Here is a 230,111-nt window from a genome sequence, read left to right on the forward strand (position 1 = left end):
CCACCCCCCTTCTGTTCCACCCGGCCCCCTGCGTTCGTATCCAGAGGGGTGGCTCGCGCGAAAAGGGGGTGGGGCGGCGACGGCCGCTTCGGGGGAGCGGCCGGAGTGTCGGCGGGCGCGACTAGTCTTGTCCGGTGACTGTTCCGGGGATTCTGCGCGCCTTGGAAGAGGCGTCTCTGTACCGTGACGCCCTCAGCTGGGCGCACACCGACGCCGACCTCGGCCTGGTCGACGGGCTCGATGCCCCGGCGATCGCCGGCCTGCTCGAGAAGCGGGCCGCGGCGGGGCACCCGGCGGCCCTTCTCGCCGTCGTACCCACCGGGCGACGGGCCGAGAGCCTGGCGCTGGCGATGCACGCCTACCTGCCCGATGCCGACATCCTCACCTTCCCCGCATGGGAGACCCTCCCGCACGAGCGGCTCAGCCCGAGCCCTGACACAGTCGGCCAGCGCCTGCAGACACTGCGCCGGATCGCGGAATGGTCCGGCGACCACCCGCTCGTCGTCGTCGCGTCCGTGCGGGCGGCACTCCAGCCGATCGCGGGGAACCTGGGCGAGATCGCACCGCTCGAGCTCTCGGTCGGCACGCGTGGACACGAACTCGACCGGGTGGTCGAGCAGCTGGTCGAGCGGGCCTACTCGCGTGTCGACATGGTGTCGCGACGCGGTGAGTTCGCGGTCCGCGGCGGCATCCTCGATGTCTTCCCGCCCACGTCGGAGCATCCGTACCGCGTGGAGTTCTTCGGCGACGAGATCGACCAGATCCGCGCGTTCTCGGTCGCCGACCAGCGTTCGCTGCCGGGCGACGTCGCCGATGTCGATCTCCCGCCCACCCGCGAGCTGCTGCTGACAGCCGAGGTCCGTGATCGTGCGCGTGCACTCATCGGCGGCTTCCCGGCGATCTCCGGCATGCTCGAGAAGATGGCCGAGGGCATCCCGGTCGAGGGCATGGAATCGCTGCTCCCCGCCGTCGCGGGACCGCTGAAGTCCCTCGCCGAGTACCTGCCCGCCGGAAGCGCCACGGCGGTCATCGACCCCGAGCGCTCGACGGCACGCGCCATCACACTCGGCGACACGAACCGCGAGTTCCTCGACGCGGCCTGGAGCGCCGCGACGTCCGGCGCCTCCGCACCCATCGACCTGGGCGCCGGCGACTTCCTCACGATCGCCGAGCTCCGCGAGGTCGTGCGCGACCGCGGCGGCGTGTGGTGGCGCCTCAGCCCGTTCGGCGCCGGTCTCGGCGAGGGCGACGCGGAAGCGGCGAACCTCGGCGCCGCCGTCATCCCGTCCTTCCACGGCAACGTCGACGGGGCGATCTCCTTCGTCGAGGCGAAGGTCACGGACGGCTGGCGGGTCGTGGTGATCGCGGCCGGTCACGGTCTCGTCGATCGGGCGCGCGACGTGCTCGCCGACCGCGGCCTTGCCGCCCGTGTCGTCGAGACGCTCACGGATGCGCCAGAGGGCGGCGTCGCCACCCTGGTCACCGGATCCGTCGAGGCCGGGTTCCAGGTGGCGGAGGCGAAGCTCGCCGTCCTCACCGACAACGAGTTCTACGGCCGCACGATCGGCGGCGACCAGCGCGTCGTCAAGAAGCTCGCGTCGCGGCGCAAGAACGTCGTCGACCCGCTGCAGCTCAAGCAGGGCGACTTCGTGGTGCACGCGACCCACGGCATCGGACGCTTCGTCGAGATGACGCAGCGTGAGGTGTCGACCGGCGGACGCAACGCCACGAAGTCCGTGCGCGACTACCTCGTGCTCGAGTACGCGCCCTCGAAGCGCGGTTACCCGGGCGACAAGCTGTTCGTGCCGACGGATCAGCTCGACGCTCTCTCGAAGTACGTCGGCGGCGAGGCTCCGACGCTCTCGAAGATGGGCGGCAGCGACTGGTCTCAGGCCAAGGGCAAGGCCCGCAAGGCCGTGCGGGACATCGCCGTCGAACTCGTGAAGCTGTACTCCGCCCGGATGAGCGCGAAGGGCCACGCGTTCGGGCCGGACACCCCGTGGCAGCGCGAGCTGGAGGAGGCCTTCCCGTTCGCGGAGACACCCGACCAGCTGCAGACGATCGACGAGATCAAAGCCGACATGGAGCGGCCGATCCCGATGGACCGTCTCCTTTCGGGCGACGTGGGCTTCGGCAAGACCGAGGTCGCGGTGCGTGCCGCCTTCAAGGCGATCCAGGACGGCAAGCAGGTCGCGATGCTCGTGCCGACGACCCTGCTCGTGAAGCAGCACCTCGAGACCTTCACCGAGCGCTTCGCCGGTTTCCCGGTCAAGGTGCGCCCGCTGTCGCGCTTCCAGACCGACAAGGAGGCGCGGCTCACTCTGCAGGGACTGCTGGAGGGGTCGGTCGACATGGTGATCGGCACCCACCGCATCCTCACCGACCAGGTGATGTTCAAGGACCTCGGTCTGATGATCATCGACGAGGAGCAGCGGTTCGGCGTCGAGCACAAGGACACGCTCAAGAGGATGAAGACCAACGTCGACATCCTGGCGATGAGCGCGACCCCGATCCCGCGCACGCTCGAGATGGCGGTGACCGGCATCCGTGAGATGTCGACGCTGGCGACGCCGCCCGAGGACCGGCACCCGATCCTCTCGTTCGTCGGCCCCCGCAGCGACAAGCAGATGGCGGCGGCGATCCGCCGCGAGATCCTGCGCGAGGGGCAGATCTTCTTCGTGCACAACCGTGTCCAGTCGATCCAGCGCGTCGCCAGCGAACTCGCCGAGCTCGTTCCGGAAGCCCGCATCGCCGTCGCACACGGACAGATGGGCGAGCATCAGCTCGAGCAGGTCGTCGACGACTTCTGGGAGCGCAAGTTCGACGTGCTCGTGTCGACGACGATCATCGAGACGGGCCTCGACATCGCGAACGCGAACACGATCATCATCGATCGCGCCGACAAGTACGGGCTCAGCCAGCTGCACCAGCTGCGTGGCCGGGTCGGGCGTGGCCGCGAGCGGGCCTACGCCTACTTCCTGTACGACGAGATGAAGCCGCTGAGCGAGACCGCGGCCGATCGCCTGCAGACCATCGCCGTCAACAACGACCTGGGCTCGGGCATGCAGGTGGCTCTGAAGGACCTCGAGCTGCGCGGCGCGGGCAACCTCCTGGGAGCAGAGCAGGCGGGTCACATCGCCGGCGTCGGATTCGATCTGTACCTGCGGATGATCGGAGAGGCCGTGGCGGCCTTCCGGGGCGACGAGGTCGAGACCGGACAGGAGCTGCGGCTCGAGCTGCCGCTGGACGCGCGGATCCCCGAGTACTACATCGACAGCGAACGGCTGCGCCTCGAGGCCTATCAGAAGCTCTCGGCGGCCTCGGCGGCGACCGCGAAGGACGACGCGATCGACCTGGTGATCGAAGAGCTCGTCGACCGCTACGGCACGCCCCCGGAAGAGGTCGAAGGGCTGCTGGCGATCTCGCGTCTGCGCCGTCGAGCCGCACGGGCGGGTCTCACGGATGTCGTCGTGATGGGCTCGAACCTGCGCATCGCCCCGGCCCGCCTCGAGGACTCGATCAAGGTTCGGCTGCAGCGGCTGTACCCGAAGGCGAAGCTCGTGGCCGGGGGGGAAGCGCTGGTCGTGCCGATGCCCACGATCCCGGCCGCGGTCGGGGTGGGCCTGGAGCCCTTGCCGGACGCGCAGCTGCTCGAGTGGGTCGGTCAGCTCTTCACCGCGATCTTCCCGGAGCCGGTCAAGGCCGACTGACCGCCCGTGCCGGAACGGAGACGAACCGTGCTGCGTGCGGTGTGTCCGGGGGCGACCCGCCGCCTCCGCACGACTCGCCCTGCGTTTTCGTCCCCGTGCGCGGCGGCCGCGGTCTAGTCTGGCCGCATGTTGTACGAGCACCTCGGGGCTCGGCCCCGCGTCCATGACACCGCCGTCATCGCTCCCACCGCCGTCATCTCCGGCGATGTGGAGATCGGAGCCGGCTGCCAGGTGCTGCACGGCGCCGTGATCACTGCGGAGGGCGGGCCGATCACCCTCGGCGCCCACGTCATCGTGATGGAGAACGCGCTGATCCGGGCCACCGCGGCGAACGCGGTGCACATCGGGGCGCACACCCTGATCGGAACGCTCGCGAGCATCGCCGGGGCGACCGTCGGCGAAGAGGTCTTCTTCGCGTCCGGGGCGCGCATCTTCAACGGCGCTCTGGTCGGCGACCGCTGCGAGGTGCGGGTCAACGCGATCGTGCACCGTCGGGCCGTGCTGCCGGAAGGCACCGTCGTCCCGATCGGGTGGGTGGCCGTCGGCGACCCCGTGCAGCTGCTCTCACCTGACCGCGAGCAGGAGATCGCGGCCGCGCAGCCCGAACTCGACTTCCCCGGCCATGTGTTCGGGGTCGACCGGGACACCCCTGACCTGATGGTGCAGCTCACCGAGCGCTACGGCAGCTCGCTCGCGCGTCATGCGCACGACGTCGCCTTCGACGAGACCCACCGGGGGCAGCGCGGCATCTGACGTGCGCCGAGTGCCGGAGCCCACGGAAAACGCAAGAGCCGCCTCCCGAGAGGGGAGACGGCTCTTCGCGTCGATGAAGGGGTGGGTCAGATGACGCCCTGGGCGAGCATCGCGGCGGCGACGCGCTCGAAGCCCGCGATGTTGGCGCCGGCGACGTAGTCACCGGCGACGTCGTGACGCTCGGCCGCATCGAAGGCGGCGTCGTGGATGTCGGCCATGATCTCGCGCAGCTTGTTCTCGCTGTCGCCGAAGCTCCAGCGCTGACGCGAGGCGTTCTGGCTCATCTCGAGCGCGGAGGTGGCGACACCGCCGGCGTTGGCGGCCTTGCCGGGGGCGAACAGCACGCCGGCCTTCTGGAAAGCCTCGACGGCATCGGGCACGCAGGGCATGTTCGCGCCCTCCGACACGGCGCGCACACCGTTGGCGATCAGCGCCTCGGCGTCGGCCAGGCTGACCTCGTTCTGCGTCGCCGAAGGCACCGCGATGTCGACCGGGACCTCCCAGACGCTGCCGCCTTCGACGAAGCGGGCGCTCGGGCGACGGTTGGCGTACTCCACGATGCGGGCGCGCTCGACCTCCTTGAGCTGACGGAGCAGGTCGACGTCGATACCGGCGTCGTCGATGACGTAGCCGGAGGAGTCGGATGCCGTCACCGCGGTCGCGCCGAGCTGGGTGGCCTTCTGGATCGCGTAGATCGCGACGTTGCCCGAGCCGGAGATGCCGACGCGCTTGCCGGTGAGGGAGTCGTTGTGCACGGCGAGCATCTCCTGGGCGAAGAAGACCGCACCGTAGCCGGTGGCCTCGGTGCGCACCTCGGCGCCGCCCCACCCGGTGCCCTTGCCGGTGAACATGCCCGACTCATGGCGGTTGGTGACCTTGCGGTACTGGCCGAAGAGGTAGCCGATCTCACGGCCGCCGACTCCGATGTCGCCCGCGGGGACGTCGGTGTGCTCGCCGAGGTGGCGGTAGAGCTCGTTCATGAACGACTGGCAGAAGCGCATGACCTCGGCGTCGGACTTGCCGTGCGGGTCGAAGTCCGACCCGCCCTTGCCGCCGCCGATGCCCTGGCCGGTGAGCGCGTTCTTGAAGATCTGCTCGAAGCCGAGGAACTTGATGATCGAGAGGTTCACCGAGGGGTGGAACCGCAGTCCGCCCTTGTACGGGCCGAGTACCGAGGAGAACTGGATGCGGTAGCCGCGGTTGACCTGCAGCTTGCCGACGTCGTCGATCCACGGCACGCGGAAGAGGATCTGACGCTCGGGCTCGACGAGGCGCTCGAGGATGCCGCCGTCGACGAACTCCGGATGCTGTTCCAGGACGGGCGCGATCGAGTGCAGCACCTCGTGGACGGCCTGGTGGAACTCCGGCTCGTGCGGGCTGCGCGTGAGCACCGTGTCGAAGACGGGCTGCACGGTGGCGGCGAGCGGGTGGAAGTCAGCGGGAGTCGTAGCGGTCACGCGGAAGAGGCTTTCTGGTGGGGGATGGTGGTGCAGGCGATCGTGTCGCGTGAGGCTTCGCCGGATCCGGCGGAGGTTTCACTCTAGCGGCCTGTGGAACGGGCGAAGTCGCGGGGATCCGGGAGGACTCCGGTCACCCGGTGTTCTGCAGGCCGGCGGCGACGCCGCTCACCGAGAGCAGGAGCAGACGCTGCTGTTCCGCGTCGGCGCCGGAGCCGGTGGCGTCCTCGTCGGCGGAGCGCAGGGCGCGGAGCGCACGAAGCTGCAGCAGCGAGAGCGCATCGACGTAGGGGCTGCGCAGCTGCACGGCGCGCTGGAGGACGGGCTTGTTCTCCAGCAGGCGCTCGCCGCCGGTGAGACGGATCACCCAGCGTCGTGTGCTCGCGAGCTCGTCGAGCACGAGCTGCGCCAGGTCGTCGCGGTCGCCGAGGGCCAGGTACTGCCTGGCGATGCGCTCGTCGGTCTTGGCGAGGCTCATCGCGACGTTGTCGATCATGGTGCGCAGCAGCGGCCACTCCCGGTACGCCTCGACCAGCAGCTCCTCGTCGCCCACGGCATCCAGCGCGGAGCCGAGGCCGAACCAGCCGGCGAGGTTGATGCGCGCCTGCGTCCACGCGAACACCCACGGGATGGCGCGCAGATCCTCGAGGGACTCGACGGAAAGCCCGCGACGGGCGGGACGCGAGCCGAGCGCCAGCAGACCGATCTCCTCCATCGGGGTGACCGTGGCGAACCACGGGGCGAAGCCCTCCGCCTTCACGAGCGAGAAGAAGCGCTCGCGGGAGGCGGCATCCATGATCGAGGCGACCTCGGCGTAGCGCGCGGCAGCTCGGCTCGTGCGCTCCTCTTCGGTGGGGGAGGAGGCGAGCAGGGTCGCCGCGGCGACCTGGTCGATGTGCCGCATCGCGATGGCCGGCTCTCCGTAGCGGGCGAAGATGACCTCGCCCTGCTCGGTGAGCTTGAACCGGCCGTCGACGGAGTGCGGCGGCTGCGCGAGGATCGCGGAGTTGGCGGGGCCGCCGCCACGACCGAGGGCGCCGCCGCGACCGTGGAAGAGGGTCAGCTCGATGCCGGACTCCTGCGCCCAGCGGGCGATCTTCTCCTGCGCCTCGTACAGGGCGAGGTTCGCCGCCACGGGGCCGACGTCCTTCGACGAGTCGGAGTAGCCGAGCATGACCTCGAGGCGGTTGCCGGTCGCGGCCATCCGCTCGCGGAACTCCGGGAAGGTCACCGCCTCGGCGAGGATGCCGGGAGCCGCCTGCAGATCGGCGAACGTCTCGAAGAGCGGGACCACGTCGAGCACCGGCGCGTCGTCGCCGAGCGCGTGGCGGGCGAGGCGGTGCACGTTGGCGAGGTCGGAGGCGGCCTGGGTGAAGGAGACCACGTAGCGGCCTGCCGCGCGTAGACCGCGATCGTGCTGGATCTCCGCGATCGCCCGGAACACCTCCAGCACCTCCTCGGTCTGCGCGCTGAGGGACTCGCCCGCTTCGAGCTCGGCGAGTGCCTTCGCATGCACCTGGGAGTGCTGACGCACCTCCAGCTCGGTCAGGTGGAAGCCGTAGGTCTCGACCTGCCAGATCAGGTGCTGTACGCCGCCGAAGGCGTGGCGCTTGGCGCCGGCCTCCGCGAGCGAGGACTGCACGGCGCGGAGGTCCGCGAGCAGCTCCTCGGGGCGGGCGTAGCCCTGTGCATCGTCACCGCGACGGGTGGCGGCGACACGGCGCGCGAGCACGATCAGCACACGGCGGTGCGGTTCGTCGGGGGAACGGGTGGCCAGCTCAGCGGCCAGCTCCGGCTCGGCAGCGGCGAAGCGCTCCCAGAGGGCTGTGACCTCGGCGCTCGGCGGGGTGTCGTCCGCGGCGAGCGTGAGGGTGCGGCCGATGCGGTCGAGGGCGCGCTCGAGACCGCGGAGGACGTGGTCGGCCGCGATCTGCGAGGCCTCGCGGGTGACGGATGCCGTGACGAACGGGTTCCCGTCGCGGTCACCGCCGACCCACGAGCCGATGCGCACGAAAGCGGGGACGACCGGGGCGCTGGAGCCCGACTCCTCACCGCGGAGCGCGTCGTCGATGCGGCGGTACACGTGCGGCACCGTCGTGAAGAGCGTCTCGTCGAACACGCCCATGACGGTGCGGACCTCGTCGGTCGGGGAAGGTTTCTGCGACCGCAGCGGCGCCGTGCGCCAGAGCGTGTCGATCTCCTCGAGCATCCGGCGACGGGCGCGGTGCTCCTCCGAGCCGCCCGCGCTCGCCGCGTCGTGCTGCGTGAGCAGCTCCGACAGCCGACGGATGCTCGAGGACACGGCACGACGGCGGGCCTCGGTCGGGTGCGCCGTGAAGACGGGGTGGAAACGGAGGCCTTCCAGGCGTCGACGGGCTTCGTCGTCGCCGACCTCGGTGCGCAGTCGCGCGTACGCGGTCGCGACGGTGTCGGCGGCATCCTCGCGCCCGGGCTGCCCGGCACGCTCGCGCAGCACGCGCACGCGCTGGTGCTCTTCGGCGAGGTTCACGAGGTGGAAGTAGCAGGTGAACGCACGGGCGACCTCGTCGGCTCTCGAGACCGTGAACGACTCGGCGATCGCCGCGGCCCGCTCGAATGCGTCGGGCGTCTCCTGGTCGTAGGCCTGGATCGTGGCGAGCCGCAGCCGCTCGACATCCTCGAAGAGGTCGTCGCCGCCGGCTTCGCGCAGCACCTGCCCGAGCAGCTGCCCGAGCATCCTGACGTCGGTGCGCATGGCATCGGGGATGCCCTGGCCGGCTTCGAAGCGGCCGATCACGCGGATCGCCTCGGTGTTCGTGGGCTCGGAGAAAGAGTGTGCGGGGGTCACCCCTCGAGAGTATCCCGCGTCGCAGGGGTGTCCTGCACGGATGACGGACCGCGACGCCGGCGACCCGCACGGGCGGGGGAGTCCGTCGAGGCGGCGGTGGCTTCCGACCTACGATGGACGGGATGCGCATCTCAGCGAACCCCCTTCGCGGCCAGCAGTTCCCCGCCGTCCTCCTGCTCCTCGCGGCCGGACTCGGACTGCTCCTCGCGAACCTGCCCACGCACGACGCGCTCGCCGCATTCCTCGACTTCCACATCGCTGTGCCGGGCACCGACCTCGACCTCTCGATCGCGCACTGGGTCTCGGACGGCCTTCTCGCCGTCTTCTTCCTCGTGGTGGCGATCGAGCTTCGGCACGAGCTGACCCACGGCGAGCTCGACTCGCCCCGCAAGGCCGTGCAGCCGGCGATCGCGGCAGCCGGCGGCGTGCTCGTCCCCATCGCGGTGTACCTGCTGATCGCCGGGGGTGACAGTGCGACGTCATCCGGCTGGCCGATCCCCACGGCGACCGACATCGCATTCGCGCTGGGTGTGCTGGCGATGTTCGGGAAGGGCCTGCCGTCGCGGGTGCGCGTGTTCCTCCTCGCGCTGGCGATCCTCGACGACATCATCGGCATCATCTTCATCGCCGTGCTCTTCGCTGGCGACGTGCAGTGGCTGCAGCTCGGTCTCGCCCTCGTCGGCGTCGCCGTGTTCTGGGTGCTCAGCCGTCTCCTCCATGCGAAGGGGCATCCGCTGATCGCGGTCGCCATGGCCCTCGTCGGCGTGGTCACCTGGGGCCTGGTCGCGTCCTCCGGCATCCATGCCACGATCGCCGGCGTGATGCTGGGACTCGTGATGTCCCCCGTGCCCGCGGCCCGCACGCGGCACGCGCTGGAGCCGACGGTGAACGGCGTGATCCTGCCGGTCTTCGCCTTCGTCGCGGCCTTCGTGGTGATTCCCGCCCTCTCGCTCACGCAGCTGTCTCCGGCGTTCTGGGCCATCGTGGTCGCGCTGCCGGTGGGCAAGATCGTCGGCATCTCGCTGTTCGGCTGGCTCGCGATGCGCATCCGCCCGAAGGGCGCGGAGCCCGCGCTGCCGTTCGCCGACATCCTGGCGGCCGGTGCCCTCGGCGGCATCGGCTTCACGGTCTCGCTGCTGCTGGCGAATCTCGCGTTCGCGTCCGACGGCGGCATCCGGGATCAGGCCATCCTCGGCGTGCTCGTCGGCTCGCTGATCGCACTCGTGCTCTCCGCGTTCATCGTGTCGCTGCGGGCGCGCTGGTACCGTCGGGTCGCATCCGCCTCGTCATGAGTGCGGCGCCCGCTCCGGACCGATCGAAGGAGGCAGCGTGAGCGCACAGCCCGCACCCGAGCCCCATGGGGAGGGCGACGTCGACGACCCGCTCCGGATCGCCGCCGACACCATGCACGCGGTCAGGGAACGCTGCGTGTGGTCGCAGCAGATCACGCACCGCGACCTCGTGCCCTACCTCATCGAGGAGTCGCACGAGGTGATCGATGCCGTCGAGGCCGGTACCCGCGACGACCTGCGCGAAGAGCTCGGCGACCTGCTGTGGCAGGTCCTGTTCCATGCGGCGATCGCGGCCCAGGATCCGGATGACCCGTTCGACATCGACGACGTGGCCCGCACATTGACCGAGAAGATGGTGCGTCGGCATCCGCACGTCTTCGCCGGCGAGGTGGCAGAGACGCCGGAGCAGGTGCTGGTGCACTGGAACGCGGCGAAGGCCGCCGAGAAGCGCACCCGCCGCAGCGTGCTCGACGGGGTGCCGCGAGGGATGCCGGCGCTCGCGCTCGCACAGAAGATCACCGGTCGTGCGGCCGGAGTCGGCGTCACCGTCGCCGCGACGGCGCTGCCGGGCGCTCCGGCATCGGAGGCGGAGCTCGGCGACGCGCTCCTCGCGCTCGTGGCGACCGCGCGCGCCGAGGGCTGGGACGCGGAGCGCGCGCTGCGCGAGCGGCTGCGCGTGCTGGAGGAAGACGTGCGCACCGCCGAAGCGGATTCCTGAACGGCCCGGCACGTCCGACGCGGCAGACCTGGGAAGATGGAGCCGTGGCTACCGTGAATCCGCCGCGCGGCATGCGCGACATCCTCCCCGCCGACAAGGCCCGCCGTGAGCGCGTCCTCTCCGTCATCCGTGATCGCTACCTGGCGCACGGATTCGACGAGATCGAGACGCCCGTCGTCGAGGACTACGACCGGCTGCACGCCGGCATCGGCGGCGACAACGAGAAGCTCTCCTACAACATCCTGCGGCGTGGCCTCGATGCCGACGCGATCCGTGCCGCCGCCGACGATCCTGCCGCGCTCTCCGACCTCGGCCTCCGCTATGACCTGACGGTGCCGCTGGCGCGCTTCTACGCGAGCAATCGCGGCCAGCTCCCCGCCGTCTTCCGCTCGATCCAGATCGGACCGGTCTGGCGTGCCGAGCGCCCGCAGAAGGGCCGCTACCGGCAGTTCGTGCAGTGCGACATCGACATCATGGGCGATGACTCGTCTCGTGCCGAGGCCGAGCTGATGGTCGCCTCGCTCGACGCGGTCGACGCCCTGGGTCTCGAGGGCGCGACCGTGCGGATCAACGACCGCCGGGTGCTCGACTGGATGCTGGACTCCTTCGGGTTCAGCGCCGAGGAGCGTCCCGGCGTGCTCATCACGATCGACAAGCTCGACAAGATCGGTCCGGAGGGCGTCGCCGCGGAGCTGCGCGAGCGCAGCGCCTCGACCGCGGCCGCCGATGCGTTCGACTCTTTCCTCCGGCGTCCGCAGACGATGGAGTACAACCCGTTCGGGGAGCGCCAGATCCGCAAGGCGCTGCCCGAGGGAGCCCCCGCCGAGCTCGTCGAGCACCTGGTCGGCATCGGCGAGGCCGTCGCCGCAGGACGCGGGCAGTCCGACATCCCGCTCGTGTTCGACCCGTTCCTGGTGCGCGGGATGGGCTACTACACGGGCACGATCTTCGAGCTCGCCCACCCTTCGGTCGGGTACTCGCTCGGCGGCGGCGGACGCTACGACGGCATGATCGGCCGCTTCCTCGGCCAGCAGGTCCCCGCCGTCGGTTTCTCGCTCGGCTTCGAGCGGCTCGTCGATCTGATCGCTGACGCCGCGGATGCCACGGTGCAGGCGGTCGTGATCATCCACGACGTCGACGTGCCGATCCACGAGCTCGTCCGTCACAAGGCTGCGCTCATCGCCGGTGGCGCCCGCGTGCGCCTGGAGCGGCGGACGAAGAACGTCAAGGCGCTGCTCGAGCGCTCGGCTGCCGACGGCTACACGGCGTTCGCGACCGTCTCCGCCGGCGCCGGCGAGCTGGAGCTCAAGCCCCTGGCCTGACGTCGGGCGTTCACATCGCGTTCACGGCGACGGGGTGGAATCGGGGTGTGAGCCGCATCCGAATCCTGGTCGCCGGGGGACTGGCGACCGTGCTCGTCCTCGCAGGCCTCCGTCTCGTCCTCGCCCAGCAGGCGGCGCTCGCCCGGAGACGGATCGGGAAGCCGCTGGGGGAGGAGTCCCTCGATGCGGATCGCATCTGGCGGCGCGCTCTCGACGGCGACCCCGTCGAGCTCCTGCTGCTCGGGGACTCCATCGCGGCGGGCCTCGGAGCGGAGCATCGCAAGGAGACGCTCGGCGGTCGGCTGGCGAAGGCGACCGCTCGCCGGATGCACCGGCCCGTGCGGCTGCGCACGGTGGCCGTCGTCGGCTCCGAATCGCCCGATCTGCCGGGCCAGCTCGACACGCTGCCCTCGGGGTATCGACCCGACGTCGCGGTGATCGTCGTGGGCGGCAACGACGTGACGCACCGGCTGCCGGTGGCGCTGTCGGCGCAGCACCTCCACGAGGCGATCCGGCGCCTCCGCGCGGCGGGCGCAGAGGTCGTCGTCGGCACCTGCCCCGACCTGGGTGCGCTGCGCGCGGTGCCGCAGCCGCTGCGCCGTATCGCCTCGAGCTTGTCGCGACGGCTCGCGGACATCCAGGCGGAGACAGCCAGGCGTGCGGGGGCGGAGCCGGTGGATCTGCGTCGTGCCGTCGGACCGATGTTCTTCGACGAGCCGGAGGCGATGTTCAGCCTCGACCGCTTCCATCCGAGCGCGCTGGGCTACCGTCGCACGGCCGAGGCGCTGCTGCCCGCCGTGGGCCGTGCGGCGGAGACGGCGCTCAGCTCGCGCCGTCGGCGGGCGCCGCGCTGAACGATGCCGCCCACTCCGCCACCCGGCGGCTGCTCTCCTCGTCGGAGATGTCCTCGACGCGGGTCATCACGGACCAGCGGACTCCGAACGGGTCGCGGATGCTGGCGAACCGGTCGCCCGAGACGAAGGGCGCCGGTGCCTCGCGCACGGTCGCTCCCGCTGCGACGGCCTTCTCCACGACGGCATCGACGTCGGAGACGTACAGGCCCATCGAGTAGCAGTCGTCATCGCCGTCAGGTGAGCGGACGAGGTGGTACTCGGGGTTCGGCTCGCCGAGCTGGAGGAGCCCGAGTCCGAAGTCGAGGTCGGCGTGCGCGACGGTTCCACCGAACTCGGTCACGTCGATGACGCGGGCTCCGAAGACGTCGCGGTAGAACTCGATCGCTCGCTTCGCGTCGGGGATCGCCAGGAACGGGGTGAGGGAGGTGGCGCTGTTCGGGCGTCCGTCGGTCGTGTACGTCCCGGTCGCGCCGGTCGTGGGAGTGTCTGTCGCGGGGGTTTCGTTGCTCATGTCGCCACGCTAGGGCGGTGGGGGTGCCGGTCGCTTGAAGATCTGCGCCAACCTCGCGACGTCGGCGCCGGAGCCTACGCTGGGCGGATGGTGAACCCGACCCGCGGCGTGCTCTACCCGGCGCGTCTGCCGCAGTTCCACCGGTTGCCGGCACCGGCGTCGGTGAGCGAGCTGGTCGCCTGGTTCTGGATCCCGGAGTGGGACATCGAGCCCGGCCGCTCGTCGCGCCAGGAGATCGTCGCGTATCCGGCCCTCAACCTCGTCGTCGACGCCGAGGCCGTGACGCTCTCCGGTGCGACGACCCGCGCGTCGCATCGCGACCTGCGCGGGGTGGGCTGGGCGGTTGGGGCGTTGCTCCGCCCCGCGGCCGTCGCCGCGCTGATCGAGAATCCGGTCGTGCTGGTCGACGGCGAGCGAGAACTCGATACGCCGATGCCGGAGGTCGCGGAACTGCACGATGCCGTGGTCGCGGCGATGGGCTCGGGCGAGGGGTACCGTGAGCGGGCGGTCGATGCTTTCGCCCACTGGCTCGGGGAGCGGGTGGGTCCGCTGGGAGAACCCGCCCTTCAGGCGAACGCCCTCATGGAGGTGCTGATGGGAGAGGCTGCGGCGCTGACTCCGGAGGAGGCCGCCACCCGGCTCGCGGTCTCGGTCCGGACCCTGCAGCGGATGACGCACCGCCATGTCGGGCTGTCGCCGGCCGCGATGATCCGCCGGCGGCGCCTGCAGGAGGCGGCGCAGCGCGTACGTGAGGAGCCGGACGCCGATCTCGCGTCGATCGCCGCCGAGCTCGGGTATGCGGACCACGCCCACCTCACCCGCGACTTCCGGTCCGTCCTCGGTGTCGCGCCGCGGGTGTACCGGTCCGAGTCGCGCGGCTGATCTCAGACCCGTTCGAGGCGAAGCCGCAGCATCCGATATCCGACGCCGAGCAGCACGACCCCCGTTCCGATGAGCGAGGCCAGCACGGGGAGCGTGTTGACCAGGAGCAGACACCCCAGCGCCCCGATCACCTGGAGTGCGCGGGGGTGGCGCCGTGCGGAACCCGTCTGCCGGAAGGCGGCCGCGTTCGCGATCAGGTAGTACAGCAGCACGCCGAACGAGGAGAAGCCGATGGCCTCGCGCAGATCGGCGACGACCACGATCCCGATCACGATGACCGCGACGGCGATCTCAGCCCGTTGCGGCACCTGATGACGCTCATCGACCTTCGCGAGGAACCGCGGGACATCGGCTTCCCTGGCCATGGCGAGGGTGGTCCGCCCGATGCCGGTCAGCAGCGCCAGCAGAGCCCCGAGCGAGGCGGCCGCTGCGGCCACGCGCACGAGGGGTGCGAGATCCGGCCATCCCGCCCGCACGAGTACGTCGACGAGCGGGGCGGTCGAGCCGACGGCGTCGGCGCCGAGCACGAGCACGACGGCCGTGCCGACGAGGGCGTACACCACGACGGCTCCGACGAGGGCGAGGACGATCGCGCGGGGGATCGTGCGCACCGGATCGACCACCTCCTCGCCCATCGTCGCGATGCGCGCGTAGCCGGCGAAAGCGAAGAACAGCAGCCCGGCGCCCTGCAGCACGCCGTAGGCCGTGACGTCGGGGAGCGGCGGAGGGGCAGCCGTCGAGGCCGCGCCGAAGCCGAACCCCACGACCACCGCGAGACCGAGCAGGGAGCACACGACGAGGATGCGGGTGAGGAGCGCGGTGCGGGTCACGCCGACGCAGTTCACGATCGCGAGCACGGCGACGGCGACCACGGCGACCGGGGTCTGCCACCCGGCGGGTGCTGCATACGCGGCGAAGGTCATCGCCATGGCGGCGCAGCTGGCGATCTTGCCGATCACGAAGCTCCAGCCGGCGATGAAGCCCCACCAGGGTCCGATCTCCGCCCTCGCATAGGCGTAGGTGCCACCGGCGACGGGGTGCGCTGCGGCGAGCTGCGCCGAGGCGGTGGCGTTGCAGTAGGCGACCACGGCGGCGATCGCGAGTGCGATGAGGATGCCGCTGCCGGCGACGCCGATCGCGGGCGCCCATACGGCGAACACTCCCGCCCCGATCATCGAACCCAGGCCGATGGAGACGGCGTCTCCGAGCGTCAGACGGCGGGCGAGGGGCATCCCGCCATCGTGGCACGCGGGGGTGAACGGCGGGTGACCCGTCAGGACTGTCGCGCAGTGACCCGCTTCTTCTCCCGGATGTAGACCTCGCGACGCACCTTCGCGACGACGTCGCCCTCCCGGTCGGTGATGACCGTCTCGAACCACTCGAGCACCTTCGCCCCGCCGCGGGCGCGCTCGCGGATCTCCTCCGCCTTCTCCTTCGACACCTCGAACTCCGCGGTCAGCACGCCGCGACCGGGCTTGAGGAACTCGATCTCGCCGCGGGTGTCCCACACGACGTGGTCCCGGCCGAGCTGATGCATCACGAGCATGAAGAAGTACGGGTCGGTCATCGCCGACATCGACCCGCCGAATGCGGTTCCGACGTAGTTCCGGGTGAAGACGTTCACGTGGAGCTCGACGGTGGCGTGCGTCCAGTCCTCGCTGAAGCGGCGGATGCGGATGCCGCTGAAGAGATTGGGTATCCACAGGCTCATGCCGATGGCGAGGCGGCGGGGAGTGATGCGCATGAGGTCAGTGTGGAGGAGGGGGCCGCCCTCGACAAAGACGTCTGTGGGGTTGCCACAGTTGTTCTAGTTTCTTTAGAATTAGTGCAATAACACGGAGGACGGATGCTGATCAGGGTCGACATGGCGAGCGGGGTGCCTCTCTATGCGCAGGTCGCCGCTTCCGTCCGCGCCGACATCGTCGCGGGGAGGCTCACGCCCGGCGATCGCCTGCCTTCCGCGCGCGAGGTCGCCGAGACGCTGGAGATCAATCTGCACACCGTGCTGCACGCGTACCAGCAGCTGCGGTCCGAGGGGCTGATCGATCTGCGCCGCGGGCGCGGGGCCGTCGTCTCGGCATCCGTCGGCCCGCTCGCCGAGCTGACCAACGACATCCGGGATCTGGTGTCGCGCGCCGCCGCGCTCGGCGTGGCCCCGGCCACACTCGCCGCTCTCGTGAAGGAGATCACCGTATGACCGCCGCCGTCCACCGAGCCCGCACCGCCTTCCTCTGGGTGGGGGTGATCATTCCGCTCAGCATCCTCGCCGTTTCCGCGGTCATCGTCGCGCTCTGGCTTCCGGAGGTCCCCGAGCCCGCGGCGATCCACTGGTCGGAAGACGGCGTGGACGGGTTCGGGCCGGGCTGGACCTACCTCGCCATCCTCGGCGGCATCGCGGTGATGGTCATCGGGTTCGCCCTCCTCGCGTGGTTCTCGCACCGGCTCCCGCAGAACGGGCAGCCGGTTCCCTCCGCAGAAGCCGCGCGTCCGCAGTGGTCGATCACCGCGAGGTTCCTCGGCGCGATGAACCTCGGTCTCGCGGCCATCATCTCCCTGGTCACTCTGGTCGGCGTCGATGCGCAACGCGGTCTCGCCGATGCCGCAGACACCCCCGACATCGGCTTCGAAGTGCTGATCGGGTTCCTGCTGATGGCCGCCGGCGTAGCGATCGGATGGTTCCTGCAGCCGTCCACGCCCCTGCCGGACGCGAACGGGTCCGAGAGCCCGGCCGATCCCCTCCCGACCTCCGCCACGGAACGCCTCGTGTGGATCGGGACCGCGGCGATCGCCGGCGTCGCAATGGCCGTTCTCGGCGGCGCGCTGCTGCTCGCGTGCGCGCTCGCCGCCATCATGATCGCGACCGGTGCGGGCGGAGTGATGACCGCGGTCATCATGCTCGCCTCGTGCTCGATCCTGATCGCCGCGCTCGTCACCACCTTCGCGTTCCGCGTCCGCATCGGGCCCGCCGGACTGCTCGTGCGGTCGCTGGTGGGCTGGCCGAAGATCGCGATCCCGGCCGCCGACATCGCGTCGGTGCGTGCGATCGAGGTCGACCCCTTCGCCGAGTTCGGGGGCTGGGGACTGCGCTACGGACTCGACGGACGGTACGGCGTGGTGCTGCGGCGCGGCGAGGCGCTCGAAGTGACGCGGGTCGGCGGACGGCGGTTCGTCGTCACGGTCGACGACGCACAGACAGCGGCAGCGGCGCTCGCCGCCGTCGCACGGAAGGAAGCGTGAACAGCATGAACTCATCGATCCCCGCCCCTCGGAGAGTCGAATGGCCGGCCGTCATCGTCTTCGTGGTCGTCGCCTGCGCCCTGGCCTGGCTGGTGGCGCTGCCGCTGTGGCTGGGAGACGGACTCGCGGAGCCGATGTCCGCTGTCCTGCTGCCGGTGATGATGTTCACCCCGGCCATCGCCGTGCTGGTGGTGACCTTCGCGATGGGCGTTCCCGCCCGCGGTCAGCGCGCGCGGTTCCTCGGACTCTGGCCGCTGCGGCCGGCCAAGCGCGTGGTCTGGCTCATGGTCGCGGCCTGGCTCGTCCCGCCGGTGCTGGTCGGGCTCACGGTGGTCGTGTCCGCGGCCTTCGGGTTCGTGCAGCTCGATCTGACCTTCGCCGGTTTCGCGACGGAGCTCGCGAAGGCGCTGCCCGAGGGTGCGCCCGTGCCGCCGGTCGAGGTCGTGGTGTTCGCTCAGCTCGCGATGGTTCCACTCGGGGCGCTGTTCAACAGCATCTTCGCCTTCGGGGAGGAGATCGGATGGCGGGGCTGGCTGCTTCCGGCGCTGCGACCGCTCGGCACCTGGCCCGCCCTGATCCTCAGCGGAGCGATCTGGGGCCTGTGGCACAGCCCGATCATCCTGCTCGGCTACAACTTCGGGCGCACCGACATCACGGGCGTCCTGTTCATGGTGGGCGGCTGCGTCGCCTGGGGAGTCCTGCTCGGCTGGCTGCGATTGCGCTCGGCATCCGTCTGGCCAGCGGTGATCGCGCACGGATCGCTGAACGCCGCTGCCGGCCTCATCGTCCTGTTCGCGGCCGCGCAGCCCGATCTCGCCCTCGCCGGGCCGCTCGGCGTCGCGGCGTGGATCGTCCTCGCAGTCGTCGTGGTCGTGCTGGTGCTGACCGGCCAGTTCCGCCGCCAGCCCGAGCTCGCCGACGGTCCGGGGCGGCTGCTCTCCGCGCCCCGGTCTTGACGGAGTGCGGGCCCGGGGGTTGGCTGAGGGCATGGAATCCACCCCCGAAGCCTGGTCGCGGACCGACGCCTACCTCGCCGACCTCCTCGTCGGTCACGACCCCGAACTCGAGGCCGCGCTGGAGGCGCAGCGCGCCGCAGGCCTCCCCGAGATCGAGGTCGCGCCCGTCGGCGGCAAGCTGCTGAACCTGCTCGTGCGGATCAGCGGAGCTCGCCGCGTCCTGGAGATCGGCACGCTCGGCGGCTATTCGACGATCTGGCTGGCGCGCGCGGTGGGCCCGGAGGGACGCGTGGTCACGGTGGAGGCCGAGGCCGACAACGCCGCCGTGGCACGCCGCAGCATCGATGCGGCCGGCGTCGGCGATCGGGTCGACATCCGCGTCGGTCGAGGTGCGGATGTGCTGCCCACGCTGGTCGGCGGGTTCGACCTGGTGTTCATCGACGCCGACAAGGAGTCCAACACGATCTACCTCGACTGGGCGGCGAAGCTCGGCCATTCCGGCACCGTGATCGTGCTGGACAACATCGGGCGCGAGGGGGAGATCGTGCGCGACGACTCGACCGACCCGAAGGTGGTCGGCACCAGAGAGGGGCTGCGGATGCTGGGGGAGGACCCGCGGTTCGACGCCACGGCACTCCAGACCGTCGGTCTCAAAGGCTGGGACGGCGTGGCACTCGCGCTCGTGGTCTGACGAGCCGCTCGCAGAGCTCCACTCATCGTCGTCTCCCGTGGAGCGTCGGACGGCCGGGCTAGACTGGGCGCGGATCGACGACGCTCCACACAACGTTTTCCCCCTGAGCAAGGAGCACATCAGTGGCACTGATCGAGGCTGTAGGCGCACGCGAGATTCTCGACTCGCGCGGAAACCCGACCGTCGAGGTGGAGGTCCTCCTCGACGACGGCATCGTGCAGCGGGCGGCCGTCCCGTCCGGTGCCTCCACCGGCGCGTTCGAGGCGTACGAGCTCCGCGACGGCGACAAGAGCCGCTACGGCGGCAAGGGCGTGCTCAAGGCCGTCGAGGCCATCATCGACGAGCTGGGTCCGGCGATCGAGGGTGTCGAGGCGAGCGAGCAGCGCATCGTCGACGAGATCCTGATCGAGGTCGACGGCACCGAGAACAAGAAGCGCGTCGGAGCCAACGCCATCCTCGGCGTGAGCCTCGCGGTCGCCAAGGCCGCGGCCGACTCCGCAGACCTGCCGCTGTTCCGCTACCTGGGCGGCCCGAACGCGCACGTCCTGCCCGTCCCGCTGTTCAACGTCATCAACGGCGGCGAGCACGCCGACAACGGCATCGACATGCAGGAGTTCTTCCTCGCGCCGATCGGGGCGGAGACCTACTCCGAGGCCCTGCGCTGGGGCGTCGAGACCTACCACGTGCTGCGTGCGGAGCTGAAGGCCGCGGGCTACGCGACCGGCCTCGGCGACGAGGGCGGCTTCGCTCCCGACCTGCCCAGCAACCGCGAGGGCCTGGACTTCCTGGTCAAGGCGATCGAGAAGGCCGGCTTCACGCCGGGCACCGACATCGCCCTCGGCCTCGACGTCGCGGCGACCGAGTTCTTCAAGGACGGCGTCTACCGCCTCGACAACAAGGACTGGGACGCCGCCGCGCTCACCGAGTACTACGTCGGTCTGGTCAACGACTTCCCGATCGTCACCATCGAAGACGCTCTCGCCGAAGACGACTGGGACAACTGGAAGCACCTGACCGACGCACTCGGCTCCAAGGTGCAGCTGGTCGGCGACGACCTGTTCGTCACCAACCCGCAGCGCCTCGCCGACGGCATCAAGCGCGGGGTCGCCAACTCGCTGCTCGTCAAGGTCAACCAGATCGGCACGCTCACCGAGACGTTCGACGCGGTCAGCCTGGCGCAGCGCTCCGGCTACACGGCGATGCTCTCGCACCGCTCGGGTGAGACCGAAGACACCACGATCGCCGACCTCGTCGTGGCCACCAACGCCGGCCAGATCAAGGCGGGTGCGCCTGCTCGCAGCGAGCGTGTCGCGAAGTACAACCAGCTCCTGCGCATCGAGGAAGAGCTCGGCGATGCCGCGGTCTTCGCCGGTCGTTCGGCGTTCCCGCGCTCCCAGGCCTGAACGCAGCCGACAGACGGAAGAAGCCGCAGCCGAAGCGGCTGAACGAAGCCGCAGCACTGCGGTGAGACGAAGGAGGAGCCGTGGCACGACGACCGGCTCCTCCTTCGCCGTCTCCGGCGTCGAAGGAATCGCGCACGGCGGCGAAGGCGACCGCGAAGCCGAAGGCGACACCCGCGCCGAGGTCCGCGAGGACGTCATCGACGAGGCCCCGGGGCGCAACTCCGCGCGTCGACGTGCGCGAGTGGACCACCGGCATCCGGCTCTCGGCGTTCTCCGTCATCATGCTGTCGCTGGTGGTGCTCGGGGCATGGGTCCTGGTGCCGACGCTGGGCACCTTCATCGACCAGCGCCAGAAGATCGCGGCGCTGGAGGCATCCGTGCAGGTGAGCGAAGACGAGATCGCCGCACTCGTCACCGAACGCGAACGGTGGAACGACCCCGCGTACATCACGACCCAGGCGCGGGAACGGCTCTACTACGTCAAGCCGGGTGAGGTCGTCTACCTGATCGACAACGACCTCGATGCCTCCGCCCTCCCTCGGGAGCAGGAGCCCGTGAGCGACACGCTCGAGGAGAAGCCGGCGGACTGGATGCCGCAGCTGCTGCGCACCGTCGTCGCGGCGGGCCTCAGCGAGACCGCGGCCGTGGCTCCCTGAGAGTTCGCTCCGAGCATCTTCTCGGGCGGCTCCCCTACTCTGGAGGGGTGACCACTCCGCCGTTCCCTGCGCCCACGCCCGCCGAGCTCGCCGTCGTCTCGGCCCAGCTCGGTCGTTCTGCCCGGGGTGTGGTGGGCATCGCAGCACGGTGCGCCTGCGGCAACCCGACGGTGGTCGCGACGACGCCGCGGCTTCCCGACGGCACACCGTTCCCCACTTTCTACTACCTGACGCATCCCGCGGCGACGGCGGCGATGTCGACGCTCGAGGCCACCCAGGTGATGCCCGAGCTCGCCGCGCTCCTCGCCGACGACGAGGAGGTGGCTGCGGCCTATCTCGCCGCTCATGAGGACTACCTCGCCGACCGCGCGCAGTTCGGGGAGGTCGCGGAGATCGACGGCATCTCCGCCGGCGGCATGCCGACGCGCGTGAAGTGCCTGCACGCCCTGGCCGGCCACGCGCTGGCGGCAGGCCCTGGAGTGAACCCCATCGGCGACGCCGCACTCGCGCGCTCGTCCTGGTCGCCGTCGGTCTGCCGCTGCGAGGATCCGGGCGCCGCGGTACGCGTCGAGGCTGCGCGCTCGGCATGACCGTCCGCCGGACGCTGCGAAGCGCCGCCGCCATCGTGGTGGTCGCGGCGACCGTCGCGCTCCTCGGTGCGGCGGCGACCCCGCCGCCGGTGCCGGACGACCCGACGGACCCGGTGCGTGCGTCGGAGTACTGGCTCGACGGAGCGCGGATCCGCGAGGCCTGGCAGACGACCCGGGGCAAGGGCGTGACGATCGCGGTGATCGACACGGGAATCGGCAAAGTGCCGCAGACCTTCGGCGATGCCGTGATCGGTGGCACCGATGTCTCCGGGGCCGGCACCCCGGATGGGCGCACGCCCCTGGGTGCGGTCGACGGGAACCACGGATCCTGGGTGGCATCGCTCGCTGCGGGGCGCGGCTCACCCGACGGCACCGGCATGATCGGCGTGGCGCCGGAGGCCAACCTGCTTTCGATCTCGGTGGGATTCGGCGCGGCCGCTGCCGTGCCGTTCACGGAGCAGGTCGCGAAGGCGATGCGCTGGGCGGTCGACAACGGCGCCGACATCATCAACCTCTCCTTCACGACCAACACCCTCGACTGGGACGAGAGCTGGGACGACGCATTCCTCTACGCCTTCGAGCACGACGTCGTGGTGGTCGTCGCCGCGGGGAACCGGGGGAGCGGTACGAACATCATCGGCGCTCCCGCCACGATCCCCGGCGTGCTCACCGTCGGCGGCGTGGATCAGACCGGGACCGCGAGCATCGAGGCGTCGACGCAGGGCATCACGATCGCGATCTCGGCGCCCAGTGAGGGTCTGCTCGGCGTCTCCGCCGACGGCGAGGTCGTCTCGTGGAGCGGCACCAGTGGTGCGGCCCCGATCGTCGCCGGCATCGCGGCGCTGATCCGCTCCGCCCACCCCGACATCAAGGCGATCGACGTCATCAACCGGATCATCAAGACCGCGCTGCCGGTGCCGGATGCGATCAAGCCGCAGGATCCGCTCTACGGGTACGGACTCGTGGACGCCGCAGCGGCCATCTCCGCCAACATCGCTCCGGTGACGGCGAATCCCATGGGCGACCTGGCCGAGTGGATCCGCTACTTCCGCCGCGCGGAAGCGGAACCGCAGCCGGAGCCGGCCGTCACGCCGGTCGCGATTCCCCCGCTGCCGGCCGCCGACGCGCCGACGGAGGCGGGTTCACCGTTGCTTCCCAGCGCTGATTCACTGCGTTACGGTACCCTGCCGCTCATTGCGCTCACCGTCCCTGGTATCCTTGTAGCGCTTGGCGTCACCGCAGCTGCCCGGCGCATCCGATCGGCGCGCATTTCCGTACGCCAAACCCCCGACTCCGAGGAGTAGTTCTTCTGTGCCTCAGAACAGCACTGTGCCCAAGATCCTGATCGTCGGCGGAGGGTACGCAGGTTTCTACACCGCGTGGAAGCTCGAGAAGCACCTTCGCAAGGGTGAGGCCGACGTGACCATGGTCGACCCGCTGCCGTACATGACGTACCAGCCGTTCCTTCCCGAGGTGGCCGCCGGTTCGATCGAGGCGCGTCACTCGGTCGTCGCGCACCGCCGTCACCTCAAGCGCACCAACGTCCTCACGGCCAAGGTGACGAACATCAACCACGCGCAGAAGGTCGCGACGATCACGCCGCCCGTGGGTGAGCCGTACGAGTTCGCGTACGACCAGATCGTCGTCACCGCAGGCGCCGTCTCCCGCACCTTCCCGATCCCGGGCATCGCCGACAATGCGATCGGGCTGAAGACGATCGAGGAAGCCGTCGCGATCCGTGACAAGGTCATGTCGAACTTCGACAAGGCGGCCTCGCTGCCGGCCGGACCCGAGCGCGACCGTCTGCTGACCGTCGTTGTCGTCGGCGGTGGCTTCGCCGGCATCGAGGTGTTCGCCGAGCTGCGCTCGCTGGCGTCCGCGCTGGTGGGCAAGTACCCGCAGATCAGCTTCGACGACACGCACTTCCACCTCATCGAGGCGATGGGTCGCATCATGCCCGAGGTCTCGCTGAAGACCAGCGAATGGGTGCTGAAGGACCTCGCCAAGCGCGGTGCCAACGTGCATCTCGACACCCAGCTGACGAGCGCGGTCGACGGCAACGTCGAGCTCTCGACCGGCGAGGTCATCCCGACCGACGTCATCGTGTGGACCGCCGGTGTCATGGCGAACCCCACCGTCGTGCGCGGCGGAGATCTGCCCGTCGAGGAGCGCGGTCGCATCCAGACCCGTGCCGACCTGCGGGTGGGCACCCCTGAGGCATTCGTCGAGGGCGCCTGGGCTGCCGGCGACGTGTCGGCCGTCCCCGATCTCTCGGGTGGTGGCGTCGGCGGTTTCTGCGTGCCGAACGCCCAGCACGCCGTCCGTCAGGCGAAGCTCCTCGCGAAGAACCTCGTGGCCGTCCTCCGTGGCGAGAACCCCCGGGACTACTTCCACAAGAACATGGGAGCGGTGGCGGGTCTCGGCCTGTACAACGGTGTCTTCCAGTCCGGCAAGATCGCGCTCAAGGGCTTCGTCGCCTGGGTGGCGCACCGTGGATACCACGGCCTCGCGATGCCGACGTGGGAGCGCAAGTTCCGCGTCATCTGGGGCTGGTGGAACAACCTGTGGCTCGGCCGCGACCTGGTGAACCTCGAGACGGTGCAGAACCCGCGCTATGTCTTCGAGGAGTTCGCGGCTCGTCCGCGTCCGGCTGCTCCCGCCGCTCCGGAGGTCGCGCCGGCTGAGAAGGCTGCGCCGCCGGTCAAGAAGACCGCCGCGAAGGCCGCGCCGGCCGCGCCGGCGGAGGTCGCCGCGACACCTGCGGCGAAGAAGCCCGCCGCCAAGAAGGCTCCTGCGAAGAAGGCGGCAGAGCCCGCCGAGGTGACTGCCGCGAAGTAGCAGTCCCACCTCGCATACGACGATCGGTCCCGCGCGCTCTGCGTCGGGGCCGATCGTCGTTTCCGGTCGGAGTTCCTCGGAGGGGACGCATAGGTCGTGCCGGTAGCGTCACCCGAGCAAGGGGAGTACTCCCGTCTGCAGCGACGTCGTCATTACGAGCACGTGATCGTGCTCCGGCCCGCTGGCCCGTGAGGGTGGAGGAGACCTTGGCACCCGCATCGCGGGCTGCCGAGAGAACCCTGCCGTCCGTCCGACGTCGTGGATCCGCGGTGGCCCGCTCCACGAAAGGGACCACTCATGGGAAAGCTCTCCCGACTGATCGGACTCGCCTCCGAAGCCCTCGACAAGAACACCGGCTCCGGACGCAGCGGCCACTCGGCGGAGGGATCCCGCTCGACCGACTGGGGTGGGATGCTCCGTGGGGCCGTCGACGCCGTACGCGGCCCGGTCGATCCGGCGTCGTCGCCGGAGCAGGCCCGCTCGACACCGAGGGATCCGTATGCACCGCCCGCGTCCCCGGGAGCAGGTGCTCGTCGCTCGAGCGGCGCGCCGTCATCCGCCGATCCGTTCGCGCCGCCGGCACCGGGGGCACCACGTGCTCCGCAGACCGCCTCGGACGCGGACCGGGCGGCCATCGCCCGCTACGACTACCTGCTGCAGACGGCGGATCCGCATCGTGTCGAGCAGATCCACCGCGAGGCGTTCGCCCGTCTGACTCCTGCGCAGCGCACGCTCGTCGAAGCGCGCATGCGGGCAGAGCTCGCACCGGGTGAGCGCCCGCACTCCTCGTCACCCGACGATCTCGCTCGCGCTGCCGGACGCGCCGAGGCCATGAAGCCGGGTCGGATGCGCGGGCTCCTGTCACGCGTGCGCGGTGCAGGTGCCGGCGGGGTAGCGGTCGCCGCGGGTGGCGCGGCCGTCGGGCTGCTCGGAGTGGTGGCCGGTGGTGCCGTCCTCAGCACCGTGGCCGGACCGCTCCTCGAGCAGGCGGCGAGCCTCGGCGTCGACTTCGGCGCGTTGGCGGAGGGCGTCGATGTCGAATCCCTCGCGGCGGGCGTGGACGTCGAGTCGCTCACCGGTGGTGCGGGTGACCTGATGGGCTCGGCCGGAGAGACGGTGTCCGGGCTCGGCGATGCCGCGAGTGGGTGGGGCGAGCGGCTCGGGGACCTCGGCATCCCCGGTATCGGCGACCTCTTCGGACGCTGACCCCGCATGGCCTTCGCGACTGTCGCCGACCACGGCTTCACCGGACTCACCGGATTCGCCGCCGACGTCCTCACCGCGCTCGGCGACATCGGGGTCGGCGTTCTCGTCTTCCTCGAGGTGCTGGTCCCGCCGATCCCGAGCGAGGTGATCCTGCCGTTCGCGGGATACCTCAGCCAGAGTGGCCATCTGAACCTGGGCTGGCTCATCTTCTGGAGCACGCTGGCGTCCTGGCTGGGCGCGCTGCTGCTCTACGGGCTCGGGGCGGCGATCGGGATGGAGCGGGCCGTACGGATGCTCGCGGCGACCAGACTCGTGAGCCGAACCGATCTGGAACGAGGGTCGGACTGGTTCGTGCGCAGCGGGAGCTGGACCGTCCTGGTCGGCCGGATGGTGCCGGGCGTCCGCAGCCTGATCTCGATCCCCGCCGGGGCCTCCCGCATGAACCTGGCGACCTTCAGCGTCTACACGATCATCGGCAGCGGTCTCTGGAACGGACTGCTCCTGGGCGTCGGAGCGGCACTCGGCACGCAGCACGAACAGCTGGAGCACTACCTCGGCTATCTCGATTACGTCGTGTACACGGCGATCGCGATCGCTCTCGTCGTCCTGGTCGCGCGCCGGGTGCGGGAGTCCGCCGGAGGACGCAAGGCGACGGTCGGAGAGATCGAGGACTGAGCGCTCGGGTGCCCCCGCTGGGATTCGAACCCAGACTGAAGCGATTTTAAGTCGCCTGCCTCTGCCATTGGGCTACGGGGGCCGCGTCGCCAGCCTATCGCCGGCCCACAGGATGCGACGCGGTCCCGCCGGGGGTGATCCGGAGTACGAGGAGGCCGTAGGGTGGGGGAGTGCTCGACCTCATCGACGAACTGAGCCCCGTCCATGGTGCGCCCGCGGTCGCCCCCGAATGGGAGGATCCGGCGCGCTATTGGCCACGCCTGTCCGCCGTGACGGGCCATCTGCCCGCGCCGGTCGCGGTGATCGACCGCGAGGCGCTCCGGTACAACGCGATGGACCTGCTGGTCCGCGCCGGCGGGCTCCCGATCCGCGTGGCCTCGAAGTCGGTGCGCGTGCGGGCTGTCCTCGACGCGGTGCTGAAGCTCCCGGGGTTCCGCGGCATCCTCGCCTTCACGCTCGAAGAGGCTCTGTGGCTCGCCGAGACTCACGATGACATCGTTCTCGGGTACCCCACGGTCGACCGCGCGGGCCTGGAGCGCCTCTTCGCCGACGAGCAGGCGGCCCAGCGCATCACGCTGATGATCGACGACCTCGTGCACCTCGATCTCATCGACAGCGTCGCCGGCCCCGGTGCACGCCCCGAGATCCGCGTCGCGATCGACGTCGACGCCTCCTGGCGATCGTCTCTCCTCGGTCATATCGGAGTGCGCCGGTCGGCTCTGTTCTCCGCGGGGGAGGTCGCCGCCTTCGCTCGCAAGGTGGTCGCGCGTCCCGGGTTCCGGCTCGTGGGCCTGCAGATGTACGACGCGCAGATCGCCGGTCAGGGCGATGACGCCGGTCCCGATGCGCCGCTGATCCGGATGGTGCAGGCGCGCTCGCGCAACGAGCTGCGCGACCGCCGCGCGGCGATCGTCGACGCCGTGGCATCGATCGCACCGATGGAGTTCCTCAATGGTGGCGGCACGGGGTCGCTCGAGTTCACCGGGAGCGACGAATCGCTCACCGAGGCCAGCGCCGGCAGCGGGCTCCTCGGGGGACACCTGTTCGACGGGTATCGGTCGTTCCGGCCCGCGCCGGCATCCGCATTCGCCTTCGACGTCGTCCGACGCCCGGCCGCCGACATCGCGACCGTGCTGGGTGGCGGCTGGATAGCCTCCGGGCCCGCGCTGGCCTCGCGCCAACCGCGTCCGGTCTGGCCTGAAGGTCTCCGCACGCTCTCGCGCGAAGCCGCGGGCGAGGTGCAGACCCCGCTGCAGGGCCCGGCGGCCGCGTCGCTCGGCGTGGGGGATCGGGTCTGGTTCCGCCATGCCAAGAGCGGTGAGCCGGCCGAGCGCATCGAGAGCTACCACCTGGTCTCCGGCGAGGAGATCATCGACGAGCTGCCGACGTACCGCGGCGAGGGAAAGGCGTTCCTGTGACGAGAATCGGCGGCTCCTGGCAGAACTGGGGCCGCTCGGCCTCGGTGCGGCCCGTGCGCGTGGAGCGGCCGCGCAGCCCGGAGGGGGTGCAGCGCGCCGTGATCGCCGCGGTGAAGCAGGGACTCTCCGTGAAAGCGGTCGGCGCCGGACACAGCTTCACCGGAATCGCCGTCGCCCCGGGGGTCCTGCTGGAGCTCGACGATCTGCAGGGCCTCGTCTCCGCGGATGCCGCCACCGGACGGGTCACCCTCCTCGCGGGAACGCGACTGCACCGCATCCCCGGCCTGCTCGCGCCGTTCGGGCTCGCGATGGAGAACCTGGGCGACATCGATCGCCAGTCGATCTCCGGCGCCATCTCGACCGGCACGCACGGCACCGGTGCCGGATTCGGGGGACTCGCGACCCAGGTCGTGGGCGTCACGATGGTCACGGCGGCCGGAGACTTCCTCCGCATCGACGACGAGCACGAGAGCGATCTCCTGCCGGCCGTGGCACTCGGGCTCGGCGCCCTCGGCATCATCGTCGAGGTGACGCTCCAGTGCGTGCCCGCGTTCGTCATGCACGCGATCGACGAGCCCGTGCCCCTGGGCGACGTGCTCGCCACCCTCGACGAACGGGTCGCCGCATCGGATCACTTCGAGTTCTACTGGTTCCCGCATACGGATGTGGCGCTGACCAAGCGTCAGACGCGCCTGCCGGAGTCGACTGTGCGCAAGCCGCTCCCCGCGGTGGGGCGGTGGATCGACGAGACGCTGCTCTCGAACGGCGTGTACCGGGTCGTCTGCGCCGCGGGGCAGGCCGTCCCGGCGATCACCCCGTCCTTCAGTCGACTCGCGGTCAAGCTCACCGGGGATCGCGAGTACACCGAGCTCTCGCACCGGGTGCTCATCCAGAGCAGGACCGTGCGCTTCCGCGAGATGGAGTACGCGATCCCCGCGGAGAACGTCGTGGCGGCGTTCGAGGCGGTGCGCGCCCTCATCGACCGGCGCGGCTGGCGGATCGAGTTCCCGATCGAGGTTCGTTTCGCCGCAGCCGACGATCGCTGGCTGTCGACGGCGCATGGTCGCGCGAGCGCGTACATCGCGGTGCACCGCTACTGGCGTGCGGATCCGACCGAGTACTTCGAAGCGGTGGAGCAGATCATGCACGAGTTCGGGGGTCGGCCTCATTGGGGGAAACTCCACACGCTGACCGCGGAGACGCTGCGCGAACGCTATCCGCGATTCGATGACTTCGTGGCGCTGCGAGACCGGCTGGACCCGGAACGTCGATTCGGGAATCGCTATCTCGAAAGGGTCCTCGGCGCTTGACGCGGGCACCGCGCCGGTCGCGCCATCCCCAGTCCACGTGCAGACAGCGCGTCTAGGATGAGAGAAACACGAGGAAGGGTGGGCCTCTGATGGAATGGCTCGTGCCAGTACTGATCGTTGTCGGAGTGATCCTGCTCGTCGGCATCTATCTGTGGGCCACGTACAACTCGCTGGTGCAGCTGAACGTCCGCGTCGATGAGGCGTGGAGCGGCATCACCGTGCAGTTGAAGAGACGAGCCGACCTGATCCCCAACCTCATCGAGACGGTGAAGGGGTACGCCTCCCACGAGAAGGCCGTGTTCGAGAACGTCACCCGCGCGCGCGCCGAGACGCTGTCGGCCGGCGGTCCCGGCGAAGCGGGCATCGCCGAGGGCCACCTCCAGCAGGCTCTGCGCAGCCTCTTCGCGGTCGCCGAGGCCTATCCGCAGCTGCAGGCGAGCACGAACTTCCTCCAGGTGCAGCAGGCGCTGGTCGATACCGAAGACAAGATCCAGGCGGCCCGTCGGTTCTACAACGGCGGAGTGCGCGAGCTCAACACCAAGATCAAGGTGTTCCCGAACAACCTGTTCGCCAAGGGGCTCGGCTTCTCCGAGCGGGAGTTCTTCGAGGTCGCGGACAGCAGCGCGATCTCCGAGCCGCCGCGCGTGCAGTTCTGACGCGACACGCCCTCACCAGGCGGTCAGCACCAGGCCTGTCCCAGTGAACGACACGGCACCGCGTACGCTCCACGACTCCGTCCGGTAAGTGGCTGTGCGCGCGGCGCCGTCTTGTCCGGTTCCGGTGACGGTCGCCACCAGCACGCCTCCGTCGGCGGTGAAGCCGGTGCCCGCCAGGGCTATCGTCGGCAACTGTTCGACCCGGTAGCGGAACTCGGACGCGGCCCGGAACTCCGTGCCCCAGGGGATCGTGATGCCGCAGCCCTCGGGCGGTGCGGCGGCGGATGCCGTGCACCCCGCGAGGTGCTCGTCGAGCTGCTGCTGGGCCGCGGCGATCGCCTCAGGCAGGATCGAAGCCTCCACGGCGACCTCCGCGTCCTCGCCGGGGAGTACGGCCAGGGGACTCCGACCGTCGAGCAGGCCTGCGGGTGCCGCCGACAGGGTGTACGCCGCGGGCAGCAGGGCTGTCTTCCGGCCTGCCGGCACGGTGGTCTCGCCGACGGCGACGAAGGAGCCGACCGTCGTGGTGGCGGTGACCGTGCCGAGCCCGGAGGCGTCCACGGTCCACCGTCCGTCGACGGGCACCAGCGACAACTCCGCCGCGTGCTCCTCCCCACCGAGACGGAAGGAGACCTCGATGGTCGCCGTCGCGTCTCCTGCGCCGCCGGAATCGTCTGCGCTGACGGATGTGACCTCGGCATGTTCGAGATGGTCGGTGGCGCCGGCGAAAGCCTCGAGGGCCTCGGGCGATACGTCGACTCCCGTGGCCTCGACCGCGACGGGATCGCCGGCCTCGAGCGCACGCAGGTACCCGAGCGCGGCTTCTTCGGCGGTCGGCGTGCGTCCCGCGGACTGCCAGATCCACAGACCGGCGGCGACGGCCACGAGCCCGGCAGCACCGCCGATCAGCCACCATCGCCGCGTGCTCATCGAGTGCCTTCCCTGGCGTGCACATGGCGCTGCACCGACGCGCCGGCCCCTGCCGTCAGAGCGCCGTGCAGAGCTGCGGTGGCATCACCCCACCCCGAGACCGAGACGTGCTCCAGGCCCTGCCAGGTGGCGGCGAGGGCCAGTTCCGCGGCGATCGGCTCGGCATCGCCGGGACGCGCCTGCGGCTCCCACCAGGCGGACTGCACCTGAAGCGTGGATCGAGCCCGGTCGGCCTTGAGGTCGACCCGGGCGACGATGCGGTCGCCGACGAGGACGGGAAGCGAATAGTAGCCGTATCGACGCTTCTCGGCGGGCACGTAGATCTCGATGCGGTAGTCGAGGTCGAACGCTCGGAGCGCTCGCTCCCGGAACCACACCACGGGATCGAACGGTGTCAGCACCGCGGCCGCGTCGACCCGGCGCGGGAGGATCGCATCCCGGTGCCTCCAGGCCGGGAGAGGGCGCCCGCCGCGTTCCCACCCGCGCACCTGCACCGGATGGAGCTCGCCGGCATCGACGAGTTCCGCGATCGAGCGGGCGACGGCGGCCCGATCGCGGATCCGGTAGTAGTCGGCGAGGTCGGACTGCGTCGCGACTGCGCTCGACCGTGCCGCGCGGCGCGTCAGCTCGAGGATCGCGTCGGCGCGGGAGATCTCCTGCGACCGGATGCCCGCGGGGATGACGTGCTCGGCCAGCGCATACGTGCGTTCGAACCCTCGGCGTCCGCTCACGGCGACGTCGCCCGTGCGCCAGAGATGCTCGAGGGCGAGCTTCACCTCGTCCCAGTCCCACCAGGTGCCGCGTTCCCGGGGCGCATCGGCGCGGAGGTCGGCGGGGCGAAGAGGGCCGCGAGCACGCAACTCGTCCTGCACCCATTGCACCGTACGCGCGTTGCTGCTCATCCAGGAGTCCTCGTCGGCCCACCGTCGACGGAAGTCCTCCATCCGGAATCGCCAGAGCGGCCAGTCCTCGATCGGGATGAAGGTGGCCTCATGCGCGAGGTACTCCACATAGTGCGTCGTGCGGGAGAGGAAGACGCGGTCGAGCAGGGCGGGCTCGTACGCGCCGAGCCGGGAGAAGAGCGGCAGATAGTGCGAGCGGGCGAACACGTTCACCGAGTCGATCTGGAGCACGCCGAGCCGGTCCATCACCCGGTGCACGTGTCGTCCCGAGACGGCGGCGGGCCGTGCACGGGTGAACCCCTGGGCGGCCAGCGCGATGCGGCGTGCCTGGGCGGCGCTGAGGGTGTCGATCACGTCGTCAGCGTATCGCCGTGCGCCGACATCGAAACTCCGGGATCGAAGATGCGTCGAACGGCATACGGCATGACCGTAGACTTGGGCGATGAGCGAGGACCAGCGCCCCCGGCTGCGAGATCTTTTCCGTCCGCGCCCGGTCTCCACAGACCGCACCGTGACGACCGACGCGGACGAGGCGGTGCCCTTGCCCCTGCGGATCACGGCCAGCTACGCCTGGCGACTGCTGATCATCGCCGCGGCGATCGGCGTCTTCATCTGGCTGGTGATGCTCCTCAAGCTCCTGGTGATTCCGCTCATGGTCGGCATCCTCATCACCGCCCTCCTCTGGCCGGCGTTCTCCTGGATGCTGCGCCGCGGCCTCCCGCGCTGGCTGGCGATCGCGATCGCGTTGATCGGGACCGCCGCCATCGTCACGGGACTCATGTGGCTCGTGGTCTGGCAGGTGCGCGCCCAGCTCCCCGACGTGCAGCAGCGCTCGACCGAGGCGTTCGACCAGTTCCAGGTCTGGCTGCACGAAGGACCGCTGAGCCTTTCCGACACGCAGATCGCCGACTATCTGCAGCAGGGGCTCGACTTCCTCAACGAGCAGACGCAGGCGCTCTGGACCGGCGCCCTGGCCATCGGCACGACCGTGGGCCATGTCGCCACCGGTGCTCTGCTGTCGCTCTTCATCCTCATCTGCCTGCTCGCCGACGGCGCCGGCATCTGGCGGTGGACCCTCAAGATGTTCCCGCGCAAGTCGCGGCCGGCCGTCGACGGAGCCGCGCGCAACGGCTGGACGACGATCGTGAACTACGCCAGGACGCAGATGTTCGTGGCGACCATCGACGCCATCGGCATCGGCCTCGGGGCCTTCCTGCTCCAGGTGCCGCTGGCCCTCCCGGTCGCCGTGCTGGTGTTCCTCGGATCCTTCATCCCGATCGTGGGTGCGGTCGTCACGGGCGCTGTCGCCGTGTTCCTCGCCCTCGTCTACAACGGCCCGTGGATCGCGCTGTGGATGCTCGTGGTCGTGCTGGCCGTCCAGCAGATCGAGGGCCACATCCTGCAGCCGATCCTGATGGGCTCGGCGGTCAAGGTCCATCCTCTGGCCGTCGTCCTCGTCGTGGCCGGTGGCGCGATGATCGCCGGCATCCCGGGAGCCCTCTTCGCGGTTCCGTTGGCGGCCTTCGTCAACGTCGCGGCCGTGACCATCAGCTCTGGTTCCTGGCGCACCGGCGTCGGACCGAGCGGAGACCTTATCTGGAGCACAGTTCCGCGCGAGCGGAGACGGAGGAATCGATGAGCGCAGTCCCCAGCCTGACCGAGTTCGAGCAAGCAGCTCAGAGTCTGGCTGAGGTGATCTCGCACACGCCGACGCTGCCGTCGCGGGCCCTCTCCGACATTCTCGGCGCCCCCGTCCTGCTGAAGATGGAGAACCTTCAGCGCACGGGGTCGTTCAAGATCCGCGGTGCGGCCTACCGGCTCTCACGGCTGAGTGCCGAGGAGCGCTCGCGCGGGGTCGTCGCCGCTTCCGCGGGAAACCATGCCCAGGGCGTGGCCCTCGCCGCACAGGCGCTCGGCATCCCCGCCACGATCTTCATGCCCCTGGGCGTGCCGGTGCCGAAGCTGCTCGCCACGCGGGGCTACGGAGCCGAGGTCGTGCTGGAGGGGGAGACGGTGGCGACGTCGCTGCGTCTCGCCGCCGAGTTCTCGGAGCGCACCGGCGCCATGCTGATCCACCCCTTCGATCACCGTGATGTCGTGATCGGGCAGGGCACGCTCGGGCTCGAGCTGCTCGAGGATGCGCCCGAGGTCGACACCGTGGTCCTCGGCATCGGCGGCGGGGGCCTCATCGCCGGCGTCGCCGCGGCTGTGAAGGCGCGAGCGGCCGAGCTCGGCCGCACGGTCCGCATCATCGGCGTGCAGGCGGAGAACGCCGCCGCGATGCCGCCGTCGCTGGCGGCCGGCGAGCCGGTGGACATCGTCACGCGTCCGACGATCGCCGACGGCATCCTGGTCGCGCGTCCCGGCGCCATCCCGTTCGACATCATCAAAGACCTCGTGGACGAGGTGGTCACGGTGTCCGACGACGACCTGGCCCGAGCCATCCTCATCCTGCTGGAGCAGGCGAAGGTCGTGGTCGAGCCTGCGGGCGCGGCCGGCGTCGCCGCGATCCTCGCGGGCAAGGTGTCCGCGACGGGCACCACGATGGCCGTGCTCTCGGGCGGCAACATCGATCCGCTCCTCCTGCAGCGCGTCGTCTCGCACGGCCTCGCGGCGTCCGGCCGCTACCTCACGATCCGCATCCCGCTTCCCGACCGCCCGGGACAGCTCGCCCGAGTCTCCGAGCTCGTCGCCGAGGCGGGTGCGAACGTCATCGAGGCGATGCACACCCGTCACGGTCACGGACTGCAGATCAGTGACGTGATCCTCGAACTCAGTGTCGAGACGCGCGGCCCCGAGCATTCGGAGCACACGCTGGACACACTGCGCCGGGCAGGCTTCGCGCCCATCCTCGTCCCCGACTGAACCGAGCACCCCTCTCACGCGAAAGCGCCCCGGCATCCTCGAGGATGCCGGGGCGCTCTCACGTCGTGAGCGGTTCAGCCGGTGTATGTCTCGACGTTCACGATCTCGACGCTGATCGATCGTCCGTTCGGAGCCTCGTAGGCGGCCTTCTCGCCGACCTTGAGGCCGAGGATGGCCTGGCCGAGCGGGCTGGCTTCGCTGTACACGTCGAGGTCGCTGCCGGCGGCGATCTCGCGGCTGCCGAGGAGGAAGACCTCTTCGCCACCGGCGACGAGCGCGGTGACCACGGTGCCGGGCTCGACGATCCCGCGGCTGGCGGGAGCCTCGCCGACCTTGGCGGTCTTCAGCAGGCCCTCGAGCGTGCGGATGCGGGCCTCCTGCTTGCCCTGCTCATCCTTCGCCGCGTGGTATCCGCCGTTCTCCTTGAGGTCGCCCTCTTCGCGAGCCGCTTCGATGCGCTTGGCGATCTCGTCGCGGCCGAACGTGGACAGGTGCTCCAACTCGGCGACGAGCCGGTCATACGCTTCCTGCGTGAGGAAGGGAACCTGAGCATCGGTGGACATGACGAAGCTCCTTCTTTCGGGATCCCTCCGGCATGCTGCGGGGGATATGCCAAGACGCCCCGGCACGGTGCCGGGGCGTCGTCTTGTCTGGCACGAGTCTAGGCGACCCAGCAGGTGTTCACCAAACCTGTGGTGGCCGCGGCGACCGTTGGGATGCTGACCGAACGAGCCTGCGAGTGGCTGTCTCCCGCCGCTATCTCGACGATCTTCCAGCCGACGACGCCGAACTCCTCGTCGAGTGCTTCGAGTGCGCACACGACGTCTCTGCCCTGCACACCGGTGACCTGGAAGCTGACGTTCACGGAGTGCTCGTCGACGAGCTCGAAGCCCAGATCGTCGGCGTCGACGGATGACATCGACTGCGCGACCGTCATCCAGCTGAAGGCTCCGACGATGAGCAGCGCGATCGCGCCGCCGATGATCCACGGCATCCGCCGCCGTCGGGTTCGGCCATAGCGTTCGTCGAGCTCTTGTGCGGTCGTCACAGGTGGGTCTTCCGGTCGTTAGGCTGGTGTTACCAGGTTATGCGACCTGCGTACGAAAGGCCGATTCATGCTCTCTCTGTCCGACACTCCGATGCCGACGCCCAGCATGACCGTCGATCCGGTGTCGGTCACCCCGGGGTTCGTCGGCTTCGCCGTGATCGTGGTCATCGTGATCGCGGTGATCCTGTTGATCTGGGACATGAACCGCCGCATCCGCCGTGTCCGGTACCGCGAAGAGGTGCGCGAAGAGCTCGACGCCGAAGAGGCCGCACTCGCCGCGGAGGAGTCGGCCGCGCCGGCCACGCCGGAGTCCGACGACTCGAGCACGCGCGACGCCGACGACGAGCCGCCCACGCGCTGACCGCCGCGCATCGGAAGCACCGCGACGCGCGTTACGGCGCGCCCAGGGACGGCGACAGCGGCGCCAGAGCGATGAGCAGGCACGCGGCCCAGTGGCACAGGAACGCGAGCACCGTGCACACGTGGAAGATCTCGTGGAAGCCGAAGTGGCCGGGCCAGGGGTTCGGCTTCTTGAGCGCGTAGACGATCGCTCCTCCCGTGTAGAGGAGGCCACCCACGATCACCAGCACCATCATCGCGAAGTTCGCCTTCGTCAGATCGACGATGTACATCACGGCGACCCAGCCGAGAAGCAGGTACAGCGCGACGTACAGCCAGCGCGGGGCGTGGATCCAGAACACGCGGAAGAGGATTCCGACCAGCGTCGCTCCCCAGACCAGGCAGAGGAGCAGCAGTCCCTTCTCCGGCGGGAGCGCCAGGACGGCCAGGGGAGTGTACGTGCCGGCGATGAGCAGCAGGATGTTGGCGTGATCGATGCGCTTGAGCAGCACTCGCACCTTCGGCTGCCAATCGAAGCGATGGTAGAGGGCGGAGTTGCCGAAGAGCAGCATCGACGTGAGCATGAAGACAGCGGAAGCCCATTTCGCGGCGGCGCCGTCGGCGGCGAAGATCAGGACGATGCCCGCGACGATCGCCACCGGGAACGTGCCGGCGTGGATCCATCCTCGCCAGGTCGGCTTGATGTCGACCGCCGCATCGACGTCCGCGGCTTCCAGGAGGGGCAGCTGGGGGACGTCGGGGCCGGAGGGCTCGGGAGTGCTCACGTGCTCACTCTAAGCCGACGCGCATACCTCGGGAGGCACATTTCCCCAGCATCCGCACACGGTGACGGAGGTCTCGACACGGTAGCGTAGGTGGGTGATGTCACGCGAGAGTCCGGGGCGAGGGCCGCTGTATCGGCTCTACACCAACCGGCTGCGCCGCCACCTCGATCCGGCTTCTGTGCCGCATCACGTCGCGATGATGATCGACGGCAATCGCCGGTGGGCGCGCCAGCTCGGACTCGACACTCCGGCGGAGGGGCATCGTGCAGGTGCCGCGAAGATGCGCGAGTTCCTGGGGTGGTGCGACGAGCTGGGTGTCCGGGTCGTCTCGCTCTACCTCCTCTCCAGTGACAATCTGCGAAAGCGCGACTCCGGGGAGCTCGCCGACCTGATCGAGATCATCGCCGAGCTCGCGGAATCGCTGTCCCGGGAGGAGAACTGGCGCGTCAAGCACGTCGGGCGCTCCGACATCCTGCCTGCCGAGCTTGCCCGCGTGCTCGCAGACGCGGATCAGCGCACGAAGGATCACACCGGCCTGCACGTCAACCTCGCCGTCGGCTACGGCGGACGCAACGAGATCGTCGACGCCGTGCGGAGCATCATCACCAAGCATGAGGCGTCCGGCGGGACGATGGAGGATCTGGCCGCCCACCTGACTCCCGAGATGATCGGGGAGCACCTGTACACCGGAGGGCAGCCCGACCCCGACCTGGTGATCCGCACGAGCGGAGAGCAGCGGCTCAGTGATTTCCTCCTCTGGCAGAGTGCGCACAGCGAGTTCTACTTCGTCGAGGCGCTGGGCCCCGACCTGCGACAGGTGGACTTCCTGCGGGCGATCCGCGACTACGCCGATCGCGACCGCCGTTTCGGTCGCTGATCGGGCCTGTGGCGCGCGCGGGGGCGTGCCACAATGACGCAGTGAGCACTTTCCAGGACTATGTCGACACGTTCGACAACGAGTCCGGCTACCTGAACTGGGCGGCCTTCGGTCCGCTGTCGCCGTCGGTCCGGGAAGAGGTGTTCGCCGACGCCGACCTGCTCGGCAGCGGGCGGCCGTCCTCCCTGTCCCTGGTCGCGGAGCGCGTCGGCCAGGCGCAGGAGATCGTCGCCGAGCTCCTCGACGCGAACGCCGACGATGTCACCCTCCAGCCGTCTTCGACCAACGGCCTGATGCATGCGTTGTTCGGCCTGTCCGGCGCGGTGATCGCGAGCACGGCGGAGTTCCCGAGCGTCAGCCTGACCGTGGAGCGCGCCGCGACGGCTTCGGACCACGCGGTGACGCCACGGTGGATCACGCCGGAGGACGGGCGGGTGACCTCGGATGCGGTGGCGGAGGCTCTCGATGACGAGGTCGTCGCTCTGGCCGTGAGCCACGTGGACTTCCGCACCGGGTACCGTGCAGATCTTGCGGCGCTGCGCGAGAGCATCGGTCCCGACCGCCTGCTCATCGTCGATGCGGTCCAGTCGTTCGGCGTGATCGACGTCGACTACAGCGCGGCCGACGTCGTGGTCGGCCATGGCTACAAGTGGTTGCGCGCCGGTCGTGGCAGTGCGTTCGCGTGGTTCTCGCCGCGGGCCAGGGAGCGGATCGTCCCGGTGCTCTCCGGCATCACCGGAACGACGGCCGCCGGTCTGTTCGTCGACGAGCTGCCCGCACCGGCGGCCTCGGCGCGGGCGTACACGATCAGCCAGCCGGACACCCTCGCTGCCGGTCGGCTCGCGATCGGGGTGCGCGACATGCGCGACGCGGGTGTCGCTGCCATCGAGGAACGCCTCGCAGAGCATGTCGACACAGTCATCGAGATCGCCGATCGCCACGGCATCGAGGTGAGCTCGCCGCGTGAGCGCAGCCAGCGCGCGGGCATCGTCGCCCTCGCCCCGGAGGAGCCCGCACGTCTCGCCGCCGTCCTCGCGAACGCCGGCATCGTCGTGACCGCACGCGGCTCGTCGGTGCGGATAGCTCCCCACGCCGGCACCGACGCGGCGACTTTCGAGCTGCTCGACGAGACACTGCGCGCTTTCGGCAACGAGACGTTCATCAGCGCGTAACGAATCGCTGGCGTGTCGAGATCGGGTTAAGCGCCCCCGTGGTCGTACGTTCTAGGCATCGGGCAAGGAGCCCGTTCGAGTCGGCCTCAGGTTGACGGCTCGTGACCCCCTGGTCGACTCGTTCGAATAGCCGGGATTCCCCCGGGTCGGGAGTGGGTCGTGACCACACGTACAGCGCAGCAGTCCACCAGCACCGCGCAGCAGTCCACCCGTAAGACCACGAGACGCGCATCGTCCGCTGATCCGGACCAGGATCTGCGCACCTACGTACTCGACACCTCCGTGCTGCTGAGCGATCCGCAGGCCTTCTTCCGTTTCGCCGAGCACTCCGTCGTGCTCCCCGTCGTCGTCATCACCGAGCTCGAAGGCAAACGCCACGACCCGGAGATCGGCTACTTCGCGCGGCAGGCGCTGCGTCATCTCGACGACCTGCGCATCGAGCACGGTCGCCTCGACTTCCCGGTCGAGGTCGGGGAAGGCGGCACCCTTCGAGTGGAACTCGCGAACACCGACTCCTCGGTCCTGCCGGCAGGCATCCGTCTCAGCGACAACGACACCCGCATCCTCTCGGTCGCCATGCATCTCTCCCAAGATGGACAGGACGTCACGATCGTGTCGAAGGATCTGCCGATGCGCGTCAAGGCGGCGTCGCTCGGACTGCGCGCGGAGGAGTACCTCGCCGAGCAGGCGGTGGATTCCGGCTGGACCGGCATCTCGACGCTCGACCTCTCCGGCGACGACATCAGCGACCTCTACGAGAGCGAGGTCGGAATCAGCGAGGAGGCTCGCGGACTGCCGGTGAACACCGGCCTGATCATCCACTCCGAACGCGGATCGGCGCTCGGGCGGGTCACCGGCGACGGCGAGTACCGACTGGTACGCGGCGACCGCGACATCTTCGGCATGCACGGCCGATCTGCGGAGCAGCGCATCGCGATCGATCTGCTCCTCGACCAGGAGGTCGGGATCGTCTCGCTCGGCGGCCGTGCCGGCACCGGGAAGTCCGCGCTCGCGCTGTGCGCGGGGCTGGAAGCCGTGCTGGAGCGGCAGCAGCAGAAGAAGATCATCGTGTTCCGCCCGTTGTTCGCGGTCGGCGGGCAGGAGCTCGGTTATCTCCCCGGAGACCAGGGCGAGAAGATGGGCCCGTGGGGACAGGCGGTGTTCGACACCCTGGGATCGGTGGTGTCCGGCAATGTCGTCGAAGAGGTCATCGAACGCGGCCTGCTCGAGGTGCTCCCGCTCACCCACATCCGCGGTCGGTCCCTCCACGACGCCTTCGTGATCGTGGATGAGGCGCAGTCGCTGGAGCGCAACGTGCTGCTCACGGTGCTGAGCCGGATGGGACAGAACTCCCGTGTGATCCTCACGCACGACGTCGGCCAGCGCGACAACCTCCGCGTGGGTCGGCACGACGGAATCGCGAGTGTGATCGAGACGCTGAAGGGACATGACCTGTTCGGCCACGTGACCCTGATGCGCTCCGAGCGCTCCGCGATCGCAGCCCTCGTCACGGAGCTCCTGGAGGGTGGAGAGCTCAGCTGACGACGGAAACAGCGGATGCCGCGAGGAACGAGTCCTCGCGGCATCCGCTGTTTCGCGGTATGGATCAGCCCGGGTGGGTCATCGACAGCAGGTCGAGCTTCTCGTCGAGCTGCTCCAGGGTGAGGTCACCGCGCTCGACGTAGCCGAGGTCGATCACGGCGTCGCGCACCGTGATGCCGTTGGCGACCGAGTGCTTCGCGATCTTCGCCGCAGCTTCGTAGCCGATGAGCTTGTTCAGCGGCGTCACGATGGAGGGGCTCATGCCTGCGAACGCGGCGGCGCGGTCGAGGTTGGCCTGCAGGCCGTCGATCGTCTTGTCGGCGAGCACCCGCGAGGCGTTCGACAGCAGGCGGATCGATTCGAGGACCGCGGTGCCCATCACCGGGATGGCGACGTTCAGCTCGAAGGAACCGGATGCTCCGGCCCAGGCGACCGTCGCGTCGTTGCCGATCACGCGGGCGCAGACCATGAGCACGGCCTCCGGTACGACCGGGTTGACCTTCCCGGGCATGATCGAGGAGCCGGGCTGCAGGTCGGGGATGTGCAGTTCGCCGAGCCCCGTGTTGGGGCCGGAGCCCATCCACCGCAGGTCGTTGTTGATCTTGGTCAGTGAGACCGCGATCGTGCGCAGCGCACCGGACGCCTCGACCAGGCCGTCGCGGTTGGCCTGCGCCTCGAAGTGGTCCTTCGCCTCGGTGATGGGCAGCTCGGTCTCGGCCGCGAGGAGCGCGATGACCTTCTGCGGGAAGCCGAGGGGGGTGTTGATGCCGGTGCCGACCGCGGTGCCGCCGAGCGGGACCTCGGCCACGCGGGGGAGGGCAGACTGCACGCGCTCGATGCCCAGGCGGATCTGGCGCGCGTAGCCGCCGAACTCCTGGCCGAGCGTCACGGGCGTCGCGTCCATGAGGTGCGTACGTCCGGACTTGACGGCATCCTTCCACAGCTCCGCCTTCGCCTCGAGGGCGACGGCGAGGTGGTCGAGCGCGGGGATGAGGGTGTCGATGAGCGCCTGGGTGACCGCGATGTGCACCGAGGTCGGGAACACGTCGTTCGACGACTGCGAAGCGTTCACATGGTCGTTGGGGTGAACCGTCGCACCGAGGATGCGCGTCGCGAGGGTCGCCAGCACCTCGTTCATGTTCATGTTCGACGAGGTGCCGGAGCCGGTCTGGTAGGTGTCCACCGGGAACTCGCCGTCGTGCGCACCCGAGGCGACCTGGTCGGCGGCCTGCGCGATCGCGTCGGCGATGGCACCGTCGAGAGTGCCGAGCTCCTTGTTGGCGAGCGCTGCGGCCTTCTTGATCCGCGCCAGGGCGGCGATCTGGGTCGACTCCAGCCCCTTGCCGGAGATCGGGAAGTTCTCCACGGCGCGCTGGGTCTGCGCTCCGTAGAGCGCGTTCACGGGTACCCGCACCTCACCCATGGTGTCGTGCTCGATGCGGTAGTCCTGCTCGGTCATTCCGAACCCTCCTCGGTTACGGGGTCAGTTCCCTCGGTTTTGACGCCGTCGGCGTCGATTCCGACCGTGATCACGGGCACCGCGGTGCCTTCGGCCAGACGATAGTTGGCGCCGACGATGCCCAGGCGCCCGGCGGCGACGGCGTTGCTGATGACTTCGGACGACTGGAGCAGATCGCTCACCGTGTTGCGCAGGTGCTCGATGCCGACGAGTTCCGCGTCGATCTCGGCCACGGTCGTCCCGCCGTTCTCTGCCAGGACCTTCCGCGCGGCGGGGACGATGGGTGCGATCAGCTTCCAGATGTGCGGCGGCAGCGGGGCGGCGTCGATCGCCGTGCCGTCGATGGCGGCGCGGACCGCACCGCACGAGTCGTGGGCGAGCACGACGATCAGCGGCACCTCGAGGACCGCCACGGCGTATTCGAGGCTCGCGACGATCGACTCGCCGATCACCTGGCCGGCGTTGCGCACCACGAACAGGTCGCCGAGACCGAGGTCGAAGATGATCTCGGCGGCGAGGCGCGAATCCGAGCAGCCGAACAGGGTTGCGACAGGATGCTGCGCCGCTGTCAGGTCTTTGCGTCGCGCGACGTCCTGGTTCGGGTGGCGCGGTTCGTCGCGGACGAAGCGGCGGTTGCCCTCCTGCATCTGCTGCCAGGCGGCGGCAGGGGTGAGCGGGTGCGTCATGAGGCCTCCGAGATGGTGCGGATCTGGGGGATGAGCGACTCGGCGAGCTCGGCGGTCGAGTCCGCCGAACGTGCGCCGTAGAGCAGGATGTAGTCGTCGCCCGCCTGCGTGCCGATCGCGTAGGTGACGTTCGCGTTCGACTCGGCGCTGCCGGGCTTGTAGACGTCCCAGTCGAGGCCGCCGATGCGCACCGTGTCGGTCGGCGCGATGCCGTTCAGGCGCTGCGGTGCCCATGATGAGTCGGCGTCGAAGGCCTGGGCGACCTTGATGAAGCCGCGTTCCTTGTCGGACTTGGGGGCCAGAGTGACTTCCCAGACGACCGTGGCGCCGCCCTGCATCTCGGCACGGTTCGCGCGCCAGAAGTCGCCGAGCTCGGGGATCAGGACGGGACCCTCCATGCTCGATTCGACGCCCGCGGCGATGCCCGCCACGTCGACCGGCTTGGCATCCACGGGCTCACCGCGGGGAACGGCGAAGATGATGACAGCGACGACGGCGACCGTCACCAGCAGAGCGGCGACGAGGTTGCGGAAGGTCTGGCTGGATCGATACGCCTTGCTGGATGCCGCTTTGCGGGCAGCCGTCTCCTCCGGCGTCTCGGGGCGCCCGAGCTCGGCGATGATCGGGGGCGGCTTGCTCATGACTCTCCCCGGGACGTCTCCGCGTCGGATGCCGCGGCTCGGGCGGCATCCAGACGACGCTTCGCGCCGAGGAGCCATTCCTCGCAGCGGGCGGCGAGGGCTTCACCGCGTTCCCAGAGCGCCAGCGAGTGCTCGAGGGTCGGGGAGCCCTGTTCCAGCTCGGCGACGACCTTGACGAGCTCGTCACGGGCTGCCTCGAACGACAGCGTGTCCACGGGGGTGTCGTTCAGGGCGCTCACTCCTCCATCCTACGTCGTGCGCCGCCGGCACTCGGCTCAGACGTCTTCGGCGATCTCGCCCTCGGAACGGGCGGCCAGCGAGCCTCGATCGAGCGTGATCGTGAGCGAACTCCCGGCCGGCGCCGCCGCGGCGTCGCGCAGGATCACGCCGCCGTCGAGGTGAGCGATCGCGTACCCGCGCGCCAGCGTCGCGGCGGGGGAGAGCGCCCGGAGTGAGGCGCGAAGCTCGCCCGTGCGTCGGCCCGCGTCGTCGAGGTGGCGATTCACGGCATCCCGGCCCCGGGAGAGCAGGAGCCACGTCTCCTGGGCGCGCGCGTCGATGATCGGGGCAGGGGAGCGCAGGACCGGTCGGGAGCGCAGCTGCTCCAGCTGCGCGATGTCGTGCGAGAGGCGCTGCGTGAGGCGGGTCGTGGCCCGGGAGCGGAGCTGGGCGATGAGTGCCCGCTGCTCGCCGACGTCCGGGACCACGCGCTTGGCGGCGTCGGTCGGCGTCGATGCGCGAAGGTCGGCCACGTCGTCGAGCAGCGGATGGTCGTTCTCGTGCCCGATCGCGCTCACGACGGGCGTGGACACCGCGGCCACGGCGCGCACCAGCTTCTCGTCGCTGAAACCGAGGAGTGTCTGCGGGTCGCCGCCGCCGCGGGCGATGATGATGACGTCGACCTCGGGGTCGGCATCGAGCCGGGCGAGCGCGGCGAGGGTGTCGGGGACGCACCGGTCGCCCTGCACGGCGGCGTACTCGGTGCGGAAGCGCACCTGGGGCCATCGCAGCTCGGCGTTGCGATGCACGTCTTTCTCGGCGTCCGATCGCTCACCGGTGATCAGACCGATCACGTGCGGGAGGAACGGCAGGCGCTTCTTGCGCGCGGAGTCGAAAAGCCCTTCCTGCCGCAGCTGGACGCGGAGCTTCTCGAGACGTTCGAGCTGGTCTCCCAGCCCGACGTGCTTCATCGACGACACGGTGAAGCTGAAGTCGCCGGACTTGACGAAGTAGTCGGCCTTGACCGCGGCCACGACATGATCGCCGACGCCGATGTCGGAGGGGATTCGCCCGCGCACACTCGACCAGACGCGGATCGAGATCTGCGCATCGGAGCGGGTGTCCTTCAGCCGCGCGAAGACATTGCCCGCCCGTACGTTCCAGGACGTGATCTCGCCTTCGACCCAGACCGTGTTCCACCGTGCGATGAAGTCGCGGATCGTCGCGTTCAACCGGGTGACGGAGGTGGGCGCGTCGGCGGTGGAGTCGCGGGGTGCGACGGAATCGGCGGGTGGCGTCTCGCCCTGCCCCGTCGTCGCTTCGAAGACTGTCATCCGCTCCCGTTCCTCCCCGTGGGGCTCTCCGGCCTCGCACAGCTGCGCGGCGGTAGAATCCAGGGGTGACTTCGACTGCCGTTCATCTCCCCATCCCCCGCCTTCCACGAGTGCGTGCGGCGGCCGGGCGGCTTCAGGATAACCCGGTGGTGGGACACAAGAGGGTTCTGCTCGCTGCTCCGCGCGGATACTGCGCAGGTGTCGATCGTGCGGTCGTGGCGGTCGAGAAGGCGCTCGAGCGTTACGGGGCTCCCGTGTACGTGCGCAAGCAGATCGTGCACAACATCCATGTCGTCACCGAGCTCGAGGCCAAGGGTGCGATCTTCGTGGAGGAGGTCGACGAGGTTCCCGAGGGCGCGCACGTCGTGTTCAGCGCGCACGGAGTGTCTCCCGCGGTCGTGAACGCGGCAGCCGATCGCGGACTGCACGCGATCGACGCGACCTGCCCGCTGGTCACCAAGGTGCATCGCGAGGCCGTGCGGTTCGCCCGCGACGACTTCGAGATCCTGCTCATCGGCCACGAGGGCCATGAAGAGGTCGAGGGGACCGCGGGTGAGGCCCCCGAGCATGTCACCGTCGTCAACTCGCCCGAAGAGGCCGACACCGTCGTGGTGAAGGACCCGAACAAGGTCGTGTGGCTCTCGCAGACCACGCTCTCGGTCGACGAGACCATGGAGACGGTCAACCGTCTGCGCACGCGCTTCCCGGAGCTGCAGAATCCGCCGTCCGACGACATCTGCTACGCGACCCAGAACCGTCAGGTCGCCATCAAGAAGGTCGCCGCCGGTGCCGACCTCGTGATCGTCGTCGGGTCGTCCAACTCGTCCAACAGCGTGCGCCTGGTCGAGGTGGCCCTCGAGTACGGCGCCAAGGCGGCGTACCGGGTGGATTACGCCGAGGAGATCAAGCAGGAGTGGCTCGACGGCGTCGAGACGGTCGGCATCACCAGCGGCGCATCCGTGCCGGAGGTGCTGGTGCGCGAGGTCCTCGACGCGATCGGAGACGCCGGCTACCGCGACGTCGAAGAGGTGAAGACGGCCGAGGAGGACCTCATGTTCTCCCTGCCGAAGGAGCTGCGCCAGGACGCAGCAGGACAGCGCGACGCCCGTGCTCTCGGCGGACGTGCATCCGGAGCAGGCGCGTAGAGTTGAGCGCCGCGGAAGCGGAGCCCACCCTCATCGGGTCGGTGCAACGTGCTCTGCGGCTGGTCGACATCGTCGCCAATTCGCCGCGACCGCTTCCGCCCAAGATGCTCGCGGCCATCACCGGGCTGACACCCGGAACCACGTACAACCTCGTGCGCACCCTCGTGCACGAGGGATATCTCGCCTCCGAGCCCGACGGCCTCGTGCTCGGGTCGCGGTTCCCTTCGTTCCAGCAGCAGATCGACTCGCGGGGAGTCTTCCTCGCACGGGTTCGCGCGGCGCTCCGCGACGTGACGGAAGGCCTGGGAGCGACCGCGTACCTGTCCCGCTTCGACGACGGCGAGATGCATCTGGTCGACATCGTCGACGCGGTGCGCAACCCTCGCGTCGAGCTGTGGGTGGGATTGCAGTCCAGCGCTCATGCCACTGCGTTGGGCAAGCAGATCCTCGCCGAGCTGTCGGACGCCGATCGACAGGACTATCTCTCCCGGCATCGTCTGGAGGAGTTGACGCCGCGCACCATCAGCGACCGCTCGACGCTGCTGACCCAGCTCGAGCATTCGCCGGGTTGGGCGGTCGATCAGGAGGAGTATGTGATCGGAGCGACCTGCGTGGCCGTTCCGGTCCTCGCTCCGGGTGTCACCGCGTCGCTCGCGATCTCGCTGCCTGCGGATCGAGCGGTGGTCGACCGTGCCCTCGTGTCGACGCTCCAGCTCACGGCGCGCCGGCTTTCACTGCAGCTCGGTGCCGATTCGCTCGATGGCGGATCGGGAGCCGAGTTCACTATCTGAAGTAAGAGCCCTGGCGCTGCGGCATGCGTTTTCCTATGATCGAGAGAACAGCGGCATACGTGAGCGCTGCCGATCGCCTCAAGCGTCCCCAGCGCTGGCGGTCAATCTGGATGAGGAGCGTCCCCAGCGCTTCCCGTCCGCGGCCCCGAGAAGTCCCCACTTCTGCGGGGCCGCTATCGTCTCCGGGCTTCGGACCCGGCCCCGCCCGCTGTGAACCGGGCGGAGCTTGTGCGGTTAGCATTGCGGGATGACCGATCAGCGGCCCCAGTACGGCGAACTCGCGACCCCCGAGGAGCAGCGACGAGCCGCCGGCCTGCCGCCGCTCGACGAAGTCGTCATCGCACCGCCCACGGCGCCCGCCCCGGCATCCGTCTCCGAACCGAAGCGGGCGAGTGAGCCGCGCACCCGGTCGCACCAGGTCGACCGCCTCGTGACGATCGCGTTGCTCGCGTACGGCTTGGTGAACGTCGTGCTCACGGGCCTGTCGTATCTCGATTTCCCGAGCGTGATGAACCAGACCATGAAGATGGTCGGCATCGAGGGCGAGTTCACGAATTTCGCACAGGGGAGGACCTGGGGCACGGTCGCCGCGATCGTCCTCGTCGTCGGTTGGTCGCTCACCGCGGCGCTGTCGATCCGGCGTCTGCGCCGCGGTCGCATCACCTGGTGGCTGCCGATCGTCGGTGCGATCGCGACCATGTTCGTCGTGACGATCTGCGTCTCCGTGCCGATGATGAACGACCCGGCGTTCATCGCCTACCTCGAGCAGATGACCGCTCCCTGACCCCGATCGCCGATCACCGCGGAGCACGAGGCCTCGGGGATGCAGAAGGGGCCCGGCATGCAGCCGGGCCCCTTCTTGCGTGCGAGGTGACGATCAGCTCTTGGACTGGCCGTAGGAGCCGAGCTGACGGGTCGACTCGACGACGCGGGCGGCCATCGCCGACTCGGCGATCTTGCCCCAGGCGCGCGGGTCGTACTGCTTCTTGTTGCCGACCTCGCCGTCGACCTTCAGCACGCCGTCGTAGTTCTTGAACATGTAGTCGGCGATCGCACGCGTGTAGGCGTACTGCGTGTCGGTGTCGATATTCATCTTGATGACACCGTTGGCGACCGCGAGGGCGATCTCCTCATCGGTGGACCCGGAACCGCCGTGGAAGACGAGGTCGAGCGGCTTCGGACCGGTGTTGTACTTCGCGGCGACCTCGGCCTGGATCTCGCCGAGGAGTTCCGGGCGGAGCTTCACACCGCCGGGCTTGTACACGCCGTGCACGTTGCCGAAGGTGAGCGCCGCGATGTAACGGCCCTGCTCGCCGAGGCCGAGAGCCTGTACCGCCTGATCGACATCGGCGAACGTCGTGTAGAGGGCCTCGTTCGAACCTTCGTGCTGGACGCCGTCCTCTTCACCGCCGACGACGCCGATCTCGACCTCGAGGATGGCGTTGATGTTCTTCATGCGGGGGAGCAGGTCCTTCGCGATCTCGATGTTCTCCGCGAGCGGGACAGCCGAGCCGTCCCACATGTGGGACTGGAAGATCGGGTTGCGACCGGCCTTGACCTCTTCCTCGGAAGCGGCGATCAGCGGCTCGACGAAGCCGGCGAGAGCGTCCTTCGGGCAGTGGTCGGTGTGCAGGGCGACCGTGATCGGGTAGTTCTTCGCGACCTCGGTGGCGAAGCGGGCGAAGGCGAGAGCGCCGGTCGCGCGGGCCTTCACGGTGTGGCCGGCGAAGTAGTCCGCGCCACCCGTGGTGACCTGGATGATGCCATCGGAGCCGGCCTCGGTCAGGCCCTGGAGGACGGAGTTGATCGTCTGCGAGCTCGAGACGTTGAATGCGGGGTACGCGAAGCCGCCGGCCTTCGCGCGGTCGAGCATTTCGGCGTACTGATCCGGGGTGGCGACGGGCATGAGAACTCCTGCGATAGGGGAAGCCGGGACAGGTGCCACTCTATCGGGGCGCGCGTGCGCGTACCGCAGTCGGGGCCTCGGCTGCGGTACGTCGCTTCTGCTCAGTTGTTAAGAATCGCGTTTCCTTCTTCGGATCCGGGCCGAAAGGCGGGCTGTTCGGATGCCACGATGGCTAGGCTGACCGCATGGTGAGTCTGACAGCGGATCTGAGCCCTCTTCGTCCCGATCGCAACCTTGCAATGGAGTTGGTGCGAGCGACCGAGGCTGCGGCCATCCGCGCGGTGCCGTTCATCGGCCGCGGCGCGAAGGAGGCGGCGGACGGCGCCGCTGTCGATGCGATGCGCGCGTTCCTCGGGACGGTCGACTTCCAGGGCCGGGTCGTGATCGGCGAGGGCGAGAAGGACAACGCCCCGATGCTGTTCAACGGCGAGGTCGTCGGCACCGGTCGTGGCCCGCTCTGCGACATCGCGGTCGACCCCATCGACGGAACCTCCCTCACCGCGGCCGGCCGCCAGAACGCCCTCTCGGTGATCGCCGTGTCCGATCGCGGCACCATGCTCGACGCATCCACCGTCTTCTACATGGACAAGCTCGTCACCGGACCGGCGGGAGTCGGCGTCGTCGACATCCGCCTTCCCATCGGCGAGAACATCCGCAAACTCGCCGGCGCGCTCGACAAGCCCGTCGACGAGATCGTCGTCTCGGTCCTCAACCGGCCGCGCCACGAGCAGCTCATCCAGGAGATCCGCGACGCGGGGGCCGGCACGCGTCTCATGAGCGACGGTGACGTCGCCGGCGGCATCAACGCCGCGCGCCATGACGCCCGCACCGACATGTGCGTCGGCATCGGCGGGAGCCCGGAGGGCATCGTCACCGCGTGCGCGATCAAGTCGCTCGGCGGACACATCCAGGGGCGCCTGTGGCCGCGCGATGACGATGAGCGCCAGCGCGGAATCGACGCGGGGCTCGACATGGACAGGGTCTACGAGGCCGACGATCTGGTGCAGGGGAACAACACGATCTTCGTCGCGACAGGTGTCACGGACGGTCAGCTGGTCGCGGGTGTGCGCCGCGAGCGGGGATACGTGTACACCGAGAGCGTGGTGCTCCGCGGGGCCTCCGGAACGCTCCGCCGCATCGCTTCGGAGCACCTCGTCTCGAAGTGGCTCTGACGCTTTCCCGAGGAGCCCGACGCTGATTCGCGGCGGTGAGGCGCACCCATCGTTATCGAGCCGGTACCGGCTCGACAGGGCATGATCCACGCTTCTCCGGGGTGCCGTGTCACAATTGTCACTGGGTTTGTCGCCGTCGACGGAGCCGCCAGGCACCGCAGGCACAGGAGGGCGAACAGATGACAACGCAGCACACGAGCGGTTCGAAGCCCGCGCCGACGAAGATCATCACGACGAACACGGGGCGCATTCTCCGAGTGAGCGCCGACGCCGATTCCGCCGCGGCCGCGCCTCCGGTCACGAGTCCGCCCGCAACCGTCGTCGACCCGGCGCGTCGCGCCGACGTGCTGTTCCGCGTCCGCCGTGACGAAGGCCATGAGATCAGCGCCTGGTGGATGATCGGAGCATTCCTCGCCACCAGCGGTCTCGTCATCTTGCTGCTCAGCGGCGTTCCCGGTATCGCCTGACCGCTGTCGGCTCGTGCGTGCCGTCGGGCGCGCTTTCATTGGTCCGCCGACCGCCGACCGTCGAACGCTGACCGCTGACCGCGCCGGCGGCTGGTTGATCACTGCCCGTCGAGACGGAGCCGCACCTCTCCGACATCGGCGCGTACGGCCGGCTCTTCGCCCTGTGCGGCGGGACCGAGCGCGGTGTCATCGGCGCCGATCAGTTCGGGCGCGGTGAACCGTCTGCCCGTTCCTGCGGTCACCGGCGGGGCGGTCGAGAGAGCGGACGCGTCGACACCGGGGAACTGACGCGCCGTGACGAGCACGCGCGTCTCCAGAGAGCCAGCGAACCTGTTGTAGCTGTCGACGGTCCGCTCCAGAGCACGACGCAGATCGTCCGCGTGTCCGGCGAGCGTGCCCAGCCGGTCGTAGAGCTGCGTGCCGAGGGCGAGCAGTGTGCGTGCCTCGGACGAGACCTCCTGCTGCGTCCAGGTGAAGGCCACCGTCTTCAGGACGGCCCACAGGTTGACGGGGGATGCGAGCGCCACTCGTCGGCTGAATGCATAGTCGAGGAGAGTCGGGTCTTCGTCGATGGCCGCTGCCAGCAGCGACTCGCTCGGGAGGAAGCAGATCACGAACTCCGGGCTCGCATCGAGACCCGCCCAATAGGCCTTCTTGGCCAGAGCATCGATGTGCGCCCGAACCGCCTTGACGTGCTTCTGCATCAGTGCGCGACGCTGTGGCTCCTGTGCATCGCCGCCCGGAAGAGCGGACGCCTCGAGGTAGGCATCGAGCGGAACCTTGGCGTCGACGGCGATCGAGCTGCCACCGGCGAGGCGGATCACCATGTCCGGCCGTCCCTGGCCCCGGTCGGACGAGATCGTGGCCTGCAGGTCGAAGTCGATGTGACGGGTGAGGCCCGCGGCCTCGACGACGCGACGCAGCTGCGTCTCACCCCAGACTCCGCGTGTGGCCGTCGAGCGCAGAGCACCGGCGAGGGACTCGGTCGTCGCCCGGAGCGCTTCATCGGATTCCTGGGCGCGGCGCAGCTGCTCCTCGAGCGTGCCGAACTGCGCGTGTCTCTCCCGTTCGATCGCGGTGACTTTCGTCTGCATCTGCTGCAGGCTCTCCCGCACCGGAGCGAGGGCGGTCAGCACGGCGTTCTGCTGCTGCACGCGCTGCGCCTCGGCCCGCTGCTCGTTCCTCGAGTGCTCGACGGCATCGCGATAGAGATCGTACTGGCGGTCGCGGTCGTCGCGGGCTGCGGACAACTCGGCCTGGGCGCGCGCGAGATCTGCGGCCCCGCGACCCGCCCGCAGGAACCAGCCCACGGCGACACCCGCCGCGAGGGCGAGGAGGACGAGAACGACTGCCAGAGCATCCATGTGTTCATGATGCGGCCGGCATCCGACATTCCGAGGTCGCCGCGCACGGATGCGCCGCGGTGGATCAGGCGACGGCGCGTTCCAGGGCCGGCGCGACGGGTGCGGTCACCCGCAGGCTCAAGGCGTCGGCGAGAGCGAAGACATCGGGCGCACCGGCTCGGAAGGCCGCGTCGATCACGATCTGCGCGCAGGCACGGGCATCGGCGAGAGCGTCGTGGTGCGAGAACTCCGCGAACCCGGCGGCCGCTGCAGCGCTCGGCAGTCGGTACGAGTCGAGCTCATAGGTCTTGCGGGCGACCTGCAGGCTGCACAGCGAGCGGTAGGGCGGGCAGAGCAGCCCGGTGGCCTCCGAGGCACGGCGCAGGACGTTGAGGTCGAACCCGGCGTTGTGGGCGACGAGCACGTCGGCTCCGGCGAACGCGCACAGGCGGTCGAACTGGTCGACCCAGCTGGCGGCTGAGAGCACGTCCTCCGGCTGGATCCCGTGGATGCGCACGTTCCACTCCTGGAAGTCGTCGTGCCCGGGCGGGGGCTGGATCAGCCAGCCGGTGGCGGCCACGACTTCCCCGTCGCGTACACGCACGAGTCCGACGGAACAGGCGGAGGCGGGGCTGGAGTTCGCGGTCTCGAAGTCGATCGCAGTGAAGTCCAGTGGCACATCCCCACTTTCCCTCGCGTGCCCGGAGACCCGTCGCAGACTCGCCGTATGCTGGCGACATGGCTGAGGACATGGCGACGTCATTCGGAGCGCAGGCCGGGGACTACGAGGTCGGACGGCCCGAGTACCCCTTCGAGGCGGTGGCCTGGTTGCTCGAGCGGATGCCCGATGGTTCCCGTCGCATCGCCGATGTCGGAGCCGGAACGGGCAAGCTCACCAGGGTCCTCGCGCAGGCTCCGGATGCCGAGGTCGTCGCGATCGATCCCGACCCCGAGATGCTCGCGACGCTCCGTGCCGCGGTGCCGGGGGTGCCGACCTTCGTGGGGACGGCAGAGCGGCTGCCTGTCCCGGACGCGGGCCTCGACGCGGTCGTGCTGGGGCAGGCATGGCATTGGGTGGACCCGGTCGCCGGATCCGCCGAGGTCGGACGCGCGGTTCGCAGCGGGGGAGTGCTGGGACTGATCTGGAACATCCGCGACGATCGGGTCGAATGGGTGCGCCGCCTCACCGGGATCATGCACGGGAGCAACGCCGAGATCATGCTCGCCGAGGGCGGGCCCGAGGTCGCCGCCCCGTTCGGCGCCCTCGAAGAGGAGGCGTGGGAGTGGGTGCGACCGATCACTCGCGATCACCTGCACCGGATGGCGTCTTCGCGCAGCTACGTGATCACGGCATCCGATGAGGAGAAGGCGCGGATCCGCCGTGAGATGGACGAGCTCTTCGACGAACTCGGCCTCGACGACGGAGGTGTCATCGACCTTCCCTACGTGACCAGGGCCTTCCGCGCGGTTCGCGACTGAGGCGCCGCATCGGCTGCGGGTAGGCCCCCGCAGGATCGCCGGGCATCGGCCAGGTAGACTCGTGCCCCGTGGCTCTCACTATCGGCATCGTCGGCCTGCCCAACGTCGGCAAGTCCACCCTCTTCAACGCACTCACCAAGAACGACGTGCTCGCGGCGAACTATCCGTTCGCGACGATCGAGCCGAACGTCGGCGTGGTGAACCTGCCGGATCCTCGTCTCGAAAAGCTCGCGGAGATCTTCGGCAGCGAGCGGATCCTCCCGGCGGCGGTGTCCTTCGTCGACATCGCCGGCATCGTCCGCGGTGCGAGCGAGGGGGAGGGGCTGGGCAACAAGTTCCTCGCGAACATCCGCGAGGCCGACGCGATCGCCCAGGTCGTCCGCGGCTTCTCGGACGATGACGTCGTGCACGTCGACGGCGCCGTCAACCCGGCATCCGACATGGAGACCATCAACGCGGAGCTCATGCTCGCGGACCTCGAGACCGTCGACAAGGCGATCACCCGCTACGAGAAGGAAGTCCGCGGCAAGAAGATCGAGCCCCTCGTGCTCGAGACCGCGAACGCCGCGAAGGATGCTCTGGAGCGCGGCGTGCTGCTGTCGGTCGCAGGCATCGACCTGACACCGATCCGCGAACTGGGTCTGCTCACCGCGAAGCCCGTCATCTTCGTCTTCAACGTCGACGAGGGCGTGCTGACGGATGCTGCGCGCAAGGCGGAGCTCGCCGCGCTCGTCGCCCCCGCGAAGGCCATCTTCCTCGATGCGAAGATCGAGTCCGAGCTCATCGATCTCGACCCTGAGGATGCCGCCGAGCTGCTGGCGTCGACCGGCCAGGACGAGTCGGGGCTGGACCAGCTCGCCCGCATCGGCTTCGACACCCTCGGCCTGCAGACCTACCTCACGGCCGGCCCGAAGGAAGCGCGCGCCTGGACGATCCCCAAGGGCTCGAAGGCGCCTCAGGCGGCCGGTGTCATCCACACCGACTTCGAGAAGGGCTTCATCAAGGCCGAGATCGTCTCGTTCGACGATCTCGTCGAGACGGGCTCCGTCGTCGAGGCCCGGGCCAAGGGCAAGGCGCGCCTCGAGGGCAAGGACTACGTCATGCAGGACGGCGACGTCGTGGAGTTCCGCTTCAACAACTAGGTCCCGCTGCTCGGGCCGAGATGACCCGGCCGGGGTACGCCCTCAGAACAGCTCGGGAATCTGCTGGAGCAGCCAGGAGAAGCCGATCATGAACGTGGTCGCGACGGGGAAGACGCATGCGGCGACCAGGCCCGACCGGGATCTGGCCGGCTGCTCGCCTGGACCGACGATCGGTTCCTCTTGCACCCGACCCGCGAGGTAGGCGCGCAGCTGCATGAGGAAGCCGACGGCGAGCAGGACGACGCCGATGGCCGTGGCGCCCCAGACGTCTATCCGGCCGATGGTGTGAGGCAGAAGGAGGAGTGCGCCGACCATCGCGACGAGCAGCAGGGTCCAGCCGATGCCGCTGCGGACCGGATGGCGGGCGATCATCCGCAGCGGCACATCCGCTGCGAAGAGGAGCACGGCGAGCGATGCCGCGATGATCGCGAGCATGACGACGTGTCCGACGGTCACCGAGAGGGTGGATTCACCGGAGAACGCGGCCTGCGCGCTGAAGGTGGTGAGCAGCATGCCGGCCAGGCCGAGGACGAGGGCGAAGCCCCATTCGCGGCTGATCCGATGAGGCGACCGCGCGGGCTGCTCCGGCGCATCCTCCGTGGCGTAGGCCCGGGGCTCGCCGAAAGCGGTCTGTGCGCTCTCTCCGGACTCGGACACGTGACTCTCCACGAGCACGAGGGAGTCGCCGATCCGCGTTCCTGGAACGCCGAGGAGGCGCTGCTCGAGGACGAACTGCTCGATCCAGTCCTTGTCGACGCTCGGCGCCAGTCGCGTGTACGTGTCGACGGAGCCGAAGCCCTTCATCCCGCCCTTGTTCATCGTGACTCCCTCTCGGTTGCTGGTGGTCATCAGTTCTCGAGCGCCCCATCGGTGAGCTCTCGGGTGGTCTTCGTGAAGTCGGCCCAGAGTTCAGCCAGAGACCGGGCCTGTGCGCGTCCCTGATCCGTCAGGGAGAAGTACTTCCGGCCGGGTCCGCCTTCTCCCGGACGCCATTCGACTTCGACGAGTCCGGCCTCCTCGAGACGTCCGAGGAGGGGGTAGAGCGTGCCGCCCTTCACGTTTCCCAACCCGGCCGCGGCCAGGCTCTGGGTGATCGCGTACCCGTAGTTCGGGCCGTCGAGGAGGGCTCGCAGCACGCACACGTTCAGCACGCTTCTCATCCACTCGCTCGGCCACTGATCCGGGTTCATGACTAGACCATATCTCGGACTAGTCGCTCACGCAACTAGTCCGCTACGAGTTCCGGTCGAGACGGGCTCCATGATCGAGGCCCGCGCCGTGGGTGATCGGCCGCTGGTGGTCCGATGGCACCAGTCGTCCGGGCTACGCTCAGGTCGTGGCGCGAGTTGTATTCATGTGCGGCCCCGCAGGGTCAGGGAAATCGACGATAGCGCGCGCGCTCGAGGCAGATGGCATGGTCAGGCTTTCTTTCGACCAGGAGGCGTGGGATCGGGGTATCCGACGCATGCCGCTGTCTGAAGATGCTCATCGCGACGTCGCGGACGTCCTCCGTCGTCTGTTGCTCGATCTCATCGGCGAGGAACGTGATGTCGTGCTCGACTTCTCGTTCTGGTCGCGGGCCATGCGCGATGATTGGCGTCGGCTCCTGGAGCCCCACGGAATCGTCCCGGAGACGGTGTACGTCGCAACGGATCGGGCCACCTGCCTCGAACGCGTGGCCGCCCGCACTCACGCGCACGGCGACGATTTCGTCTTGAACGCGGCCACGGCTGCAGCCTACTTCGACCATTTCGAACCCCCGACTTCTGATGAGGGGCCGGTAAAGGTCGTCGTGACAGGACGGGTCGACCAAGCTATGGGTCAAGGGGTGATGGATTGACCTGCGGTAACGTCGTGGAGTTCCGCTTCAACGACTGAGCCCGACCGGACGGAGGACGCATGGCGACGGATGAGCTCCGTCCGGCAGCACGGCTCGGGGATGCCGGCATGTCCCTGGAGTTCAGCGATCCGCAGTTCGATGAGTCGGGCAATCTGCGGTATCTGCAGGCGCGCCTGCACGGGACTCGGCTCGATGCTCAACTGACCTTCTACGTCTACGAAGCCGCCGAGCTCGTGCGTTACTTCCGTCGGCTCGATGACGACTGGCGCGGGTGGACAGGGGAGCGGCAATTCGAATCCGTGGAGAGCGATCTGGTGCTGAGTGCGCGCCACGTCGGGCGTATCGAACTCACTGTGACGCTGACGGGGGAAGCTGCCCGCGACCTCTCGGGCCATGTGGGCTGGACCTGTCAGGGGATCGTCGGAGTCGAGCCCGGGGAGGAGCTGTCCGGCTTCGTCCGTGACTTCGACGGCCTCGTCACACGACCGGCGCGATAGGGACGACGACCCCGCACGCTCCGCGTCCGCGCACGGCTCCCGCGGGTGACAGGATTGACGGATGACCGCAACACTCGTGGCCCAAGGGCTGGCCGGCGGGTACGGCCACCGCACTCTGTTCGACTCGCTCGACCTCACGGTCACGGCAGGCGATGTGGTCGGCCTCGTCGGAGCCAACGGGGCCGGGAAGTCGACGCTGCTGAAGCTGCTTGCCGGCGTCGACGAGCCGCAGGCCGGCACGATCAGACTCGCACCTGCCGATGCCTTCGTCGGCTGGCTCCCGCAGGAGCATGAGCGCATCGTCGGTGAGAGCGTCGCCGACTACATCGGCCGTCGCACGGGCTGCGCGGCGGCGACCGCCGACATGGATGCTGCGGCCGCAGCCCTGGGCGATCCGTCGCTCGCGGCTCCGGGAACAGATCCCGCCGACACCTACTCGACGGCCTTGGATCGGTGGTTGGCCAGCGGTGCCGCGGACCTCGACGAGCGGCTGCCCGCCGTGCTCGCCGACCTGGGTCTCGACTTGGGCGACGATGCTGCCGATGCCATGATGACGTCGTTGTCGGGCGGACAAGCGGCCCGGGTCGGCCTCGCCGCGCTGCTGCTGTCGCGGTTCGACATCGCCCTGCTCGATGAGCCGACCAACGACCTCGACCTCGACGGGATCGAGCGGCTCGAGGCATTCGTGCGCGGACTCCGGGGCGGTGTGGTGGTGGTCAGCCATGACCGCGAGTTCCTGGCCCGTTGTGTGACGAGAGTGCTGGAGCTCGACCTCGCGCAGGGCAGCAACCGGGTGTTCGGGGGCGGCTACGACTCGTACCTGGAGGAGCGGGCGACGGTTCGCCGACACCAGCGCGAGAAGTACGACGAGTTCGCCGACAAGAAGGCCGATCTGGTGTCCCGCGCTCGAACCCAGCGCGAGTGGTCGAGTCAGGGTGTGCGCAACGCCATGAAGAAGGCGCCCGACAACGACAAGATCAAGCGCAAGGCCTCAGCCGAGTCGAGCGAGAAGCAGGCGCAGAAGGTTCGTCAGATGGAGAGCAGGATCGCCCGACTCGAAGAGGTCGAGGAGCCGCGCAAGGAGTGGCAGCTCGAGTTCACGATCGGCTCGGCTCCGCGCTCCAGCTCGGTCGTCTCGACGTTGAGCTCTGCCGTGTTCCAGCAGGGTTCCTTCCAGCTCGGGCCCGTGTCGCTCCAGGTGAACGCGGGGGAGCGCATCGGCATCACGGGCCCCAACGGCGCGGGGAAGTCGACGCTGCTCCGTGGGCTGCTCGGGCGGCAGAGTCCGGATGACGGATCGGCCAGCCTCGGCGCGAGCGTGGAGATCGGCGAGATCGATCAGGCGCGGGCGCTGCTCGTCGGGTCGCAGCCGCTGGCGGTGGCGTTCGAGGAACTCGTGCCGGCGATGGCATCAGCTGACGTCCGCACCCTCCTCGCCAAGTTCGGGCTCAAGGCCGATCACGTCACCCGCGCGGTCGACGAGCTCTCACCGGGCGAGCGCACGCGTGCGGGTCTGGCGCTGCTCCAGGCGCGCGGTATCAACCTGCTCGTGCTCGACGAGCCGACCAATCACCTCGACCTGCCGGCGATCGAGCAGCTCGAACAGGCGCTCGAGTCGTACGAGGGGACCCTGCTGCTCGTCACACACGATCGGCGGATGCTCGCAACGGTGCAGACCGACCGTCAGTGGCGGGTGGAGGCCGGTCAGGTCTCGGAGCTCTGAGGGCGCGGTCGTCGCCCTCGTGAGCGACGAGGGGGACGGTCGGGATACGCTGGAGCACGGCGGCTCTGGTCGCGGTCCGGTCGCAGGCGTCCGCCGTGGACGTTCCGCCTGAGTTCCTGACACCGACGGCACGAGGAGATTGACGCCGATGACCGACACCCAGATCTTCGAGCCCGACGGCCGCGCGATCCCCTTCGTCGACGAGGGAGACGGGCCCGTGAAGCTCGTCCTGATCCAGGAGCGCGATGTCGCGGCCGACGTCCTCGGCGTCGTCGCACACTACCTCGCCGAGGAAGCGGGCTTCCACGTGCTGCGCATCGGTCACCGTGCCGAGGTCAAGGGCGAAGACGTCTCGCTGGACGCCCGGGTCGACGATGCGCTCGCCGTGATCGACCACGTCGGGTTGGGCGACACCTGGATCGGCGGCCACGGCTTCGGCGGCACCATCGCGAGGGCGTTCGCCGTCGCGCACGCCGACCGCGTGAACGGCCTGGCGCTGCTCGGCGTCGAGGAGAACGAGACCCCGCTCGCCCCGGTGATGCCCGTGCTGATCATCCAGGGCACCAAGGACCTCGTCACTCCCTTCGTGAACGGCGAGAAGCTGCAGTCGACGGCGCCGGAGCGTGCGAGCGTGAAGAGCATCGACGGGGCGGATCATCTCTTCCCGATGACCCACCCGATCGAGACCGCGGTCGTCATCGAGGAGTACCTCGACTGGGACTGAGCAGCGAGCGCCGGTGACGCTTCTTCGCTAGCGTCCCTGACGCTTCTTGTACGGCTTCGGCTGTCCCTTCACCGCGGGAGTCCGGCCCTTGCCCTTCGACGCCTTCGCCTTGCCGCCGGCGGGCGCGGGAGCATTGCGCACCGGCTCCGGTGCTGCGGCGACCTCGGCCTTCGCCTCCACCAGGAGGAGTTCGCCGACGTGCGTCAGCCGTGTCGGTCCCTCGCGGTGGACGATGGGGTGCCCCACCTCGGCCTCGAGCTTGTCGATCGACGTGTACAGCGAGGCCAGGGGGATGCCGAGTCTCTCGGCCGCCCGAGGGAAGTGGAGCTCCTCCGCGAGGACGACGAAACGGCGGAGCAGAGAGATCTTCACGGTGGCCCTTCGACGGTTCGCACGGGATTGCGAGCACGCTCCAGGTTACGCGGTGCAGACAGACGGATGCCGCGACCGAGTCGGCCGCGGCATCCGGAAGCTCTTCGGTCAGGCGACCTGAGGCAGGACCGCGAAGGACACGGACCCTTCGTCGTCCACACCCGCGTCGAGGATCTTGTCATCGAGCGCGGCGACCGCCGACTCGTCGAGGAAGAGACGGGTGCCGGAGACCTCGACGACCTGGTCCTGAGGCTCCGGATCCGCGGTCACGAGCACGGCGAGACGCGCAGCGCCTTCGGCGCTCTGGGGTTCGGTCGAGTGGATGCGCAGGCCGGCATCCGGGGCATCGGTCTGACGACCGACGAGGGTCGTCACGATCGCGGTGGCGTTGTCGGTGAGGGTGAGCACGAGACTCTCCTTCCGGTTGGGGCATGCCGCGGTCGCGACATGTCCGGGCCACGATGCCTGACCTCGGCGAGGCTCTCAACCCCCTTGCGTGGATTCGGAGCAGGCTCTTACCCTGCTCCCAGCCGCTTGCGCAGAAACACCTGCTCGGTGCCGTCGCCGTCCGGGACCCGCTGATGCTCTGCGTAGCCGCACGACTCGTACAGGCGGAGGTTCGCCTCGCTCCGGCTCCCCGTGAACAGCTCGGCCTCGGGGGAGTCTGAGGCCTCCTCGGCGGCTTCCAGCAGCATCCGTCCGATCCCTTCCCCCTGCATGTCCGGGGCGATCGCGATCCGCCCGATCAGGAGCAGATCGTCCTGCTCCACGAAGCGGATGGCACCGACGAGGCGCCCGTCGATCCGCGCGGTGAAGCCGGATTCGGATCGGAGTTCCGCCTCCAGTTCGGGGAGGGTCTGAGTGAGGGGAGGCATGTCGACGCTTCCGTAGATCGCGGCTTCCGAGACGAACGCCGCGCGTTGCACGGTGAGCACCTCCCCGGCATCGGCGTCGCTGATCGGCGCGATGACGATCTCCGGTCGTGGGGTGTTCTGGTCATCGGTCATGATCCGCCTTTCCGTCCTCCGTCACGATCGAGCCTGTGCCGACGGGTGTCAACCCCCTCGGCACCGACCTCCCGTCGCGCTAGCGTCGGCCGCAGGAGGACACACCATGGCTGAAAGCAAGACGAACAAGAAGTCCGGCAGCTCGACGAAGGGCGCGGTCAAGACGACCAGGCAGCAGAACGCGGAGAAGGGCTTCACCGCCTCGGCGACGCTCGCGCGCAATCTGCAGGCGGTGCTGGTGGACCTGCTCGAACTCGCGCTGCAGGGAAAGCAGGCGCATTGGAACGTGGTGGGTCGGAACTTCCGCGACACGCACAGGCAGCTCGACGAGATCATCGACGACGCCCGGGCCTTCAGCGACACGATCGCCGAGCGGATGCGCGCACTCCACGCCGTCCCCGACGGGCGGAGTGGGACGATCGCGAAGACCACCACCCTTCCCGAGTTCCCCGCCGGTGAGGTGTCGACGACCGAGACGATCGACCTGGTGACCGAACGGCTCGAAGCGGCCGTCAGCACGATGAGAGACGTCCATGACGCCGTCGACGAAGAGGACCCGACCTCAGCCGATCTGCTCCACGCGGTGATCGAGCGCCTCGAGCAGTTCGCCTGGATGGTCAGCGCCGAGAACCGGAGCCCGGCGGGACGCTGAGCACCCTCGCACGTGCGGAGGCCGTGGTCAGTCGGCTGCGGCCCCGCTCATGCGCGGTCTGCCGCGCATGATGCGGGGGAGCGCCATCCACAGCGCCACGACGAGCACCAGTGCGGCGATGAGCGCGACGATCCCCGCCGCGCGGTTCACGGTGAAATCGACGATCAGCGTCGTCACGCCGATCGTCAGCGCACCGATGACGATCAGATCGATCCTGACGATGCGCGCGGCGATGCGCACGAGATCGGGCTTGCGACGGTGGCCGAAGAGCGCCCGGTGCATTCCCACCGGGGCGAGCGCCAGGATGGTGGCGATGGCCGCGAGAGCGACGAGGATGACGTACAGGTCGCGTTGGAGCGCGTCCATGTCCGTGAATCGCGGCTGGAAGGCGACGGCGAGCAGGAAGCCGGTGAGGATCTGCGTGCCGGTCTGCATGACGCGCAGCTCCTGCAGGAGTTCGTCCCAGTTGCGGTCCGCGCGTTCGTTCGCGGTCTCGTCTCGGCCGTCAGCACGGTCATCGACGTCGTGGTCGCCCCCAGGAAGATCCGATGTCATGATCTCAGTGTCGTTCCCGCGCTCCGATGATGTCCAGACTCTTGTACCGAAGGATCGAAAGAAGGCATGATGACGCTCCCGCCGCTTCGCGAATGGTGGTCCGAGCTGTCCGAGGACGGACGTCGCGCCGTCCTCGACGGCGACTCACCGCACCTCGATGAGGACGTGCGCGAGGAGATCAGGGTGATCACCGGCGCTGTCGTCGGGATGGTGGAGTCGCTGAGCGATGACGACCTCGACTACGCCCGCGCGCACGCCGAGGAGACGGACTGACGGTTCGCACCCTTCAGGTGCTGTCTCAGGCCCCGTCGGGCGCGGCCGAGGCGGGATTCTCCTCGCGCAGGCGCGGCTCGGTGCGTCGCTCAGGGCGCAGACCCGCCTTGTCCGCATAGAAGGCGCGGACCCGGTCCATGTCGGCCGCCACGTCGCCGGTCAGATCGATCGTCGGACCGAGCCCGGTCGTCATCGTGGTGCGGTCGACGAATCCGAGAGTCACCGGCATCCCCGTGGCGCGGGCGATCCGGTAGAAGCCCGACTTCCAGTACTCGTTGCCTCCGCGGGTGCCGTCCGGCGTGACGACCAGTCCGAAGACGGTTCCGTCGTGCACCTGACCGATCACGTCGTTCACCACACGCGCCGGGTCCGCGCGATCGACCGGGATGCCGCCGAGTCGGCGCATGATCGGACCGCGCCACCCGTGGAAGAGGCTGTTCTTGCCGAGCCAGTGCACGTCGATTCGCAGCTGCCAGGCGATCGCGAGCATCAGCACGAAGTCCCAGTTGGAGGTATGCGGAGCGCCCACCAGGACGGTGGGGCGCGTCGGCGCCGCCTCGCTCACGAGCGTCCAGCGGCTGAACGTCCAGTACACACGGGCGAGGAAACGTTTGAGCATCTGTCAACCGTAGGGGAGAACCGCCGTCGATCCACTGTCGGCGCCGTGCGAGAAGAGCACCGACGCCACTCCGTCCAGGCAGGCGTACGATCGAGGGATGACGAAAACGCAGCAGGAGCACAAGGAGCAGGAAGCGCCCGTCGGGCTGCAGCCGCTCCCGGACGCACTGAATCTGCTCGACGGCGATGCCGTCGGTTACTGCAGCAACGGCGTCTGCCACATTCCCGCGCCCAAGACGCAGTAAGCAGCAGACGCCGTCACGGCTGACCTTCGCGGGTCAGTGCCCGCCGTGGAAACCTTCGCCGGCATCGTCGGCCGGCTTCCGTACGAACGGGCTGAGTGCCACCGCCGCGAGCGAGATGATCGCCGCGATCAGGAACGCCATCCGCGCACCGGGAGCACCGGCCACCGCGCGGGACAGGCCCTCCTGCTCACCCGCGTGCAGGATGGCCGAATAGGTGACCGTCAGCAGGGCGACGCCGGCCGCCCCACCCACCTGCTGCAGCGTGTTCAACACGGCGGAACCGTGCGAGTACAGCGAGCGCTGGAGCGAACCGAGCGACGCGGAGAACAGCGGAGTGAACGACATCGCGAGTCCGACCGACATGGCCGCCTGCACGATGATCAGCACCCACCACACGGTGTGCTCGCCGACCGTGGAGTAGTAGAACAGTGCCGCCGACACCAGCATGGTCCCGGGAATCAGCAGCGGGCGGGTGCCGCGTGCGTCGTACACGCGCCCCATCACGGGGCCGAGCAGACCCATCAGCACCGAACCCGGGAGCAGGATCAGCCCGGACTCGAGCGCGTTGAGGCCCGCGACGTTCTGCAGGTACTGGGGGAGCAGGGTGAGCGTCCCGAACATCGACAGCGCCAGGATGGTCATGATGACCACCGAGAACGTGAAGTTGCTCGAGCGGAAGACACGCAGGTCCAGCAGGGCGTCGTCGACGCGCTGCAGCAGGAGCTGACGCCACACGAACAGAGCGAGGGACACCGCTCCGACGACCAGCGCGAGGATTCCCGTGGTCTCGCCGGACCCGCCCTCGCCGCCGAACTGGCTGAGACCGAACACGATTCCGCCGAAGCCGAGCGCGGCGAGCGGGATCGAGAGCACGTCGAGCGGGACGACGCGGGTCTCGCCGAGATTGGTCATCCACTTCACGCCCATGAAGAGGGCGATGAGCGCGATGGGCAGGATGATCGCGAACAGCGCCCGCCAGTTCAGGGTCTCGAGCACCGCACCCGCGAGGGTCGGGCCGATCGCCGGAGCGAGCGAGATCACGAGGCCGACGCGGCCCATCATCCGCCCGCGCGACTGCGGCGGGACGACGTTCATGATCGTCGTCATCAGCAGCGGCATCATGATGCCGGTACCGGCGGCCTGGATCACGCGGCCGACCAGCAGCACGCTGAATCCGGGTGCGACCATGGCGACGAGCGTGCCGAGGGAGAAGGCGATCATCGCGGCGATGAACACCTGACGGGTCGTGAACCGCTGCAGGATGAACCCGGTCGTCGGGATGACGACCGCCATCGTCAGCATGAACGCGCTCGTGAGCCACTGGCCCAGCTCGGGCGGGATGCCGAGATCGGCGTTCAGATGCGGGATCGCGATCCCCATCGTGGTCTCGTTGAGGATGGCGACGAAGGCGGCGACGAGCAGAAGCCAGATCACCCGCATGTCCTTGCGTGAGATCTCGCCTCCCGCCGGTGCGGGGGTCGTCGAGATGGAGCCGGTATCGACGGCAGACATGGGCGGCCTCCAGGGCGAAGAAAAATGGAAATCGCGAGAGTTCGCAAGAGTCCTTCAGCGTAACGGCAGCCGCCGACATTTCATTCCGAACTCACAGAAATCCGCTGACGGCAGACGGCTGGTCAAGGATGTCCTCGCGGCTGAGTACGCTGGCGCCATGAGCATGGGCGGCGGCATGGGTGGCGGAGGACGGGGCGGCGGTTTCCGCGGCGTCGACGAGGACGCGCAGCGGAAGCTGAACGCCGAGGCGCCACGGATCAGCGGCCTCGGCGCGCGTGTGGTCTCTCTGTTCCGCGCCTATCGGTGGCGCATCTTCTTCACGGGGATCCTCGTCGTCGTCGGCGCCGCGATCGCCGTCATCCCGCCGCTGATCGTCCAGCGCATCTTCGACGACGCGCTGTTCCCCGTCGCCGGGGGAGGACCGCACCTCGAGCTGCTCGCCTGGCTCGTCGCCGGGATGGTCGGGCTCTTCCTGATATCCGCGGTGCTCGGTGTGGCGCAGACCTGGCTGACCTCCACCGTCGGAAACAGCGTCACGGGCGATCTGCGGGTGCGGCTCTTCGAGCATCTCCAGGCGATGGAGCTCGGATTCTTCACGCGCACCAAGACCGGGGTGATCCAATCCCGCCTGCAGAACGACGTCGGCGGCGTCTCCGGAGTGCTGACCAACACCGTCACGAGCATCCTCGGCAACGTGGTCACGGTCATCGCCTCTCTCGTCGCGATGATCCTGATCGACTGGCGCCTGACGCTGATCGCGGTGATCATGATGCCGTTCCTGATCTTCGTCCAGCGTCGGGTAGGACAGGTCCGCGCTCGGATCGCGGGGGAGACGCAGGAGTCGCTCTCCGAGCTCACCTCGATCACGCAGGAGACGCTGAGCGTCTCGGGGATGCTGCTGTCGAAGGCGTTCAACCGTCAGCGCACGGAGTCGGAGCGCTACCAGGCGGAGAACCGCAACCAGGTCACGCTGCAGGTGCGCAGGGCGATGAGCGGTCAGGGCTTCTTCGCGGTGGTCCAGGTGCTGATGGCCAGCGTGCCGGCGGTCATCTACCTCGTCTCGGGCTATCTGATCGCCGGGGGCACCGGTGCGATCACCGCAGGAACGGTCGTCGCCTTCACCACGGTGCAGGCGCGACTGCTGATGCCGTTGATGGGACTCATGCGGGTCTCCCTCGACCTGCAGACGTCGTCGGCGCTGTTCGCGCGCATCTTCGAGTACCTCGACCTCGTCCCGGAGATCGAGGACGCGCCGGAGGCGATCACGGTCGACGAAGCGCCGGGACCCCGCGGACGCATCGAGTTCGCAGACGTGGTCTTCCGCTACCCGGATGCCTCGGTGGACGCTCGCCCGACGCTGGACGGCGTGTCGTTCGTCGCGGAGCCCGGGCAGCACGTCGCGTTCGTCGGCCCCTCGGGCGCGGGCAAGACCACGATCCTGTATCTGGCGCCGCGTCTCTACGAAGCCAAGGGCGGGGCCGTGCTGTTCGCCGGCGCCGACGTGCGTGCGCTCACGCAGGAGTCGATCATCGACCACGTCGGGATCGTCTCGCAGGAGACCTACCTGTTCCACGCCACCGTCCGCGAGAATCTCCGCTACGCCAAGCCGGATGCGACCGAGGAAGAGCTGATCGCGGCGTGCACGGCGGCGAACATCCACCACATCATCGCCGGGTTCGAGCACGGCTATGACACGGTGGTCGGCGAGCGAGGCTACCGGCTCTCCGGCGGCGAGAAGCAGCGCATCGCGATCGCCCGCGTGCTGCTGAAGGATCCTCCCGTGCTGCTGCTCGACGAGGCCACCTCGGCGCTGGACACGGTGTCGGAGCGCGTGGTCCAGGAGGCGCTCGACGAGGCGGCGAAAGGACGCACGACCCTGTCGATCGCGCACCGGCTCTCGACGGTCATGGGCGCCGACGTCATCCACGTCATCGAGGCGGGTCGCATCGTCGAGTCGGGCACCCATCCCGAGCTCCTCGCCCTGGGTGGGCTGTACGCCGAGCTCGCGGCCCAGCAGGTCGCGGCGTCGCGTGTGCTCGATACCGAGGCGGCCGTGGAAGAGGCCGTGACCGGTGGGGCACGCCCCGCGCTGGCAGACCGCCGTGCCGATCGGGCGCCCGTCGACTCCGCGGGGGCCGACGCCGTCGCGGCCATCACCGCCGCGGTGCCGCTGCTCGCCGAGCCTCGTCCGGACGAGCGGGTCTATCCGCCGGAGCCGTGACCGGCGGCATCCGGTCTCAGTGCACCGAGAGCCCGCCGTCGACGAACAGCGAGTGGCCGGTGACATAGCTCGAGCCCGCGCCGGCGAGGAAGACCGCGGCGCCGGCGAAGTCGCTCGGCAGACCGTTGCGCCCGATCATCGTGCGTGCGGCGAGCTCGGCGATCTTCTCGGGGTCCTCCTGCAGGCGGGCGTTCAGGGGGGTGAGCACGAATCCGGGCACCAGCGTGTTGCTCGTCACCCCGGTACCGCCCCATGCCTCGGCTTCGGAGCGCATCAGCGACTCGACCGCGCCCTTGGAAGCGCCGTACACACCGCTGCCGACGAAGGCGCGGTGGGCCTGCTGGGAGCTGATGTGGATCAGCCTGCCGTAGCCGCGCTCCGCCATACCCTGCGCATAGCGCTGGCCGAGCAGGAACGGCGCGAGAGCGTTGACGGTCATCGTCGCGTCCCAGTCGTCTTCGGTGATCTCCGGGAACGGCGGGCGGATGTTGATGCCTGCGGAGTTCACCAGGATGTCGGGCTCCCCGAAGGGCTCGGCTGCGGCTGCGGCGACGGCGCGGATACCGGGGCGCGTGCTCAGATCGCCGACGACACCGGCAGCGCGGCATCCGTGCGCACGCAGCTCGTCGACCGTCTCCCGGACGCGCTCCTCGCCCCGTGCGACGATCACGGTCGCTGCTCCGGCACGGGCGAGTGCGGTGGCGATGCCGCGACCGATGCCGGAGCTGCCGCCGGTCACGACCGCGGTGCGACCGTCGAGGGAGAAGAGCGATGCAAGGTAGTCGTCCATGCGTGTCATCGGGCCATTCGTCAGGGGTTCCGGGTCACCACGCGAGCGCGGCGGCGATCGCGGGGTCGGGGGCGGCATCGGAGAACTCGGGGAGCGCCCTCAGCTCGTCGATGAACGTGTGGACCTCGGCGGCGTACGCGGGATCGATGTGGGTGCGAGCGATCTCGAGGAGGGGCGCGACGTCCATCGCGAGGATCAGCTCCAGGCGTGCGGTGACCGCGGCGTGGGCTCCGGCCTCGTGCAGCACGCCGATCCCGCCGCGGAGTGCAGCGAGGTAGTCGCGCAGCACGGGAAGCTGCGCCTTGCTCTGCGTGATCGAGGTGCCGTCGGCGCGGAGTCGCCACTCGACGACGGCGTCGGGGATCACGTCGAAGGCATGTGCTCGGGTGTACATCTGCTGCGCGACCACCTGGTCCTCGTAGGCCACGCCTTCGGGGAAGCGGAGATCGTGCCAGAACGCGGTGCGGCTCACCTTCGACCACGCGACGATGTTGGACACCGCGTTCGGATGCGCGGCGAGCGTGGTGCCGAACCGCTCCGGAGCGGTCGCCGCCGCCACCCACGGTTGCACGCGACCGGCGACGTAGACGTCGTCCTGCAATCGCGAGCGCACGTAGGCGCCCGCCACGAAATCGCTTCCGGTCTGCTCGAGCGTGCCGGTGAGGCGGCCGAGTGCTGCCGGGCGGAGCTCATCGTCGCCGTCGAGGAACCCGAGGTACGGAGTGTCGACCAGGTCGAGGCCGACGTTCCGAGCGGCGCCCAGGCCGCGCGACGCCTCGTGGCGGATCACGGAGAAGCGTCGATCCGCGGTCGCGGCGGCATCGAAGATCACTCCCGTGTCATCCGTCGAGCCGTCGTCGATGAGGATCGCGCGCCATCGCGTCTCGGTCTGCGCACGCAGTGAATCGAGGGCCGCCGGGGCGAACGCGGCGATGTCGCGTCCGGGGACGATCAGCGTCACGATCGGGGCGGATGCAGTCACCAGCCGAGTCTACGGCCGCCGCTCAGCCCCGGGCCGCGCGCACCGACTCCGTGACGAGCGCTGCGAGCCGGCCCGGTGCATCCTCGGGCAGCGGCTCCCGCCCGAAGGTGAACCGGACGGAGGTCTGAGCCACTTCGGCAGGCACCCCGCAGGCCAGCAGCACATGGGAGGGGTCATCGCTGCCCGCGGCGCAGGCGGAGCCGCTGGACGAGATGACGCCGCGGCGCTCCAGCTCCAGCAGCACGGATTCCCCGCTGATACCGGCGAAGGTGAAGCTCGCCGTACCGGGCAGGCGGTGGACGGGATCACCCGTGAGCGCCGCCTCGGGGACGGCGTCCAGGACCAGGGCGATGAACCGGGCCGTGGCGGAGCCGACCCCGGCCACGGCGGCCTCCCGTTCCCGCTCGGACATCTCCAGCGCGGTGGCGAGTGCCACGGCTCCGGCGACGTTCTCGGTGCCGGAGCGTCGTCCGCGTTCCTGGCCGCCGCCGTGCAGCAGAGGCTCGACGGGCACCCGCCCGCGCACGGCCAGAGCACCGATGCCCTTGGGTGCGCCGAGCTTATGCCCGGCGATCGACACGGCATCCGCACCCAGCTCGCGCAGCGGGAGCCACCCTGCGGACTGCACCGCGTCGAGGTGCAGCGGAACTCCGGACGCTCTGGTGACGGCTCCCAGGGCCGCCGCGTCCTGGACCGTGCCGATCTCGTTGTTCGCGTGTCCGATCGAGACGAGCGCCGTGTCCTCCCTGATCGCCGCGGCGAGAGCGTCCGGCGAGATCCGACCTCTCGAGTCCACTGCCGGCGCCGTCACGTCGACCGAGTGGAACCGCCGGAGGTAGTCCGCGGACTCCAGGATCGACTCGTGCTCGATCGGCGACACCACGAGGTGCTTCCGACCGGACTCGAGCGCTGCGAGAACGATGCCCTTGACGGCGAGGTTGTTCGCCTCGGTGCCGCCCGCAGTGAACACCACGTCTCCGGTGCGCATCCCGAGGACCCGCGCGACCCGAGCCCTGGCATCGTCGAGAGCGCTCGCCGCGGCCTCGCCTGCCGTGTGGTGGCTCGACGGGTTTCCGAAGACGCCCGTGAGATACGGAGCCATCGCCGACAGCACCTCCGGCCGAACCGGGGATGTCGCGGCGTGGTCGAGGTACAGCACGGTGTTCAGTCGATCCGCAGGTCGAGGCCCAGGTCGAGGGCGCGCGCGGAGTGGGTCAGCGCCCCGACCGAGATCACGTCGACGCCGGTGCGGGCGATCTCCCCGACGGTATCGATGCTCACGCCCCCGGAAGCTTCGACCGTCGCCCGACCGTCGATCAGGGCGACGCCCGCGCGCAGGTCGTCGAGCGAGAAGTTGTCGAGCAGCACCGTGTGCGCACCCCCGTCGAGGACCGCCGGGATCTGGTCGAGACGGTCCACCTCCACCACCACGTGCGTCGTGTGCGGCAGCCGCGACAGCGCCTCACGGAGTGCGGTCGCGAGGTCGAGTCCGGAGCGCGTGAGCACGGCGAGGTGGTTGTCCTTCGCCATCACGGCGTCGGACAGCGAGTAGCGGTGGTTGCGGCCGCCGCCGGACTCGACGGCATGCCGCTCGAAGGCCCGCAGTCCCGGGGTCGTCTTGCGGGTGTCGGCGATGCGCGCACCCGTGCCTTCGATCGCGGCGACATACGCGGCGGTCAGGGTCGCGATGCCACTCATCCGCTGCGAGAAGTTCAGGGCGACCCGCTCGGCGGTGAGGATGCTGCGCGCCGAGCCGGAGACGGAGGCGAGGACGTCGCCCGCCGCGAACTCATCGCCGTCGCCGACGTGCAGGTCCACCGCGAGCTCCGGGTCGGTGAGGCTGAAGGCGGCGGCGAAGACGTCCCCTCCGCTGAACACTCCGGCTTCGCGAGCCACGAGGTCGGCGGTGGCCGTGGCGTCGGCCGGCAGCAGCGTCGTACTGGTGAGGTCGCCCCACGGGGCGTCTTCTTCCAGGGCGGCGCCGACGACGCGGGTGAGGGTGGCGCGGGTGAGCATCAGACGGACTCCAGGATCGATGAGGGGACGCGTGTCGGCGGGGCGTCCGTGAGCGGCGGCGCATCGACACGATGATGGGCGCCGACCGAAGCGGTGCGGTTCAGGGCCGCGAGGGTCGTGGCTTCGGCGAGCAGCAGCAGGTTCGCGTCTTCGTGCTCGGCGATCGTCTTCGGCGCGGCGGCGATGGCGGCCCAGTCGCGGAGCCTGCCGAGAGCGCGGGACAGTCCCTCGTCGGTCCGCAGCAGGCCGACCTCGTCCCACAGCAGCCGCTGCAGCGCCGCACGCGAGAACGCGGATGGGCCTGAGGTCGCCTGCTCGGGTCGCGCCTGTGCGCGGTCGAGAGGAGGAAGGAGCTGCGCTGCGGACGCGCGCGGCCCGACGTCTTCAGGGGGCGTGGCCAGGGCAGACGCCGCACGGGCGCCGAAGACGGCGCCTTCGAGCAGCGAGTTGGAGGCGAGCCGGTTGGCACCGTGCACTCCTGTGCGAGCGACCTCGCCCACCGCGAAGAGTCCGGGGATCGAGGAGCGGCCGTCGAGATCGGTGACCACCCCGCCCATCGAATAGTGCGCCGCCGGCGTCACCGGGATGGGTTCACGGGACCAGTCGAATCCGCGCTCCCGTGTGACGCGGTCGATCGTCGGGAATCGTGCGGCCAGGGTCTCGGCACCGAGCATCGTGGCATCGAGGCGCACGGGGGAGCCCTGAGCCGCGGCCTGGCGTGCGATCGCACGGGACACGACGTCCCGCGGGGCGAGCTCGCCGTCCGGATGGCTGTCGAACGCGAACCGACGGCCCTCGTCGTCGATCAGTGTGGCGCCCTCGCCGCGCACGGCTTCGGAGATCAGGAACGCCGGTCCTGCCGCGAGGATCGTGGGATGGAACTGGACGAACTCCAGATCGGCGACTGCAGCGCCCGCACGCAGCGCTGCGGCGATGCCGTCGCCGGTGGTGCCGAGGGGATTCGTCGTGTGCGCGTAGAGATGGCCGGCGCCGCCGGTCGCGAGGATCACGGCATCGGCGGCGAGGTCGGAATCCGCCCGGTCGATCAGCAGGCGAACTCCGCGCGCCCTGCCCTGCTCGACGACCACATCCGTCAGCAGGGCCTCCTCGACCACGATGATCGGGGTGCGCCGGACGGCGGCGACGAGCGCGGCGGAGATCGCGGCCCCCGTGGCATCCCCGCCCGCATGCACGATGCGGGCGTGGCGGTGCGCGGCCTCGCGTCCGAGCTGCAGAGCGCCGTCGGGTGCCCGGTCGAAAGCGACGCCCCGAGCGATCAGCTCCGCGATCCGTGCCGCGGCATCCGTGACGAGAGCCTGTACGGCATCCGGGTCGGAGAGCCCGGCACCGGCATCCATCGTGTCGGCGGCATGCAGCGCTGCCGAGTCGTCGGGGCCGTAGATCCCGGCGACGCCGCCCTGCGCGAGCGCGGTGCATCCGTCGCCGAGAGCGCCCTTGGTGACGATCGTCACGACGTGGCCGGCCTCGTGGGCGTGGAGCGCCGCGGTGAGGCCGGCGATCCCCGATCCGACGACGACGACCTTCATCGCGCTCCTGCGGTCACCGGCGGCTTCGCCGCCAGCATCCGCTCCAGCGCCACGCGCGCCGGGTCGGCGACGTCGGCGGACACCGTGATCCGGTTCGGCGTGCGGCCGGCGACGAGCTCCTCGAGCACCCAGGCGAGGTAGCCGGGGTGGATGCGGTACATCGTCGAGCACGGGCAGACGACCGGGTCCAGACAGAAGATCTCGTGCTGCGGGTACTGCGCCGCGAGGCGTCGCACCAGGTTGATCTCGGTGCCGACGGCGAAGGTGGTGGGCTCGGTCGCCGCATCGATGGCGCGTCGGATGTACTCGGTGGAGCCGGCTTCATCGGCGGCGTCGACGACCTCCATCGGGCATTCGGGGTGCACGATGACCCGCACACCGGGGTGATCGGCGCGAGCCTGGTCGATCTGGCCGACGGTGAAGCGTCGGTGCACGGAGCAGAAACCGTGCCACAGGATCACGCGGGAGTCGGAGAGCTCGGCGGCCGATGAACCACCGAGCGGGCGCCGCGGATTCCACATCGGCATCTGCTCGAGCGGGACGCCCATCGCCTTCGCCGTGTTGCGTCCGAGGTGCTGGTCGGGGAAGAACAGCACGCGCTGTCCGCGCTCGAACGCCCACTCGAGGACGGTCTGCGCGTTGGACGAGGTGCACACGATCCCGCCGTGCCGCCCGACGAAGCCCTTGATCGCCGCCGAGGAGTTCATGTACGTGACGGGGATCACGGGGACGCGCCCCTCGGTATCGGGGGTGTCGAGGTCTCCGAGCACCTCGGCGAGCTGCTCCCAGCACTCCTCGACCTGGTCGATGTCGGCCATGTCGGCCATGGAGCATCCGGCGGCGAGGTTGGGCAGGATGACGGCCTGCTCCGGACCGGAGAGCAGGTCGGCGGTCTCGGCCATGAAGTGCACGCCGCAGAACACGATCGCCTCCGCATCCGCGCGGCCCTTCGCCGCGGTCGCGAGCTGGAACGAGTCGCCGACGTAGTCCGCGTGCTGCACGACCTCTTCGCGCTGGTAGAAGTGGCCCAGGATCACGACGCGGTCTCCGAGCGTCGCCTTCGCCGCGCGGATGCGCTCATCGAGCTCGTCCTCGCCGGCCTCCCGATACGCAGCGGGAAGCTCGCCCTGACGCGGAGAGCCCGTCGGGATGACGTCGCCCATCGATGAACCCGGCCCGTAGCCCGGTCGTGCGTCGAAGTCCCAGGGGCCCGCGGCGAGGTCGGTGGCGCAGGTGGCGTCGGTCGACGCTCCGCTGACGATCGCCTGGATCGCGTGGTCGACCGAGGCATCCAGCGGCGGGACGGCGGGAGCGGGTACGAAGGTGATGCTCATCGGGTGCTCGTTTCTTCGGGACCGAGCGGGCCGCGATCGGCCAGCTCGACATCGGTGTTGTCGCGGTACAGACGTGCAGGGCGGTGGCTTCCGGTGCGGAAGCGATCGGTGGGGAGCAGGTTGCCCGCGGCCTCGACCTGGCGGCGGAAGTTGGCGGGATCGAGGCTCCGCCCGAGGATCGACTCGTACGCCTCTCGCAGCTCGGCGAGCGTGAACTCCTCAGGGAGGAAGCCCTGGGCGACCCGGCTGTAGCCGACTTTGTTGCGCAGCCGCCACAGGGCGTACTCGATGATCTGGGCGTGATCGAACGCCAGCTGCGGCAGCTCGTCGATGTCGAACCACCGCACGTTCTCCGGAGCGTGACCGGATGCGCGGTGGGCGGCGCTCTGCGCTCTCACGTCGTCCTGCCGCAGAAGTGCCCAGTACACGATCGACACGACGCGGGTGGGGGAGCGGTCGACCGCCCCGAAGGCGTAGAGCTGTTCCAGGTAGCTGGGGGCGAGGCCCGTCGTCTCGGCGAGCGTGCGCGCCGCGGCGTCGACGGGCGATTCGGCGGGCGTGAGCCAACCGCCGGGGAGCGCCCACTGCTCTGAGAAGGGCTCACGCGTGCGCAGCACGAGGGGCAGGGCGAGGAGCGCGCGCCCTTCTTCCGTGCGTCGCAGCGTCAGGATGACCGTCGAGACGGCGACCCGGATGCCCTTGCTTTGAGTCATTAGTACCTTATCCTCTCCTGGACGATCTTAGTGTCATCGAGACCCTTAGTGCGCGCAGATGACGCGAATCGGCGTTGAGTCCGAAACGTTATCTGGGGAGCGGAGGGAGTCTTGTCCACCGAGGCAGGGTTTGTTAGGTTACTGTCCTAACAAACCCCTCGAGCGTGACCCTCCGGTCATCTCCGGGGGTCCACGAACCCCATCACCCGGGGTTCTGCCCCATCCGGGGCGATCCCTCCTGCAGTGCAGCACCGAGAGGAAACAACAGAAATGATCCGTAACGGAAGGCGCAAGATTGCGCTCACCGCGGTTGCCGGAGCATCCGTCCTCGCCCTGGGCCTCACCGCCTGCGGCGGCGGCAGCGACAGCGGCAACGCCGACGGCGACCGGGCCCTGCGAGTCTGGGCCGGCAGCCAGACCCCGATCACCGCGAACTACAACCCCTTCGCGCCGACCGTGCTCCATGGCGCGCTCGGACCGATCTACGAGCCGCTGTTCTTCTACAACAAGACGGCGGACTCCGAGCCCATCGGCCTGATCGGCGACTCGTTCGAGTACAACGAGGACGGCACGGTGATCACCATCACCATCAAGCCCGACCTCAAGTGGAGCGACGGTGAGCCGCTCACCGCCGAGGACGTGGCGTTCTCCTTCAACTACGAAGCCAACAACCCCGAGGGCAACGGTCTCGTCTCGGCGGAGGCCACCGACGACACCACGGTTGTCCTGACCTATTCGTCGGCGCAGTACACGACCGAGTTCCAGCGCCTCGGCTCGACCTACATCCTCCCCGAGCACATCTGGGCCGATGTCACCGACTTCGCGAACTTCGAGAACGAGGAGCCGGTCGGATCCGGCGCCTACGTCGTCGACAAGACCACGAGCGAGTCGTACACCCTCGTCGCGAACGAGAACTTCCGCGATGCGGACAAGCTCGGCATCAAGAAGGTGCAGTACATCGCGGTCGACAACAACCAGACCGCACAGGACCTGCTCGCCGCCGGCAAGCTCGACTGGGCGGGCATGTTCATCCCGAACCCGGACGACGTGACCTCCAACGGCAAGATCGACTGGATCAACACGCCGCAGGACCCGACGGTGCTGTACACCTGCTCCAACGCCGAGCTCGGGTGCACCGGACCGCAGACCGATGTGGCCGTGCGCCAGGCGCTCAACGTCGCGATCGACCGCGCCACCATCAAGGACAAGGCGTTCGTCGGCATGACGGGCGACATCTCGCCCGCCTACACGCTGCTCCCGCGTGACGAGAAGTGGCTCGCGGACCCCGCGAACGCCGTCAGCCCGCAGGAGGCGAACGTGGCGGAGGCCGAGTCGATCCTCGAGGCCGCCGGCTACACGAAGGGCTCGAGCGGCATCTACGAGAAGGGCGGCGTGCCGGTCGAGCTGACGCTCACCTCGGTCGACGGCTGGACCGACTACAACGACGCCGCGAAGCTGATCGCCGAGCAGGCGGAGGCGGCCGGCATCAAGATCACGACGTCGACCGTGCAGTGGCAGGAGTTCTCCGACTCGCGTCAGGGCGGCGACTACCAGCTGATCGTCGGCGGTGTCATCGGCACCTCCGTCGCGGACCCGTTCCAGATCTACCGCGACTGGTTCGGCGGCACCGCCGTCGAGTCCACGAGCCCGGTCGGCACCGAGATCCCCGCCGGTCGCTGGAACTTCAGCCGCTACAGCAACCCGACGGTCGACGCCGCCATCCAGGCCGCGGTCAGCACGAACGACGAAGCGACGAAGAAGGAGCTGTACGCGACGATCCAGACCGAGATCGTCCGTGACCTGCCCTACATCCCGCTCGTCGTCAACGCGACGCAGACCTTCTACAACACGCAGGACTACACGGGCTGGCCGACCGAGGACGACCTCTACGCCTTCCCGCCGTCCTGGGGCGCGATCGCGGCAGGGTACGTCCTGACGCAGCTGCAGCCGGCCAAGTAAGCGGAGAGGAGTCGGGGAAGAAGGAAGTCAGGAAACTGTGACATGAAGTTCTATGCACGAAGAATCGGGTTCTACGCGTTCACGCTCTGGGCCGCGATCTCCATCAACTTCCTTCTTCCCCGGCTCATGCCGGGGAACCCGGCGGACATCATGATCGCCAAGATGCAGCGGGCCGGCGGTGATGTCTCCGAGACCACCATCCGCAACATCAAGCTCCTGCTCGGTGGCGACGACTCGTCGCTCTGGGACCAGTACCTGGCGTACTGGGGGCGGATGTTCCAGGGAGACCTCGGGGTCTCGGTCACCAAGTTCCCCACACCCGTGACGGAGCTGATCGCCGCGGCACTGCCCTGGACGCTGATCCTCGTCGGCACGGCGACCGTCATCTCCTTCGTCCTCGGAGTCCTGCTCGGCGCCTGGGCGGGATGGAAGCGCGGAACCTGGGTCGATCACCTGATCCCCGCGACCACCGTCCTGCAGTCGATCCCGTACTTCTGGATGGCTCTGATCCTGGTCGCCGTGTTCGCGGTGGGCCTGGGCTGGTTCCCGATCTTCGGGGGCTACGACGTCTTCGACTTCCCGGATGGCCCCGAGCCGACCTGGGCCTTCTTCAGCGACGCCGTGGCGCACGCGTTCCTCCCGGCGGTCACGATCGTGATCAGCTCGGTCGGCGGGTGGATGTTCGGGATGCGCAACATGATGGTCTCCACGCTCGCCGAGGACTACGTGCTCACCGCCGAGGCGAAGGGACTGCGGCCCCGTCGCATCCTCACCACCTACGCGGCACGCAACGCGGCGATCCCGTCGATCGCGGGCTTCTCGATCACGCTCGGCTTCGTGGTCGCCGGCTCCATCGTCATGGAGCAGGTGTTCACCTACCCGGGTATCGGCAAGCTGATGTTCCAGGCCGTCACCAACAACGACTACGCACTGATGCAGGGACTCTTCCTCGTCATCACGATCACGGTGCTCGCCGCCAACTTCTTCATGGACCTCGTCTATGGCTTCATCGACCCGAGGGCTCGCCAGAATGTCTGACACGAAGAACCCGCTCCTGACACAGGAACCGCCCATCACGGCGCCGGCCAGCACGATCTCGCTGGCGACGCAGCAGGGACGCAGGCGCCGCCGCATCCTCCCGAGCACCTCGCCGAAGTTCATCGTGGGATCGATCCTGGTCCTCGCGATCGTGCTCTTCGCGATCATCGCGCCCTTCTTCACGCAGAATCCGCGCAGCACGGCGAACCCGGCGCTGCAGCCGCCGTCGGCCGAGCACTGGCTCGGCACGACGAAGCTCGGCAACGACGTGTTCGCACAGTTGGCGATCGGTGCTCAGGGGTCCCTGATGGTCGGCATCGTCGCCAGTTCGATCGCCATCGTGCTCTCGCTCCTGTTCGGCGTGCTGGCCGGCTATCTCGGCGGCTGGCGGGAAGACGGGCTCGCCCTCATCACGAACGTCATGATCGTGATCCCCGGCCTGCCGCTCGTGATGGTGATCGCCTCCTTCGTGCCTCAGCGCACCTGGCAGCTCGTCGCCATCTTCCTGGGCATCACGTCCTGGGCGGGCGCCGCCTACGTGCTGCGGCTGCAGACGCGCTCGCTGCGCACCCGCGACTACGTCTATGCGGCGAAGGTCGCGGGCGAGCGGTCGTTCCGAGTGATCCTCGTCGAGATCATGCCCAATCTGCTTCCGCTGCTCACCGCGCAGTTCCTCTTCGCGCTCATCTTCGCGATCCTGGGCGAGGCGGGGCTGTCGTATCTCGGACTCGGGCCGACCGACTCGATCACCTGGGGGACCATCCTCAATGACGCGCAGTCGGGCCAGGCTCTCGGACGCGGAGCATGGTGGTGGTTCATCCCGCCGGGGTTGATGATCGCCCTGCTGGGTGCGGGACTCGCGCTGATCAACTTCGCGATCGACGAGGTCATCAACCCGAAACTGCGCAACGCACCCGACGCCGCGCGCCGTGTGCGCAAGGCCGCGAAGACCAAGGGGGTCACCGCATGAGTGAGCCGGTGTTGTCGGCGCGGAATGTGTCGATCGAGTATGAGGTGGATCCGCCGGTGAGGGCGGTGCGTGATGTGTCGTTGACGTTGCATCGGGGGGAGATTCTGGGGTTGGCGGGGGAGTCGGGGTGTGGGAAGACGACTCTGGCGTATGGGATGAATCGGTTGTTGAAGGCGCCGGCGTTGATGACGGGTGGGGAGATCGTGTTCCATGACCGGGATGGTCATGACATTGATGTCGTGGGTTTGGGTGGGGAGGGTTTGCGGGCGTTCCGGTGGGACAAGATCTCGATGGTGTTCCAGGGGGCGATGAACTCGTTGAATCCGGTGATCAGTGTGAAGGCGCAGATCTTCGACATCTTCGACACGCATCGACCCGGTATGAGTAAGAAGGCGAAGACGGCGCGGGCGGAGGAGTTGTTGTCTTTGGTCGGTGTGGACCCTGTCCGTCTGACGAGTTTCCCGCATGAGCTTTCGGGTGGGATGCGGCAGCGGATGATGATCGCGATGGCTCTGGCGTTGGATCCGCAGGTGATGATCATGGATGAGCCGACGACGGCGTTGGATGTGGTGGTGCAGCGGGGGATCATCCGGGAGATCATGCGGTTGCGGGAGAAGTTGGGGTTCGCGGTGATCTTCATCACGCATGATCTGCCGATGTTGATCGAGATCAGTGATCGGATCGCGATCATGTTGCAGGGGCAGATCGTGGAGGAGGGGACGGCGGAGGAGATCTATCGGTCTCCGCAGCACGAGTACACGAAACGGTTGTTGTCGAGCTTCCCGTCGCTCAAGGGTGAGCGGGGCGACTTCGTCCGCACCGGTGTCAGCCAGGAGGGCGTCCGATGAGCACTCACACGACCACCACCGTGACCGGGACGGGCGTGCCGGAGCCGGCGCGGTTGGAGGCGCGGAATCTGGTGAAGGACTTCCATTTGCGGTCCGGGTTCCGCACGAGCGTTCTGCATGCGGTGAAGGATGTGTCGTTCACGCTCGAGGCGGGTAAGACGGTCGCTCTGGTGGGGGAGTCGGGGTCGGGGAAGTCGACGATCGCGCGGATGCTGATGAAACTGGAGACCCCCACCAGTGGGGAGATCTTGTTGGACGGGAAACCGTCGGGGACTCGGGGGCGGGCGCTGGGGCGGTATCGCGCGGATGTGCAGATGGTGTTCCAGGACCCGTTCGCGTCGTTGAACCCGTTCCACACGATCGTGCATCATCTGGAGCGGCCGATCCGTCTGCATCACCCGGAACTCAACGGCGGGCAGGTGCGCGAGCGGGCGGTGGAACTCCTGGAGCGGGTGCGGTTGACGCCGGGGGAGTCTTACGCCGAACGGCGCCCGCACGAGTTGTCGGGCGGGCAGCGTCAGCGTGTCGCGATCGCGCGGGCGTTGGCGCCGGGGGCGCGGTTCATCGTCGCGGACGAGCCGGTGTCGATGTTGGACGTGTCGATCCGGCTCGGGGTGTTGAACCTGCTCGCGGACCTGCAGCGCGAGGAGAACCTCGGCGTGCTCTACATCACGCACGACCTGGCCACGGCCCGCCACTTCTCCGATGAGATCATGGTGCTCTACAAGGGCGACGTCGTCGAACGCGGACCCGCAGACGAGGTCATCCTCAACCCGCAACACGACTACACCAAGACACTCCTCGGAGCCGCACCCGAACCCGACAACCTCGGCCGCCTCCGCGACGAAGTCCGCACCGAACTCGGCATCGCGCACTGACGGGCTCGCCCGTCCATCCCGTTCGCCCCCGTCGCGGTGCCGGCCCCGGAACGGGGGAAGGCACCCGCTACACTGAGACCACAACTGAAGACAGGCCGAATGACCCACGCGGGAGAGCCCCGGCGAACGCAGCCGGGCACCGAAGGAGCAAGCCTCCCCGCCAATCTCTCAGGTACGCGTACCGCGCGGTTCCGGCCACTCTGAAAAGCGATCCCGCCTCGTGCGGATCCGCCGACGGTGAAAGCCCCGCCTCTGCGCACGGGTGAAGCTCTCAGGCCCATGACAGAGGGGGAGTTCCGAGGAGCGGCGCCGCCGCCGTTCCGCCCGACACAGCCCGGGAGAACTCCATGTCCGACCCCCGCTACACCCCGCTGCGCGAACGCCATGAGGCGCTCGGTGCATCGTTCACCGACTTCGGCGGCTGGCAGATGCCGGTGCGCTACACCTCCGACCTCGCCGAGCACCACGCAGTGCGCCGGACCGCCGGCATCTTCGACATCTCGCACATGGCGGAGTTCCTGGTGACCGGTGAGTCGGCAGCAGCCTTCCTCGATTACGCTCTCGCCGGCCGCATCTCGGCGATGCCCGTCGGTAAGGCGAAGTACTCGCTGATGCTCGCGGAGAACGGGGGCATCGTCGACGATGTCATCGCGTACCGGCTGGCCGAGGACCGCTACCTGGTGATCGCGAACGCCGGCAATCGGGGCTTCGTCGATTCGGCGTTCGCGAGGCGCGTCCGTGACTTCCCATCGCTCATCGAGCGCGAGCTTCCCCCGCGCGCGCCGGGCGAGGAGCGCAGCTTCGCCGGCTTCCTCGGGGATCGAGGAGTCGACGTCGAAGACGTGTCCGACTCCTTCGCGCTCATGGCCGTGCAGGGTCCGAACGCCGAGGCCATCCTCGCAGCGACAGGCGCCATCACCGATGTCAGCATCCCCTGGGCCGAGCAGAAGTACTACGCCTGGGCGTCGGCGAACTTCGCCGGCAAGCCGCTGGTCCTCGCCCGCACCGGGTACACCGGGGAAGACGGCTTCGAGCTTCTCGTCTCGACCGACGACGCGGCCGCCCTCTGGGATGAGCTGCTCGCAGCCGGCGAACCCCACGGTCTCGTCCCGGCCGGCCTCGCCGCGCGCGACACCCTGCGCCTCGAGGCGGGGATGCCCCTCTACGGGCACGAGCTGAGCCTCGAGACTCTGCCGGCGCAGGCGGGCCTCGGTCGCGTCGTCGTGACCGCCAAGGAGCAGTTCGTCGGCAAGGAGGCACTCTCCACCGCTGCCGAGTCTGGCGGAGCATCCGAAGTCCCCGTCCTGGTCGGGCTCGTCGCCGAGGGCAAGCGGGCCGGACGCGCCGGGTATGCCGTCGTTGACGCCGACGGAGCGGCTCTCGGAGAGATCACCAGCGGCGCTCTGAGCCCGACCCTCGGTCATCCGATCGCGATGGCCTACGTGCATCCTTCTTCCGCCGAGGAGGGAACCGAAGTATTCCTTGATGTGCGGGGGACCAGGATCCCCGCGACCGTGACCGCCCTGCCTTTCTACCGGAGGACCAAATGACCGACCTCGCAGCCCTCAGCTACACCGAAGAGCACGAGTGGATCGCCGCCGACGGCGACACCGTGACCATCGGCATCACCGATTACGCCGCCGAGAAACTGGGCGACGTGGTGTTCGTCGAGCTCCCCGCCGTCGGCACCGAGATCACCGCAGGGGCGGTCGTCGGCGAGATCGAATCGACCAAGTCGGTCGGTGAGCTCTACGCCCCCGTCACCGGCACCGTCGTCGAGATCAACGACGCCGCCGTCGACGACCCGTCGCTCGTCAACGCGGCGCCGTTCGAGGGCGGATGGCTGCTCAAGGTCAGCGTCGCAGCCGGCGCGCTCGACGGACTGCTCGACCGCGACGCCTACGTCGCACTCACGGAGGGCTGATCCACCAGTGGTCACTTTCGCCGATCGTCACATCGGACCCACGGACGCCGCCCAGCACACGATGCTCCGTGCGCTCGGCATTGACGCCTCCGCGGCGGGTGATGCGCTGAGCTCCGTCGAAGCGCTGATGCGCCAGGCCGTGCCCGCATCGATCTACACCGGACCGTCGACGGATGCCGTGTCCTCGCGCATCCCGGCCGCGGCGAGTGAGACCGAGGCTCTCGCCGAGCTGCGGACGCTCGCCTCGCGCAACACGGTGAACCGACCGATGATCGGCCTCGGCTACCACGGCACCATCACCCCGCAGGTGATCCAGCGCAACGTGCTGGAGAATCCCTCCTGGTACACCGCGTACACGCCGTACCAGCCGGAGATCTCGCAGGGGCGCCTGGAGGCGCTCATCAACTTCCAGACCATGGTCGCCGAGCTCACCGGGCTCACCACGGCCAACGCGTCGATGCTCGACGAGTCGACGGCCGTCGTCGAGGGCATGCTGCTCGCTCGGCGCGCCTCGAAGTCCGGGTCCAACGTGTTCGCGGTCGACTCGGATGCGCTCCCGCAGACCAGGGCCATGCTCGCCACCCGTGCGGAAGCCCTGGGCATCGAGCTCGCCTCGGTCGACTTCGCCGCGGGCGAGGAGCTGCCCGCCGAGCTGTTCGGCGTCTTCGTGCAGTACCCCGGCGCATCGGGGCGGGTCTGGGACCCGTCCGCCGTCTTCGACGCGGCTCACCTCGCCGGCGGTCTCGCCGTCGCCTCTGCCGATCTGCTCGCCCTCACACTGATCGCATCGCCCGGTTCGCTCGGTGCAGACGTCGCGGTCGGCACCACGCAGCGGTTCGGAGTCCCGATGGGCTTCGGCGGCCCGCACGCCGGCTACATGGCGGTCCGCGCCGGCCTCGAGCGCCAGCTCCCCGGGCGACTCGTCGGCGTCTCGATGGACGCCGACGGGAAGCCGGCGTACCGACTCTCGCTGCAGACGCGCGAGCAGCACATCCGCCGCGAGAAGGCGACCTCGAACATCTGCACCGCCCAGGTGCTGCTGGCCGTCATGGCGTCGATGTACGCGGTGTACCACGGTCCCGACGGGCTCCGTGCGATCGCGTCGGAGGCGGCGACGAAGGCCGCGCTGCTGCGCGACTGGCTGGCCGAGGCGGGTGCCCAGGTCGTGCACGATTCGTTCTTCGACACCCTCACCGTTCGGGTTCCCGGACGCGCGGCCGAGTTCGCCGCGCAGGCGCGTGACGGCTACGGCATCCTGCTTCGCGTCGCGGACGCCGACACGATCGGGATCTCGGTCGACGAGACGACCACGGTGACCGAGCTGCACCAGGTCGCGATGGTCTTCGGCGGTGCGCAGGAGCGGGTGTTCGGCTTCGCCGACGGCTCGAACGCACTGCCCGAGGCTCTGCACCGCCAGGACGACTACCTCACGCATCCCGTCTTCCACTCGCACCGGAGCGAGACCGCCATGATGCGGTATCTGAAGAGCCTCTCCGACCGCGACTACGCACTCGATCGCGGCATGATCCCGCTGGGCTCCTGCACGATGAAGCTCAATGCGGCCACCGAGATGGCAGCCATCACGTGGCCGGAGTTCGCCGGCATCCACCCGTTCGCGCCGGCGGCAGACGTGGCGGGCTACCTGGAGCTCATCGATCAGCTCGAGGGCTGGCTCGCCGAGGTCACCGGGTACGACGCCGTCTCCCTGCAGCCGAACGCGGGTTCGCAGGGCGAGCTCGCCGGCCTGCTCGCGATCCGCGGCTACCACCACGCGAACGGCGACGAGCACCGCACGGTGTGCCTGATCCCGTCGTCGGCGCACGGCACGAACGCGGCATCCGCGGTGCTCGCCGGCATGAAGGTCGTCGTCGTCGCGACCGACGAGCTCGGCAACGTCGACCTCGACGACCTGCGCGCGAAGATCGCCCAGCATGCTGACGTGCTCTCGGCCCTGATGATCACCTACCCCTCCACGCACGGCGTGTACGAGGAGCAGGTCGTGGAGATCACGTCCGCCGTGCACGGCGCGGGCGGGCAGGTCTACGTCGACGGCGCGAACCTCAACGCCCTGCTCGGCTACGCGCGCTTCGGAGACCTCGGCGGCGACGTCTCGCACCTCAACCTGCACAAGACGTTCGCCATCCCGCACGGCGGCGGCGGTCCCGGTGTCGGGCCCGTTGCGGCGAAGGCGCATCTCGCCCCGTTCCTGCCCTCGCACCCGCTCGCGCAGAGGGCCGAGCACTTCGGCGGCCACACGTTCGACGGCGGAGTCATCTCGGCCGCGCCCTACGGATCCGCGGGCATCCTGCCGATCTCGTGGGCCTACGTGCGCATGATGGGCCCCGACGGACTGCGACGGGCAACCGCAGCGGCCGTGCTCTCGGCGAACTACATCGCCGAGCGCCTGAGCGCACACTTCCCGGTGCTGTACACCGGCGAGAACGGCCGGGTGGCGCACGAGTGCATCCTCGACCTGCGTCCGCTCAAGGAGGCCACCGGCATCACCGTCGACGACGTCGCCAAGCGCCTCATCGACTACGGGTTCCACGCGCCGACCATGTCGTTCCCGGTCGCCGGCACGTTGATGGTCGAGCCGACGGAGTCGGAGGACCTCGACGAGATCGAGCGCTTCATCGAGGCGATGATCATGATCAAGGCGGAGGCCGACGCGGTGGCGGCAGGACGCTGGCCCGCCGAGGACAACCCGCTGGTGCACGCACCGCACACCGCGGTCTCCCTGATCGCGGGGGAGTGGAGCCACGCATACTCCCGAGAGGATGCCGCGTACCCCGTGCACAGCCTGATCGCCGGCAAGTACTGGCCTCCGGTGCGCCGGATCGACCAGGCCTACGGTGACCGCAACCTCGTGTGCGCCTGCCCGCCCGTGGAGGCTTTCGCCTGAGCTGCGTGCTCGTCTGCGCAACCGGCGCCGCGCTTCCGTGCAGGAGGCCCGGCGCCGGTCGCGTTTCCCTGTGTTTCGCAGATGTTTCGGATGATCACCACTCAGTAACAGTTCGTTAGCTGAGGACGGCGCTCGCGAAGCCGCGGGTTACGCTCAGGTATCCCTGCGTGCTCGATGGTGAGCGTGCAGACTCAGCACTGTCCACAGGAGGACGAAAAGTGAAAAGAAACAGGACTGCCCTCGCGGGCACCGCTCTGCTTGCCGTCGGCGCGATCGCTCTCGCCGGCTGCGCATCCGGCGGCGACAACGGCAGTGGCGAAGAAGGCGGCGAAGCGTCGACCGGAATCGTCACGGTTCAGAGCAACGAGCCCCAGAACCCGCTCCTCCCGGCCGTGACCAACGAGGTCGGCGGCGGACTCGTTCTGCAGAACATCTTCGCCGGGCTGGTCTACTACGAAGCCGATGGCGCACTCGCCAACGACCTCGCCGACTCGATCGAGTCGGACGACAACCAGACCTGGACCATCAAGATCAAGGAAGGCGAGGAGTTCAGCGACGGCACCCCCGTGACCGCTGACTCCTTCGTCGAGGCGTGGCAGTACGCGGCGTCCGACCCCGCCTTCGAGAACCAGTGGTGGTTCGCGAACTTCTCCGGCTACAGCGCCGACGCCGTGAAGGAAGACTCCCTCGCGCTCGAGGTCGTCGACGACACGACCTTCACCGTCGAGCTCGCCGCCCCGCAGTCGGACTTCCCGACCACGCTCGGCTACCAGGTGTTCGCACCGCTGCCCGAGTCGTTCTTCGAGGACCCCGAGGCCTTCGGCCAGGCTCCCGTCGGAAACGGCCCGTACGTCCTGGACAAGTGGGAGCACGACTCCGTGATCTCGCTGCTTCCGAACGAGAGCTACGACGGTCCCCGTAAGGCGCAGAACGGCGGGGTCGACCTCGTCAGCTACGCCACCGCCGAGGCCGCTTACACCGACCTGCTCTCGGACAACCTCGACGTGATCAACCCCGGCGTGCCGCCGACGGCTCTGGCCACGTACAAGGATGACCTGGGCGACCGTGCCGTCGACCAGCCGGCCGCGATCTGGGAGGGTCTGACCATCCCCGCGCGTCTCGCACACTTCGGCAACGACGAAGAGGGCAACCTGCGTCGTCAGGCCATCTCGTACGCGATCGACCGCGAGGAGATCACCGACGTGATCTTCGAGGGCACCCGTACGCCGGCCGTCGACTACACCTCGCCGGTCATCGCGGGCTGGAACGACGAGATCGCCGGCTCCGAGGTCACGCACGCCGACGCCGCCAAGGCGAAGGACCTGTGGGCTCAGGCCGACGCCATCTCCCCGTGGAGCGGCACGTTCACCATCGCGTACAACGCCGACGGCGGACACCAGCCGTGGGTCGACGCGGTCTCCAACCAGATCAAGAACACGCTGGGCATCGACGCCGCCGGTCAGTCCTTCCCCGACCTGGCGACGCTCCGCGAGGAGATCAAGAACCGCTCGCTGAACGCCGCGACGCGTTCGGGCTGGCAGTTCGACTACCCGGGTGCCTACAACATCCTGGGCGCGCTGTTCATCACGGGTGCCGGTTCCAACGACGGCGACTACGCGAACGCCGAGTACGACAAGCTCGTGCAGGAAGGTTCCACGGCACCGTCCGTCGAGGAGGGCAATAAGCTCTTCGAGCAGGCACAGGAGGTCCTGTTCAAGGACCTGCCCGTCCTGCCCCTCTGGTACCGCTCGACCAATGCCGGTTTCTCCACGCTCGTCGACAACGTCGAGTACGGCTGGGACAGCTGGCCGATCGTGTACGAGATCACCAAGGCCGGCGAGTAACACTCCCGCTCTGATCTGAACCCGCCGTGCGGGGCGATGCGTCAGCGTCGCCCCGCACGGCGCGGTTCGGTTCGCGCTATGACTGCCTACATCATCCGTCGCCTGCTCCAGGCGATACCCGTCTTCCTCGGGGCGACCTTCCTGATCTTCTCGATGGTCTTCCTGCTTCCCGGCGACCCGATCCTCGCTCTGTTCGGTGACAAGACACCGACCGACGCGCAGTACGCCGCCCTCCAGGCCCAGTACCACCTGGACCAGCCGTTCTTCACGCGCTACCTGATCTACCTCGGCGACCTGTTCCGAGGCGACCTCGGCACGACCTTCCGCGGCCAGAGCGTCAACGAGATCCTCGCGGCGAAGTTCCCGGTGACTCTGCGTCTCGCCCTGCTCGCGATCGTCATCCAGCTGCTCTTCGGAGTGGTCGTCGGTCTCATCTCCGGTCTGCGCAAGAACAGCCTGTTCGACCACGCCTCGATGCTGGTGAGCCTCCTGCTCATCTCGATCCCGGTGTTCGTCCTGGCCTTCATCGCGCAGTACTTCCTCGCCATCGAACTGCATCTGTTCCGCCCGACGGTGGGCAGAGGCGCGCCCTGGTCGGATCTGATACTCCCGGCGATCGTGCTCGCGGCGCTGAACTTCGCCTACGTCGTCCGGCTCACCCGCAACTCGGTCATCGAGACGCGGCAGCAGGACTTCGTGCGGATGGCGTTCGGCAAGGGCCTCCCCACGCGGCGCGTCATCCCGGTGCACGTGCTGCGCAACTCGCTCATTCCCGTCACGACGAACCTCGCTGCCGACTTCGGCATCCTGATCGTCGGTGCCACCGTCACCGAGGGTGTGTTCAACGTGCCCGGTATCGGCAATGAGCTCTTCAAGGCCATCAACCAGCACGACGGACCGGAGATCGTCTCGATCGTCACGGTGCTCGTCGTGATCTACGTCCTGGTCAACCTGTTCATCGACCTGCTCTACGGTGTGCTCGACCCGAGGATCCGCTATGTCCGATAAGCCGTCCGTCCGCCGCATGGCGCATTATGTGGCCGAGTCCGACGAGGGCGGCCTCGGTGCCGTCGACGCCGTCCGCGTCAGTGAGCGCAAGAGCAACCTGTGGCTCGATGCGTGGCGCGACCTCCGTGGTCGCTGGATGTTCTGGACCGCCGGCGTCTTCGTCGTGATCCTGGTCATCGTCGCCTCGTTCCCCGATCTGTTCGCTCCGGTCGACCCGTTCGCCTGCTCGCTGTCCGACTCGAACGCCGGTCCTCGTGAGGGGCATCCGTTCGGGTTCAACTTCCAGGGCTGCGACGTGTACTCGCGCGTCGTGCACGGGGCGGGCACCTCGCTGTCCGTCGGCATCCTGGTGACGATCATCATCGCCGCCATGGGAATCGTGATCGGCGCGTTCGCCGGCTTCTTCGGAGGCTGGATCGACTCGCTGCTCATGCGCATCGGCGACATGTTCTTCGCGATCCCCTACGTGCTGGCCGCGGTCGTGATCATGTCGATGTTCCTGGACAACCGGAACATCCTCGTGGTCTCCCTCGCCATCGGCTTCTTCGGATGGCCGGCGGTGGCGCGCATCCTGCGCGCCGAGATCCTGCGCGTGCGCTCCGCGGACTACGTGATGGCATCCGAGGCGCTCGGGGTCTCCCGGGTGCGGACGATGTTCTCGCACGTCATGCCGAACTCGATCGCCCCGGTGATCGTGCTGAGCACCGTGGGTCTGGCTGCCGCCATCACAGCGGAGGCGACCTTGTCCTTCCTGGGCGTCGGCCTGCCGCCTTCGTTCATCTCCTGGGGCAATGACATCGCGCAGGCGCAGATCCGTCTGCGCACCGACCCGATGCCCCTGATCTATCCGTCGATCGCTCTCTCCCTCACCGTGCTGTCGTTCATCATGCTCGGCGAGACGGTGCGAGATGCGCTCGACCCGAAGGCGAGGGCACTGCGATGACCGCCGACTACAACCCCGACGTCCCCCTGCTCTCGGTCGAGAACCTCGAGGTCGCGTTCAAGACACAGGACGGCTTCGTCCCTGCGGTCCGCGGCGTCAGCTTCGACATCTACCCGGGCGAGACGATGGCGATCGTCGGTGAGTCCGGTTCGGGCAAGTCGACGACCGCGCACGCGATCATCAACCTGCTGCCCGGCAGCGGGAAGGTCACGGGTGGCGCCGTCAAGTTCGAGGGTCGCGACCTGACGAAACTCGGACGCTCCGAGATCGAGCATGTGCGCGGCAACCTCATCGGCCTGGTTCCCCAGGACCCGATGAACAGCCTCAACCCCGTGCATCGCATCGGCTTCCAGGTCGAGGAGACCATCCTCGCCAACGGGCAGGCCGATGGACGCAAGGCCGCACGCAAGCAGGCGATCCAGGTGCTGAAGGAGGCGGGACTGGCGGATGCCGATCGGCGTCTTCGGCAATTCCCGCACGAGTTCTCCGGCGGCATGCGTCAGCGGGTGCTCATCGGCATCGGGCTGTCGTCCGATCCGAAGCTGCTCATCGCCGACGAGCCCACCAGCGCGCTCGACGTCACCGTGCAGAAGCGGATCCTCGATCACCTCGACACCCTCACGAAGGAGCGCAACACCGCGGTCCTGTTCATCACCCACGACCTCGGCCTCGCCGCGGAGCGGGCGGAGAACCTCGTCGTGATGCACCGCGGACGCATCGTGGAGTCGGGCCCTGCGCTCGAGATCCTCCAGAATCCGCAGCATCCGTACACGCAGCGACTGGTCGCAGCGGCGCCGAGCCTGGCGTCGAAGCGCATCCAGACCGCGGTGTCCGGAGAGGTGGACCCTCTCGCCGAGGTGCTCACGGAGGCCACGGGGACGGTCGACCTCGCGTCGATCGCCCATACCGAGGTCGTCCCCGCTGAGCCGGTCATCGAGTTCCGCGATGTGACGAAGGTCTACCGCATCCGGGGGAACGGCTTCCGCTCCAGTGACTTCACGGCGGTCGACAAGATGTCGTTCCAGGTGCCCAAGGGCTCCACGATGGCGATCGTGGGCGAATCGGGTTCCGGCAAGTCGACCGCCGCCAAGATGCTGCTGCGGCTGGAGACGAAGACGTCGGGATCGATCCTCGTGAACGGTCGGGACACCGACACGCTCTCGCGGCCCGAGCTCCAGGCGCTGCGTCGCCAGATGCAGCCGGTGTTCCAGGACCCGTACGGGTCTCTGGATCCGCTCCACAACATCGGCAACACGGTGGCGGAGCCGCTGCGGGTGCACGGTGTCGGCGACACCGCCTCGCGTCGCAAGCGCGTCCTCGAGGTGCTCGACCAGGTGGCGCTGCCGTCGAGCGTGGCGGAGCGGTATCCGAATGAGCTCTCGGGCGGTCAGCGTCAGCGCGTCGCCATCGCCAGGGCCCTCGCGCTCAAGCCGGAGATCGTCGTCCTCGACGAGGCCGTGTCGGCGCTGGACGTGCTGGTGCAGGCACAGGTGCTGAATCTGCTCGCCGAACTCCAGTCCGAGCTCGACCTGACGTATCTGTTCATCACCCACGACCTCGCGGTCGTGCGAGTGATCGCGGATCGGGTCTGCGTGATGGAGCAGGGGCGCGTCGTCGAGCACGGCACGGTCGACGACATCTTCGCGAACCCGCAGGAGGAGTACACGGAGCGTCTGCTCCAGGCGATCCCCGGCGCATCGATCGCCCTCGGCGGTCATCGAGAGTGATGACCGACGACAGGTCGGAGGGCGTGCGGACGTTCCGCGCGCCCTCCGGCCCCGCCGCTCTGGTGATCGGGGCCGCGCTGGCCCTGTTCCTGCTGGGCGATGCCGTCCTGCGCGCCGGTTGGGGCCAGATGCTGCTCCTGGCGCCGTGGGTGCTGCTGGTGCTCTGGCTCGTGTACGTGAACTCGTTCGCATCCTCCGTGCGCATCGACGATGACGGAGTCACCGTCCAGAACCTCCTCCGGCGCATCGAGTTCGGATGGCAGCGCGTGCGCGCCGTCGACCTGCGCTGGCAGCTGGTCTTCTCCCTCGACGACGGCAAGGATCTCTCCTGCTACGGCGGTCCTGCCAAGGCCGGTCCGGTCCGGATGCCGTCGCGCGGCGACGCGGAGGAGAAGGTGCCTGCCGGCATCCGCGCCCTCACCGAGATCGAAGAACGGTGGCAGGCGGCGCCGGACACGGCCGATGCCCCGATCCGCCGCAGCTGGGACCGTCCTGCGACGATAGCGCTGGTCGTGATCGTCGTGTGGGCTGTCCTCGCGATCCTCATCGCGAACGCGGGCTGAGCGCGGTCGTCCCTGCGGTGGAGCTCCGCTCAGCCGGGGAGGCCGAACAGGTCGGGCCAGGTCGCCGCCGCCCACGGGTAGCCCACGAACGCGGTCGCATCGATCAGGAAGTGCGCCACGAGGAACGGCATGAGGCGACCCGTGCGCTGGTAGAGCCAGCCGAACAGCAGACCCATCGCAAGATTGCCGATGAACGCGGGGTAGCCCTGGTACAGGTGGTAGCTCGCGCGCAGGACGGATGTCGCGATGATGATCGGCCAGGGGCCCCAGCCGAGCTGCCGGAGTCGGGTGAACAGGTAACCGAGCAGGATGAACTCCTCCTGCAGGGCCGCGCGTGCCGCAGCCAGCAGCAGGACCGGCACGGTCCACCAGTAGGTGTCGAGTCCCGCCGGGTCTATCGCGACGGTCAGACCCAGCGCGCGCCCGCCGAGATAGAGCGCGAGACCGGGGATGCCGATCGCCAGGACGAGGAGGATGCCGCGCCCCGCGTCCCGTGCGACTCCGGTGCCGTCGAGACCGAGTCGTTCGAGGTGCGGTCGGCGGGACTGCCAGAGCAGGAAGCACACCAGGAGCACCGGGACGATCGAGAATCCGATCGCGAGCACCTGGTAGATGAGGTCGAACACCTCGCGGTCGCTGCGTGAGGGGTTGAGCTTCGCCACCTGGTCGGCGATGGGCACCGTGTCGGTGAGGCGGTAGGCGAGCTGAACGATCGCGTACACGGCCGACTGGCCGAGGCCGAGCGCGAGGACGATGGCGATCTCCCACCACAGCCGCGCGCGAGAGGGGGCGGGGGAGGTGTCGGGGAGGACTCCCGGAGCCTGCGGATGGGTCACGATCTCGATGCTACGACCCGTATTCAGGAACAAGCCCTGAGCTTGCGTTATCCTGGAACGTCGGCTTCCCGGCAACATCCCACATCTTTTAGGACACCTGCATGGCGCACGCCCTCCGTTCTGACCTCCGCAACGTCGCAATCGTCGCCCACGTCGACCACGGCAAGACGACCCTCGTCGACGCCATGCTGCGTCAGACGGGCTCCTTCGGCGAACACGCTCACGTCGATGAGCGCGCCATGGACTCGAACGACCTGGAGCGTGAGAAGGGCATCACGATCCTCGCCAAGAACACGGCGATCACCTACAAGGGCAAGCACGCCCACGGCAAGGAGATCACGATCAACGTGATCGACACCCCCGGCCACGCCGACTTCGGTGGCGAGGTCGAGCGCGGCCTCTCCATGGTCGACGGTGTCGTGCTCCTGGTCGACGCGAGCGAGGGCCCGCTGCCGCAGACCCGCTTCGTGCTGCGCAAGGCGCTCGAGTCCAAGCTTCCGGTCATCCTGCTGGTCAACAAGACCGACCGCCCCGACGCGCGCATCGCAGAGGTCGAGGAAGAAGCGCACGACCTGCTGCTGGGTCTCGCCTCCGACCTGGTCGACGATGTGCCCGACCTCGACGTCGACGCGCTGCTCGACGTGCCGGTGGTCTACGCCTCCGGTCGTGCCGGTGCGGCGTCGCAGAACCGCCCGGCCGATGGCTCGCTGCCCGACAACGATGACCTCGAGCCGCTGTTCGAGGCGATCCTCGAGCACGTCCCCGCGCCGTCCTACGACGACGAGCACCCTCTTCAGGCCTGGGTCACGAACCTCGACTCCAGCCCGTTCCTCGGCCGCCTCGCACTGCTTCGCGTCTTCAACGGCACCCTGAAGAAGGGCCAGACCGTCGCCTGGGTCCGAGCCGACGGCACGCACCAGAACGCGCGCATCACCGAGCTCCTCAAGACCCGCGCGCTCGAGCGCTACCCCGCTGATTCCGCAGGCCCCGGCGACATCGTCGCGATCGCGGGCTTCGAGAACATCACGATCGGCGAGACCATCGCCGACCCCGAGGACGTGCGTCCGCTGCCGGCCATCACGGTCGACGACCCCGCCATCTCGATGACCATCGGCACCAACACCTCGCCGCTCATGGGCAAGGTCAAGGGCCACAAGCTCACCGCTCGCATGGTCAAGGACCGTCTCGACAAGGAGCTCATCGGAAACGTGTCGCTCAAGGTCGTCGACATCGGACGACCGGATGCCTGGGAGGTGCAGGGCCGCGGAGAGCTGGCTCTCGCCATCCTCGTCGAGAACATGCGCCGTGAGGGCTTCGAACTCACCGTCGGCAAGCCGCAGGTGGTCACGAAGAAGATCGACGGCAAGACCTACGAGCCCTTCGAGCACCTCACGATCGACACTCCCGAGGAGCACCTCGGCGCGATCACGCAGCTGCTCGCGAACCGCAAGGGCCGCATGGAGAACATGACGAACCACGGCACCGGCTGGGTGCGCATGGAGTTCATCGTCCCGTCGCGCGGCCTGATCGGATTCCGGAGCGAGTTCCTGACCACGACTCGCGGCACCGGCATCGCGAACGCGATCTCGCACGGCTACGAGCCGTGGGCGGGCTCCATCACGACGCGTCAGAACGGCTCGATCGTCGCAGACCGTCAGGGCGTCGTCACCCCGTTCGCCATGATCGCCCTGCAGGAGCGCATGTCGTTCTTCGTGCAGCCCACGCAGGAGGTCTACGAGGGAATGGTCATCGGCGAGAACTCCCGTGCCGACGACATGGACGTGAACATCACCAAGGAGAAGAAGCTCACCAACATGCGTGCGGCGAGCTCCGACACCTTCGAGTCGATGACGCCGCCGCGCCAGCTCACCCTGGAGGAGAGCCTCGAGTTCGCCCGCGACGACGAGTGCGTCGAGGTGACCCCGGAGGTCGTCCGCATCCGCAAGGTGAACCTCGACGCGAACACCCGTGCGCGTGAGACCGCTCGCCTGAAGCGTCAGGACGCGAACGTCTGAGTCCAGACTCGGAGACGCTCCGAGTGAGAGGGCCTCGTGCCGCCGAAGAGGGCGCACGGGGCCCTCTTCTCATGTAAATCCCAGGTGAGGTATGGTTTTCGTTCAGGTTCATGGTTCAGAGTGGGTCACTTGCGCCTGGGACGAGCTCCCGATGAGTCTCCTGCGAGGGCGTACGACCACCCGAAAGTCGAACCCATGCTTCAGAAGACCCGTGCGCTTCGGCGCGCTTCCGCGGCGGCATCCGCCCGCACCGCGGCCCACCGCCCCATGACCATCCTCGGCGTCGCATCGGCCACGCTCGTCGGCATCACCCTGAGCGTCGGCCTCGCCTCCACTCCCGCAGTGGGCGCCATCAACGCCGCCTCCGCCGTCACCGCTCCCGCTCTGGCCGGCGCCGAGCCGCTGGCGCAGATCGCGGAAGACGCGTCCGCGACCCTGACGCAGGCGAAGGGTGCCGTCGCGGCGGCGGAGACCCTGAGGTCCGAGGTCGTCGCCTCCGGACTCGATGTCGGCGCGGTGACATCCGTCGACACCTCCGACCTCGAGAACGATATCGAGAAGCTCGACGACATCGATGTGACACCGGCGCTTCTGGTCGGCGTCCTCGCCGACAAGGCGGAGGAGGAGACGGCGGATGTCGTCGCCGACACCGAAGAGCTTCGGGGTGCGCTCACAGCCGCGCAGGAGAAGCAGGCCGCGGAGGAGGCCGCCAGGATCGCGGCGGAGCAGGCGGCGGCGCAGGCCGCAGCGGAGCAGCAGGCGGCCGCCGCGCTGGCCGCGGCCAACACCCCCGAGGGGGCCAAGGCGTCCGCGCAGCAGATCATGTCGAGCACCTACGGATGGGGCGGCGATCAGTTCTCCTGCCTGAACTCCCTCTGGAACAAGGAGTCCGGCTGGAACTACCAGGCCTACAACCCGAGTGGAGCCACCGGCATCCCGCAGGCTCTGCCCGGCGGCAAGATGGCGTCCGCCGGTTCCGATTGGCAGACGAACGCGGCCACCCAGGTCGCCTGGGGTCTCGGATACATCTCGTCGGTGTACGGCACGCCGTGCAGCGCGTGGTCGCATTCTCAAGCCATGAACTGGTACTGACGCCGGTGGTGCCGCTGAGGATCCTGTAGCCGGAGGCGGTCGTCGAGCGCTACGGTGACTCTGACGGCTGGGGGCGTCACGGATCCGAGGAGGAGATGTGCTCGACCCGGCGGCGTGGAGCGATGTTCCGCAAGAGGTGTCCACCGGCACTCTGCCGGGGTGGGATCGCGTCGAGGAGATCCTGCGCCACGCGCACTCCCGCTATGCGGGGGAGCGCGCGGGCAGCGTCGCCGACTACATCCCCGTGCTCGCGGAGGCGGACCCGGAGCTCTTCGGTCTGGCGGTGATCGAGGTCGGGGGCGGGCTGCACGACGCCGGCGATGCCCTGCACCCCTTCTCCATCCAGTCGATCTCGAAGATGTTCGTCTACGCCCTGGCGATCCAGGAGCATGGCCACGAGCGGGTGCGAGAGATCGTCGGCGTGAACAACACCGGCCTCGCTTTCAACTCCGTGATGGCTCTGGAGCTGAACGACGGCCATCCGATGAACCCGATGGTCAATGCGGGGGCCATCGCGACGACGGCGCTCATGCCGGGGAGGACCGCCGTCGAGCAGTGGGAACGCCTTCGGGAGGGCCTCTCGGCGTTCGCCGGGCGGCCGCTGAGCCTCGACGGCGTCGTCTACGCGTCGGAAGCGGAGACGAATGACCGCAATCGCGCACTCGGGCGCCTGCTGCGCAGCTACGGGCGGCTGACCGGAGACCCCGATGAGGTCGTCGATGTCTACACGCGCCAGTGCGCTCTGAGCGTGACGGCTCATGATCTCGCCGTGATGGGGGCGACCCTCGCCGACGGGGGAGTGAATCCGGTCACGGGTGAGCGAGTGGTCTCGGAAGAGGTGTGCCGAGACACTCTCGCCGTCGTCGCGTCGACCGGGCTGTACGAACGATCGGGCGACTGGCTGTTCGAGATCGGACTCCCCGCGAAATCGGGTGTCGCGGGAGGCATCGTCGCGATCGCCCCGGGCAAGGGCGCGGTGGCGGGCTTCTCGCCCCGTCTCGACGAGGCCGGCAACTCCATCCGATCGCAGATGGCCATCGGCTACCTGTCGCGCGTGCTGGGGCTGAACCTCTTCGCCTCCGCCCCGGCGCACCGCAGTGCCTCCACACCCGCCCTCTCATCCGCACCGCAGGAGCAGCCATGACCCAGACGCAGCAGAACCCGGCCAAGACCTCGTGGCTGCCGATGGTCAGTCTGTTCTTCGCGCAGGTGCTGATGTCGTTCAACGTCGCGGCGCTGCCCATCTCCCTCGGCGGCATGGTGAGCGAGTTCGGCGTCCCGCCCACGGTCGCGAGCACCACGATCGTCATGTACGGCCTCGCAGTGGCCGCGCTGGTGATGACCGGCGCGAAGCTCGGTCAACGTATCGGCTGGGTCGTCATCTTCCGGATCGTGATCGCGCTGTTCGCCGCGTCTTCGGTGATGATGCTCCTCGCTCCCACCGTGTGGTGGGCCATCGCCGGGCAGGCCGTCGCCGGCGCGGCCGCGGCGATCATCGTGCCGTCGATCGTGGCGCTCATCGCCGAGAACTACCGCGGGCCGCAGCAGGCGACCGCGATCGGGGCGATCGGGTCCGCGCGCGCGATCTCCGGTGTCAGCGCCTTCCTGATCGGCGGCACCCTGGGCACGCTGGTCGGCTGGCGGCCGATGTTCTTCATCGTGCTGGGCATCGCCGTCGTCGTCTTCGCTCTGAGCTTCACCCTGCGTGGCGATCGCGGTGATGCTTCGATCCGCATCGACCTCGTCGCCTCGCTGCTCATCGGCGCGGCGATCGTGCTGCTGACGTTCGGGTTCAACAACCTGAACTCCTGGGGTGCCGTGGCGGCGACGAGGGACGCGCCCTTCACCGTGCTCGGCCTCTCACCGGCTCCCGTGTTCATCGTGGTCGGCGTGGTGCTCGGCCAGGCCTTCTTCCTGTGGACGAGGAAGCGGATGTCGGAGGGGAAGGTGCCTCTGATCGACCTCAGTGTCCTCGGCTCATCGCGCGAACGGGCGGCGGTCTACGCCATGTTCATCGTGGTCGCCCTGGAAGCGTGCGTGAACTTCACGATCCCTCTCTACATCCAGATCGTGCAGGGCCGCACGCCGTTCGACACCTCCATGGCGATGATGCCGTTCAACCTCACCGTCTTCGTGACGGCCACACTCGTGGTGCGGCTGTACAAGCGGTTCCCGCCGCGCACGATCGGCGTGGTCGGCTTCATCCTCACCACGGTGGCGCTGGTGTGGTTGTCGTTCGTCGTGAACAACAACTGGGAGACGATTCCGACGATCGCCGGCCTCATCGTCTTCGGCATCGGACAGGGCGCGCTCGTCACACTGGTGTTCAACGTGCTCGTCACCGCGGCTCCGGCTGAGCTCGCGGGCGACGTCGGGTCGCTTCGGGGGACGACGCAGAACCTCGCCTCGGCCGTCGGCACGGCCCTGGCGGGCGCACTGCTGGTCTCGCTTCTGGGGCTCAGCGTCGGCCGTGCGGTGGTGGAGCACCCCGAGCTGCCGCCGTCTCTCGTCGCCCAGGTCGACATGGACAACCTCAACTTCGTCAGCAACGACGATCTCCGCGTCGCGCTCGAGGCCACCGATGCGACGCCGGCACAGGTCGACGCCGCCATCGTGCTGAACGAGGAGTCCCGGCTCGGCACGCTCAAGCTCGGCCTGCTGCTCCTCGCGGGGATCAGCGCGCTGGCCATCCTCCCGGCCTCGCGGCTCCCGCAGTATCGTCCGCACGAGATCCCCGACCCGTCGCCGGCGGCCGGACCGGAGTGACGCTCAGCGCAGTTCAGAGATGAGCACGGCGCTGGTGCCGGAGGTGGTCGCCTCGAAGATGTGCGGGGCGTCGCCGGCATAGGTGAGGTAGTCGCCCGGATCGAGGAGAACCGGCTCGTCGACCGGACCGATCCGCGCCTGTCCCGCGATGAGGATCACATGCTCGACGGTGCCCGGATGGTGCGGGTCCGAGCGGCGAGCGTCGCCGGGCTCGGCATGGATCAGGTACACGTCGCGGCGCGCACCCGGCGGGCTGGCCGACAGCAGCGTGGCACTGTACGCGGCGGCGGAGGAGGGGACGCCGGCGAGATCGTCGGCGCGGATGAGCGTCGGCGCGTTCGCCTGCTGGTCGACGAGCACGGCGAACGGCACGCCGAGCGCCACGCCGAGCGCCCAGAGCGTCTCGACGCTGGGGTTGCCTGCACCGCTCTCGAGTTGTGAGACCGTCGCCTTGGATATGCCGGCGCGTCGAGCGAGCTCCGAGACCGACAGGCTCGCGGCCTCTCGCTCCCGGCGCAGCGTGCGGGCGATGCGTGTGCGGAGTTCCTCCATGTGTTCATCATGTCAAACGTTCGTTCGCTTGACTATCCATCCGAGATTGTTCAGAATGATGGTCATGCGTTCATTGAAACGAACACCGACTTCGAGGCGGCGATGACCGCGGAGCGGGAGGTCTGGCGCGAGGCGCTCGGTGTCGTGCTCGCGACCAGCGCCTACGGCATCTCCTTCGGCGCCCTGGCTGTGGCATCCGGTCTCGACGTGTGGCAGACCTGTGTGCTGAGCCTTCTGATGTTCACGGGCGGTTCGCAGTTCGCCTTCGTCGGGGTCTTCAGCGCCGGGGGCGTCGCCGCGCTGCCGTCCGCGATCGCCTCGGCGGCCCTTCTGGGTGTGCGCAACGTGGCCTACGGCATGCGCATGTCGCCGATCGTGGGCGGGGGACCGGCTCTCCGGGCCGCAGCGGCGCACTTCACGATCGACGAGTCGACGGCCGTCGCGATCTCGCAGAACGATCCTCGCCTGCGCCGAGTGGGCTTCTGGGTGACCGGCGTCGGCATCTTCGTCGGATGGAACATCACGACGCTGATCGGCGCACTCGTCGGCGACGTGCTCGGAGACCCCAAGACGTGGGGACTGGACGCCGCAGCCGCCGCCGCGTTCCTCGCCCTGCTCTGGCCGCGGCTCAGGCGGCGACAGGCGATCGCCGTGGGCGTGGCGGCAGCGGTCGTCGCGGCTGCCTTCACTCCGTTCCTCATGCCGGGGCTTCCGGTGCTGGTCGCCGCCGTCGTCGCGATCGCGGTCGGATGGTTCAACTGGCTGGGGCGGCCGGTCCCGCCGCCCGACGATGCATCCGTCGCCGGCTCGGAGGCTCGCTCGTGAGCGTCTGGAGCGCGATCCTGCTCGCGGCGCTGATCTGCCTGGCGCTGAAGGCCGCCGGCTACCTCGTGCCGCCGAAGGCGCTCGAGGCTCCCCGTACGGCGCGAATCTCGGATCTGCTGACGGTGGCGCTGCTGGCGGCCCTCGTCGCCGTCCAGACGCTCGGCGACGGTCAGTCGATCACGGTGGATGCGCGGGTGCCGGCGCTGCTCGTCGCCGGAGGACTCCTGTGGCTCCGGCAGTCGTTCCTCGTGGTGGTCGCCGCGGCCGCGCTCGTCGCGGCCCTCTTGCGTCTCTTCGGCCTCGCCGCCTGATCCGGCCGCGGTCGGATCACCGGACTCGCCGGTAGAATCGTCGCGTGCGCGTGAGCTGGGTGTCGAGAGTGTTGTCGTGGGTCGCTGCCGCCCTCGTGGGCGGTGTCTACGGCGTCGCGGGCACGATCGCGCACAGTGTGACCTGGGGACCGATCCCGGTCGGGATCATCGTCTCCGCGATCGCCTGCGCCGCGATCCTCGTCGCGGTGCGCGCACTCACGCATGATCGCGGTGCCGCCGTGGCCGCAGGTCTCGGGATGCTCGGGATGCTCGTGCTGATCTCGGGGGTCGGCCCCGGAGGCTCGGTCGTGGTGCAGGACTCGCTCGCCGGACGCATCTGGACGTACCTGGTCGGGGGCATCGTGCTGCTGGTCATCGCCTGGCCCTCCTTCTCGCAGCGCCCCGTGACGACGCAGGCGCCTGCCGCGCAGGAACCCGAGCCCCGCGAGTCGTAGACTGAGGGGGTGACGTATGTGATCGCCCTCCCGTGCGTCGATGTCAAGGATCGCGCCTGCATCGACGAGTGCCCCGTTGACTGCATCTACGAGGGTGAACGGTCGCTGTACATCCACCCGGACGAGTGCGTGGACTGCGGCGCCTGCGAACCCGTGTGCCCGGTCGAGGCCATCTACTACGAAGACGATCTGCCCGACGAGTGGCAGGACTACTACAAGGCCAACGTCGAGTTCTTCGACGAGATCGGCTCGCCCGGCGGAGCCGCCAAGGTCGGCGTCTACTCGTTCGACCACCCGATCATCGCCGCGCTCCCGCCGCAGGGCGAGTAGGCGCGTCCGTGAGCGTCCGCGACCTCGCCGACTATCCGTGGGACGCCGTCGTCCCGTTCCGCGAGCGTGCTGCACAGCACCCCGGCGGTCTGGTCGATCTGTCCGTCGGGTCCCCGGTCGACCCGACGCCGGAGATCATCCGGCGTGCACTCGCCGAGGCGACCGACGCGCACGCGTACCCGCAGACGGTGGGAACGCCGAGCCTGCGCGAGGCCATCGTCGACTGGTACGCCCGGCGCAGAGGCGTCTCCGACCTCACCGTCGACAACGTCCTCCCCACGATCGGGTCCAAGGAGCTCGTCGCGCTGCTGCCGACGCTGCTCGGCCTTGGCGCGGGAGACGTGGTCGTGCACCCTCGCGTCGCGTACCCGACATATGAGGTCGGCGCCCGCGTCGTCGGTGCCACGCCGGTGCCTGCGGACGACCCCGCGGAATGGCCGGAGGGCACGAAGCTCATCTGGATCAACACCCCGGGCAACCCGGACGGCCGCACCTGGACCGTCGACGAGCTGGCCGCGGCCGTGCGTCGCGCGCGGGAACTCGGCGCGGTCCTCGCGAGCGACGAATGCTACGCCGAGCTGGGCTGGGACGGCGCCTGGGCGACGGAGCCGATCCCGTCGATCCTCGACCCGCGGGTGACGGGCGGCTCGCGCTCGAACCTGCTCAGCGTGTATTCGCTGAGCAAGCAGTCCAACCTCGCCGGCTACCGCGCCGCGTTCGTCGCCGGTTGCGCGCGCATCGTCGGAGACCTGCTCACGGCCCGCAAGCACCTCGGTCTGATGCCCCCTGCTCCCGTGCAGCACGCCATGGCGGTGGCGCTGGGAGACGACGAGCACGTTGCCGCGCAGAAGCAGCTCTACCGCACCCGCCGTGAGGCTCTGCGCCCGGCACTGGAGGCCGCCGGCTTCCGGATCGACGGCTCCGAGGCCGGACTGTACCTGTGGGCGACGGAAGGGCGGGATGCCTGGGAGTCGATGGGTCGGCTCGCCGATCTCGGCATCCTTGCGGGTCCTGGTCCGTTCTACGGAGCCGATTCCGCGCAGCATGTCCGACTCGCGCTCACGGCGCCGACCGCGCACGTCCGCGAGGCGGCACATCGGCTTTCGGTGGGGAACCTGTAGGTTCTCTCCTTGCAGACGGCATCTGTTTGGCGGATGTCACAGTAGGCCTGTGTGCCTACTAGGCTGTAAAGGCGATTCGGTCGTGACCCGACCTGGTGCCTCAGCGCCGTGAGATCGCCAGTTCCGACTTGATCAAGATCTTGTCCGACACCACTGCGAACGAGCGGGGGTCGGACGCCAGGAGGAGGTCCGCGTGAGCGCAGCGGCAGAGCAGACGGCGAAGCTGACGATCGGCGACACGACCGCGGAGTTCCCGGTGCTGCGCGGCACGGCGGGGCACGACAGCATCGATTTCTCGACGCTGACTCGGCAGACCGGCTACACGGGCCTCGACTACGGCTTCGTGAACACCGCGTCCACGAAGTCCGAGATCACGTTCATCGACGGCGACAAGGGCATCCTGCGCTACCGCGGATATCCGATCGAGCAGCTTGCCGGATCGACCAGCTACCTCGAGGTGGCCTGGCTCCTCATCTACGGCGAGCTCCCGTCCGCATCCGAGCTTGCGGATTTCGACGAGAAGATCCGTCGTCACACGCTGCTGCACGAAGACCTCAAGCGCTTCTTCTCGGCGCTGCCGCACACCGCCCACCCGATGTCGGTGCTCTCCTCGGCGGTCGCCGCTCTCTCGACCTACTACGAGGGTCAGACCGACCCGCACAACCCCGAGCACGTCGAGCTGAACATGGTGCGCATGCTCGCGAAGCTTCCGGTGATCGCCGCCTACGCGCACAAGAAAAGCGTCGGACAGGCCTTCCTCTACCCGGACAACTCGTTGAGCTTCGTAGACAACTTCCTCAAGCTGAACTTCGGCGTGCACAGCGAGGAGTACGAGGTCAACCCGGTCATGTCGAAGGCGCTCGAACTGCTCCTCATCCTCCACGAGGACCACGAGCAGAACGCCTCGACCTCGACAGTCCGTCTGGTGGGCTCCACCGGCGCGAACCAGTTCGCCTCGGTCTCGGCCGGCATCCAGGCCCTCTCCGGTCCGCTCCACGGTGGGGCGAACGAGGCCGTGCTGACGATGCTCGGTCAGATCCGCGATTCCGGTCAGAGCGTCTCGCGCTTCGTCGAGCGGGTGAAGAACAAGGAAGAGGGCGTGAAGCTGATGGGCTTCGGGCACCGGGTGTACAAGAACTACGACCCGCGCGCCAAGCTCGTCAAGGATGCCGCAGATGAGGTGCTCTCCTCGCTGGGCGTCACCGACCCGCTGCTCGACCTGGCGAAGGAGCTCGAGGAGCTCGCGCTGGCCGACGACTACTTCCGCGAGCGTCGTCTGTACCCGAACGTCGACTTCTACACCGGTGTCATCTACAAGGCGATGGGTTTCCCGACGCGGATGTTCACGGTGCTGTTCGCCATCGGTCGTCTGCCGGGTTGGCTGGCGCAGTGGCGCGAGCTGCAGCTCGACCCGCAGACCAAGATCGGTCGCCCGCAGCAGCTGTACACGGGGGCACCCGAGCGGTCGTTCCCGACGCGCTGAGCCCACTCAATCGAGAGAGCGCCCCCTCCGCCGAAGCGGAGGGGGCGCTCTCTCGTCGTTCCGAGTGCTTCGGGGTCAGCGTCCCTGCGACCCGCGGCCGCCGCCCTGACGGGACTGGCCGCTGCTCTGCGTGGAGTAGCCACCGCCCTGTCCGGCTCCCGAGCCACCGGCGCGGGGACGGCGACGGCGACGTGCGGGCGGGTTCGCGGCTCCGCTCTTCTCGCCCCCTGCCGGACGCTGCTTCGAGGACTGGCGCTGCTGCTGCTGCGGCTGGACCGGCGCGGGGCGCACGTGCGCGGCACGCTCGGGCACCAGGGCGGTGATCGCAGCCGTGGTCACGTCTTCGAGCGGAGCCGTGATGGCGGCCTTGCGCAGGAGGTCCTTGACGTCGCGGCGCTGCTCGGGGAGCACGACGGTCACGACGGTGCCGGCAGCACCGGCACGGGCCGTGCGGCCGGAGCGGTGCAGGTACGCCTTGTGCTCGACGGGCGGGTCGACGTGGACGACGAGGTCCACATTGTCGACGTGCACGCCACGGGCGGCGACGTCGGTCGCGACCAGGACGCGCACTCCACCGTCTTCGGGCGCGGTGGAGAAGGCGCCGAGATTGCGCTCGCGGGCGTTCTGCGACAGGTTGCCGTGCAGATCGACGGCCGGGATGCCGGCGGCGGTGAGCTGCTTCGCGAGCTTCTTCGCCTGGTGCTTGGTGCGGGTGAAGAGGATGCGACGGCCGGTGCCCGAGGCGAGCTCGCGCACGAGGGCGGTCTTGTTGTCGGTCGAGTCGACCACGAGCACGCGGTGCGTCATCTCGCCGACGGGCACGCTCTCCTCGTCCACCTCGTGGCTGACCGCGTTCGAGAGGAAGCGACGGGCGAGGGTGTCGATGCCGCGGTCCAGCGTCGCGCTGAACAGCAGGCGCTGTCCACCGGCGGGAGTCGCGGTGAGGATGCGGGTGACGCCGGGGAGGAAGCCGAGGTCGGCCATGTGGTCGGCCTCGTCGAGCACGGTGACCTCGATCGCGCTGAGGCGAACGACCTGCTGCTTCATGAGGTCTTCGAGTCGACCGGGGCAGGCGACGACGATGTCGACGCCGCCGCGCAGCGCCTGCTCCTGCGGACGCTGGCTGACGCCGCCGAAGACGGTGGTGACGCGCAGGCCGGCCGCCTCGGCGAGAGGGGCGATGGTGGCCGCGATCTGCGTCGCGAGCTCACGGGTGGGAGCGAGGACGAGTCCGCGCGGGAGGCCGGCGCGGCGCTGGCCGCCGGACGCGGCGAGACGCGCGACGAGCGGCAGGGCGAACGCGATGGTCTTGCCGCTGCCGGTGCGTCCGCGACCCAGGAGGTCGCGGCCCGCAAGGGAGTCGGGAAGAGTGTCGCGCTGGATGGCGAACGCCTCGGTCTTGCCGGAATCGGCGAGAACGGCGGCGAGCTCGGCGGGAACGCCGAGTTCAAGGAAAGTAGACATGCAGAAACTCCGTCAGCGCACGAGTCATCGGCGCGAGATAGGGGGTGAGGTGGGCGACGGCGCAGGAATTGCGCATCGATTCGCCGTTCGAAAGGCCAGCTCGTGCTGGTTGTGGGAGCAGTCCTGCTCGCTTCGGTCCTCGGAGACCCCGTGACGACGACGATGTTGCGGGACCGGCGGTCGGTGCAACGCTGCCAGTCTACCAGTGCGGGCATGCCACCGGCTGCATGCCCGCTGCGTGGGCGGGTCGGCGACGATCGGAGAGGTGGTTCAGACCGGCTCTCCCACCGGTGCTCAGGCGTGCAGGGCCTCGTTCAGCGTGACGCCCACGCCCGCGCGCCGCACGGCTTCGACGGCGCCGCTGAGCGAGTTCCTGCGGAACAGCAGGCCGTCCTGTCCGGAAAGATCCGAGCCCTTCACTGTGGTCCGGCCGCCGTCGGGAGTCGCGGGACCGTCGACGAGGACGATCTTCGTGCCGGCGGTCACGTAGAGGCCCGCTTCGACGACGCAGTCGTCTCCGAGCGAGATGCCGATGCCGGCATTCGCGCCGAGGAGCGTGCGTGCGCCGATCGACACCCGGTGGCTGCCGCCGCCGGAGAGCGTGCCCATGATGGAGGAACCGCCGCCGATGTCGCTGCCGTCGCCGACGACGACTCCCTGCGAGATGCGCCCCTCGACCATCGAGGCACCGAGCGTGCCGGCGTTGAAGTTGACGAACCCCTCGTGCATGACGGTCGTGCCGGGGGAGAGGTGCGCACCCAGGCGTACCCGGGAGGCATCCGCGATGCGGACGCCGGCAGGCTGCACGTAGTCGGTGAGACGCGGGAACTTGTCCAGACCCTGCACCTGGATGCCGGCGCGCTGGAGCAGCGGCCGCAGACGTGCCGCGTCGGCGGGGAGCACCGGTCCGGCGTTCGTCCAGGCGACGTTCGGAAGATGCCCGAAGACGCCGTCCAGGTTCAGCTCGTTCGGGCGCACCACGAGGTGCGAGAGCGCGTGCAGGCGCAGGTAGGCGTCAGCCGTGGAGGCCGGTGCCTCATCGAGGTCGATCTGCAGCTGCACCACTTCGACGGTGACGTTGCGGCGCTCATCGCGGCCGACGAGCGGCTCGAGCGCGGCGACCTCGGCCTCGTCCGGCGCCGCGGCGCCGACGCGGACCTCGGGGTACCAGGCATCCAGGACGGTGCCGTCTCCGGCGATCGTGGTCAGTCCGATTCCCCATACCGTTCGTGCGTCGCTCATCCCTCCACGCTATCGCGCCGGGCGGTCGGCGACGGCACGCATGACGGGGTAAGTAGTCTTGTCCCATGCTCGATCTGACCGCGTCCTCCGTCGACCTCACCCGTGCGATCTGCGACATCCCGAGTGTCTCGGGAGACGAGAAGACGCTGGCCGATGCGATCGAGGAGGCGATCACTCCGCTGGCCCACCTCGACGTCTTCCGCCATGGGAACACCATCGTCGCCCGCACCGACCGCGGGCGGCCGCAGCGCGTCGCCATCGCCGGGCACATCGACACCGTCCCCATCAACGCGAACCTGCCGACCCGTGACATCGAGATCGACGGAGTGCCGTACCTCTGGGGGCGCGGCACCGTCGACATGAAGGCGGGCACCGCGGTGCAGCTCAAGCTCGCCGCCGAGCTCATCGATCCCGCGATCGACATCACCTGGATGTGGTACGACAACGAGGAGATCGAGGCATCGAAGAACGGCCTCGGGCTGCTCGCGGCGGTGCGCCCCGACCTGTTCCAGGCGGATTTCGCCATTCTGGGTGAGCCGTCGAATGGAGAGGTCGAGGGGGGATGCAACGGAACCCTGCGTGCGATCGTGCGCACGACCGGCGTGCGCGCGCACAGCGCTCGTGCCTGGATCGGCGAGAATGCGATCCACCGCGCCGCGCCGATCCTGACGCGGCTCGCGGAGTATCGCGCCAAGGAGGTCCTGGTCGAGGGCCTGCTGTACCGCGAGAGCCTGAGCGCCGTGCGCATCGCAGGGGGCGTCGCCGGGAACGTCATCCCGGACGCGTGCGAGATCGAGGTCAACTACCGTTTCGCCCCGAGCAAGTCCGCCGCCGACGCCGAAGCCCACCTCCGCGGAGTGCTGGCCGGGTTCGAGGTCGAGATCACCGATGCCGCCGAGGGTGCGCGCCCCGGACTCGATGCCGAGATCGCGAAGCAGTTCGTCTCCGCTGTGGGCGCCGAGCCCCGCCCGAAGTACGGATGGACCGACGTCGCGCGCTTCTCCGCCCTCGGCATCCCCGCGGTGAACTACGGTCCTGGTGACCCGCACCTCGCCCACCACGACGAAGAGCGGGTGCCGCTCGCCCAGATCGACGCCGTGGAGCAGGGCCTGCGCGCATGGCTCACCTCGCACTGAGCGCAGCCCGCCGTTGGGCGCAGGCGCCGATCGCGCTGCGCATCGCCGTCGTCTACCTGGCGGCGCGCATCACCACGACGGGCCTGCTCCTCGTCGCCGCCTCCCTCTCGACCTCGTTCTCGCGGTTCGGAGCGGACGCGGGACTCATCGATTTCGTGCTCGGGTGGGATGCGCAGTGGTACTGGTTGGTCGCGGAGTCCGGTTACCCGACGGAGCTGCCCCTGACCGACTCGGGCGAGGTCGCCGAGAACGCATGGGCGTTCATGCCGGTCTTCGCATATGCGGCGAAGGCGCTCGGGTTCCTCCTGGGCTCGTGGGGGGCCGGCGCCTTGCTGCTCTCGCTGACTGCCGGGTACCTGGCCTGCCTGGCGCTCCACCGTCTGCTCCGAGACCGTGTCGGTGCGTCCGCGGCGACGTGGGCCGTGGTGTTCTTCGCCGCAGGGCCGATCGCCGCGATGTTCCAGGTCGGCTATGCCGAGACCCTCTTCCTCCTCCTGCTCTTCCTCGCCCTCGACGCGACGACGCGCCGAAACTACTCCTGGCTCTACATCCTCATCCCGGTCATGGCGTTCACACGTCCCGGGATCCTCGCATTCGCCCTCTATCTCGGGCTGCACGGTGTGCTGCGCTGGCTCCGCCGCAAAGAGGATCCCCTCACCGGGCGGGAGGTGGCTCACATCCTCGCGCTCGGCGCGCTGGCGACCGCGGCGGGTTTCGCATGGCAGCTGATCGCCGGCATCGCGACCGGGGATCCGGGTGCCTATCTCGCGACCGAACTCGCGTGGCGGCGGCACTGGATCGTCGGCGGCGTCCAGGGGTTCGTGCCGTTCGAAGGATGGGTCCAGGCCTCGCAGTTCTGGTTCGCGCAGTGGGGGATGCCGCAGTGGTGGGGACCGATCGCCCTGGTGCTTCTGGTGATCGGTGCGACCGCGACCCTGCTGTACTCGCCGCAGGTGCGCGCCCTCGGCCCCGACCTCCGGCTGTGGAGCGCGAGCTACCTGCTGTATCTGCTCGCCGTCTTCTTCCCGCAGTCGAGCACCTTCCGGCTGCTGCTTCCCCTCAGCCCGCTCTGGGGGGCCGTCGCCGTCCCCCGATCGCGACTGTGGAGGATCGGCATCCTGGCCGCGTGCCTGGTCGGTCAATGGTTCTGGATCTACCACGTGTATGCCCTCGGAAGCACGTTCTGGCAGGTGCCGTGACCGAGCGGCACGACCCAATTGTTGCTCCGTGACCTCCAGGTCCCGGTGACACCCGATAAACTCATCCCATACCACCGGAGGAAAGGGAGCCACGATGGCAGCGATGAAGCCGAGGACCGGAGACGGGCCTATGGAAGCCGTGAAAGAAGGACGACTCATCATCGTGCGCGTTCCACTCGAAGGCGGCGGCCGCCTGGTCGTCTCCGTGAACGACGCCGAGGCCAAGGAGCTTCACGACGTGCTTGCCGCCGTCGTGGCACCGGCCTGAACGACCGAGGATCCGTTTCGGCGGATCAGGAAGGGCGGTGGATCCACGGATCCATCGCCCTTTTCGGTCTCCGTTCCCGCTGGTGCCGGGCGCGTTCGTCAGTCGCGATCGGCGAGACGGACCAGCTGCAGCAGGCCTTCCCCCGCGGGGGAGACCGTCGCCAGGACAGCCGAGGATTCCTGCGTCGCCTGCACGAGCGACCGGTACGCGGCCGTGATCTCGTCGCGCTGCACGGGGTCGGCGACCCGACCGCCGGCGAGGATGCGGGGCACCAGCACGAGTCCGCCGGTGCGCGCGAGCCGCAGTCCGTGCTCGACGTATTCGATGACGTGCTCCGGGTCTGCGTCGACCAGGACGATGTCGTAGGACGCCTCGTTCATCCGGGGGAGCACGTCGATCGCGCGTCCGGTGATGAAACGGGCCCGGGTGGACGGGACCTTCGCGTCGGAGAACGCCTGTCGTGCCGCGGCGAGATGCTCGGGTTCGTTGTCGATCGAGGTGAGCACGGCCTGCGGGGCGCCGTGCAGCAGCCAGAGGCCCGAGACGCCGGCGCCGGTCCCGATCTCGACGATCGATCGTGCGCCGGTCGCGGCCGCGAGCACCGCGATCTGCGAGCCGACGGTGGCGCTGACCGGCATCGCGCCCAGCTCGACCGCGTGCGCGCGGGCCCGGCTGATGGCGTCCGGTTCCACGATGGATTCGCGCAGGAAACGCGCGTTCGCGTCATGCTCGCTCATGGCCTGTCTCTCCCTGCCTGCCCGGTGATCTCTCCAGAGTATTCGCTCGGCGAGTGCGGGGACCGCAGGCGCGGCGGTAGCCTGTAGAGATGACGTTCGGGCTCACCTTCGAGAAGCTGCTGCTTATCGGCCTCATCGCGGTGCTCATCATCGGCCCCGAGCGTCTCCCGCGGGCGGCGGAGAGCTTCTCCCGCATGGTCCGCAAGGCCGGCGAGTACCTCCGCGCGACGAAGTCGAGGGTGCGCGAGGAGATGGGCCCGGAGCTCGACGACGTGGACTGGCGCAAGCTCGACCCCCGTCAGTACGACCCGCGGCGGATCATCCGCGACGCACTGATGGAGGAGCCGCAGCCCGCGACGCCGATGCAAGCGCGCGAGACGATCGCCGAGCCGGTTGCTCCGCGCGCCGCTCCACAGGAGTTCAGCGCGTCCCACCGGCCGCCGTTCGACCCGGAAGCCACCTGACCGCAGGGGTCTAGGAGACGCGCGAGCGGAGCACGGCGATGTCGTCGTCCGTCAGCAACGCACGGGGTATCGCGGTGGCCACCGACGCATCGCGCAGCTTCAGCAGCACGGCATCCTTCCCTACGCGCACCTGCTGGAACGTGCTGTACGCGATGTCCGAGCGACGGGTTCCACTGCCCATCTTCAGCACCTCGTCCTCGAGCGACACCCACACCACGCTCTCGACGGGCATGGCGGCGCGCACGGCGCGTCGCGCGCTCGCGACCGACAGCCAGACCGCATAGAGCGCGAGAGCGATGACGACCGGGGGCATCCACCCCGTGCCGAACGGAGGCTCCTGTCCGGGAGGGACGGGCGCGTTGAGGTTGAGGATGCTCAGCGCCAGGGCACCGGCGAGGGCGACCCACATGACGATGGCGAGGGGTCGTGTCAGCGAGTAGATCGCCGCGTCCCTGGCCATCCGTCGCAGCAGGCTCTCATCGACGGTCAGCGATCGTGGGGGCACCGGTCCATCCTCCCATGCGTCCTCAGCCGATCGACATCGGCAGGGACCGGCCGGAGAGCCCGCGGCCCTGTCGCGCGAGAGTGCCCGCGAGGCCGCGGATCGTCTCGGCAGCCGTGTCCGTCGTGTCTCCGGCGACGATCGGGACGCCGGCGTCCCCACCTTGGCGGAGCGCCGGACTGAGCGGGATCGACGCCAGCAGCGGCACCGTCGCGCCCGGGGCCGAGAGCGCCTCGGCGACGGCCGCGCCCCCTCCGGAGCCGAACAGATCGATCACCGTGCCGTCCGGAAGGGAGTACGCCGCCATGTTCTCGATCACGCCGATCACGCGCTGTCCTGTCTGCCGGGCGACGAGTCCGCTGCGGATCGCGACCTCCGAGGCGGCCGTCTGCGGCGTGGTGACGACGAGGACCTCGGCGTGCGGAAGGAGCTGGCCGATCGAGATCGCGATGTCCCCGGTCCCCGGCGGCATGTCGATGAGCAGTACATCGAGGTCTCCGAAGAAGACGTCGGTGAGGAACTGCGAGACCGTGCGGTGCAGCATCGGTCCGCGCCACGCCACGACGGACTCGCCGTCGCGAAGGAACATCCCGATCGAGATGACCTTCACGCCGTGCGCCACGGGCGGCAGCATCAGGTCGTCGATACGGGTCGGCTGGGTGCCGGCGGGGATGCCGAGGAGCCCGGGGATCGAGAATCCGTGCACGTCGGCGTCGACGAGTCCGACCGACAGCCCCTGGTCGGCGAGGGCGACCGCGAGATTGGCCGTGACCGTCGACTTCCCCACGCCGCCCTTGCCGCTGGAGACCAGGATCACGCGCGTGAGCGAGTCAGGGCCGAAGGGCATGTGCCGTGCCGGCCTGCCGTCGCGGAGCTTCTCGGTGAGAGCCTTGCGCTCCGCCGGGGTCATCACGCCGACCTCGACCTCGACCTGCGCGATGCCGGGGACGGATGCCGCGGCCTCCCGTACGTCCGATTCGATGCGTGCGGCGGCAGGGCAGCCGACGATGGTCAGGACGATGCCGACGCGAGCGCGGTCGCCTTCGACGGTGATCTCGCGGACCATGTCGAGTTCGCCGATGGGTCGGCGCAGCTCCGGATCCGTGACCGCGGAGACGGCGGATCGGACACCGTCGACGCCGCTCACGAGGCGGCGCCGGCCGGAGGCTTCTCCCCGGCGTCGAGTTCGGCGAGCAGCGCCTTCAGCTCCTGTCTCAGGACGTCCCGCGTCACGACCTGCGAATTGCGCTCCTCGAGTGACATCCGCAGCGCCACGATCTCGCGGGCCAGGTACTCGGTGTCGGCGAGGTTGCGCTCCGCCCGCTGTCGATCCTGCTCGATCTGCACGCGGTCGCGGTCGTCCTGCCGGTTCTGCGCGAGCAGGATCAGCGGGGCCGCGTACGACGCCTGCAGCGAGAGCATCAGGGTCAGGGCGGTGAATCCGAGGGCGGCGTCGTCGAAGCGCAGCGGATCGGGCATCAGCGTGTTCCACAGGATCCACACCACGCAGAACAGGCTGAGGATGACGAGGAACGCCGGGGTTCCCATCGCCCGGGCGACCCACTCGGTGAAGCGGCCGAACCTGTCCCGCGACGTCGAGCGAGGACGGGTCGTGCTGCGGCCGGGCGCGTCGAGGCGTGGCGAGCGGGCCATCAGCGCGTCTCCTTCACCGCGGTCGCGGTGTCGTCGCCGTCGTGCGAACGCCAGTCATCGGGGAGGAGATAGTCCAGCACGTCGTCGATGCTGATCGCCCCGACGAGGCGGTGCGCGGCGTCGATCACCGGGAGCGAGACGAGGTCGTAGCTCGCCAGCATCCGCGCTACCTCCGCGGCGGAGGCGGTCACGGGAACGGGCTCGAGACTGTCGTCGAGGATCGCACCGAGGCGCTCGTGCGGCGGGTAGCGCAGCATCCGCTGGAAGTGGACCAGGCCGAGCAGGCGTCCGGTCGGAGTCTCGAACGGCGGAAGGGTGACGAAGACGGCGGCCGCCAGCGCCGGATGCAGCTCGTGACGGCGGATCAGAGCCAGTGCCTCGGCGACGGTCGCGTCGGCGGACAGGATGATCGGCTCCGGCGTCATCAGACCGCCGGCGGTGTCAGGGCCGTAGCGCAGCAGCATCCTGACGTCTTCCGCCTCCTCCGGCTCCATCAGCTCGAGGAGCTGCTCCAGACGGTCCGGAGCCAGCTGCGCGAGGAGGTCGGCGGCGTCATCCGGCTCCATCTGGTCGAGGATGTCGGCGGCGCGCTCATCGCCGAGACGGTCGAGGATGTGCACCTGCTCGTCCTCGGGCATCTCTTCGAGGGCGTCGGCGAGGCGGTCGTCCGACAGCTCTTCGGCGACCTCGATCATGCGTTGCTGCGGAAGGTCGAGAAGCGTGTTGGCGAGGTCGGCGGCGTGCAGTTCGGAGTACGAGGCGACCAGCTGCTCCGCCGACTGCGACTCGCCCGGTGCGCGCTGCTCGGCGACCTCGCTCCAGGCGGCGAACGTGGTGGGCCCCTTCGCGAACGGGGAGGCGCTGGTCTTGGGACGACGCAGGAACAGCTGACTGATCGCCCACTCGCCGAGGCGGTTCGGTTCGATCGCGACGTCTTCGATGACGGCGGTGCCGCTGCCGTCGGCGAAACTCACCCGCCTCCCCAGCATCTCGGCGAGCACCCGCACCTCGCCGGCGCGGGGGGAGAAGCGCCGCACATTGATCAGGCCGGTGGTGATGACCTGGCCTGAGCGGATCGACGTCACCCGGCCGATCGAGAGGAACACCTGCCGACGTCCCGGAATCTCCACGACCAGGCCGATCACGCGGGGTGCCGCGGTACTTCGATACACGACGACGACGTCCCGGACCTTGCCGAGCCGGTCGCCGACGGGATCGAAGACGGCGCACCCGGCGAGGCGCGCGGCGAAAACCCGTTGTGTGCTCACCTCTCCAGCGTAGTCGGCGGGTCCGGTCGCCGCCGGGACGGTCGCGCCTCGGGCCGTCCGACGGCGCGCGTGGAAGAATAGCCGGATGAGCATGCTGAACCGCCCCGCGAACGGCACGGACACCGGCGAGATCGTCGCGTCGATGCGTGACTACGAGAGCGCGCAGAAGACGGTCTCGAAGCTGATCGCGGGGGAGGTGCCGGCGCGCGACATCGCCATCGTCGGACAGAGCGTTCGAACGGTCGAGCGCGTCACCGGAAAGCTCGGATACGCCGCCGCCGCGCGCTCCGGCGCCATCAACGGCGTCCTGATCGGCCTGTTCCTCTCGGCGATCCTGGTGCTCGGCAACCCCGAGGTGCCGATCCAGCTCTTCGTCGGCTTCGTCCTCATCGGCGTCGCGCTCGGGATGCTCCTCAGCCTCGTCACCTACGCGATCGTGCGTCGTCGGCGCGACTTCGCGAGTGTCACGCAGTTCGCCGCGGACCACTACGAGGTCACGGTCCTCGCGGCGTCGCTCGCGAAGGCACGTCAGGTGCTCGGCGCGACCAAGGTCGCGCCGGTGCGGCCGCCGGTGAACCTCGACGAACCACCGCGGTACGGGGAGCGGATCACTCCGGGTGCCACCGCTCCCGAGCCCGCGGAACCCGTCATCCCGCCGCGTCCGGCAGACCCTGTCGCGGACCCGGAGCCGGCTCCGGACGGCGATCCCGCGGGGAATGCCGGCCCCGCGCCTGCCGCCGATGAGGTGGCGCCCCCCTCGCACGCTCCCGTCGTCGACCCCGGCGCCGCTCCCGGCGCCGTGAAACCCGAAGGAGACCTGCGATGACCGCACCCGAGTCCCGGCAGCCCGGGGAGTTCACTCCGCCGCCGCCGCCCCCGGCACCCCCTGCTGCGCCTCCCGTCCCTCCCGCTTCGCAGCCTCCTGCTCCGGCACCTCCTGCGCCGCAGGTATCCGCTCCCGCGCCGCAGGATGTGCCGCACGGCTACGTCGTTCCGCCGGCATACCCGGCAGCTCCCGCCGCGCCGCAGCAGGGGTACGCCGCGCCTGCCCAGCCCCCGGGACACGCCGCTCCGGCATACCCCGGTCAGGGGTACCCGGCACCGTCCCCTCCCGGACAGGGATATCCGGAGCAGTCGTATGCTCCGGCCACGCCGGCACGAGGGCTGCTCCCGTGGGTCCTGGGCTTCCTGATCCTCATCCCGTTCCCGTTCGTGGGCGGGCTCGCCTCGGGCATCGCGATGGCTGCGAGTGGAGGATCCGCTCGACGGGCCGGCGGACCGGCGGCCGAGAACGCGCGGTCGGCGCTGAACTGGGGCCTGACCTACCTGATGGTCTCGACGCTGCTCCTCCTCCTGCACTTCGTGCTGCTTTTCGCGCTGACCTCGCAGACGCCGGCGACGGGGTTCTTCCCCCTCGGCATCCCGATCACGCTGTACTTCGCCGTCTCCGTGCTGCACCTCGTGCTGGTGATCGTTGGCACGGTGCGGGTCTCGTCGGGCGGTGTGATGCGCGTCCCCTTCGCGATCCCGTTCGTACGCGCCTGATGACCACGATCCCGCTCGATCTCCCTGCGGGGCCGACCGCGGTCTCGGCAGACTGGTCGTCGGGACGCAACGGAGCCACCGTGCTCATCGCGCACGGTGCGGGAACAGGCAAGGACCATCCGTTCCTCACCGGATTCGCCGGGGCGCTCGGCGACCTCGGCTTCGCGACTCTGCGCTTCAACTTCCCGTATGTGGAGCAGGGGAGAAGGATGCCGGGGCCGGCTGCGCAGGCGATCGCGACCTGGCGTGCGGCCGTGGCGTTCGCGCGCGAGCAGGACCCGGCGGCGACGGTGTGGGCGACCGGGAAGTCCTACGGCGGACGGATGGCATCGATGGCCGTCGCGGATGGACTCGTCGTCGACGGGCTCGCCTACCTCGGGTATCCGCTGCATCCACCAGGCCGACCGGAGAAGCCGCGCGTCGAGCATCTGCCCGCCATCAGCGTGCCCCAGCTCTTCGTCGAAGGCACGAACGATCCCTTCATCCAGCCCCTCTCGCAATTCGAGGATGCTGTGGCCGGGTGCCAGGACGCACAGGTCGAGTGGGTGGAGGGCGGCGGACACACATTCGAGGTGAAGGGGCTGAAGCGTGCTGCCGCCGAGATCGGCGCCTCGCTCGCACCCCTCGTCGCCGACTTCGTCCTCAGCGCACCGCGCCCCTGATCCGCATCAGTCGATGAGAGTCGACAGCTCGGCGTCCGTGAGCAGACGCAGCACGGTGGAGAGCCCGAGTGCGCTCATCGCCGGGTTGGAGTCCGCGTAGTACCACCCGAGCCCCAGAGCCTGCTGCAGAGCCCAGCCCGCCCCGCGCAGCCATTCCACGTCCTCCGCCCCGACGCTCCGGCGCAGCACCTGCCGAGCCGGAGCGTCGAAGAGATGCCACGCGGCGACGAGGTCGAGCGCCGGATCGGCCGGTCCGAAGCCGCCGCCGTCGAGCACGCCGACGAGACGGGACTCGGCGCCGCGGCCCGCGACGAGGAGGTTGAACGGTGTCAGGTCGCGGTGGCTCATTGCGGGCTGCGACGGTTCCGGAAGAACGCACACGCGTCTCCAGAGGGCCGTCGCCCGTGGCACGTCGAGCAGGTGCGCGCTCCTCGCCAGGCACTCCATGACCCACGCCTCGTGGTCGCTGAGTCGTCCGCCCCGACCCCGGCCGTCGAAGCTCCGCCCGCGGACGTCGACCGCGCGCAGCGACGAGATCAGCAGGCCGACATCTGCGGCGAGGGATTCCGACGACGCCGAAGAATCGTGTTCCGCGGTGTCGCCGTCGAGCCAGCTCTGCACCGACCACGCGGAGACGAAATCCTCGGACGGCGGGGCGACGCCGTACGGCCGCGGTGCGGGAAACGGGATTGCCGCCGCCAGCTCCGCGAGCGCGTCGGCTTCGGCGACGAGGTCCGTCTCGGACGCACCGAGCAGGGGGAACCGGGCGACGTGCTCGTCACCGACGCGGATGATCCGGTTCACCGTGCCGGTCGTCCCGATCGTCCTCAGCAGCTGACCGCTCAACTCCGGGAAGCGTCGCTGGATCAGTCGCGCCGCGAGAGCATCGTCGAGGGCGAGCTCTCGCTCATGCATCCGTCGTGTCAGCCCTGCAGCCGCGCCATCCACGCCTCGACCTCGTCGGCCGTACGCGGAATGTCCGCCGACAGGTTGACCGGACCGTCCTGCGTCATCAGGATGTCGTCCTCGATGCGCACGCCGATGCCGCGGAGCTCGGCCGGCACCGTGAGGTCGTCGATCTGGAAGTAGAGCCCCGGCTCGATCGTGAACACCATGCCCGGTGCCAGGATGCCGTCGTAGTACATCTCGCGGCGGGCCTGGGCGCAGTCGTGCACGTCGATGCCGAGGTGGTGCGAGGTGCCGTGAACCATGTAGCGACGGTGCTGGCCGCCCTTGTCGGCGTCGAGGGCCTCCTCGGCCGTCACCGGCAGCAGACCCCACTCGGCGGTGCGCTCGGCGATGACCTTCATGGCGGCGGCGTGCACGTCGCGGAACCGGACACCGACCCGTGCGGCGGCGAACGCCGCGTCTGCGGCTTCGCGCACCGTCTCGTAGACGCGGCGCTGCACGTCGGTGAAGGTGCCGGAGACCGGGAGGGTACGGGTGATGTCGGCGGTGTACAGGCTGTCGGCCTCGACGCCGGCATCCACCAGGATGAGGTCGCCCGGCACCACGGTGCCGTCGTTGCGCGTCCAGTGCAGGTAGCAGGCGTGCGGCCCGGACGCCGCGATCGTGTCGTACCCCTCGCCGTTGCCGTCCTCACGGGCGCGGCGGTGGAAGACGCCTTCGACGACGCGCTCGCCCCGTGCGTGCGCGGTCGCCGCCGGGAGCTCGCGGATGATGTCGTCGAAGCCGTTCGCGGTGATCTCGACGGCGCGGCGCATCTCCGCGATCTCGAACTCGTCCTTGATCAGGCGCAGCTCGGAGACGAAGCGGGTGAGCGCATCGTCGGCGTCGAGCACCAGTTCCCCGTCGACGGAGGAGAGCTCGTCGAGATGCGCGGTGGCGATGTCGAGGTCGGCGGCGACGCCGGCGAGGGACGGGCGCGCGCCGATCCAGAACTCGCCGATCGTGGCATCCGCGTAGAACTCCGTCGTCGTGCGGTCCGCACGCTCACGGAAGAAGAGGGTGATGTCGTGACCTGCATCGGTCGGGTCGAAGACGAGGACCGAGTCGGGCTCGGCATCCGATGCCCATCCGGTGAGGTGCGCGAACGCGGAGTGCGCGCGGAACACGTAGTCGGTGTCGTTGCTGCGCTGCTTGAGAGAGCCCGCGGGGATCACGAGGCGCTTGCCGGGGAAGGCCGCGGAGACGGCCGCACGACGGACGGCCGCGTACGACGCCTGCGCGCGCGGAGCGGGGAGCGTCTCAGGACGCTCGGCCCATCCTGTCGAGATGGTGTCCAGGAAGCCCTGGGGGAAGGGCTGCTTGCGGTTGGTGGTGCCGTTCTCCGCGGACGCTTCGACGGTGGGTTCTGCGATCGTGTCGCGCTCTCCGGTGCTCATCCCTCCAGTCTGTCATCTGCAGGGCGGGGACGGGAGTTCAGTCGGCCGGCTCGAGCTGCACGATCAGCGCGCGGTGATCGCTGCCGCCGGCCTCGTCGAGGACGACCGAGCCCGTCGGCGTCCAGTTCTCGGACGTCATCACATGGTCGATGGGGGCGCCGGCAAGCGCGGGCAGCGAACTCGGCCAGGTGCCGGTGAGGCCGTTGCCGGTGCGCGACGCGACATCGCGGCAGTAGCCGATGTCGCCTCCGTCCACCCCGAGCGATGCCATGTGGTCGATCGTCGCGTTGAAGTCGCCCGCCAGGATGAAGTCGCCCTGCGGGCACTGGTCGGCGATCCACTGCAGATCGCTCTGCCACTGCTGCATCTCCTCCATGCGCGGAGCGACCGCGTGCACGGCGACGATCGTGGGGCCCGAGTCGTCGATCGGCATGAGCACGACGCTGGGAACGGAACCCGTGTTGCTGGTGCCGTCCTTGGACGACTCGATGACCGAGTACTCGCCGAGATCCGGGGCGACCAGGACGGTCGTCTGCCACGACTGCGGGCCGTTCGGCACATCCGGGCGGAACTGCACGTGATGAACCCACATCGGGTGCCCCTGCTCGCGCAGCATGATGGCGATGCGCTCGCCAACGGCCTCCGTCGTCTCGGGGAGGGCGACGATGTCCGCGCCCTGGTCGAGGATCTGCCGCGCGATCTCCTCCGCGGGCACGGCCTCGCCCGCCGTGTTCCAGGTGAGCACGCGGACGCTGCTCTCGGTCTTCTCCGGGAGCGCGGATGCCCCGAACCCGCGGGTCGCGCCGATCGCGCCGGTCGCCCCCGCACCCAGCAGCGCCACGATCAGGACCGACGCCGCGAACCCTCGCAGCGGGCGGGCGAAGAGCAGCAGGAGCGCCAGCACGGCGACGATGAGGAACCCGCCGAGGACGAGCCCGCGCGCCGACACGAGCTGCGCGAACGGGTACGTCTGCTCGAGATGGAAGAACTGCGGCCAGACGACGACCGCCGTCGCGATCGCGAGCAGCACGGTGAAGAGGATCCCCAGTAGTCGAAACATCCCCTCAAGCCTAGAAGCGCCGCCTGTGAACTCCCTTGCCGACGACTCCTCGGCGCCGCTCGCCTCCGGTGCCGGTGCCGCTCGGTACTCTCGGAGGATGGCCACATCGTCACCCGGGTTCGCCGGTCCCGTCGACCTGCACCTGCACTCCAACCATTCCGATGGCACGGAGTCGCCTGCCGAGGTGGTCGCCCAGGCGCACGCGTACGGGGTTCGCACGCTCGCCCTCACCGATCATGACCGCTCCACCGGCTGGCGCGAGGCCGGAGACGCCGCTGTCGCACTCGGGATGACGTTCATCCCCGGGATGGAGCTGTCGGCGAAGCACGAATGGCGCAGCGTGCACGTGCTCGGGTACCTCTTCGATCCCGAGGACGACGCTCTGCGCGCCGAGACGGACCGCATCCGCGGAGACCGGGTCGGGCGGGCGGAGCGCATCGTGCGGAGCATCGGCCGCGACTACGACCTGCACTGGGACGACGTGGTCGCACAGACCACCCTCGACGCGACCGTGGGACGCCCCCACATCGCGGACGCACTCGTCGCCCGCGGGATCGTGCGCGACCGGACCGAGGCGTTCGACGGCATCCTCCACCCGCGCGAGGGCTACTACGAGCCGCATTACGCACCGGACCCGCTGACCGCCGTGCGCCTGATCACCGAGGCCGGGGGAGTGGCGATCATCGCTCACCCCGTCACCGTCGGGCGAGACCGGATGATGCCCGTGCCCTTCATCGAGCGCCTGATCGCGGCCGGCCTCGGCGGATTCGAGATCGATCATCGGGAGAACACCGAAGCCGGCAAGCGGATGCTGCACGAGATCGCCGCGAAGCACGACCTCATCGTCACCGGATCGAGCGACTATCACGGCAGCGGCAAGCCCAATCGTCCCGGCGAGAACACCACCTCGGACGAGATGGTGGCCCGACTCGTCGCACGCGGCACCGGCATCGCCCCGCGTCTTCCCTGATCCTCGGCATTCTGTCGGCCATCTCCCGGCGACCTGTCGACCGGGGCCGATACCGTCCGTGGAATGCAGCGAGCGACTTCCCTGGAGCGCCGCGTCGATGCGATCGCCCACCGCGTTCTCCTCGGCGCCCCGGCGAACGGCATCCGCGCCGGCCTGGTCGAGTTCGCCGTCTTCGTCCTCAAGCAGGCCTGGGCGTGCATCTTCGGTGCGGCGCTGCTGCTCGTGATCGTCGCGGCGCGCCTGTGGTACCCCGACGATGCGGCGCTCGCCCGCAATGACGCGCTCACCATCGCCGCAGTTCTCATCCAGGTGGCGATGCTGGTGTTCCGCCTGGAGAGTGGTCGTGAGCTCTGGGTGATCGTGCTGTTCCACGTGACGGGGACGGTGATGGAGCTCTTCAAGACCGACGTGGGGTCGTGGGCGTACGCCGCGGAAGGATTCCTGCGCATCGGGGGAGTGCCGCTGTTCAGCGGGTTCATGTATGCCGCGGTCGGCTCGTACATGGTCCGCGTCTACCGCTTATTCGACCTCGGCTTCGCCCGGTATCCGCGACGGTGGATGACGGCGGTCCTCGCAGCGGCGATCTACCTCAACTTCTTCGCACATCACTGGTGGTGGGATGCCCGCTGGGTGCTGCTCGCGGCCGTCGTGGTGCTGTGGCTGCCGACCGTGATGCACGCACGGGTCTGGCGCCGGACGCTCAGGCTGCCGCTGCTGGCGGTGTTCGCGGGGGTCGCCGTCTTCATCTACCTGGCGGAGAACATCGGCACCTGGGCGGGTGCGTGGGCCTACCCCGATCAGGCCGAGGTCTGGCAGCCGGTGTCGTCGAGCAAGCTGAGCTCGTGGTTCCTGCTGATGATCATCTCGGTGGTGCTGGTCGCGTGGGTCTACCCGCCCCAGGTCCCGGCCGCGCTGCTGCGTGATCCGAGCGACGGCGTCCCGATCGATGCCCGTGCCGCCGAGGGAGAGCAGACCGGTCGGGCATGACGTCCGTTTCGTCCGTCCGGACACGCGAAGGGGCGCACACGTCGGGAGGTCAGCCCGAGCGTGTGCGCCCCTTCAGCGTGGAGTTCAGGCCCCGGTGACCGGAGCAGCTCCCGCGCCCGAGCCGCCGCGACGGCGACGGCGACGGCGCGCCGGTGCCGGCTTGCCGTCGTGGTGCTCCTTGCCCGCGCCGTCATGCGTGCCGGCGCCCTCGGCGCTGCGATCGGCGGCGGGAGCGGACTGGCCCTCGCCGGTGGCCGCCTCCGAGGCGCCTTCGGTGAAGGTCGAGCCGACCGGGGTGGTGCTGTTGCGGCGGCGGCGACGACGACGCGTGCCGCCCTCGTCGGTCCCCTCGGCCGCGGCATCCGCGGCGCGCTCGGGCCGACGGGTGCGCTCGGTCTTCACGGACTCCGTCTTCGGAGCCGACACGAGGCGGCCCTTGGTGCCCTGGGGGATGTCGAGGTCCTCGAACAGGTGGGGGCTCGACGAGTAGGTCTCGACGGGCTCGGGCTGTCCGAACTCGAGGGCGCGGTTGATGAGGGCCCACTTGTGCAGGTCCTCCCAGTCGACGAAGGTCACCGCGATTCCGGTCTTCCCTGCGCGACCGGTGCGGCCCGCGCGGTGCAGGTACGTCTTGTCCTCGTCCGGGATGGTGTGGTTGATCACGTGGGTCACGTCGTCGACGTCGATGCCGCGGGCGGCGACGTCGGTCGCGACGAGCACGTCCCGCTTGCCGGCCTTGAACGCGGCCATCGAGCGCTCGCGCTGATCCTGACCCATGTCGCCGTGCACGCCGCCGACGTTGAAGCCGCGGTCGCCCAGCTCGTCGACGAGGCGCTGTGCCGCACGCTTGGTGCGCGTGAAGATGACGGTCTTGCCGCGGCCCTCGGCCTGCAGGATGCGGGCGATGATCTCGTCCTTGTCCATCGAATGCGCGCGGTACACGAGGTGCTTGATGTTCGCCTGCGTGAGCCCCTCGTCGGGGTCGCTCGCACGGATGTGGATCGGGTTCGTCATGAAGCGACGCGCCAGGGCCACGATCGGCCCGGGCATGGTCGCGGAGAACAGCTGCGTGTGGCGGACGGCGGGCACCTTCTGGAAGATCTTCTCGATGTCGGCGAGGAAGCCGAGGTCGAGCATCTTGTCGGCCTCGTCGAGCACGACCTCGGTCGCGTTCGAAAGGTCGAGCAGCCGCTGACCGGCGAGGTCGATCAGACGGCCCGGCGTGCCGACGACGATCTGGGCGCCGGCCTTGAGCTGGTCGATCTGGCCCTCGTACGCCTTGCCTCCGTAGATGGCGACGACGCTCGTGGAGCGGTTGCTCGTGAGGAGATCGATGTCCTCGTACACCTGGACCGCGAGCTCGCGGGTGGGTACCACGATGAGCGCCTTGACGCCGTGCTCCGGGTCTTTGCCGAGGCGCTGGACGACGGGGATGCCGAAGCCGAAGGTCTTGCCGGTTCCCGTCTTGGCCTGACCGATGATGTCCTGGCCGGGGAGGCCGAGGGGGATGGTCTGCTCCTGGATGGGGAAGGCCTCGACGATGCCCTTGGCGGCGAGTGCGTCGACGATGTCCTGATCGACGCCGAGATCAGCGAAAGTTGTCACTATATTCAGATTGCCTGTCCGGCGAGCCTGCGGGATCGCCACGTAAACGGATCCACGCCGTCTCTTGTGCCACAGGCGCGGGGCCCCGCTCCGACGGCGGGGACACGCCAAGCCTACCCGAGGGGTGCTGTGGGCCAGGAAGCACAGCCGCGCACGAGTATTGTGAACGACGTGGTGGACTCGGGAGGACGACCTCGTGGTTAAGTGGTTCTGGCAGCGCGATGACGCGCCGCGGCGCACCCTCGCCCTGCGCAGCAGAGGGGAGCAGGGAGACGCGACGCGCATCGACTTCGCCGAACTCGCCCCCGAGCTCAATCGCTTTCTCGGCCAGGCGGCCTATCTGCAGCTCGGCTACTTCGAGACGCTCACGCGCCTGATCCGCGCCACACCCGAGCTCTCCGAGAAGGAATCGCTCTCACGCGCGGCGGGGGCGACGCTGACGAAGCATCGGGGGATCGTCGCGCTCATCGCAGAGCGCGGAGACGATCCCACGCAGGTGATGCTCCCGTTCCGGGAGAACCTCGACGCGTTCCGGCGAAAGACGATCGGCGCGCGCCCGCGCGAGACGCTGCTCGCCGTCTACATCACCGCCGGCATGCTCGACGACTTCTATCTCGCGCTGGCCTCGAGCTACGGCGACACCGGGCGTCGCGTGGCGGAGATCCTCCGTGAGGACGACGCGCGGCACGAGATCGTCGCCATCATCCAGGAGACCATCGAGAGCGATGAGGAGTGGCGTTCGCTGCTCTCCATGTGGGCACGCCGACTCGTCGGTGACACGATCCTCGTCTGCCGTTCCGCGCTGCGGCCGGAGCGCCTCGACGTGGACGACGAGCGCATCGAGCCGGTGTACACCGAGCTCATGGGTGCGCATGCGCGGCGCATGGACGCCATGGGCCTCGCGTCGTGACGACGGGCGCGCTGCGGGTCAGATGCCCAGCGCAGCCCGGCCCTCGGCATCGGAGCGCTTGCGCAGGGCGGTGATCCCCGCCGTCGCCAACGCTGCGACGACCGCGGCGCCGAGTACGCTCGCGAGCCACAGCCAGATGCTGTCCTCGCCGACACCCGCCCACTGCAGGCCCGTATAGGCGACCGCCGAGACGGCGGTCGCGATGGCGGGAGCGAGCGCCACGCCGCGGAGATCGCGGCCAGCGATCAGGAAGTGCACGGCGATACCCAGGGCGCACGCCCCGATGAGCGCGAGGAGGATGTACATCGTGGGGTCAGGCGACGAAGCCGACGCGGCGCGATTCCTCGGAGCCCAGCTCGATGTAGGCGAGGTTCGCGGTCGGGACGATGTAGGAGTTGCCCTTCACATCGGCGAAGCTCACGTGCGTGGCGCTCTGCTCCAGCGCCGCGGCGACCTGGGTGCGGACCTCGTCCGCGCTCGCGCCGGTGTCGAAGCTCAGTTCACGGCCGGTGTTGATGATGCCGATGCGGATTTCCACGCGTGCTCCTTGAAGTTCGGGGACTGCGGCCAACTCTACCCCGCGCGCACCGGGGCGGATCGGCCGCCGGGCGCGGTTTCGCCGTGAGCGCACAGACCGGTGTCGGGGATCCGTGCGCGCGAGGCGAGCGCGTGCGGACGACGATGTCCGCGCGTCCGGATAGCGTGGAGGACATGACATCGGATGCCGCGCAGCGAGCCGTGATCGCCGCCGAGCCGACCTCGTCCGGCGTCATCATCGGCGCACCCGGCACCGGAAAGACCCGCACTCTCGTCGCCCGCGTCGTGCACCTGCTCGATGCCGCGCAGATGCGGCCGGAGCAGGTGCTCGCGCTCACTCCGAACCGTCAGGCCGCGACGGCGCTGCGCGACCGCATCGGAGTACGGATCGGTCAGGCGACCCCGGGTCCGCTGGCCCGATCGCTCGGCTCCTTCGCCTTCCAGCTCGTCCGCGGGGCGATGGTGCGAGAGGGAGCGGAGCCGCCGGCACTTCTCACCGGAGCCGATCAGGATCGCATCATCGCCGAGCTGCTCGCCGGAGACGCCGACGACGGACGCATCCCGTGGCCGGAAGCGCTCAGCCCTTCCGTGCGCGCCTCGAAGGGCTTCCGCTCCGAGCTGAGGGCCTTCCTCGCGGAGTGCACCGAGATCGGAGCGCTCCCCGACGAGCTCCGCCGATCCGGCAACGAGGTCTGGTCGGCGGCAGCGGAGTTCCTGGTCGAGTACCGCGCCGTGCTCGATGCCCTCCGCGCCGCCCATCGTGATGCCGCGGATCTGCTGAGCGAGGCGAGCGCCATCCTGCACACGGCCGACACGGCGACGCTCGGTCCGCTCGCCCCGCTGCGCGTGGTCCTCATCGACGACGCGCAGGAACTCACCCGCGGCGGGATCGCGGTCGTGCGAGCCCTGCGCAGCCGGGGGATCGCGGTCCTGGCATTCGGCGACCCCGACATCTCCTCCGGTTCCTTCCGCGGAGCGAGCCCCGAGCTTTTCGCCCGACTCGCCGGCGTGCTGGGCGAGGTGCATGTGCTCGACGGCCCGCATCGTCAGCGCCCGGCCCTCACGGCGCTCACGCGAACCGTGACCCAGGCGATCGGCGTGTCCGGACGTGTCGATCACCGGCGTGCGCCCGTGCCCGTGACGTCCGACGAGATCGACGCGCGGGTCTCGACGTTCCTCGCCCCCTCTCCCCACGAAGAGCTCGATCGCATCGCCGGAGTCATGCGGGCCTGGCACCTCGCCGAGGGGGTCCGCTGGGATCGGATGGCCGTCATCGCGCACGACACGCGACAGGTGACCACGCTCGAGACCGAGCTCGCCGCTCGCGAGATCCCGACGCGTGCCGCCGGTGTGCAGCGGCCGCTGGGGAGCGAGGGGATCGTGCGCGACATCGTCGGCATCGTGCGCCTCGCCCTGACCCCTGTCGAGGAACGCACGCCGCAGGCGCTCGAAGAAGCCATGCGCACCCCGTTCGGGGGGATGGATGCGATCGGACTGCGCCGACTGCGCGCACGGCTCCGCCACATCGAACTCGAGCAGGGCGGCTCGACACCGGCGCGCGAACTGCTGCGTCAAGCCATGGCGAATCCGTCGCATCTGACGCTCATCGACGCGCCGGAGTCGCGCACGGCCGAGCGGTTCGCCGAGACGATCGAGGCCGTCGCGCGAGGCGCGGCCGCGGGCGAGACGATCCACGATCTGCTGTGGCGGGTGTGGGATCAGGCGCGTGCGGTCGACGGACGGCGGCTGCAGGTCGCGTGGCGCGAGATCTCCCTGCTGCCGACCGGCGCGGAGACCGCGCGCTCGCTGGACGCGCTGGTCTCGCTGTTCGATGCGGCGAAGCGGTTCGTCGAACGCACCCCGAACGAGAAGCCCGAGACCTTCGTGCGGGACATCCTCGACAGCGAGGTTCCCGAGGACTCCCTGTCGACCCCGGATCGTCCGGGAAAGGTGACGCTGTTGACCCCGGCCACCGCCCTCGGCACCGAGTTCGACGCCGTAGTCGTCGCCGGGGTGCAGGACGGCGTGTGGCCGAACGTGCGGCTGCGTGGCGGTCTGCTGCAGACGTGGCGGCTGGCCGACGCGATCCAGGCGGCGCGCACGGGCGTGCGCATCGAACCCCCCGGAGTCCTGGATCGTCGACGGGCGGCGCTGCACGACGAACTCCGGCTGTTCGTCCGTGCCGTCTCCCGGGCGCGGGAGCGACTCCTGATCACCGCGGTCGACGACGACGACCTGACGCCGAGCGCGTTCTTCGGCTTCCTCCCCGCACCGGAGCCGCCGGAGCGACACGCCTCGGCAGAGCACCCGCTGACCCTGCGCGGGCTCGTCGCCCGGCACCGGCGCACCCTCACCACCGCGTCCTCGGGGTCGGCTCGGCGAGAGGCCGCGGCGCAGCTCTCGGTTCTGGCCCGCGAGGGGGTGCCGGGGGCGGATCCCGCCGAATGGTACGGGATGACCCCGGCGTCGACGGATGCTCCACTGCGCGATCTCGCCGTCGCGGGGGCGCGGGTGTCGCCCTCGAAGATGGAGTCCTATGAGGAATGCGGCCTCAACTGGGTCGTGTCGGCGCTCGGTGGCGACACGGTGATGCCGCCCACGGCCGGCATCGGGACGATCGTGCACGAGGCGATGGAGCGCGTCCCCGACGGCGACCTCGAGAAGATGCGTGCGATCGTCGCGGAGCACTGGCCCGAGCTCGACTTCGAGACCGAGTGGATCGGTCGCAAAGAGAGGCGTCGGGCTGACCTGCTGGTCGGGCGGCTCCACACCTATCTCGGTGACGTTCGTCGAGACGGCGGCCGCGTCATCGGCAGCGAGGTGGAGTTCCGCTTCGCGGTGGACGTCGCCGACGAGAGCGAGGGCGACGCGGTGCCCGCGGTGCATCCGGTCGGTGAGGATCGCGGGAATCAGGCGATCATCCACGGCTACATCGACAGGGTCGAGGCGTACCCACCCGGGGCGGGCGAGCATCCGCATGCGCGAGGACGTGGCTGGGAGCAGGTCTCCGGTGGGCCCGAGGGCCCCACCGTGGTCGTCGATCTGAAGACCGGGAAGAACGACCCCGAATCGGACTCGGGAGTCCTCGAGCACGCCCAGCTGGCGGCCTACCAGGTCGCCGTCCAGCAGGGGCTGGTCGAGGGTGCACCTCCGGCATCGCTGGCGGGGGCTCGCCTGGTGATCGTGTCCAAGACCCTCGCCAAGAGCGACTACCGCATCGCGCACCAGCACACACTCGACGCCGATTCGCGATCGGCCTTCCTGCGCCGGGTGTCCGATGCCGCTCGAGGCATGTCCGCCTCGAGCTTCACCGCGCAGGTCGAGTCGCACTGCGCCGACACGCAACGGCGGGTGCATCCGTGCCGCATCCACACGGTGCCGGCGGTGAGCTCATGACGGGCTGGAGCGAGGGCGAGGGGCTCTCGGCGACCGACATCGCCGCTGCGCTCGGCCAGCCCTCGCCGACACCTGCCCAACAGCGCGTCATCGAGGCGCCCCCCGAGCCCGCCCTCGTCGTGGCCGGCGCGGGCAGCGGCAAGACCGAGACGATGTCGGGACGCGTCGTCTGGCTCGTCGCCAACGGGCACGTGCGGCGAGACGAGATCCTCGGTCTCACGTTCACACGCAAGGCCGCGGGCGAGCTCGCGGAGCGGATCGGCCATCGACTCGCCGTCATCGACGAGTACGGTCGTCGCGGTCTGCTGCCACATCTGGCCGGGATCGTGCGCGACGGCTCGCTGCGCAGGGTCGACGAGGCAGGGCAGGGACGGCAACGCGAACTGGTCCGCGCGCACGTGCTCGACGACCTCGCGGCGCACCACGGCACCGGGTGGGACCCGACCGTCCCTCGCTCGGCGGAGGATCTGATGATCCGGCCGCGCGTGTCGACCTACAATGCGTTCGCCGACGGCATCGTCCGCGAGCACGCGGCGCGCATCGGTCGAGACCCCGACGTGGCGATGCTCAGCCAGGCCGCCTCCTGGATGCTGGCCCGCGAGGTCGTGCTCCGCAGCGACCTGCCGGAGCTGGAGGACATCGACTTCGCCCTCGGCACGGTCATCGATGCCGTGCAGCGCCTCGCCGGGGCCGCGCTCGATCATCGGGTCGACCTCGACCTCGCCGAGCGCATCGCGCAGGAACAGGCCCTCGCGTTCGAGCCGTACCGCGGCAACGGCGACGTCGAGAAGGCGGCCGTGAACCTCCTCAGCCTGCCGACGCTCGCACGTCTGGTCCGCGAATACATGGCCGAGAAGGAACGCCGCGGTGTGCTCGACTTCGCCGACCAGGTGGGCGGCGCCTACGACATCATCGAGTCCGCCCCCGATGTGCGCGACGAACTCCGCGAGCAGCATCGGGTCGTCCTGCTCGACGAGTATCAGGACACCTCGGTGATCCAGACCCGCTTCCTCGCGGAGCTCTTCCGCGACTCCGCGGTGATGGCGGTCGGCGACCCGCATCAGTCCATCTACGGCTGGCGGGGTGCGAGCGCCGACAACCTCTACGCCTTCTCCGGGACGTTCTCGAGTTCGGGCACCGCCGAGACCTACAGCCTCATGACGAGCTGGCGCAACGACCGCGGCATCCTCGGGATCGCGAACCGGGTGCTCGAGCCGCTGCAGCGTCCGGGGCTCGACGTGCCACCGCTCGAGCCCCGGCCGGGAGCGGGCGAGGGCACCGTCACGGTGGAGTATCCGTTCACGGTCGACGACGAGGCCTCCGCGGTGGCGGACTGGTTCGCCGAGCGCCGCAGCGCACACGACGCGCGCCCCTCCGCCGAGGCGCCGGGGGCAAAACCGCACACCGGCGCGATCCTGTTCCGTTCGAAACGGCACATGCAGACCTTCGCGGCAGCCCTCGCTGCTCGAGGCATCCCGCACCGCATCCTCGGCCTCGGCGGTCTCCTCGCGACCCCTGAGGTGGTCGACGTCGTCTCGACCCTTCGCGTCGTGCACGATCCGACCGCGGGCTCGGCGCTGATCCGCCTCCTGACCGGGCCGCGATTCGGGGTCGGGGTCGCCGACATGGCCGCGCTCTACGATCTCGGCCGCACGCTGTCGGAGCGCGATACCGCGATGGCACCGCTGCCGGAGGAGGTGCGGGCGCGGCTGCGTTCGTCGCGCGGCGCCGACGAGGCGGTCTCCATCATCGATGCGGTCGACGTGGTTCGCGCCGTGCGCGACGACTACCGGCTGGTCCAGACGATCACTCCCGACGGCCGCGCGCGGATCAGGGCCGCGGGAGAGATGCTGGAACGGCTGCGGCGAGCGTCTTCACAGCCGATCCCCGAACTGATCCGTCTCATCGAGCTCGAACTGCGCCTGGACATCGAGCTGGCGGCCAATGAGACCCGAGGCCCCGCACGCATCGCGGCGACCCAGCTGCGCGCGTTCGCCGACGAGGTCCGGGCCTTCCTCGCCGCCGACGAGCGGGGAAGCATCGGCAGCCTGCTCGCATGGCTCGACAAGGCGGAGAGCACCGACGAGCTGATGCCGAGGCCCGAGCCGCCGGAGGCCGGCGTCGTCCAGCTGCTGACCATCCACGGCTCGAAGGGCCTGGAATGGGACGCGGTCGCCGTGGTGCGGCTCGTGGTCGACGAGCTTCCCAGCAGGGTCTCCGACACCTCCGGCTGGTTCGGGTTCGGGGTGGTGCCCTTCGCCCTGCGCGGCGACCGGGAGGCGCTGCCTCGCTTCGAGTGGGATCCCGCCGACGCGGTCGGCGGCGAGACCGACCCGGTCAAGCGGCAGAGACTCGCGCAGGCGTCGCTCTCCGGTGGTGCGACCAAGGCGAATCCGCAGGGCGGCGCGCTCAAGCGGTTCAAGGACGCCTACCGCGCGTACCAGCAGCAGGAGGAGCGACGGCTCGCCTATGTCGCGGTCACCCGTGCGCGGACCGACCTGCTGCTCAGCGGCTCCCACTGGGCCGGACAGAAGGCGCCGCGCACCCCCAGCCCCTACCTCGTCGAGGCGATCGAGGTGCAGGGACTGGACCCGATCGAGACGGTCGACCCGGACGACAACCCGTATGACGGTCCCGGCTCGACCCTCCGCTGGCCTCTCGACCCGCTGGGCGCGCGAAGGGCCACGGTCGCGGCGGCGGCGGCAGCTGTGACCGACACCGCCCGCGCAGGTACGGCCGAGCCGTCGATCGAGCTTGCACGCCTGCTCGCCGAGCGGGCCGCCCGTCTGCGCGGAACAGACGCCGAGGCTCCGACTCGCGTGCCGGCATCCCGGTTCAAGGACTACGTCACCGATTTCTCCGGCACGCTGTCGTCGATCGTGCGCCCGATGCCGGAGCGGCCCTACCGGCAGACCCGACTCGGCACGCTGTTCCACGCCTGGGTGGAACAGCGATCGGAGCTCGTCGGCGTCGGCAGCCGCGTGGACGAGGCGCTCTGGGAACTCGACGAGGATGAGATCCTGTCGGAACCCGTCCAGGGGCCGACCGGATCCCTCGACGGGCCGGGAGCCTCCGCGGACGCCGCCGACCTCGCGATCCTGCAGGAGACGTTCGAGCGCAGCGAATGGGGCGGCCTGAGGCCGATCGCCGTGGAGATCGAGATCGACTTCGCGCTCGGCGCCGGTCTGGAGGGCTCGGGAGGCGACCGAGGGCACATCGTGATCTGCAAGCTCGATGCCGTGTACCGGCGTGCCGATCGCGGGGGCCGTATCGAGATCGTCGACTGGAAGACGGGCAAGGCTCCGCGTACGCCTGCGGAGCGGGAAGAGCGGATGCTGCAGCTCGCGCTCTACCGTCTCGCGTATCACCGACGCTTCGACGTGCCGCTCGACGAGATCGACGTGGCGCTCTACTACGTGGCCGACGACCTGATCATCCGCGGCGACCGTGTCTACTCGGAGGAGGAGCTCTTCCAGCGCTGGAGCGCCGCACGTGCCGCGCGCTGAGCCTCGTCGGAGTCGTCGGAATCGTACTCGTGGTCCGTGCCCGGAGTGAGGGGATGCGAGTCTTCGCCGACTCCGGCTGAACCTCTGGGGCCGGAGAACAGGCTCGCGACGCCGGAGAGATCTTCGGTCTCGACGTTCAGCATCTCGGCACGGTGGGCACGGTCGTCCTCCGGCTCGCCCGTGGATCCGCCGGCCGGGCTCTCGTCCGGTGACGTCTCGGAGTCCGTCGGAGCCGTACCGGAGTCCTCATCGCCCTCTGCCCACAGCTCCTCGGGGTTGTAGGCGTCCGTGTGCATCGACGTGTCCACGTCGCTCACAGTGCCCTTGGGGACACGGTCGAGCGCATCCAGGGCGGAGTCGACCCCGGCGCCGCGGGCATCGATGATGCTGAGGTCGTCGTTGTGCAGACCGTCGGCCAGCGCCTCGAGCAGCGCGGCTGCGTCGTCGACGATATCCGGCCGATGCATCGAGTCGCCGTGGACCAGCCACCGCGCGAACTCCAGCTCGGCAAGCAGACGGGCGCGCACCTCGAGACCCCCGTCGGGTGCGCGGTCGATGGCACGGGCGTAGGCGGCGTGCACATCGGCTGCGGCGTCGGGCGCTGCCGACAGCCAGGAGAGGTCGAGCGCGGGGTCTCCGACGGAGAGCCCGTGCCAGCCGACCAGCCCGATGACCTCGGGGCCGCGGTCGGGGTCGTCCTCGAACAGGAACGAGGTCGCCTGCACTCCGCCCAGGATCACGGTGGACTCGAAGCGCCACAGTTCGTCGTCGGCGACGGCGTCGCGCCAGCGCACGGTCAGACGGGCAGGGACTTTGCCGGTGGCGGCTGCGGTGTCGACGAGGCGCTCCAGTTCCGCCCGGCTCTCCTCGGCACTGCGCGTGGCGAGTCCCGCTCCGCGAACCACGGACGTCGGCAGGCCGTGGACGGCGGCGATGGATGCGCCCATCGACTCCGCGGCGCCGCGTCCGGCCGGCACCAGGGCGGCCTCGATCTGGAAACCGGGCAGGAGCTCGGTGACGAGCGCGCGACCTTCCCCGATGCGGGTCTCGCCGATGTAGGCGGGGGCGCGGAACGGGAGCATGGCCCTCGCACCGTCGGTCAGCGCACGGAGCGCGATCGCCTCCGCGGCCAGTTCTCGCGCCGTCTCGTCGTCGTCGGCGACGCGGATGGCGAGCTCGCGACCGTCCGCGAGCGAGGCGATCGCCGAGTCGAATCGTGCGTCGCCGTCGGCACTGAGACTGCGGGCACCCGTGACCTCCGCCCCGGGCAGTGCGGCGGTCACTGCCGCGGCTAGAGTGAAAGGAGAGCGTCCCATGCCCCCAGGGTAGGTCGGCTCAGGGGCGGTCCCGCCTCCGCCACGCCCGTGAAAGAGGGAGTCGATGACCATTCAGCGCCCGTCCCTCGACCGTGCCGCCGAACTCCGTGAGGAGCCGGACGTGCTCGATCGTCTGCGCGACGACCCGGCGACCCGCGTGATCGTCGTCCGCGAAGGGCGGGTCCGAGTCGTCGATTCCGCGCTGTCGCGCGTTCCGCCGACGGCGGTCGTGGAGGCGACGTGGGCCCTTCTGGGGCGCGACGCCGACGGCACCGTGCTGCTGCTCGCCGCTGCGCCGCCGGAGACGGACGCCCTCGATGCGGCGCCCGATGAGATCTGGCTCGGTCTGCGTGATCTCGGCGGCCGCATCGACGGACGCGAGTCCGAGCTCCTCACCGGTGCCGTCGCGCTCGCCGGCTGGCTCCGCGATGCGCCGTTCTGCCCCACCTGCGGCGGCGGAACCGAGCTGCGTCATGCCGGATGGTCGCGGCGCTGCCTGGTCTGCGGCCGCGAGCACTTCCCCCGCACCGATCCGGCAGTCATCGTCGCGGTGGAGAGCCGCGACGGCGAACGTCTGCTGCTCGGAGCCAATGCGAACTGGGGTGGGCGGATGTACTCGTGCTTCGCGGGCTTCACCGAGGCGGGCGAATCCCTCGAGTCGACCGTGCACCGCGAGATCGAGGAGGAGTCGGGGATGCGCCTGTCGTCCCTGCGGTACGTCTCCTCGCAGGCATGGCCCTTCCCGCGGTCTCTCATGCTGGGCTTCCGCGCCGTCGTCGACGAGGAGTCCGCGGCGCTCGCCGACGGTGAGGAGATCATCGACGTGCGCTGGTTCACCCGGCAGGAGATCGGCTCGGCGCTCGCCGGGGACGGCCCCGTCGGGCTTCCGGGGCCCGCGTCGATCGCACGGGCGCTGATCCTCGACTGGTACGAGGAGCGCGCGTGAGCGCACTCGATGCCCTCGATGAGCGGCAGCGAGCGGCAGCATCCGTGCTTCGCGGACCCGTCGCCGTGCTCGCCGGCGCGGGAACGGGCAAGACCCGCGTCATCACGCACCGCATCGCGCACGGCGTCGACACCGGTGCGTATTCGCCGTCGCGGGTGATGGCGGTCACCTTCACCGCCAAGGCGGCGGGGGAGCTGCGCGGGCGCCTGCGCGCCCTCGGCGTCGAGGGCGTGGCCGCGCGAACGTTCCACGCCACCGCCCTCGCGCAGCTGAACTTCTTCTGGCCGACGCTGGCCGGCTCGCCCGCGCCGTCGATCATCGACAACAAGGTGCGGATGCTCGGACAGGCTGCTGACGCGATCCGACTCCGTCCGAGCACCGCCACGCTCCGCGACATCGCGTCCGAGATCGAGTGGCGCAAGGTCTCGATGCTCTCGATCGATCAGTACGCCGCGCTCGGACGCCCCGTCAGCGGTGTCGACGCAGGGCAGCTCGTGGAGCTGATGCGCGGATACGAGGCGCTGAAGGACGACCGCCGTCAACTCGACTTCGAGGACGTCCTTCTGGCCTGTGCAGGGATGATCGAGGCCGAGCCGCGGGTCGCCGCCTCCGTCCACGAGCAGTACCGTCACTTCACGGTCGACGAGTTCCAGGACGTCTCGCCGTTGCAGAACCGTCTGCTCGATCTGTGGTTGGGCGACCGGCACGACATCTGCGTGGTCGGCGACGCGAGCCAGACCATCTACTCGTTCGCGGGCGCCGAGCAGCGCTATCTGCTCGAGTTCGAGCGCCGCCATCCCGATGCCACCGTCATACGGCTGGAGACGAACTATCGCTCCCAGGCGCCGATCCTCGCCGCTGCCAATGCGCTGATGCATGGTCGGCCGGGTGCGCTCGAGCTCGTCCCCGCGCGCGAGCAGTTCACGGCCGACGCGCCAACCGTGACCGCGTACGACACCGAGGGCGAGGAGGCTGCGGGCATCGCGGCCGCGATCTCCGCGCGCATCGAGGCGGGCGCGTCGCCGTCCGAGATCGCCGTGCTCTATCGCGCTCATGCGCAGTCGGCCCTGCTGCAGCAGGCGCTCGCTGCCGAGGGCATTCCGACATCCGTTCTCGGGGGCACCCGCTTCTTCGCGATGCCGGAGGTGCGCCAGGCGATCCTGGCTCTGCGTGCTGCCGCGGTCGCCCCCACCGAGCAGGGGTTCCTGCCCGGTGTGCAGCGCGTGCTGCGTGAGCTCGGACTCACCGACGAGCCTCCGGCGGCAGGCGGAGCGCAGCGGGGCGGATGGGAGGCGCGGCGCGCCATCCTCAGACTCGCGGAGGAAGCCGGATCCGACGCGACGCTGCGCTCGTTCAGCGACGCCCTCATGGCGCGGGCGAAGGACCAGCACGAGCCGACGATGCGCACCGTCACGCTGTCGACCCTGCACGCGGCGAAGGGCCTCGAATGGCCGCACGTGCACCTCGCCGGCTGGGCGGAAGGGTCGCTTCCCATCTCGTACGCGACGACCTTCGAGGCGATCGACGAGGAGCGGCGCCTCGCCTACGTGGGCGTCACGCGGGCCGCGCGTACGCTGAGCCTGTCCTGGTCGAGGTCGGCGGGGCGAGGTGAGCGGTCGCCGTCGAGGTTCCTCGAAGAGATGGGCACCACCGCCCGCGGCACCGGCATTCTTCGTGAAATGTCACCGAACGCCACGCGCGCGAACCGTCGGCGCTGACCCGGACCTGCCGGCCGCCGGTGGTCGCGGCGTCCGCGAGGATCAGCGCGGCCAGTCGTCCTGCTTCGGCGACCTGCGCGGCGCGGATCGGGCCGGGGTCGCGGCCGATCATCTGCGCGTGCAGCAGCGGCCAGGCCGGGTCGCGGTCTCGATCGTGCGCGTCACGGCACGCCAGGCACGCGGAGGCCCCGGGCGTGACGAGCGGGCCGATGGTCACGCGCCCGGGTTCGAACGACACGGGAAGATGCGGAACGTCTTCCCGCAGGTAGCGGGCGAACTGCACGGCCGCCGCAGCTCCCTGCACGAGCACGACGCCGACGGCCGCGGCAGTACCGGGGTCCCTCACCTCGACTCCCTCGTCGGCGAGGGCTTCGCGCATGCGATACTCGCTCCGATCGTCGGTGATCCCGATGCTCTCCACCCATGCCGGCGGAGGCGCGGGGGGCTCGTCCAGCAGCACCGGATCCAGGCGGGCGAGCAGTGCGCGCGCCGCGTCTCGTGGTGCGCCTGCCGCGTGGGCGATCACGTCGAAGGAACCGCGCCGGAAGCCGGAGCGCAATCGGCTGAGCAACGGCTCCACCCACGGGGCTTCGGCGGGGACGCGCAGATCGCCCTCGTCGCCGAATTGGAGTGTGTTCTCGTCCCGCCAGAGCAGCGGTGCGCTCGGGTTCAGGCGCGTGAGGATCGGCGGAGTAAGGGGCATCCCTCCGATTGTGGAGCGGATGCCGGGACCGCGGGGAGGTATCGACGCATCGGTGGACAACTTCCGGCGTCCGCGGTGCGGGGGAGGAGAGAGGCGGATCGCCGTCGCCGCCCCCGCATGAGCCGCGATTCAGACGGGACGGTCACCTTCGGGCGCCGCGTCATCGTCGCCCTCGTCCGTCTTCTCCTCCGGCTTCTCGGTCGAGAAGTCGTCACCGTCGAGGAGACGGGCCAGCGCCTCGTCGAACTCGTCCGCAGCCGGCTGCTCGCCGCGCTCCGCGGCCTGCAGGCGGGCGACCAGCGCGCTCGGGTCGTCGATGTCCTCGGCGGTCGGCATGAGATCGGGGTAGTCCCACAGCGAGTCGCGCCCGCTGATCCCGACGGCGTCGGTCACCGTCTGCCACATCGCCGAAGCCTCGCGCATGCGCCGCGGACGGAGCTTGAGCCCCACCAGCGCGCCGAGCGCGTCCTCGGCGGGCCCGCCCACCGCACGACGACGACGGGCCGCCTCCGCGATCCGGGCGCCGTCCGGGAGACGGGACGTGGCTTCCGCGGTCACCACGTCCACCCAGCCGTCGATCGTCGCGATGAGGTTCTCGAGTCGCGTGAGTGCTTCGCGCTGCGCCTCGCTCTGCACGGGGAGGAGCGCACCGCCCTCGATGGCCGCGCGCAGCTCCTCGGGGTCGGAGGGATCGAGGCGGCTGGCCACGTCCTCGAGAGCGTCCACATCGACCGTGACTCCGCGTGCGAAGTCGGTGATCTGCGCCATCACGTGCAGGTGCAACCACTTCGCGTGCCGGTAGAGCCGCGCGTAGGCGAGCTCGCGGGTGGCGAGGTAGAGGGCGATCTGGTCTTCGGGGATCTCGAGGCCCTCGCCGAAGGCCGTCAGGTTCTGCGGGATGATCGCCGCTGTGCCTGCGGGGAGCACGGGGATGCCGACGTCGCCGCCGGAGACGACCTCGAGCGAGAGGTTGCCGAGCACCTGCCCGAACTGCGCGGCGAACACCGATCCGCCCAGTCCCCGCATCAGCTTTCCGGCGCCCTGGATCACGCCGCGCATCTCCTCGGGAACCTGGGTGTCCAGCGCGGAGGTGAGGGCGTCGGCGATGCTGGTGGAGACGGGGTCGGCGATCTCCTTCCACACCGGCAGTGTCTTCTCGACCCATTCGCCGCGGGTCATCGCGGTCGGCGCCTCGGAGAGCTCGGAGATCGTCGTCGCTTCGCTGAGCCACAGGTTCGCGAGTGCGAAGGAATCGGCGAGCGACGTGCGGGAGCCGTCGGTCACCCCCTGTCCGTCACGATTGGCGATGAAGAGGGCCTGGCGCAGCGCGTTCTCCCAGGGGTCGCCGCCGAAGGCGCCCTGGAGCTGCGACATGATCGTCTGCATCATCGCCGGGTCGAGTGTGAAGCCGTCCATCCCCTCGAAGGCGCCCCGAAGGGCCTCGGGGTCGATGTCTCCGCCGCTCTGGTTGGAGAGCATCTTTCGCAGGAACTCCTGGAAGTCCTCGGGTGTCGGGTCGTTGTCTGCCATGTCGCTCGCCCTCTCAGCACTTCTGTTGCCGTGGCCTCTACGCTAGTCACAGGTTTCTGCGCGCGAACCCGATGCGGGCAGATCGGTGTACGCCGCTCGCGAACGACGGAGGAATGCTGTGGATCGAACGCGGTCTGGAAAGCTCGGACTCGGAGTCTGGGCGCTCATCGTCGCGCTCGTCGCCCTCGTCGTGCTGACCTTCCTGCCGTCGCCGTACGTGATCCAGCGACCCGGCCCCGTCTACGACACCCTGGGGACCGCGACCGACAAGGACGGTGAGAAGGTTCCACTCATCAGCGTGGAAGGCGCTGAGACGTTCGAGACCGCCGGCACGCTGGACCTCACCACCGTCCAGGTCGTCGGCAACCGCGAGCGCACGCCGAGCTGGTTCGAGCTCGCCCTGGCGTGGATGGACTCCTCCCGCGCCGTGGTGCCGCTGGACTCGGTCTTCCCCGAGGGCGTCACGACCGAGCAGAGAGACGAGCGCAACGCCTCTCTCATGGTCGACTCCCAGCACGAGGCCACAGCCGCAGCCCTGAACGAGCTCGGATACGACACCGGCGCACAGGTCGTCGTCGTGGAGGCCGTCGCGGACTCTCCGGCGGACGGGATCCTCGAAGCCGACGACGTGATCACCGCGATCGACGGCACTCCCGTCACCGCGGCCACGCAGCTGCGCGAGGCCATCCAGGACGCCGGTGGCGACCCCGTGACGCTCACGCTGCTGCGCGACGGCGAGGAGAAGACGGTCGAGGTCACCCCGGAGAAGAGCACCGAGGGGGGAGTGACGACCTGGCTCATCGGCATCACGCTCCGCACCGATTACGACTTCGAGATCGACGTGACGATCCAGCTCGACAACGTCGGCGGACCCAGTGCCGGGATGATGTTCGCGCTCGGCATCATCGACACGCTGACGGAAGGCGAGCTCAACGGCGGAGAGAACATCGCCGGCACCGGGACGATCGATGCCGCCGGCACGGTCGGTCCGATCGGCGGCATCCGTCAGAAGCTCTACGGCGCTCGAGATGCGGGAGCCGAGTACTTCCTCGCTCCGGAGGCGAACTGCGACGAGGTCGTCGGGCACGTGCCGGACGGTCTGCAGGTCATCCGCACGGCGACGCTCGACGAGTCCCTCGCCGCCCTGGAGGTGATCGCCGACGACGGCGATGTCGCCGCGCTGCCGACCTGCGAGCTCCCCGCGAGCTGAAACGCGGGCGTCACCGTGACCTCGCCGTGATCCGGATGACAGCCTGCGCACAGTGAGGCATGCCTAGGATGGAATGGTGACCTCGCCCTCAGCCCCGAATCCGGCCACGCCTCGAACCTCCCGACGCATCCTCGGCATCTCCCTGGTGATCATCGCCGCATTGATCGCGGTGTTCTTCGTGTTCGCCTCCCTCTACACCGAGTTCCTCTGGTTCGACCAGGTGGGCTTCACCGGTGTCCTCACCACGCAGTGGATCGCCACGGCGGTGATGTTCGTGGTGGGTTTCCTCGGGATGGCCGTGCCGTTGTTCGTCGCCATCCAGCTCGCGTACCGGCTGCGCCCGGTGTACGTGCGCCTCAGCTCGCAGCTGGACCGCTATCAGGAGGTCATCGAACCGCTGCGCCGCCTGGCGATGTGGGGCATGCCGATCTTCTTCGGCCTGTTCGCCGGCTTCGCGGCCGCCGGGCAGTGGAAGACCGTGTGGCTCTGGGCCAACGGCGTCGCCACCTCCAGCGTCGACCCGCAGTTCGGCATCGACACCGGGTTCTACATGTTCGCGATGCCGTTCTACACGATCCTTCTCGCGTTCGTCTCGGCCGTGCTGCTGCTCTCGCTCCTGGTCACCGCTCTCGTGTCGTACCTCTACGGCTCGGTGCGCATCGGTCAGGGTGAGCTGCGCATCTCGAAGCCCGCGCGCATCCAGCTCGCGGTCATCGCCGGTCTCTACCTCCTCGTGCAGGCGGTGAGCCTCTGGCTCGACCAGTACAAGACGCTCGTGCAGCCCGACGACCGCATCACCGGTGCCGCGTACACGGGCGTCAATGCGACGATCCCCGGTCTCGCGATCCTCGCGATCATCGCGGCCGTCGTCGCGATCCTCTTCTTCGTCACCGCCGTCATCGGCCGCTGGCGCTTCCCGCTCGCGGCGACCGCACTGCTCATCGTCGCCTCGCTCGTGGTCGGTGTCGGCTACCCGTGGGTGGTGACCACCTTCCAGGTGAAGCCGAACCAGAACGCCTACCAGGCCGAGTACTACCAGCGGAACATCGACGGCACCAAGGAGGCGTACGGCGTCGCCAACCTCGAGACGACTCCCTTCGAAGCCGAGACGGATGCCGAGGCCGGTCAGCTCCGCGAGGACGCGGAGACCACGGCTTCCACCCGCATCATGGATCCCAAGGTCATCCCGCCGACGGTCCGCCAGCTCGAGCAGTACCGCGGGTACTACCAGTTCCAGACGACCATGGACGTCGACCGGTACGAGATCGACGGCGAGATGCAGGACACCGTCGTGTCCGTGCGCGATCTCGACATGTCGGGCCTCGGCGACGGCGACAACTGGAACAACCGCGTCGCGGTGTACACCCACGGCTACGGTCTCGTGGCCGCCGCCGGAAACCAGCGGACCACGGACGGCGAGCCGGTGTTCCTCGAGCGCGGCATCCCGACCTCCGGCTTCCTCTCCGACCGGGAGAACTTCGAGCCGCGGGTCTACTTCGGTGAGAACTCGCCCGAGTACTCGATCGTCGGCGCTCCTGACGGCTCCGAGCCTGCCGAGATCGACTATCCGCGCGGCAAGGACGGTTCCAGCGAGACCAAGACGACGTTCGAAGGCGACGGCGGTCCGAAGATCGGCGACACGTTCACGAAGCTGCTCTACTCGCTGAAGTTCCAGTCCGAGCAGATCCTGTTCTCGAACCTCGTCAACGACGAGTCGCAGATCCTCTACGACCGTGACCCGAAGACGCGCGTCCAGAAGGTCGCACCGTACCTCGAGCTCGACAGCGACCCGTACCCGAGCGTGGTGGACGGCCGCATCGTCTGGATCGTCGACGGCTACACGACCAGCCAGACGTACCCGTACTCGACGAGCGTGAGCCTGTCCGATGCGATCGCGGACTCCAACGTCCCGTCGCCGACGCTCGCCATCGATGACATCAACTACATCCGCAACTCGGTCAAGGCCACGGTGGATGCGTACGACGGCTCCGTGACGCTGTACGCGTGGGACGACGAGGACCCGGTGCTCAAGACCTGGCAGAAGGTCTACCCGTCGACGGTGAAGCCGATCAGCGACATGTCCGGCGAGCTCATGAGCCACGTCCGCTACCCGACCGACCTGTTCAAGGTGCAGCGCGACATCCTCGGCGTCTACCACGTCGACAAGGCCGGCTCGTTCGCCCAGCAGGACAACCGCTGGCAGACGCCGAACGATCCGCGCAGCGAGTCGATGCTGCAGCCGCCGTATTACCTGACGATGCAGATGCCCGGGCAGGAGTCGCCGCGGTTCTCGATGTTCTCGACCTTCATCCCCAATTCGCAGGGAGCGGGCGGGAGCCGTGACGTGCTGATGGGCTACCTCGCGGTGGACTCGGATGCAGGTTCGGAGAAGGGTGTGAAGGCGGACGGCTACGGCCAGCTGCGCATGCTCGAGATCGACACCGACACGACGGTGCCCGGACCCGGCCAGGTGCAGAACACCTATAACTCGGATACCTCGGTCGTCCCGCAGCTCAACCTGCTCCAGCAGGGTGAGTCCGAGGTGATCTACGGAAACCTGCTGACACTGCCCGTCGGTGGCGGTCTGCTCTACGTGCAGCCCGTGTACGTGCAGTCCTCCGAGGGAACGCAGCTGCCGCGTCTGCAGAAGGTGCTCGTCGCCTTCGGTGACCGGGTCGCGTTCGAGAACACCCTCACCGAGGCTCTCGACACGCTCTTCGGCGGTGATTCGGGCGCGACCGGCGGCGACGACACGGTGGAACCCGATCCGAACGCGGAAGTCCCGGACGACACCGGTGAGGTTCCGACCGAGCCGACGCAGCCGACGGATGCGCAGGCCGACGCCCTCGCCTCCGCCCAGGCTGCGCTGATCGATCGTGAGACGGCTCTGAAGTCGGGCGATCTCGCCAAGTTCGCAGAGGCCGACGAGCGCCTCACCGCGGCCGTCGAGAAGCTGCTCGAGCTGGACGCCGCCGAGGGGAAGTGACCTTCCTCAGCTGAGTCGAATGGGCGCCCCTCCGGGGGCGCCCATTCGCGTTCCGGGGCGGACTCGCTCGGCGCGGATGTGGCGACGAGGCCGATCAGGGATCGAGGCAGGCTGGATCGCGGCCCGAACTCGTGGTCGCCGCGCATGTCGTCCCGGCGTCTGTGCCGCGCATGGGTCGAAGGGGAGCCGGCACCGCAGCGAGTGCACAGCGGGTCGGGATCGATTCAGATCGGTTCCAGGCAAAGCGAAAGGCCCTCTGACCTGGATTTCTCCGAGTCAGAGGGCCTTTCATTTGTTGCGGGGACAGGATTTGAACCTGCGACCTCCGGGTTATGAGCCCGGCGAGCTACCGAACTGCTCCACCCCGCGGCACAAGAAGTAACTTATCACGGATTCCAGGGGTCGGCGAATCGAGGCCGCCTCCGAACGACCTCGGGCGTGTCGATGCGCGAGGATGGAGACATGTCCGAGTCTGCAGCCGTTCCCGTCGCCGTATGCCAGTTCGCGCCCACCGCATCCCGCGCCGACAATCGCGAGCGGATCGCTGGGCTGACGGCGGATGCGGCGGCCCGAGGGGCGAAGCTGATCGTGTTCCCCGAGTACTCCAGCTACTTCGTCGATCCGATGGATCAGAGCCTGGTCGCGAATGCGGAGGATCTCGACGGGGAGTTCGTCGCGATGCTCACCGCGTTGGCCGCGGACTATGCCGTCGTCATCGTCGCGGGTCTCGCGGAGCGTGCCTCCGACGACCGGCGCGTGCGGAACGCCGTCGTGGCGGTTCGAGGTGACGGTGTCCTCGCCGTCTATCGGAAGCAGCACCTCTACGATGCGTTCGGGCAGGCCGAGTCCGACTGGGTCGAGCCGGGGGCCGTGGGAGAGGCCTCGACGTTCGAGGTCGGCGGCCTGCGGTTCGGGCTCATGACCTGCTACGACCTGCGCTTCCCGGAGGTCGCGCGTTCCCTGGTCGACGCCGAGGCCGATGCGCTGGTCGTCCCGGCCGAATGGGTCAGGGGGCCGCTCAAGGAACACCACTGGACGACCCTGCTCGCGGCGAGGGCGATCGAGAACACCGTCTACGTGGTGGCGGCCGATCACCCGACGCCGATCGGGGTCGGCCACTCGCAGATCATCGACCCGCAGGGAGTGGTCCTGGCGGGCGTGGGGACGGAGCAGGGGATCGCGGTGGCGACCGTCGAGCGGTCCGCGATCGACCGTGTGCGCGCCGTCAACCCGTCCCTGCGCGTGCGGCGGTACGCGGTCGTGCCCCGAGAAGCCTGAGCCGGCCCGGGGTCAGGCGGCGAAGCTCGCGAGACGTGCGGCCGCCTCCTCGAGGACGTCGACGCGCTTGCACGCTGCGAAGCGCACGAGGCCGCGGTACTCGCCCCTGTGCGCCTCCGAGACGAACGCGGTCAGTGGGATCGCCACGACGCCGGCGCGCTCCGGCAGCGAGCGGCAGAACGCCGCGGCATCCGCCCCGCCCAGCGCGGTCGCATCCGCCACGGTGAAGTATCCGCCTTGCGGAGCGTGCACGGTGAACCCGGCAGAGCGCAGGCCCTCGCCGAGGATCTCGTGCTTGCGGGAGAGCGCAGCGGCGGCGACGGCGAAGTAGGCGTCATCCAGGCGAAGCCCCACGGCGATGGCGGGCTGGAAAGGGGACCCGTTCACGTAGGTGAGGTACTGCTTCACGGTGAGCACCGCCGTGATGAGCGCTGCCGGGCCGTGCACCCACCCGATCTTCCATCCCGTCGTGGAGAACGTCTTGCCGGCCGAGGAGATCGTCAGCGTCCGCTCGGCGGCACCGGGAAGCGTGGCTATCGGCGTGTGCGGACCGTGGAAGGCCAGGTGCTCGTACACCTCGTCGGTGACGATTACGGCGTCGTGCTGCGCGGCCAGCCGCACGACCTCTTCGAGCACCCGGCGCTCGAACACGGCGCCGGTGGGATTGTGCGGATCGTTGATCAGAATGACCCTGGTGCGATCTGTCACGGTCGCGGCGAGCCGGTCGAGGTCGGGCTGGAACCCGGGTGCGTGCAGCGGGACCGTGCGAAGACGAGCGCCGGCCAGGGCTACGGCGGCGGCATACGAGTCGTAGTACGGCTCGAACACGACCACCTCGTCGTCGGGGCCGTCGATCAGCGCGAGCAGGGTGGCCGTGAGGGCCTCGGTCGCCCCTGCCGTGACGATCACTTCGGTGCCGGGGTCGACGTCGAGCCCGTAGAACCGGCGTTGGTGCTCGCTGATCGCTTCGAGGAGATCGGGGACGCCGCGGCCGGGCGGATATTGATTCGCCCCGTTCGCGATCGCGCTGCGCGCGGCCTCCAGCACCTCGGCAGGGCCGTCCTCGTCGGGGAAGCCCTGTCCCAGATTGATCGCACCCGTCCGGGCCGCAGCCGCGGACATCTCTGCGAAGATGGTGGGCGCGACGGTTCCGTCTGCGGCCAGCAGGCCGGCACCTGCCGCCGTGCGACGCCATGCGCCGGGAATGACACTCATGAAGAACAGGCTAAGGCCATAGCGGAAACTCATCTTCGCCATAAGGAACGCACAGATACAGGCGTCATTCTGAAGTGGTCGTTGAAGGAGCACTCACCATGAACGAAGACAACACCCAAGACCACTCGGCACCCGCGTCGAACGACGCCGTGCCGTCCGCCCAGGCCGCGGAGGTCGCCGCTCAGTCGGTGACGGATGCTGCCGCTGATACGACCGGCCCGGCTTCCGCCGCCCCGGTCGCCGCCGCGCCGGCCTCTGCCGCGCCGGTACAGGGACACGAGGTGCCGTCGACGTTCACGTCTCAGGCGCCGTCCACTCCCGTGATCGCACCCGTGCCGCACGGCTTCGCGGCACCGGCCGCGCCGGCAACCGTCACCGCACCGGCCACCGCCACCGCACCGGGAGCCGCATTCGGCATCCCCACGGCGGCGTCGTACACGCAGCCCACCCTGCCGCTCGACGGCGACGCCGTGTCGAACGACGGGGCCAAGAACAAGGACCAGAAGTCGCGGGGCGGCGCGAAATTCGCCGCGTTCATCGTCGCGGCGGCGCTCGTCGGCGGTGTCGCCGGCTTCGGCGGCGGCGCGCTGCTGAACGGGCTGCAGGACCAGCCGTCCTCCGGGACGGCCTCGGGGCCGCAGACCGTCACGGTCAACAACCCCGGATCGGTCAACGAGACCACCGCAGTCGCGACCGCTGCTCTGCCCTCCGTGGTCACCATCGAGGTGGCCGGTTCCGATCAGGGCGGCAGCGGATCCGGAGTGATCATCAGCGAAGACGGCTACGTGCTCACCAACACGCACGTGGTGACGCTCGGCGGAGCCGTCGCCGATCCGACCATCCGGGTGACCACGTCCGACGGGCACCTCTACGAGGCCACCGTCGTGGGCACCGACCCGATCTACGACCTCGCCGTGATCAAGCTGAAGGATGCCGAGGGGCTCACGCCCATCAAGTTCGCCGACTCGTCCAAGCTCAACGTCGGTGACACCACCGTCGCGCTCGGTGCGCCGCTGGGACTGGCGAACTCGGTGACCACCGGCATCGTCAGCGCTTTGAACCGGAGCATCCAGATCGCCTCGTCGGCACTGCCCGACTCGTCCTCCGAGGACGCCCCTGAGCAGGAGTCGCCGGAGCAGGGCCAGGGCCCGTTCCAGTTCGACATCCCGGGGAGCACCGGTCAGCAGACCTCCGACTCCATCTCGATCGCCGTGATCCAGACGGATGCCGCGATCAACCATGGCAACTCGGGCGGCGCCCTCGTGAACAGCAAGGGCGAGCTGATCGGCATCAACGTGGCGATCGCGAGCTCGGGCAGCTCCGAGGAGTCGGGTTCGATCGGCATCGGATTCGCCATCCCGTCGAACATCGCCCAGCGTGTCTCGGAGGAGATCATCGCCGATGGTGCGGCGACGCACGGACTGCTCGGCGCCTCGGTCCAGGATGCCTCGAACATCGAGGGCGCCACGGTCGCCGGTGCGTACATCGCCGAGGCGAACAACGGTGGCGCTGCCGCCGCAGGCGGGCTCGAGAAGGGCGACATCGTGACCTCGTTCAACGGAGTCCCGATCACCAGCGCCACCGACCTCACCGCTCAGGTGCGCGCCGCCGCCGCAGGCAGCGACGCGAAGGTCACCTACGTGCGCGGCGGCAAGTCGTACGACATCGAGGTGACGCTCGGCGAACTCGCCGGCTGACCCTCGCTCTCACAGAGAAGGACGCCACCTGCGCGATAGGCTCGCGGGGTGGCGTCCTTCTCTTTCGGCACCGGCAACGCGGCCAAGCTGCTCCGGATACCGCTGTATGCCGCGGGACGCATCGGTACCCTTCTCGTTCCGCGCGGTCGGCGCTGGGTCTTCGGCTGCGGCGCAGGTATCGGCGACGGCGCGCTCGCGCTGCAGCGCCATGCATCCGCCGCGGGGCACGACACACTGTGGCTCACGGCCTCCGAACGCGAGGATCGGGATGCCGAGGCCCTCGGCATCCGCTTCGTCCGCAAGAACGGTGTCCGCGGATGGTGGGCGACCGCGCGCGCCGGCGTCCTCGTGGTCACGCACGGCCTCGGCGACGTGAACCGGTACGCGAACGGCGGCGCGTTCGTGGTGCAGCTCTGGCACGGCATCCCCTTGAAGCGGATCGGCTTGGACTCCCCGGCCACCACACAGGTGCCGAGCGTGCCGGGTGCACCGTTGCTGCGGCGTGCCGTGGCCTTCCTCTACCGTGCCGCCGCCCAGCGGATCCGTGTGCTGCCGGCGGCCTCCCACCGTGCCAGAGGGCGCCTGGAGTCGGCATTCGGGCTCGGCGACGATCGAGTGGTCGTGACCGGTGAACCCCGGGTCGACGTGCTCACCACCGGCTCGCCGGAAGAGGCGCAGCGTGCGGCATCCGTCGTGCTGAGGAGAGTCGCGGGGGAGATCCCGGACAGCGCGCGCACCATCCTTTACGCGCCGACCTGGCGCGACGGCGCCGCCGACCCGGCCGTTCCCACGGCGCAGGAGTGGATCCGGATCCTTCGCGTCCTCGAGGAGCGCGACGCGATCCTGCTGGTGCGCTCCCACCCCCTGGGCGAGGGCGGCTACGCGCCACCTCTCCCGAGCCGCCGGGTGCGTGCGCTCGGCGCCGTGCTGCTGCCCGATGTGACGCCGGTCCTGCCTGCGATCGATGTGCTCATCACGGACTACTCCTCGCTCGCCTACGACGTCGGACTCCTGCGGATGCCGGTCCTCTTCCTCGCCCCGGATTCGACGGAGTACGCACGCACGCGAGGGTTCTACGGACGGTTCGAAGACGTCGCGGGTCCCGATGCGGCGGTCGACTGGTCGGAGATGCTCGCGCAGCTCGAAGCGCTGCTGTCCGACGAGCGCACGTTCGCCACGGCCTCCGCCCGTTCCGCTACGCTCAGCGCGGAGATGCACGCGCATCGCGACGGACGCAACACGGAGCGCGTCTACCAGGTCATCCGCGCGCGGGGGATTCCCGCGCCGAAGGGAGCAGTATGACAACGGCCCGCATCGATGACACGGCGGAGGCGCTGGTCATCGCAGGGACCGGTCCACGGCCGGCGACGGCAGCGCTGGTCGGGCCGCGAGCGCGCGTCGAGGCCCGGGTCAGCGGGGGCGGCGCCACCTGGAAAGCCTCCTTCCTCCTCCGGGCGTCGCGGTGGGGCGGACCCTCCCTTCCGCTGCCTGCGGGGGAGTACGAGCTGCGGATCGCGGATGCCGACCTCGACGAGCTGCGGGTCGCTCCGGTGGTCCTCACGGGAGTGCGCATCGCTGTCGACGGCAGCACCGTACGCATCGCCGCACCGATCGATCCGGTGTATGAGACCGTCGAAGGACGCTCGACGCTGGAGGAGCGCTACGTGGCGCAGACCGGCGGCACCGAGAACGCCGTCTTCTTCGAGAGCTTCTACGGCCGGAGCGTCGGCTGCAATCCCCGGGCCATCGACCGCGAGCTCGCGGCGCGGGCGCCCGAGGTGCGGAGATACTGGAGCGTCGTCGATCTCTCGGTCGAGGTCCCGGAGGGGGCGATCGCGGTCGTCGAAGGGAGCCCGGAGTGGTGGCACGCCCGCGGAGCCGCCCGCCTGCTGGTCGTGAACGATTGGCTTCGGCGCCGGTTCGCCCGCAAGCCCGGACAGAAGGTCCTGCAGACCTGGCATGGGACCCCTCTCAAGCGGCTCGCGCTCCACCGCCCCGGCTTCGATCCGCGGCGGATGGCCGCGGTGGTGAAGGAGTCGCGTCGCTGGGACGTGCTCCTCGCGCAGAACACGTACTCCGAGCGCATTCTCCGCAAGGCATACGCGTTCTTCGGCCGCCCGATCTGGGTGGACGGATACCCCCGCAACGACGCTCTCGCCACGGAGGACCCGGCGGCGATCCGGAGCGCGCTGGGCATCGGCGCCGACGAGCGGGTACTCCTCTACGCCCCGACCTGGCGAGACGACCGCGCCGAGATGGTGGACTTCGTCGATCCTGAGCTCCTGGCCCGACAAGCGAATGCCGTGGTGCTCGTCCGCGGTCACTCCCGCACGCTGGAGCAGGGACGCGACCGCGCCGGTGCGCGGGTCATCGATGTCACCGGCTACCCGGAGACCGCGCGACTGCTCCTCGCCGCCGACGCGCTGATCACCGACTACTCCTCGGTGATGTTCGACTTCAGTGTCACGGGCAAGCCGATGTACTTCCTCGTGCCGGACCTCGACCACTATCGAGGACAGCTGCGCGGGTTCTACTTCGACCTCGCCGAACGTGCTCCTGGGCCCCTCGTGCGCACGCAGGACGATCTTGCCGCCGCCCTGGAGGACCTCGACCACGAGGCCGTCTACGCGGAGCGCTACGCGGCGTGGCGCAGGCAGTTCAACTCGCGCGACGACGGCCATGCCGCAGAGCGCGTCGTCGACCGCATCCTGGATCTGGGTTTCGTCACGCGCTGAGCACGCTCGAGGCCCGCTTCAGGGGAGCGGCGTGTTGCGCGTGCCGAGACGCGAGGCGTCGACGGTGTCTCTGGCACCACGGAGAACGCCGCCGATGAACCCGAGGCCCCATGAGAGGTGCATCGTGGGCAGCACGATCAGCGTCCACAGGCGCTGACGAAAGCCCCCACCGCCGGGAGCCAGGGCGACCGCCAGCACGAGCAGCATGTACAGCGCCAGCGGCCCGTAGACGACGAGCGAGGCGATCAGGGAGAGCACACCGCCGAGCACACCCGTCAGCTGCAGGACCCCCAGGACGAGGGCGAGTGCGACGATGAGGACGAGTGCGGGCGGAGCGAAGTAGCGGATGCCGTTGCGACGACCGAACCGGCGCACCAGCTCGCCACGCCAGGCGCCGGTGGCACGGAACTGCCGGGCCAGGCGCAGCCAGCTCTCGCGCGGCCAGTACGTCACGGACAGCTCAGGATCGAACCAGACACGGTGACCGGCCTGACGGATGCGGAGGTTGAGCTCCCAGTCCTCGCCGCGCCGGATCGACTCGTCGAACAGCCCGATCTCGTCGAGCACCTCGCGACGCATCACGCCCAGGTAGGCCGACTCGGCCTCACCCTCTTGGGAACTCCCGTGGTAGGCGCCTCCGCCGAGCCCGACGGGGGAGTTGTAGAGACGGGCCACGGCCTTCTGGAACGGTGTGCGTCCTTCGGCGTGCATGACGCCGCCGACGTTGGCCGATCCGGTGCGCTCCAGGGTCTGCAGCGCACGGGCGGCATAGCCGGAGGAGAGCTCGGAGTGGGCGTCGACGCGGAGGACCGTGGCGTAGCGACTCGCCCGGATCGCGGCGTTCAGGCCGACCGGGATGTGTGCGGCCGGATTGTCGACCAGGCGGATGCGGTCGTCCGTCGCGGCGAGCCGCTGCGCGAGCTCGGTCGTGCCATCGGTGGAGGGCCCGAGTGCCAGCACCAGTTCGGTGGGCACGTCGACGTCCTGGGCGAGCACCGACTCGATCGCGTGCTCGAGGTACGCGCGCTCGTTGAGCACCGGCATCACGAAGGACACCCCGGGCAGGGGAGCGGAGATCTCGTCGGCTGGCACATGATGATCATGTCACGGCGTCATCGGGCATTCCCTGAGGGGTGGACGGGCACAGCGACGTCGTTCGCCCGTGCGCCATACTGCGGTGGACGGGTGGATGCCGCAGGGACGAACTATTCTGGAGGGATGGGTGCTCTGTCTGACGCGAAGAAGGCGTACCGTCTGCTGAAGCGGGCGCTCGCATCCCGCACCGCCGTCCAACGCGTACGACGACGACTCGCCGAGCGCGAGCCGTACCCGACCGATCACTTCAAGGTCGCGGTGTACTTCGCCGACGGTGCCGTGAACATGTACCAGATGCGGCAGTGGTATCGCCCGCTCGCCGAGCTCTCGAAGCGTTGGCCCGTGGTCGTGCTCTCGCGCCAGGCGACGGGCACCGAGAAGCTGCTCGACGAGGATGCCCCTCCGGTCGCGTTCGTTCCGAAGATCCGTGACCTGGAGCGGTTCATCGCGACGCAGGACATCCGCGTCGTGCTGTACGTCAACCAGAACACGCGGAACTTCCAGATGTTCCGCTACGGACGACGCTGGCATGTGTTCATCAATCACGGCGAGTCCGACAAGATGTACATGACGACCAACCAGTACAAGGCGTACGACTACGCCTTCGTCGCCGGACAGGCCGCACGGGACCGTCTGTCGCGCACCCTCTGGGACTACGACGTGGACAAGCGCACGATCGAGATCGGGCGCCCGCAGGCGGACCACTACTCGGGCACGCTGCCCTACACGCCGGATGACCGGACGGTCGTGCTCTACGCTCCCACCTGGGAAGGCGACCGTCCCAGCGCCCACTACGGATCCATCGCCTCGCACGGCGAGACGCTCGTCGCGCGCCTCCTCGCGACCGGCCTGCACCGCGTCGTGTACCGCCCTCACCCTCGCAGCGGCGTGGTCGATGAGGCCTACGGCGCCGCTCACCGCCGGATCATCGCGGCGATCAATGCGGCCAACGCGGCGGATCCGACGGCTCACCACGTCTACGACGCCGCGCCGGAGCTGGGGTGGCAGCTCACGGCGGCCGACGTCGCCATCGTCGACATCTCGGCCATGGTGTACGACCGGCTCGCGGCGGGAAAGCCGTTGATGATCACCCGGCCGACGGATGATCAGGCGTCGATCGACACGCAGGGCTATCTGGCCGACTGCGAGTGGCTGACGGCTGAGGCGGCGGACGACATCGTGGCCGAGGTCGAACGCGTGCGCGCCGACGAGGCGGCCATCGCCCGGCTGCGGATGTGGGTGCAGCACTATTTCGGCGACACGACCCAGGGCGTGGCCACCGAGAAGTTCCACGCTGCGGTCGACGGACTCATGCAGGAGTGGGAGCGGTGGCAGGCCCACGAGGTGGGGGCCGTCCGCGAAGACGAGGACGACGACGACGAAGAAGCCGACGAAGAGGAAGTCTGAGCGTGGAGTTCCCTCTCGCGCATGCGATCGCCTCTCACCTGCAGGTGGTCGCGCGCACCGGCTCGACGAATGCCGACCTGCGCGCGCAGGCGGAGAGCGCCGAAGACCGCCCGCACCTCTCGACGCTGATCACGCGCGACCAGACCGCCGGGCGCGGCCGACTCGACCGCACCTGGGTGGCGCCGAGCGGTACTGCGCTCGCCGTGTCCGTGCTGCTGCGCACGATCCCGGTCGATCCCGCCGCGCGGGGCTGGATCCCGCTCGCGGCGGGCCTCGCGATGTCCGAGGCGGTCGCCGCACAGCTCCCCGGGCGCGATGTCGCCGTGAAGTGGCCGAATGACGTGCTGGTCGAAGGTCGCAAGATCTGCGGCATCCTCGCGGAGGCGACCGGGGATGCGGTCGTCGTCGGTGCCGGCGTGAACACGACGATGACGGTCGAGCAGCTCCCCGTTCCGACGGCCACGTCGTTCGCCGCTCTCGGCGTCGACGTCGATGAGGATCGACTCCTGGCCAGCTACCTCGAGACGCTCGACGACCGGCTGTCGGCACTGATCGCGGCCGGGGATGCGGTCTCGAGCGGTCTGCATGCGGCAGTGACCGCGCGGTGCACGACCCTCGGAAGGCCGGTGCGGGTGTCGATGCCTGCCGGTCGCATCCTCGAGGGAGTGGCGACGGCGATCGATGCGGAGGGACGACTTCTGGTGGAGTCGGACGGGGTGGAGCATGCGATCTCGGCGGGCGACGTGGTGCACGTGCGCGCCGCCGGAAGCTGACACGCCGTCGCACAGACGGCTTTGTCGCAGATCACGGGCACAATGGTGGGGTGACCCAGCCTGTGACGCTCGGCGGCCGGCCCCTGATGCCGCCACCTGGCACGCCTTCGGAGGAACTGCTGATCGCGCGTTTCCGAAGCCACGCACGTCGGCTGTTCTGGTCGGCTGTCGTCCTCATCGCCACGTTCGGCGCCACCGCGTACTTCTACGGAAACCTCCCGGCGGGGTTGGAGAACTGGATGCTGCTCGCCGCCGCGGGTGCGCTGGTCGCGCTGGCTGTCGTGCTGCCCTTCGTCATCTGGTACTCGCGGAGCACCACGGTGACGACGAGGCGCGTCATCGCCCACCACGGGATCGGTGCCCGTCGGCGTCAGGAGATGTCGCACGCTCGGGGGTACACCATCGCCGTCCGTCGCGGTCCGCTCCAGCGCCTGTGGGGTTCCGGCACCATCACGCTGTCGAACGGTGTCGATTCGCCGCTCCGGCTGCCGAATGTCCCGAACGTGACGCTCGTGCACGAGACCCTCGCCGACCAGATCGAGGTCGGGCAGATCCTCGCTCATCGTGACGCGCAGTCGTCCGGAGACGAGTCCGTTCCGCTCTGAGCGGGCCGAGGACTCGCTCCTGTGTTCCGAGCGTCCGGATCCGGAACGTGTCCGACACGCCTCGATCCGTGCGGGAGAATGGAGGCAGACGAATGGAGGCGGCACATGGCCCTGCGTGTTGGCGTGATCGGCGGAGGACAGCTGGCCCGGATGATGATCGCTCCGGCGGTCGAGCTCGGCATCGATCTGCGAGTGCTCGCCGAGGGCGAGGGGATGTCCGCAGGACTCGCAGCCACCGCGGTCGGTGACTATCGCGATCTCGAGGCGGTGCGCGCTTTCGCGGCCGACGTCGATGTCGTGACGTTCGATCATGAGCATGTGCCGCAGGATGTGCTGCGGCGGCTGGTCGCCGATGGCGTCGTCGTGCACCCGGGCCCTGATGCCCTCCAGTTCGCACAGGACAAGCTGGTGATGCGCGCGCGTCTCGCCGAACTCGGAGTTCCGCAACCCGACTGGGCCGCCGTGCGCACCATCGCCGAACTGCAGCAGTTCCTCGATGCGCATGCCGGCGCGGGTGTCGTGAAGACACCGCGGGGTGGCTACGACGGCAAGGGCGTTCGCGTCGTCCGCGGCGCTGAGGAGGCGCAGGACTGGCTGGACGCTCTGGACGAGGGCGATGCGCTCCTCGTCGAAGAGCTCGTCCCGTTCGTGCGTGAGCTGGCGCAGCAGGTGGCCCGCCGTCCGAGCGGAGAGATCGTCTCCTATCCGGTGGTCGAGACTGTGCAGCGCGATGGCGTGTGCGCCGAGGTCATCGCTCCCGCGCCCGCTGCGGCAGAGCGCCTGGTGGAGGTGGCGGAAGGGATCGGCCGCGCCATCGCCGAGGGGCTCGGTGTCACCGGGATGCTCGCCGTCGAGCTGTTCGAGACCGACGACGAGAGGATCCTCGTCAACGAGCTCGCCATGCGTCCGCACAACAGCGGTCACTGGAGCCAGGACGGCGCCGTCACGGGTCAGTTCGAGCAGCACCTGCGTGCGGTGGTCGACCTCCCGCTCGGAAGCACCGCCCCGCGTGCCGCGTGGTCGGTGATGGTGAACATCCTCGGTGGGCCCGTCGAGGGGACGCTCGAGGAGCGTTTCGGCGCGGTGATGGCCGAGCACCCGCAGGCGAAGATCCACACGTACGGGAAGGCACCGCGGCCTGGACGCAAGGTCGGTCACGTGAACGTCGCCGGTGACGATCTCGACGACGCCGTGTACGTCGCGCGCGCCGCAGCCGCGCACTTCGCCTGATCCGGCGCCTCTCAGCGGGCATCGTGGCGAGACATGCGGGCGAAGAGGCGTGCCGTTCGGGGTTTCTCCCAGCGGCAGACCGTAGCCTGATCTGGTGACCGAGCCACTGCACTCCTCCGCCGACCCTCTGGTTGGCGTCGTCATGGGATCCGACTCCGACTGGCGCGTGATGAGCGACGCCTCTCAGGCCCTCACCGACTTCGGAATCCCGCACGAGGTGGAAGTCGTCTCGGCGCACAGGACTCCGGACAAGCTGATGACGTATGCGCGTGAAGCGCGGTCACGCGGGATCCGGGTGATCATCGCCGGTGCCGGGGGAGCAGCGCACCTTCCCGGCATGCTCGCCTCGATGACTCCTCTCCCCGTCGTGGGGGTTCCGGTGCCTCTCGCCTACCTCGACGGCATGGACTCCCTGCTCTCGATCGTGCAGATGCCCGCCGGGATCCCGGTGGCGACGGTGTCGATCGGGGGCGCCCGGAACGCGGGCCTGCTCGCCGCACGGATCCTCGGTACCGCCGACGCCGACCTCGCCGACCGCGTCGAGGCGTATGCCCGCGAGCTCGAAGCCCAGGTCGAGGACAAGAACGAACGGTTGAAGGGGTCGCTGTGACCCTTGCGCCTCCGCGCGCAACACGGCGCCCGCTCATCGAGACTCGGCCGCTGCGGCATCCGGACTCCGCCGATCCGGGGATGATGGCCAAGCGCGGCTGGTGGCTCGTCGCGCTGAATCTCCTGCTGCCCGGTTCCGCGCAGGTACTGGCGGGCAACCGCCGGCTCGGCCGCTTCGGCCTCGGTGCGACTCTTCTCGCCTGGTTCCTCGCGATCGTCGCCGTGGGTCTCGCGCTGTTCGCGCGCCCGGTCCTGCTGTGGCTCACGATCGGCGGTGGGTTGTTCTCCGCCGCTGTCCTCACGATCGTGCAAGTGCTGCTCGTCGGCTACGTGGTGCTCTGGGTCGTGCTGACTTTCGACACCCTGCGTCTGGTGCGACTCGTGAAGGTGCCCGGTGCGTCCCGCCTGGCCATACCGGTGGTCGCCCTCGTCCTGCTGGGACTCGTCGGCGGCGGGGCCGGGTATGCGGCGACCGCAGTGGGTTCGGTCCGGAGCACGATCGGCGCCATCTTCGGGCAGAGCGGGCCCAGTGTGGAGCCCAGCGACGGCTATTACAACATCCTGCTCCTTGGTGCGGACAGCGGCGACGGACGTGACTCCATGCGCTTCGACAGCATCTCGGTCGTGTCGGTGAACGCCGACACGGGTGCCGTGACCATCACCGGCATCCCGAGAGAGCTTCCGAACCCGCCGTTCAGCGACGGCAGCCCCATGCAGGAGCTCTACCCGAACGGATTCGAAGGGCACGGCTCGTCGACCTGCGGGTGGAACGCCTGGATGAACCACGTGCGAAACGCTGCGGAGGTCTGCCGCGAGGACGGCGGCGCCGCGCTCTACCCGGACGCGGTGGCGAACGGCTCCGAACCGGGCATCGAGGCGACGAAGGATGCGGCAGAAGGGGTGCTCGGCATCGAGATCCCGTACTACGTCTTCGTCGACATGCACGGCTTCGCGGAGCTCGTCGATGCGCTGGGCGGGGTCGAGATCAACGTCACGGAACGTCTACCCAAGGGCGGCCCGCCCGAGGGGTGGAGCGGCAACGACGCGAACGAGTGGGCCATCGGCTGGATCGAACCCGGTCAGCAGCGTATGGACGGCGATACGGCCCAGTGGTACGCCCGCTCGCGGTACACGACCAGCGACTGGGACCGCATGAAGCGCCAGCGCGAGCTGCAGGCGGCGATCCTGGCCCAGTTCACTCCGCAGACCGTGCTCACCCGCTTCAACGAGGTCGCGGCAGCGGGAACCGCACTGATCAGCACGGATCTGCCGTCCGACAAGCTGCCGGAGTTCTTCGACCTGATGCTCAAGGCGAAGGAGCAGCCGGTCACGCCGATCGAGCTCACGCCGGAGTTCGGCGTGGACGAGCATCAGCCTGACTACGCATACATCCATGACATGATCCAGCAGTCGCTGCACCCGCCGACGGAGACGCCGACGCCGGAGCCGTGATCCCGCGAGGAGCAGCCCGACGGTCGACGTCGCTGGTGCGCTCCGGGGACGATGCACGCGAGCACGGCAAAGCCCACGGCCGTCCACCCGAGGGGAGGGACGGCCGTGGGCTTCCGGTGGGTATGTTCACCGGATGCACCAGACGACGGTGATCGGAGGGGGAGGGATCACCGTCGTCCAGTCGACCACCGCACGAGGCGGCAGCCGGATCTAGGCGCGCTTGCGACGGGATGCGCCGACCGCGACGAGGGCACCGCCGGCGACGAGAGCTGCTGCTCCGCCTCCGAGGACCCACGGCGACACGCTTCCGCCGGTGAGCGCCAGTTCGAAGCCACCACCCGTGAGCGGCAGTTCGGAACCGGCTGCTGCGACCCCAGGATCGTGGTCGCAGCTTGCCGCGGCGTCGTGGCCGTGAGAGACCGTGATCGTCGCGGTGTACGAGCGCGAGCCGCTGAAGGCGACGGCGTAGGAGCCCTCTCCGTCGGACGGCGGGCGGAACGTGAGCGTCAGGCTGCCGTCGGCGGTGGCGATGTTGCCCGAGACCGCGGCCTGTCCTGCGTTGAGTCCGGAGACCGAGACGTTCACGTTCTCGGACGGCAGGAAGTACCCCGGTCCGAACACGATGGTCGAGACTTCGCAGATGTCGATGATCGGGTCGCCGACCTTGACGCCGGGAGGCGAAGGATACGAGTCGGACGACGCGGCCGGAACAGACGGCGCGGCCGTTGCGACGACAGGCGCGGCAAGTACAAGCGCGCCAGCGGTAAGGCTGATGGCAGCCAGTTTCTTCAGCATGATTTCTCCCCAGAATTTCACGCGGAATCGCCTTCGGACACACCCCTGCGTCCGACTGCGTGGAGCCTTCCTGCCCCCACGGCAGGATGGCAGACCCCAGATATTCCCCAGTGAGTCGACAGTACCCTATCGACGGGGGAAAGTCACGATGCGCAGCGCAGAGGTTCCCGTGTCGTGTCCGGGGCCTCGATCAGAGGGGTGTGCAGTACCTCGGTGAACCGCTCCCCGGCGCCCGTCCCCTGGAACTCGATCGTGATCGTCGTCGACTCTCCGGGAGCGAGGGAGACCTCATGCTGAACCACGGAACGGTCACCCAGCATGGCCGTCTGTACGCCTTCCTCCTCGCCGTCCCTGTCGACATGGGCCGGCGTCGCGCCCTCCGGTCCGTAGATCGCGATCAGGGTGCGCACGGTGCCAGGGGGCACACCGTAGAAGCCGTCACCCGTGACGTAGGCCGGCAAAGATGTCGCCGCATCCGCGGGGGCGGTGTTGGTCCAGGACACCCGCACCTGCGTCGTGGGCGTTCCCTGGCACGTTCCGATCGCGGTCGTGATGGCGGCCCGGGTGTAATAGTCCATCTTCGCGCCGGTGGTGTCGTTCATGAGCACGCCCACATACGTGGCGTCGGCGCCGTCCTCGGGGATCGTGCCGCCGAGCGCGGAGGAGGCGAGCAACGCCTCCTCGTCCTCGTGCGCGCTCCAGATCCGGATCCGACCCTCGCCCGCGGCTTCCGCCAGCGCTCCGATCAGCGCCTTCGGTTCGGCACCGGAGAGCGCGGCGCCGAACAGGGCGCCGGCGGCCTGTGCGAAGATCTGGTCCTGCACGACCGGATCGGGAACGACGGCGTAGATCTCGGAGAGCAGGATGTCGGTCACGTTCTCGGACGTCGCGGTGAAGGGGCCGAAGGCGAGGTCGCCCGTGGCCTCCATCAGGTGCTTCGCGACGACGGCATCCACCGCGATGACTCCGTCGACCGTGCCCCCGAAACGTCCTTGCCAGCGCGCGGCGATGGTCTCGCCCGCCTCGGTGAAGTCCGGGATGTTGGTGACGTTCTGGAGGTATCGACCGGGACGGTCCTCGAACAGCGCGATCGTGGATTCGCTGAGCGGCAGGGAAACGTCGAGGCCGGGGAAGTCCCGCGTCGACGCCTGCGTCTGCAAGGTGATCCTGCCGCCCTCGGCGTGCAGCAGGGCGATCGATCCGATGATCCCTCCGGAGGAGCGCAGCTCGGCATTGTTCTGCATCGCCAGGACGTAGTTGCGGGGGCCCTCACCGCCGAGCATCGTCGGCAGCAGCACGGCTGCCCCATGAAGGGAGCCGACCGCGGTCGCTGCTTCCGTGACCGCGGAGCGCATCTGACCGATCGCATCGGCCAGGGGAGGCAGGGTGGCATCGGCGTCGATGCGCTTCACCTGCAGCTGCGCTGCGCTGAGGGCCGTGTCCGCGGTGCCGAGCGGCTCCGCGATCTCGGCGAACGGGGCGAGGTCGATGGTGCCGCCGGCGAAGCCGAGGCTGGCCAGGTCGAAGTCGCCCGCCACCTCGAGGAGAGGTGTGAGCGCGTCGGTCGAGACGGCGTCGGCGACCTCGGCGATCTCGCTCACGGCGCGGAAGTTCGGCCCCAGCCACGGCACGATGCCGAAGGCGTGCCACACGGGGTCGGAGGTGAGCTCGTGCGCGGAAGCCGCATTGCGGGCGATGCTCCGGGCGACCGGCTGCGCGCCCTCGAGGTCGCCGGAGGCGATCGACGCCTTCAGCTGCGTCGCGCCTTTCGCGACCTGCTGGAGGTCGTTCACGGCGCCGATCCCTCGGATGGCGACCCAGCCGACCGCGACGACGAGCAGGGACAGCAGAATGCCGACGGTCCACCCGATCCATCGGCGCCGGACGGGAAGTCGACCATCGCTCACCCGAGCATTCAAGCACGAACTGCTGGGCGCGTGGGGGGCGGAAACTGTGGGAACGCTGACATTCGCGCGGCACGTGCGGCGCGCTCCGGGGCGCGCAGGCGCTGCGAGGCTAGCCTGATCGTATGGGTGCTCGGCTGCGTGTTGTTCTGGATCAGCTCGTGCATGTCGTCGATCCCGATCAGGCCGCCGCTTCGGTGGATCTCACGCGGGGGCTGGTCGCGACGGCGCCTTCCGGGTGCACGGTGGATGCCATCGTGCCTGCCGGCGCGACGGTGCCGGTCGCCGGTGTGGGAGATGTGCGGACGCTCGGTCTCGGACGCAGAGAACTCGCCGCATCCTGGCAACTGGGAATCGCGCCGGGCGTCGGGGGCGGACTGATCCACTCACCGACGTTGATGGCGCCGCTCGTGCGTCACGATCGCGTCCATGACAACGACCAGACCACCGTGACCGTGTGGGATCTGCGCGCCTGGGACGCCCCCGAGCTCCTGCCGAAGGGCGTCGCAGCCTGGCAGCGTGGAATGCTCCGGCGCGCCGTGCGGCATGCGGACGCCGTGGTCGTGCCGTCGCACGCCGTCGCGGAGCGCTTGTCCGAGTTGGCCCGCGTCGGCGACCGTGTCCGCGTCATCGCGGGTGCCCCACCGCGGGGGTTCACGGTGCCGATCGATGCCGCAGAGCGTCGCGCGGCGCTGTCGCTCCCGGACGAGTACGTCGTCCTCACCGGGTCTCTCGCGACCCTGCCCGATGGATTCCGCGGCGCGGTGGCCGCAGGCGTCGACGCCGTCGTCCTCGATGCGCCAGAGGGAGCGGAGCCGCGCTATGCCGAGGCAGCCGCTGCCGTCGGGCTGCCGGAGCGACGCGCGCACGTGCGGGGAGCACTCCCGCCCGAAGACCGCGCCGCTGTCCTCGCGGGAGCTTCGGCTTTCGCAGCGACGGGCGCTGTGGCCGGATGGCCGTGGCGCGCGGTCGAGGCGATGCTGATCGGCCTCCCCGTCGTGGCCGTCGACAGCGGCTCGCACCACGATGTCATCGCCGACGGCGGGATGCTCGTACCCGCCGAGGCGATCGCCGATGCCGTCGTCGAAGCCACACAAGGGGCGGGGGAGAGGCTTCGCGTCCTTGCATCCGACCGCTCTCGGGCCTTCTCCTGGGCCAGTTCCGCGGAGCGCCTCTGGGGCCTGCACGCCGACTTGTGATTCGCTGAGAACAACCTGCGCATAAGGGCGACACGCCGAAAACTTCTGGCGTAACCCCTGCAACAGTGGCATCATCCTGCAACTTCCGTCACACTGGTCACATGTCTCGACGTGCCCCACGCTCGCGAAACACCCTGAGGACCGCCCGACTCCTCACCTGTTTCCTCGCTGCCTCCGCCCTGGTGATCGGCACGGTGGTCCCCGCCGCCGCTGCACCGACCACCGTCCCTTCGAACGCGGCGAGCCTCGCAGCCTCCGCTGCGGACCCCGCAGCGACAGGTCTCGCGAAGAGCACGCTGGTCGGATTCACACCCGGCAACATCATCAGCGATGCCGTGTTCACGAACAAGGACACGATGACGGAGGCGCAGATCCAGGCCTTCTTCAACAGCAAGGTCTCGCGGTGCCTCGGCGGCACGGATGAGGTCGGCAAGCCGATCGTGTGCCTCAAGGACTTCACGATCACGTCGGTCACGCGTCCGGCCGACGCCTACTGCAGCGGGTACTCGGGTGCCGCCAACGAATCGGCGGCCCGGATCATCTATCGCGTGGCACAGGCGTGCAACATCAACCCTCAGGTCCTGATCGTCATGCTCCAGAAGGAGCAGGGACTCGTCACCCACACCTGGCCGAGCGCGTGGCGCTTCAACATCGCGCTGGGACAGGGATGCCCCGACACCGCAGCCTGCGACCCCGGCTACATCGGCTTCTTCCATCAGATCTACGGCGCAGCGCGCCAGATGCAGATCTACATGGAGGGCAAGTGGTTCCAGTGGTACGCACCGGGCAGGACCTGGAACATCCTCTACAACCCCAACGCCTCGTGCGGCTCCGGTCCGGTGTACGTGGCCAACAAGGCGACGTCCGCTCTGTACTACTACACGCCTTACCAGCCGAACGCGGCGGCGATGCGCGCCGGCTACGGGGAGGGCGACGGATGCTCGGCGTACGGCAACCGCAACTTCTACAACTACTTCACCGACTGGTTCGGATCGACGCAGGTCCCCACCGGCCCGAGCCTCGCTTCCGTGAACTCCTCGTCCTACATGCTCGGCATCGACAGCGCCGGTGCGCTCTGGGGCTACCCGTTCGCGAAGGGGCTCTGGGGCAACCGCAAGCAGCTGGCCAGCGGTCTTTCCGGCGTGAGCTCGGCCATGATGGTCGGCGATCTCAACGGCAACGGCACCCGTGACCTGATCATCCGTCAGCAGAACGGCGTCTCCGTCCTGCGCGGCAACGGATCCGGCTTCGATGCGCCGCAGTCGCTCAACCTCGACTGGAGCTCGGTCGTCCTCTCGACGGCAGCAGGCGATCTCGACGGGGACGGGATCCCCGACATCGTGACCACCAGCACCAACGGCGACCTCATGCTGTGGCGGGGCAACGACAAGGGCGGCCTGCTCGCGCCGATCCGCATCGGCTGGGGCTGGGCGGGGATGAACCTGCTCGTGGGTAACGTCGACCTCAACCGCGACGGCAACCCGGACCTCGTCGGGCGCGACGCCTCCGGTCGCCTGTTCGTCTACTACGGCGACGGCGGCGGCGGCTGGACCGGCTCGCGTCAGATCGGTCAGGGCTGGGGTGGGATGACCTCGATCTTCGTCCCCGGAGACTTCACCGGTGACGGGGTGACCGACATCGCCGCGCGGACCGCGAACGGCGACCTGTACATGTACCCGGGCGACGGCGCGGGCGCGATCACCTCCACCGGCAAGATCGGCAACGGGTGGCAGATCCTCTCCGCTCTGGCCGGTTCGGGCGGGGCCGTGGTCACCCCGCGGGCGATGCCCTCCGGCGCCGGCGACGTGGATCGCGACGGCGGCCCGGATGTCGTGGCTCTCACCCCGCAGGGCAACCTGAACCTCTATCGGGGCAACGGCACGGGCGCCTGGCGCGGATCGAAGCAGATCGGCTCCGGCTGGGCTGCCGGCGATCGCATGATCACGCTGGGTGACTTCAATGGGGACGGCTATCGCGACCTCGGGCGCATCACCGCCGACGGCCAGTTCTGGCTGCTCCCCGGCACGCCGGGCGGATACGGGCAGCCGGCTCTGATCGGAACCGGGTGGCAGACCATGACCCTCCTGGTCGGCGGCATCGACTTCGACGGCGACCGCAACCCGGATGTGATCGGACGCAACTCCGCCGGGAACCTCGTCTACTACCGGGGCGACGGACGCGGTGGCTGGGCGAGCCAGGCCGTGCAGATCGGGTACGGATGGGGCGGCTTCGACATGGCCGTCAACGCGGGCGACTTCGACGGAGACGGCCGGTCCGACCTGATCATGCGCACCTCGGACGCGCGCCTCTGGGTCTATCCGACCAACGGCGCCGGCGGCTGGGGCACCCCGCGCGGGATCGGCCAGGGTTGGGGCGGCTTCAGCGCTCTCTTCAGCCCGGGCGACTTCGACGGCAACGGGACGTTCGATCTGATCGGCAGGCACACCAACGGCGATCTCTACCTCTTCCGCGGCGATGGCCGTGGTGGCTGGGGCCCGAGCGGCGTCATCGGCAACGGGTGGGCCGCCTTCACGGCATTGGGCTGATCGCGCGCGCCTCAGGATGCTCAGAGGCGGTGCCATAGGATACTGAAGTGCGCTGTGGCGACCGCCACCGCAGCTGAATGAGTGGGCCAGTGACCGATACCCGTGATGTTTTCGCCGTCGTCCCGCGCACCGCATTCGACACTCCCGGCACGAGCCGCGGTCTGATCGATGTGGTGCGCTGGCGCTACCTCCTGTACCTCCTGGTCCGGACCGGCGTCACCACGCGCTACCGGAACTCGGTCCTGGGCTGGACGTGGTCCTACGTCCGTCCGGGTGCGCAGTTCCTGGTCTTCTGGGTGGTGCTCGGGCTCTTCCTGAGTCTCAACCGGGACATCCAGAACTATCCGGTCTACCTGTTCTCCGGTATCGTCGTGATCAACCTCTTCTCCGAGGCGTTCAAGAACGCGACCACGTCGATCGTGAACAACGCGCCCCTCGTGCGCAAGGTCTTCCTGCCACGTCAGCTGTTCGCGGTGTCGGCGGTGATGGTGGCCTTCATCCACTTCCTGCCGCAGCTCGCACTCCTGCTGATCGTCTGCCTCTTCATGGGCTGGATCACGAGCATCACGGTGCTGTCGGTGCTCGCCGCACTCGCGGGCATCCTGATCGTGACGCTGTTCGCCCTGGGTATGGGTCTCTTCTTCGGCGCGATCAACGTGCGGTTCCGCGACGCGGAGAACATCGTCGAGCTGCTGCTCCTGCTCGCGACCTGGGCGTCGCCGGTGCTGTACTCCTGGACCATGGTGCAGGAGGCGCTCCACAAGCTCGGCTGGCCGGACTGGATGCTGGAGCTCTACATGCTCAATCCGATCACGCAGGGCGTCGAGCTGTTCCACTACGCCTTCTGGCGTCCGGTCACCGGCGCGGCGATGGAACTGCCGCCCGGGCTGGGATGGAACACGCTGTGGACTTTCCTGATCGCCGTTGCCACGCTCCTGATCGGACAGCTCGTCTTCCGACGCCTCGAGGGAAGGTTCGCGCAAGACCTATGAGCACTGCAATCGCTTCGCGCCCGAGCATCATCGTCGACGGCGTCCGCAAGAACTTCACTCTCAACCATGCGCTGTCCCTCAAGGACACGGTCGTGGCCTGGATCCGTCGGCGAAAGACCAGCAGCACCTTCGAGGCGCTGAAGGGACTCGACCTCGTCATCAACGAGGGGGAGTCGGTCGCGATCCTCGGGCTCAACGGCTCGGGCAAGTCGACGCTCCTCAAGCTGATCTCCGGCGTCATGGAGCCCGACGCGGGCGAGGTGCTGACGCGCGGCCGGGTGGCCGGGCTCATCGAGGTCGGTGCCGGATTCCATCCGGAGCTCTCCGGCCGGGAGAACGTGTTCCTCAACGCGGCCATCCTCGGGATGCAGCGCAAGGAGATCGAGGAGCGCTACGACGAGATCGTGGCGTTCAGCGAGATCGAGCAGTTCATCGATCAGGAGGTCAAGCACTACTCCTCCGGCATGTTCATGCGCCTGGCCTTCTCCGTCGCGATCCATGTCGAGCTCGACGTGCTGCTGGTCGACGAGATCCTGTCCGTGGGCGACGCGCCCTTCCGTGAGAAGTGCCGACTCAAGTTCGGCGAGCTGATCGCGAAGAAGAAGACCCTCGTCGTGGTCAGCCACGACATGGAGATGGTCCGAGAGCTGTGCACCAGAGGCGTGGTGATCAACAAGGGCGAGGTCGTGTACGACGGTGAGATCGAGGGCGCGATCGCGTTGGTCGACGAATGATCGCCGACTGGTTCGCGCAGTCGGGGCTGCTCCTCCTCGCGCTGCTCGTCGTCTTCCTTCCCGGACTGCTTCTCGGATTCGCCCTGCGCCTGCGCGGGCTGATGCTGTGGGCGTCGGCTCCCAGCATCTCCGTCGGGCTGCTGGCCCTGTTGGCGATCGTGTTCCCCTTCCTCGGCATCCGGTGGGGGCTCCTCGCCGTCACGCTCGCCGTCGTGGCCATCGCCGCGGTCACTCTCCTGATCTCCTTCGGGATCCGCCGTCGTCGCGCCGTCGCGGACGCTCCCCGTCCGCATGCGCGGAACACGCTCCTCCTGATCGCCGGACTTGTCGTGGGCGCGGGGCTGAACGCGGCGCGGCTGATGACCTATATCGGCACGCCGACGGCGATCTCCCAGACGAACGACGCCGTGTTCCACCTGAACGCCCTGCGCTGGGTCGCGGAATCGGGGACCTCCTCGTCGTTGGACATCTCCGGCCTCCTCGGCGGCACGACCTTCTATCCGGCCGCGTGGCATGCGATCACGTCGCTGGTCGTCCCCGACATCGGACTGATCCCCGTCGCCGTCAACATGGTGGCCCTCGTCATCGCCGCCGTCGTCTGGCCGCTCGGTGTGACACTGCTGGCGCGGGTCGTCAGCCGGGGGGACGGGATCGTCACAGCGCTGGCCGCCGCGCTCTCCGCCGGGCTGATGGCGTTCCCGCAGTTGATGTTCGAGTGGGGCGTCCTCTACCCCTACGCGCTGTCGCTCGCCGTCGTCCCCGCGGCCGTCGCCCTCACGATCACGGCTGTGCGCTCGTGGCGTGGAGCAAGGCGTGGGGATCGTCTGCGGCTCGCCGCAGGACCGGGCGTCGCCGCTCTCCTCGCTGTGGCCGCCGTGACGCTGTCGCAGCCGTCGTCGGTGCTGGCCTGGGGCCTGCTGGTGATGCTCTGGTTCTCGGGCAGCCTGCTCCTGGGCATCCGCTCTCCGGGGGCGCGTCCCGTCCTCCGCTGGGCGGTCATCGCAGGGGGCTGGGCTGCGGTGGCGATCGTCTGGCTCGCCCTGGCGTACCTCGCCGGCCCCGTTCTCTGGCGGTCGTACCGCGGAGTGTTCGGTGCCGTCGCCGATGTCCTGGTGAACAGCCATTCGCTTCTTCCTCCGGCGTGGGCCATGAGCGTGCTCCTCCTGGCGGGTCTCGTCGTCGCCGTGCGAGACAGGCGCGTGCGCTGGCTGGTCGTCGGCTGGGCGGCTCTCTCGGTGCTCTACATCGTGAGCGTGGGCACCGACCTGCCGGTCATCAAGAGGGTGCTCACGGGGCCGTGGTACGGGGATTCCTTCCGTCTCGCCGCGATGGTTCCGATCGTGGTCGTGCCGCTCGCCGCCTTCGGGCTCGCGATGATCGTCCGCGTCGTCACGGCCGCCCTTCCGCTGCTCTCCCGTGGCCGCCGCGACGCGGTCGCACTCGTCTCGATGGCGGTCATCGCCGTGGTGGGCGCGGTCGGGATCGCGCTGGCGCCGGTGATCCTGCTGCGGGTCGCCGACGAGACCGACACGCAATCCCGCTACGCCATGGATGCCGACAGCTACCTCTCGGAGGACGAGCACCGGCTCCTGACGGAACTCCCCGATCTCGTGCCGAGAGACGCCCTGCTCATCGCCAACCCGTCGACCGGGGCCGGCTTCGCCTATGTGCTCGGCGAGCGAGACATCGTTCCGCGCACCTGGGCCCCTCCGGAGTCGCTCGCATGGGACCTGATCGCGGCGGGCCTGCGCGATGCCGGCGAAGACCCCGCGATCTGCGAGGCCCTCGCCGCTTACGGCGGTCCTGACTACGTCCTCGACTTCGGCATCGGCGGGACCGGTCCGGGGGAGTACCTCATGCCGGGTATGACGGACTTCGAAGGTCAGCCCGGGTTCGAGGAGGTCGCCGCCGAGGGCGAAGCCAGCCTCTGGCGGATCACCGCCTGCGGCTGACTAGTCGAGGTCGGTGTCGCCGTTCGGCGCGCTCTGCGTGCTCTCGTCCTCGGTGTCGCCTGCGGCCTGCAGCAGGGCGAGCTTGCGCGCCAGCAGTGTCAGGCTGCGCTGCTGCGCCGCGTTCTTGCGGGACTGCGTGTAGACGAAGACCATGAACACGACCACGAGCGCATAGAGGAGCAGGTCGGTGCCGCGGCCGACTCCTACGAGGTTCGCGACCCAGGTGAGCCACTGCGGGAACAGGATGGACATGATCGCCACGAGCACGAATGCTCCGAACATGAGCCGACGGATGGCCAGGTGGCTGTCGGCGCCCGTGCGGCGCATGAAGAAGGCGCCGATCGCGATCACGGCGGCGATGAGCAGGATCTGAATCCACATGACGTTCACCGGACGATCAGGTCGACGAGGATGTTGACGGAGTTGAGCACCGATTGCCCCTTGGATTTCGAATAGTCGGTGTAGAGCAGCTCGACCGGGTGCTCGATCCACGGCAGGCCCGTGTCGCCCAGCTGGAGCACGATCTCGGTGGCGTGCGCCATCCGGTCCTGCTTGAGCTGGATGCGGGACGCCGCGTCGGCGCGGATGACCCGCAGGCCGTTGTGCGCGTCCGTGAGCTTCACGCTCGTGGTCATGTTCGTGACCCACACGGCCGTCTTGAGGATGACCCGCTTGATCCATCCCGGGTTGGTGCGATCGTCGAGGAAACGGGAGCCGAAGACGATCGCTGCGCCGCTCTCGCGTGCCGCGGCCACCATCGACACCGCATCGTCCACGCGGTGCTGTCCGTCGGCGTCGAAGGTCACGATGTACTCGCAGCCCGGCTGGGAGAGCGCGTAGTCGATGCCGGTCTGCAGGGCGGCACCCTGGCCGAGGTTGATGGGGTGCTCGACGATGTGGGCACCGGCCTGCCTGGCGACATCGAGCGACCCGTCCGTGGAGCCGTCATCGATGCAGACGACGTTCGGGAAATGGGGGAGGAGTCCCGCGACGACACGGGCGATGACGGTCGCCTCGTTGTACAGCGGGACGACAACCCAGGTATGGGAGTCGGGAGTGGCTGGGTTGGTCACACCCCTATCCTCTCAGGAAACGCCTGGGCAAGCAGATAGGATGACCGAGTCCCCTTCTTGAACCACGAGGAGAATCCCGCATGCCCTCACCGACCGATGTCCGAATCGTCGATTCGGCAGATGTGTCCCCTGAGGCGAAGATCGGAGCGGGAAGTTCGATCTGGCACCTGGCGCAGGTGCGCGAAGACGCGCAGCTCGGTGTGAACTGCATCGTCGGTCGCGGCGCATACATCGGCACCGGTGTCGTCATGGGCGACAACTGCAAGGTGCAGAACTACGCCCTGGTCTACGAGCCCGCGAAGCTCGGGGACGGCGTGTTCATCGGACCCGCCGTCGTCCTCACCAACGACACGTACCCCCGCGCGATCAACGCCGACGGCTCGATCAAGAGCGCGCACGACTGGGAGCCGGTCGGCGTGACGATCGAACGCGGCGCCGCGATCGGCGCCCGTGCGACCTGCGTCGCCCCCGTGACGATCGGGGCCTGGGCCACCGTCGCGGCCGGAGCGGTCGTCGTCAAGGACGTCCCCGCATACGCCCTGGTGGCGGGCGTGCCGGCCCGACGCATCGGCTGGGTCGGAGAGTCGGGCGTGCCGCTGGTCGCCGGCGAAGACGTGAAGACCTGGGTGTGCCCCTCCACGGGTGCTCACTACATCGAGACTGACGGAACACTGACCAAGGAGACCGTGTGAGCGAGTTCATTCCCCCCGCCAAGCCGATCATCGGCGACGAAGAGCGCGAAGCCGTCGACCGGGTGCTGCGCAGCGGCATGGTCGCACAGGGACCGGAGGTCGCGGCCTTCGAGCAGGAGTTCTCCGCGCACTTCGTGCCCGGGCGTCCCTCGGTCGCCGTGAACTCCGGGACGGCCGGCCTCCACCTCGGTCTGCTCGCCGCCGGCGTCGGCGCGGGCGACGAGGTCATCGTGCCGTCGTTCACCTTCGCCGCCACCGGCAACTCGGTGGCGCTCACCGGCGCGACGCCGGTGTTCGTCGACATCGAGCCCGAGACGTTCTCGCTCGACCCGGAGGCGGTCGCCGCGGCGATCACACCGAACACCAAGGGAATCCTCCCGGTGCACCTCTACGGGCACCCGGCGCGCATGCGCGAGCTCGAGGCCCTGGCGGCCGAGCGTGGCGTCGCACTGTATGAAGATGCCGCGCAGGCGCATGGCGCCTCGCTCGACGGACGTCCGGTCGGCTCCTTCGGCGAGTTCGCGATGTTCAGCCTGTACCCGACCAAGAACATGACCAGCGGCGAAGGCGGCATGGTCACGACGGCCACCGATGAGATCGCGCGCCAGGTCAAGCTGCTGCGCAACCAGGGCATGGAGCGTCAGTACGAGAACGAGGTCATCGGCTTCAACGCCCGCATGACCGACCTGCACGCCGCCATCGGCCGCGTGCAGCTGACCAAGGTCGACGCCTGGACGAAGACCCGGCAGCAGAACGCGGCGTTCCTCGACGTGAACCTGCAGGGCGTCGTGGTCCCCGTGGTCGCAGACGGCGCGGTGCACGTCTACCACCAGTACACGATCCGCGTTCCCGAGGACCGCGACGGGTTCGTGGCCGCGCTCAAGAGCGAGCACAACGTCGGCGCCGGGGTCTACTACCCGATCCCGAACCACCGTCTGCCTTCGCTCACGCACTTCGCACCCGGTCTCGACCTTCCCGAGACCGAGCGTGCCGCTCGCGAGGTCGCCTCGCTCCCGGTGCACCCGTCGCTGAGCCAGGACGACCTGGAGCGCATCGTCGCCGCCGTGAACACCGTCGCAGGAGCCGGCGCCTGATGGGCAACCTGCGGGCAGGCCTGCTCGGCGTGGGCATGATGGGACGCAACCATGCCCGGGTGCTCCGCGACGTCGAGGGCATCGATCTGGTCGCGATCGCCGACCCCGGCGGCGACCCGCACAATGTCGCCGGCGAGCTCTCGATCCTGCCGGACATCGAGTCGCTGATCGCGGCCGGGATCGACATCGCGGTCGTCGCGGTTCCGACCGCCTTCCACGAGAGCGCCGCGCTCAAGCTGGCCGACGCCGGTGTGCACACGCTCGTCGAGAAGCCGATCGCGCACTCCGTCGAGGCCGGTCGCCGGATGACCGACGCCTTCGCCGCGAAGGGTCTCGTCGGTGCCGTGGGCCACGTCGAGCGCTTCAACCCGGCTCTGCAGGAGATGCGTCGTCGGCTCGAGGCCGGTGAACTCGGCGACGTCTACCAGATCGCGACGCGCCGGCAGAGCACCTTCCCGGCTCGCATCGCCGACGTCGGGGTGTCGAAGGATCTCGCCTCGCACGACATCGACCTCACCAGCTGGGTGGCGCAGAGCGAGTACCGGACGGTGTTCGCGCAGACCGCGCACAAGAGCGGCCGCGACTTCGAGGACATGATCACGGTCACCGGACGCCTCGCGAACGGCGTGATCGTGAACCACCTCGTGAACTGGCTCTCGCCGATGAAGGAGCGCATCACGGTCGTCACCGGCGATCGCGGCACGTTCATCGCCGACACCGCCACGGGCGACCTCACCTTCTACGCCAACGGCACCATCCCGCTCGAGTGGGAGTCGATGCTGGCTTTCCGCGGCGTGTCCGAGGGCGACATCACGCGGTACTCCTTCGCCAAGCGCGAGCCGCTGAAGGTGGAGCACGAGGCTTTCCGCGATGCCGTCCTCGGCAAGCCGAACCACGTGGTCACCATGGAGCAGGGCCTGCGCACACTCGAGGTCGTCGAAGCTGCGCTGGCATCCGCCGGCAGCGGCGAATCAGTAGCACTCTGAACGCGAGAACATGAAACGCATCTGGCCGGTCCTCAAGGATCTCCTCCCGCTGCTGCCTCACGGCGCGCAGCGATACTTCGTCGGCTACATGATCGCGACGACCCTCATCACCGCGCTCGACGTGGTGGCGATGTCATTGCTCGCGGTCATCATCGGGCCGGCACTGACGGGAGGCAACTTCAGTATCCCGCTGATCGGCGAGGTGACCCCGGAGATGACGCCGGTGTTCGCGCTCGGCGCCTGTGCGCTGATCATCCTGAAGTCGGTGCTCTCGATCACGCTGCACTGGTTCGCCACTCGCCGCTTTGCGCGGTACGAGCTGGAGATCGGCGACCGCATGTTCAAGGCGTACATCAACTCCAGCTGGGAGGAGCGGTCCAAGCGGACCGTGGCCGAGATCACCCGTATCGCCGACGGCGGCATCGCGAACACGATGTCCGGCTTCCTGTTGCCGCTGATGCGTGTTCCGAGCTCGATCTTCACCTTCGCCCTGATCATCGTGGTGCTGCTCGTCGTCGATCCGATCACCGCACTCATCGCCCTGATCTACCTCACGCTGGTCGCGTTCATCGTGCACCAGGTCGTGACCAAGCGTGCCCTCGAGGCCGCCACGGTCAACCGCAACTACAGCTACCGCGTGGCGATCCTGATGACCGAGATGATGGAGGCGCTGAAGGAGCTCAGCCTGCGCAACCGCCTCGCCGACGTCGCTCAGCTCGTCACCGACAGCAGACACCACTCGGTCCGGGCACGGGCCAACTCGTCGTTCCTCGGGGTCATCCCGGCCTTCGCCTTCGAGTCGGCGCTCATCGGCGGCGTCGTGATCATCGGCGCCGTGGCGTTCTGGCAGGGCGGCCTGACCGCCGCGCTGTCGTCCGTGGCGCTGTTCGCCGCGACCGGCTTCCGACTGATCCCGGCGATCACCGGCATCCAGGGCGGCATCGTCCAGGGCATCGCCAGCATCCCCTCGGCGAACGACGTCATCGGCGACCTCACGGCGGCCGAGAAGGACATGAAGGTCTCGCAGACTCCCGCCGACACGGCGCAGCTGGCCGAGAACCCTCGCCGTCTGACGCTCTCCGACGTGCACTTCCGGTACCCGGGAGCCGACGAAGAGGTCATCCGCGGTCTCTCGCTCGACATCCCGCTCGGCAGCTCCCTCGGCATCGTCGGTCCGTCAGGCGCCGGCAAGTCGACGCTGATCGACCTCCTGCTCGGACTGAGCCAGGCGACCACCGGCGACATCACGATCGACGGCAACCCGCTGACGAGCGTCCTGCGTCAGTGGCGCGGACGCGTGGGCTACGTGCCGCAGCGCGTCGCCCTGTTCGACGCCTCGATCGCGCAGAACGTCGCGCTGACCTGGACCGACGAGATCGACCGCGATCGCGTCGAATACGCGCTGGAGCGCGCACAGCTCAGCTCGCTGGTCGCGTCCCGGGCGATGGGCATCGATGAGCGCATCGGAGAGCGGGGGGTCTCGCTCTCCGGAGGCCAGCAGCAGCGTCTGGGCATCGCACGGGCGCTCTACACCGACCCGCTCGTGTTGGTCCTCGACGAGGCCACGAGCTCGCTCGACACCAAGACCGAAGACGAGGTCACCAAGGCCATCCGCTCGCTCCAGGGCGAGGTCACGCTGATCTCGGTGGCCCACCGTCTCTCGACGATCAAGGATTACGACCGGGTCTGCTACATGGACGACGGCGTGATCGCGGCGCAGGGGACGTTCCTCGAGGTCGCATCCACGCTTCCCGCCTTCGCGGAGCAGGTCGTCCTCGCCGGACTCGCCGGAGAGCTCGACCGCAAGGTCTGAGCCCCTCGGGCTCCTTCGTCGGCCGTGGCCGACCGGATCAGGTGATCCGGTCGGTGCGGTTGGCCGCGAAGAACAGTCGTGCCATGCCCTGTCGGTGCAGGGAGAGCCACGGGTTGGGCGTCAGCAATGCGCCGAACGAACGCTGATTCCAGCGATCGTTGGCGAGCACCTTGATCCGTTCGACGTCGGGTGCGGAGGAGAACGCCTCCGCGATGATCCGGTGGTCGACGCGGGACAGGAGCCGGAGCGCGCGCGGTGCCAGCTTCTCGAGTCGGCCGAGGGTCTCGCGGAGCTCGGCCTGGTGGGTCACGAGATCTTCCGTGCTCGTTGCACGTACACCGATCGCGCTGAGGAACTGGATGCGCAGGAGCTTCACGACCACGGCGGTCCGCGCACGGCTGCGCAGCCCGCGGAACCAGGCCGCATCCTCGAGGCCGGCGAGGAACGCGAAGTCCTCGTGCACGGGGCGCGGGGTGAAGGTCACCCGATCCTTCTCGTCTTCGTGCCCGACGTAGGCGGGGCCGTCGATGTCGACGGCGAGGTCCCGGCCGCGGAACCAGAGCTCGGCCGTGAGCGCGATGTCCTCGCCGGACGAGAGCCCTTCGGCGAAGCGCAGGTGCCCGAATCGGTTGCGATCGATCAGGCCCAGCGGGGCGCTCCGGTAGGCGAGACGGTCCTTTGCAGCATCGAGGCGACGGGAACGGCGGCCACCACGCAGCGGAGGCAGCGGGTTGTTGTGCCGCCCCACGATCGCGATCTTCGGGATGACCGCGCTGGCGCCCGTCTCCTTCTGCACCCGGAGCCAGGAGTCGAGGGCGCCCGGGGCGAACTCGTCGTCGGAGCCGAGGAGCGCGATGAACGGAGCGGTCGAGTTCGCGAAACCCGCGTTCATCGGTCCGGCAGGGGAGCGGATACCGTCCTGCAGCTCGAGCAGGATGACGCGGTCGTCGCCGGCGAGGTCGCCGAGGTTGTCACGGATGACCGCGGGGTCGATGTTGTGCGCGACCACGATGACGCGCACGGGGGCGGTGGTGCCGTCGAGCACCGACGCGACGGCGCGCCGCACGGGCCGCGTGGCGGAGTGGACCGCGATGGTGACGTCGACCAGCGGAGCGAGCGCGCTCACAGCTGACCGACCCTCTGCGATCGCGCACCGGCGAACAGCGTGCGCAGCGGTGCCTGGCGGTGGAGGGCCATGAAGGGGTTGCGGGTGAGCTGGGCGCCGATGGAGAGATAGATCCAACGGCGCCCGAGGAGCGCGCGCGTGCGCTCGGGGTCGGGGGAGCCGGTCCGCAGCTCGTCGATGACTCGTCGATCGGCCTGCGAGAGGACGGACAGCACACCGGGTGCCCAGCCGCAGACCCGGTCCAGCATCCCCAGGAGGTCTTCGCTCACCGTGGCGATACCGGGGGTGTCCAGGCGGGCGGCGACCGCGTCGAAGAAGTGGATGCGGATCAGCTTGACGGCGAGGGCGCGACGATCGGCTGTCGACGCCGTGGCGAACCAGGTCGCCTCCTCCATCGTGCGCAGGAACTCGAAGTCCGCCGCGACGCTGCGCGGCGCCGAGGTGACCCGGTCATCCGCGTCGTCGTGTCCGACGTAGGGCGGCCCGAAGAGGTCGTACGCGATGTTGTCGGCGGTGATCCAGAGCGCGGCGGAGTAGGAGAGGTCCTCGCCGGAGGCCAGGCCCTCCGCGAACCGCAGATCTCCGAAGCGAGACCGGTCGATGAGGCCGAGCGGCGCGCTGCGGTAGTGCAGGCGATCGCGATCGGCGCTGAGCCGGGTGGTGCGTCGTCCGCGGCGGACGGGCGGGTAAGGGTCGGGGCCGCCGGTCACGAGTCTGATCCGACCGATCACCACCTGGGCTCCGGTGCGCTCCTGCAGTGCGAGCCAGGAGTCGATCGTGCCGGGAGCGAACTCGTCGTCGGAGCCGAGGAGGGTGTGGAACCTGGCCGTGGCCTCGGCCATCCCCAGGTTCATCGGACCGGCGGGCGACGGGATGCCGTCGCGGAGCGAGAGCAGACGCACGGCAGGGTGATCGGCGTACTCACCCAGGTTGGTCCGGATGATCTCCGGATCGATGTTGTGCGCGACCACGTTCACGCGGACCGGCGCCGCGGTGCCGTTCACGACGGAGGCGACGGCGCGCGCGATCGGGCGGGTGGCTGAGTGGACGGCGATCGTGACATCGACAAGTGGAGATTCCATACCGGATCGATGCTACCGCGGCGCGTAGGTCGGTCCCTACGGCAGCATGTCGCGGAGCGTGCGATACGGCGCCTGCCGATGCAGCGACAGGAACGGGTTCGCGGTCAGGCGACCGTCCGGACCGCCGCCCCAGCGAGCCGTGAGGTGTGTGCGGATCCGATCGGCGGAGGGAGCGCTGCTGCCGAGCTCGGCGAGGACCTTCCGGTCCGCGCGTGCGAGGAGGGCTGTGGCACCGGGGGACATGCGCTCGATCCTGGCGGCGACGGCGAGGAGTTCGGCGCTGTGGGCCTGGATGCCGCCGGGGGCGTCGAGGCGCGCGGCGACCGCATCCATGAAGTGCACGCGCAGGTTTTTGACGCCGAATGCTCGCCTCAAGGCGGTGCTCGCCGCCGCGTACCAGGGCCGAGCGGCGACGACCTCGAGGAAGGCGAAGTCCTCGGCCAGCGGCCGGACCGTCCTGGTCACGCGATCCGACGCATCGTCGTGGCCGAAGTAGGCCGGTCCGTCGCGGTCGTACGCGATCCGGGAGCCCGTGAACCAGAGCTCCGCGGTGAACTCGAGGTCTTCGCCGGAGGCGAGGCCCGGCGTGAATCGGAGATGGGGGAAGCGGGAGCGATCGATCAGCCCCAGGGGCATGCAGCGGTACGAGAGCCGGTCCTTGACCGGATCGAGGTCCCGTGTGCGCCCGCGACGCGTGGGCGGCGTGGGCTCGAGCCGCTCCTCGACGCGGACCCGTGGGATCACCGTCGATGCTCCCGTCTGCACCGCGACGGCGTGCCAGGAGTCGATGGCGCCGGGATCGAGCTCGTCGTCCGAGCCGAGCACGGAGAAGTACGGTGCCTCCGCGGCGTCGATGCCGCGGTTCATCGGGCCGGCCGGGGACGGGATCCCGTCGTGGAGCGCCAGCACCCGGACTCCGGGATGCTCGGCGAGGTCGGCGAGGTTCGCCGTGATCGCGTCGGCGTCGGTGTTGTGGGCGACGACCGTGACACGGACGGCGACGGTGTTCGCCAGGACGGATCGCACCGCGCGGTGGATGGGACGACTGGGCGTGTGCACGGGGATGACCACGTCCACGTCGGGCAACGGCATGTCGTCGATCCTATCGGGCGCTCCCGGGACAGCATGTCGGCGGCGGGTATCCTTGCTCCAGCCGGCCTCTCCCGGACGAAGCGTTCCACCCGATCAGAAAGCAACTCCCGCGTGCACGCCGAATCGACTCTCGCCCAGCGGACCGGGCGCCTCGACTCGCTGACCGGTCTGCGGTGGTGGGCCGCCTTCGCGGTGTTCCTGTACCACATGAACAACTTCGCGCCTCTCCCGGCCCCGACGCAGACGGTGCTGCTCAACGGGTACCTCGGAGTGACGTTCTTCTTCGTGCTCTCCGGTTTCGTCCTCACCTGGTCAGCGCGCCCGAGCGTCCCGATCTCGACGTTCTATTGGCGGCGCTTCGCGCGCATCTGGCCGGCGCACATGGTGGCGCTCCTGATCGCCATACCCGTCTTCTACACGCTGCTCCCGATTCCCGAGGGGAGCTTCCTCAAGCCGTTCGATCTGGCGATCCTCCTGCTGTCGGTGCCCATCATCCAGGCATGGTGGTCCAACCCGATGATCCTGTTCTCGGGGAACCCGGCGGCGTGGACCCTGACCTGCGAGGCGTTCTTCTACGCGCTGCATCCCTGGATCTCGCGCGTGCTCGTGCCGATGGCGAAGCGCGGGGCGCTGCTTCTCGCGGCGGGCATCGTCCTGTATGCCTTCGTGTTCCGGGTGGCGTCGCTGCTGTGGCCCGACGCCGGTCTCGGCGTCGTCCCTGTTCCGGTGCAACGGCTTCCGGAGTTCGTCCTGGGGATGGCTCTGGCGTGGGCCATGCGCTCCGGCTGGCGTCCGCGCATCCACCCCCTCGTCGGGGTGGCGGCACTGGGCGCCGTGGTGGCTCTCCGGGTCGTCGCCCAGCGCTTCTTCGCCGAGGCGCCCGCAGGCGTTCTCATCGACGGGATCTCCAACGAGCTGTTCACGGTCGCCTGCGGAATCGCGATCGTGGCTCTCGCCAGTCATGCGCTGCGTGGGGGAAGGCTGTGGTTCGCGTCGAGCTGGCAGGTCCGGCTGGGCGAGTGGTCGTTCGCGTTCTATCTCGTCCACGCCACATTCATCTATCTGGCGCTGCGGATCTTCGGGTATCAGCCGGCATCGTGGACGAACCTGCTCTGGTTCGCCGTCCTCTTCGTCGTCGATCTGATCGTCGCGTGGGCTCTGCACGCCTACGTCGAGCGCTTCATGGAGAAGCGGATGCGACGGTGGAAGGACGACCGCGACAAGGAGCGGGCGCAGATGCGGGTCGCGTCAGTCTGACGCGCGGATCCAGGCGTTCAGCAGTACTTCGGCGCTGCGCGTACCCGAGTGCACGGCCTCGACGAAGCGCGGACCCGCGGCGGCGGATGCGCGAGCGGATTCCGGGTCGTCGAGAAGTCCCGCGATGACCTCACGCAGCGTGTCCGGGTCGGCTTCGACGATGGGGAGCGGCATCCCGATCTCGGCGGCGATGCGGTCGCGGATGTCGGGGAGTACATGCCCGACGACCACCCGTCCCGCAGCCATCGCCTCACAGGCAGCCACTCCATAGGAGCCGAGGCGGAACTGATCCAGCACGATGTCGGCCCCCGCGAGGATACCCGGCATCCGGTCGGAGCTCACACCGGTGACCAGCTCGTAATCGACGGCTCCGCTGTCGATCATCGGAGCGAGCGCCGGCTCGATGAGATGGCTGCCCTTCTGCACGGGCGAGCTGGAGGAGTGGATGATCCGCACCCGGTCCTCCGCCATCACCGGGCGGTCGGTGTGGAATCGGTCGGCGTCGATCACGACAGGGCACCAGATGCCCCACGGGAGGTCGTCGAGGAGGTCGGGCGTCGAGACGAAGGTCGGGCGACGCAGCCGGGTGAGCAGCTCGAGGTTCGCGTCGGCATCCTCCTGCAGCACCGCGGTGCGAGGATCCTCAGGATACGGCGACCATGGCGTGCGACGGGCGTGCTCCCGGGGATTGCGGATGTCGGTGCCGTGAGAGAGGAACGCCACCGACACGCCGGCCTCCTCCAGCGCGGCCACCTCCGCGCTCACCTCTCGCCCGAAGAGGCGACCGAACAGGGGGCGCTCGGCTTCGATGAGCACATGGGAGAAGCGCCGCACCGCGTCCCACTCCGATTGCTGCCACTCGGGCGACGATGTGGACGCGACGGGCACGGCCGTGTCGGCGGGGAACGAGAATCCGATGGGCAGCACGATCTCCATGTTGCGTGCGCGGAGGTCGGGCTCGGCCGCCTCGAGGGCGCGAGCCCATCGGTACCCCTGGCCCGAGTAGTTCGTGGGGCCGATGAAGACGCGGAGGGGAGAATCGGGGACATCCGTGACGGGTGCTTCGCCGCCACCCAGCGCGCGATGAGCGAGGCGGCCGATCAGACCGTCGGGGTCGCGAGCCGCCGAGTCGAGAGCTCGATTCACCCATCCGGGAAGGCGTGTGCGGTGCCGGATGACCCAGCCGGCGAGCGCGTTGATGTGGCGGCGCATGTCAGGCCCGCTCCGCCGCATCGCCGCCCGACGTCTCGATGACGTCGACTACTCGGGCGGCGACGGCCGCGAGGGAGTGGCCGGCCGCGGTCCATTCGGCGACCCGGCGGCGCTCCGGGGTGGTGAGCGGGTCCGCCGCCAGCGTCGCCATCGCGGCGGCGACGGACACGGCATCGTATGTGCTGACGATCCCGCCGCGGACCTCCTCGTTCGCGCCTTCCAGGAATGCGGCCGTGGGGCCGCTCTCCGGTCCGACGAAGATCACGGGGCAGCCTGCCGCCATCGACGAGTACGCCTTGGTGGCGAACGCGTATTCGTATCCGGTGTCGGGGAGCTGGGTGGCCAGTGTCGCCACCGCCCGGTGGAGGTGGGGGACGAGCTCGGTGCTCGGCATGGTCTCGAGGAACTCGACGGTGGTGTCGACACCCAGCTCCTGCGCCCGTCGCTCGAGGGCATCCCGCTCGCTGCCGTTGCCGATGAACCGCAGGACGTAGCCGGGATTCGTCCGGCTGAACTCCGCGAACCCGTCCACGATGATCTCCGCGCCATGCCAGTGCGAGAACGTCCCTGCATACAGGAAGACGCGCTCGGTCGGCACGTCCTCCTCCGCCGGAGGGAGGAACGCGGAGGTGTCGGCGCCGAAACCCGTCACGACGACCGGTCGGGCGATGCCGAGGGCGGCGATGCGGTCCAGGACACCCTGCGAGACGGTGACGATGGCACGCGCTCCGCGCATCGCGAAGCGCTCCGTCGTCTGCAGCACACGGAGCACGAGCCGTGACGAGGTCACCTGCTCCGCGGCATCCGACCAGACGTCCGCGGCGTCGTAGACGTACGGGATGCGGCGCAGTGCGCACACCACGCGGACGACGAATCCGGTCGTGGGCGGCGGCTCCATGAACACCACGTCCGGCCGACGGAGGAACAGCAGTCGGAAGAACAGCGGCACGTCGAAGCTGAGGTACGGGAGGTAGCCCCGCACATACCCGCTGCGGTCGCGCAGGACCGGAGCCATCCGCACGTCTTCGGCAGGTTTTCCCACGTCGAGGCCGTGCGGTGGGCGCACCGTGAGAACGGTGACCTGGTGCCCGCGGGCCACGGCGTCGTCGGCGACAGCGCCGAGGAAGGAGGACGCGGCGGACGGTTCGGGACGGTAGATACGAGAGACGATCGCTATGCGCATGCTCATACCGCGAGGAAGTGCTTCATCAACTGGTCGCGCGAGAAATCGCCGTTGTGCAGACGAGCCACGAAGTCCCTCCCGGTGCGCGCCATCGCACGGTACTCCTCGCGCCGCGCGACGATGTCGCGGAGCACCTGCTCGAGGGTGCCGGGCGTCGTGTCCGGGATCGGCAGGGGCATGCCGGCGTGGGCCTCGACCTCGCGGCGGACCTGATCGGTGACGTGGGCGAGGACGACCCGCCCCGAGGTCATGCTCTCGCAGGCGGCGACTCCGTAGTCGCCGATCCGGAACTGATCGAGGACCACGTCAGCCGACGCCATCACCGCAGGCATCTCGTGGTTCGGGACGCGGTCGAGCTGGATGAACTCGATGAGGCCCTCGTCGTGGAGCCGCTGGGCGGTCGGCACGATCAGGGGCGTCCCCTTGACGTGCGGATTCGTGGGACCGTGGATGACGCGGATGCGGTCGCGCTCGAGCAGGGGCTCGTCGTTGATCCACTGCTGCTGATCGATCACGACACCGAGGAAGTGCGCCTGAGGCAGATCGACGAGCAGCCCCGCGGTCGAGACGAACGTCGGCACGTCGAGATCGGCGATCGCCTGCAGGTTCGCGGCCACGGCCTTCTCGGCGAGCTCGGCGGGGATCCAGTCGTCGCTGTCGGTGAAGGGCGACCACGGCGTCGACTCGAGATGCGTCGACGGCAGCCGTACTTCGTTCCCGTGGCCGACGATGCCGACGCGCACGCCGCGCTCCTGCAGCAGCGCGGTCTGGCGCCGCAGATCGCCGGAGAACATCCCTCCGAGGATCGGGAAGCACGCTTCGATCAGCACGTGCGTGTAGTTCTCGGTGATCGCGTCGAGCATCGCACCCTGCCACGCGCGCGAGTGCTCGGCGGTACGCCAGCTGACGGTGTAGTCCGCGGGGTACTGCAGGAGGTTGTTGCCCGCATGCACGTAGTTGACGGCGGAGACGACGCCGCTGGTCTCGGCGGCCCGCGACCACCGGTATCCCTGACCGGCGTAGTTCACGGGGCCGACGAGCATACGAGTGGGGCGGCTGAGGTCGGGGACCGGGGGAGGGGGCGGTGTCACGCCCTGCACCCGGTCGACCGTCGAGGCGATCGCATCCTGGACAGGTTTGGGGACGAGTTTCCAGACGGCTTCAACGCGCGGGTGCATCGGCTTCTTCCTGTTCCGTTCCTGGCCGAGGGAGCATCAGCCACGCCTCGTCGAGGACCTCGGCGGACCGTCGACCGTCGTGGACGGCGCGGACGAAAGCATCGCCCGGCGAGCGGAGGTCTTCGAGGTCTTCCCGAGCGGCGAGCTCTCGGAGGACGTGTTCGATCGTATCGGGCGTGGCCTCGACGATCGGCGGGTTCATCCCCGTCGCGCTCCTGACGGCGTCCCGGACCCGATCGCTGAGGTGTCCGACGACGATGCACCCTGAGGCGAGCGCCTCGCAGGCGGCGACGCCGTAGGAGCCGATCCTGAGCTGATCGATCAGCACATCCGCCGTCGCGAACCGCTCCGGCATCTGCGACGTCGGCACGCCCTGGATGATGTCCAGTTCGATGACGCCCTCCGCCTCCAGGCGTTCCAGCGTGCTCCGGATCAGGTGCGTGCCCTTGATGACCGACACCGACGGTGCGTGGGCGACGCGCAGTCGACGGCCGGGACCGCGGGCGCTGCGGGGACGCTCCCACCTTCCGATGTCGACGGCGACCGGGCACCAGACCGCGGTCGGCAGGTCCTCGAGAAGGTCGGGGGTGGACACGAAGACGGGGCGTCCGCTGCGCTCCAGGAAGGCGATGTTCCGGGCTGCGAGGACCTCGTCGCGCGCCGCGTAGATCTCCGGGTCCGCGTAGTGGGACCACGGGTTGTCGCGCTGATGGCGTGAGGGCAGACGAACATCTGTGCCGTGCGCGAGGAAGGCGACATCGACACCGCCCCGCTCGAGCGCTTCCACCTGGGCGGCGACGGAACGTCCGAACAGGCGGCCGAACGGGGGCTCCTCGGCTTCGACAAGGACGTGCGTCGCGGTCAGGGCCGCCTGGAGCTGCGCCCGTTGCCAGGCGGTGTCGTTGTGATAGGTCGGCACCGGAACGATGAGGTCGGCGGGGTAGTCGAAGCCGCCGGGGACCTCGACGGCCATGTTGCGAGCCGAGATTCGGGGTGAGAGGTGCTCGAGTGCCCGAGCCCAGGCGAAGGCCTGGCCGGAGTAGTTGACCGGTGCGATCAGTACCCGGGTGGGACGCTCGTCGAAGACGCTCACGCCCACGGAGCCGGGGACGGGTCTGCCGTAACGACGAGCCGCGAGCCGACCGATCGGACTCATCGGGGAGTCGGCGATCCCGTCGATCACGGCGTTCACCCACCGAGGGATTCTGTTCCGGTTCACGTCGTGCGTGCATTCTCCAGAGGACAGGAAATCATCTCGCCATCATACCGAGGCGCCTGAACAGGAGGTGAGCGACAGCCGACTATCATTGACGGGGTTGCCGCGGTCCCGTTCCGATGGACCGGGACCGATTGGAACGGTGGACCGATGACCTCCTCAGACCCGGGCAAGAAGGGCTTCTCGCTCAAGGACTATGCGGAGACGCTGCACGCCTATCTCGACAGCGGCTATGCGGTCACCAGCTTCGAGCACTACCTCGACGCGCCGCAGGAGAAGCACCTGATCCTCCGGCACGACATCGACAACAGCATCGAGCAGGCCATGCGCGTCGCGCGGGTGGATGCCGAGGCCGGCTGCACCTCGAGCATCTTCCTGCGGGTGCACGCCCGCGGGTACAGCCTGATGAGCCTGCCCTCCCTCATGATGATCCGCGAGATGGAGGAGCTCGGGCACGAGGTGCAGCTCCACCTCGAGGGGGGTATCTGCGAGGTCCTCGGAGGAGACAACTTCGAGTGGGCCGAGCGCCAGCGCACGGTCTTCGAGACCGCGGTCGGCCGTCCGGTCGGAGGCTTCAGCCTGCACGAGCCCGCACGCCTCGGCGGCTTCGAGTTCGCGGCGGAACTGCTCGATCGCTGGTCCGACACGGTGCGCTACCACGCCTACGAGCCGCGGTTCATGATGCCCAACATCAAGTACCTGAGCGACAGCAGCGGCAACTGGCGCGAGGGGCACTTCGCCGAGTGGGTCGACAAGGAGCCGGTGATCCAGGTGCTCACGCACCCCTTCTGGTGGTTCGAGAAGGTGCCGGCCGAGAACTACTGACGGACCACCGCGCTCGGCTCAGCGCTTGTTGTCGCCGAGTCGGCGTGCCGGGTTGCCGATGCGGATCTCGTCGGCGGGGACCGACTTCACGGCGACCGCGCCGATGCCCAGCAGCGAGTTGCGCCCGAGCGTCACCCCTTGGATGACCGAGGCGTTCGGACCGATCCACGCGTCGTCGTCGATCACGACGCTCCCCGAGATCTCGGCGCAGGCGGTGATGATCACGTTGCGCCCGATCCGGCAGTTGTGGGCGACGTGCACGTGATCGTCGATCTTGGTGTGATCGCCCACGCGAGTGGGGGAGATGGTGCCGGAGCATACGGTCGTGAAGTTCCCGACTTCGACGTGATCCTCGATGATCACGGACCCGACGTGTGGGATGCGGATGTTGTCACCGTCGGCGTCGCGCTCCATGCCGAACCCCTCCTCGCCGATGACGGCATGGCTCTTGATCAGCGCGTGCGCGCCGATGCGCACGTCATGACCGATCACGACGTGGTCCCGGATCTCGGCGCCCTCGGCGACGACCGCACCGGCGCGGATCACGGTGTATTCGCCGACATGGGCGCCCGGGTGCACCTGTGCCCCGGGATCGACGCGGGCGGTCGCGGCGACGCCGGGGACCGGTCGGCGGGCGAAGTGCGCCGCGACCACCTGGGCGAAGGCGGCGCGGGCGTTCTGCACGAGGATCGCGGTGCCGACGATGCCCTCGGTGGCGAGGGTGTCCGGTGCGAGCAGGATCGCGCCGGCACGGATCGCGTCGGCCGCCGCGTCGGCGTGCGCCACGGGATCGACCACGAACGTCAGGTCGCCCTCCGCGGCCTCGCCGAGGGGAGCGAGCCCGGTCACCGCACGGTCGGAACCGGCGAGGACGGCGGAGAGCTCTTCGGCGATGACGGCAGCTGTGACCTGTGACGCGTTCATCCTCCGACCCTACTGCGACCGGCGCGGGAGATCGGGCCCCAGGAGGGGAGCGGATATGATCGAGCCATGGATGAGAAGGCGTTCCTTGAACTGGTGGCGGAAATTCTCGAGGTAGAGGTCGACGACGTCGCCCTCACGGATGAGCTCGACGCGGTCGGCTGGGATTCCCTCGCCAACATCAGCTTCATCGCCGAGGTCGACGAGGCGGTCGGTGTGACCATCGACGCCGACGAGCTCGCGAAGGCGAAGACCGTCGCAGACCTGCACGCCCTCACCCGTGCCGGTGCCTGACCGGGACGACTACCTGAACCTCGGCGGCCGTGCCGTCGTGGTCACGGGTGCCACATCCGGCATCGGACGACAGACGGCCGTGGCGCTCAGTCGCCAGGGAGCGCGCGTCGCGCTGATCGGGCGTCGTGAGACCGAACTCGCTCAGACGCGCGCTCTCCTCGCGGGCGACGGCCATCTCGTCGCCGCGTACGATCTGACCGAACACGCGGGCGTCTCTTCGCTGATCCGCGGAATCGCGGCCGAGCTCGGTCCGCTCGACGGACTCGTGCACGCTGCGGGAATCCATGCCACGGCGCCCCTGCGCATCGCGACGGCGGAGCAGACTTCCGCACTCTTCGACCTCAATGTCACCAGTGCGCTCATGCTGGCGAAGGCGTTCCGGCACCCGAAGGTGCGCGCGGAGACGTCGAGCATCGTCCTGCTGTCCTCCGCCGTGGGCCTCGTCGGCGAGGCCGGCGTGAGCGCCTACGCCGCCAGCAAGGCGGCGGTCGCGTCGCTCGGCAAGTCCCTCGCGCTGGAACTCGCCCGTGAGGGGATCCGCGTGAACAGCATCGCCGCGGGCATCGTCGAGACTGCGCTCACCGAAAGGCTGAGGTCGTCCGTCGGCGCCGCGGCCTGGGACGAGATCGGGGCGGCGCATCCGCTGGGTCTCGGCACCGTCGACGATGTGGCCGGCGCCGCCCTCTACCTGCTCTCGCCCGTGTCACGGTGGGTCACCGGCTCGGTCATGGTCGTCGACGGCGGGTACACCGCGAGATGACGCGGGGCGGCCCCTAGACTTGACGCATGGGTGCCCGTATCGCAGCAGTCGACTACTACCTGCCGGAGACCGTCCTCACGAACGAGGACCTGTCCGCCGAATTCCCGGAATGGAGCGTCGAGAAGATCTCCGGCAAGACCGGGATCGACCGGCGTCACATCTCCGGTCCGGACGAGTTCTCGTCCGATCTCGCCATCGCCGCGGGCCGGCGTCTGTTCGAGCGCGAGGGGATCGATCCGCAGAGCATCGACTACGTGATCCTCTGCACGCAGAGCCCCGACTACTACCTTCCGTCGACCGCGTGCATCGTGCAGGACGCCCTCGGCATCCCGACCTCAGCCGGCGCGACGGACATCACGCTCGGATGCTCCGGATACGTCTACGCCCTCGGGCTGGCCAAGGGTCTCATCGAGTCGGGTCAGGCGCAGAACGTGCTGGTCGTGACCGCTGACACCTACACGAAGTTCATCAACCCCGCCGACAAGTCGGTGCGCACGATCTTCGGTGACGGCGCGGCGGCGACTCTGGTGACCGACGACGGCGCGGACTCGGCGATCACGGCGATGACCTACGGCACCGACGGGTCGGGCGGCAAGAGCCTCATCGTCCCCAACGGCGGGCTCCGCTCGGGCGCAGGGCTGCAGCCCAAGGCCGACACCGCCACGCGGGAGCTCGTGGCCTCCGGGTACGACCTCTACATGGACGGCCCCGACATCTTCAACTTCACGCTACGGGTCGTGCCGGAGACGGTCGAGCAGATCCTGGCGAAGGCGCAGCTCGAACGCGACGACATCGACCTCTTCGTCTTCCACCAGGCCAACGCGTTCATGCTCGAGCACCTTCGCAAGAAGCTCGGAGTCCCGACCGACCGGTTCTTCGTCTCCCTCGCCGAGTCGGGGAACACCGTGTCCTCGACGATCCCGATCGCTCTCGCCGATGCCGAGCGACAGGGCAAGCTCGTCACGGGCATGCGCGTGATGCTCCTCGGCTTCGGCGTCGGTCTCTCGTGGGGTGGACTGGTCGCGACGTGGTGAGTGCGAACGACGCGCCCGAGGCCGCCCGCCCGACCCTCCTGATCCTCTCCTTCGTCCCGATCGACGGAGACCCGCGTGTCATCAAGCAGGTGCGCCGGTTCGTCGACGAGTACGACGTGACGACCTGCTCGCCCGGACCCTCGCCGCACCCCGGCGTCACCCACATCGAGATCCGCGGTGATCACACCCCGCCGCGCGGGATCGGGACCAGGATCCTCGACGAGGTCGCCCTGCGCACCGAGTGGTTCCGACGGATGTACTTCCAGAGCCCCGGCGTCATCGAGACGATCCACCTGCTCCAGGGACGCCGTTTCGACGCGGTGATCGCGAACGACGCCGAGACGGTGGGGGTCGCCTGTCGTCTCTTCGGCGCCGACCGGGTGCATGCCGACCTGCACGAGTTCTTCCCCGACATGGGCTTCGAGGACTCCACGATGGGGAAGCGGCATCAGCGCTACTGGACCTGGATGACGAAGGAGCTCGTGTCGCCGGCGGTGTCGTCGACGACCGTGGGCGCCTCCATCGCAGCGCGCTATCACGAGTACGGCCTGCGCCCCGGTGTCGTCACCAACTCCACGCATCTGCGAGATCTGCCGTATCGCCCCGTGGGCTCGACGATCCGCCTGGTGCACAGCGGGAACCCCTTCCACGAGCGCAGCCTCGAGGAGATCATGCGCGCCGTCGCCGCGTCTCCGGTCGATGTGAGCTTCGACCTCTACCTCACGTGGCATCCCGAGAAGGACCGCGCACGATTCGTCGAGATCGCGGAAGAGCTCGGCCCACGGATCACGGTGCACGATCCCGTGCCTCAGTCGATCCTGATCGAGACGCTGAACGAGTACGACCTCGGCATCCACATCCTGCAGCCGGTGAGCACGAACAACGTGATGGCGCTGCCGAACAAGTTCTTCGACTACGTCCAGGCCCGACTGGGAATCATCGTCGGCCCCTCGGTCGAGATGGCGAAGATCGTCCGCGAACACGGACTCGGCGTCGTCACGGACGGCTTCGACGAGAAGGCCATCGCCCGAACCGTCGACGCGCTCACCCCGGAGCGGGTGAACGAGTTCAAGCAGGCGGCGATGCAATCGGCCGAAGCACTCTCCGCCGAGCGGCAGGTCGAGGTGTGGGCGGACGCGGTGCGCGAGATCGTCCGGCGGACCCGCGATGCCGGCTGACCTCAGCGCCGGCGCCTATCGGCTGATCGTCGCCGTGCTGCCGGGAGCGGTGGCCGGGCGGGTGCTCCCCGGCCTCGCCCGGCAGTTCCGCGAGACCGGCGTGACGACGGTGGCGGATGCCCGCCGCCGGCTCCTCATCACCCCCGTGAACTCCGCGGGGCAGGGCCAGGCGTGGGCGCGCGCGGCGGAACGACTCCCGGAGGTCTCCGCAGCCAGCACGATGTTCCGCGGCGGGGACGACGTGTTCGGCTTCACCGCCGATCATGTGATCCCCGCGACGGCCCTGGTCGGCAACGAGCGCTGGCGTCGTGCCCAGGGGAAGGCGATCTCCCACGGCTTCACGCACGTCATCATCGAGTCGGGCCGCCATCCCTTCCGACCGGACGGCTCGGTGCTCGATCTCGTCCGTGAGCTGGAGGATGCCGGCATCCGTGTCGCGCTCCTGTGGCACGGGAGTGACATCCGCCTGCCGAGTGCGCATGCGGCCGCGGAGCCGGACTCGCCCTTCCGTGACGGAGCGTATGTGGACACCGCCGCGCTGGAGTCGATCGCGGCGGCGAATGCACGACTCAGCGCTGCATCCGGCGTGCCCGTCTTCGTCTCCACCGCCGACCTGCTGGAGTTCGTCCCCGGCGCTGTCTGGCTCCCCGTCGTGGTGGACGCCGAGCGCTGGGCCACGGCGGCGGCGCGGCCCGCGCTGACGGGAGAGGGACCGCTGCGCGTGGTGCATGTTCCGTCCCGTGCCGGCCTGAAAGGCAGCCATCGGATCGCCGACACCATGCAGCAGCTGCATGATGAGGGCGTCGTGGAATACACCGAGCTCCACGGGATCCCCTCTGATCGGATGCCGGAGGTCGTCGGCGCCGCCGACATCGTGCTCGACCAGTTCCTCGCCGGTGCCTACGGGGTCGCGGTCTGCGAAGCTCTGGCGGCGGGACGTCTCGTCGTGAGTCACGTCGCCGAGGGGACGAGAGAGGCCGTGCGCCGAGCCAGCGGCAGGGATCTTCCCGTCGTGCAGGCGCGTGCCGCGGAACTCGAAGGGGTGCTCCGGGGGATCGCGGCCGATCGTGCGGCATTCGCGGCCCGGGCGGCGGAAGGGCCGGACTTCGTGCGCGCGGTCCACGACGGCACGATGTCCGCCGAGGTGCTCCGCCCCTTCCTCGATTCGTGAGCGGTGACCTGCTCGTAGAGTAGATGCTTGTGAAGATCATCAGCGTCGTCGGTGCGCGTCCGCAGTTCGTCAAGCTCGCCCCGATCCACCACGCCGCGAAGGCGGCCGGTGTCGAGCACGTCATCGTGCACACCGGGCAGCATTACGACCCGATGCTCTCCGACGTCTTCTTCGAGGACCTCGGAATCGGAACGCCCGATGTGCACCTGGGTGTCGGGAGCGGGTCGCACGGTGTCCAGACCGGGGCGATGCTCTCGGCGCTGGACGCGGTGTTCGACGAGCACCGGCCCGACTGGGTCCTCGTCTACGGCGACACGAACTCGACCGTCGCCGCCGCGCTGAGCGCCGTGAAGATGCACATCCCGGTCGCCCATCTCGAGGCGGGGCTGCGCAGCTTCAATCGGCGGATGCCCGAGGAGCACAACCGCGTGATGACCGATCACGCGGCGGATCTGCTCCTCGCCCCGACGCAGGTCGCCGTGGAGCACCTCGAACGCGAGGGGCTCGGGGAGCGCACCGTGCTCGTCGGAGACGTGATGACCGACGTGCTCTTCGACGTCCGCGATCGAGTCGCCGGTCGCACCTCGACACTGCTCGCGGAGTTCGGTCTCGGTGAGGGTGCCTATTACCTCGCGACCATCCATCGGGCGGAGAACACCGACGATCCGGCGCGTCTGGCGCAGGTCGTCAGTGCCCTGGCCGGACTCGACAAGCCGGTGATCCTGCTCGCGCACCCGCGTGTGGTCGCCAAGGCCGCCGCGCACGGCATCGACCTCACTCAGGGGTCGCTTCGCGCGCGCGCCCCTCTGGCGTATCCCGACCTGATCGCGGCGGCGGCGGCGAGTGCCGGCGTGGTCACCGACTCCGGAGGACTGCAGAAGGAGGCGTTCCTCCTGCGGGTTCCGTGCACGACGGTGCGCACCGAGACGGAATGGGTCGAGACGATCGATCTCGGCTGGAACGTGCTCGCGAACACGGCGGAGGAGATCGCGGCCGGCGTGACGCGCCCGCGCCCGTCGGCGACCGATGTCGCTCCGTACGGCGACGGACACGCGGCGGAGCGGGTCATCGCGGTGCTCTCCGAACGCGCCTGAGCCCCGGCGGTGAGAGGGGACCCTCCGGTCCCGAATATACTGAAGTCCATGCGCATTGCCGTCGTGGCCCTCGGAAAGATCGGGCTCCCCCTCGCACTCCAGTTCGCCGGCCGTGGGCATGATGTGGTCGGGGTCGACGTCAACTCCGACCTCGTGGACATGGTCAATCGGGGTGTCGAGCCGTTCCCCGGCGAGGCGCAGCTGCAGGAGAGGCTCACCGCGGCGATCGCCGCGGGGCGACTCCACGCGACCACGGACTACTCCGAGGCCATCCCCGCCGCCGACGCGGTCATCGTCGTCGTCCCGCTCTTCGTGAACGAGGAGACGGCCGAGCCGGAGTTCGGCTGGATGGACCAGGCCACGACCGCGCTCGCGGAGCACCTGACGCCCGGCACGCTGGTCTCGTACGAGACGACGCTGCCCGTCGGGGTCACCCGCGGGCGTTGGAAGCCCATGATCGAGCGGATCTCCGGCCTGACGGAGGGTGACGACTTCCATGTGGTCTTCTCCCCGGAGCGTGTGTTCTCCGGCCGTATCTTCGCCGACCTGCGCAAGTACCCCAAACTGATCGGCGGGCTCTCCGAGGAGGGCGCACGCCGCGCCGTCGAGTTCTACGAGGCGGTGCTCGAGTTCGACGAGCGACCCGATCTCGCCCGCGCGAACGGCGTCTGGGACCTGGGGAGCGCGGAGGCGGCCGAGATGGCCAAGCTCGCCGAGACCACCTATCGCGACGTCAACATCGGCCTCGCCAATCAGTTCGCGCTCTTCGCCGGGGCGAACGGCATCGACGTCTACCAGGTGATCGAGGCGTGCAACTCTCAGGTGTTCAGCCATATCCACCGCCCGGGCATCGCCGTCGGCGGCCACTGCATCCCGGTGTACCCGAAGCTCTATCTCTCGACCGACCCGGATGCCGACATCGTGCGCACCGCGCGAGAGTTCAACGAATCGATGCCGGAGCGCCTGGTCGCCCAGGCCGAGGGCGTCCTCGGTGATCTGGCGGGGCTGCAGGCGGTCGTACTCGGCGCTGCCTACCGCGGGGGAGTCAAGGAGACCGCGTTCTCCGGAGTGTTCCCGACGGTCGCGGCGCTGGAGAAGCGGGGAGCCTCGGTGCGCGTGCACGACCCGCTGTACACCGACGAGGAGCTGCAGCGCCTCGGATTCGCCCCCTACGCCCTCGGCGGCGATGTCGACATCGCAATCATCCAGACCGACCACGCCGCCTATCGCGAGCTGGCGCCGGAGCAGCTGCCCGGGATCAAGCTGCTCGTCGACGGTCGTGCGGCGACGGACTCCGCCATCTGGAAGGGAACCCCGCGTCTGGTCGTCGGCACCGGAGGCTCCGGGCTCTGACTCGACGCGGGCCACAGGGTCCGCACAGGCTCCCAGCCGAGCGCCGATACGATTGAGTCATGGATCTTCTCGTCGTCGGGTCGGGTTTCTTCGGCCTCACCATCGCTGAGCGTGCCGCGGAAGCCGGCCGCAAGGTGACCGTCATCGATCGCCGCCACCACATCGGCGGAAACGCCTACAGCGAGGCGGAGCCCGAGACCGGGATCGAGGTCCACCGCTACGGTGCGCATCTCTTCCACACCTCGAACGCCACCGTGTGGGAGTACGTCAACCGCTTCACGAGCTTCACGAACTACGTCCACCGCGTCTACACGACGCACAAGGGCACGGTCTTCCCGATGCCGGTGAACCTCGGCACGATCAACCAGTTCTTCCAGTCCGCCTACACGCCTGACCAGGCGCGAGCGCTGGTCAAGGAGCAGGCAGGCGAGTTCGACGCCAAGACCGCCGCGAACTTCGAGGAGAAGGGCATCGCGCTCGTCGGTCGCCCGCTGTTCGAAGCCTTCTTCCGCGACTACACGGCCAAGCAATGGCAGACCGACCCGCAGAAGCTCTCGGGCGACATCATCAGCCGTCTCCCGGTGCGCTACACCTACGACAACCGCTACTTCAACGACACCTGGGAGGGCCTTCCCGCCCAGGGGTACACGGCGTGGCTGGAGCGCATGGCGGACCACCCGAACATCGAGGTCAAGCTCGGCGTCGATTACTTCGACGAAGCGCAGCCGCTCAGCAAGAAGGCGACCGTCGGTCAGCTGCCCGTCGTGTACACGGGACCCGTCGACCGGTACTTCGACTACGCGGAGGGGGCGCTCAGCTGGCGCACGCTCGATTTCGAGCAGGAAGTGCTGAACATCCGCGACTTCCAGGGCACGAGCGTCATGAACTATCCGGACATGGACGTGCCGTACACGCGTATCCACGAGTTCAAGCACTTCCACCCGGAGCGCAAGGACGTCTACGAGTCCGACAAGACGGTGATCATGCGCGAGTTCTCGCGTTTCGCCGAGCGCGAGGACGAGCCTTACTACCCGGTGAACACCCCGAGCGACCGTGACGGTCTGCTGGCGTACCGCGAACTCGCGAAGGGCGAGCGCGACGTGCATTTCGGCGGACGGCTCGGAACGTACCAGTACCTCGACATGCACATGGCCATCGGCTCGGCGCTGTCGCTCTGGAACAACACTCTCTCCTAGACTCGACATCGTGAGTCACGCTGCTGTCGGGGCGCCCGGGACGCCCCGGCGCTATCTGCATTCGCTGTGGCTGCTCTCCGCCCGCGACCTGAAGGTCCGCTACGCGACGAGCTCCCTCGGCTACCTGTGGTCCGTTCTCGACCCCCTGGTGATGAGCGCGATCTACTGGTTCGTGTTCACTCAGGTGTTCAACCGGAGCGTCGGCGAAGACCCGTACATCGTGTTCCTCATCGTCGCGCTGCTGCCGTGGGTGTGGTTCAACACGTCGGTGTCCGACTTCACCCGGGCGTTCAAGAAAGACGCGAGGCTGGTCCGATCCACGGCCATCCCCCGCTCGATCTGGGTCAACCGCATCGTGCTCAGCAAGGGCATCGAGTTCCTGCTGTCGCTTCCGGTCCTCGTGCTGTTCGCCGTGTTCAGCGGTGCCCACGTGAACTGGATGCTGCTCTGGTTCCCCGTCGCCATGCTCCTGCAGGTCATGCTGCTCGTCGGTCTCGGCCTTCTGGTCGCCCCATTGTGCGTGCTCTACGCCGACCTCGAGCGCACGACGGCACTGATCCTTCGCGCGCTCTTCTACGCCTCTCCGGTCATCTACAGCTTCGGTGACCTCCCGTCTCCGTTCGACACGATCGGGGCGTTCAACCCGCTCGCGGGCATCTTCACGCTCTACCGGGTCGGGTTCTTCCCGGACCTCTGGGAGACCACCCCCGTGCTCGTGAGCGTTGCGATGTGCGTCTTCGTCCTGGCTCTGGGGATCTGGACCTTCCGCCGCCTGGAGCGACCCGTGCTGAAGGAGCTGTGATGTCCCCGGCCATCGAAGTGCAGGGCCTCGGCGTCAGCTTCCGGCGGAACAGGCGCGGTCGACGGAGCTTCAAAGACCTCTTCGGCGGCTCTTCCCGGCGTTCACGCCCGGGGGAGTTCTGGGCGCTTCGCGGCGTCTCCTTCAGTGTGCAGCCGGGGGAGTCGATCGGCGTCGTCGGGCGCAACGGCCAGGGGAAGTCGACGTTGCTGCGTCTCGTGGCGAAGGTGCTCCTCCCCGATGAGGGCACCGTCAGCGTCAACGGCGGCGTCGCTCCGCTGATCGAGATCACGGGCGGTTTCGTCGGTGACCTCACCGTGCGCGAGAACGTGCGGCTGACAGCGGGCCTGCACGGGATGTCCCGTGACGAGGTCTCGCGCCGATACGACGACATCATCGCGTTCGCGGAGCTCGCCGGGTTCGAGGAGACTCCCTACAAGCACCTCTCCAACGGCATGAAGGTGCGACTCGCGTTCTCGGTCGTCTCGCAGTTGGACGAGCCGATCCTCCTCGTCGACGAGGTCCTCGCCGTCGGTGACAAGGCGTTCCGCGAGAAGTGCTACAAGCGCATCGACGAGCTGCTCGCCGAAGGTCGCACGCTGTTCTTCGTGAGCCACAACGAGCGCGACCTTCGCCGGTTCTGCACGCGGGGCCTGTATCTCGACAAGGGAGTCCTCGCGCTCGACGCACCGATCGCCGAGGTGCTCGACCGCTACAACGCGGATTACGCGGTCTGACCGCTCCTGTAACGTTTCGTGCCGTCGAGACACTCCAAGATGAAGGACGCTCGTCGGAGTGGTCCGGGGCGAATCGGGAGGGTCGGCATGGTGATGACTTCGGTGCGGCGCGCGATCGCGGCGCTGGTGGTGGTGCTGGCCGCGTCGGGATGCGCTTCGCCGAGTGGATCAGCGAGAGAGTCCGACGGCGTGCGCGCCGTTACGCCCGAGTTGCTCACCACGGTCGGCCCGATGACGGTCATCGAGAGAGACGACCGGACGCAACTGTGCGTGGGGGTGCTCCAACCGTATCCACCCGCGTGCGCGGGCGGAATCGAACTGTCCGGTTGGGATTGGGTCGTCGTCGCGGGTGATTTTGAGGAGTATACCGATGTGCGGTGGGGCGATTTCACGCTGACGGGAACCTTGGATGCGCATACCGGGGTGTTCGCCGTCGACACGGTGACGCCCGCCTCGGCAGCGCCGACGGCGATCGAGGAGGAGCCTCTGTTCCCGTCTCGCTGCCCCGTGCCTGACGGCGGCTGGGAGGTCCTCGATGAGTCCACAGCCACAGGTGAGGCTCTTCATGCCGCGAACTCGCTGATTCCGACGCTGGAGGGCTACGCCACCGCGTGGATCGACCGAAGCCAGATCCCGCCGGCTCCACCCGGCGCGGATGCGATCGAGCAGATGCGCTTCGATGCCGTGCACGCCGGGTTGTCCATCGTCAACGTCGGTGTCCGTGGCGATCCGTCCGCGGCGGAGGTGGCGGTGCGGCGGGTGTGGGGTGGGGCTCTATGCGTGTTCACGGTGGACTATGCCGCCGCCGACATCGAAGCGCTTCAGCAGAGGATCATGCATGAGCACCCCGTGTTCTCCTCAGCGATCGACCCGATGACCGGCGTGATCGGGTTGACGGTCACCTTCGATGCAGATGGAGAGCTGCAGCTTCGGATGGATCGCGAGTACGGCCCCGGTCGGGTGGCTGTGTGGCCGGTTCTCGTGCCGCTGTGAGGCGAGTGTGAGCGACACGATCTCGATGGATGAGAACAGTGATGCCGCGCTGTGGACAGCGGCGTGCGCGGGCGACGAGCGGGCTTTCGGGGCGCTGTTCGATCGACACGTCGACCGGGTGTATCGCCACGCACGGCGGTACACCCCGAACCGCGAGGATGCCGAGGACATCACCGGTATGGTCTTCCTTGAGGCGTGGCGCCTGCGGTCACGGGTTCGCCTGGTCGACGGCTCTCCGATCGGCTGGCTGCTCGTGACGACGGCCAATATCGCCAGGAACGGCGCGCGGTCGCGGACCAGGTATGAACAACTGCTCCGCGGACTCCGACCTGAAGCCGTCCCCGATCACGCGGACGGGGTTATCGAAGCGGAGACGCGCGCACAGCGGCGCGATGAGGTGGAGGTCGCGTTCGCACGTCTGCGCCCGAGAGACCAAGAGATCCTGGCGCTCTGTGTCGTTGAGGAGATCGCACCCGTCGACGTCGCTCGGTTGCTGCGTCTGCCAGCAGGCACGGTGCGCACTCGGCTCAGCCGAGCGAAGGATCGTCTGCGGATCGCGATGGTCGCGCTCGCCTCGGACGACGGAGTGCAGGGAAGGAGGCTGACATGAGCCGAAAGGAAGAGCCCATCGACCCTGACGTCCGCGAGCGACTCCGGAGCATCATGGTCGCGCAGGTGGGCGCTGAACGACGGATCGCGGACACCAGAGGCCGGCTCGCCCGCCGCCGTGTCCTCGGCGGAACAGCGATCGTTGTCGGGCTGGTCGCGGCGGTCGGGATCGGCTGGTCGGCCGGGAGCCGGGATACAGCGGACCTGGCCGACGGCCCCGAGACACGCACCGTCGATGTCATCTGCGCGGACACCATCGCAGCTGGCGGTGCAGGGCCGGAATCCGAAGTCAGCGGAGCGTCGGCGCAACGAATGGGCGTCGTGTTCACGGTCACGGTCCATGGTTCGTCGCCGACCTCGCCCGAGTTCATCGAGCCCTGCGCGCGTCTCTGGCGATCGGGCGCACTTCCGCTGTTCGAGTTCCAGAACGCGGGTCCGCAGGCCGGTACCGAAGGCGTGCCACCCCTCGCCGTGTGCGGCCTCGACGGCGGCACACCTGTCGTGATGCCGTCCTCAGATTGTCGCTCGGTCGGGATGCGGGACTGGACGGACGCTGAAGGGAGTCTCCCGCAACCCTGAGCGTGTCAGAGCCCGACCAGGCTCCGAAGCGCTTGAGCCTGCGCCCGCGCCGCGTCGATCGCCGCGCTCACGCCGGAGCCGTTCGATATCGCGGTACGAAGAGCGGTGAGTCGCTGTGTGTACTCCGACACCCCGTCACGCCAGTCCTCGGCGATCCCGGAGGGCGCCTGTGCATCCGAGAGGCGCTGCGCGTCCTGCTGCAGGGTGTCGACGACGGGCAGCGCGTCCTGGCCGCTCGCACCTGCGACGATGTCGAGGCCGCGGAGCGCGTCGTTGAGCCATCCGCTCACCTGACCCCGGAACGTCTCCAGCGTCGGGTCGACGGCCGGCGGCTGGGTGACGATCGGCGTCTGCGTCGGTTCGGGCGTCGCGGTCGGGGTGGGGGTCGGCGAAGGCGTGCGAGTGGGCGTCGCCGTGGGCGTGGGCGATGCGGTCTCCGCAGGTGTGCCGGCGTCCCCTCGGGGGAGGAGGAGGAAGAGCAGCACGCCGACGATGGCGAGAGCGGCGACGACGAGACCGATGATCAGCCAGATCCGCCCGGTCCGCTTCGGAGGTGGAGGCAACGGTGCCCAGCGCAGTTCCGGCTGCTGTTCTTCCATCGTCATGCCTCCAGAGGCGCCATCGGCTGCCAGGTGCGGTCGCGCCCGGCTTTGCCTCCGTCGCGGATGCCGCGGAAGAGGTTGCTGGTCCCGCGCACGGTCCGCTCGACGAAGACGAGGCGGATGAGCTCCTTGAAGAACGTCGCGGTCGTGCCGAGACCGAAGAGCACCGGGTTGTAGACGCCGTGCACGCGGTAGTACTGCTTGATGAAGCCGCGGTTGCGCATGATGTAGTAGCGGTAGGCGTTGCTGGAGGCGTTCATGTGCCGGATGCCCATGTCCCACTGCTTGATCTCACGGGTGCGGCGCAGGACGAACTCGTCCACGATCACCGCCGTCGTCAGGCGCGACGCGAGCCACCCGTACATCTGGTCGTCCCAGTAGATGAAGAACCGCGGGTCGGGCAGGCCGATCTGCTGCACGATCGAGCGATGGATGAACATGCCCTCGAAGCAGCCGCTGTTCATCTCCTTGTATCCGGACTCGTCGAAGGCGGAGGGCGCGAAGGGGATCGGGATGCCCATGCGCTCGGCGATGCGGTACTGCCAGTAGAACTCGCTGCCGTCGTAGTCGAATCGGCGACCCTGGATGCTCTTGAACCGGCTGCTCCACGCACCCATCTTCGCGAGACCCTCGGTGAGGACCTCGACGTCGTCGTCCATCATCCAGATCCACTCGGACCCGAGTTCGTACGCGGTGCGCATCCCCTCGCTGAAGCCACCGGATCCGCCGGTGTTCGTCTCCAGACGCCGGTACACGATCTCGGTGCCGATGCTCTCCCGGAACGACTCCACGACGTCGGTGGTGTCGTCGACCGACGCGTTGTCGATGATGACGACATGGCCGGGCTTGGGATCCATCGCGGTGATGCTGGTCAGCAGTCCGGAGAGCAGATGCGAGCGGTTGAAGGTGACGATGACGATCGTCGCTGCCGTGGGGTCGAATGCAGCGGGCGCCGCGGTCATGCCTTCTCCTCGAAGATCTGCTGCCAGGACTGGGGTGAGACGAGCTCGGGGAGCGCATCGCGGTATTGCTTCTGCAGCTCGGGCCACCGACGTCGGAGCTCGGAGTGCAGTCGGACGGTCTCCCGGAGCATGCGACGGTACTGTCGTCGGTCACGGGTGTAGATGTTCTTGCCGGAGCCGTCGGCAGCGCTCACGAGCAGACTGTCGAAGCCGGGGACGCGCCACCACAGAGCGTCTTCCTTGCCGAACTCGACCTCGGGCTGTGCGAGGTTGTCGGGGCTGGGGCGGTGGATCCAGTGCTTGACGAGGGTCGAGAGCGTGAACCACCGCAGCCGCATGCCCGTCGGGTTGTCGAGGTCGTTCCTCGACACCGGCTTGTACACCTGCCTGCCGTTGCGTGAGTGCAGCACCGCAGACGGATCGCGGTGCACGACGACCTCGGGGAACTCGGCGGCGAGGGCGCGGGCGGCGGGCATCGCCGTCGCGAGATTCTCCCGCATGTGCGCGGGGCCGGAGAGGACGTCGCGGAGAGCCTGCGCCCGCAGCGCCACCGGGTAGTACTGCATCATCATGAGGTGCTTCAGGTCGACGCGCCTGCTGTGCACGAGGAGACGCCCGCCGCGCGGGACGTTCGAGTGCAGGAGGGCGGCGACGATGCGATTGCGGGCATGGAAGTACGCCTGCCAGTCGATCGTGTCGTCCTTGTTGACCCAGGAGACGTGCCAGAGCGCGACTCCGGGCATGGAGACGGTCGGGAATCCGGATTCACCGGCCCGCAGGCAGAACTCCGCGTCGTCCCACTTGATGAACGCCGGCAGGGAGAGTCCGACTTCGCGGATGGCGTCGAGCGGGATGAGACACATCCACCAGCCGTTGTAGTCGGCATCCATGCGCACGTGCAGGAGCGGCGACTGGCGCAGGTTGGACACGCCGAAGTCGTGCGGCATCTCCTCCTGGTAGAGGTTGCGCCACATGAACGGGCCTTCGTCGACGACCTCGGCCCAGCCGTGCAGCTTGGGGCGGTCGAGCAGGTCGAACATGTGCCCGCCCACCAGCACGGGAGTGGTCGCGTACTGACCGAAGACGATGGAGCGGCGCAGCGACTCCGGCTCGAGCCGGACGTCGTCGTCGAGAAGCTGGACGAAGTCGCTCTCCGGGCGCTGCAGAGTCTCGTGCATCGCGCGGGCGAAACCGCCGGAACCGCCCAGGTTCTCCTGGCGGATGACCTGCAGGGTTTCTCCGAGCTTCTCGGCGACGTCCGGGTAGCCCTCCTGTTCGGAGACGAGCTGGGAGCCCTGATCGACGAGGAAGATCCGATCGATGAACTCCAGCGCGTCCGGCGACGCCGCCAGGGCGCGCAAGGTCTCCACGCAATAGTCGGGCTTGTTGTACGTCGTGATGCCGAGCGATGCCTTGCCTGCGCGAGCGGGCTCCTGCTCGGTGGTCCACTCCGCGCCCTCGAGCACGGCGGGCTTCTCGTCGGCGACGATGTCGAACCAGATCCATCCGCCGTCGCTGTACTGCGTGAGCTCGAGATCGAACGATGTCGAGGCTTCACCGGTCACTTCGCGCGTGGCGACGCGCTGGCGGACGCCGGATCCGTTGGAGCGGTAGACGAGGATCGTGGCGGGACCGGTGGTGCGGACGGTGAGGCGAACCTCCCGCACGCTGGTCCAGTGCTGCCAGTACGACGCGGGGAAGGCGTTGAAGTAGGTCCCCATCGACACGCGGCGTCCCGCCACGATCCGGGCGCGATGCCGGCCCAGGATGTTGCCCAGGTGCGCGCGGTTGGAGACGCGGACGGGCTCGTTCTCGATCACGGACCAGGTCTCGGGATCGGCGTAGAGCGGAAGAAGGTCGGGGTCGCGATCAAGTGGGAAGACGACGTTCTGAAGGACGTGGGCCACTGGGAGGTTCTCCGATGTTGGTGCCGCAGACCGCTGTCGCGGGACAGCGCGGGACTCGACGAGCAGTGAGTAGCCTACCGTCCGTCACCTCAGGATCTGCGGAGAGCCTCCCTCCGGATGCTCAGCCGGACTGGCTAGACTGACCGCGATGAAGGTACTGATCACCGGCGGCGCCGGCTACATTGGGTCAACCGTTGCGACGGCGTGCATCGAGGCCGGTATCGAGGTGGTCATCCTCGACGATCTCTCCAAGGGTCTCCGCGAGTTCGGAGAGGGGCGCGCGCTCTACGTCGGCGACATCTCCGACGGTGCCGTCCTCGACCGTCTGCTCGCCGATCATCCCGACATCGATGCCGTGATCCATTGCGCCGCGCGTGTCGTCGTCCCGGAATCCGTCGCCGACCCGCTCGGGTACTACGACGCCAACGTGGGCAAGACGATCGTCCTGCTCCAGCGTCTGCGCGACGCCGGCATTCCGCGGATCGTCTTCAGTTCCTCGGCATCCGTCTACGAGGGCGAGACGGGCGACGGCGTCGACGAGAGCGGTGTGCTCGCGCCCGCCAGTCCCTACGCGACGACGAAGGCGATGGTCGAGCAGATCCTGAACGACGCCGCTGCCGCGGGAGACTTCCGCGCCATCGCGCTCCGCTACTTCAACCCGATCGGCGCCGACCCGCAGCTGCGCACCGGGCTGCAGAACCCGCGGCCGTCGCACGCGCTGGGCAAGATCATGCAGGCGCGCGCGAACGGCGAGCCTTTCACGATCACGGGCACCGACTGGTCGACGCGTGACGGCTCCGGCCTCCGCGACTACGTCCATGTCTGGGATCTCGCCCTCGCGCACGTCGCCGCCGTGCAGAGGTTCGACGAGGTCGCCACGCACGAAGACCCCTACCAGGTGATCAACCTCGGCACGGGCGACGGAGTGACCGTCCGCGAGCTCGTGCAGGCTTTCGAGCGGGTGACCGGTGAACCGCTCCCCGTGGCGGAGACCGGACGCCGCCCCGGAGACCAGGCCGGCGCCTACGCGATCGTCGACCGCGCTGCCGCGGTGCTCGAGTGGCGCGCCGAGCGCTCGGTGGACGACGGCGTGCGCGACGCGCTCGCCTGGTCGGAGAAGCTGCGTTCGCTGCGTTGAGATGAGTGCGCGGGAACGCGCGCTCGCCGTCTGTCCACCTACTCCTGCGGACGCAGGGTCGGGATCGCACCCGTGTGCGCCGCGTCGATGTTCTCGCGCCAGGAACGCGACTGCCCCGCACGCAGCGCGCACAGCACCAGCATGAACCACCCGGCGCCGACGAGCGTGAAGCTCTCGAACATCGAGTCGACGGCCAGAGTGACCAGCGTGATCGGGGTCCAGGCGTAGACGACCGATCGGCGCGCGCTGGCGACGAGCCACGACCGGATCAGGGCCACGTCGCCCAGCAGCAGGAACAGCACCAGCCCTGCGGCGCCGAGCTGGAGCAGCACGTCGAAGAAAGCGTTCAGCGCGCTCTGATGATGATCGCCGAGCAGGAAGTTGATGTAGGTGAAGGGGTACTCGCCGCGGGCCCAGTCGCCGAACCAGCCCCAGCCCTGGATCAACTTGGTCGGCACGAAGTCGAGGATCGTGTTCCAGAGCGTCGCACGGATCGAGAAGTCGGATCCGGCGTCGAGCAGCGCGATGATCTGGTGACGGAGCGCGAACGCGATCGTGAGTGCGAGCGCGACCAGGATGCCGAGCGTCCACTGGACGAGCGTGCGTCGTGCCGGTGAGGTGTGTCGAACGATGGTGAGGGCGACCGTCACGATGCCGACGGCGACGGCGAGGACGAGCACGGTCGGTGAGGCGGACAGGAACGCCAAGGCCGTCGCCAGTCCGATCGAGCCCACCGCGAGCGGTGCGTTCACGGACTGCGTGCGCCACTCGATCACGAAAGTGATGAGCGCGATCACCGCGATGAAGCCGAGCATGTTGCGGCTGCCGAACAGGCCCTGGATCGGACCACCAGCCGCGAGGTCGCCCTGGATCGAGAGGAATGTGAACGGCACATCGAGCAGGATGCCGGACAGGATCTCCATTCCGAGGGACGCAGCCAGGAGCACGCGTAAGGTGTCGCCGATCGCCCGCACGGTCTGGAGCGTGTCACGGATGTGGCCGATGGTGATGGCCAGGAACGCGTATCCGAACAGCGACATCCAGCCGAACAGGGTGTCGGAGCGGTCGGTCGTCCAGACCACGCTCACGAGGGCCCAGGCGAGGAACGCGAGCAGGGAGGAGGGAGCGATCCGCAGCAGGGACAGCTCGTCGCGGCGCACCCAGAGGATCGCCGCCCCCAGCAGGCACAGCACCGTGATGATGGACGACAGGGTGACGGGCGAGGTCATCCGTTCGATGGCGTAGGAGCCGAAGACCGCGGTGAGTGCGGCCAGCGTGAACGCACGGGCGAGCTCCACCGAGGCGAGCAGCCCGACCAGCGGACGAGCCGAGGTCACGGCACCCGCCGTTGCCGTGCGCCGCGCTCGAACACGAGGTCGCGTTCCCCCACGCCGACCAGCGGCACCGACTTGAGCTTGAACGACAGCAGCACCAGGAGCATCCAGCCCCACAGCATGATCGGCGTCGACTCGGAGAGTCCCTGCACGAGGAGGACGATCGTGAACAGGCTGGGAAGCAGCGTCAGCGGCGAGAACGGCCGCTCGGCGTCGAGGTCCCACCGCGGGCGGTCGATGGCGAAGAACCAGGACCGCCACAGCAGGCTGACGTAGGCCACGGCCATCAGGATGACGCCGAGCACCCCAAGCTGGAGCAGCACGTCGAGCCACATGTTGTGCGCATGGAAGACGGTGATGCCGTGGTCGGTGATCCAATGGTCGAACGCGGGATCCGTGGGGATCCACGGGCTGGAGAAGCCGTTGCCGAACAGCGGGTGCTCGCCCGCGCGCTTGAGGACCTCGCTCCAGATCTTGTCCGAGCGGCCGGTCAGGTCGGTGCTGCGGCCGAGAAGGGTGAGCAGGGGTTCGCGGAGGAGCCAGACGGCGGTCGCTGCGACGACGGTGCCACCGATCGCGACCACATAGATCCGCGTCCGCGCGCCGGGCGTGCGGGCCCGTCGCATCAGCAGCGCGACGGCGAGGACGACGGCGACCGCGGCCGCGCAGGCGAGGGCGGTGGCGGATGCCGTGCGGAACAGGAAGTAGGCGGCGAGCAGCATCCACATCGCGAGGGTCGTGCGCCAGCGTGCCCGCGCCGCGAAGAGCACACCGAAGGTGATGATCGCGAAGAGCGAGATGATCGCCAGCAGGTTGGCGTTCCCGACGATGCCCTGGATGCGCCCGCCGTCGAACAGGTTGTCGCGGACCCAGTACCACTGCGGGTCGAGCTTCCCGTCGGGGAATGTCTGGAAGTTCGGCAGGAGAGGCCCGTGCAGCACCAGGGAGACCCAGAGCTCGATCGCCAGTGAGAGTCCGAGGATCCATTTGAAGGCGGAGGACAGCGCCCGCACGATCTCGTGCCACGTGAGCACGTGCGCGATGAAGAGGCCGTTCACCGTCACGGCGGCGAGCAGGGCCCAGGTGAGCAGCGTCGGTCCGCGCCACTGGGACCAGGCGACGGAGACGAGCGCGAGTGTCGTGTATCCGAGCGCGGTCCACGGCAGACGTCGCCAGCGGAACGGCTGCGGACGGTTGCGTGCGAGCATCGGGATCCCGATACCGAGCGTCGCGAGTGTGAAGACGGCGAGCGTGACTCCGGCACCGTTGATGCCGAGAAGGTTGTACACCGCGGAGTGGGCGAACGTGATGATGAGCACCACGATCACGTAGCCGCGCAGCAGCAGATGCCCCGTCGACTCGCGCTCCGGCGCGGTGGGCGGGGCAGCCACCGGATGCTTCGTGTACTGGGCCATCGCGTTCAGGCTACCGCGCCGGGCTCGGAGCGTCCCTGAACGCCGCAGCGCGGCTCTACGCTGGTGGCATGCTGCTGAGCCTCACGAACACGCCCCGCGACTATGCCTGGGGATCCGACTCGCTTCTCGCCGAACTGGAAGGGCGCATCCCGACCGGGGCCCCCGAGGCGGAGGTCTGGTTCGGAGACCACCCGGGAGACCCCGCCGACGTGGCCGGCGGCGGCACCCTCGATCAGATCACCGGCGGCACGCTCCCGTACCTCCTCAAACTGCTGGCCGCCGGCCGGCCGTTGTCGATCCAGGTGCATCCGACGATCGAGCAGGCGCGCGCGGGCTGGGCGCGGGAGAGCGGACTCGCGGCCGACGATCCGCAGCGCAACTACCGGGACGACAACCACAAGCCCGAACTTCTCGTGGCTCTCAGCGAGCGGTTCGAGTCGTTGAGCGGGCTGCGTCCTGTCGCCGACACCCTCGAGCTCCTCGGCCTGCTCGACGACAGCGACGGCGTCGTGCAGTTGCGCGAGCGCCTGAGCGGTGAGGGTGATGCCCTGCGCGCGGTGATCGGCTGGGTGCTCGGCGGAACGGCGCAACGCGAGGTCGACGAGATCATCGCCGCGGTCGTGGCGGCCTCCGCGAAGACGGACGCGGGGGAGTGGGGCACGACGCTCCGCGCGATCGCCGGCGTGGCCGAGACGTACCCCGGCGACCCCGGAGTCGTCGTCGCCCTGCTCATGAACCATGTCGTGCTGACTCGCGGGGAAGGAGTGTTCCTGCGCGCGGGCCTGCTCCACGCGTATCTCTCCGGACTCGGCGTCGAGATCATGGCGGCGAGCGACAACGTGCTGCGTGGCGGACTCACCCCCAAGCGCATCGACGTCCCCGAACTCCTCGCCATCCTCGACACCACGCCGGGCGAGGTCCCGGTGCTGCGCGGTTCGGACGACGGCGCGGTCACGCCTTACCCCGTTCCCGCGCCTGACTTCGCGCTCGAGAGAGTCGTCGTCGACGGCACTCCGGTCACGCTCGAGGTGACCGGCCCCACGATGGTGCTCGCGACCGCCGGAGCCGTCGCCGTCACGGCGGCGGACGGCGAGGAGCTCGCCCTCGCGGTCGGTACCGTGGCGTTCGCGGCGGACGAGAAGGCGGTCACCGTGTCAGGCAGGGGAGAGGTCTTCGTCGCTCATCCGGGGCGCTGACGCTCTGATGTGCACGCCGCATCGCGACACGCCGATGAGTCTCCAAAAACCTTCAAGAGTCGCTTGAGGGTTTACCATCCGCGACTTGACCGGAGCGAATGACACGGGTGTAATTAGTCATGAGCACGGCCCGCCGGGGGGCGGAGACAGGGTTGGAGATCGAGATGACGGGTTACCGTTCCGACGTACCGGAGAACTGGTTCGTCGATCCGATCAACCTCGGAGTTCCCGGGGTGCGGCGCACGGACGCCACCGACGACGACAACGCCCTCTCCTGGCAGAGCGACGCGCTCTGCTCGCAGACGGACCCCGAGGCGTTCTTCCCCGAAAAGGGCGGATCGACGCGGGATGCCAAGCGGATCTGCACATCGTGCGACGTGCGCGGCGAATGCCTCGAATACGCGCTCAACAATGACGAGCGCTTCGGCATCTGGGGCGGACTCTCCGAGCGCGAGCGCCGCAAGCTCAAGCGTCGCGCGAGCTGAGTCGAACGCGATCGCGCTGAGCGCCCCGCGAGCCGCATGGCTTCGCAGGCGCGCCGCATCCACTGCTCCAGGGCGGACCGTCGCGCGCATAGGCTGACGACGTCATGCCAGCCCGAGTTCACGCCATCATCGTCGCGCGCCCCGGATCCTCTTCCCGCGCGCAGCTCCTCCGCACTCTCGAAGCCGTGCGTTCTCAGACCGCACCCGCGGCGGCGGTGACACTCGTCATGTGCGGCGATGCGTCGTCCGTGCGCGAGAGCGAGGCGGTCGCGGCCGCCGTCGAAGGGATCATCGAGGCTCGCTCGACGACGTCGTTCGCCGAGGCCGTCGAGCTCGCCAGGCCTCGGGTGCTCGAGGGCTCCGCCATCTGGCTGCTGGCTCAGGACACGGCCCCGCATCCTCGGGCGCTGGAGCGTCTGCGGGGCACGCTGGAGCGCTCGCCCTCCGCGGCGATCATCGCCCCCAAGCTCGTCGCGACCGACAACGAGCGGGAGATCGTCTCCCTCGGCGTCAGCATGACCGCGCTCGGTCGCTCGGTCGAGCTCGCGGCCGGCGAACTCGATCAGGGACAGCACGACCGCACGGACGATGCACTCGGATCGGACGTACGCGGCATCCTCATCCGCGGTGAGGTCCGCGACGCCCTGCGTCCGGACCCCGCCCTCGCCGGAGCCGACGAGGGCCTCGATCTCGGCGTGCGGGCCCGTCTGGGGGGAGGGCGAGTCGTGCTCGCTCCGACTGCCCGGATCTCCGCTGCTCCGGGCGGCCCCGCCGCGCTGCCGTCCGGCAGACTGCGCCGCGCCTACGTCACCCGCCTCGCCCAGCTGCACCGACGCCTGGCCTACGCCCCTGCTGCGGCGGTGCCGTTGCACTGGCTCAGTCTCCTTCCTCTCGCCCTTTGGCGGTCCATCACCCACCTCATCGGCAAACGGCCGGAGGCGGTGCTGCCGGAGTGGGGAGCCGCTCTCACCGCGATGTTCCGCTTCGGTGCGATCGCGCGGTCGCGCGCACGGATCCGCGCCTTCCGCTCCTCCTCGTGGGCGAGCATCGCGCCGTTGCGCGTGACCTCGTCGGCCCTGCGGCGGCGCTTGGACGACGGACACGGCAGCGAAGGGGGTGCGGTCAGCGAACTGCGCTTCTTCTCCGGCGGAGGGGCCTGGGCGGTTCTCGCCGCACTCGTCGTCAGCATCGCGTCCTTCACGACGCTGCTGGCCTGGCCGGCGATCGGCGGCGGGGGACTCCTGCCCCTGCGGCAGACGGTCGCCGCGCTCTGGAGCGACGCGGCCTGGGGCATGCGCGGCATCGCCGTCGATCTCGTCGGGCCGGCAGACCCGTTCGCGGCTGTCGTCGCCATCCTCGGCACCCTGTGGCCGGCTGGCCCCTCGTTCGCCATGGTGCTGCTGTGGATCCTCGCGCTCCCGCTCGCGGTCCTCGGGGGATGGTTCGCCGCCACCCGGGTGACCGATCGCGAGGGCCTGCGGATCTTCGCGGGCGTCGCGTGGGCGCTCGCTCCCACCTTCCTCACCGCGCTCGTCGACGGACGTCCGACGGCGGTGCTCGTGCACCTCCTTCTTCCCTGGCTCTTCCAGGCCGCTGTCGTCGCGCATCGATCTTGGGGTGCGGCCGGCAGCGCCTCGCTGCTGCTCGCGGCCGTCATCGCCTGCGCACCTTCGCTCGCACCCGCCCTCGCGCTGCTGTGGGTCGTCGCGCTGGGAATCGTGCTCGGGACCGCCCAGTTCCGAGGCGCGGGTCGCTTGCTGTGGCTGCCCGTGCCGACGATCGCCCTGTTCGCGCCGCTCGTGTTCTGGCAGCTCGCGCACGGCAGTCCCCTGGCGCTCCTGGGAGACCCTGGCATGATCTGGGCGGGTCCACAGGCCGCGGCGGATGCCGCCGGGCGGCTCGCGCTCGCGACCGGTTTCCCGACGATCGATCTCGCAGGCTGGATGACGTTCGTCCCGGAACCCATCGGAGCCTGGGCCCCGATCCTCTGCGCACCGATCGCCGTGCTGGCTCTCGGAGCGGCGGTCGCGCCGCGGTGGCGCGCGGGGCTCACCCTTCTCGTCGTCGCGCTGGCCGGCGTGGCGACGGCGTTCCTCGCGGTCGGCATCACGGTGAGCTTCGCGCAGGGGACCCCGGTGCCGATCTGGCCCGGCGCCGGTCTCAGCCTGGCGTGGGTCGGCGTGCTGGGGGCAGCCCTCGTCACTCTGGACACCGCGCTCACGCTCCCGCGTCTGAGGATCTTCGCCGCCGTGACCGCGGCCTCGGCCCTCGCGATCTGTGCTGTTCCCGCTCTCACCGCCTTCCACGCCGGTCGTTCCGTCGTCACGAACGGCCCCGAATCGACCTTGCCGGCCTATGTCGCCGCGCAGGCCGCCGGAGACCGGCCGATCGCGACCCTCGTTCTCACACCGCAGAACGACGGTGGCCTCGCCGTCGAGGTGGCGTGGGGTGCCAGCGAGACTCTCGGCTCCCAGTCGACCATGATCTCCACGGCCGTGGAACCTCGGGGCGCGGACATCTCGACGCTCGCGGTCGACCTGCTGTCCGCCCGTGAGTTCGATGCACCGGGTGAGCTGGCCGAGGAAGGCATCAGCTACGTGCTCGTCGCCCAGGTGGCCGACGAGGGCGACAAGGCTCGGACTCTGCGCACCGCGGCGGTGGCATCGATCGACCAGCGTCCCGGACTCGTGCATGCCGGAACGACGGATCGCGGTGTCCTCTGGCGTCTGGAGGCCGATGTCGCGGACCCGTCACCGCTGACCGCCGCGCAGCAGGGCACCGCACGCCTCGTGATCACTCTGCAGCTGATGGCGATCCTCGCGGCCCTTCTGCTCTCGATCCCGACGCGCGCCTCTCGTCGCGCAGCGCGCGCGCAGTCCCGCATCGTCGGCCGCGTGCCCGAAGAGCCGCTCGTCCTCCCGCGGCATGCGGAGGACGTGGAGATCATCGAGGACCAGCCAGTCGGCGCGATCGAGGATCCTCAGGATTCTCCGACGCTGAACGACGAGGCCCTGGCGCCCATCGCCGAGCCTTCGCCTCCGGACGACGACTCGCTCGGATCGAGCGACGAGCGCTCTTCGTCGGACGCTGACGACCGGCCGACGAAGCCGGCAACGGAGGAGGACCGATGAGTGGGACACGTGCATTCCGGGTCGCCGCCACCGGAGCCCGCGTCGTGACAGGTGTCGTCGTGGCCGCCGCGTGCGTGCTCGGCGTGGCGACGGCCGTGCATGCTCCGTGGCCCGTCGTCCGGCACGATCCAGCCCAGGTCGACGTCACTCCGCTCCCCGGTGACAGCGTGCTCGTCTGCAACGGAGATCTCCGTGCGCTCGGACGCGACTCGTCTGCCCCGTTGGACATTCGCTCCGCCGGATCCCCGAGTCTGACCACCGGCGGCACTTCGGGAGACCCCGCATCCGAGGGCCTGGCGGCGCCGGAGCTCGAAGACGGCGGCGAGGCCCAGGTTCTCACGGGAGCAGTCGAAGGACGCTCGGCGCCGTTGATCGCGGGCGCCGAGTCCCTCACGATCTCGGCCGACGACCTCGCGGGTTACGCCGCTCTGCCGTGCGGTGTGCCTCGGCTGGAATCGTGGCTGGTCGGCGGGAGCATCGAGACCGGGACCGAGGACATCGTCATCCTCACGAACGCGGCCGAGGTCCCCTCGACCGTCACTCTCTCGGTCTACGGAACCACTCGGAGCACCCGGACGGTCGTCGTCGCGCCGCGGACGCAGGTCGCGCTTCCGCTCGCATCCTTCGCCACCGGCGACGACGAACCCGTCGTCAAGGTGAACGCCACGGGCGCGCCGATCAGGGCCGTCCTCCAGTCCTCGCTCGTGCGCGTGCTCGATCCGGCGGGTATCGACCTGCAGGACACGGTCCCGGGCCCGCAGCAGCGGTTCGTGATCACCGGAGTGCAGGCGTTCGCCTCCGCCGGTGACGATGCGGAGATGGCCGTCCTGCGACTGCTCTCGCCGGGGGCCGACGCCCGGGTGAATGTGCGGGTGCAGGCTGAGGGCTCGTCCGAGACGGTCGACGAGTTCACCGTCCCCCTCGACGCCGACCTCCCGGCCCAGGTGTCGCTCAGTGGCCTCGAGCCCGGTCAGTACACGGTGGAGGTAGAAGCGGACACCCCTCTCCTCGCGGCGGTCCGGCAACAGGACGGATTCGGGCTCGACTCCGACTTCGCCTGGGTGACGCCTGCGCCGGAGGTCGATGCCGACGTGGTGTTCGCGGTGCCGTCAGGTCCCGGTCCTCGGCTTCAGATCGCCAACACCTCGGATGAGGACGCGACGGTCACGCTCGAGTCGCTCGACGGCGGCCGACCGCAGGAGATCGTGGTCCCCGCGGGGGAGACGGCAGGAGTCGACGTCGAGTCCCGGACGACCTACCGGATGCGGACGACCGCCCCCGTGCATGCTGCCGTGACGCTCACCGCGCCGGGCGCGCTCGCTGTGTTCCCGGTGCAGGCGAGCGCCGGGGTCGAGAGGTCCATCACGGTCTACCCCTGACGACTCGCGGCATCCCGAACGGACGCAGATCAGCGGGTTCGACGGTCAGTGATCGTGATCGTGGCCCAGATCCCAGGGCTCGCGGCCGACATACTCGGCGGCGGCGCGGAACACGGCGCTTTCGATCGCCATCCGACGATGCGCGACATCGTCGTGGCCCGGGGGCAGCAGCCGCTCGATGGGCAGGCGGAACAGCACGATGCGCTTGTTCTCCCTGTCGAGGTACCAGCGAGGGACGTGCTCCGTGGCATCGAATCCGGGGATCGCGCCGATCTCGAACCGGACCTCCTGCAGCTCCGGCCAGGTTCCGCGGAGGAACTCGACAGCGGTGCCGACCGTGAGGTCGAATCTGTCGAGACGACCGTCGAGCGGAGCCAGCGGTGGGCGCACGACCTCGCTGCGACCGAGTCGACCGTGTCGGCCGTGCCGTGCACCCCGGCGAGGGGCTGCGGAGGCAGGAGCGGAACGGCGACGAGGCATGTCGAAAGTCTAGGCGGTGCGTGGCTCGCGCGGCGCGGCATGCGAGGGTGCGGACCGTGGGGTCGTACGCTGGCGGAGATGGACGGACGACTGTGCTCGAAGGTCGGCTGCGCGCGAGAAGCCGTGGCCACCCTCACCTACGACTACGGCGATCAGATGGCCGCTCTCGGCCCGCTCGGCGCCGCGAACGACCCGCAGGCGCATGACCTGTGCTCGCCGCACGCGGACCGACTCTCGGTTCCGGCAGGCTGGCTCGTCGTTCGTCATGAGGCACTTCGGGCCTGAGAGCGTTTGGTCCGACACGCGGTGGCATCCGCCCGGCGAGAAATCGAACTCTGGATACGCTGACCGCAGGCGTGCCAGGGCGGCGCTGCCGGAAAGGCACTCGTGATCGTCTGGCGTCGCTGGATCTTCCCCCTGCTTCTCGTGCTGGTCTTCGGTGCCTGCGCTGCGGCGCTGGTCAAGATCGCCTTCTTTCCTGACCGCGCGGAGAGCGTCGTCAGCCCCGAGGCGGGGATCACCGATCCCGTGGTCGTGGTCGAGCGCGGCTCGGTCGTGAACGCCCTCAGCCTGAGCGGCAACGTGGCGCGAGACGAGATCTACGGCGTGCGCAGCGAGCTCAACGGCACGGTCACCGCGGTGCACGTGGGCGAGGGGGCGGCTGTCGTCGCCGGGCAGAAGCTCTTCACGGTGCGCCAGGAAGATCCGCGCAAGGACATCGACGTGCTCGCGCCCGAGGCGGGCGACGTGTCCGAGATCTCTCTCGTCAAGGGGCAGTCGACGTCGGTGGGCACCGAGACATACAAGCTCACCCCGGCCCGGTACCACCTGCTCGCGACCGTGGACCCCGTGCAACTGTATCGGCTCGTCAACGCTCCGACCGAGGCGACCGTCACCATCACCGGCGGCCCCGCACCGTTCGCGTGCACCGGGGTGGGAGTCCAGGTGACCGCGGAAGGAACAGCGAACGTGCGCTGTGCCATTCCGGCCGATCAGACCGTCTTCGCCGGGCTTCCCGCGACGATGGACCTCGCCCTCGGCCAAGTCGACGACGCGCTCGTGGTCCCGGTCACCGCCGTCCAGGGCGGTGCGGGCTCCGGGAACGTCTGGGTCGACGCCGGCGACGGCTCCGATCCCGAGGAGCGGGCGGTGAAGCTCGGAGTCAACGACGGGGTCATGGTCGAGGTCACGGAAGGCCTGGCCGAAGGCGACAGCATCCGTCAGTTCGTGCCCGGGTTCGTCGCCCCCGTCGAGGAGTTCTGCTACGAGGTGTCCCCGGGCGTGGAACAGTGTGACAGCGGGATGAACTGGTGAGCCTCGTCGCGCTCGAGGACGTGTCCAAGAGCGTCCTGCTCGCCGACGACTCGCGGCTCGAGATCCTCCGCGGCATCACCCTCGACGTGGGTGCAGGAGACCACGTGTCGATCGTGGGACGCTCGGGCTCGGGCAAGTCGACGCTGCTCAACATCCTCGGGATGCTCGATGCGCCGACATCCGGTTCCGTCTCCTTCGAGGGGCGCGAGGTGCGCCGCATGCGGTCGGGGCGCCTCGACCGCCTGCGCGGGGACAACGTGGGCTTCGTCTTCCAGCAGTTCAATCTGCTTCCGGGGCGGACCGCGCTCGACAACGTCATGATGCCGCTCGGCCACGCCAAGGGGCGGATGTTCTGGAACCGGCGGCAGATCGCCGCCGACATGCTCGAGCGGGTGGGCCTGGGGCACCGGGTCGACCAGGTCGCCGACAAGCTCTCCGGTGGCGAGCAGCAGCGTGTCGCCATCGCGAGGGCCCTGGTCCGCAAGCCCGTCCTGATCCTCGCGGACGAGCCCACCGGCGCCCTCGACATCGACACCGGAGCATCCGTGATGTCGCTCCTCGACGAGGTCGCGACCGAGACCGACGCCGCGCTGGTCACGATCACCCACGACCTCCACGTGGCCGCTCGGGCCCGCCGGCACTACCGCCTGGATGCGGGCCACCTGGAGACCGCCGACCTGAGCCGTGCCTTCGAGGCATCGACCCTCGCGGCATCCGTGCCGTCCGCGTCGACGGAGGTCGTCGCATGACCGGATTCCTCGGCGCGCTCGCGGATGCGTGGGCGGAGATCCGCGTGCACAAGCTCCGCGTGCTGCTCAGCCTGATCGGGATCGCCGTCTCGGTCGGGGCGCTCACCGCCGTCGTCGCGATCTCGGAGTACCAGCGCCAGTTCCAGGCGGAGCAGTCCGACCGGTGGGGCGGACGAGCGGCGACCGTCGTCGTCGCCGTCAGCAGCGAAGACGGAACGCCGGTCGATGCAGACGACTTCGACGCGCGCTTCACGCGTGTCTCCGAGCGGTTCGGGTTCAGCCACACGGCGCGCATCTCCCAGGGGCTGGTGCTGCAGGTGCAGCTGCCCGACGGCATCACCGATGTCCCCGCTCGTGTGATGGACCCCGCCTTCTCGGAGATCCACCGCGAACGACTTCTGGAGGGGCGGTGGTTCCTCGACTCCGACATCGAGGCGATGGCGCCCCCGGTGGTGATCACCGAGGCGCTCTGGGACCGTCTCGGGCGGGTGCCGCTGAACCAGCATCCGACCGTGTCGTTCAGCGGCCCGGCGGGCGGCACGTATCAGGTGGTCGGTATCACACCGCGCCAGGGGTTCGGCGACGAGGAGCTGCGCGTCGACCTGCTCTACGACGCCTATCGAGCGCGGGTCGATGCACTGCCGAAGGACGCGTGGACCCAGTACGAGATCTGGGTGGGAACCGATCAGGTCGACCAGATCGCCCCGGTGCTGGCGATGGATCTGCGAGCCGGGCTGCCTGAGGGGCAGACGATCATGGTGAACCGATCCGACTGGGCGGCGCAGCCCGGGGCGCTGGACGCGCAGGCCACCTTCGAGATGGTCACGGGCGGCATCGCCGCGCTCATCCTCGCCCTCGGCGCGCTCAGCCTCATCAACATCCAGCTGGTGGCGATGCGTCAGCGTGTACGGGAGATCGGAGTCCGACGAGCGTTCGGCGCGAGCTCGGGGCGAGTCTTCTTCTCGGTGTTCCTGGAGAGCCTCGTCGCCACGACCGTGGCCGGGGTGGTCGGGATCGCGATCGTCGTCGCGGTCCTGCGGTCGGAGTGGGTCGTCACCTCGATGTTCTACGGCATCCAGGACATCCCGCCGTTCCCGATGCGGGCCGCGATCGTGGGGCTGATCGCCTCGGTGATCGTCGGCGCGGTGTCGGGATTCATCCCTGCCCTCGTCGCATTGCGGGTCAAGGTGATCGACGCGATCCGCTTCTGACACAGGCGCGGGATCGGCGCGTCGGAGTGGAAGAATGTCAGGATGCCTGAGCTCGAGTACCGCGTCGCCGATCTGTCCCTCGCCGAAGCCGGCCGTCACCAGCTGCGACTGGCGGAGAACGAGATGCCGGGGCTCATGGCGCTCCGAGAGGAGTTCGAAGCAGCCCAGCCGCTGAAGGGCGCGAGGATCGCGGGCTCGCTGCACATGACCGTGCAGACAGCGGTCCTCATCGAAACCCTCGTGGCGCTCGGCGCCGAGGTGCGGTGGGCGAGCTGCAACATCTTCTCCACGCAGGACGAGGCGGCCGCCGCCGTGGTGGTCGGACCCGAGGGCACGGTCGAGGCCCCTGCCGGTGTCCCGGTCTTCGCCTGGAAGGGCGAGACGCTCGAGGAGTACTGGGCGTGCACCGACCGCATCTTCGACTGGTCGTCGACGGGCTTCGACGGCCCGAACCTGATCCTCGACGACGGGGGCGACGCGACGCTGCTCGTGCACAAGGGCGTCGAGTTCGAGAAGGCCGGTGCCGTGCCCGCGGCGACGGCTGCCGACTCACACGAATACTCGATCATCCTCGATCTGCTCCGCACATCGCTCGCAGCATCGACCGATCGCTGGACGAAGCTCGCCGAAGGGCTGATCGGCGTGACCGAGGAGACCACGACCGGCGTGCACCGCCTCTACGAGCTCGCCGCCGCCGGAGACCTCCTCTTCCCGGCCATCAACGTCAACGACTCTGTGACCAAGAGCAAGTTCGACAACAAGTACGGCATCCGACACTCCCTCCCCGACGGGCTCAACCGCGCCACCGACGTGCTCATCGGCGGCAAGGTCGCCTTCGTCTGCGGCTACGGCGATGTCGGCAAGGGTGCGGCCGAGGCCCTGCGCGGTCAGGGTGCCCGCGTGATCGTGAGCGAGGTCGACCCGATCTGCGCGCTGCAGGCGGCCATGGACGGCTTCCAGGTCGCCCGCCTGATCGATGTCGCCGCCGAGGTCGACATCGTGGTGACCGGCACAGGCAACCGCGACGTGGTCACGATCGAGCACCTTCAGGCGCTGAAGCACCTCGCCATCGTCGCCAACGTGGGCCATTTCGACAATGAGATCGACATGGCCGGCCTCGAGGCGCTGAACGGGGTGGAGAAGGTCGAGATCAAGCCGCAGGTGCACGAATGGCGGATGCCGAGTGGTCGCAGCGTCCTGGTGCTCAGCGAAGGTCGTCTGATGAATCTCGGCAACGCCACCGGCCATCCGTCCTTCGTGATGAGCGCGTCCTTCACCAATCAGGTGCTGGCACAGCTCGAGCTGTACACGAACATCGCGGCATACCCCACCGGTGTGTACGTGCTCCCGAAGGCACTCGATGAGAAGGTCGCGCGCCTGCATCTCGACGCGCTGGGGGTGCGGCTGACCACTCTGACCGAGGAGCAGGCGGGATACATCGGAGTGCCGGTGGAGGGTCCGTACAAGCTCGAGCACTACCGCTACTGAGCTGCGCGCCGGCGGGGGTCAGACGCCGACGCGGCGTCCCGTGAGCCGTTCTGCTCGGCGGTCGGCGTTCTCCAGCGCCCGGCGCTCGCGTTCCCGGCGGAGCACCGTGATGCCGATGAGCACCAGCTCCGGCGCCACGGGCGGCATCGGCGAGACGAAGGGAGTCGCCTCCGCGAGCAGGTCGTGCGCCACCCGTGCCCGCGCCGCCGGCACCATGCGCGGCGCGCTCTGCAGGAACTGCGAGATGCGACGAGCGAGCCGATCGGGCAGACGAGCCACGTCGGCGATCTGCGCCCATCCCGCCAACTCCGGGGGGAGCAGGGGAACGTGCGAGGTCAGCGCCGGCGTGCGGACGCGCTGACTGTAGGTTCCGGCGACCAGGTCGCCGAGTCGCTGCGAGCGAGCGTTGAAGGCACCGGTCAGCACCGCGACGCCGCCGAAGGTCATGTAGATCTCGAGCACTCCGAGGAGTGCGCGGATGAACGCATGCCGGAACCCGGCGGCGCCGCCGTCCACGCGGACGATCCGTCCGCCGACGGCGAGCTTGCCGAGACTGCGCCCCTTGAGCGCGACCTCCATGGTGATCGGCAGGACGACGAAGCTCACGACGAGGGCCGAGATCATGGCGATCCGGTCGGTCGTGTCATCGAGGATCCCGACGTCCAGCAGCCAGATGCGCAGGAAGATCCACAGGATGAAGACGGCGTAGCCGAGGAGCATGTCGATCACGGCGCCGAGCGCCCGCAGCAGGAAGCCGACCGGCTGTACATCGATCGCGACGGCTTCGCCGGAGAGCACCTCGTCGGAGACGTCGATCGGGACAGACATGAGTACAGTAAATCAGGTGGATGCCGATGCGCTGACTGATGCACGCCGCGCCGAATGGCAGCGGCTGGAGGAACTCAGCCGCGCCCGACTCGACGGCGACCGAGTCGACGAGCTGATCGTGCGCTACCGCGCGGCGTCCGCCGACCTCGCCGAGCTGAAGACATCGGTCGGCGATTCCCCGCAGGGGGCCTATCTGTCGACGATCCTGGTCCGGGCCCGGCTGCGACTCACGGGCGCAGCCGACAACATCCTGACGCAGACCGCTCGGTTCTTCCGGCTGCAGCTTCCGGCAGCCCTCTACCGACTTCGCTGGACCACGCTGGTCATCGCGATCGCGTTCATCGCCATCGCCGTCGGCACCGCTGCATGGATCGCGAGCGACCCCGCGCTCGTCGCGACCCTCGGTTCACCGGGCGCCCTCGAGCAGTACGCCGATGAGAGTTTCACCGGCTATTACACCGAGAACCCTGCCGCAGTCTTCATGGGCATGGTCTGGACCAACAACGCATGGATCGCGATGCAGTGCGTGCTCTTCGGAGTCACCGGGATCTGGCCGGTGTACATGCTCGTGCAGAACGCCATGGGACTCGGCACCTCCGGCGCGGTGATGGCGGCGCACGACAAGGCCGACATCATGGTCCTCTACATCCTTCCGCACGGGATGCTGGAGATGACATGCATCTTCGTCGCCGCCGCCGCCGGCCTGCATGTGTTCTGGGCCTGGGTGGCTCCGGGACATCGCTCGCGCGGCGAAGCGCTTGCCGAGCAGGGGAGGGCACTCGCCACCGTCGCGATCGGTCTGATCTTCGCCCTCTTCCTCGCCGGTCTCGTCGAGGGGTTCGTCACCGGATGGGCGCTGCCGTGGCCGGTGAAGATCGGTATCGGCGCCGCGGCGCTCGCCGTGTTCCTCATCTACATGATCGTGATCGGCGGGCGAGCGCACCGGCAGGGGGAGACCGGCGACCTCGTCGAGTACGAGGCGGGGACTCCGCGCCTCGTCGCCGGCTGACGACGGCCCGCGACGCGCCGCCGGGGCCAGGGCGGGTCAGAGTCGGCCGGCGGCCTTCAGCTCGAGGTAGCGGTCGGCGATGCGCGGCGGCAGCTCTTCCGGATCTGCGGCGATCGCCTCGCCTCCGGCACGCCGGATCGCATCGGCGACGTTCTCGGCGTCACGGAGCGTCCGCTCCGCCGCCGCCGCGAGATACACCTCTTCGCGGGAGCCGCGTCGACGCGCGAGAGCGGAGATGCCGTCATCGGTCACCGATCCGACGAGCACGGTGGTCGCGCGGGAGGCGTTCGGGAAGGCTCCGAGGAATCCTCGGGCGGACTCGGCCGCGTCCTGCGCGGTGAGCACGACGATCAGGGAGGGACGGGTGGTGAGGGTGCGGACCGAAGCGAAAGCGCCGTGCCAGTCGGTGTCCACCAGACGCGCATGCACGGGCGCCATGGCATCGGTCATCGCCGGGAGCAGGGCCGCGCCGTCGACGCCCGTCACTCGGCCGCGCACCACGCGGTCGTACATCAGCAGATGCACGTGATCGCCGGCGCGGGAGGCGAGGGCGGCGAGCAGCAGGGCGGCCTCGAGGGAGGCGTCGACCCGGGTGCCGTCGCCGACGCGGGCCGCCGACGTGCGCCCGGTGTCGATGATGATGACCACGTGACGGTCGCGTTCGGGGCGCCAGGTGCGCAGCATCGTGGTGCCGGCGCGAGCAGTGGCGCGCCAGTCGATCGAGCGCACGTCGTCACCGCGTACGTATTCGCGCAGCGAGTCGAACTCGGTGCCCTGGCCACGCACCTGGATGCTGGTGTTCCCGTCCAGTTCGCGCAGTCTGGCCAGGCGAGAGGGGAGGTGCTTGCGTGAGGAGAAGGCGGGCAGCACCCGGATCGCTCCGCGAACCAGATGTCGCGCCTGCCGTCCTGCGAGGCCGAGAGGACCGCGGGAGCGGATCATCACGAACTCGCTCACCAGCTCCCCCCGTCGACGTGGGCGGAGCGGGATCGACACACGACCGCGCTCTCCCGGTTCCACACGCAGGTGCTGTCGCTCCGGCGGCGCCCCTGCCGTGGGCTGCCAGGCGTCCCGGATCACCGCGTCCAGTGTTCGGCTGCCGTGGTTGTGGAGCGCGACGCTCACCGGCACCGGCTCACCGATGCGGGCACGCTTCGGCAGCCGTCGGCTCACCGTCACCGATCGAGGGCTGGCTGAGAGAGCGACGTCGATCGCGACCAGGAGCGCGCACAGACCCAGCCAGGCGCCGAGCACCGCGTACGCCGGATATCCCGCCAGCCCGGCGAGGACGAGCGGGACGACGCCCACGGCGAGGGCGACGGCGAGGCGGCCGGTGACGAACACCTAGATCGGGACCCTGGTCTGCTGCACGACGGAGGTGAGGACGGCATCGGCCGACACGCCTTCCATCTGCGCGTCGGGGCGCAGTTGGAGGCGATGACGCCACACCGGCACCAGCATCGTCTGCACGTGGTCGGGTGTGACGGCGGACGAGGCGTTGAGCCAGGCCCACGCCTTCGCCGCCGCCAGGAGGCCCGTGGAGGCCCGCGGACTCGCCCCGAGCTCGACGGAGGGGGATTGACGGGTGGCCCGTGCCAGATCGACGACGTATCCGAGCACGTCGTCCGTGACCTCGACGGCGGATGCCGCCTGCTGCGCCGCGCGGATCTCGTCCGCGGTGACCACGGATTCGACTCCGGTCAACTCGCGAGGGGAGAAGCCCTCGGCGTGTCGGCGGAGCACGGACACCTCGGCGTCGCGTTCCGGCATGCCGACGACGAGCTTCATCAGGAAGCGGTCCAGCTGGGCCTCGGGAAGGGAGTAGGTACCCTCATGCTCGATCGGGTTCTGCGTCGCGGCCACGAGGAACGGGTCGGGAAGTGGCCGGCTCACGCCGTCCGCCGAGACCTGGCGCTCCTCCATCGCCTCGAGGAGAGCCGCCTGCGTCTTCGGCGGGGTCCGGTTGATCTCGTCCGCGAGAAGGATGTTCGTGAAGACCGGACCGGCGCGGAAGTCGAACTCGCCGGTGCGCGCGTCGTACACGAGGGAGCCCGTGACGTCGCCGGGCATCAGGTCGGGCGTGAACTGGACGCGCTTGGTGTCCAGGCCCAGCGCCCGGGCGAACGAGCGGACGACCAGCGTCTTCGCGACTCCGGGGACACCCTCCAGGAGCACATGGCCTCGAGCGAGCAGCGCCACGAGGAGACCTGTGACGGTGCCGGCCTGGCCGATGACCGCCTTGTCGACCTCGGTGCGCACACGGTGCATGGCCTGGCGGAGAGCGGCGTCGTCCAGGGGGTGATTCTCAACGGTCACGTGGTTCCCTCGGCTTCTCTGGGATGGGTGGTCGGTTCGGCTCTGTCGATCATTCCTCGCCCCTCGTGCTGCGGGTGCTCTCGTCGACGGCGTGCTCGAGTTCGTCGAGGCGGCGGGCGAGATCGATCAGGCCGGCGTCGTCGGCCGGGAGCGGGCCGGCGAGCAGCGCCTGCAGGGCGCCACGGGGAATCCGGAGTCGGTCGGATGCTGCGTCGGCGACTTCGTCCGCCCCGCCGTGCACGGCGAGCCCGAGGCGACGGGCGAGCCGCCGCTGTGCACCGTCGCGGAGTGCCTGGGCCGCATGGGGTGCATCCCCGGCCTTCGCCGTCAGGCGCGCTCGGCCGTGCATGGTCTCGGACGCCCGGACGGTGACCGGCAGCGTCTCGGCGACCAGCGGACCGAAGCGCTGGCCGCGCCATATCGCCGTCGCGATCCCGGCCACGATCAGCAGCAGGATCGCAGGTGTGACCCACGGCGGAGTGAGGCTGCCGAGAGTCGGAGTGGATTCCGCCTCGATGTCGGAGTCGGCGAAGGTGGGGACGTACCAGACGACGCGGTCGGTCTGACCGAGCAGCGCGAGTGCCAGTGCGGCGTTGCCGTCCTCGGCGAGGTACTCGTTGCTGAAGAGTCTCGTTCCCTCCACGACCGTGCGACGTGCGCTCGCACGCTCATCGACGAGCACGGCGGCGCCCTCGGCGTCCCCGAAGCAGGCGGTCACCCCGTCGGCAGGAGAGAAGAGCCGGTCGGCGCGGATCGTCCCGACATCGGCGAACTCGGCGACGGAGCATCCGGCGGTGGCCTCGGACAACGATCCCGACGCGTTGTCTCCGATGTCCAGCGTGTTCAACAGATGAGTGCTCGCGGAGAGGAACACGATGCGGTCGGCCGGCTCCAGCAGAGTCTCCAGCGCGTCGTCGGTCAGGGTATACGGGTTGGCCATCACCAGTGTCGTGTCTTCGTCGATCGCCGCACGTGCCTCTGCGCGTGAGCGGTGGATGGAGATGTCCACGCCCTGATCGCGCAGGACCTCGGCGAGGGCGAGGGCACCGGCATCGTCGCGGCCTTCGGGATCGAGTGCCCGGTGATCGCCTGGCGCGGTCGCACTGACGCGGAGTGCGACGAATGCGACGATCAGCACGAGCGCGACCACGATCACCCAGCCGATGATCGTCTTCATACGGCTCGGTCGGCGCTCTGCCGTCGAGGGAGCCGGCGCCTCTCGATCGATGACGGTCACGCCATCACCGCCTCGGGACGACGTGCGCGGAGCCGGTCGTCGGTGTCGGCGAGGTCGCGATAGCTCGCCGCCGTCGCCGGGTGACCGAGATAGCGGACATCGTCGAAGGCGACAGCCGCGCGACGCATGGCGTCGGCTTCGTCGGTGAACACTGCGCTCGCCTCGCGCGCGATCGACTGGGCGGTGGCGCCGGGAGCGGGGTCGATCAGGTCGCGTTCCAGCAGGCTGCGCGCGATCGCGCGGTACCGCAGGATGGTCGCCGAATCCCAGTCGCCGTCACGGGCGGCGCGCTCGGCGTCGGATCGGAGCTGTGCGGCGCTGCGGTCATCGCTCGCCCCGAGCAGGTCCCCTCGGGCGCGTCGGACGGCGCGTGAGCTGCGCGGTCTTCCCCAGATGATGAGGGCCGCGATCAATGCGGCCGCAATGATGACCGTGACGATGATGAGGGCGGACGGACCGACGCCGGCCCCGTTCTCCGAGCTGAACAGATCAGCCAGGAAACGCCCCACATCACGCGCCACGAGGTCGAACCATGTCGGCTTGGCATCGGCGTAGCGCGGGTTCGAGAGTTCTTCTTCCGCCCAGCGTCGAGCCTCGTCCCCGTCGGGAACGTACAGGTCGTCTAACCGTCGGATCATGCCGTGTCGTCGCGGCCGGGCGCGGTCCAGCCATCGTCATCGCGGGCCGGCCCTGGCGCGGGAACCGGAGGGGTCTGCGGTGCTCCGGCCGGACCCACCGGCGCCGGTGGGGGCGGGGGCGGGAACGCTGCGGGCGGCTGGCCGTACTGCGGCTCCGCCGGGTAGGGCTGCGCCTGGTACGGCTGCCCCTGGTACGGCTGCCCCTGGTACGGCTGCCCCTGGTACGGCTGCCCCTGGTACGGCTGTCCGGGGTACGGCTGCGGCGCTGCCGTCGCCGGGGTGCCGTACTGCGGATACGGGTATCCCTGGGACATCATCACGTGTTCCGGCACCTGGCGGGGCGGGGGCGCTGCGGTGACGGCGCGCGCGGGGTCGAGCCGGAACGGATCGCCCTGCTGCTCGTCGGTCCAGCCGAGGTCCCGGCGCTCCACGTACGCGATGAGCGTCTGGTCGAGTCCCTCGTACCGCATCCGGCAGTCCAGGTACACGAGGGCGGCGCCGGTGCTCTGCACCACGAGTGTGATCGCCTGGATCACGAGCAGCAGGACCTGCGGCGCCACCAGTGCCAGGACGTAGCCGATGATCGCACTCGGCTCCGCAGCGCCGGTCGGCGCGACCACCGAGCCCAGGAGCGAGCTGAGCAGTGTGACGGGAAAGCTCACGACCTGCATCGCGAGGCCCATGATGAGGCTGATGAGGAAGGTCACTCCGAAGGCGACCCAGAAGCGTCCGCGGGTGAGTCGCCAGGAGCGGACGAAAGCCTCTCGGAACCGGGCACCCTCGAGGACGAGGATCGAGGGCACCAGCAGCAGCTTCGTCGTCAGCCACACGGCCAGCGGGACGCAGGCGAGTGCGATGAGGATCACGACGAGCACGACGACCCCGATGAGTTCGACGCTGCCGCCCGCTCCCCCGGCGATGAAGGCCGCGACGATGCCCACGACGATCGCCAAGATCCCGAACACGGCCACGACCGACAGAGACGCGAAGCCGGCGAGGCGCCAGAACGCCGGGGCCATCCGACGCCAGAGCATCCGCAGGGTGGCCTTCACCCCGATCGCGGCATATCCGACTTCCGCGGCGACGACGCCCTGCATCATCGCGGTGAACGCGATCGACGCGAGTCCCACGGCGAGTCCTGCGATCAGATTGATGGCGATCGTTCCCGCGAGCACAGCCTCGAAATCCGGGGACGAGGGGGAGACGGTCTCCAGACGGGAGAAGGTGGTGAACAGCACCACGCCCATCACCCCGGCCGTCGCGATCACCACGACGAACTGGATGGCGACGGCGAAGCCGAAGAGCACCTTCGGGTTGTGTCGGAGGGCGGCGAACGCCTTCCCCAGCAGCATCCCGAACGTCAGGGGGTGAAGAGGGATGATCCCCTTCTTCGGGGCAGGCGTCCACGTCTGGCCAGTCAATGGCACTCCCTCCGTCGTGCGCTCCCATCGTGTCATATCCCACGCGTGGTGCGCAGACCTGGGGGCGGCGGGACTCGGTGCCATAAGGTAACTGTTATGACCTCACGCATTCTCGTGGTCGACGACGACACCGCGCTCGCCGAGATGATCGGGATCGTGCTGCGCACCGAGGGCTTCGAGCCGGTCTTCTGTGCAGACGGTGCGCGAGCCGTCGACGAGTGGCGCACCCAGCGGCCCGACCTCGTGCTGCTCGACCTCATGCTCCCCGGCATGGACGGAATCGAGATCTGCACCCGCATCCGCGCCGAATCGGGCGTCCCGATCATCATGCTCACGGCGCGCAGCGACACCGCCGACGTCGTGCGCGGGCTGGAAGTCGGCGCAGACGACTACATGGTCAAGCCCTTCAATCCGAAGGAGCTCGTGGCGCGGATCCGGACCCGGCTCCGGCCGACACCGCAGACCACCAGCGAGCAGCTGCGAGTCGGCGACCTCACCGTGGACGTCGACGCGCACGAGGTGCGTCGCGGGACGGCGCCGATCGCACTCACGCCGCTCGAGTTCCAGCTGCTCGTCGCGCTCGCGTCCAAGCCGCAGCAGGTGTTCTCCCGCGAGATGCTCCTCGAACAGGTCTGGGGCTACCACTACAAGGCCGACACCCGTCTGGTGAACGTGCACGTGCAGCGCCTCCGTGCCAAGGTCGAGCTCGACCCGGACAACCCCAAGATCGTGATGACGGTGCGTGGCGTCGGCTACCGTGCCGGGAGCGTCGGCTAGGAGCACGATGGCCGCGACGACAGCGACCACCGCGACTGTCGCCGTTCTGCGCGACTGGCGAGGCTGGCCGACCATGCTCGGCGTCCTCTGGCGACGTTCTCTGCGGTTCCGCACCCTCTCGATCACACTCCTCGCGACCTCGCTGGCGATCTTCATCACCTGCGTGACGATGGCGCTCGTGATCCAGAACGACCTCTTCATCTCGCGCAAGAACGTCGCTCTCGAAGACGCCCGCCGCGCCGTCGACCAGGCCCAGGGGATCCTCGATGTGGCGGAGGTGGGCGACGACCCGGCCGCCCTCGCAGCGCTCTGGGGCAGCATCCCGGAGGTGCTCGCGCGCACCTCGAGCACGGACCAGCTCGCGGGGTACAAGATCGACACCGATGCGAACGGCGTCCGGCTGAACGGATTCGAGGCAGGGCTCAACGAGAGCCTGTTGAGCCCGGAACTGCGAGCACGCGTCGTGAAGCTCGACGATCGCCAGACGTGGCAGTCCGTGGCACTGCCTGTGGATGATGGCGGCGTGGTCCCGGGGATCGTCGTGGGTCAGCAGCTGCAGGTGCCGGAGGCCGGGCCCTTCGAGATCTACTTCGCCTACGACCTGGGCGACGCGAACCAGACCCTCGTCTTCGTGCAGCGCACGCTGTGGATCGCCGGGATCGGACTCGTCGCGATCGTCGCGGCCATCTCCTGGATCGTGCTCCGCGCGGTGTCCACGCCGATCATCCAGGCTTCTGAGACGAGCGCCCGTCTCGCCGCCGGCGACCTCGGCGTGCGTCTCGAGGTGCATGGAGAAGACGAGCTGGCGGTCCTCGGGCGCTCCTTCAACGCCATGGCGGACAGCATCGAGGCGCAGATCAAGGAGCTCGGGGAGCTGTCGATGGTGCAGCAGCGCTTCGTCTCGGACGTCTCGCACGAGCTGCGGACCCCCCTGACCACGATCCGGCTCGCAGCGGACATGCTCAACGATCAGCGCGGGGAGTTCGACCCGACCACCGCGCGCACGGCAGAGCTGCTGCACACCCAGGTGCAGCGGTTCGAGACCCTGCTCTCCGACCTGCTCGAGATCAGCCGCTACGACGCGGGCTCGGTGCAGCTCGAGCTGGAGGCGACGAGCCTCGCGCACCTGGCCGAGGACATCATCGATCAGATGCGGCCGTTGGCCGACGGTCGGGGGACCGAGTTGAGGCTCGTGGCTCCCGGAGGATACTCGCCCGTGGACATGGATCCGCGACGCGTGCGGCGGGTGCTTCGCAATCTGATCGGCAACGCCATCGAGCACGGTGAGGGGCGTCCGGTCGTCATCACGATCGACAGCAACCAGCACGCCGTGGCCGCGGGTGTGCGCGATTTCGGCCTGGGAATGGAGCCGGGCGACGCCGAGCGCGTGTTCGATCGGTTCTGGCGCGCCGACCCCTCCCGTCAGCGCACGATCGGGGGGACCGGACTCGGACTGTCCATCGCCCTCGGCGATGCCACGTTGCACGGCGGGACGCTGGCCGTGTGGTCCGAGCTCGGTGTGGGGACGAACTTCGTCCTCACGATTCCGAGACACGACGCCGTCCTGGAGGGTCCGAGCCCGATCCCGGTGGAGCCGCAGGAGCCGCTGGCGGAGATCGGCGACGCCACACAGCCCATCTCTCTGGCCGAGCTGCGCACCGAGTTGTTCGACGACGGGGACGGATCATGACGCGGGTGAGTTCGAAGGGGATGCTGCGCGGCGCGGTGTTGGTGCTCGCGGCATTGCTCCTCCCCGCGTGCGCGGGACTTCCGACCAGCGGCAACGTCGCAGCCGGGCTCGAGCTCGGTGAGTCGTCTCAAGACCTCGACTTCCTTCCCGTGGCGTCGGGACCGATCAAGGGATCGGGTCCTGAAGAGATCGTCGAGGGCTTTCTGGAGGCGGGCATCACGACCTCGGACAACTGGGCGACTGCCCGCGAGTTCCTGGCTCCGGGGCTGCAGCGTACGTGGCGCCCGGGAGCAGGCGTCTCGATCGATGTCGGGACGGACACCCGGACCATCACCTCGACCGTCCCGGAGGAGCAGGTGGAGGACGCAGGCTCCGCCGAGGTGCAGGTGCTCCTCGATCTGATCGCGAGCGTCGACGAGACCGGCGCGTACTCGGAGGCTCTGGGGGCGTCCAACATGCCGTTCTCTTTGGAACGCATGGAAGACGGGGAGTGGCGCATCACCGAGGCTCCGGACGGCGTCGTGATCGACGAACCACGGTTCACGAACGTCTTCGCCGGGTATCCGCTGCAGTACTTCGACCTCAGCTGGTCCCGGCTCGTACCCGACATGCGGTGGTTCCCTCGGCGGCAGAGCCCTGCGACGACGGTGACCCAGGCTCTGATCGGCGGAGCGCCCAGCGATTGGCTCGACCCCGCCGTGCAGAACGCCTTCCCCGCCGACGTGCAGCTGGCACAGGATGCTGTCCCGATCACCGGGCAGGTGGCCGAGGTCGCTCTCTCGCGCCCTGCGACGAGCCTCGATGAGACCACGCTCTCCCGCATGCGCACTCAGCTGCAGGCGACGCTCAGGGCCGCCGGAGTCGCGGTCACGCAGGTGCAGTTCACGGTGGACGGTCGCAGCCTCGACGCGGGCGTGGTCGATGTCGTCGAGCCGACCCCCGATGTCGGCACCCTCGTGCTGCAGAACGGCGCATTCGGACGGATCGTGGGGGACGAGATCTCTCCGATCGACGGCATCAGCGCCGAGATCGCAGCCATCCCTCAGCCCATCGTCTCGATCGACCTCGCGGCGGATGATTCCCGCGCGGCCGTGCAGCTCGGCGATCGTCACGTCTATCTCGTCGGCGAGGGGAACCTCGACGAGCTGGATGCGCGTCAGGGTCTCATCGAGCCGTCGCTGGACCCCTACGGCTACACCTGGACGGTTCCTGCCGGCGACCCCGGTGCGCTCCAGGCCTCGGGGAGCGATGTGGTGGCGCACCCGATCGCAAACGCCTGGCCGACTGCCTCCGCTGTCTCCCACGTCAGGGTCGCCGCGGATGGCACCCGGGTGGCGGCTGTCATCACGGTCGGCAAGCAGCGGTGGGTCGTCGTCGCGGTCGTCGTCCGCGACTCGGCCGGGATTCCGATCGAGCTCGGAGACATCAAGCAGCTGATCCAGATCGCCGAGCCGGCAACAGGCCTGGTGTGGTTGGGCGCCGACCGGCTGGGTGTGCTCGTCGATCCGAGCAGCCCGAGCCTCATCACCCAGATGGTCGGCGGCCCCGGAGCGACAGAAGCGGCCCCCGCCGACGCGATCGCTGCCGCCGGGGCGCGCTCGGCCGCCGGCGTGCGTATCCTCGGAGCGACCGGCGACCTCTTCGCGCACGCGGGGTCGGCCTGGCGAGAGGTCGCGTCCGGCGTCTCGGTGCTCGCCACCCGCGTGGGGGAATGACCTTCCCTGCACCGGGTTCTCCTGTCAGCGTGTTCGTTCGGGAAGACGATCCCCGTCGCGGGTGGCGTCAGCGTGCCCGCAGAATCGGTGCATGGGGACGAAGTCTGACCTGCTCCGGATCGGTGCCGAGATCGCCGCTTTCCTCCTCGCGGCCACGTGCGCGGGATGCGAAGAGCCGGGGGTCCTGTTGTGTTCGCGATGCCGTGGAGCGCTGGTCCCGCGACCGCAGGTCGGAGCGACGCCACGAGGGATGCCGTTCCGGGCGGCCATCCCGTTCGAGGGGGTGGCCGCGCGCTGCATCCGCCGACTCAAAGGAGAGGGCGCCACATTCCTCGCCCGCCCGCTCGGGGCGATGCTCGAATCGGTTCTGCTCCCTGACGTGACCCCGATGACCTGGGTGGTACCGGTTCCCACGGCACGCAAGGCGTTCCGCCGCCGAGGTTACCGCGTGCCCGAGCTCCTCGTCCGTCGCGCGCACGCCGAGCCGCAGCGGGTGCTCCGACTGGTCGCAGGAACCGTCGATCAGAGAGGGCTCGGTGCGCAGGATCGGGAGACGAATGTGCGCGGGTCCATGCGGGCGCGCCGACGCACGGAGGGGGCAGAGGCGGTGATCGTGGACGACGTCGTCACCACGGGGGCGACCTTGGACGAAGCAGCGCGTGCCCTCGAGGCCGCCGGTTTCCGCGTCGTCGCGGCGGTCGCGCTCGCCGCCACGCCGCACCGCGCCGGATTCGGATGAACCTCATCGGGAACACACCGACGACACAGGGGAATGTGCCCGTGACATCCATGGACGGGCGGACTACGGTGGGGGACACAAGGCGACCACGGTCCGCCCTTGGCCGGGAGGACCGGGACAAGGAGGCAGCAATGGAAATCAGCATCGTTGGCGTCGGAGTGGGTATCACTGATCGCTTCCGAACCGTTGTCGAAGAGAAGATCGCCAAGATCCAGATGCTCGCGTCTCGGGCGCAGCGACTGGACGTGAAGGTCACCCATCGCGTGTATCGCAATGGTCGTGTCCCCGATGAGACCGTCGAGCTGACGCTGGTCGGCAAGGGACCCGTGGTCCGTGCCGAGGCGACGGACGGCGACAAGTTCGTTGCTCTCGACCTCGCTGTCGACAAGATGTCCGAGCAGCTGCGTCGCGCGAAGGAGAAGCGCGTCGATGGTCGACAGCACCCGCGCGGCGCCCACTTCGAGAAGGAGAGCGGAGCGCTCGAGGGCATCGACGTCCAGCCGGCGTCGGCTGACATCCTCCACGCGGTCGCGACCGGCACCGTTCCGGTGCAGCAGAGCGAGGAGGAGACGTACTCTCCCGTCGTCATCCGCACGAAGAGCTTCGAAGCGGAGTGGATGACCGTGGAAGAGGCCGTGGATCGGATGGAACTGGTCGGACACGACTTCTTCCTGTTCGTCGACGTCCGCACCGACCACCCGAGCGTTGTCTACCGCCGCAAGGGGTGGGACTACGGCGTGATCGCGTTGAGCACCCAGGCTCCGCCCTCGGAGGCGCTCGCCTCCTGATCCGAGTTGCGGAACGGCCCGGTCCCCCGAAGGGAACCGGGCCGTTTCCGTTCCGGCGTCCGGATGCCGTCGACTCCGAAGCGTCAGTCGAAGATGCCGTCGAGGAGGCTGCCGATCACGAGGCCGCCGAGGATGCCGGAGGCGAGGTCGCCACCGCCACCACCGCGACGCGGTCCACCGCCCCAGCCGCCGCCGCCACCCCAGTCCTGATCCTGCGGACGGGAGGAGTCGATGTCTCGCTGCGCGAGCTGCAGGGCCTCGGATGCGAGATGAGCCACCCGTCGCGCCTGGACGAGTGCCGCCTCACGCGTGTCTTCGGAGGGAAGGAGATCGGGAAGGTCGACTCGAAGTCGCTCCGCCTCAGCGAGACGCGTCCTCGCGTCGGCGCCGATCCAGCCGCGATGCCCGGAGATGAGGCCGCGGGCGACGCCGAGCTGCCGATCCGCGTCGTCGATCGAGTGCTGCACCTGCGCGATGCTCGGGAGCGGGTTCTCCGCGCGATGACGCGCCTTGGCGATCGCGTCGTCCAAGGCCGAGTTCGCGTCGCGCAACTGCGAGAGCTCGGCGAAGGGGTCGTTGGGCATGCCCGACGGAGTCAGTGCCGCCAGTGCGTTCTGGAGCGCGGAGACCGCTTCGGCGACGGCGGGCACCGACGGGGCGGTGCGTGCGGCGATCAGGTCGCCCCGGGAATCGGCGACGACTTCGGCGAGGGTGGATTCCGCGCGCAGTGCCTCGATCTCGAAGTCCTCGACGGCGTCGAGCAGAGCCGAAGCGCGTCGAGTGGCCTCGGTCGCGGTCTCGAGTGCGACGTTCGCCTCTTCATTCTGCTTGGCCGCCCGACGGCGCTCCGAGACGTCGGCGCTGTGGGTCGCGAAGCTGATGAGCTGTTCCGCTTCGGCGGCGCTGGCGGTGATCTGGTGCATCGCGGAGTCGGAGTAACGGGCCGACAGCCGCGCGACGGCCTCGTTGGTCTGCGGGATTCGGGCGCTCAGGGCCGCAGCATCCGCCCGCACCTGCGCGATGACCTCGGGGGCACGTCGCACCCGGGCGATGGAATCGGCGAGGACGGACGTCTTCTCATCGAGCAGGTCCTGCGCCCAGTCGCAGAGCTGCAGGATGCGTGCGTTGCGGGTACGGAGCTCCTCGACGGTGTCGGGGATCTCATCGTGGTTCAGCTGGTGGAGCTGGAAGGCCTCGCGCAGGTGGGTGCGCACCGCCGCGAGCGCCTTGCGCAGGTCTGCGGTGAGCGACTCGCCGAGCTCGGCCTCCGCGAAGGAGAGCTCATCCGTCGTGGTGCGGATGCGTTCGTCCGCTCCGACCAGGGCCTGCTCCGCGCGACGCGCCAGATCGGCGTCCTGTGCGGCGAGTTCTTCCTGTTCGCGTTTGCGTCTGCCCCAAAATCCAGCCATGACCCGATCCTAGTTTCCCGCGCGCCCGCGGTGGCTGAGCATCCGCCACGGGCGGACCGTGTTCGCTCAGGGCGCGTCAGGCGATCGCGGTCCGACGCGTCGGGGCGGCTCCCCGCGGGGGGATGAGCCATCTGACCGGAGCGATCGAGAAGGGGGAGCGATGGGGAGGACGGCGACGAGCTCTCCGCGACGGACCTCGAGATCGACGCCCGACCGTGCGGACACCGCCGTCGCACCGAGGCCGCGCCGCGGGGTCACGCCGATCAGTCGCAGAACTGTCTCGGCGCTCACAGCGAGGGCTCGAGATCCGCGAGTGCTGCTCCGGCCTTCGCGGGGCGCCCGCGCTTGGGGCGCTCCGTCGCGAGTTCGAGGGACATCGAGTGACGCGGATGCAGTGCGAGCCGCTGCTCCGTGTGGTCGAGCCAACGGACTTCGGCCTCGGCGGCGAAGATCATCGAATCGATGACGAGCGCCCACGCGAGTTCCTCGGGACCGTCCGCATCGCCGCCCGCGTATTTGGCGCGCTGCAGGGATTGCAGCTGGCGCAGTGACGCGGTGCGCTGAGCCCGGATGACCGCAGCGACGTCCACGCCGGGGAGTGTCGCCGCGACGGAGAGCTTGATCGCGAGCTCGTCTCGCGTCGCGTGCGTCCGCACGACGGGGGAGGCGAGCCACTGTGCGACGTCGGTGGACCCGAGATCCGTGATCTGCCAGTAGACGTGACCGTGCTCATCCGCGTCGCCGCGCTGCACGAGTCCGTCTCGCTCGAGCCGTTCGAGTGTGTTGTATATCTGTCCGACGTTGAGGGGCCAGGTGGATCCCGTGCGGCGGTCGAACTCGTGCCGCAGCTGGTAGCCGTAGCAGGGCCCCTGATCGAGGATGGCGAGAAGGCTCTGACGTACGGACATGGTTGTCTCCTGATGGCGTCGGCTGAAATGCAATGCCGAGTATATGCATACTCGGCAATCATCCGGATCGCCACTCGGGTGCCCCATGCAGGCGACGTGCAGGTCACAGGCCGGTAACATGGCAAAGCATGCCTGGCGTCGGGTTCACCGGCGGCCGGCGATTTACCCACTGACAGGGAGATGACATCCGTGGCCAATCCTCTTGAGAAGCTGCTGCGTGCGGGCGAGGGGCGGGTCATCCGCCGCCTGAATCAGGTCGTCAAGGCAGTGGGAGCGCTGGAAGAGGACATCTCCAAGCTCACCGACGACGAACTGCGCAACGAGACCGTCGAGCTGCGCGCGCGCTTCGAGAAGGGCGAGACGCTCGACCAGCTCATGCCCGAGGCCTTCGCCGCGGTACGAGAGGCGGCCAAGCGCACGCTCGGCATGCGCGCCTACGACGTGCAGATCATGGGTGGTGCCGCGCTCCACCTCGGCAACATCGCCGAGATGAAGACCGGTGAGGGCAAGACCCTCGTCGCGACCCTGCCCGCGTATCTGAACGCGATCGCCGGCAAGGGCGTGCACGTCATCACGGTCAACGACTTCCTCGCGAGTTACCAGGCCGAGCTGATGGGGCGTGTGTTCCGTGCCCTCGGCATGACCACCGGCATCATCGTCTCCGGCCAGACCCCCGCGGTCCGCCGGGAGCAGTACGCGGCCGACATCACGTACGGCACGAACAACGAGTTCGGCTTCGACTACCTGCGCGACAACATGGCATGGCGCAAGGAAGACCTCGTCCAGCGCGAGCACTTCTTCGCGATCGTCGACGAGGTCGACTCGATCCTCATCGACGAGGCGCGTACACCACTCATCATCTCGGGGCCGTCTTCGGGCGAGGCCAACCGCTGGTTCGCCGAGTTCGCGAAGATCGCCCGCACGCTCGAGGTCGGTGAGGACTACGAGGTCGACGAGAAGAAGCGCACCGTCGGCGTGCTCGAGCCCGGTATCGAGAAGGTCGAGGACTACCTCGGGATCGACAACCTCTACGAGTCGGCAAACACCCCGCTGATCTCCTTCCTCAACAACTCGATCAAGGCGCTCGCGCTGTTCAAGAAGGACACCGACTACGTCGTCATGAACGACGAGGTCATGATCGTCGACGAGCACACCGGTCGCATCCTGGTCGGACGCCGCTACAACGAGGGCATCCACCAGGCGATCGAGGCCAAGGAGGGCGTGCCGGTCAAGGCCGAGAACCAGACTCTCGCCACGGTGACGCTGCAGAACTACTTCCGTCTCTACGACAAGCTCGCCGGCATGACGGGTACGGCCGAGACCGAGGCCGCCGAGTTCATGTCGACCTACAAGCTCGGTGTCATCCCGATCCCGACCAACCGGCCGATGATCCGCAAGGACCAGTCGGACCTCGTCTACAAGAACGAGACCGCGAAGTTCGCTCAGGTCGTCGAGGACATCGCCGAGCGTCACGCTTCCGGACAGCCGGTGCTGGTCGGTACCGTGAGCGTCGAGAAGAGCGAGTACCTGTCGCGCCTGCTCGCGAAGAAGGGCGTCAAGCACGAGGTCCTCAACGCGAAGAACCATGCGCGTGAGGCGGAGATCGTCGCTCGTGCCGGTCGTCTGGGCGCCGTCACCGTCGCCACGAACATGGCCGGACGAGGCACTGACATCATGCTCGGCGGAAACGCCGAGTTCCTCGCGGTCCAGGAGCTCAAGGGCAAGGGGCTCGACCCCGTGGAGACGCCCGAGGAGTACGAGATCGCCTGGGATGAGACCTACGAGGCGATGAAGGACGTCGTGGCGGGGGAAGCCGAGAAGGTCATCGAGGCCGGTGGCCTGTATGTCCTCGGTACCGAGCGCCACGAGTCGCGTCGTATCGACAACCAGCTCCGTGGGCGTTCCGGACGTCAGGGCGATCCGGGTGAGAGCCGTTTCTACCTCAGCCTCACCGACGACCTGATGCGCCTTTTCCAGTCGGGAGCGGCCGAGGCGATTCTCTCTCGCACGAACTTCCCGGACGACGTGCCGATCGAGTCCGGGCTCGTGTCCCGTGCCATCCGCAGCGCGCAGTCGCAGGTCGAGTCCCGCAACGCCGAGATGCGCAAGAACGTCCTCAAGTACGACGACGTCCTGAATCGTCAGCGTGAGGCGATCTACGCCGACCGTCGGCACATCCTGCAAGGTGACGACATCGCCGGGCGCGTGCAGCACTTCATCGAGGACGCGATCAGCGGCGTGGTGAACGACCACACCGGAGAGGGCCACAACGAGAGCTGGGACTTCGACGCGCTCTGGACCGAGCTGAAGACGCTCTACCCGGTCGGCGTCACGATCGACGAGGTCGTCTCCGAGGCCGCGGGTCGAAAGGGCGGTATCACCGCGGACGGACTGACCCGCGAGCTCCTCTCCGATGCGAAGATCGCCTACGAGAAGCGCGAGGAGACGCTCGGCGAGGCAGCGACCCGCGAACTGGAGCGTCGCGTGGTCCTCCAGGTGCTCGACCGCCGCTGGCGCGACCATCTGTACGAGATGGACTACCTCAAGGACGGTATCGGCCTGCGTGCGATGGCTCAGCGCGACCCCCTCATCGAGTACCAGCGCGAGGGCTACGCGATGTTCCAGTCGATGATGGGTCAGATCAAGGAGGAGTCGGTCGGCTACCTCTACAACCTCGAGGTCGAGGTGCGACGTGCCGGCGACTCGCAGACCGCGGAGGTCGAGGCCAAGGGGCTCGCGACCGACGGGGGAGAGCAGCGGCTGGAGTACTCCGCGGCGAACGACGCCGGTGAGGTCGAGGTCCGCAATGATCGCGGCCAGGTGCAGCAGGCGGCGACGGACCGTGTCCGCCAGGCGGCTGCCCGTGCACAGGCTCCGCAGGCGGCACCCGAGGAGGCTCCTCGCGGATCCTTCGGGCAGCGCACGGAAGCCGCAGAACCCGCTGCGGGTAACCGCGAACAGCGTCGAGCACAGGGCAAGAAGAAGAAGTAGCCGTCAC

At 69.1% G+C, this 230,111-nt stretch carries 210 protein-coding genes, 2 tRNA genes and 1 riboswitch; of the genes, 132 read left to right on the plus strand and 80 right to left on the minus strand.

The features are described 5' to 3' along the window. The first annotated feature begins 134 nt into the window (after positions 1-134). Together mfd and CQ045_RS00010 are read left to right on the plus strand one after the other, a co-directional pair. Entirely contained in the window at positions 135-3,710 is a 3,576-nt protein-coding gene (gene mfd, locus CQ045_RS00005; RefSeq protein WP_105720658.1) for a transcription-repair coupling factor, read from the plus strand. 126 nt (positions 3,711-3,836) lie between these two features. Next, entirely contained in the window at positions 3,837-4,463 is a 627-nt protein-coding gene (locus CQ045_RS00010) for a gamma carbonic anhydrase family protein (protein ID WP_105720659.1), read from the plus strand. Positions 4,464-4,549: 86 nt separating this feature from the next. Here CQ045_RS00010 and gdhA read toward each other — a convergent pair whose 3' ends face one another. Next, positions 4,550-5,920 carry an NADP-specific glutamate dehydrogenase gene (gene gdhA / locus CQ045_RS00015; RefSeq protein ID WP_105720660.1) on the minus strand — a complete coding sequence of 457 codons (1,371 nt, stop codon included), beginning with the start codon at positions 5,918-5,920 and terminating at the stop codon, positions 4,550-4,552. Between the two features lie 133 nt (positions 5,921-6,053). Further along, positions 6,054-8,747 carry a phosphoenolpyruvate carboxylase gene (locus tag CQ045_RS00020; RefSeq protein WP_105720661.1) on the minus strand — a complete coding sequence of 898 codons (2,694 nt, stop codon included), beginning with the start codon at positions 8,745-8,747 and terminating at the stop codon, positions 6,054-6,056. Between the two features lie 122 nt (positions 8,748-8,869). Here CQ045_RS00020 and nhaA point away from each other — a divergent pair, with 122 nt between their 5' ends. The 4 genes from nhaA to CQ045_RS00040 all read left to right on the plus strand — a co-directional run bounded on the left by nhaA (position 8,870) and on the right by CQ045_RS00040 (position 12,933). Next, on the plus strand, positions 8,870-10,039 hold the full coding sequence (gene nhaA, locus CQ045_RS00025) for a Na+/H+ antiporter NhaA (RefSeq protein WP_105720662.1): 1,170 nt from the start codon (positions 8,870-8,872) through the stop codon (positions 10,037-10,039). A 112-nt stretch (positions 10,040-10,151) separates the two neighbouring features. Beyond that, positions 10,152-10,757, plus strand: a complete 606-nt coding sequence (locus tag CQ045_RS00030; protein ID WP_258130935.1) for a MazG family protein — start codon at positions 10,152-10,154, stop codon at positions 10,755-10,757. 71 nt (positions 10,758-10,828) lie between these two features. Beyond that, positions 10,829-12,079: a histidine--tRNA ligase gene (gene hisS / locus CQ045_RS00035; RefSeq protein ID WP_219844386.1), complete on the plus strand. Its 1,251-nt coding sequence runs from the start codon at positions 10,829-10,831 to the stop codon at positions 12,077-12,079. A gap of 47 nt (positions 12,080-12,126) precedes the next feature. Continuing rightward, the gene (locus CQ045_RS00040) at positions 12,127-12,933 is read left to right on the plus strand and encodes an SGNH/GDSL hydrolase family protein (RefSeq protein ID WP_105720665.1); all 807 of its coding nucleotides are present in this window, start codon (positions 12,127-12,129) and stop codon (positions 12,931-12,933) included. Here CQ045_RS00040 and CQ045_RS00045 read toward each other — a convergent pair. Next, positions 12,902-13,444: a glyoxalase/bleomycin resistance/extradiol dioxygenase family protein gene (locus tag CQ045_RS00045; protein WP_105720666.1), complete on the minus strand. Its 543-nt coding sequence runs from the start codon at positions 13,442-13,444 to the stop codon at positions 12,902-12,904. The genes CQ045_RS00040 and CQ045_RS00045 overlap by 32 nt on opposite strands. A gap of 87 nt (positions 13,445-13,531) precedes the next feature. Between CQ045_RS00045 and CQ045_RS00050 the strand changes: the two genes are divergently transcribed. Continuing rightward, positions 13,532-14,326 carry a helix-turn-helix domain-containing protein gene (locus CQ045_RS00050; protein ID WP_105720667.1) on the plus strand — a complete coding sequence of 265 codons (795 nt, stop codon included), beginning with the start codon at positions 13,532-13,534 and terminating at the stop codon, positions 14,324-14,326. A 2-nt stretch (positions 14,327-14,328) separates the two neighbouring features. Here the strand turns inward: CQ045_RS00050 and CQ045_RS00055 are convergent, their stop codons facing one another. Both CQ045_RS00055 and CQ045_RS00060 read right to left on the minus strand, forming a co-directional pair. Continuing rightward, entirely contained in the window at positions 14,329-15,558 is a 1,230-nt protein-coding gene (locus CQ045_RS00055) for an APC family permease (RefSeq protein ID WP_105720668.1), read from the minus strand. Between the two features lie 41 nt (positions 15,559-15,599). After that, positions 15,600-16,070 carry a PaaI family thioesterase gene (locus CQ045_RS00060; protein ID WP_105720669.1) on the minus strand — a complete coding sequence of 157 codons (471 nt, stop codon included), beginning with the start codon at positions 16,068-16,070 and terminating at the stop codon, positions 15,600-15,602. A gap of 102 nt (positions 16,071-16,172) precedes the next feature. Between CQ045_RS00060 and CQ045_RS00065 the strand changes: the two genes are divergently transcribed. The 11 genes from CQ045_RS00065 (at position 16,173) to CQ045_RS00115 (ending at position 26,578) form a co-directional block, all read left to right on the plus strand. Continuing rightward, the gene (locus CQ045_RS00065) at positions 16,173-16,523 is read left to right on the plus strand and encodes a GntR family transcriptional regulator (RefSeq protein ID WP_105720670.1); all 351 of its coding nucleotides are present in this window, start codon (positions 16,173-16,175) and stop codon (positions 16,521-16,523) included. Next, a complete protein-coding gene (locus CQ045_RS00070) occupies positions 16,520-17,563 on the plus strand; it encodes a hypothetical protein (protein ID WP_105720671.1) in 1,044 nt (347 codons plus the stop codon). Before CQ045_RS00065 ends, CQ045_RS00070 begins: the two co-directional genes overlap by 4 nt. A gap of 5 nt (positions 17,564-17,568) precedes the next feature. Beyond that, positions 17,569-18,519 (plus strand): CPBP family intramembrane glutamic endopeptidase, encoded by a 951-nt coding sequence (locus CQ045_RS00075; RefSeq protein WP_105721316.1) that lies wholly within the window; start codon positions 17,569-17,571, stop codon positions 18,517-18,519. A 31-nt stretch (positions 18,520-18,550) separates the two neighbouring features. Continuing rightward, complete coding sequence (locus tag CQ045_RS00080) at positions 18,551-19,210, plus strand: O-methyltransferase (RefSeq protein WP_105720672.1); 660 nt, start codon at positions 18,551-18,553, stop codon at positions 19,208-19,210. A 122-nt stretch (positions 19,211-19,332) separates the two neighbouring features. After that, positions 19,333-20,613, plus strand: a complete 1,281-nt coding sequence (eno, locus tag CQ045_RS00085) for a phosphopyruvate hydratase (protein WP_105720673.1) — start codon at positions 19,333-19,335, stop codon at positions 20,611-20,613. A gap of 80 nt (positions 20,614-20,693) precedes the next feature. Then, entirely contained in the window at positions 20,694-21,269 is a 576-nt protein-coding gene (locus CQ045_RS00090) for a septum formation initiator family protein (RefSeq protein ID WP_105720674.1), read from the plus strand. A gap of 47 nt (positions 21,270-21,316) precedes the next feature. Continuing rightward, positions 21,317-21,859, plus strand: a complete 543-nt coding sequence (locus tag CQ045_RS00095; protein ID WP_105720675.1) for a DUF501 domain-containing protein — start codon at positions 21,317-21,319, stop codon at positions 21,857-21,859. Continuing rightward, on the plus strand, positions 21,856-23,163 hold the full coding sequence (locus tag CQ045_RS00100) for a S8 family serine peptidase (RefSeq protein ID WP_105720676.1): 1,308 nt from the start codon (positions 21,856-21,858) through the stop codon (positions 23,161-23,163). Before CQ045_RS00095 ends, CQ045_RS00100 begins: the two co-directional genes overlap by 4 nt. 25 nt (positions 23,164-23,188) lie before the next feature. Then, positions 23,189-24,697, plus strand: coding sequence for an NAD(P)/FAD-dependent oxidoreductase (locus CQ045_RS00105; protein ID WP_105720677.1), 1,509 nt, complete (start codon positions 23,189-23,191; stop codon positions 24,695-24,697). A 297-nt stretch (positions 24,698-24,994) separates the two neighbouring features. Next, positions 24,995-25,903: a cation-transporting ATPase gene (locus CQ045_RS00110; RefSeq protein WP_105720678.1), complete on the plus strand. Its 909-nt coding sequence runs from the start codon at positions 24,995-24,997 to the stop codon at positions 25,901-25,903. Positions 25,904-25,909: 6 nt separating this feature from the next. Then, positions 25,910-26,578: a DedA family protein gene (locus CQ045_RS00115; protein ID WP_105720679.1), complete on the plus strand. Its 669-nt coding sequence runs from the start codon at positions 25,910-25,912 to the stop codon at positions 26,576-26,578. A gap of 9 nt (positions 26,579-26,587) precedes the next feature. Here CQ045_RS00115 and CQ045_RS00120 read toward each other — a convergent pair. Continuing rightward, a tRNA-Leu gene (locus CQ045_RS00120) sits at positions 26,588-26,660 on the minus strand. An 88-nt stretch (positions 26,661-26,748) separates the two neighbouring features. Between CQ045_RS00120 and CQ045_RS00125 the strand changes: the two genes are divergently transcribed. The 3 genes from CQ045_RS00125 (at position 26,749) to CQ045_RS00135 (ending at position 29,962) form a co-directional block, all read left to right on the plus strand. After that, positions 26,749-27,996: an alanine racemase gene (locus tag CQ045_RS00125; protein WP_105720680.1), complete on the plus strand. Its 1,248-nt coding sequence runs from the start codon at positions 26,749-26,751 to the stop codon at positions 27,994-27,996. Further along, positions 27,993-29,306, plus strand: a complete 1,314-nt coding sequence (locus tag CQ045_RS00130; protein WP_105720681.1) for a D-arabinono-1,4-lactone oxidase — start codon at positions 27,993-27,995, stop codon at positions 29,304-29,306. The genes CQ045_RS00125 and CQ045_RS00130 overlap by 4 nt, the downstream gene beginning before the upstream one ends. A gap of 89 nt (positions 29,307-29,395) precedes the next feature. Beyond that, the gene (locus tag CQ045_RS00135; protein WP_021199536.1) at positions 29,396-29,962 is read left to right on the plus strand and encodes a LemA family protein; all 567 of its coding nucleotides are present in this window, start codon (positions 29,396-29,398) and stop codon (positions 29,960-29,962) included. Positions 29,963-29,974: 12 nt separating this feature from the next. Here the strand turns inward: CQ045_RS00135 and CQ045_RS00140 are convergent, their stop codons facing one another. Beyond that, positions 29,975-30,892: a hypothetical protein gene (locus CQ045_RS00140; RefSeq protein ID WP_105720682.1), complete on the minus strand. Its 918-nt coding sequence runs from the start codon at positions 30,890-30,892 to the stop codon at positions 29,975-29,977. After that, positions 30,889-32,148, minus strand: coding sequence for a winged helix-turn-helix domain-containing protein (locus tag CQ045_RS00145; protein WP_105720683.1), 1,260 nt, complete (start codon positions 32,146-32,148; stop codon positions 30,889-30,891). The genes CQ045_RS00140 and CQ045_RS00145 overlap by 4 nt, the downstream gene beginning before the upstream one ends. An 88-nt stretch (positions 32,149-32,236) precedes the next feature. Between CQ045_RS00145 and CQ045_RS00150 the strand changes: the two genes are divergently transcribed. Together CQ045_RS00150 and ilvA are read left to right on the plus strand one after the other, a co-directional pair. Then, positions 32,237-33,433, plus strand: coding sequence for an AI-2E family transporter (locus CQ045_RS00150; protein ID WP_181156391.1), 1,197 nt, complete (start codon positions 32,237-32,239; stop codon positions 33,431-33,433). Then, complete coding sequence (ilvA, locus tag CQ045_RS00155) at positions 33,430-34,659, plus strand: threonine ammonia-lyase (RefSeq protein ID WP_105720684.1); 1,230 nt, start codon at positions 33,430-33,432, stop codon at positions 34,657-34,659. Before CQ045_RS00150 ends, ilvA begins: the two co-directional genes overlap by 4 nt. Before the next feature lie 74 nt (positions 34,660-34,733). Here the strand turns inward: ilvA and greA are convergent, their stop codons facing one another. Continuing rightward, positions 34,734-35,222 carry a transcription elongation factor GreA gene (gene greA, locus CQ045_RS00160; RefSeq protein WP_105720685.1) on the minus strand — a complete coding sequence of 163 codons (489 nt, stop codon included), beginning with the start codon at positions 35,220-35,222 and terminating at the stop codon, positions 34,734-34,736. Positions 35,223-35,320: 98 nt separating this feature from the next. After that, entirely contained in the window at positions 35,321-35,707 is a 387-nt protein-coding gene (locus CQ045_RS00165) for a DUF4307 domain-containing protein (protein ID WP_105720686.1), read from the minus strand. 67 nt (positions 35,708-35,774) lie between these two features. Here CQ045_RS00165 and CQ045_RS00170 point away from each other — a divergent pair, with 67 nt between their 5' ends. Further along, entirely contained in the window at positions 35,775-36,068 is a 294-nt protein-coding gene (locus tag CQ045_RS00170; RefSeq protein ID WP_105720687.1) for a hypothetical protein, read from the plus strand. Positions 36,069-36,099: 31 nt separating this feature from the next. Here CQ045_RS00170 and CQ045_RS00175 read toward each other — a convergent pair whose 3' ends face one another. Next, on the minus strand, positions 36,100-36,831 hold the full coding sequence (locus CQ045_RS00175) for a hemolysin III family protein (protein ID WP_105720688.1): 732 nt from the start codon (positions 36,829-36,831) through the stop codon (positions 36,100-36,102). 97 nt (positions 36,832-36,928) lie between these two features. Here CQ045_RS00175 and CQ045_RS00180 point away from each other — a divergent pair, with 97 nt between their 5' ends. From CQ045_RS00180 to CQ045_RS00190, 3 genes are all read left to right on the plus strand, one after another. Then, positions 36,929-37,708, plus strand: a complete 780-nt coding sequence (locus CQ045_RS00180) for an isoprenyl transferase (RefSeq protein ID WP_105720689.1) — start codon at positions 36,929-36,931, stop codon at positions 37,706-37,708. A gap of 41 nt (positions 37,709-37,749) precedes the next feature. After that, a complete protein-coding gene (locus CQ045_RS00185) occupies positions 37,750-38,880 on the plus strand; it encodes an aminotransferase class V-fold PLP-dependent enzyme (RefSeq protein ID WP_105720690.1) in 1,131 nt (376 codons plus the stop codon). A 159-nt stretch (positions 38,881-39,039) separates the two neighbouring features. Next, entirely contained in the window at positions 39,040-40,422 is a 1,383-nt protein-coding gene (locus CQ045_RS00190; protein WP_105720691.1) for a PhoH family protein, read from the plus strand. Between the two features lie 64 nt (positions 40,423-40,486). Here CQ045_RS00190 and CQ045_RS00195 read toward each other — a convergent pair whose 3' ends face one another. The 5 genes from CQ045_RS00195 to xseA are packed head-to-tail and all read right to left on the minus strand — an operon-like array spanning position 40,487 to position 44,761. Continuing rightward, positions 40,487-41,881 carry an aspartate ammonia-lyase gene (locus CQ045_RS00195; protein ID WP_105720692.1) on the minus strand — a complete coding sequence of 465 codons (1,395 nt, stop codon included), beginning with the start codon at positions 41,879-41,881 and terminating at the stop codon, positions 40,487-40,489. Continuing rightward, the gene (locus tag CQ045_RS00200) at positions 41,878-42,567 is read right to left on the minus strand and encodes a carbonic anhydrase (RefSeq protein ID WP_105720693.1); all 690 of its coding nucleotides are present in this window, start codon (positions 42,565-42,567) and stop codon (positions 41,878-41,880) included. The genes CQ045_RS00195 and CQ045_RS00200 overlap by 4 nt, the downstream gene beginning before the upstream one ends. Then, positions 42,564-43,208: a DUF4245 family protein gene (locus tag CQ045_RS00205; RefSeq protein WP_105720694.1), complete on the minus strand. Its 645-nt coding sequence runs from the start codon at positions 43,206-43,208 to the stop codon at positions 42,564-42,566. Before CQ045_RS00205 ends, CQ045_RS00200 begins: the two co-directional genes overlap by 4 nt. Continuing rightward, positions 43,205-43,447, minus strand: a complete 243-nt coding sequence (locus CQ045_RS00210) for an exodeoxyribonuclease VII small subunit (RefSeq protein ID WP_105720695.1) — start codon at positions 43,445-43,447, stop codon at positions 43,205-43,207. The genes CQ045_RS00205 and CQ045_RS00210 overlap by 4 nt, the downstream gene beginning before the upstream one ends. Positions 43,448-43,483: 36 nt before the next feature. Continuing rightward, positions 43,484-44,761 (minus strand): exodeoxyribonuclease VII large subunit, encoded by a 1,278-nt coding sequence (gene xseA, locus CQ045_RS00215; protein WP_105720696.1) that lies wholly within the window; start codon positions 44,759-44,761, stop codon positions 43,484-43,486. A 92-nt stretch (positions 44,762-44,853) separates the two neighbouring features. On the opposite strand from xseA, the gene CQ045_RS00220 reads away from it, so the two are divergent. The 3 genes from CQ045_RS00220 to CQ045_RS00230 all read left to right on the plus strand — a co-directional run bounded on the left by CQ045_RS00220 (position 44,854) and on the right by CQ045_RS00230 (position 47,481). Then, positions 44,854-45,906, plus strand: a complete 1,053-nt coding sequence (locus CQ045_RS00220; RefSeq protein WP_374955008.1) for a 4-hydroxy-3-methylbut-2-enyl diphosphate reductase — start codon at positions 44,854-44,856, stop codon at positions 45,904-45,906. Positions 45,907-45,908: 2 nt separating this feature from the next. Further along, on the plus strand, positions 45,909-46,697 hold the full coding sequence (locus CQ045_RS00225) for an IclR family transcriptional regulator (protein WP_105720698.1): 789 nt from the start codon (positions 45,909-45,911) through the stop codon (positions 46,695-46,697). A 247-nt stretch (positions 46,698-46,944) separates the two neighbouring features. Next, positions 46,945-47,481 (plus strand): DUF6264 family protein, encoded by a 537-nt coding sequence (locus tag CQ045_RS00230; protein ID WP_105720699.1) that lies wholly within the window; start codon positions 46,945-46,947, stop codon positions 47,479-47,481. 93 nt (positions 47,482-47,574) lie between these two features. Here CQ045_RS00230 and fbaA read toward each other — a convergent pair whose 3' ends face one another. Continuing rightward, positions 47,575-48,603 carry a class II fructose-bisphosphate aldolase gene (gene fbaA, locus CQ045_RS00235; protein ID WP_105720700.1) on the minus strand — a complete coding sequence of 343 codons (1,029 nt, stop codon included), beginning with the start codon at positions 48,601-48,603 and terminating at the stop codon, positions 47,575-47,577. 185 nt (positions 48,604-48,788) lie between these two features. On the opposite strand from fbaA, the gene glpX reads away from it, so the two are divergent. Together glpX and CQ045_RS00245 are read left to right on the plus strand one after the other, a co-directional pair. Beyond that, the gene (gene glpX / locus CQ045_RS00240) at positions 48,789-49,775 is read left to right on the plus strand and encodes a class II fructose-bisphosphatase (RefSeq protein ID WP_105720701.1); all 987 of its coding nucleotides are present in this window, start codon (positions 48,789-48,791) and stop codon (positions 49,773-49,775) included. A gap of 179 nt (positions 49,776-49,954) precedes the next feature. Next, positions 49,955-50,242, plus strand: coding sequence for a hypothetical protein (locus tag CQ045_RS00245; RefSeq protein ID WP_105720702.1), 288 nt, complete (start codon positions 49,955-49,957; stop codon positions 50,240-50,242). A gap of 98 nt (positions 50,243-50,340) precedes the next feature. Here the strand turns inward: CQ045_RS00245 and CQ045_RS00250 are convergent, their stop codons facing one another. Next, on the minus strand, positions 50,341-51,606 hold the full coding sequence (locus tag CQ045_RS00250; RefSeq protein ID WP_105720703.1) for a DNA recombination protein RmuC: 1,266 nt from the start codon (positions 51,604-51,606) through the stop codon (positions 50,341-50,343). Positions 51,607-51,670: 64 nt separating this feature from the next. Next, positions 51,671-52,264 (minus strand): 3'-5' exonuclease, encoded by a 594-nt coding sequence (locus CQ045_RS00255; protein ID WP_105720704.1) that lies wholly within the window; start codon positions 52,262-52,264, stop codon positions 51,671-51,673. A gap of 59 nt (positions 52,265-52,323) precedes the next feature. On the opposite strand from CQ045_RS00255, the gene CQ045_RS00260 reads away from it, so the two are divergent. Together CQ045_RS00260 and ychF are read left to right on the plus strand one after the other, a co-directional pair. Next, entirely contained in the window at positions 52,324-53,064 is a 741-nt protein-coding gene (locus CQ045_RS00260) for a class I SAM-dependent methyltransferase (RefSeq protein WP_105720705.1), read from the plus strand. Positions 53,065-53,132: 68 nt separating this feature from the next. Further along, entirely contained in the window at positions 53,133-54,206 is a 1,074-nt protein-coding gene (gene ychF / locus CQ045_RS00265; protein WP_105720706.1) for a redox-regulated ATPase YchF, read from the plus strand. 42 nt (positions 54,207-54,248) lie between these two features. Here ychF and CQ045_RS00270 read toward each other — a convergent pair whose 3' ends face one another. Next, entirely contained in the window at positions 54,249-55,055 is an 807-nt protein-coding gene (locus tag CQ045_RS00270) for a hypothetical protein (RefSeq protein WP_105720707.1), read from the minus strand. Continuing rightward, positions 55,055-55,396, minus strand: coding sequence for a PadR family transcriptional regulator (locus tag CQ045_RS00275; RefSeq protein WP_105720708.1), 342 nt, complete (start codon positions 55,394-55,396; stop codon positions 55,055-55,057). Before CQ045_RS00275 ends, CQ045_RS00270 begins: the two co-directional genes overlap by 1 nt. 146 nt (positions 55,397-55,542) lie before the next feature. On the opposite strand from CQ045_RS00275, the gene CQ045_RS00280 reads away from it, so the two are divergent. From CQ045_RS00280 to CQ045_RS00295, 4 genes are all read left to right on the plus strand, one after another. After that, a complete protein-coding gene (locus CQ045_RS00280) occupies positions 55,543-56,046 on the plus strand; it encodes an ATP-binding protein (RefSeq protein WP_258130824.1) in 504 nt (167 codons plus the stop codon). 59 nt (positions 56,047-56,105) lie between these two features. After that, complete coding sequence (locus CQ045_RS00285; protein ID WP_105720710.1) at positions 56,106-56,543, plus strand: DUF6228 family protein; 438 nt, start codon at positions 56,106-56,108, stop codon at positions 56,541-56,543. Positions 56,544-56,604: 61 nt separating this feature from the next. Then, positions 56,605-58,266 (plus strand): ABC-F family ATP-binding cassette domain-containing protein, encoded by a 1,662-nt coding sequence (locus tag CQ045_RS00290; RefSeq protein WP_105720711.1) that lies wholly within the window; start codon positions 56,605-56,607, stop codon positions 58,264-58,266. Between the two features lie 148 nt (positions 58,267-58,414). Then, positions 58,415-58,990 carry an alpha/beta fold hydrolase gene (locus CQ045_RS00295; protein ID WP_105720712.1) on the plus strand — a complete coding sequence of 192 codons (576 nt, stop codon included), beginning with the start codon at positions 58,415-58,417 and terminating at the stop codon, positions 58,988-58,990. A gap of 27 nt (positions 58,991-59,017) precedes the next feature. On the opposite strand, the gene CQ045_RS00300 is transcribed toward CQ045_RS00295, so the two are convergent. From CQ045_RS00300 to CQ045_RS00310, 3 genes are all read right to left on the minus strand, one after another. Then, positions 59,018-59,362: a LysR family transcriptional regulator gene (locus CQ045_RS00300; RefSeq protein ID WP_105720713.1), complete on the minus strand. Its 345-nt coding sequence runs from the start codon at positions 59,360-59,362 to the stop codon at positions 59,018-59,020. Between the two features lie 108 nt (positions 59,363-59,470). Next, positions 59,471-59,770: a Fe-S cluster assembly protein HesB gene (locus CQ045_RS00305; RefSeq protein ID WP_105720714.1), complete on the minus strand. Its 300-nt coding sequence runs from the start codon at positions 59,768-59,770 to the stop codon at positions 59,471-59,473. Positions 59,771-59,877: 107 nt separating this feature from the next. After that, positions 59,878-60,369, minus strand: a complete 492-nt coding sequence (locus CQ045_RS00310) for a GNAT family N-acetyltransferase (RefSeq protein ID WP_105720715.1) — start codon at positions 60,367-60,369, stop codon at positions 59,878-59,880. 106 nt (positions 60,370-60,475) lie between these two features. Between CQ045_RS00310 and CQ045_RS00315 the strand changes: the two genes are divergently transcribed. Next, complete coding sequence (locus tag CQ045_RS00315; RefSeq protein WP_105720716.1) at positions 60,476-61,021, plus strand: Dps family protein; 546 nt, start codon at positions 60,476-60,478, stop codon at positions 61,019-61,021. A 27-nt stretch (positions 61,022-61,048) separates the two neighbouring features. On the opposite strand, the gene CQ045_RS00320 is transcribed toward CQ045_RS00315, so the two are convergent. Then, positions 61,049-61,576, minus strand: coding sequence for a DUF6328 family protein (locus tag CQ045_RS00320; protein ID WP_105720717.1), 528 nt, complete (start codon positions 61,574-61,576; stop codon positions 61,049-61,051). A gap of 66 nt (positions 61,577-61,642) precedes the next feature. Between CQ045_RS00320 and CQ045_RS00325 the strand changes: the two genes are divergently transcribed. Continuing rightward, entirely contained in the window at positions 61,643-61,849 is a 207-nt protein-coding gene (locus CQ045_RS00325; RefSeq protein ID WP_105720718.1) for a hypothetical protein, read from the plus strand. 25 nt (positions 61,850-61,874) lie between these two features. On the opposite strand, the gene CQ045_RS00330 is transcribed toward CQ045_RS00325, so the two are convergent. Continuing rightward, positions 61,875-62,468 (minus strand): 1-acyl-sn-glycerol-3-phosphate acyltransferase, encoded by a 594-nt coding sequence (locus tag CQ045_RS00330; RefSeq protein WP_105720719.1) that lies wholly within the window; start codon positions 62,466-62,468, stop codon positions 61,875-61,877. A gap of 97 nt (positions 62,469-62,565) precedes the next feature. Here CQ045_RS00330 and CQ045_RS18705 point away from each other — a divergent pair, with 97 nt between their 5' ends. After that, entirely contained in the window at positions 62,566-62,712 is a 147-nt protein-coding gene (locus CQ045_RS18705) for a hypothetical protein (protein WP_181156393.1), read from the plus strand. A gap of 33 nt (positions 62,713-62,745) precedes the next feature. Here CQ045_RS18705 and CQ045_RS00335 read toward each other — a convergent pair whose 3' ends face one another. Next, positions 62,746-64,224, minus strand: coding sequence for an MDR family MFS transporter (locus CQ045_RS00335; protein WP_105720720.1), 1,479 nt, complete (start codon positions 64,222-64,224; stop codon positions 62,746-62,748). 163 nt (positions 64,225-64,387) lie between these two features. Here CQ045_RS00335 and CQ045_RS00340 point away from each other — a divergent pair, with 163 nt between their 5' ends. Further along, positions 64,388-66,445: an ABC transporter ATP-binding protein gene (locus CQ045_RS00340; RefSeq protein ID WP_105721319.1), complete on the plus strand. Its 2,058-nt coding sequence runs from the start codon at positions 64,388-64,390 to the stop codon at positions 66,443-66,445. A gap of 16 nt (positions 66,446-66,461) precedes the next feature. On the opposite strand, the gene CQ045_RS00345 is transcribed toward CQ045_RS00340, so the two are convergent. The 7 genes from CQ045_RS00345 to CQ045_RS00375 are packed head-to-tail and all read right to left on the minus strand — an operon-like array spanning position 66,462 to position 73,827. After that, entirely contained in the window at positions 66,462-67,244 is a 783-nt protein-coding gene (locus tag CQ045_RS00345; RefSeq protein ID WP_258130827.1) for an SDR family NAD(P)-dependent oxidoreductase, read from the minus strand. A gap of 25 nt (positions 67,245-67,269) precedes the next feature. Further along, positions 67,270-68,217, minus strand: coding sequence for a glycosyltransferase family 2 protein (locus CQ045_RS00350; RefSeq protein ID WP_105720721.1), 948 nt, complete (start codon positions 68,215-68,217; stop codon positions 67,270-67,272). Between the two features lie 22 nt (positions 68,218-68,239). Next, positions 68,240-69,376 carry a cysteine desulfurase family protein gene (locus CQ045_RS00355; protein ID WP_105720722.1) on the minus strand — a complete coding sequence of 379 codons (1,137 nt, stop codon included), beginning with the start codon at positions 69,374-69,376 and terminating at the stop codon, positions 68,240-68,242. 5 nt (positions 69,377-69,381) lie between these two features. After that, complete coding sequence (gene nadC, locus CQ045_RS00360; protein ID WP_105720723.1) at positions 69,382-70,233, minus strand: carboxylating nicotinate-nucleotide diphosphorylase; 852 nt, start codon at positions 70,231-70,233, stop codon at positions 69,382-69,384. Further along, a complete protein-coding gene (gene nadB / locus CQ045_RS00365; RefSeq protein ID WP_105720724.1) occupies positions 70,233-71,780 on the minus strand; it encodes an L-aspartate oxidase in 1,548 nt (515 codons plus the stop codon). The genes nadC and nadB overlap by 1 nt, the downstream gene beginning before the upstream one ends. Beyond that, on the minus strand, positions 71,777-73,114 hold the full coding sequence (nadA, locus tag CQ045_RS00370) for a quinolinate synthase NadA (RefSeq protein WP_105720725.1): 1,338 nt from the start codon (positions 73,112-73,114) through the stop codon (positions 71,777-71,779). The genes nadB and nadA overlap by 4 nt, the downstream gene beginning before the upstream one ends. Then, positions 73,111-73,827, minus strand: coding sequence for an NUDIX domain-containing protein (locus tag CQ045_RS00375; protein ID WP_105720726.1), 717 nt, complete (start codon positions 73,825-73,827; stop codon positions 73,111-73,113). The genes nadA and CQ045_RS00375 overlap by 4 nt, the downstream gene beginning before the upstream one ends. Before the next feature lie 270 nt (positions 73,828-74,097). Here CQ045_RS00375 and CQ045_RS00380 point away from each other — a divergent pair, with 270 nt between their 5' ends. The 13 genes from CQ045_RS00380 to CQ045_RS00440 all read left to right on the plus strand — a co-directional run bounded on the left by CQ045_RS00380 (position 74,098) and on the right by CQ045_RS00440 (position 90,431). Next, entirely contained in the window at positions 74,098-75,786 is a 1,689-nt protein-coding gene (locus CQ045_RS00380; protein WP_105720727.1) for an ABC transporter substrate-binding protein, read from the plus strand. Positions 75,787-75,828: 42 nt separating this feature from the next. Beyond that, positions 75,829-76,824 carry an ABC transporter permease gene (locus CQ045_RS00385; protein WP_105720728.1) on the plus strand — a complete coding sequence of 332 codons (996 nt, stop codon included), beginning with the start codon at positions 75,829-75,831 and terminating at the stop codon, positions 76,822-76,824. Next, positions 76,817-77,794: an ABC transporter permease gene (locus CQ045_RS00390; protein ID WP_105720729.1), complete on the plus strand. Its 978-nt coding sequence runs from the start codon at positions 76,817-76,819 to the stop codon at positions 77,792-77,794. Before CQ045_RS00385 ends, CQ045_RS00390 begins: the two co-directional genes overlap by 8 nt. After that, the gene (locus CQ045_RS00395; protein WP_105720730.1) at positions 77,791-78,642 is read left to right on the plus strand and encodes an ABC transporter ATP-binding protein; all 852 of its coding nucleotides are present in this window, start codon (positions 77,791-77,793) and stop codon (positions 78,640-78,642) included. Before CQ045_RS00390 ends, CQ045_RS00395 begins: the two co-directional genes overlap by 4 nt. Beyond that, on the plus strand, positions 78,639-79,520 hold the full coding sequence (locus CQ045_RS00400; protein WP_105720731.1) for an ABC transporter ATP-binding protein: 882 nt from the start codon (positions 78,639-78,641) through the stop codon (positions 79,518-79,520). Before CQ045_RS00395 ends, CQ045_RS00400 begins: the two co-directional genes overlap by 4 nt. 99 nt (positions 79,521-79,619) lie before the next feature. Further along, a riboswitch (glycine riboswitch) is annotated at positions 79,620-79,714 on the plus strand. Positions 79,715-79,867: 153 nt separating this feature from the next. After that, the gene (locus CQ045_RS00405) at positions 79,868-81,070 is read left to right on the plus strand and encodes a glycine cleavage system aminomethyltransferase GcvT (RefSeq protein ID WP_105720732.1); all 1,203 of its coding nucleotides are present in this window, start codon (positions 79,868-79,870) and stop codon (positions 81,068-81,070) included. Continuing rightward, entirely contained in the window at positions 81,067-81,444 is a 378-nt protein-coding gene (gene gcvH / locus CQ045_RS00410) for a glycine cleavage system protein GcvH (protein ID WP_105720733.1), read from the plus strand. The genes CQ045_RS00405 and gcvH overlap by 4 nt, the downstream gene beginning before the upstream one ends. A 61-nt stretch (positions 81,445-81,505) precedes the next feature. Further along, the gene (gene gcvP / locus CQ045_RS00415; protein ID WP_374955009.1) at positions 81,506-84,346 is read left to right on the plus strand and encodes an aminomethyl-transferring glycine dehydrogenase; all 2,841 of its coding nucleotides are present in this window, start codon (positions 81,506-81,508) and stop codon (positions 84,344-84,346) included. Between the two features lie 218 nt (positions 84,347-84,564). Further along, positions 84,565-86,190: an ABC transporter substrate-binding protein gene (locus CQ045_RS00420; RefSeq protein WP_105720735.1), complete on the plus strand. Its 1,626-nt coding sequence runs from the start codon at positions 84,565-84,567 to the stop codon at positions 86,188-86,190. Positions 86,191-86,268: 78 nt separating this feature from the next. Further along, positions 86,269-87,198 (plus strand): ABC transporter permease, encoded by a 930-nt coding sequence (locus CQ045_RS00425; protein ID WP_105720736.1) that lies wholly within the window; start codon positions 86,269-86,271, stop codon positions 87,196-87,198. After that, complete coding sequence (locus tag CQ045_RS00430; protein WP_105720737.1) at positions 87,188-88,141, plus strand: ABC transporter permease; 954 nt, start codon at positions 87,188-87,190, stop codon at positions 88,139-88,141. Before CQ045_RS00425 ends, CQ045_RS00430 begins: the two co-directional genes overlap by 11 nt. Continuing rightward, positions 88,138-89,868 (plus strand): ABC transporter ATP-binding protein, encoded by a 1,731-nt coding sequence (locus tag CQ045_RS00435; RefSeq protein ID WP_105720738.1) that lies wholly within the window; start codon positions 88,138-88,140, stop codon positions 89,866-89,868. The genes CQ045_RS00430 and CQ045_RS00435 overlap by 4 nt, the downstream gene beginning before the upstream one ends. Continuing rightward, complete coding sequence (locus CQ045_RS00440; RefSeq protein ID WP_105720739.1) at positions 89,868-90,431, plus strand: PH domain-containing protein; 564 nt, start codon at positions 89,868-89,870, stop codon at positions 90,429-90,431. Before CQ045_RS00435 ends, CQ045_RS00440 begins: the two co-directional genes overlap by 1 nt. A gap of 29 nt (positions 90,432-90,460) precedes the next feature. Here the strand turns inward: CQ045_RS00440 and CQ045_RS00445 are convergent, their stop codons facing one another. After that, positions 90,461-91,267 (minus strand): CPBP family intramembrane glutamic endopeptidase, encoded by an 807-nt coding sequence (locus CQ045_RS00445; RefSeq protein ID WP_258130828.1) that lies wholly within the window; start codon positions 91,265-91,267, stop codon positions 90,461-90,463. Between the two features lie 101 nt (positions 91,268-91,368). Here CQ045_RS00445 and typA point away from each other — a divergent pair, with 101 nt between their 5' ends. The 4 genes from typA (at position 91,369) to CQ045_RS00465 (ending at position 97,140) form a co-directional block, all read left to right on the plus strand. Next, entirely contained in the window at positions 91,369-93,282 is a 1,914-nt protein-coding gene (gene typA / locus CQ045_RS00450; protein ID WP_105720741.1) for a translational GTPase TypA, read from the plus strand. Between the two features lie 195 nt (positions 93,283-93,477). Next, positions 93,478-94,374, plus strand: a complete 897-nt coding sequence (locus CQ045_RS00455; RefSeq protein ID WP_105720742.1) for a phospholipase — start codon at positions 93,478-93,480, stop codon at positions 94,372-94,374. A gap of 97 nt (positions 94,375-94,471) precedes the next feature. Then, a complete protein-coding gene (gene glsA / locus CQ045_RS00460; protein ID WP_105720743.1) occupies positions 94,472-95,518 on the plus strand; it encodes a glutaminase A in 1,047 nt (348 codons plus the stop codon). After that, complete coding sequence (locus CQ045_RS00465) at positions 95,515-97,140, plus strand: MFS transporter (protein ID WP_105720744.1); 1,626 nt, start codon at positions 95,515-95,517, stop codon at positions 97,138-97,140. The genes glsA and CQ045_RS00465 overlap by 4 nt, the downstream gene beginning before the upstream one ends. Positions 97,141-97,143: 3 nt before the next feature. Here the strand turns inward: CQ045_RS00465 and CQ045_RS00470 are convergent, their stop codons facing one another. After that, on the minus strand, positions 97,144-97,692 hold the full coding sequence (locus CQ045_RS00470) for a helix-turn-helix domain-containing protein (RefSeq protein ID WP_105720745.1): 549 nt from the start codon (positions 97,690-97,692) through the stop codon (positions 97,144-97,146). Positions 97,693-97,794: 102 nt separating this feature from the next. Here CQ045_RS00470 and CQ045_RS00475 point away from each other — a divergent pair, with 102 nt between their 5' ends. The 6 genes from CQ045_RS00475 (at position 97,795) to CQ045_RS00500 (ending at position 102,217) form a co-directional block, all read left to right on the plus strand. Continuing rightward, on the plus strand, positions 97,795-98,517 hold the full coding sequence (locus CQ045_RS00475) for an AzlC family ABC transporter permease (protein ID WP_105720746.1): 723 nt from the start codon (positions 97,795-97,797) through the stop codon (positions 98,515-98,517). Next, positions 98,514-98,828 carry an AzlD domain-containing protein gene (locus CQ045_RS00480; protein WP_105720747.1) on the plus strand — a complete coding sequence of 105 codons (315 nt, stop codon included), beginning with the start codon at positions 98,514-98,516 and terminating at the stop codon, positions 98,826-98,828. The genes CQ045_RS00475 and CQ045_RS00480 overlap by 4 nt, the downstream gene beginning before the upstream one ends. A gap of 44 nt (positions 98,829-98,872) precedes the next feature. Next, the gene (locus CQ045_RS00485; RefSeq protein WP_258130830.1) at positions 98,873-99,283 is read left to right on the plus strand and encodes a histidinol dehydrogenase; all 411 of its coding nucleotides are present in this window, start codon (positions 98,873-98,875) and stop codon (positions 99,281-99,283) included. Positions 99,284-99,292: 9 nt separating this feature from the next. Then, positions 99,293-99,613 carry a ferredoxin gene (fdxA, locus tag CQ045_RS00490; RefSeq protein WP_055873321.1) on the plus strand — a complete coding sequence of 107 codons (321 nt, stop codon included), beginning with the start codon at positions 99,293-99,295 and terminating at the stop codon, positions 99,611-99,613. Between the two features lie 8 nt (positions 99,614-99,621). Next, on the plus strand, positions 99,622-100,734 hold the full coding sequence (gene dapC / locus CQ045_RS00495; RefSeq protein WP_105720749.1) for a succinyldiaminopimelate transaminase: 1,113 nt from the start codon (positions 99,622-99,624) through the stop codon (positions 100,732-100,734). A 193-nt stretch (positions 100,735-100,927) separates the two neighbouring features. Further along, complete coding sequence (locus CQ045_RS00500) at positions 100,928-102,217, plus strand: citrate synthase (RefSeq protein WP_105720750.1); 1,290 nt, start codon at positions 100,928-100,930, stop codon at positions 102,215-102,217. Positions 102,218-102,292: 75 nt separating this feature from the next. On the opposite strand, the gene CQ045_RS00505 is transcribed toward CQ045_RS00500, so the two are convergent. Beyond that, positions 102,293-103,681: a DEAD/DEAH box helicase gene (locus tag CQ045_RS00505; RefSeq protein WP_105720751.1), complete on the minus strand. Its 1,389-nt coding sequence runs from the start codon at positions 103,679-103,681 to the stop codon at positions 102,293-102,295. A 294-nt stretch (positions 103,682-103,975) separates the two neighbouring features. Beyond that, on the minus strand, positions 103,976-104,923 hold the full coding sequence (gene dapD, locus CQ045_RS00510) for a 2,3,4,5-tetrahydropyridine-2,6-dicarboxylate N-succinyltransferase (RefSeq protein ID WP_105720752.1): 948 nt from the start codon (positions 104,921-104,923) through the stop codon (positions 103,976-103,978). A 65-nt stretch (positions 104,924-104,988) separates the two neighbouring features. On the opposite strand from dapD, the gene dapE reads away from it, so the two are divergent. The 3 genes from dapE (at position 104,989) to CQ045_RS00525 (ending at position 107,526) form a co-directional block, all read left to right on the plus strand. Further along, positions 104,989-106,059, plus strand: coding sequence for a succinyl-diaminopimelate desuccinylase (gene dapE / locus CQ045_RS00515; RefSeq protein ID WP_105720753.1), 1,071 nt, complete (start codon positions 104,989-104,991; stop codon positions 106,057-106,059). Continuing rightward, complete coding sequence (locus tag CQ045_RS00520) at positions 106,041-107,258, plus strand: hypothetical protein (RefSeq protein WP_105720754.1); 1,218 nt, start codon at positions 106,041-106,043, stop codon at positions 107,256-107,258. The genes dapE and CQ045_RS00520 overlap by 19 nt, the downstream gene beginning before the upstream one ends. Before the next feature lie 94 nt (positions 107,259-107,352). Continuing rightward, positions 107,353-107,526: a DUF3117 domain-containing protein gene (locus CQ045_RS00525; protein ID WP_017203323.1), complete on the plus strand. Its 174-nt coding sequence runs from the start codon at positions 107,353-107,355 to the stop codon at positions 107,524-107,526. Positions 107,527-107,624: 98 nt separating this feature from the next. Here CQ045_RS00525 and CQ045_RS00530 read toward each other — a convergent pair whose 3' ends face one another. Beyond that, positions 107,625-108,263, minus strand: coding sequence for an O-methyltransferase (locus CQ045_RS00530; protein ID WP_105720755.1), 639 nt, complete (start codon positions 108,261-108,263; stop codon positions 107,625-107,627). An 89-nt stretch (positions 108,264-108,352) separates the two neighbouring features. On the opposite strand from CQ045_RS00530, the gene CQ045_RS00535 reads away from it, so the two are divergent. Continuing rightward, complete coding sequence (locus CQ045_RS00535) at positions 108,353-108,727, plus strand: twin-arginine translocase TatA/TatE family subunit (RefSeq protein ID WP_105720756.1); 375 nt, start codon at positions 108,353-108,355, stop codon at positions 108,725-108,727. A 10-nt stretch (positions 108,728-108,737) separates the two neighbouring features. Here the strand turns inward: CQ045_RS00535 and CQ045_RS00540 are convergent, their stop codons facing one another. Genes CQ045_RS00540 through CQ045_RS00555 form a run of 4 tightly spaced genes read right to left on the minus strand, consistent with a single transcriptional unit; the run spans position 108,738 to position 112,150 of the window. After that, entirely contained in the window at positions 108,738-109,232 is a 495-nt protein-coding gene (locus CQ045_RS00540; RefSeq protein WP_105720757.1) for a hypothetical protein, read from the minus strand. 22 nt (positions 109,233-109,254) lie between these two features. Then, positions 109,255-110,376 carry an Mrp/NBP35 family ATP-binding protein gene (locus CQ045_RS00545; protein WP_105720758.1) on the minus strand — a complete coding sequence of 374 codons (1,122 nt, stop codon included), beginning with the start codon at positions 110,374-110,376 and terminating at the stop codon, positions 109,255-109,257. Continuing rightward, on the minus strand, positions 110,373-110,882 hold the full coding sequence (locus CQ045_RS00550) for a DUF1003 domain-containing protein (RefSeq protein ID WP_105720759.1): 510 nt from the start codon (positions 110,880-110,882) through the stop codon (positions 110,373-110,375). Before CQ045_RS00550 ends, CQ045_RS00545 begins: the two co-directional genes overlap by 4 nt. Then, positions 110,882-112,150, minus strand: coding sequence for a magnesium transporter MgtE N-terminal domain-containing protein (locus CQ045_RS00555; protein ID WP_105720760.1), 1,269 nt, complete (start codon positions 112,148-112,150; stop codon positions 110,882-110,884). Before CQ045_RS00555 ends, CQ045_RS00550 begins: the two co-directional genes overlap by 1 nt. An 85-nt stretch (positions 112,151-112,235) precedes the next feature. Between CQ045_RS00555 and CQ045_RS00560 the strand changes: the two genes are divergently transcribed. The 3 genes from CQ045_RS00560 to CQ045_RS00570 are packed head-to-tail and all read left to right on the plus strand — an operon-like array spanning position 112,236 to position 114,357. Beyond that, entirely contained in the window at positions 112,236-112,976 is a 741-nt protein-coding gene (locus CQ045_RS00560; RefSeq protein ID WP_105720761.1) for a general stress protein, read from the plus strand. Next, positions 112,973-113,695 (plus strand): DUF4870 domain-containing protein, encoded by a 723-nt coding sequence (locus tag CQ045_RS00565; protein WP_105720762.1) that lies wholly within the window; start codon positions 112,973-112,975, stop codon positions 113,693-113,695. Before CQ045_RS00560 ends, CQ045_RS00565 begins: the two co-directional genes overlap by 4 nt. After that, on the plus strand, positions 113,695-114,357 hold the full coding sequence (locus tag CQ045_RS00570) for an alpha/beta family hydrolase (protein ID WP_105720763.1): 663 nt from the start codon (positions 113,695-113,697) through the stop codon (positions 114,355-114,357). Before CQ045_RS00565 ends, CQ045_RS00570 begins: the two co-directional genes overlap by 1 nt. Positions 114,358-114,363: 6 nt before the next feature. Here the strand turns inward: CQ045_RS00570 and CQ045_RS00575 are convergent, their stop codons facing one another. From CQ045_RS00575 to CQ045_RS00585, 3 genes are read right to left on the minus strand one after another with little or no spacing between them, the layout of a single operon-like run. Beyond that, entirely contained in the window at positions 114,364-115,272 is a 909-nt protein-coding gene (locus tag CQ045_RS00575) for a phosphotransferase (RefSeq protein WP_105720764.1), read from the minus strand. Positions 115,273-115,280: 8 nt separating this feature from the next. After that, positions 115,281-116,702, minus strand: coding sequence for an aminopeptidase P family protein (locus CQ045_RS00580; RefSeq protein WP_105720765.1), 1,422 nt, complete (start codon positions 116,700-116,702; stop codon positions 115,281-115,283). 37 nt (positions 116,703-116,739) lie between these two features. After that, a complete protein-coding gene (locus tag CQ045_RS00585; protein WP_105720766.1) occupies positions 116,740-117,762 on the minus strand; it encodes an endonuclease/exonuclease/phosphatase family protein in 1,023 nt (340 codons plus the stop codon). Between the two features lie 97 nt (positions 117,763-117,859). Here CQ045_RS00585 and CQ045_RS00590 point away from each other — a divergent pair, with 97 nt between their 5' ends. Both CQ045_RS00590 and CQ045_RS00595 read left to right on the plus strand, forming a co-directional pair. After that, positions 117,860-118,732, plus strand: a complete 873-nt coding sequence (locus tag CQ045_RS00590) for a PHP domain-containing protein (protein WP_105721320.1) — start codon at positions 117,860-117,862, stop codon at positions 118,730-118,732. Positions 118,733-118,795: 63 nt separating this feature from the next. Continuing rightward, entirely contained in the window at positions 118,796-119,719 is a 924-nt protein-coding gene (locus tag CQ045_RS00595; RefSeq protein WP_105720767.1) for a DUF817 domain-containing protein, read from the plus strand. Positions 119,720-119,803: 84 nt separating this feature from the next. Here CQ045_RS00595 and CQ045_RS00600 read toward each other — a convergent pair whose 3' ends face one another. Continuing rightward, positions 119,804-121,324: a DEAD/DEAH box helicase gene (locus CQ045_RS00600; protein WP_105720768.1), complete on the minus strand. Its 1,521-nt coding sequence runs from the start codon at positions 121,322-121,324 to the stop codon at positions 119,804-119,806. 196 nt (positions 121,325-121,520) lie between these two features. Here CQ045_RS00600 and CQ045_RS00605 point away from each other — a divergent pair, with 196 nt between their 5' ends. Further along, positions 121,521-122,234 (plus strand): ferritin-like fold-containing protein, encoded by a 714-nt coding sequence (locus CQ045_RS00605; RefSeq protein ID WP_105720769.1) that lies wholly within the window; start codon positions 121,521-121,523, stop codon positions 122,232-122,234. 18 nt (positions 122,235-122,252) lie between these two features. Here CQ045_RS00605 and CQ045_RS00610 read toward each other — a convergent pair whose 3' ends face one another. Further along, positions 122,253-122,540: a hypothetical protein gene (locus tag CQ045_RS00610; RefSeq protein ID WP_105720770.1), complete on the minus strand. Its 288-nt coding sequence runs from the start codon at positions 122,538-122,540 to the stop codon at positions 122,253-122,255. A gap of 7 nt (positions 122,541-122,547) precedes the next feature. Further along, on the minus strand, positions 122,548-122,772 hold the full coding sequence (locus tag CQ045_RS00615; RefSeq protein WP_105720771.1) for a DUF3107 domain-containing protein: 225 nt from the start codon (positions 122,770-122,772) through the stop codon (positions 122,548-122,550). 173 nt (positions 122,773-122,945) lie between these two features. Here CQ045_RS00615 and CQ045_RS00620 point away from each other — a divergent pair, with 173 nt between their 5' ends. Together CQ045_RS00620 and CQ045_RS00625 are read left to right on the plus strand one after the other, a co-directional pair. Next, positions 122,946-126,167: an ATP-dependent DNA helicase gene (locus tag CQ045_RS00620; RefSeq protein ID WP_105720772.1), complete on the plus strand. Its 3,222-nt coding sequence runs from the start codon at positions 122,946-122,948 to the stop codon at positions 126,165-126,167. Beyond that, a complete protein-coding gene (locus CQ045_RS00625; protein WP_105720773.1) occupies positions 126,164-129,673 on the plus strand; it encodes an ATP-dependent DNA helicase in 3,510 nt (1,169 codons plus the stop codon). Before CQ045_RS00620 ends, CQ045_RS00625 begins: the two co-directional genes overlap by 4 nt. Here CQ045_RS00625 and CQ045_RS00630 read toward each other — a convergent pair. Beyond that, complete coding sequence (locus CQ045_RS00630) at positions 129,619-130,989, minus strand: phosphotransferase (protein WP_258130833.1); 1,371 nt, start codon at positions 130,987-130,989, stop codon at positions 129,619-129,621. The two genes, CQ045_RS00625 and CQ045_RS00630, sit on opposite strands and share 55 nt — an antisense overlap. 64 nt (positions 130,990-131,053) lie before the next feature. On the opposite strand from CQ045_RS00630, the gene nudC reads away from it, so the two are divergent. Next, a complete protein-coding gene (gene nudC / locus CQ045_RS00635) occupies positions 131,054-131,935 on the plus strand; it encodes an NAD(+) diphosphatase (protein WP_105720775.1) in 882 nt (293 codons plus the stop codon). Next, the gene (locus tag CQ045_RS00640) at positions 131,932-133,653 is read left to right on the plus strand and encodes an ATP-dependent helicase (RefSeq protein WP_105720776.1); all 1,722 of its coding nucleotides are present in this window, start codon (positions 131,932-131,934) and stop codon (positions 133,651-133,653) included. Before nudC ends, CQ045_RS00640 begins: the two co-directional genes overlap by 4 nt. A gap of 832 nt (positions 133,654-134,485) precedes the next feature. On the opposite strand, the gene CQ045_RS00645 is transcribed toward CQ045_RS00640, so the two are convergent. Further along, entirely contained in the window at positions 134,486-135,886 is a 1,401-nt protein-coding gene (locus CQ045_RS00645; protein WP_105720777.1) for a zinc-dependent metalloprotease, read from the minus strand. A gap of 118 nt (positions 135,887-136,004) precedes the next feature. Here CQ045_RS00645 and CQ045_RS00650 point away from each other — a divergent pair, with 118 nt between their 5' ends. Further along, positions 136,005-137,096 carry a PDZ domain-containing protein gene (locus CQ045_RS00650; protein ID WP_105720778.1) on the plus strand — a complete coding sequence of 364 codons (1,092 nt, stop codon included), beginning with the start codon at positions 136,005-136,007 and terminating at the stop codon, positions 137,094-137,096. A 73-nt stretch (positions 137,097-137,169) separates the two neighbouring features. Further along, positions 137,170-140,082: a UPF0182 family protein gene (locus tag CQ045_RS00655; protein ID WP_105720779.1), complete on the plus strand. Its 2,913-nt coding sequence runs from the start codon at positions 137,170-137,172 to the stop codon at positions 140,080-140,082. Between the two features lie 295 nt (positions 140,083-140,377). On the opposite strand, the gene CQ045_RS00660 is transcribed toward CQ045_RS00655, so the two are convergent. Further along, a tRNA-Met gene (locus CQ045_RS00660) sits at positions 140,378-140,451 on the minus strand. A 93-nt stretch (positions 140,452-140,544) separates the two neighbouring features. Between CQ045_RS00660 and CQ045_RS00665 the strand changes: the two genes are divergently transcribed. Further along, positions 140,545-141,360 carry a carbon-nitrogen hydrolase family protein gene (locus CQ045_RS00665; RefSeq protein WP_105720780.1) on the plus strand — a complete coding sequence of 272 codons (816 nt, stop codon included), beginning with the start codon at positions 140,545-140,547 and terminating at the stop codon, positions 141,358-141,360. A 12-nt stretch (positions 141,361-141,372) separates the two neighbouring features. Here CQ045_RS00665 and CQ045_RS00670 read toward each other — a convergent pair whose 3' ends face one another. Further along, on the minus strand, positions 141,373-142,575 hold the full coding sequence (locus CQ045_RS00670; protein WP_105720781.1) for an aminotransferase class I/II-fold pyridoxal phosphate-dependent enzyme: 1,203 nt from the start codon (positions 142,573-142,575) through the stop codon (positions 141,373-141,375). A 98-nt stretch (positions 142,576-142,673) separates the two neighbouring features. On the opposite strand from CQ045_RS00670, the gene CQ045_RS00675 reads away from it, so the two are divergent. Genes CQ045_RS00675 through CQ045_RS00685 form a run of 3 tightly spaced genes read left to right on the plus strand, consistent with a single transcriptional unit; the run spans position 142,674 to position 147,007 of the window. Beyond that, positions 142,674-144,272: a S1C family serine protease gene (locus tag CQ045_RS00675; RefSeq protein ID WP_258130835.1), complete on the plus strand. Its 1,599-nt coding sequence runs from the start codon at positions 142,674-142,676 to the stop codon at positions 144,270-144,272. A gap of 48 nt (positions 144,273-144,320) precedes the next feature. Then, positions 144,321-145,574, plus strand: a complete 1,254-nt coding sequence (locus CQ045_RS00680; RefSeq protein WP_105720783.1) for a CDP-glycerol glycerophosphotransferase family protein — start codon at positions 144,321-144,323, stop codon at positions 145,572-145,574. Next, positions 145,571-147,007 carry a CDP-glycerol glycerophosphotransferase family protein gene (locus tag CQ045_RS00685; protein ID WP_105720784.1) on the plus strand — a complete coding sequence of 479 codons (1,437 nt, stop codon included), beginning with the start codon at positions 145,571-145,573 and terminating at the stop codon, positions 147,005-147,007. The genes CQ045_RS00680 and CQ045_RS00685 overlap by 4 nt, the downstream gene beginning before the upstream one ends. A gap of 18 nt (positions 147,008-147,025) precedes the next feature. On the opposite strand, the gene CQ045_RS00690 is transcribed toward CQ045_RS00685, so the two are convergent. After that, entirely contained in the window at positions 147,026-148,099 is a 1,074-nt protein-coding gene (locus CQ045_RS00690) for a glycosyltransferase family 2 protein (protein ID WP_258130837.1), read from the minus strand. Between the two features lie 126 nt (positions 148,100-148,225). Between CQ045_RS00690 and CQ045_RS00695 the strand changes: the two genes are divergently transcribed. The 6 genes from CQ045_RS00695 (at position 148,226) to CQ045_RS00720 (ending at position 154,178) form a co-directional block, all read left to right on the plus strand. Then, positions 148,226-149,509, plus strand: coding sequence for a CDP-glycerol glycerophosphotransferase family protein (locus CQ045_RS00695; RefSeq protein ID WP_105720785.1), 1,284 nt, complete (start codon positions 148,226-148,228; stop codon positions 149,507-149,509). Between the two features lie 2 nt (positions 149,510-149,511). Further along, the gene (locus tag CQ045_RS00700; RefSeq protein WP_105720786.1) at positions 149,512-150,282 is read left to right on the plus strand and encodes a biotin--[acetyl-CoA-carboxylase] ligase; all 771 of its coding nucleotides are present in this window, start codon (positions 149,512-149,514) and stop codon (positions 150,280-150,282) included. A gap of 86 nt (positions 150,283-150,368) precedes the next feature. After that, positions 150,369-150,887, plus strand: a complete 519-nt coding sequence (locus CQ045_RS00705) for a PH domain-containing protein (RefSeq protein ID WP_105721322.1) — start codon at positions 150,369-150,371, stop codon at positions 150,885-150,887. 105 nt (positions 150,888-150,992) lie between these two features. Beyond that, positions 150,993-152,117, plus strand: coding sequence for a 5-(carboxyamino)imidazole ribonucleotide synthase (locus CQ045_RS00710; RefSeq protein ID WP_105720787.1), 1,125 nt, complete (start codon positions 150,993-150,995; stop codon positions 152,115-152,117). Between the two features lie 142 nt (positions 152,118-152,259). Further along, positions 152,260-152,727 (plus strand): 5-(carboxyamino)imidazole ribonucleotide mutase, encoded by a 468-nt coding sequence (gene purE, locus CQ045_RS00715; protein ID WP_105720788.1) that lies wholly within the window; start codon positions 152,260-152,262, stop codon positions 152,725-152,727. Next, positions 152,724-154,178: an LCP family protein gene (locus tag CQ045_RS00720; protein ID WP_105720789.1), complete on the plus strand. Its 1,455-nt coding sequence runs from the start codon at positions 152,724-152,726 to the stop codon at positions 154,176-154,178. Before purE ends, CQ045_RS00720 begins: the two co-directional genes overlap by 4 nt. Positions 154,179-154,388: 210 nt before the next feature. Here the strand turns inward: CQ045_RS00720 and CQ045_RS00725 are convergent, their stop codons facing one another. After that, positions 154,389-154,973 (minus strand): hypothetical protein, encoded by a 585-nt coding sequence (locus tag CQ045_RS00725; protein WP_105720790.1) that lies wholly within the window; start codon positions 154,971-154,973, stop codon positions 154,389-154,391. Positions 154,974-155,116: 143 nt separating this feature from the next. Next, complete coding sequence (locus CQ045_RS00730; protein WP_105720791.1) at positions 155,117-156,880, minus strand: DUF4012 domain-containing protein; 1,764 nt, start codon at positions 156,878-156,880, stop codon at positions 155,117-155,119. Positions 156,881-157,002: 122 nt separating this feature from the next. On the opposite strand from CQ045_RS00730, the gene CQ045_RS00735 reads away from it, so the two are divergent. From CQ045_RS00735 to CQ045_RS00755, 5 genes are all read left to right on the plus strand, one after another. Beyond that, the gene (locus tag CQ045_RS00735) at positions 157,003-158,076 is read left to right on the plus strand and encodes a glycosyltransferase (RefSeq protein WP_105720792.1); all 1,074 of its coding nucleotides are present in this window, start codon (positions 157,003-157,005) and stop codon (positions 158,074-158,076) included. A gap of 101 nt (positions 158,077-158,177) precedes the next feature. Continuing rightward, complete coding sequence (locus CQ045_RS00740; RefSeq protein ID WP_105720793.1) at positions 158,178-160,622, plus strand: VCBS repeat-containing protein; 2,445 nt, start codon at positions 158,178-158,180, stop codon at positions 160,620-160,622. 77 nt (positions 160,623-160,699) lie between these two features. Next, entirely contained in the window at positions 160,700-161,614 is a 915-nt protein-coding gene (locus tag CQ045_RS00745; protein WP_105720794.1) for an ABC transporter permease, read from the plus strand. Further along, positions 161,611-162,348 carry an ABC transporter ATP-binding protein gene (locus tag CQ045_RS00750; RefSeq protein ID WP_105720795.1) on the plus strand — a complete coding sequence of 246 codons (738 nt, stop codon included), beginning with the start codon at positions 161,611-161,613 and terminating at the stop codon, positions 162,346-162,348. The genes CQ045_RS00745 and CQ045_RS00750 overlap by 4 nt, the downstream gene beginning before the upstream one ends. Then, positions 162,345-164,300 (plus strand): DUF6541 family protein, encoded by a 1,956-nt coding sequence (locus CQ045_RS00755; RefSeq protein WP_105720796.1) that lies wholly within the window; start codon positions 162,345-162,347, stop codon positions 164,298-164,300. Before CQ045_RS00750 ends, CQ045_RS00755 begins: the two co-directional genes overlap by 4 nt. Here CQ045_RS00755 and CQ045_RS00760 read toward each other — a convergent pair whose 3' ends face one another. Both CQ045_RS00760 and CQ045_RS00765 read right to left on the minus strand, forming a co-directional pair. Further along, complete coding sequence (locus CQ045_RS00760) at positions 164,301-164,681, minus strand: DUF2304 domain-containing protein (protein WP_105721323.1); 381 nt, start codon at positions 164,679-164,681, stop codon at positions 164,301-164,303. Between the two features lie 5 nt (positions 164,682-164,686). After that, the gene (locus CQ045_RS00765; RefSeq protein WP_105720797.1) at positions 164,687-165,373 is read right to left on the minus strand and encodes a glycosyltransferase family 2 protein; all 687 of its coding nucleotides are present in this window, start codon (positions 165,371-165,373) and stop codon (positions 164,687-164,689) included. A gap of 80 nt (positions 165,374-165,453) precedes the next feature. Here CQ045_RS00765 and CQ045_RS00770 point away from each other — a divergent pair, with 80 nt between their 5' ends. From CQ045_RS00770 to CQ045_RS00785, 4 genes are read left to right on the plus strand one after another with little or no spacing between them, the layout of a single operon-like run. Beyond that, positions 165,454-166,065 (plus strand): acyltransferase, encoded by a 612-nt coding sequence (locus CQ045_RS00770; protein WP_105720798.1) that lies wholly within the window; start codon positions 165,454-165,456, stop codon positions 166,063-166,065. Beyond that, positions 166,062-167,159, plus strand: a complete 1,098-nt coding sequence (locus CQ045_RS00775) for a DegT/DnrJ/EryC1/StrS aminotransferase family protein (RefSeq protein ID WP_105720799.1) — start codon at positions 166,062-166,064, stop codon at positions 167,157-167,159. Before CQ045_RS00770 ends, CQ045_RS00775 begins: the two co-directional genes overlap by 4 nt. Continuing rightward, positions 167,159-168,145, plus strand: coding sequence for a Gfo/Idh/MocA family protein (locus CQ045_RS00780; protein ID WP_105720800.1), 987 nt, complete (start codon positions 167,159-167,161; stop codon positions 168,143-168,145). Before CQ045_RS00775 ends, CQ045_RS00780 begins: the two co-directional genes overlap by 1 nt. A 10-nt stretch (positions 168,146-168,155) precedes the next feature. Beyond that, positions 168,156-169,958: an ABC transporter ATP-binding protein gene (locus CQ045_RS00785; RefSeq protein ID WP_105720801.1), complete on the plus strand. Its 1,803-nt coding sequence runs from the start codon at positions 168,156-168,158 to the stop codon at positions 169,956-169,958. Between the two features lie 37 nt (positions 169,959-169,995). On the opposite strand, the gene CQ045_RS00790 is transcribed toward CQ045_RS00785, so the two are convergent. The 3 genes from CQ045_RS00790 to CQ045_RS00800 are packed head-to-tail and all read right to left on the minus strand — an operon-like array spanning position 169,996 to position 173,258. After that, entirely contained in the window at positions 169,996-171,084 is a 1,089-nt protein-coding gene (locus tag CQ045_RS00790) for a glycosyltransferase (RefSeq protein WP_105720802.1), read from the minus strand. Next, positions 171,081-172,166, minus strand: a complete 1,086-nt coding sequence (locus tag CQ045_RS00795; RefSeq protein ID WP_105720803.1) for a glycosyltransferase — start codon at positions 172,164-172,166, stop codon at positions 171,081-171,083. The genes CQ045_RS00790 and CQ045_RS00795 overlap by 4 nt, the downstream gene beginning before the upstream one ends. 36 nt (positions 172,167-172,202) lie before the next feature. Next, the gene (locus CQ045_RS00800) at positions 172,203-173,258 is read right to left on the minus strand and encodes a glycosyltransferase family A protein (protein ID WP_105720804.1); all 1,056 of its coding nucleotides are present in this window, start codon (positions 173,256-173,258) and stop codon (positions 172,203-172,205) included. A gap of 111 nt (positions 173,259-173,369) precedes the next feature. Here CQ045_RS00800 and CQ045_RS00805 point away from each other — a divergent pair, with 111 nt between their 5' ends. Beyond that, positions 173,370-174,515 carry an acyltransferase gene (locus CQ045_RS00805; protein ID WP_258130842.1) on the plus strand — a complete coding sequence of 382 codons (1,146 nt, stop codon included), beginning with the start codon at positions 173,370-173,372 and terminating at the stop codon, positions 174,513-174,515. On the opposite strand, the gene CQ045_RS00810 is transcribed toward CQ045_RS00805, so the two are convergent. From CQ045_RS00810 to CQ045_RS00825, 4 genes are read right to left on the minus strand one after another with little or no spacing between them, the layout of a single operon-like run. Beyond that, positions 174,507-175,727, minus strand: coding sequence for a glycosyltransferase (locus CQ045_RS00810; protein WP_105720806.1), 1,221 nt, complete (start codon positions 175,725-175,727; stop codon positions 174,507-174,509). The two genes, CQ045_RS00805 and CQ045_RS00810, sit on opposite strands and share 9 nt — an antisense overlap. A 1-nt stretch (position 175,728) precedes the next feature. Then, entirely contained in the window at positions 175,729-176,916 is a 1,188-nt protein-coding gene (locus CQ045_RS00815; RefSeq protein WP_105720807.1) for a glycosyltransferase, read from the minus strand. Then, entirely contained in the window at positions 176,913-178,088 is a 1,176-nt protein-coding gene (locus CQ045_RS00820) for a glycosyltransferase (RefSeq protein ID WP_105720808.1), read from the minus strand. The genes CQ045_RS00815 and CQ045_RS00820 overlap by 4 nt, the downstream gene beginning before the upstream one ends. After that, a complete protein-coding gene (locus CQ045_RS00825; protein ID WP_219844381.1) occupies positions 178,072-179,307 on the minus strand; it encodes a hypothetical protein in 1,236 nt (411 codons plus the stop codon). The genes CQ045_RS00820 and CQ045_RS00825 overlap by 17 nt, the downstream gene beginning before the upstream one ends. A gap of 147 nt (positions 179,308-179,454) precedes the next feature. Here CQ045_RS00825 and CQ045_RS00830 point away from each other — a divergent pair, with 147 nt between their 5' ends. Next, the gene (locus CQ045_RS00830) at positions 179,455-180,129 is read left to right on the plus strand and encodes a GCN5 family acetyltransferase (protein WP_105720810.1); all 675 of its coding nucleotides are present in this window, start codon (positions 179,455-179,457) and stop codon (positions 180,127-180,129) included. Positions 180,130-180,147: 18 nt separating this feature from the next. Here CQ045_RS00830 and CQ045_RS00835 read toward each other — a convergent pair whose 3' ends face one another. Continuing rightward, positions 180,148-181,053: an LpxD N-terminal domain-containing protein gene (locus CQ045_RS00835; RefSeq protein ID WP_105720811.1), complete on the minus strand. Its 906-nt coding sequence runs from the start codon at positions 181,051-181,053 to the stop codon at positions 180,148-180,150. Positions 181,054-181,119: 66 nt separating this feature from the next. On the opposite strand from CQ045_RS00835, the gene CQ045_RS00840 reads away from it, so the two are divergent. The 13 genes from CQ045_RS00840 to CQ045_RS00905 all read left to right on the plus strand — a co-directional run bounded on the left by CQ045_RS00840 (position 181,120) and on the right by CQ045_RS00905 (position 192,847). Further along, positions 181,120-181,344 carry an acyl carrier protein gene (locus CQ045_RS00840; protein ID WP_105720812.1) on the plus strand — a complete coding sequence of 75 codons (225 nt, stop codon included), beginning with the start codon at positions 181,120-181,122 and terminating at the stop codon, positions 181,342-181,344. Then, positions 181,337-182,104 (plus strand): SDR family NAD(P)-dependent oxidoreductase, encoded by a 768-nt coding sequence (locus tag CQ045_RS00845; protein WP_219844382.1) that lies wholly within the window; start codon positions 181,337-181,339, stop codon positions 182,102-182,104. The genes CQ045_RS00840 and CQ045_RS00845 overlap by 8 nt, the downstream gene beginning before the upstream one ends. A 26-nt stretch (positions 182,105-182,130) precedes the next feature. Further along, positions 182,131-183,138 (plus strand): 3-oxoacyl-ACP synthase III family protein, encoded by a 1,008-nt coding sequence (locus tag CQ045_RS00850; protein ID WP_105720813.1) that lies wholly within the window; start codon positions 182,131-182,133, stop codon positions 183,136-183,138. After that, positions 183,132-184,316, plus strand: a complete 1,185-nt coding sequence (locus tag CQ045_RS00855) for a glycosyltransferase (RefSeq protein ID WP_105720814.1) — start codon at positions 183,132-183,134, stop codon at positions 184,314-184,316. Before CQ045_RS00850 ends, CQ045_RS00855 begins: the two co-directional genes overlap by 7 nt. Next, a complete protein-coding gene (locus CQ045_RS00860; RefSeq protein ID WP_105720815.1) occupies positions 184,306-185,487 on the plus strand; it encodes a glycosyltransferase family 1 protein in 1,182 nt (393 codons plus the stop codon). The genes CQ045_RS00855 and CQ045_RS00860 overlap by 11 nt, the downstream gene beginning before the upstream one ends. 29 nt (positions 185,488-185,516) lie before the next feature. Next, a complete protein-coding gene (gene wecB, locus CQ045_RS00865) occupies positions 185,517-186,581 on the plus strand; it encodes a non-hydrolyzing UDP-N-acetylglucosamine 2-epimerase (RefSeq protein WP_105720816.1) in 1,065 nt (354 codons plus the stop codon). A gap of 48 nt (positions 186,582-186,629) precedes the next feature. Beyond that, positions 186,630-187,934 (plus strand): nucleotide sugar dehydrogenase, encoded by a 1,305-nt coding sequence (locus CQ045_RS00870; RefSeq protein WP_105720817.1) that lies wholly within the window; start codon positions 186,630-186,632, stop codon positions 187,932-187,934. 59 nt (positions 187,935-187,993) lie between these two features. Then, positions 187,994-189,130 carry a UDP-galactopyranose mutase gene (glf, locus tag CQ045_RS00875; RefSeq protein WP_105720818.1) on the plus strand — a complete coding sequence of 379 codons (1,137 nt, stop codon included), beginning with the start codon at positions 187,994-187,996 and terminating at the stop codon, positions 189,128-189,130. Between the two features lie 10 nt (positions 189,131-189,140). Further along, positions 189,141-189,932 carry an ABC transporter permease gene (locus tag CQ045_RS00880; RefSeq protein ID WP_105720819.1) on the plus strand — a complete coding sequence of 264 codons (792 nt, stop codon included), beginning with the start codon at positions 189,141-189,143 and terminating at the stop codon, positions 189,930-189,932. Beyond that, positions 189,932-190,666: an ABC transporter ATP-binding protein gene (locus CQ045_RS00885; RefSeq protein WP_105720820.1), complete on the plus strand. Its 735-nt coding sequence runs from the start codon at positions 189,932-189,934 to the stop codon at positions 190,664-190,666. The genes CQ045_RS00880 and CQ045_RS00885 overlap by 1 nt, the downstream gene beginning before the upstream one ends. 87 nt (positions 190,667-190,753) lie before the next feature. Continuing rightward, complete coding sequence (locus CQ045_RS18580) at positions 190,754-191,659, plus strand: hypothetical protein (protein WP_146115167.1); 906 nt, start codon at positions 190,754-190,756, stop codon at positions 191,657-191,659. A 25-nt stretch (positions 191,660-191,684) separates the two neighbouring features. Continuing rightward, complete coding sequence (locus tag CQ045_RS00900; RefSeq protein WP_105721325.1) at positions 191,685-192,269, plus strand: RNA polymerase sigma factor; 585 nt, start codon at positions 191,685-191,687, stop codon at positions 192,267-192,269. Then, positions 192,266-192,847 carry a hypothetical protein gene (locus CQ045_RS00905; RefSeq protein ID WP_105720823.1) on the plus strand — a complete coding sequence of 194 codons (582 nt, stop codon included), beginning with the start codon at positions 192,266-192,268 and terminating at the stop codon, positions 192,845-192,847. The genes CQ045_RS00900 and CQ045_RS00905 overlap by 4 nt, the downstream gene beginning before the upstream one ends. Before the next feature lie 5 nt (positions 192,848-192,852). Here CQ045_RS00905 and CQ045_RS18710 read toward each other — a convergent pair whose 3' ends face one another. The 3 genes from CQ045_RS18710 to CQ045_RS00920 are packed head-to-tail and all read right to left on the minus strand — an operon-like array spanning position 192,853 to position 196,318. Then, positions 192,853-193,452, minus strand: a complete 600-nt coding sequence (locus CQ045_RS18710) for a hypothetical protein (RefSeq protein ID WP_181156396.1) — start codon at positions 193,450-193,452, stop codon at positions 192,853-192,855. Continuing rightward, complete coding sequence (locus tag CQ045_RS00915; protein ID WP_105720825.1) at positions 193,449-194,411, minus strand: glycosyltransferase; 963 nt, start codon at positions 194,409-194,411, stop codon at positions 193,449-193,451. The genes CQ045_RS18710 and CQ045_RS00915 overlap by 4 nt, the downstream gene beginning before the upstream one ends. After that, on the minus strand, positions 194,408-196,318 hold the full coding sequence (locus CQ045_RS00920) for a glycosyltransferase (RefSeq protein ID WP_105720826.1): 1,911 nt from the start codon (positions 196,316-196,318) through the stop codon (positions 194,408-194,410). Before CQ045_RS00920 ends, CQ045_RS00915 begins: the two co-directional genes overlap by 4 nt. Positions 196,319-196,466: 148 nt before the next feature. Between CQ045_RS00920 and galE the strand changes: the two genes are divergently transcribed. Continuing rightward, positions 196,467-197,456 carry a UDP-glucose 4-epimerase GalE gene (galE, locus tag CQ045_RS00925; protein WP_105720827.1) on the plus strand — a complete coding sequence of 330 codons (990 nt, stop codon included), beginning with the start codon at positions 196,467-196,469 and terminating at the stop codon, positions 197,454-197,456. Positions 197,457-197,494: 38 nt separating this feature from the next. Here galE and CQ045_RS00930 read toward each other — a convergent pair whose 3' ends face one another. After that, entirely contained in the window at positions 197,495-198,793 is a 1,299-nt protein-coding gene (locus CQ045_RS00930) for an O-antigen ligase (RefSeq protein WP_105720828.1), read from the minus strand. Beyond that, complete coding sequence (locus CQ045_RS00935) at positions 198,790-200,205, minus strand: O-antigen ligase (RefSeq protein WP_105720829.1); 1,416 nt, start codon at positions 200,203-200,205, stop codon at positions 198,790-198,792. The genes CQ045_RS00930 and CQ045_RS00935 overlap by 4 nt, the downstream gene beginning before the upstream one ends. 68 nt (positions 200,206-200,273) lie before the next feature. Between CQ045_RS00935 and manA the strand changes: the two genes are divergently transcribed. The 4 genes from manA to CQ045_RS00955 all read left to right on the plus strand — a co-directional run bounded on the left by manA (position 200,274) and on the right by CQ045_RS00955 (position 206,396). Next, positions 200,274-201,401, plus strand: coding sequence for a mannose-6-phosphate isomerase, class I (gene manA / locus CQ045_RS00940; protein WP_105720830.1), 1,128 nt, complete (start codon positions 200,274-200,276; stop codon positions 201,399-201,401). A gap of 164 nt (positions 201,402-201,565) precedes the next feature. Next, positions 201,566-201,886 (plus strand): WhiB family transcriptional regulator, encoded by a 321-nt coding sequence (locus tag CQ045_RS00945; protein WP_105721326.1) that lies wholly within the window; start codon positions 201,566-201,568, stop codon positions 201,884-201,886. Between the two features lie 104 nt (positions 201,887-201,990). Beyond that, a complete protein-coding gene (locus tag CQ045_RS00950; protein WP_105720831.1) occupies positions 201,991-205,017 on the plus strand; it encodes a glycosyltransferase in 3,027 nt (1,008 codons plus the stop codon). After that, positions 205,014-206,396 carry a DUF5719 family protein gene (locus tag CQ045_RS00955; RefSeq protein WP_105720832.1) on the plus strand — a complete coding sequence of 461 codons (1,383 nt, stop codon included), beginning with the start codon at positions 205,014-205,016 and terminating at the stop codon, positions 206,394-206,396. The genes CQ045_RS00950 and CQ045_RS00955 overlap by 4 nt, the downstream gene beginning before the upstream one ends. Before the next feature lie 45 nt (positions 206,397-206,441). Here the strand turns inward: CQ045_RS00955 and CQ045_RS00960 are convergent, their stop codons facing one another. Next, a complete protein-coding gene (locus CQ045_RS00960; protein ID WP_258130847.1) occupies positions 206,442-206,876 on the minus strand; it encodes a hypothetical protein in 435 nt (144 codons plus the stop codon). Between the two features lie 78 nt (positions 206,877-206,954). Here CQ045_RS00960 and CQ045_RS00965 point away from each other — a divergent pair, with 78 nt between their 5' ends. From CQ045_RS00965 to ahcY, 5 genes are all read left to right on the plus strand, one after another. Continuing rightward, positions 206,955-207,161: a DUF3499 family protein gene (locus CQ045_RS00965; protein ID WP_021199833.1), complete on the plus strand. Its 207-nt coding sequence runs from the start codon at positions 206,955-206,957 to the stop codon at positions 207,159-207,161. Positions 207,162-207,263: 102 nt separating this feature from the next. Further along, a complete protein-coding gene (locus tag CQ045_RS00970; RefSeq protein WP_105720834.1) occupies positions 207,264-208,190 on the plus strand; it encodes an efflux RND transporter periplasmic adaptor subunit in 927 nt (308 codons plus the stop codon). Continuing rightward, the gene (locus CQ045_RS00975; protein ID WP_105720835.1) at positions 208,187-208,939 is read left to right on the plus strand and encodes an ABC transporter ATP-binding protein; all 753 of its coding nucleotides are present in this window, start codon (positions 208,187-208,189) and stop codon (positions 208,937-208,939) included. The genes CQ045_RS00970 and CQ045_RS00975 overlap by 4 nt, the downstream gene beginning before the upstream one ends. Then, positions 208,936-210,150 carry an ABC transporter permease gene (locus CQ045_RS00980; RefSeq protein WP_105720836.1) on the plus strand — a complete coding sequence of 405 codons (1,215 nt, stop codon included), beginning with the start codon at positions 208,936-208,938 and terminating at the stop codon, positions 210,148-210,150. The genes CQ045_RS00975 and CQ045_RS00980 overlap by 4 nt, the downstream gene beginning before the upstream one ends. Before the next feature lie 42 nt (positions 210,151-210,192). Further along, positions 210,193-211,638 (plus strand): adenosylhomocysteinase, encoded by a 1,446-nt coding sequence (gene ahcY / locus CQ045_RS00985; protein WP_105720837.1) that lies wholly within the window; start codon positions 210,193-210,195, stop codon positions 211,636-211,638. 18 nt (positions 211,639-211,656) lie between these two features. Here the strand turns inward: ahcY and CQ045_RS00990 are convergent, their stop codons facing one another. After that, positions 211,657-212,466: an RDD family protein gene (locus CQ045_RS00990; protein WP_105720838.1), complete on the minus strand. Its 810-nt coding sequence runs from the start codon at positions 212,464-212,466 to the stop codon at positions 211,657-211,659. A gap of 16 nt (positions 212,467-212,482) precedes the next feature. Here CQ045_RS00990 and CQ045_RS00995 point away from each other — a divergent pair, with 16 nt between their 5' ends. Further along, positions 212,483-213,475, plus strand: a complete 993-nt coding sequence (locus CQ045_RS00995; RefSeq protein WP_105720839.1) for a stage II sporulation protein M — start codon at positions 212,483-212,485, stop codon at positions 213,473-213,475. 36 nt (positions 213,476-213,511) lie between these two features. Here CQ045_RS00995 and CQ045_RS01000 read toward each other — a convergent pair whose 3' ends face one another. The 5 genes from CQ045_RS01000 to CQ045_RS19090 all read right to left on the minus strand — a co-directional run bounded on the left by CQ045_RS01000 (position 213,512) and on the right by CQ045_RS19090 (position 219,087). After that, on the minus strand, positions 213,512-214,819 hold the full coding sequence (locus tag CQ045_RS01000) for a DUF58 domain-containing protein (RefSeq protein ID WP_105720840.1): 1,308 nt from the start codon (positions 214,817-214,819) through the stop codon (positions 213,512-213,514). After that, the gene (locus tag CQ045_RS01005) at positions 214,820-215,743 is read right to left on the minus strand and encodes a MoxR family ATPase (RefSeq protein ID WP_258130937.1); all 924 of its coding nucleotides are present in this window, start codon (positions 215,741-215,743) and stop codon (positions 214,820-214,822) included. It lies immediately after the preceding gene. Between the two features lie 97 nt (positions 215,744-215,840). Further along, a complete protein-coding gene (locus CQ045_RS01010) occupies positions 215,841-217,028 on the minus strand; it encodes a DUF4350 domain-containing protein (protein ID WP_105720842.1) in 1,188 nt (395 codons plus the stop codon). Beyond that, positions 217,025-217,666, minus strand: a complete 642-nt coding sequence (locus CQ045_RS01015) for a DUF4129 domain-containing protein (RefSeq protein ID WP_105720843.1) — start codon at positions 217,664-217,666, stop codon at positions 217,025-217,027. Before CQ045_RS01015 ends, CQ045_RS01010 begins: the two co-directional genes overlap by 4 nt. Beyond that, a complete protein-coding gene (locus CQ045_RS19090; RefSeq protein WP_105720844.1) occupies positions 217,663-219,087 on the minus strand; it encodes a glycerophosphoryl diester phosphodiesterase membrane domain-containing protein in 1,425 nt (474 codons plus the stop codon). The genes CQ045_RS01015 and CQ045_RS19090 overlap by 4 nt, the downstream gene beginning before the upstream one ends. Positions 219,088-219,183: 96 nt before the next feature. On the opposite strand from CQ045_RS19090, the gene mtrA reads away from it, so the two are divergent. From mtrA to hpf, 5 genes are all read left to right on the plus strand, one after another. Next, the gene (gene mtrA, locus CQ045_RS01025) at positions 219,184-219,864 is read left to right on the plus strand and encodes an MtrAB system response regulator MtrA (RefSeq protein ID WP_105720845.1); all 681 of its coding nucleotides are present in this window, start codon (positions 219,184-219,186) and stop codon (positions 219,862-219,864) included. A 7-nt stretch (positions 219,865-219,871) separates the two neighbouring features. Next, on the plus strand, positions 219,872-221,554 hold the full coding sequence (gene mtrB / locus CQ045_RS01030) for an MtrAB system histidine kinase MtrB (protein ID WP_105720846.1): 1,683 nt from the start codon (positions 219,872-219,874) through the stop codon (positions 221,552-221,554). Continuing rightward, positions 221,551-223,269, plus strand: a complete 1,719-nt coding sequence (locus tag CQ045_RS01035; protein WP_258130853.1) for an LpqB family beta-propeller domain-containing protein — start codon at positions 221,551-221,553, stop codon at positions 223,267-223,269. The genes mtrB and CQ045_RS01035 overlap by 4 nt, the downstream gene beginning before the upstream one ends. Positions 223,270-223,360: 91 nt before the next feature. Further along, the gene (locus tag CQ045_RS01040) at positions 223,361-224,008 is read left to right on the plus strand and encodes a ComF family protein (RefSeq protein WP_105720848.1); all 648 of its coding nucleotides are present in this window, start codon (positions 223,361-223,363) and stop codon (positions 224,006-224,008) included. Between the two features lie 131 nt (positions 224,009-224,139). After that, complete coding sequence (gene hpf, locus CQ045_RS01045) at positions 224,140-224,796, plus strand: ribosome hibernation-promoting factor, HPF/YfiA family (protein WP_105720849.1); 657 nt, start codon at positions 224,140-224,142, stop codon at positions 224,794-224,796. An 83-nt stretch (positions 224,797-224,879) separates the two neighbouring features. On the opposite strand, the gene CQ045_RS01050 is transcribed toward hpf, so the two are convergent. Then, positions 224,880-226,205 (minus strand): hypothetical protein, encoded by a 1,326-nt coding sequence (locus tag CQ045_RS01050; protein ID WP_105720850.1) that lies wholly within the window; start codon positions 226,203-226,205, stop codon positions 224,880-224,882. Positions 226,206-226,492: 287 nt separating this feature from the next. Further along, entirely contained in the window at positions 226,493-227,113 is a 621-nt protein-coding gene (locus tag CQ045_RS01055; RefSeq protein WP_105720851.1) for a PadR family transcriptional regulator, read from the minus strand. 189 nt (positions 227,114-227,302) lie between these two features. On the opposite strand from CQ045_RS01055, the gene secA reads away from it, so the two are divergent. After that, a complete protein-coding gene (secA, locus tag CQ045_RS01060) occupies positions 227,303-230,104 on the plus strand; it encodes a preprotein translocase subunit SecA (RefSeq protein ID WP_105721327.1) in 2,802 nt (933 codons plus the stop codon). Positions 230,105-230,111 lie beyond the last annotated feature (7 nt).

This window comes from Microbacterium sp. MYb66, from assembly GCF_002979435.1.
GTDB lineage: Bacteria > Actinomycetota > Actinomycetes > Actinomycetales > Microbacteriaceae > Microbacterium.

Coding starts and splice junctions, on each gene's coding strand:
- CQ045_RS00230 (WP_105720699.1), top strand. CDS start 46,945: ATGACCGATCAGCGGCCCCAGTACGGCGAACTCGCGACCCCCGAGGAG.
- CQ045_RS00195 (WP_105720692.1), bottom strand. CDS start 41,881: ATGACCGAGCAGGACTACCGCATCGAGCACGACACCATGGGTGAGGTG.
- hpf (WP_105720849.1), top strand. CDS start 224,140: ATGGAAATCAGCATCGTTGGCGTCGGAGTGGGTATCACTGATCGCTTC.
- CQ045_RS00425 (WP_105720736.1), top strand. CDS start 86,269: ATGACTGCCTACATCATCCGTCGCCTGCTCCAGGCGATACCCGTCTTC.
- CQ045_RS00295 (WP_105720712.1), top strand. CDS start 58,415: ATGACCGACACCCAGATCTTCGAGCCCGACGGCCGCGCGATCCCCTTC.
- CQ045_RS00250 (WP_105720703.1), bottom strand. CDS start 51,606: ATGGATGCTCTGGCAGTCGTTCTCGTCCTCCTCGCCCTCGCGGCGGGT.
- CQ045_RS00965 (WP_021199833.1), top strand. CDS start 206,955: ATGGACGGACGACTGTGCTCGAAGGTCGGCTGCGCGCGAGAAGCCGTG.
- CQ045_RS00550 (WP_105720759.1), bottom strand. CDS start 110,882: ATGGCCCGCTCGCCACGCCTCGACGCGCCCGGCCGCAGCACGACCCGT.
- fbaA (WP_105720700.1), bottom strand. CDS start 48,603: ATGCCCGTCGCCACCCCGGATCAGTACGCCGAAATGCTCGACCGCGCG.
- nhaA (WP_105720662.1), top strand. CDS start 8,870: ATGCGCATCTCAGCGAACCCCCTTCGCGGCCAGCAGTTCCCCGCCGTC.
- gcvH (WP_105720733.1), top strand. CDS start 81,067: ATGACCGACCTCGCAGCCCTCAGCTACACCGAAGAGCACGAGTGGATC.
- CQ045_RS00955 (WP_105720832.1), top strand. CDS start 205,014: ATGAGTGGGACACGTGCATTCCGGGTCGCCGCCACCGGAGCCCGCGTC.
- CQ045_RS00475 (WP_105720746.1), top strand. CDS start 97,795: ATGACCGCGGAGCGGGAGGTCTGGCGCGAGGCGCTCGGTGTCGTGCTC.
- CQ045_RS00695 (WP_105720785.1), top strand. CDS start 148,226: ATGGGTGCTCTGTCTGACGCGAAGAAGGCGTACCGTCTGCTGAAGCGG.
- CQ045_RS00135 (WP_021199536.1), top strand. CDS start 29,396: ATGGAATGGCTCGTGCCAGTACTGATCGTTGTCGGAGTGATCCTGCTC.
- CQ045_RS00345 (WP_258130827.1), bottom strand. CDS start 67,244: ATGACACGCATGGACGACTACCTTGCATCGCTCTTCTCCCTCGACGGT.
- CQ045_RS00245 (WP_105720702.1), top strand. CDS start 49,955: ATGACAACGCAGCACACGAGCGGTTCGAAGCCCGCGCCGACGAAGATC.
- CQ045_RS00315 (WP_105720716.1), top strand. CDS start 60,476: ATGGCTGAAAGCAAGACGAACAAGAAGTCCGGCAGCTCGACGAAGGGC.
- CQ045_RS00735 (WP_105720792.1), top strand. CDS start 157,003: ATGGGTGCTCGGCTGCGTGTTGTTCTGGATCAGCTCGTGCATGTCGTC.
- CQ045_RS00275 (WP_105720708.1), bottom strand. CDS start 55,396: ATGAACCCGGATCAGTGGCCGAGCGAGTGGATGAGAAGCGTGCTGAAC.
- CQ045_RS00260 (WP_105720705.1), top strand. CDS start 52,324: ATGGCTGAGGACATGGCGACGTCATTCGGAGCGCAGGCCGGGGACTAC.
- CQ045_RS00560 (WP_105720761.1), top strand. CDS start 112,236: ATGAGCATGCTGAACCGCCCCGCGAACGGCACGGACACCGGCGAGATC.
- CQ045_RS00725 (WP_105720790.1), bottom strand. CDS start 154,973: ATGCTGAAGAAACTGGCTGCCATCAGCCTTACCGCTGGCGCGCTTGTA.
- glf (WP_105720818.1), top strand. CDS start 187,994: ATGGATCTTCTCGTCGTCGGGTCGGGTTTCTTCGGCCTCACCATCGCT.
- CQ045_RS00290 (WP_105720711.1), top strand. CDS start 56,605: ATGACCGCAACACTCGTGGCCCAAGGGCTGGCCGGCGGGTACGGCCAC.
- CQ045_RS00830 (WP_105720810.1), top strand. CDS start 179,455: ATGACCTCCTCAGACCCGGGCAAGAAGGGCTTCTCGCTCAAGGACTAT.
- CQ045_RS00470 (WP_105720745.1), bottom strand. CDS start 97,692: ATGGAGGAACTCCGCACACGCATCGCCCGCACGCTGCGCCGGGAGCGA.
- CQ045_RS00330 (WP_105720719.1), bottom strand. CDS start 62,468: ATGCTCAAACGTTTCCTCGCCCGTGTGTACTGGACGTTCAGCCGCTGG.
- CQ045_RS00770 (WP_105720798.1), top strand. CDS start 165,454: ATGCCCTCACCGACCGATGTCCGAATCGTCGATTCGGCAGATGTGTCC.
- purE (WP_105720788.1), top strand. CDS start 152,260: ATGGGATCCGACTCCGACTGGCGCGTGATGAGCGACGCCTCTCAGGCC.
- CQ045_RS00860 (WP_105720815.1), top strand. CDS start 184,306: ATGCCGGCTGACCTCAGCGCCGGCGCCTATCGGCTGATCGTCGCCGTG.
- CQ045_RS00385 (WP_105720728.1), top strand. CDS start 75,829: ATGAAGTTCTATGCACGAAGAATCGGGTTCTACGCGTTCACGCTCTGG.
- CQ045_RS00320 (WP_105720717.1), bottom strand. CDS start 61,576: ATGACATCGGATCTTCCTGGGGGCGACCACGACGTCGATGACCGTGCT.
- CQ045_RS00100 (WP_105720676.1), top strand. CDS start 21,856: ATGACCGTCCGCCGGACGCTGCGAAGCGCCGCCGCCATCGTGGTGGTC.
- CQ045_RS00010 (WP_105720659.1), top strand. CDS start 3,837: ATGTTGTACGAGCACCTCGGGGCTCGGCCCCGCGTCCATGACACCGCC.
- galE (WP_105720827.1), top strand. CDS start 196,467: ATGAAGGTACTGATCACCGGCGGCGCCGGCTACATTGGGTCAACCGTT.
- CQ045_RS00785 (WP_105720801.1), top strand. CDS start 168,156: ATGAAACGCATCTGGCCGGTCCTCAAGGATCTCCTCCCGCTGCTGCCT.
- CQ045_RS00170 (WP_105720687.1), top strand. CDS start 35,775: ATGCTCTCTCTGTCCGACACTCCGATGCCGACGCCCAGCATGACCGTC.
- CQ045_RS00625 (WP_105720773.1), top strand. CDS start 126,164: ATGACGGGCTGGAGCGAGGGCGAGGGGCTCTCGGCGACCGACATCGCC.
- CQ045_RS00405 (WP_105720732.1), top strand. CDS start 79,868: ATGTCCGACCCCCGCTACACCCCGCTGCGCGAACGCCATGAGGCGCTC.
- CQ045_RS00520 (WP_105720754.1), top strand. CDS start 106,041: ATGGCTCACCTCGCACTGAGCGCAGCCCGCCGTTGGGCGCAGGCGCCG.
- xseA (WP_105720696.1), bottom strand. CDS start 44,761: ATGACAGTCTTCGAAGCGACGACGGGGCAGGGCGAGACGCCACCCGCC.
- dapD (WP_105720752.1), bottom strand. CDS start 104,923: ATGAGCGACGCACGAACGGTATGGGGAATCGGACTGACCACGATCGCC.
- CQ045_RS18705 (WP_181156393.1), top strand. CDS start 62,566: ATGACGAAAACGCAGCAGGAGCACAAGGAGCAGGAAGCGCCCGTCGGG.
- CQ045_RS00030 (WP_258130935.1), top strand. CDS start 10,152: ATGCACGCGGTCAGGGAACGCTGCGTGTGGTCGCAGCAGATCACGCAC.
- dapE (WP_105720753.1), top strand. CDS start 104,989: ATGCTCGATCTGACCGCGTCCTCCGTCGACCTCACCCGTGCGATCTGC.
- CQ045_RS00205 (WP_105720694.1), bottom strand. CDS start 43,208: ATGAGCAAGCCGCCCCCGATCATCGCCGAGCTCGGGCGCCCCGAGACG.
- CQ045_RS00065 (WP_105720670.1), top strand. CDS start 16,173: ATGCTGATCAGGGTCGACATGGCGAGCGGGGTGCCTCTCTATGCGCAG.
- CQ045_RS00755 (WP_105720796.1), top strand. CDS start 162,345: ATGATCGCCGACTGGTTCGCGCAGTCGGGGCTGCTCCTCCTCGCGCTG.
- CQ045_RS00325 (WP_105720718.1), top strand. CDS start 61,643: ATGATGACGCTCCCGCCGCTTCGCGAATGGTGGTCCGAGCTGTCCGAG.
- nadC (WP_105720723.1), bottom strand. CDS start 70,233: ATGCTCACCCGCGCCACCCTCACCCGCGTCGTCGGCGCCGCCCTGGAA.
- CQ045_RS00070 (WP_105720671.1), top strand. CDS start 16,520: ATGACCGCCGCCGTCCACCGAGCCCGCACCGCCTTCCTCTGGGTGGGG.
- CQ045_RS00595 (WP_105720767.1), top strand. CDS start 118,796: ATGCAGCGAGCGACTTCCCTGGAGCGCCGCGTCGATGCGATCGCCCAC.
- CQ045_RS00375 (WP_105720726.1), bottom strand. CDS start 73,827: ATGACTCAAAGCAAGGGCATCCGGGTCGCCGTCTCGACGGTCATCCTG.
- CQ045_RS00200 (WP_105720693.1), bottom strand. CDS start 42,567: ATGACGCACCCGCTCACCCCTGCCGCCGCCTGGCAGCAGATGCAGGAG.
- CQ045_RS00115 (WP_105720679.1), top strand. CDS start 25,910: ATGGCCTTCGCGACTGTCGCCGACCACGGCTTCACCGGACTCACCGGA.
- mtrA (WP_105720845.1), top strand. CDS start 219,184: ATGACCTCACGCATTCTCGTGGTCGACGACGACACCGCGCTCGCCGAG.
- manA (WP_105720830.1), top strand. CDS start 200,274: ATGCTGCTGAGCCTCACGAACACGCCCCGCGACTATGCCTGGGGATCC.
- CQ045_RS18710 (WP_181156396.1), bottom strand. CDS start 193,452: ATGACGATGGAAGAACAGCAGCCGGAACTGCGCTGGGCACCGTTGCCT.
- CQ045_RS00705 (WP_105721322.1), top strand. CDS start 150,369: ATGCCGCCACCTGGCACGCCTTCGGAGGAACTGCTGATCGCGCGTTTC.
- CQ045_RS00670 (WP_105720781.1), bottom strand. CDS start 142,575: ATGAGTGTCATTCCCGGCGCATGGCGTCGCACGGCGGCAGGTGCCGGC.
- CQ045_RS00905 (WP_105720823.1), top strand. CDS start 192,266: ATGAGCCGAAAGGAAGAGCCCATCGACCCTGACGTCCGCGAGCGACTC.
- CQ045_RS00740 (WP_105720793.1), top strand. CDS start 158,178: ATGTCTCGACGTGCCCCACGCTCGCGAAACACCCTGAGGACCGCCCGA.
- CQ045_RS00780 (WP_105720800.1), top strand. CDS start 167,159: ATGGGCAACCTGCGGGCAGGCCTGCTCGGCGTGGGCATGATGGGACGC.
- CQ045_RS00800 (WP_105720804.1), bottom strand. CDS start 173,258: ATGCCGTTGCCCGACGTGGACGTGGTCATCCCCGTGCACACGCCCAGT.
- nudC (WP_105720775.1), top strand. CDS start 131,054: ATGACCATTCAGCGCCCGTCCCTCGACCGTGCCGCCGAACTCCGTGAG.
- CQ045_RS00810 (WP_105720806.1), bottom strand. CDS start 175,727: ATGCGCCGCCACATCAACGCGCTCGCCGGCTGGGTCATCCGGCACCGC.
- CQ045_RS00435 (WP_105720738.1), top strand. CDS start 88,138: ATGACCGCCGACTACAACCCCGACGTCCCCCTGCTCTCGGTCGAGAAC.
- CQ045_RS00610 (WP_105720770.1), bottom strand. CDS start 122,540: ATGTACATCCTCCTCGCGCTCATCGGGGCGTGCGCCCTGGGTATCGCC.
- CQ045_RS00400 (WP_105720731.1), top strand. CDS start 78,639: ATGAGCACTCACACGACCACCACCGTGACCGGGACGGGCGTGCCGGAG.
- CQ045_RS00820 (WP_105720808.1), bottom strand. CDS start 178,088: ATGCACCCGCGCGTTGAAGCCGTCTGGAAACTCGTCCCCAAACCTGTC.
- CQ045_RS00340 (WP_105721319.1), top strand. CDS start 64,388: ATGGGCGGCGGCATGGGTGGCGGAGGACGGGGCGGCGGTTTCCGCGGC.
- CQ045_RS00045 (WP_105720666.1), bottom strand. CDS start 13,444: ATGAGCAACGAAACCCCCGCGACAGACACTCCCACGACCGGCGCGACC.
- CQ045_RS01040 (WP_105720848.1), top strand. CDS start 223,361: ATGGGGACGAAGTCTGACCTGCTCCGGATCGGTGCCGAGATCGCCGCT.
- CQ045_RS01035 (WP_258130853.1), top strand. CDS start 221,551: ATGACGCGGGTGAGTTCGAAGGGGATGCTGCGCGGCGCGGTGTTGGTG.
- CQ045_RS00665 (WP_105720780.1), top strand. CDS start 140,545: ATGTCCGAGTCTGCAGCCGTTCCCGTCGCCGTATGCCAGTTCGCGCCC.
- CQ045_RS01055 (WP_105720851.1), bottom strand. CDS start 227,113: ATGTCCGTACGTCAGAGCCTTCTCGCCATCCTCGATCAGGGGCCCTGC.
- nadA (WP_105720725.1), bottom strand. CDS start 73,114: ATGAGCATCACCTTCGTACCCGCTCCCGCCGTCCCGCCGCTGGATGCC.
- CQ045_RS00685 (WP_105720784.1), top strand. CDS start 145,571: ATGACAACGGCCCGCATCGATGACACGGCGGAGGCGCTGGTCATCGCA.
- CQ045_RS00950 (WP_105720831.1), top strand. CDS start 201,991: ATGCCAGCCCGAGTTCACGCCATCATCGTCGCGCGCCCCGGATCCTCT.
- CQ045_RS00140 (WP_105720682.1), bottom strand. CDS start 30,892: ATGAGCACGCGGCGATGGTGGCTGATCGGCGGTGCTGCCGGGCTCGTG.
- CQ045_RS01015 (WP_105720843.1), bottom strand. CDS start 217,666: ATGATCCGACGGTTAGACGACCTGTACGTTCCCGACGGGGACGAGGCT.
- ilvA (WP_105720684.1), top strand. CDS start 33,430: ATGAGCGCAGTCCCCAGCCTGACCGAGTTCGAGCAAGCAGCTCAGAGT.
- CQ045_RS00840 (WP_105720812.1), top strand. CDS start 181,120: ATGGATGAGAAGGCGTTCCTTGAACTGGTGGCGGAAATTCTCGAGGTA.
- CQ045_RS00570 (WP_105720763.1), top strand. CDS start 113,695: ATGACCACGATCCCGCTCGATCTCCCTGCGGGGCCGACCGCGGTCTCG.
- CQ045_RS00900 (WP_105721325.1), top strand. CDS start 191,685: ATGGATGAGAACAGTGATGCCGCGCTGTGGACAGCGGCGTGCGCGGGC.
- CQ045_RS00580 (WP_105720765.1), bottom strand. CDS start 116,702: ATGAGCACCGGAGAGCGCGACACGATCGCAGAACCCACCGTCGAAGCG.
- CQ045_RS00080 (WP_105720672.1), top strand. CDS start 18,551: ATGGAATCCACCCCCGAAGCCTGGTCGCGGACCGACGCCTACCTCGCC.
- CQ045_RS00590 (WP_105721320.1), top strand. CDS start 117,860: ATGGCCACATCGTCACCCGGGTTCGCCGGTCCCGTCGACCTGCACCTG.
- CQ045_RS00945 (WP_105721326.1), top strand. CDS start 201,566: ATGACGGGTTACCGTTCCGACGTACCGGAGAACTGGTTCGTCGATCCG.
- gcvP (WP_374955009.1), top strand. CDS start 81,506: ATGCTCCGTGCGCTCGGCATTGACGCCTCCGCGGCGGGTGATGCGCTG.
- greA (WP_105720685.1), bottom strand. CDS start 35,222: ATGTCCACCGATGCTCAGGTTCCCTTCCTCACGCAGGAAGCGTATGAC.
- CQ045_RS00980 (WP_105720836.1), top strand. CDS start 208,936: ATGACCGGATTCCTCGGCGCGCTCGCGGATGCGTGGGCGGAGATCCGC.
- CQ045_RS00885 (WP_105720820.1), top strand. CDS start 189,932: ATGTCCCCGGCCATCGAAGTGCAGGGCCTCGGCGTCAGCTTCCGGCGG.
- CQ045_RS00760 (WP_105721323.1), bottom strand. CDS start 164,681: ATGTGGATTCAGATCCTGCTCATCGCCGCCGTGATCGCGATCGGCGCC.
- CQ045_RS00390 (WP_105720729.1), top strand. CDS start 76,817: ATGTCTGACACGAAGAACCCGCTCCTGACACAGGAACCGCCCATCACG.
- CQ045_RS00310 (WP_105720715.1), bottom strand. CDS start 60,369: ATGACCGATGACCAGAACACCCCACGACCGGAGATCGTCATCGCGCCG.
- CQ045_RS00075 (WP_105721316.1), top strand. CDS start 17,569: ATGAACTCATCGATCCCCGCCCCTCGGAGAGTCGAATGGCCGGCCGTC.
- CQ045_RS00505 (WP_105720751.1), bottom strand. CDS start 103,681: ATGTCTACTTTCCTTGAACTCGGCGTTCCCGCCGAGCTCGCCGCCGTT.
- typA (WP_105720741.1), top strand. CDS start 91,369: ATGGCGCACGCCCTCCGTTCTGACCTCCGCAACGTCGCAATCGTCGCC.
- CQ045_RS00530 (WP_105720755.1), bottom strand. CDS start 108,263: ATGAGCGAGCATGACGCGAACGCGCGTTTCCTGCGCGAATCCATCGTG.
- CQ045_RS00645 (WP_105720777.1), bottom strand. CDS start 135,886: ATGGCAGACAACGACCCGACACCCGAGGACTTCCAGGAGTTCCTGCGA.
- ahcY (WP_105720837.1), top strand. CDS start 210,193: ATGCCTGAGCTCGAGTACCGCGTCGCCGATCTGTCCCTCGCCGAAGCC.
- CQ045_RS00535 (WP_105720756.1), top strand. CDS start 108,353: ATGACGTTCGGGCTCACCTTCGAGAAGCTGCTGCTTATCGGCCTCATC.
- CQ045_RS00835 (WP_105720811.1), bottom strand. CDS start 181,053: ATGAACGCGTCACAGGTCACAGCTGCCGTCATCGCCGAAGAGCTCTCC.
- CQ045_RS00935 (WP_105720829.1), bottom strand. CDS start 200,205: ATGGCCCAGTACACGAAGCATCCGGTGGCTGCCCCGCCCACCGCGCCG.
- CQ045_RS00565 (WP_105720762.1), top strand. CDS start 112,973: ATGACCGCACCCGAGTCCCGGCAGCCCGGGGAGTTCACTCCGCCGCCG.
- CQ045_RS00050 (WP_105720667.1), top strand. CDS start 13,532: ATGGTGAACCCGACCCGCGGCGTGCTCTACCCGGCGCGTCTGCCGCAG.
- CQ045_RS00870 (WP_105720817.1), top strand. CDS start 186,630: ATGCGCATTGCCGTCGTGGCCCTCGGAAAGATCGGGCTCCCCCTCGCA.
- glpX (WP_105720701.1), top strand. CDS start 48,789: ATGGTGAGTCTGACAGCGGATCTGAGCCCTCTTCGTCCCGATCGCAAC.
- CQ045_RS00655 (WP_105720779.1), top strand. CDS start 137,170: ATGGTGACCTCGCCCTCAGCCCCGAATCCGGCCACGCCTCGAACCTCC.
- CQ045_RS00745 (WP_105720794.1), top strand. CDS start 160,700: ATGAGTGGGCCAGTGACCGATACCCGTGATGTTTTCGCCGTCGTCCCG.
- mtrB (WP_105720846.1), top strand. CDS start 219,872: ATGGCCGCGACGACAGCGACCACCGCGACTGTCGCCGTTCTGCGCGAC.
- CQ045_RS00395 (WP_105720730.1), top strand. CDS start 77,791: ATGAGTGAGCCGGTGTTGTCGGCGCGGAATGTGTCGATCGAGTATGAG.
- nadB (WP_105720724.1), bottom strand. CDS start 71,780: ATGAAGGTCGTCGTCGTCGGATCGGGGATCGCCGGCCTCACCGCGGCG.
- CQ045_RS00525 (WP_017203323.1), top strand. CDS start 107,353: ATGGCAGCGATGAAGCCGAGGACCGGAGACGGGCCTATGGAAGCCGTG.
- hisS (WP_219844386.1), top strand. CDS start 10,829: ATGCGCGACATCCTCCCCGCCGACAAGGCCCGCCGTGAGCGCGTCCTC.
- CQ045_RS00060 (WP_105720669.1), bottom strand. CDS start 16,070: ATGCGCATCACTCCCCGCCGCCTCGCCATCGGCATGAGCCTGTGGATA.
- CQ045_RS00915 (WP_105720825.1), bottom strand. CDS start 194,411: ATGACCGCGGCGCCCGCTGCATTCGACCCCACGGCAGCGACGATCGTC.
- CQ045_RS01050 (WP_105720850.1), bottom strand. CDS start 226,205: ATGGCTGGATTTTGGGGCAGACGCAAACGCGAACAGGAAGAACTCGCC.
- CQ045_RS00335 (WP_105720720.1), bottom strand. CDS start 64,224: ATGTCTGCCGTCGATACCGGCTCCATCTCGACGACCCCCGCACCGGCG.
- CQ045_RS00675 (WP_258130835.1), top strand. CDS start 142,674: ATGAACGAAGACAACACCCAAGACCACTCGGCACCCGCGTCGAACGAC.
- CQ045_RS00180 (WP_105720689.1), top strand. CDS start 36,929: ATGTCACGCGAGAGTCCGGGGCGAGGGCCGCTGTATCGGCTCTACACC.
- CQ045_RS01005 (WP_258130937.1), bottom strand. CDS start 215,743: ATGCACCGTGTGCGCACCGAGGTCGACAAGGCGGTCATCGGCCAGGCC.
- CQ045_RS00150 (WP_181156391.1), top strand. CDS start 32,237: ATGAGCGAGGACCAGCGCCCCCGGCTGCGAGATCTTTTCCGTCCGCGC.
- CQ045_RS00960 (WP_258130847.1), bottom strand. CDS start 206,876: ATGCCTCGTCGCCGTTCCGCTCCTGCCTCCGCAGCCCCTCGCCGGGGT.
- CQ045_RS00815 (WP_105720807.1), bottom strand. CDS start 176,916: ATGAGCATGCGCATAGCGATCGTCTCTCGTATCTACCGTCCCGAACCG.
- CQ045_RS00585 (WP_105720766.1), bottom strand. CDS start 117,762: ATGTTTCGACTACTGGGGATCCTCTTCACCGTGCTGCTCGCGATCGCG.
- CQ045_RS00750 (WP_105720795.1), top strand. CDS start 161,611: ATGAGCACTGCAATCGCTTCGCGCCCGAGCATCATCGTCGACGGCGTC.
- CQ045_RS00710 (WP_105720787.1), top strand. CDS start 150,993: ATGGCCCTGCGTGTTGGCGTGATCGGCGGAGGACAGCTGGCCCGGATG.
- CQ045_RS00850 (WP_105720813.1), top strand. CDS start 182,131: ATGGGTGCCCGTATCGCAGCAGTCGACTACTACCTGCCGGAGACCGTC.
- CQ045_RS00455 (WP_105720742.1), top strand. CDS start 93,478: ATGCTTCAGAAGACCCGTGCGCTTCGGCGCGCTTCCGCGGCGGCATCC.
- CQ045_RS18580 (WP_146115167.1), top strand. CDS start 190,754: ATGGTGATGACTTCGGTGCGGCGCGCGATCGCGGCGCTGGTGGTGGTG.
- CQ045_RS00630 (WP_258130833.1), bottom strand. CDS start 130,989: ATGGGACGCTCTCCTTTCACTCTAGCCGCGGCAGTGACCGCCGCACTG.
- CQ045_RS00110 (WP_105720678.1), top strand. CDS start 24,995: ATGGGAAAGCTCTCCCGACTGATCGGACTCGCCTCCGAAGCCCTCGAC.
- CQ045_RS00430 (WP_105720737.1), top strand. CDS start 87,188: ATGTCCGATAAGCCGTCCGTCCGCCGCATGGCGCATTATGTGGCCGAG.
- CQ045_RS00285 (WP_105720710.1), top strand. CDS start 56,106: ATGGCGACGGATGAGCTCCGTCCGGCAGCACGGCTCGGGGATGCCGGC.
- CQ045_RS00575 (WP_105720764.1), bottom strand. CDS start 115,272: ATGCATGAGCGAGAGCTCGCCCTCGACGATGCTCTCGCGGCGCGACTG.
- CQ045_RS00990 (WP_105720838.1), bottom strand. CDS start 212,466: ATGTCTGTCCCGATCGACGTCTCCGACGAGGTGCTCTCCGGCGAAGCC.
- CQ045_RS00795 (WP_105720803.1), bottom strand. CDS start 172,166: ATGGAATCTCCACTTGTCGATGTCACGATCGCCGTCCACTCAGCCACC.
- CQ045_RS00465 (WP_105720744.1), top strand. CDS start 95,515: ATGACCCAGACGCAGCAGAACCCGGCCAAGACCTCGTGGCTGCCGATG.
- CQ045_RS00380 (WP_105720727.1), top strand. CDS start 74,098: ATGATCCGTAACGGAAGGCGCAAGATTGCGCTCACCGCGGTTGCCGGA.
- CQ045_RS00270 (WP_105720707.1), bottom strand. CDS start 55,055: ATGACCACCAGCAACCGAGAGGGAGTCACGATGAACAAGGGCGGGATG.
- CQ045_RS00620 (WP_105720772.1), top strand. CDS start 122,946: ATGACATCGGATGCCGCGCAGCGAGCCGTGATCGCCGCCGAGCCGACC.
- CQ045_RS00440 (WP_105720739.1), top strand. CDS start 89,868: ATGACCGACGACAGGTCGGAGGGCGTGCGGACGTTCCGCGCGCCCTCC.
- CQ045_RS00055 (WP_105720668.1), bottom strand. CDS start 15,558: ATGCCCCTCGCCCGCCGTCTGACGCTCGGAGACGCCGTCTCCATCGGC.